We start from the raw sequence: 226,696 nt of genomic DNA, 5'->3' as shown, positions 1-226,696 counted from the left end.
TCACCCTCGATGACGTCCACGACGCCGCCGCCCGGCTGAAGGGCGTCGCCCACCGCACCCCCGTCCTGCGCTCGCGCACCCTCGACGCCCTCGTCGGCGCCGAGGTGTTCCTGAAGTGCGAGAACTTCCAGCGCGTCGGCGCGTTCAAGTTCCGCGGCGCCTACAACGCCGTCTCCCGGCTCACGCCGCAGCAGCGGGCCCGTGGCATCGCCGCGTACTCCTCGGGCAACCACGCCCAGGCCGTGGCGCTGGCCGCGCGCGAGCTGGGCAGCACGGCGGTGATCCTCATGCCCGAGGACACCCCCCGCTCCAAGAGGGAGGCCACCGCCGGCTACGGCGCCGAGGTCGTCACCTACGACCGCTACACCGGCGACCGGGTCGCCATCGGCGAGGCGCTGGCCGCCGAGCGCGGCCTCGCGCTGATTCCCCCGTACGAGCACCCGCACGTCATCGCCGGCCAGGGCACCGCCGCGCTGGAGCTGATCGAGGAGGTCGGCGACCTCGACGCGCTGCTGGTGCCCATCGGCGGCGGCGGGCTGATCGCGGGCAGCGCCACGGCCGCCAAGGGCCTGCTGCCCGGCATCCGCGTGATCGGCGTCGAGCCGGAGGCGGGCGACGACACCAAGCGGTCGCTGGCGGCGGGCGCGCGCGTGTCCATCCCGGTCCCGCGCACGATCGCCGACGGCCAGGCCGCCGACATCCCGGGCGAGCTGACGTTCTCCATCAACAAGCACCTGGTGGACGACGTCGCCCTCGTCTCCGACGACGACATCCGCGCGGCGATGCGGCTGGCCTTCGAACGCCTGAAGATCGTCATCGAGCCCAGCGGCGCGACCCCGCTCGCCGCCCTGCTGGCGGGGCGAGTGGAGCGGGTGCCGCGGCGCGTGGGCGTGATCGTCTCCGGCGGCAACATCGACGCCCGCCGCTTCGCCGACCTGTGCGCGGCCGCCCCCCCGGCGCAGCCCGCCCCCTGACCCCCGGCCTCGGCCCGCCGTCAAGCCCCCGGCCCGGCCCGCCGTCAGACCCTCGGCCCAGCCCGCCGTCAGGCCCCCGGCCCAGCCCGCCGTCAGGCCCCCGGCCCAGCCCGCCGTCAGGCCCAGCCCGCCGTCAGACCCTCGGCCCGGCCCGCCGTCAGGCCCCCGCCCCGGCCCGCCGTCAGGCCCCCGCCCCGGCCCGCCGTCAGGCCCCGGCCCGGCCTGGAGCCGGGCCTGCGCGGGCGCCGCCCGGCGCGCGTGCACGCCGGCGAGGAGCAGCACGGTCGTGCAGGCGTACCCGGCGGCCATGAGGAGGCGCCAGCCCATCCACGGCAGCAGCCTCGCCTCCCAGCCCGTGCAGTCGGCCAGGAGGAAGTACGAGAACGCCATGAGCGCCCAGTGCAGCGCGACCGCCGTCACGAGCAGGGCCGCGACCAGCCCGGCCAGGGTGGCGAGCCGGCGTCCGGGGCGGCTCGCCGCCGCGCCCGAGACCAGGACGGCGGCCATAGGGAGCCCGTTCGGCAGGAACCAGCCGTAGGTGGTCTCCACGTGCTGCCGCAGGTCCAGCCAGATCGTCTCCACCTCGGACCACAGCGCGGCCAGGCCCGAGGGAAGGGGTCCGTAGCCCGCGCAGCCCACCGCGCCGTCGCCCTCGAACCACCCCGGCAACCACAAGGACAGGAAGCTCAGCAGGCCGGCCGCGAACGCCGCCGCCCACCACCGGAGGTACCGCCACCGTGACATGGTCCGCCCGCGACGAACGAGAAGGATGATCGGAAGCCGCCATTGTGCCACGCCCGGCCGGATCGTTCGTTGATCGTGCGCGGCGAGGGGTAGGGGCGGGCGGATGTTCGACGACTTCGAGACCGGCATGATCGACGTGGGCGAGACCGAGCTGTACGTCCGGTACGGCGGCTCCGGCAGCCCGCTGCTGCTCCTGCACGGCCACCCCCGCACCCACGCCACCTGGCACCGCGTGGCCCCGCTCCTCGCCCCGCACCACACGGTGGTCTGCCCCGACCTGCGCGGTTACGGACGCTCCGGCAAGCCGCCGACGACCGCCGACCACACGCCCTACTCCAAGCGGGCCATGGCGGCCGACATGGTGGCGCTCATGCGGGAGCTGGGGCACGACCGGTTCGCGGTGGCGGGCCACGATCGCGGCTCGTACGTCGCCCACCGCCTGGCCGCCGACCACCCCGACGTCGTCACGCGGCTGGTCGTGATGGACGGCATCCCGATCGGCGAGGCGCTGGCCCGGGCGGACGCGCGGTTCGCCGCGGCGTGGTGGCACTGGTTCTTCCTCGGCCAGACCGAGAAGCCGGCCGAACGGGTCATCAACGCCGACCCCGACGCCTGGTACCGGGGGACGGCCGAGCAGATGGGGCGGGAGGCGTACGAGGACTACCGCCGGGCCGTGCACGACCCGGCCACGGTGCACGCCATGTGCGAGGACTACCGCGCCGGCCTGACGGTGGACCGGGCGGCGGACGACGCCGACCGCGCGGCGGGGCGGCGGATCGCGTGCCCGACGCTGTTCCTGTGGTCGGAGAAGGACGACATGGTGGATCTGTACGGCGACCCGCTGGCGATCTGGCGCACCTGGGCCACCGACGTGACGGGGCACTCGATCGGCAGCGGCCACCACATGGCCGAGGAGGCCCCGGACGAGGTGGCGGCGGCCCTCCTCGCCTTCCTCCGCCCCGCGGCCGCGCCTGGGGCCGGGTGAGCCACCGCGCCTCGTAACAGCCCCCGGGCCTCGGGCCGGGTGAGCCGCCACGCCTCGCGACCGCCCCCGGGTCTCAGGCCCGGTGAGCTCCCACGCCTCGTGACCGCCTCCAGCTCAGGTGAGCTCCAGGCCGCCGTCGACCGTGAGGACCTGGCCGGTGATCCAGGTGGCGGCGGGGTCGGCGAGGTGGACGATCCAGGCGGCCACCTCCTCGGGGGTGCCGCGGCGGCCGAGGGGGATGGCGGCGGTCTCGTCCCGCTTGATCTGCTCGACGACGGCGTCCGGCAGGCCGGCGGCGGTCAGGGCCTCGCTCTCGGTGGGGCCGGGGGCCAGGGCGTTGACGCGGATGCCGTCGGCGGCCAGCTCCAGCGCCCAGCTGCGGGTGAGCTGCTCGATGGCGGCCTTGGAGGCGGCGTAGTGGGCGGCGCCGGGCAGCGGGCGGTGGCCGTACGTGCTGGAGATGTTGACGATCGCGCCGCGGGCGGCGCGCAGGTGCGGGAGCGCGGCGCGGGCGAGCAGGCTGGGGGCGGTGACGTTGAGTGCGAGCAGGTCGGCGACGCGCCGGGCGTCGGTGTCGGCGAGCGGCATGACGGTGGTGGCGCCGGCGTTGTTGACCAGCACGTCCAGGCGGCCCCAGCGCCCGGCCGCCGCGTCGATCACCTCCTGCGCGGCACCGTCGGCGGTGATGTCGGCGGGCAGGGTGGCGATGCCGGGATGCCGGTCGGCGGTCTGGCGCAGGGCGTCGGCGCGGCGGCCGACGGCGAGCACGTGTGCTCCGGCGCGGGCGAAGGCTAGCGCGGCGGCCCTGCCGATGCCGGAGCCCGCGCCGGTCACGATCACGGCCTGGCCCCGCAGCCGGCTGGTGGACGCGGTGGTCACGGCACCCCTCCTGTTCGATGTTCGTGAAACATCGAACAAGCTACCATGGGTAGATGAGACGGGCACATCACCCCGAGACCGGGGAGATCACATTGATGGGGGTGATGGCCGCCCTCAGTGACCCGATCCGGGTCGGGCTGGTGCGGGTGCTGGCCGACGGCCAGGAGCGCGGCTGGGGCGAGCTGCGGGCGCCGGTCGCCAAGTCCACCCTCAGCCACCATCTGAAGGTGCTGCGTGACGCCGGGCTGACCCGCACCCGCCAGGAGGGCACCCGCTGCTTCGTGGTGCTGCGCCGCGAAGAGCTGCAGGCCCGCTATCCGGGGCTGCTGCCGGCGGTGCTCGCCGCGGCCGAGGACGAGGACGTCGGCCACCAGGTGGCCGTGTCTCCGTCCCTTCAGGAGTCGTCCCTTTAGGAGTCGTCCCCCTGAAAGGGTCAGCTCGCGGTGCGCGTCCACTCCTGGCCCTGCCAGGCCGGGTCGAGCGGGGTGTGGGCGAGGTGGTTGGTGTAGTTCGACAGGGTCTTCATGCCGACCCCGAGCACGATGTCGAGCACGTGCCGGCGGGTGTAGCCGGCCGTCAGGAAGGCTTCGACCTCGGCGTCGTCCACCCAGCCGCGCTGGGAGACCATCGCGTGGGTGAGGCGGCGGGCGGCCTCAAGCGCCTCGTCCTCCAGCGGCTTGCCCGCCCGCAGCGCCTCCACCACCTCGGCGGGGACGCGGGCGCGCAGCGCGAGGGTGGAGTGGGCGGCCACGCAGTACTCGCAGCCGTTCTCCACGCTGGCGGTGATCCACACGACGTGCTTGGCCGGCCCCGGCAGGGAGGACCTGCCGAACTGCTCGGCCAGCGCGTTGTAGCCGGCGAGCAGCTCGGGCGACTCGGCCATCACCCCGTTGAGCGTGGTCACGAAGCCCATGCGCTTCTTGGCGGCCGCCAGCATCGGGCGGGCCGCCTCGGGGGCGTCGCTCTCGTCGTAGACGCGGAACTCGGTCATCATCTCTCCTCAGTGACAGTGTCAGTAACAGGCTCAGTGGCGGTCTCGGTGACAGTGCGGGCGAAGCCGTCCAGGACGGCGCGGACGCCGGCGAGCAGGTCGCCGGGGTCGGCGCCGGCCCGGGAGCGCAGGTTGACCCCGTAGGCCAGCAGCGCCAGCGTCTCGGCGGCGGCGTCCGCGTCGAGCCCGGGGCGCACCTGGCCGAGGCCGGCGGCCACGGTGAGCGCGGCCCGCATGGCCGCGCGCAGCTCGGCGTGGTGGGCGTCGAGGACCTGGCGGACCTCGGGCAGCTCGCGGCCGGCACCGGTGTGGGTATTGGTGACGAGGCAGCCCCAGCGGGCGTGCTCGCCGGTGCAGCGGGCCGCGACCAGTTGCTCGAAGAAGCTCGCGATGGCGGGCAGGCCGCGCCGGTCGGCGGCGAGGGCGTCGAACACGGGCCGCGACCGCCGCTCCAGGTAGCGGCCGAGCGCGGCGGCCTGGAGGCGTTCCTTGCCGCCGAAGGTCGCGTACAGGCTGGACCGGCTGAGGCCGGTGGCCTGCACGACGTCGGCGATGCCGGTGACGTCGGCGCCGCGCTCCCAGAACAGCCGCATCACCTGCTCCAGCGCCGCGTCGGGGTCGAAGTGCTTGACGTCCGGCATGCGCCCTCCTCCTAACTTGGAACGACTATTCCAAGATAGAGCCAGGAAGCCCGCCCAAGCAACCCCGAATCTGCTAATACGGATTACTTCAGCTATTACCCCTTGACGTCCCGTTCTGTCCGGTCTCACAATTGCCGGACTAATACGCATTACCAGCAGGACAGGTGATCAGCACTGTGGCTCCTTCAGGTCGGCGTCTGACGCAGCAGGACATCGCGCGCATGGCGGGCGTGAGCCAGACGACCGTGTCCCTGGTGCTCAACGGGCGGGCCGAGGGCGAGGTCAGGATCTCCCCCGAGACCCGCGACCGGGTGCTCCAGGTGATCAGGGAGACCGGCTACGTGGCCGACCCGGCGGCGCGCCGGCTCGTCGAGCGGCGCAACCGCATCTACGGCGTGTTCACCTACGAGGCCGTCTTCCCGGCCGAGAGCGCCGACTTCTACCACCCGTTCCTGGTCGGGATCGAGGAGTGCGCGGAGGAGGCGGGCTGCGACCTGCTGCTGTTCACCAGCGCCAAGGTGGAGCAGGGCGAGCGGCGGCGGATCTTCAGCGCGGAGAGCCGGATCCGGCTCGCGGACGGCTGTGTCCTGCTCGGCCGCACCATCGACCGGGACGACCTGTCCAGGCTGCTCTCGGAGGGCATCCCGTTCGTCTCGGTCGGCCGCCGCGACGACGCCGGCGGGCCGGTCCCGTACGTCGGCGCCGACTACCCGCCGGCGGTGCGCGCGCTGGTCGGGCGGGCCGCGGCGCTCGGGCACCGGCGGATGGCCTACGTCGGGTCCGGCCAGGGCCCCGAGTCCTACGCCGACCGGTTGCGCGGCTTCACCGAGGGCGTGGCCGCCGCGCCGGGCGTCGAAGGGGTGCACCTGACGAGCGCGGACGGCCTGTTCGACGCGGGCGCCACGGTGGTGTTCGCCGAGGAGCTGGCCGACGGCGCGGCCATCGCCGAGGTGGCCCGCGCCCGCGGCCTGGACGTGCCGCGCGACCTGTCGATCGTCGCGCTCGGCGCGCCGACCCGGCCGGTCTCCACCGACATCGACTTCGCCGGCTTCCGCATCCCGCGCAGGGAGATGGGCCGCCGGGCCGTCGAGCTGCTCACCCACGTCCTGGAGCACGGCGGAGCCCCGCAGGAGCTGCTGGCGTGCGAGCTGGTCGAGGGCTCGACCCTGGCACCCCCGGCACAACGCTGACCCCGCACTGGTCGAGGGCTCGACCCTGGCCCCTCCGGCACAACGCTGAACCCCCGTACATGAGGAGAGGTAACCCCCAACGTGGTTGAGATCTCGGCAGACGCGCTCGTCGTCGGCGGCGGGCTGGGCGGCGTGGCCGCGGCGCTCGCCCTGCTGCGGGCGGGCCGCTCGGTGGTGCTCACCGAGGAGTACGACTGGCTGGGCGGCCAGCTCACCAGCCAGGCCGTGCCGCCGGACGAGCACACCTGGGTGGAGCGGTTCGGCGTCACGGCCAGCTATCGCGCGCTGCGCGACGGCATCCGCCGCTACTACCGCGACCACTACCCGCTCACCGAGCGGGCGCGGGCGTGGCGGGAGCTGAACCCGGGCGCCGGGCACGTCAGCAAGCTGTGCCACGAGCCCCGCGTGGCCGTCGCGGTCATCGAGGCCATGCTCGCCCCCTACCGGGGGTCGGGCCGGCTGCGGGTGCTCCAGCCGTACCGGGCGGTGGGGGCCGAGGTGGACGGCGACCGCGTCACGGCCGTGCGACTGGCGCACCGCGACGGGGGCGGGGAGATCGTCGCCGTGGCGCCGTACGTGCTGGACGCCACCGAGACCGGCGAGCTGCTGCCCCTGACCGGCACCGAGTACGTGACCGGCTTCGAGTCGCAGGCGGAGACCGGCGAGCCGAGCGCCCCGGCGGCGGCGCAGCCGATGAACATGCAGGCCGTGTCGGTGTGCTTCGCGATCGACCACGTGGACGGCGACCACACGATCGACAAGCCGGCCTCGTACGACTTCTGGCGGGAGTACCAGCCGCCGTTCTGGGGCGACCGGCTGCTGTCGTGGCGCTGCCCGAGCCCGCGGACGCTGGAGATCGTGGAGCGTTCCTTCACCCCGAACCCGGGCGACGACCCCCGCCTGGTGGAGGCCGACCAGCGGGTCAACCCGGGCGACGGCAACCTGTGGACGTTCCGCAGGATCGCCGCCCGGGAGAACTTCGTGCCCGGCGCGTACGAGAGCGACATCACGCTCGTCAACTGGCCGATGATCGACTACCTGGAGGGGCCGGTCATCGACGTACCGGACCCTGACCTGCACCTGGCGAGGGCCCGCGAGCTGTCGAAGTCGGTGCTGTACTGGCTGCAGACCGAGGCGCCGCGCCACGACGGCGGCACCGGCTACCCGGGCCTGCGGCTGCGCGGCGACGTCACCGGCGGCGCCGACGGGCTCGCCCAGGCCCCCTACATCCGCGAGTCCCGGCGGATCCGGGCCCTGACGACCGTTACCGAGCAGGACCTGTCGGTGGCGGTGCGCGGCGACAAGGGCGCCGTCGGCTATCACGACTCGGTGGGCGTGGGCATGTACCGCATCGACCTGCACCCTTCGACCGGCGGCGACAACTACATCGACGTCGCCTGCTCCCCGTTCGAGATCCCCCTCGGGGCGCTGATCCCGCAGCGGATGACCAACCTGCTGCCGGCCTGCAAGAACATCGGCACCACCCACATCACCAATGGCGCCTACCGCCTGCACCCGGTGGAGTGGAACGCCGGCGAGGCGGCCGGCGCGCTCGCCGCCTTCTGCCTGGAGCGCGCCACGACGCCGCACGCCGTGCGGGCGGACGAGCGGCTCCTGGCCGACTTCCAGCACCGGCTGGTCCGGGACGGCGTGGAGCTGCGCTGGCCGGACGTCACCGGCTACTGATGCCAGAAGGAGAACCCCCATGAAAGCACCCCTGGCGGCATTGACGCTGGCCGCCCTGCTCGCGGTCTCCGCGTGCGGCGGCGGCGCGCGGGACACGGGCGCCGCGCAGGGCCCGCAGCCGCTGCGCATGTCGATCTGGACCTCGAACGAGGCCCACCTGAAGCTGTTCAAGGAGATCGCCGCCGAGTACCGCAAGGCCCATCCGCAGGTGGGCGAGATCACCTTCGACCCGATCCCGTTCGAGACCTACACGACCACGCTGACCACGCAGATCGCCGGCGGCAACGCCCCCGATTTGGCGTGGATCATGGAGAACTCGGCCCCCGACTTCGTCGGCTCCGGCGCCCTCGTCCCACTCAAGAGCAGGATCGAGAACGTGGGCGAGCTGGTCCCGTCCGCCACCCGCCTGTGGGAGCAGGGCGGCGAGCTGTACGCCTACCCGTTCTCCACCTCGCCCTTCGGCGTCTTCGTCAACACCGACCTGGTCAAGGCCGCCGGCCAGAAGACGCCGCGCGAGCTGATGAAGGCCGGCCAGTGGGACTGGGAGCACGCCAACGCGATCAACAAGGCCGTCGCGGCGAAGGGCGGGAACGGCCTGACCATCCTCAACTTCGATTACAAGGCGTGGGACAACCTCGCCACCGTCTGGCAGGGCTGGGGCGCCAAGGCGTGGAGCGACGACGGCGGAACCTGCCGGTTCAACGCGCCCGAGATGGTCGAGGCCATGACGTTCCTGCACAAGGCGATCTTCACCGACAAGTCGATGCCGGGCCCCGGCACCGCCGTGGACTTCTTCTCCGGCGACACCGCGATGGCCGTCGCCCAGATCTCCCGCGCCGCCATGCTGGAGGACGCGACATTCAAGTGGGACCTGGTGCCGCTGCCCGCCGGGCCGAAGGGCCCGTACGCGGTCATCGGCCAGGCCGGCATCGGCGTGCTGAAGAAGTCGCCGCGCGCCGAGCAGGCCACCGACTTCCTCGCCTACTTCGCCAACGCCGCGAACTCCGCCAAGCTCGCCGCCTACTTCCCGCCCGCGCGCAGCTCGCTGCTGACCGCCGCCACCATGGCCAAGACCAGCTCCATGCTGAACGGCGACCAGCTCCAGGAAGTGGTGATCGACGGCATCGAGAAGGGCGTCGTCAAACCGAGCCACACCGGCCAGGCCGAGCTGGCCCAGACCGCGAGGGCCGCGCTCGACCCGCTGTGGAAGCCGGACGCGGACGTCAAGGCGGTGCTGGACGGCGTGTGCGCGAAGATCCAGCCGCTGCTGGGCGGATGACGTGACGGCGACCGACCTCGGGGACCGGGTGGCCGTGCGCGCCGCCGCCCGGCCCCGCCCCTTCTGGACCATCCCCCGGCGTGACGCCCTCGTCGGCTACCTGATGATCTCGCCGCAGCTCGCCGGCAGCGTGCTGTTCGTGCTGCTGCCGCTCGGCCTGGTCGTCTACTACAGCCTCCAGGAGTGGAACGTGCTGGCGGGCACGTTCGAGTACGTCGGCGGCGCGAACTACGCCAAGCTGCTCGCCGACCCGAACATGGGCCAGGTGCTGGCCAGCACCGCGCTCTTCTCGGCCGGCCTGGTCGTGCTCAACCTCACGCTCGCCCTCGTCCTCGCGATCCTGCTCGACCAGCGGCTGCGCGGCACCACGTTCTTCCGCACGCTGTTCTTCTCGCCGGTGCTGGTGTCGCTGGTCGCCTGGACCATCGTCTGGCAGTTCCTGCTCCAGCAGGACGGCGGCGTCAACGGCCTGCTCGGCCTGGCCGGCGTCGAGGGCCCCAACTGGCTGCGCGGCGACACGACCGCCCTGCTGTCGGTCGTCGTGGTGCAGGTCGTCAAGAACGTGGGCCTGAACATGGTGCTGTTCCTGGCCGCGTTGCAGGGCGTGCCGCGCCAGCTCCACGAGGCCGCCCAACTGGACGGCGCCGGCGCCTGGACCAGGTTCGCCCGCATCACGGTGCCGCAGATCAGCCCCACGATCCTGCTCACCTCGATCATCACCGTGGTCGGGTCGCTGCAGGTGTTCGCCCAGATCGCGGTGCTCACCCAGGGCGGGCCCGGCCTGTCGACCACGGTCCTCGTCTACTACCTGTACCAGCAGGCCTTCCAGTTCCGGCACCTCGGCTACGGCGCCACCCTGTCGGTCCTGCTGTTCCTGATCGTCGCGGCGCTGACGCTGCTGCAGTGGTGGCTGCGCCGGAAGTGGGTCTTCCATGAGTCGTAGGGTCAAGCTCGCCCTGTACGCGCTGCTGTGCGTGTTGTGCGTGCCGTTCGTGTTCCCCACCTGGTGGATGGTCACCTCGTCGGTCAAGCCGATCAGCGACATCTTCGCCTTCCCGCCCGCGCTGATCCCCTCAAGGTTCGACTTCTCCACCTATAGCCGGGTCTTCGAGCTGCAGCCGTTCGGACAGCAGTACCTCAACAGCCTCTACATCGCGGCGGTCGTGACCGCCGGCACGATGGCGGTGGCCGCGATGGCCGGCTACGCCTTCGCCCGCATCCGCTTCCCCGGCCAGAACCTGCTGTTCCTCGTCGTGCTCGTCGGGCTGCTCATCCCCAGCGAGGTCACGATCGTGCCGCTGTTCCAGCTGTTCCACGCGGCGGGGCTGACCGACACGCACTGGCCGCTGATCCTCGTGCCGATCCTGGGCGCGCCCGGCGTGCTGGCCACGTTCATCATGCGGCAGTTCTTCATCACGCTGCCCGGCGAGCTGGAGGAGGCCGCCAGAGTGGACGGGCTCGGCCGCTTCGGCACCTTCCGCAAGGTGGCGCTGCCGCTGGCCAGGCCCGCGCTCGGCGCCGTCGCCATCTTCACCTTCCTGCACTCCTGGAACCTCTACCTCGAACCCATCGTGTTCCTGTCCACCCCGTCGAAGTTCACCCTGCCGCAGGCGCTCACCCAGTTCGTCGACGCCTACGGCTCGCCCCTGTGGAACGTGCAGCTGTCCGCCGCGACGATGACCGCCCTGCCCATCCTGGTCGTCTTCGTGCTGGCCCAGAGGCAGTTCATCGAGGGGCTCGCGCACACCGGTCTGAAAGGCTGACCATGCACACCCCCCACCTTTCCCGGCGCTCCCTGCTGCGCGCCGCCGCCCTGCTCCCGGCCGCCGCCCCCGTGCTCCTGCCCGCCGCCCTCCCCGATCTGGCCCCGCTGCCGTCCGGCGCGCCCGACCGCCGGCTGTTCGCGCCGCACGAGCAGCGCTTCGCGCCGTACCTGGCCACGCTCGCGCCCATGGTGAACGACATGGACGACAGCGGCTTCTTCGCGGGGGGCTGGTGGCGCAACCCGGCGGCGCCGTACAACGCCCGGGTGCAGGAGCACGTGTTCACGCTGGCCTGGTTCCACGCCAACGCCCGACCGTGGAACCCGTACGCCGGGGACGCGAGCCTGCTGGCCGCGCTGGACGCGGCGCTCGGCCACTACCTGTCGCTCCAGCACGCCGACGGCTCCTTCCCCGAGTACAGCCGCGACCAGCACGGCCTGGCGCCCACCGGGTTCGGCATCGGCTACCTGGCCAAGACGCTGCGCATCCTGCGTGCCACCGGGGCGCTGCCCGCGCGGCAGGCGCAGATCAGCGCCGCGTTGCGGACGGCCATGACGTGGTTCCTGGACGGCGGCAACCGTACCGTCTGGCAGGAGCGGCTCACCTGGGCCAACCAGACCAGCGCGGGCCTGGCCGGAGCGGCGCTCGCGCTCAGGCTGGACCCGGACCCCGCGCTCTCCGCCCGCCTGACGGAGGCGTTCGCCAGGATCGCCACGGCGGGCCTGAGCACGGCCGGCTTCTTCAACGAGGAGGGCGGCCACGACATGAACTACAACTTCGAGGTCATGCTGCCCGAGCTGGCCGACGCCCACCACCAGAACCCCGACCCGCACCTGGTGGACATGGCCCGCGCGTTCACCGGCTTCCTGTCCTACAACCTGCTGCGCGAGCCGGACGGCGCCGGCTACCTGGTCAACGTCGCGCCGTCCACCCGCACCAGCACCCGCTGGTACGACGAGGTCCGGCCCGACCCCGACCGGACCGCGCTCAACTGGACGTTCACCCGCCAGGTGCCGCTGCTGTCGGCGTTCATGACCGCCCGCGAGGACCTGGCCGAGGCCCGCGCCGCCTGGGCCGCCGCCCCCGACCCGGTCACCCCGCTCGCCAAGCAGGACACCTCGCCGCGCATCCTCACCCACGCCCTGGACGGCGAGCGCTTCCCCACCCGCATGCAGCGCGCCGCCGCCATCGCCGACCTGCCCTACCTGCGCTCCGCCGACTTCGCCGAGCTGCGCCGCGACAACGGCCAGGACTTCCTGTACGTCCGCAAGCCCGGCCTCTACCTGGGCGGCTACTTCGGCACCCGCGCCTCCCGCGCCCGCACCGGCCTGACCTTCCTGTGGCACCCCGAGGCCGGCACCGTCGTCTGCGGGCTCAACGACAACAACCACGCCTGCTGGGCCACCGTCTTCCCCGGCCAGGTGCCCGACGCGAACGGCTCGCTGCCCGCCGCCTACTTCCACGGCGCCCCCTCCGACGGCAGGCAGTGGACCGGCGGCCGGGCGCCCGCCGCCCTCGGCATCCGGTACGGCAACGCGAGCGTCACCACCGACGTCCTGATCACCTCCCGGACGGTCCGGCGCACGGTCACGGCGAACGCCGCCGCCACCGAGCAGATCCCGCTCGTCCTGCACCCGTCGGACGTCCTCACCTTCACCGACGGCACGCGGGCCGCGTTCGGCGGCGCCACCACCGCCACCGCCGACGGGTTCGACGTGCGCAGGGGCCGCACCACGATCCGCTTCCGCTGGGGCACGCCCCTGGAGGCGACGCTCGCGGCGGGCACCGTGCGGTACTTCCGCGACGGCAGCCGCCGCTTCCACGCCCTGCGCGTCCCGCACCAGGGCAGGTTCGACCTGACGGTGACCATGGGCTGAGGGCGACCGGGCGGCCCGGTAGGTTGCGGCCATGCACACCGTCGCCGTCCTCGCGCTCGACCAGGTGATCCCGTTCGACCTCTCCGTGCCGATCGAGACGTTCGCCCGCACGCGGCTGCCCGGCGGTCACCCCGCCTACCGGGTGCGGGTGTGCGGCGAGCGGCCCGAGGTGGACGCGGGCGCGTTCACGGTGCGCGTGCCCGGCGGGCTGGACGAGCTCAGGGCGGCGGACACGGTCATCGTGCCGGGCGTGTCCGACCCGTTCGCGCCGCTGCCCGGCGGCGTCCGCGACGCGCTGCGGGCGGCGGCGGCGAACGGCGCCCGGATCGCCTCCATCTGCTCGGGCGCCTTCCCCCTAGCCGCGACCGGGCTGCTCGACGGACTGCGGGTGACCACCCACTGGGTCCTGGCCGAGCGGCTGGCCGCCGCCTATCCCCTGCTGGAGGTCGCCCCCGACGTCCTGTACGTGGACAACGGCCAGTTCCTCACCTCGGCCGGCGCCGCCGCCGGGCTCGACCTGTGCCTGCACCTGATCCGCCGCGACCACGGCTCGGCCGTCGCCGCCGACGCGGCCCGCCTGTCGGTGATGCCGCTCGAACGGGAGGGCGGGCAGGCCCAGTTCATCGTGCACGACCACCCGGTGGTGCCGCGGGGCTCGGAGCTGGAGCCGCTGCTCGGCTGGCTGCAGGACAACCTCGCCGGCCCTCTCACGCTCGACGACATCTCCGCGCACGCCGGCATGAGCACGCGCACGCTGATCCGCCGCTTCCGCGAGCAGACCGGCACCACGCCGCTGCGCTGGCTGCACCGGGCCCGCATCCGGCAGGCGCAGCACCTCCTGGAGACCACCCGGCAGCCGGTCGAGCGCATCGGCGCCCAGGTCGGCTTCGGCTCGCCGACCGCCTTCCGCGACCGGTTCAAGCGGATGACCGGCGTGAGCCCGGCCGGCTACCGGCGCGCGTTCGGCTCGAAGGCCGCCACCTGAGCGGGGGGCCGCCACCTGAACGGGGGGCCGCCACCTGAACGGGGGTCACGCCGCCGAGCCGCCCGTCCCCGGCCCGCTCTCACCCGTGCAGGTCCACCGTGAGGTGAGGGGACAGCGCCCGCAGGAAGTCGGGCGCGTCGAAGATCTCGCCGGCGGAGACGACGCCGACCGCCCTGGTCCGCCCCGAGAGGATGCGCTCCACCGCCTCCACCACGATCGGCGCCGTGATGGCGTAGATGTCCTGGCCGGTGGCCACGGCGCGCCGCTCGCTGCCGCCCGCGCGGACGACGACGTCCACGAGGAACGTCTGCGCGGAGCGCCCCTTCTCGTCGGCCGGGGCCGGCGCCGGCGTGTCGGGGGCCACGACGTCCTTGGCCGCCTCGACCGTCATGTACGTGCGCACCTCGGGGATGGCCAGGTGGCTCGGCACGGTGACGATGTCGGCCATCGAGAACTCCCCGATGACGGCCCTGGGCCCCATCGGCTCGGGGAACGGCCACTCCAGCGTCGGGGACTGGTCGTCGCGGTACTCCAGCCGGCCGCCGGCGTACCGGACGCGCCGCCCGTCCCGCCGCTGCCGGGAGATCACGCCGGAGGCGCGGGTGCCGGCGGTGGGGTGCCAGTCGCTCAGCCCGTACGCGATGTGCGCCTCGTCGGCCGCCGTCCAGTCGCCCATCGCGGCGGTGGCCAGCAGGTCGCCGAGCCCGCCGTAGAAGGCCATCGCGGGGACGACCACCGCGCCCTGCTCGCGGGCACGGCCGGCGAACTGGGTGAACGTGTCGACGTTGGCCTCGATCTCGGCGGCCACGTCCACGTACGGGATCCCGGCGCGCAGCGCCGCCTCGATGACGGGGGCGCCGGTCGTGGCGAAGGGCCCGGCGCAGTTGATCACCGCCGCGGTGCCGGCCAGCGCGCGGTCCAGCGCGGCCGGGTCGTCCACGGACGCGGGGCGGGCCTCCAGCCCGCTCTCGTACGCCTGCTCCTTCAGCTTCCCGGCGTCCCGCCCGGACAGGACGGGGACGAACCCGCGCTCGAGGAGCCGCGCCACCACGAACCGCCCGGTGTGCCCGTACGCCCCGAACACCGCCACCATCTGCCCTGCTGCCATGGGTTTCTCCCCGTGCTCACCTGATCTGCCGCGATCTGACGTGACCATCCTGGCAACGGCGCATCCCCCGCACGAGTGTCCGGAACGCCATCACCCATACAATTCCGGACATGCACACAGTCGCGCTGGCCGTCACCGACGGAATGCTGCATTTCGAGCTCTCCCTGGCGTACGAGGTCTTCGGGGCCGACCTGACGCACCTGGCCGACCCCTGGTACGACCTCGTGGTCTGCGGGCCGGGCGCGGTGCGGGCCGGCCGGTTCCTGCTGGAGCCCGACCACGGCCTCGACCACCTGCGAGAGGCCGACACGGTGATCGTCCCCGGCTGGGCCGACGTGGACGTGAGCCCGCCGGCCGAGCTGGTCGCGGCGGTGCGCGCGGCCCACGAGGCGGGCGCCCGCGTGGCGTCCCTGTGCACGGGCGCGTTCGTGCTGGCCGAGGCGGGCCTGCTGGACGGCAAGCGCGCCACCACGCACTGGGCGCACACGAGGGAGCTGGCCACCCGCTTCCCCGAGGTGGAGGTGGACCCGGACGTCCTGTACGTGGACAACGGCGACGTGCTGACCTCGGCGGGCAAGGCCGCGGCCATGGACCTGTGCCTGCACCTGGTCCGCCTCGACCACGGCTCCTCGGTCACCAACGCGGTCGCCCGCCGCCTGGTGGTGCCGCCGCACCGGGACGGCGGCCAGTCCCAGTTCGTCACGACGCCGGTGCCCGCCCCCGACAACCATCCGCTGGCGGAGCTGTTCCCGTGGGTGATGGAGCGGCTGGACCAGCCGCTGACCGTGGAGGACCTGGCCCGCCAGGCGCGGATGAGCGCCCGCAACCTGGGCCGCCACTTCCGCTCGGTCACCGGCACCACCCCGCTCCAGTGGCTGCTGATCCAGCGGATCCGCCACGCCCAGCAGCTGCTGGAGACCACGGACGACAGCGTCGACGCCATCGCCTCGGCCACCGGCATGGGCACCGCCACGACGTTGCGCCGCAACTTCAACCGCACGGTCGGCGTGCCCCCGGACACCTACCGCCGCACGTTCCGCTCCCGCACCCGCCCCGGCGCCCTCACCCACGCCTGAGGCAGCCGCCCCGCGACCCCCACCCACGCTCAAGGCAGCAGCAGTCCCCAGTACAGCGCCCAGGGCACGAACACCGCGCCGCCCGCGATGAGCAGCCCCAGCCGCACCCGCTCGCCCCGCGTGCCCGCGCGCCGCCACGTCGCCACCGTGACCGCGGTGGCGGCGACGGTCGCGACGGCGACCGCCTGGAGGGCGAGCCAGAGCACGGGCCGGTCGCCCAGCATGGGGCCGGGCGCGGCCAGTTTCCCGCCGGTCATGATCACGTAGAACAGGTACGCGAACCCGCCCAGGATCGCCACCAGCCCGCCCGCGCTGATCACCCGCGCCGCCACGGACGGCACGCCCGCGTCGCGCCGCCGGACCCGCCGGACGAGGGCCACGACGGGGTAGCCGCCGAACGCCACCAGGAGCAGCACCAGCGCCACGACCTGCATGGCGGCCGACTCCCACCAGGCGGTGGGCGGCACCCCGAAGGAGTCGACGGCCTGCACCGGGGCCGGCCCGGAGACCTGGGCCACGGGGGCCCGCCCCGAGGTGGCCTCGCCCACCCATGTCCCGACCAGCTCGGCGTAGCCGGGGGCCAGCTCGGGCAGCCGGGTGACGCCGCCGTCGGGGGTCAGGTGGGCGGCGTGGTCGGCCTGGGGGAAGAAGCGGAAGGTGTAGCGGCGGTTGCCGCCCGCCTCCAGGGCATCGGCGAAGAGGGGCGGCGTCTCCCTGGGCGGCGTCAGCAGGTCGTGCACCCCCCAGATGGCGAGCACGGGCTGCCGCACCCGTGCGAGGACCGGCTCCGGGTCGTGGTACGGCTCGGGGAACAGGCCGCCGTCGGCGATCACCCGGTACAGGTTCGGCTCGGCCCGCCCGACCAGTGACCCGCCCGCGCCCGCCTTGCGCAGCCCGGCCGCCACGGCCCAGGCCTGCTGCCGCAGCGGGCTGAGCGCGTTGGCGCCGACGACGATGACGAAGGCGATGCCCGAGGAGGGGCGGGTGGCGGCGAGCGGCGCGACCCAGCCGCCCTCGCTGAGCCCCCAGATCCCGACCTTGGCGGGATCGACGCCGGGCTGGCGCCGCAGGGTGGCGACGGCGCCGAGCGCGTCCTCGGCGAGCTGCGGGTAGGACCGCTCGGTGGTCGAGTACCCCTGGGAGCGCTTGTCGTAGATGAGCACGGACAAGCCCTGCCGGGCGGCTCCCACGGCCTCGGCCAGCAGCTTCTCCCTGGGGGTGCCGGTGCCCGCGCCGTGCACCAGCACGACTCCGGGCCGCCCGGCGCGGGCGTTCGCGGGGCTGATCACGCTGCCGTGCAGCTCCAGGCCGCCCTCCCCGCGGAAGCTCACTTCGGTGGACGTCAGGTCGGCCGGCAGCCCTGGCGGTGCGGTGGCGCCGGCGGGGAGCGGTAAGGCGAAAAGCACGGCGAGGATCGCCGCCAACAGCTTCATCATGTTGCCGAGACTAGTCTGCAGAGAACTCTCGGCAAAGGAATGTCTGCAGATATCGTTCTGGAGTACTAGCCTGCTCCTCATGAAGGATGACGAGCCGTACCTGCTCGACGACCCCGACCGGCTCAAGGCGCTGGCGCACCCCATGCGCCGCGCGATGCTGACCCACCTCAACGTGCACGGCCCGGCCACCTCCACCACCCTCGGTGAGCTGCTCGGCGCGAAGACCGGCACGACCAGCTACCACCTGCGCCAGCTCGAGAAGTACGGCTTCATCGAGGAGATCCCCGAGCGCTCCACGGGCCGGGAGCGCTGGTGGCGGCGCGCCAAGGTGCCCCGCGACCTGCGGCTGCCCACCCCCGACCAGGTGGCGCCGGAGGACCGGGCGGTGCTGGAGGAGTTCCACCGGGTCGGCTACGAAGAGGACCGCGCCCTGTTCGAGCGCTTCCCCGCCGCCTACCGGGCCGACCCGGGCTGGGCCAGGGGCTCGCGCGGGCTGGCCCGGATGACCCGAGAGGAGCTGGACGCGTTCTACGAGGAGTACATCGCCCTGCTCCTGCGGTACAGCCGCCCGGCGGACGAGGCGCCGCCGGACGCCCGGCCCGTCCACGTCCGCCTCTTCACCCTGCCCGCCGACGAGAGCTGAGGTCCCGGCCGGTCAGCGGGCGACGGCGCAGGTGTCCTTGTTGAGCGTGAACCGGCTCGGCGAGGCCGTGTCACCCGTGTGACTGGCCAGGTACCCCATGGTGACGCTCTGGCCGGGCGCGATGGAGCCGTTGTGCCCGGCGTTGGTGGCGATGACCATGTCGCCGTTCTGCACCAGGTCGGTGTTCCAGTCGGAGATGACGCTCTGGCCCCTGGCCAACGGGAAGCGCAGCGTCCAGCCGTTGATGGGCGTGCTGCCGACGTTCGTGATCGTGAGGTCCATGGTCAGGCCGGTGCCCCACGTCCGCGCCGTGTAGGCGATCCTGCAGGTCGGCAGGACGTGCTCGAACGAGATCCGGTGCAGGCCGCCGGGCAGGTCGTTGACGACGTACAGCTCACCCTCCGGCGTCGCGCCGAACGCGGTGACCTGCGTCGGCATCTCGCCGATCTCCGCCGCGGTGTAGCCGCCCGAGCCGTTCTCGCGCAGCGCCCACGTGGTCATGTAGCAGTAGTCGGCCGCGATGTAGGTGCCGCCGACCAGGTCGGCGAACTGCTTGCCGCGGTAGACCTGCCCGCCGATGACCGCGCAGCCGCCGGTGTGCGGCGAGTAGGTGAAGACGGGCTTGGTGTAGGTGACGTCGGTGCGGCACTGCGCCTGGTCGAACACCTCCAGCCCCTCGTAGCAGGACCAGCCGAGGTTCGCGCCCGCCTGCCGCCCGGCCTTGACGTGGTCGATCTCCTCCCACCTGCCCTGGCCGACGTCACCGATCCACAGGGAGCCGTTCGCCGGGTCCACGGAGAAGCGCCAGGGGTTGCGACCGCCGTACATCCAGATTTCGCCCCGCGCCCCCTGCACCTTCGTGAACGGGTTGTCCGCCGGCACGCAGTAGGCCAGGTCGCCGCAGCTCCTGCTCACGTCCACGCGCAGGATCTTGCCCAGCAGGGTGTCGAGGCGCTGCCCGCTGTCGAAGGGGTCACCCGCGCCGCCGCCGTCGCCGATGCTCATGTAGAGCATGCCGTCGGTGCCGAAGGTGAGCTGGCCGCCGTTGTGGTTGGTGTTCTCGGAGTGCTCCTGGGCGAGCAGGGGTTCGAGCTTGGCCTGGCCGAGACGGTAGCGGGCCAGGGTGACGGCGCCGTCCGGCAGGGCGGTGTAGGCGAGGTAGAGGTTCTGGCTGCGGGCGAAGTCGGGGGCGAGGGCGATGCCGAGCAGGCCGCGCTCGTTGCCGGACTCGTCCACCGACGCGGTGATGTCGATGAGCGGCGTCTGGGAGAGGCCGGTGTCGGGGTGGTAGACGCGCACGGTGCCGCGCTTCTCGGTGATGAACAGCCGCTTCGTCCCGTCGTCGGGCGCGGCGATCGCGGTGGGCCGGCGTAAGCCGAAGGCGACCTGCGTGGCCGTGGCGTTGATCTCCTCCAGCGGCACGGTCGCGGCCGCCTGCGCGGAGGAGGTCGCCGCTGTGGCCGGCGGGGCGGTCATGGGGGCTGTCAGGAGTGGCAGGGACAAGGCGAGCAGCGCGGGGACTGCCCAGCGTTTTCCTGGCATGTCAGGGCTCCAGCGGCGAGGCGTCGTCAAGATCGGACGGTATCCGCTCGCCCGCCGCCCCAACCAGGTCCGCGGCCTGGACCGGCCTCCCTCGAGGCCCTGACCGGCGGTTACGCGGGGGCGGCCCGGCGGGGCCGATGAAACGTACATCGCCGGGCCCACGACAAGGGGCCGCTTCCTCCTTCCCCGACAGGAAGCGGCCCCCGGGTCCCCGCTGGAGCGTCAGTCCAGGTTCGGCCACCACCACTTGTCGTTGTCGTGGTCGTGGTCGTTCTCGTGGTCATCCTTGACCGGGGTGTGGTCGATCTTGTCGTCCTTGACCGGCTCTTCCTTGACGTCGTCGTGCTTGAAGTTCTCGTGGCGCCGGTGCTCGTTGCGCGAGTGGTTGTCGTTGTGGACGATGATGTCGATCCGCGGCATGTGGTAGCGCGGGTTGTGCAGGACCGGCTTCTCCCTCGGGACGTACCTGGTCTTGGTGACGTGCCGGACGGGCTCGGACGGCGGTCCCCCGGCCTGGACGGCGGGGAAGCCGGCGCTCGCGCTGGCCACCCCCGGAAGGAGCATGACACCGGCGGCCGCGCCGGTCAGAGCTAGTGCCGCGAGCCGACGCCCGGGCCGCGATTGCCGAATTTGAGTGTTCACGTGCTCTCGTTTCCATTCATGGATCGATCGGCCAGAGTCCGGCGACCCCCCGCTCGGGTGAGCGCCTAGACGGAAGCAGACGTACCCATGCGAATACTCTCAGTTACCTCCTTAAACCCAAACAACCCGTCAAAGCCCACAGATCTCAGGCGATAACCCGGTTCACACCGTCTGGAGCCGTGGTGGCCTCTGGTGTCTCATGGAGGAGCGAGGAAGGCGCCGCGCCCCCTCGGAAGCCCCCTCAGAAGCCCCTCGGAAGCCCCTCTGAAGAAAGGTGACGACCGATGCGCACCCTCCTTTCGGTCGTTCTCGCCGCCGTGCTGTGCGCGTTACCCGCCACGCCCGCCGCGGGAGCGACCCCCGACGACCAGCCGCTGCCGGGCTACACGATCGACAACCCACCCCTGGCCCCGTCCACCGTCGGCGGCCGGCCCAGCCGGGTCCTGCAAGGCGTGCACGAGCACGCGGCCTTCGACATCGAGGTGCCGCCGCGCTGGAACGGCGAGCTGGTCATGTGGGCGCACGGCTACCGCGGCGACACGACGGTGCTCACCGTCGAGCCGCCCGGCTACGGCCTGCGGCAGCGGCTGCTGGAGCAGGGCTACGCCTGGGCCGCCTCCTCCTACTACGCCAACGGCTACGACGTGCGGGCGGGCGTGCTCAGCACCCGCGCCCTCGTCTCGCGCTTCACGCGCGAGGTGGGCCGGCCGCGCCGCACGTTCCTCGCCGGCGTGTCGATGGGCGGGCACGTCACCGTGCGCTCCATCGAGCAGTTCCCCGGCGTGTACGACGCCGCGCTGCCGATGTGCGGGGTGCTCGGCGACCACGAGCTGTTCGACTTCTTCCTCGACTTCCAGCTCGTCGCCCAGGACCTGGCCGACGTGCCCGCGTACCCGATCCCGGCGGACTACGCGACCTCGGCCGTCCCGAAGATCAAGGAGCGGCTGGGCCTGACCGGCGGGGCCGAGCCCGCGAACGAGCTGGGCCGGCAGTTCCGCGACATCGTCGTCAACCTCGGCGGCGGCCCGCGGCCGGGGGCGTCGGCGGCGTTCGCGTACTGGCAGGACTTCCTGTTCGGGCTGGCGGGGCCGGACGAGGGCGGCCCGCTCGCGCGGGAGCCCGGCCGGGTGGCCACCAACCGCGGCACCGTCTACCGCCCGTCGGCGCCGGTGAACGTCAACGCGAGTGTCCAGCGCGTCGATCCCGCCGACCCGGCCGCGCGCTGGACCGGGCGGCTGACCGAGGTGCCCGCCGTCACCGGCAGGATCACCGTGCCCGTGCTGTCGCTGCACGACCTGGGCGACAACTTCGTGCCGTTCTCGATGGAGCAGTACTACCGGGCCGACGTGGCCAGGAACGGCCGCTCCGGGCTGCTCGTGCAGCGGGCGATCCGGGCGGCGGGGCACTGCGAGTTCAGCCCGGCCGAGGCCGGCGCCGCCTGGGACGACCTCGTACGCTGGCAGCGCACCGGCAAGCGGCCCCAGGGCGACGACGTGAGCCGCCCCGTCACCGTGGCCGACCCCCATTACGGCTGCCGCTTCACCGACCCGGCGGCCTACTCGACCGGCACCCGACCGTTGTTCGCGCCCTGCCCGTCGGCTTGAAGGTGGTTGCGCTCGACCTCCGCCATGTGCTCCTCGGCCCAGGCCCGCAGCGCGGCGAGCGGCACTTCGAGCGACAGGCCGAGCTCGGTGAGGCGGTAGTGCACGCAGGGCGGCACCGTGGGCTCGACGCGGCGGGCCACCAGGCCGTCGCGGACGAGGCTCTGCAGGGTCACGGAGAGCATCTTCTGGGAGATGCCGGGCATGCGCCGGCGCAGCTCCCCGAACCGGACCTCGCCCGGCGCCGCCTCCGCGAGCACCTTGACCGCCATCGAGGTCCACTTGGTGCCGACCCGGTCGAGCAGCCGCCGGGTCGGGCACCCCGGGTCGAACACGTCTCCGCGCCGCGCCGCGCCGCTACTGGTCACCTGGAGCTCACCACCTGAGGGGAAAGTGCCGTCTTGGTGCGCCCACGCTAGTTCACTACCGTGAGCTTGTCACCTTCGGTTACTGCCTTCCACCTGGAGCTTCCCATGCCCGAGCTGCGCCGTGTCCCCGTGAACGGCATCGAGCTCAACGTCGCCCTGGCCGGCTCAGGCCCGGCCGTCCTGCTGCTGCACGGCTTCCCGCACACGTGGGAGCTGTGGACGGACGTCATGGCCGGCCTGTCCGACCGGCACCGGGTCATCGCCCCGGACCTGCGCGGGTTCGGCGCGAGCAGCCGGGCGGCGACCGGCTACGACGCCGGCACCCTGGCCGCGGACGCCGCGGCCCTGCTCGCCGCCCTCGGCGTCGAATCGGCCGCCGTGGTGGGCATCGACGCGGGCACCCCGCCCGCGTTCCTGCTCGCCATGCGGCACCCCGGCCTGGTGCGGCGGCTCGTCGTGATGGAGTCCCTGCTGGGCCGGCTGCCCGGCGGCGAGAGCTTCCTCGCCGGCGGCCCGCCCTGGTGGTTCGGCTTCCACGCCGTCCCCGGCCTGGCCGAGACGGTCCTGGAAGGCCACGAGAGCGCGTACGTGGACTGGTTCCTGCAGTCCGGCACCCTCGGCGACGGCGTCAGGCCGGCCCTGCGGGACGCCTTCACCGCCGCCTACACCGGCAGGGAGGCGCTGCGCTGCGCGTTCTCGTACTACCGGGCGCTGCCGGAGAGCGCGGCCCAGATCGCCGAGGCCGTCGCCACCGCCCGCCTGACGGTGCCCGCGATGGCGGTGGGCGCCCACCCCGTCGGCACGGCACTGGAGCAGCAGCTCCGCCCGATCGCCGACGACCTCACCGGCCACGTCATCGAGGGCTGCGGCCACATCATCCCGCTGCACCGGCCCAAGGAGCTGCTGGCCCTGCTGCGCCCCTTCCTGCGCTAGAGCGGGTCCCGCAGGATCGGGCAGGTCATGCAGTGCCCGCCGCCCCTGCCCTTGCCCAGCTCGAAGCCCTCGATCTCGACGACCTCCACGCCGTGCTCGCGCAGCTTCCTGTTGGTGAACTCGTTCTTGTGGTAGCCGACCACGACCCCCGGCTCCAGGGCGACGAAGTTGCTGCCGCTGTCCCACTGCTCCCTGGCCCGCTGGTGGTCGTCGCCGCCGGTGGGGATGACGTCCAGCGCGCCGATGCCGAGCGCGTCGGCGAACGCGGCGGCCAGGCCGGGCTCGCGGTGCACCTCCACCGTGCGCGGCCGGTCGCCGGGGCGCAGCGAGTACACCTCGGCATTGTCGACGACCGGCGGGTAGCCGGTGGCCTTGTCGGCGTCCAGCAGCGTGAACACGGTGTCGAGGTGCATGTACGAGCGGCTGGGCGGGATGTTCACCGCGAGCACCCGGGTCGCGGCGCCGGCCGCGAACAGCTCCATGGCCAGGTGCTCGATCATGATCGGGCTGGTCCGCTCGCTGATGCCGATGGCCACGGCGCCGTTGCCGATCGGCATCATGTCGCCGCCCTCCAGCGAGGCCCGGCCGAAGTCCTCCTCGTCGAAGCCGCCGTCGTCGCCCATCGGCGGGTACCAGTAGGCGAAGTCGTCACCCGCGAACATCGGGTGGAAGTGGTAGACGATGCTCTGGTTGATCGTCTCCAGCCGGCGGGCGTGGTAGTAGAGGGGGTTCAGCACGACTCCCCCGTACAACCAGGCCGACGGGTCGCGCTGGTAGAGCGAGTTCGGCAGCGGCGGCAGGATGAACGAGCCGGTGCCGGCGGTCGCGGTGACCAGCGAGCGCGCGTCGAAGCCTTCCCCGCGCGCCTGCGCCGCGTCGAGGAACTCCTCCTTGGTCAGCCCGCCGATCAGGTGCGCGGCGAGCGTGGCGCCGTCCCACGAGGCCAGCTCCGCGCGGACCTCGTCCACGAGCGCGGGGCCGACCGTCAGGTGCGTGACCATGCGCTCGACCGCGTGCCGCCGCGCCTCGGGCGCCGCGTCCAGCGCCTCGGCGAGCAGCCGCTGGTGGTAGAGCACCTCGATCCCCCGCTCCCGCATGACCTGGACGAACTCGTCGTGCTCGATCTGGGCGCGGCTGACCCAGAGCACGTCGTCGTAGAGCAGCGCCTCCTTGTTCGACGGGGTGAGGCGCTTCAGGCTGAGCTCCGGCCGGTGCACGATCACCTGCCGCAGCCGGCCGACCTCGGAGTGAACGCCGAATCTCGTGCTCACGATGCTCTCCACTCAGATGGTGATCAGCCGGGTCGCCAGGGCCACGACGCCGGCGACCGCGCCGATCAGGATGACGGCGGCCAGGACCAGCTCCCCGGGCGAGAAGGCGGGCCTGCCGCGCTCCCGCCTGGTGAGGACGAACAGGATCATCCCGGGGGCGTAGATGACGCACGACAGCAGCAGGAACTTCAACCCCGCCGCGAAGATCAGGAACGCGGTGTAGACGACCGCGAGCCCCGCCACCAGCAGGTCCCTGCCGCGGTCCGGCACGCGCGAGATCTTCAGCGCGTACGCGGCCGCCAGCAGGTACGGCACCAGCGACAACGAGCTGCACAGCTTGAGCGTGAAGGCGAAGGCGTCGTCGGAGAACAGGGTGATCGCCAGCACGGCGGTGATGAGGCCGCTGGTCAGCAGCAGCGCGGCCACCGGCGTGTCCCGGCCGTTGTCCCGCTTGAGGAAGGCCGGCATGTCGTCGTCCTTGGCCGCGACGTACAGCACCTCGGCCGCCATGAGCGTCCAGGCCAGGTACGCGCCCAGCACCGAGATGATCAGCCCGGCGCCGATGAAGGCCGACCCCCACGGCCCCACCACCGACTCCAGCACCCCGGCCATGGACGGCTGGCGGATCCCGGCCAGCTCCTCCTGGGGCAGCACCCCGTACGAGAGCACCGAGACCGAGGCGAACAGCGCGAGCACGCTGAGGAAGCCCAGCACCGTCGCCCGGCCGACGTCCTGGCGCCGCCGGGCGTAGCGGGAGTAGACGCTGGCCCCCTCGACCCCGAGAAACACGAAGACCGTCACCAGCATCGTGGCCTTGACCTGCTCGAACAGCGCGCCCGCCGAGCTGTGCCCGCCGCCCCACAGGTTGCCGGCGAACACGCCGCCGCGCAGCGACACCGCGAGGATCACGACGAACAGCAGGATGGGGATGAGCTTGGCCACCGTCACGATCTTGTTGATCGCGGCGGCCTCTCTCACCCCGCGCATGATCATGGCGTGGAACGCCCAGACGCCGATCGCCGAGATGCCCACGGCGAGCAGCGTGTTCCCCTCCCCGAAGCCGGGCACGACCCCGCCGAGCGTGGACTTGATCAGCACCCAGTACGACACGTTGCCCACGCACGCGCTGGCCCAGTACCCGAACGCCGACAGGAACCCGGGGAACTCCCCGAACCCCGCCTTCGCGTAGGCGTAGACGCCCGCGTTCAGCCCCGGCCGGCGCACGGCGAGCAGCTGGAAGACGAAGGCCAGCATCAGCATGCCGAACCCGGCCACCACCCACGCGACCACCGCCCCCCACACGCCGGTGGCCTGGGCGAAGTTGCGCGGCAGCGAGAAGACGCCCGCGCCCACCATCGAGCCGACGACCATGGCGGTCAGGGTCGGCAGCGGAAGCTTGCGCGCGGCGGCGGCCGTCTCTGTCTCGGTGCTCATCACTCCCCCGGGTGCCTCGGGGGGACGGGACGCCACAACCCGGCATCATTCCGCGCCGCCGGGCCGCCAATCCGGGTGCGGCGGTTGTTTGCGGGAACTTGAACCGCTCGAACCGGGCACCCGTCCCGCGACGGAGGCGGGTTCTTTACCGGCACCGTATGGTCGGGGGCCTAGAAAGAACCACGAGACTAGTCAAATGGAGAAATCGGTGATCGAGTTCCATCTGGACAGCGGCTCGGGCGTGTCGCCGTACCAGCAGCTCGTCCGCCAGGTGCGGCACGCCATGCGGCTGGGCCTGCTGCGTGAGGGCGACCGGTTGCCGACGGTCAAGGAGGTCGTGGCGCAGCTCGCGATCAACCCCAACACGGTGCTGAAGGCGTACCGGGAGCTGGAGCACGAGAAGCTGGTCGCCGCCCGGCCCGGCGTCGGCACGTTCGTGACGGCGACGCTGACCGACGCCACGCTCGCCGCGCACGGCCCGCTGCGCGAGGAGCTGCGGCACTGGCTGGCCAAGGCCCGCCGGGCCGGGCTCGACGAGGAGAGCATCGAGGCGCTGTTCATGACCACCTTCCGGAACACGGCTCAGGAGGACGTCGCGTGACCGCTGCCTTACAGGCCCAGGACCTGGCCAAGAAGTACGGCCGGCGCTGGGCGTTGCGTGACTGCACGCTCGACATCCCGGCGGGGCGCGTCGTCGGCCTGGTCGGGCCCAACGGCGCGGGCAAGAGCACGCTGCTGAAGCTCGCCTCCGGCCAGCTCGCCCCGACGTCGGGCACCGTCACCGTGCTCGGCGGCCCGCCCGCCGACCCGGCGCAGCTGTCCAGGATCGGCTTCGTCGCCCAGGACACCCCCACCTACGCGGGCCTGACCGTGGCCGACCACCTGCGGCTCGGCGCCCGGCTCAACCCCCGCTGGGATTCGGCGCTGGCCCGCGAGCGGATCGACCGGCTCGGCCTCGACCCCGGCCGCAAGGCGGGCCGGTTGTCGGGCGGCGAGCGCGCCCAGCTCGCCCTCACCCTGGGCCTGGCCAAGCGGCCGGAGCTGCTGATCCTGGACGAGCCGGTCGCCGCGCTCGACCCGCTGGCCCGCCGCGACTTCCTGCGCGGCCTCATGGAGGCCACCGCCGAGCACGAGCTGAGCGTGCTGCTCTCCTCGCACCTCGTCTCCGACCTCGAACGCACCTGCGACCACCTGATCGTGCTCACCGACTCGCGGGTGCGTCTCGCGGGCGAGGTCGACGAGCTGCTGGCCACCCACCACCGGCTGACGGGCCCGCGCCGCGACCCCGGCCGCCTGCCCGCGGACCAGCACGTCGTCTCCGCCCGCCACACCGACCGGCAGAGCACGCTGATCGTCCGCACCGGCGGGCCGATCCTCGACCCGGCCTGGTCGGTCGGCCGGCTCACCATGGAGGACCTGGTCCTGGCCTACATGGAGCAGGCCGCCCCCGCCCCCGCGCCAGTCCCCGCTGCCCGGCCCGCGCTGGCGGTGCTGCGGTGATCTGGCTGGCGTGGCGGCAGTTCCGCGCCGCCGCCCTCATGACGGCCGCCGCGCTCGGCGTGCTCGCCGCGTTCCTCGCCGCCGGCCGCACCAGCCTGCTCGACCAGTACGAGCGCGGCCTCGCCCTGTGCGGCCAGGGCGGCACGTGCGAGCGGTTCCTCGACCGGTTCTTCGACGACCACCAGACCCCGTTCGTCGGCGTCACCGCCGTCGCCCTCCTCCTGCCCGCCCTCGTCGGGATCTTCTGGGGGGCGCCGCTGGTCACGCGGGAGCTGGAGGCGGGCACGCACCTGCTGGTGTGGAGCCAGAGCATCACCCGTACCCGCTGGCTGGCCGTCAAGCTCGCGTTCGTCGGCGCGGCGGCCGCCGTGACCGGCGGGCTGGGCGGCCTCCTGGCGAGCTGGTGGGCCACCGCGCTCGACCGGGCCGCGGTGGGCTTCCCGCTGATGGGGCCGCTGGTGTTCGCCGGGCGCGGCGTCGCCCCCATCGGGTACGCGGCCTTCGCGTTCGCCCTCGGGGTCACCGTGGGGCTGCTCGTCCGCCGTCCCCTGCCCGCCATGGCCGTCACCCTGGTGCTCTTCACCGCGGTCCAGATCGGCATGCCGCTCCTGGTCAGGCCGCACCTGCTCGCGCCGGTGCACGGCACGTTCGCGCTCTCGCCCGCGAACGTGGACCAGCTCATGCGCGGCCCGGACGGGGCCGTGGTCGTGGTCGCGGACGGCCGGGTGCCGGGGGACCCCGGCGCCTGGACGCTGTCGAGCCGCATCGTCGGCCCGTCGAGCCTGGTCAACGTGGCCGAGCCGGCTCCCGGCGGCGCCGTCGTCCCCGTCGCCACCGACACGGGCCCCTGCAGCCCCCGTGTGCCGGTCGAAGGGCCGCCTGAGCAGGGCCGGGACCTGTGCCTCGACGAGGCCAACCGGCTGGGTTACCGGCAGGACGTCACCTTCCAGCCCTCCAGCCGGTTCTGGGCGCTGCAGTGGTACGAGACCGGCATCTACACCGTGCTCACCCTGGGGCTCGTGGGGCTGTGCCTGTGGCTGGTGCGGCGCCGTCAGTTCTGACCTTCACCGGAGAAAGCCGGACACGGCCTCCAGCCACGGGCCCGGCTGGTCCACGTGCGCCATGTGGCCGGCCTCGTCGAGGATCGCGGCGCGGGCGTACGGGATGAGCCGCGCGGCCCGCTCGGCCAATGCGGCGGGGAACGTCATGTCCTGCCGGCCGTGCAGCATCAGGATCGGGATGCCGAGCGCGGCCAGGCGTTCCGGTGCGTGGTCGACGCGGGCGGTGGGCAGCGTGCCCGCGCGCCACGGGCGCAGCCATTCGGCCGAGAAGCGGATGCGGGAAAGGCGCTCGCGGTAGGCGGGCAGGGACGCGGCGCGCCAGACGGCGGCCTCGGCCCCGCGAACGCCGCCGCCCTCGTCAGCCCGGGCCCCGACAGCGCCGGGCCGGACGCCACATCCGCCTGGGACCGCACGTCCGCCTGGGAGCGCACGTCCGCTTCCGACCACACGGCCGCCTCGGCGGCGGTTCGGCGGGCGCGTTCCGGCCAGCCGTCGAACGCGTCGGCGGGCACCGGCAGCACGGTGCTGGAGGCGATGACGAGCCGGCGCACGCGGCCGGGCGCGGCCAGGGCGAGGCGCTGCGCGATCAGGCCGCCGTAGGAGAAGCCGAGCACGTCCGCCTGGGTCACGCCGAGCGCGTCGAGGAGGGCGGCGAGGTCGGCGGTGGCGGCGTCGGGGGTGTACTGGTCGTCGGGCAGCCCTCGGGTGGACCGCCCGCAACCCCGCAGGTCCGGAAATATCAGGTCATGGTGGTCGGCGAGCCGGACGAGCGGGTCACGCAGGTAGGAGTGGTCCCAATCGGGGCCGCCGTGGACGACCAGCAGCGGATTCCTGGCCGGTTTTTCGGCCGTGAGCACGGTGAACAACGTCACCGCCGGGTCCACGGAAACTCCGACGAATTTCTGATGAATCACCCGCTTGGCACCCCCGCCCTTCGGACTACGATTTCGTTTCATGCAGGAATGGGTGCCACCCGGAGTAGACCCCACCAAGCCCAGCATCGCCCGCGTCTACGACTATTTCCTCGGCGGCAAGGACAACTTCGAGGTCGACCGCAAGGTGGCCGAAGAGGCACTGAAAATCGCCCCCGACGCGCGGGAGGCGGGCCGGGCCAACCGGGCGTTCCTGCGCCGCGCCGTGCACCACATGGCGGCCGAGGCCGGCATCCGGCAGTTTCTCGATCTCGGCTCCGGGCTGCCCACGCAGGGCAACGTACACGAGATCGCCCAGGCGGTGGCGCCGGAGGCGCACGTCGTCTACGTGGACAACGACCCGGTGGTGCTGGCCCACGGCCGGGCGCTGCTGGCCACGAACGACGTCACCACCGTCGTCCCCGGTGACATCCGCGACCCGGCCGGGATCCTGGAGCACCCCGAGGTCCGCGCGCACCTCGACTTCAGCCGGCCGCTCGGGCTGCTGCTCGTCTCCGTGCTGCACCACCTCCACGACGACGAGGACCCTTCCGGCGTGATGGAGCGCTTCCGCTCGGTCCTCGCCCCGGGCAGCCATCTCGCCATCGTGCACTTCCACAACCCCGGCGACGAGCACCCGGAGGCGTCCAGGATCGCCGTGGAGGCGGAGCGCGACTTCAACAAGAACCTCGGCACGGGCCGCTGGCGCACGCGGGCCGAGATCGCGTCGTACTTCGGCGACCTGGAGCTCATCGAGCCCGGCCTGGTGCCGCTGGCCGAATGGCGCAGCCAGCCCGGCGACCACATCCGCCAGGACCTGACGCATTACAACGTGCTGGCCGGCGTCGCGCGCAAGCCCTGAAAAAGTATTTCCCCGCCATTCAGCGGCTCTCCGCGCGGCCATTCGGAAGAAATACGATGGCCGGTGAGGAGGTGGTGCCGCGAATGAGCGAGGAAAAGGCGTTCGGCGTCGGCCCGTCCAAGATCGAGATCGCGTACGAACGGCTCGGCGACCCGCAGGCGCCGCCCGTGCTGCTCGTGATGGGCGCCGGCGGGCAGCTCATCCACTGGCCCGACGGCTTCTGCGCCGAGCTCGCCGCCCGGGGCTGCCACGTGATCAGGTTCGACAACCGCGACGCCGGGCTGTCCACCCACTTCCACGACGCGCCGAAGCCCCACCTGGCGGCGGCGCTGGCCGGCGACGCGTCCTCGGCCGCCTACACGCTGTCCGACCTGGCGGCCGACACCGTCGGGCTGCTCGACGCGCTGGGGCTCGGCAGCGCGCACCTCGTCGGCGCATCCATGGGCGGGATGATCGCCCAGACGGTGGCGATCGAGCATCCCTCCCGGATCAGGTCCCTGACCTCGATCATGAGCACGACGGGGGCGCCCGGCGTGGGCGGCGCCGACCGCGAGGCCCTGGCCCGGATGACCGGGCCGCCGCCGCGCACCAGGGAAGACGTGATCGAGCACTGGGTGCGGGCGTTCCGGCTCGTCGGCTCGCCCGGCTACCCGGCCGCCGACGACGAGCTGCGCGAGCGCGCCACCCTCGCCTACGACCGGGCCTACGACCCCACGGGGGTGGCGCGGCAGAGCGTCGCGGTCATCGCCTCCGGCGACCGCACGGCGCGGCTGCGTTCCGTACAGGTGCCGACGCTGGTGATCCACGGCGCCGACGACCTGATGTGCGACGTCAGCGGGGGCAGGGCCACGGCGGCGGCCATCCCCGGGGCCGAGCTGGTCGTCATCGACGGCATGGGCCACAACCTGCCCAGGGCACTGTGGCCCGAGCTCACCGCCCGCATCGCCGCCCTCGTGCACCGCGCGGAAGCCGGGTGAGGCGCCCTTGACCGCCTTGCAGCGCAGGCTCCAGGACGCCGCCGACGAGCTCGTCCGCTCCGGGGCCGAGCGCGGGCTGCAGATCGCCGTCTACCGGCACGGCGAGCAGGTCGCCGACGTCGTCGCCGGGCTGGCCGACCCCGCGACCGGGCGGCCGGTCACCCCTGACACGCCGTTCCACGCCTTCTCGGCCGGCAAGGGCCTGACCGCCACCCTCGTCCACGTGCTCGCCGAGCGCGGCGCCCTGCGCTACGACACCCCGATCGCCCGGATCTGGCCCGCGTTCGGCGCGCACGGCAAGGACACCGCCACGATCAGGGACGCGCTGACGCACGCGACCGGCGTCCCCGGCCTGCCGCCGGACCTCACGCCCGAGCACCTGTGCGACTGGCACCGCATGTGCGCGCTGATCGCCGACGCCCGGCCGTGGTGGCAGCCGGGCACCGGCACCGGCTACCACTCCTACACCTTCGGCCACATCGTCGGCGAGGTCGTGCGGCGGGTCACCGGCGTGCTCGTCTCCAAGGCGTTCGCGGACGAGGTGGCCGCGCCCCTGAAGGTGCCCGGCGAGCTGTTCCTCGGCGTGCCACGGGCCGAGCTGCGACGGCTCGCCCGCCTCGAAGACGCACCAGGGAACGGCGCCGCGCCGCCTGATGGCTCGCCCGTGCTCGCCGTGGCGCCGCGCGGCGTGCTGCCCACGGCCGCGTTCGGGAACCGGGCCGACGTGCTGACCGCGGCCATCCCGGCGGCGGGCCAGTTCACCGCGCGGGCGGCGGCCCGCATGTACGCCGCGCTGCTCGGCCCCGTCGACGGTGTGCGGCTGATCTCGGCGGAGCGGCTGCGCGAGATCGGCACGCCCGTCGTGGACGACGTGGACCGGGTGTTCGGCAACCGCGCCGTGCTCGCGAACGGCTACGCCGTCGGCCGCCTCGGCACCGATCCCGACGACACGCCGACCGTGTTCGGGTGGGCGGGCAGCGGCGGCAGCTACGCCTGCGCCGACACCGCGACGGGCGTGGCGTTCGCCGTCACGAAGAACCGGCTCGCCCCCGACTTCACCACCGCCCAGACCCTCGCCGCCATCGTGGCCGAGTCGGCCTGAGGGGCCCTCCGCCGCCGAGCCAGGGGCACGTCCGGGGCACGTCCCGGCGAGATGCGCACCGGGCAGGGGTGCGTACGGGAGAGATACCCGCCCAGCCGGGGTGCGTCCGGGAGAGATACCCGCCGAGCAGGGCGCTGCCCCGCAGCAAGACCGCGCTCGGCTCGGCGGGGGTCTCGGCGATCCTGGGCGCGGCCGCTCCGGCGAGGTCCGGCCGCATGCTCACCCCCTGCTCCAGGATCGTGCTTCCCTAGAGGGGCGGCATGGCCGGATAAATACGTAATAGGGTCACCCCCTCAGCGGGCGCAGGGCCGTCCCCCACGTGTGCACCTGGTCGAGGACGCCGTTGAGCCGGTCCTCGTGGTGCGGGGCGGGGTTGAAGCCGTCGACGAAGTCGGTGTGGATGGACAGCCCGACCGATCCGGACGTGGTGGCCACGTTGAGCAGGCCCAGGACGTGCTTGAGGTGCTGGATCGCCCGCGGCGCCCCGTCCACGCCGTACCCGACGAACCCGGCGACCTTGTTGGCCCACTCCGTGTACAGGAAGTCGATGGCATCCTTGAGCGCGCCCGGGAAGGAGTTGTTGTACTCCGGGGTCACGAACACGAACGCGTCCAGGGACGAGATCTTGGCCGACCAGCGCTTGGTGTGCTCGTGCTGGTACTCGCCCATGGCGGGGTGCTGGGGCTCGTCCAGGTGGCCCAGGTCGTAGTCCTTCAGGTCGACGATCTCGTACTCGGCGTCGCCCCGCTTGACCGCCAGATCGTGCACCCACTGCGCCACCACGTCGCCGTTGCGTCCGGGACGGGTGCTGCCCAGGATGATGCCTACCTTCTGCATGTCAGTGCTCCCTCTCAGGGGTTCGGTTACCCGAATCACCGTACGGGGGAAGGCTGAGATACTGAATGCGTTGTCAGCTCAGTTTTATACGCGATCGTCTCAGGGGTTAGACTCGTCACTTGTGGATGTGCTGAGCGACGTGGTCGCGTTCATGCGGACCGGGCGGCCGGTCTCCTCCCGCGTCTCCTGGCGGGCGCCCTGGGGGCGGGCGTTCCCCACGACGCCCGGGTCCGCCGGGTTCCACGTGGTGCTGCGCGGGTCCTGCTGGTTGCTGCCCGAGGAGGGCGAGCCGGTCCGGCTGGGCGTGGGAGACGTGGTGTTCCTGCCGCACGGCGACGGGTTCGGGCTGGCCGACGACCCCTCGACGCCGCTGACCAAGTCGGACTGCGGGCCGCACTCCGAGTTGTTCTCCTCGGCGGGCTTCGAGGGCGAGGGGGCAGAGACGGTGATCCTGTCCTGCGGCTACCGTACCGCCCCCGATCGTATCCACCCCATCCTGGGCTCGCTGCCCGCCGTGATCCACCTGCCCGCCAAGCTCGGCTGCCAGCCCGAGCTGAGGTCCGCCGTCCAGCTGCTCGCCGGCGAGATCGAGAACCCTCGGCCCGGCGCCGACACCGTCGTGTCGTCCCTGCTCGACATGTTGCAGCTGTACATCCTGCGGGCCTGGTTCGAGGGCGACGACGAGCCGTGCACGCTGTCCGGCTGGGCCGCCGCGCTGGCCGACCCCGCCATCGGCCGCGCCCTCAACGCCATCCACTGCGAGCCGGGCCGCCGCTGGACGGTCGAGTCGCTGGGCGCGCACGCCGGCCTGTCGCGGGCCGGCTTCGCGCGGCGCTTCACGGCCCTGGTCGGGCAGGCGCCGCTGGCGTACCTGACCTGGTGGCGGCTGGCGAGCGCGGCCCGCATGCTGCGCGAGTCCGACGCGTCGGTGGCGGAGGTGGCCGAAAAGGTGGGGTACACCTCGGAGTTCGCGTTCGGCAACGCCTTCAAGCGGGAGTTCGGCGTGCCGCCCGGCCGCTACCGCCGCTGCGCCGCCGTCGCCTGAGCGCCGTTCGTGACGCGGCGCAGCACGTACTCGACCGGGCCATATCGGTGCGTACGCAGCCACCACGCGCTCAGCGCCAGCAGGAACGTGTAGATCGCCAGGGCCACGCCCATCACGGCGAGCGGTGACAGCCTGCCCGCCAGCGCCAGGCCGTACCCGGTGAAGACCAGGCAGCACAGCACCGACTGCCCGACGTAGTTGGAGGCCGCGACCCGCCCCGCCGGCGCCAGCGCGCGCCCCGCCGCGGGGAAGCGGCGGGTCACGCGCAGCAGGGTCACCACGTACGCGGCGGCCAGCGGCACCGACGTGACCGTGCTGACCGCCTGCCCCACCAGCTCCCCCATACCCGGCATGGACGACGTCACCGCGAGCAGCACCCCGCCCGGCAACCCGAGACCGAAACCGATCCACTGGACACGCCGCGCCAGGTGCCACCACCGCCCGGTCTCCTCCAGCACCCGCGCCTTACCCGCCGCCAGCCCGAACAGGAACATCGCCAGCGCCATCGGCCCCTGGAAGATCCACACCATCGCGACGAGCGGCGGATAGAGCTCCAGCTGCAGGGTCAGCACGTCGAGCGGGCTGCCGGTGGCCAGGGCCAGCGAGCGGGCCGCCGCCGCCAGGTCGGCGGGCGGGGCCTGGCCGGCGGACGGGTCCAGCGTGGACAGCGCCGCCAGCCCCGCCCACAGCAGGGCCAGCACGGCCACGATGACCGTGCCCGTCACCACGGCCGTCCTCGGCCGGATGCCGCGCAACGCGAGCAGGACCAGGCCGAGCACCGCGTACAAGGTGAGGATGTCGCCGATCCACAACAGGACCCCGTGCGCGACGCCGATCACGAACAGGCCCAGGCAGCGACGCAACGTCCTGGCCCGCACGCTCGCGCCCGCCCGCTCCGCCGAGCGCATCTGCAACGTGAACGAGTAGCCGAACAGGAACGAGAAGATGATGTAGAACTTGCCCAGCACGAGCGTGGTGACGACCAGGGCCACCGGGCCGCCGGGCATGGGCAGGGTGCCGTTCACGGCGTAGCCGGGGTCGGCGAAGAAGCCGATGTTGGCCACCAGGATGCCCGCGAGCGCGAACCCGCGCACCACGTCCACCTCATGGATCCGGCCGCCGCCACCGGCGTGTGGCGTGCGCACTTCTGTCATGCCGCCGAAGCTACGGACGGCCGGCCCCGCCGGGCATCCGACCTTGGTCTGGGGGCCGACGACCAAAGCATCGCGGGGGTGCCGGGCTGTCCCGTGTGGCGATTGGTGGGGTAATTGGGGCAGAAGGTGGGGGGCTGCACCACAATGGGGGCATGGCACACCCTCCGCAGCCTCCGCAACCCCAGCCCCACCAGCCAGGACCGTGGGGCGGCGCACAGGGCCAGGGAGCGCCGCAAGGAAGCCACGCCCCCGCCTACGGCCCTCCCCCGACCTACGGCCCCCCTCAGGGCTACGGCCCACCGCCCGGCCAGGGCCAGGGGTACGGCCCGCCACCCAGCCAGGGCCCGCACCAGCCCGGCCCGGGCCACCCGCCATACGGCCCCGGCACGCAGCAACCAGGCTACGGACAGCCGGGCTACGGACAGCCCGGCCACGGGCAACCGGGCTACGGGCAACCGCCCACCGCCCCGGCCACCCAGGCGCCCGGTGCGGCGCCTGCCACCCCGAGCGCCTACGGACTCGGTGCACCGCCGCACGCAGGCCAGCTCCCGCACGGAGGCCGGCCCCACGGAGGGCAACCGCCATACGGCGGCCAGCCTCACGCAGGCCAGCCCTCGCACGGGGGCCAGTCACACGGAGGCCAGTCACGCGAGGGCCAGTCACGCGGGGGCCAGCCGCCATACGCAGGCCCGCCGCCGCACAGTGGGCAGCCGCCGTATGGGCCGCCCGGGTATGCGCCCGCTCCCCCGGCCAAGGGCGGCAACGTGCTGCTCATCGCCCTGGTGGCCGGCCTGGCCGTGCTGCTCCTGGGGGGTGGCGGCTGGGCCGCGTACGCGTACCTGAAGGCCTCGGACCCGGCGCCCACCGTCGCCCTGCCGAGCAGCACCCCCACCACGTCCGACCCCGCACCGCCGCGCACCCCCGACCCGTCGAACCAGCCCACGACGGCTCCCTCCGCCTCCCCCTCCACGACCCCGGACGACACCCCGGCGACCTCGAAGCAGGCGCAGCCGGGCTCGCCGATCACGCACCAGGAGTTCGACGACTGGAACTTCGCGCTGGGCGGCATCAAGTTCAAGGCCGACAAGGTCGGCGGCTGGACGTACAGCTCGTGCACCCCGGTGGACGGCCAGGGCGTGCTGGCGAAGAACAAGTGCCGCAGGGCGGTCCAGCTCGCCTATTCCGCCTACAGCGGCCACCTGAAGGCGGTGCAGGTCATCCTGTCCTTCCCCACGGACCAGGCCGCCAAGACGACGGCCGACCGGCTGGCGAAGCTGTCGTCGGACGCTGTCAAGTGGCGCCAGGACAAGGCCCTCACCCGGTACGTCTACGGCAAGATCCTCTCGGGTGCGTCCAGGAACTACGTGGTCGTCACGATCGTCACCGCCGACAAGTCGGCCCGCAGCATGGCGCAGAACTTCCACGCCTACTTGCAGACCGATCACACCAGCTACTTCGAGCTGCGCGACCAGACCATCACGAGCTGACCGTTATGCGCCATACCGTCACGATCTATACCGCGCCAGGGGCGCGGGACCGTCCGGTGACCGGACGCGGATAACGTCGGCATCATGTTCGACTCGCAGGACGACAGCATCGACACCCGCCCGGCGGGGCACCCATGATCGGCGCCATCGCGGACGACTTCACCGGCGCGACCGACGTCGCCGTGGCGCTGCGCCGCCGGGGCCTCCGCACCCTCCTCTACTTCGGGCTCCCGCCGCAGGGCGCCCAGCCCCCCGAGCACGACGCCGTCGTGATCGCGCTCAAGACCCGCACGGTCCACAAGGCCGACGCGGTGGCCCGTTCCCTGCGCGCGCTGCGCTGGCTGCGCGCGCACGGCGCCGCCGAGCAGGTCTACTTCAAGTACTGCTCCACCTTCGACTCCACTCCGGAGGGCAACATCGGCCCGGTGCTGGACGCGCTGGCCGACGCGCTGGAGGCGCCCATCGTCCCGATGACGCCCAGCTCGCCGGAGCACGGCCGCACGCAGTACAACGGCTACCTGTTCGTCGGGGACGTGCTGCTCGGCGAGTCCCACATGCGCCACCACCCGCTCACCCCGATGACCGACTCGTACCTGCCGCGCCTGCTGGAGGCCCAGAGCGCCTACCGGTCGGGGGTGGTGACGCTGCCGCACGTGCGCGGGCAGGCGGTCGAGCGGCGGCTGGCGGAGCTGCGCGAGCAGGGGGTGCGGTACGCGTTCGTGGACGCGCTGGCGGAGGAGGACCTGATGACGGCCGGTCGCGCGCTGGTCCGCGCGCCGCTGGTGGCGGGGGCGGCGGGGCTCGCGGGCGGGCTGGCCGCGGCCCGCGCCGGGGCGGCCGGGCAGGAGGAGACGGCCGCGCCCGAGCCGTCGGGGCCAGCCGCGGTGCTGGCGGGCAGTTGCTCGTCCCGCACGTTGGAGCAGGTCCAGGTCATGATCGAGGCGGGACGGCCGGCGCACCGGCTCGACGCGCTGACCGAGCAGGACGCCGACTCGCTCGCCCGGCGCGCCCTGGCCTGGTACGACGCCCTCGACGCGAGAGACGGCGCCCCCTTGATCTACTCGTCGCTGGAGCCGGCGAAGCTGCGCCGGGTCCAGCAGGCCCTGGGGGCCGAGCGGTCGGCGGCGCTCCTGGAGTCGGCCATCGGCCGCATCGCGCGCGGGCTGGTGGAGCGGGGCGTCACCCGCCTGGTCACGGCGGGCGGCGAGACGTCGGGCGCGGTGGTGAGCGCGCTCGGGGTGCCCGGCGGCGTGATCGGGGCGGAGGCGGCGCGCGGCGTCCCCTGGATCTTCGTCCCGTCCGGCCCGGCACTCCTGCTGAAGTCCGGCAACTTCGGCGACCCCGACCTCCTCCTGGAGGCCACCCGCTGAACCCGGGCCGACGGCAGGCACTCGCCGATTCGCACAACTGATCGTTACGCTGGCTCCATATTCACCGTCTCGGAGAATATGGAGAGCTTCATGGCATTTCTCCCCACCGGGGCGATCTGTTGATCCCCCGGCTGCTTTTCCGGCGTCCCTTCGACAGCGCGTTATTCTGCGGTTTCCTCGGCGTTACCGGCCTGCTCCTTCTCGCGGAGGCGGCCGGCCGGCTCGGGCTCGTTTCCACCGTGCAATTCCCGCTCGCCTCCACGGTGCTGGTCGCCGCGGCCGGGCTGGCGGCCGATCCGGAATTCCTGCTGGACGTCGGCGCCACCTTCGCCGCGTGGGCGATGGGGCTGGCGCTGACGGTGGCGGTCGCCGTACCGGCCGGGCTGCTGCTGGGCAGCGTGCCGGCGGTGGAGCGGGCGTTGCGGCCGGTGATCGAGTTCCTGCGGCCGATCCCGTCCGTGGCGCTCATCCCGCTCGCGGCGTTCGTGTTCACCGAGCGGCTGGACATGAAGATCGCAATGATCATGTACGCGTCCACGTGGCCGATCCTGATCAACACCATGTACGGGCTCAGGGAGGTCGATCCCCTGGCCAAGGAGACGTTGCGGACGTTCGGCTTCGGCCGGCTGGCGGTGCTGCTGCGGGTCTCGTTGCCGAGCACGGCCCCGTTCATCGCGACCGGGGTGCGGGTGGCGGCCACGATCGCGCTCATCCTGGCCATCAGCACCGAGCTGCTGGCGGGCGGCTCGGACGGGATCGGCGCGTTCATCATCCTGGCCGGCAGCAGCCCGGACGGCCTCACGCTGACCGTCGCGGCCACCGTCTGGGCCGGGCTGCTCGGCATCGCCACGAACGGCGCGTTCGTCTGGGCGGAGCGCCGCATCTTCCACTGGCACCCGGGAACGGCCCGATGACCACCCGGCCCCCCGCCCCCACGAAGGGCCTCTCGACCAGGCGCTCATTCGGCCCGCGGGTCGGCACGGCGCTCCGGGCGGCGCTGTCGCGGCTGGCCAGGCTGTGGATCGTGCCGGTCGTGCTCCTCGTGTGGGAGCTGGCCACCCGCGCGATGCGGCACCCGTTCTTCCCGCCGCCGTCGCTCATCGTCACCCACATGCGCGAGCTGTGGTTCACCGGCTCCCCCGCCACGCTCTGGCTGAACGACACCGCCCTGGCCAACTTCCCCCAGAGCCTGGGACGCCTGCTGGCGGGCTGGGTGCTGGCCGGGGTGGGCGGGGTGACGCTCGGCGTGGCCATCGGCCGCTCGTCGCTGCTCTACCGTTTCCTCGACCCGATCATCCAGTTCGGCCGGGCGTTGCCGGCGCCGGCGTTGCTGCCGATGTTCCTGGCGTTGTTCTCGACGGGCACGCGGATGCAGGTCGCCACGATCACGTTCGGGATCGTGTGGCCGGTGCTGTTCAACGCGGCCGACGGGGCGCGCAGCGTGGAGCCGGGGCATCTGGAGACGGCGCGGGTGTTCGGGCTGAGCCGCGGGCAGCGGCTCGCGCGCGTCATCCTGCCGTCGGCGGCGCCCAAGATCTTCGCGGGGTTGCGGCTCAGCCTGTCCTTGGCGCTGATCCTCATGGTCATCGCGGAGTTCTTCAGCACCGAGGGCATCGGGTTCCAGCTGCGGGCGGCGCAGCGGGCGTTCGACCTGCCGGGCGTGTGGGGGGCGATCGTACTACTCGGGATCTTGGGTTACCTGCTGAACCAGGGCTTTCTGCTTCTGGAGAAAAGAGCGCTCACCTGGCATGACGCAAAAATGTAGCGATTTTGTCGTACGGCGGAGTTAGGCTCGCAGATCGGCCTTATCGGACGCGTTTACCCACCGAGGAGCGTTCATGTTAGGTTTCCGGCGTTTGTCCGCCCTCTGCGTCGCGGCACTCCTGTTGACCGCCTGCGGTGGAGGAGGAAATTCGGCCCCGCCGGCCAATGGCCCGGAAAAGACCGAAATCAGGATCGGGATGTTGCCGCTCCCGGAGGTGGCGCCCATTCAGATCGCCATCGACAAGGGCTATTTCACCGCCGAAGGGCTCAAAGTCCAGACCGAGTTGATCTCGGGCGGGGCGGCGGCGATGCCCGACCTGGTCTCCGGCAAGCTCGACATCCTGCACAGCAACTACGTCTCCGCCCTGCTCGCCTCGGCCAGCGGCACCGTCAAGATCAAGATCGTCGGCGCCGCCTACACCGCGCAGCCCGGCAACTTCCTGCTCATGACGAAGAAGGGCTCGCCGATCACCGAGATCGCCGACATGAAGGGCCACACCGTCGGCGTGAACACCCTCAACAACATCTCCACCCTCTCCGTCTCCGCCCTGCTCAAGACCGCCGGGCTGCGGCCGGAGGACGTCAAGTTCGTCGAGCGGCCGTTCCCCGAGATGGCCGGGGCGCTGGACAGCGGGCAGGTGGACGTCGCCCTGCTGCCCGAGCCGTTCCACCAGGCGGCGGCCAAGACGCTCGGCGCCGTCACGCTCAGCGACATCTTCTCCGGCACGCTGACCGACTTCCCCATCGCCGGCTACCTCGTCACGGACGCCTTCGCCCAGCAGAACCCGAAGACCGTCGCCGCCTTCCAGCGCGCCCTGCGCAAGGCGACCGAGCTGGCCCGCTCCGACTCCACCCAGGTCACCGCCGCGCTCCAGAAGTACACCAAGATCGACCAGGCGACGGCCTCCACCATGAAGCTCGGCGGCTTCACCACCACCGTGGACCCCGCGCGGGTGCAGCGGGTGGCGGACCTCATGCTGGAGTTCGGCTACCTGAAGCAGAAGTTCGACGTGTCCTCGATCCTGGCCGGCGGCGCTTCCGGCTGAGGTCCCGCCCCGGGGTGCGGTCCTCACCGGACGCGCTCCCGCCCCGGGGTGAGATCCGGGCCGGGCCCGCTCCCGGCTGGGTCTCGCCTCGGGGCGGTCCGCGGCGCACACTGGCGGCATGGCCATCGACGTCGAAGCCCTGCTGCGGCTGTGGACCCACCCCCTGCCTCCCGACGACGAGGCGGCGGCCGCGGCCTTCCGCGCGTACTACACCGATCCGGTCCTGATCAACGGCTCCCCGATGCCCGCCACAGAGCTGGTGTCCAGGGCCAGGGCCGTCCAGGCGATGTTCGAGGACGTCCAGCAGGAGCTGCTGGAGGTCTTCCAGACGCCGGACAAGCTCGTGCTCGTCGCCCGGTCCCGCGGCAAGCACGTCGGCCCGATGGCCACCTCGGCGGGGTTGCTGAAACCCACGGGCCGCTTCCTGGACCTGCGGGTCATCGACGTCATGACGCTCACGGACGGACGCATCAGCGCCGTCTGGATGACGGCCGACGAACTCGGCGCCCTGAAGGCCATCGACGCCGTCACCCTCACCCAACCCTGACCCGCCCCTGCGCGGCGGCCTCGCCGAGCCCGCCGCCGGGCGCTTCGCCACGCACCGCGAGCAAGGCGCCCACCGCGCTCCTTGCGGAGCGCCGCCCCACGCACCTCAGCACACGCATCCGAGAGTGCCGCCGCCCCACCGCACCTCAGCACACGCATCCGAGAGTGCCGCCGCGCCACAGCCGAGCGCGCACGGCCGTAAGGGCTGCGGCCGGGCACTCCGCTACGCGCTCCAAAGGGCGCGGTCCCGTCACAAGGCGGCCCCGCACGACGGAACGGCGGCCGGGGACGGGACCTTGGCCTCCGGGCGAGGCGCCCGGGCGGTGGTCAACTCAGGAGGCCGATGCGGCGGGCGGCCGCGGCGGCCTGGGTGCGGGTGGAGACGTCGAGCTTGCCCAGGATGTTGGACACGTGCACGCTCACCGTCTTCTGCGCGATGAACAGCCGCTCCGCGATCTCCCGGTTGGTCAGCCCTTCGGCCACCAGCCGCAACACCTCGACCTCCCGCGCCGTGAGCCCGCCGTCGCCGTGCGAGCCGGCCCCGCCCCCCGAGGCGAAGCGGGCGCGGCGGCCGAAGTCGAGCAGGGCGTTCTCCAGGGGCGCGGCGCGCAGCTTGCCCGCCGTCTCCCTGGCCAGCTCCCACTCCGCCTGCGCCGCCTCCCGGTCGCCGGCGGCGAGCAGCGCCTCGGCCAGGCGCCAGCGGGCCCGCGCCGTCTCGTACACGAACCCGATGTCGAACGCTTCGACGGCGCGCCGCCACAGCTCGACGTCGAGCCGCCCGTGCACGCGGTGCCATTCGGCCTCGACGCGCAGCGCCCAGGCGAGCCCTTCGGGGCCGAGGTGGCCGCCCTGCCCGGTGGGGCCGGACTCGACGGCGAGGCGGGCGTGGGCGAGCCAGTCGTCGGCGCCCTCGGTGGTGCCCAGCTCGGCGAGGGCCCAGAGCGCGATGGCCGCCATGCGGACGTTGCCGGACTCGCCGTCCATCTGCTTGGTCATGACGGCGCGGACGTGGTCGAGGGCGGTGACCGGGTCGCCGTGCCACAGGGCGTGCTCGGCGGCCAGCCCGCGCGAGATGTAGGAGACGAGCGGGTCGGACCAGAACGGCCGCAGCCAGCTCAGCCGCCCCTCGACGACGGGCAGCCCGCGGGCGACCTCGACGAACAGGGCGAACGACGACAGGATGGCCTCGGGCACCGTGCCGACCCGCGCGCCGAAGCCGGCCGCCATGGTCTCGGCCTGGTCCCATTCGCCGGCCGCGTAGTGGATGAGGAAGCGCAGGAACCGCAGGTCGGTGCCGTAGGTGCTCCATTTGAGCCCGGTCTCGGACGCCATGCGGATGCCGTCGTCGGCGACCTCGGCGGCGTGGTCGAGCAGCCCCTGCTCGTAGTGGATGCGGGCGTGGTGGAAGCGGGCCCGCAGGTCCATCGCGAGGTCGCCGGTGGGCTGCGCCATGGCGGCGTCGACCAGCTCGTGCGCCCTGGTGAGGTCGCCGCGCAGCTCGACGAACGTGGCGAGCGTGAGCATCGCGCCGACCTCGGCGTCTTTGGCGCCGGCCGCGCGGGCGGTCTCGAGCGCCCTGGCGCACAGGCCCTCGACCTCCTGGCTGCGCGGGGACCACAGGAGCGTGCGGGCGAGGGTGGCCAGCGCGCGGGCGAGCGCGGCGGGCTCCTCGGCGCTCTCGACGGCCCGCTCGGCCGCGCCGACGGCGCTCTCGTCGGCGTCCATCTCGACCAGGTAGTAGGCCAGCCGCTCGCTGACCTCGGACGTCTGTGGCAGCACCCGGAGCTGGGTGACGGCCCGGTGCTTGTCGCCGCTGTCGGCGGCCATGACGGCGCTGCGGAAGGCCAGCTGCACGCGGCTCTCGCCGGCCAGGCGCTCGGCGTCGTCGACGCGCTCCCACAGGCTGAGCGCGCGGTCGTAGTGGCTGTGGGCCTCGGCGGGCGCGCCGACGCGCTCGGCGGCCCGGCCCGCCTCGGCGGAGGCGGCGAGCGCGCCGGCCAGGTCGTGGCCGGCGAGGTAGTGGTGGGCCAGCTCGGCCGGGGAGGTGAGCAGGCGGGCGAACGCGGCGTGCAGCCGGGTGCGCTCGCCGGGCAGCAGGTCGGTGTAGACGGCCTCCTGGAGCAGGGCGTGGCGGAAGGTGTAGCCGTGGCCCTGCACCTTGAGCAGCCCGCGCGAGACGATCTCCCTGACCGCCTCCTCGAACTCGGCCAGCGGCAGCCCGGACACCTCGCGCAGCAGCTCGTCCTCGACGCGGCGGCCGGCCACGGCGGCGGCCCGCAGCACCCGCTGCCCGGCCTCCGACAGCACCTCGACCCGCGACATCAGCAGGCTGGCCAGCCCGTCGGGCAGGGTGTCGCCCTCGGCCATGGCCGCGAACAGCTCTTCGGCGTAGAACGGGTTACCGTCGGCGCGGGAGACGATGAGGCCGAGCCCCTGGGCGTCGACGTCCCCCAAAGTCGCGACATAGTCGGACATCTCGCCGGAGCCGAGCGGCCCCAGCTCCAGGCTCATCACGGTCGGCAGGCGCTTCAGCTCCGCCAGCACCGACCGCAGCGGATGGCGGCGGTGCAGGTCGTCGGTGCGGTAGGTGCCGACGACGCAGACGCGCTCGCTCTGCACCATGCGGCTGAGGAAGACGAGCAGGTCGCGGGTGGAGCGGTCGGCCCAGTGCAGGTCCTCGATCACGAACAGCACCGGCTGCACGTCGGCGAGCAGCCCCAGCAGCGAGCCGAACAGCCGCTGCTGCGTGAGCCCGGTCGAGGGCGCGCTCTCGGTGCCCGGCAGGAGCTGGCCCAGCATGGGGTGGGCGGCGGCGGCCTCGCGCACGGCCGGCTCGGCGCCGCGCAGGGCGTCGGCCAGCGGCAGGTACGGCAGCGCGTCGCCCAGCTCGGCACACTGCCCGACCAGCACGTTGAACCCGCGCTCGCGGGCCTCGGCGGCCAGCTCGCTGATCAGCCGGGTCTTGCCGATGCCGGCGTCACCACCGACGAGCGCCACCCCCGCCATGCCGTTGCCGGCGGCGGCGAGCACCCGCACGAGGCCGGCCAGCTCCGCGGAGCGCCCGACAAGAAGACCGTTCACGCCAGAAACTATGCCAGAGCCCGCTGACAACGCATTGGTCCGGGAAACCGGCCCGGGATTGGCCCTCTTCGACATACCAAGACCATCCTACGCTGCTCTTTCGTGATATCTCCCGCGACTTTTACCCTCTTCCTGACAACCTCGGTCGTCCTCGTCCTCATCCCCGGGCCGAACCACCTCTACATCACCGCCCGGGGTCTCGCCCAGGGCCGGTCCGCGGGCCTGGTCAGCGCCCTGGGCATCGAGCTCGGCACGCTCGTGCACATCGCGGCCGCCGCCGCAGGCCTGTCGTTCGTGATCGCGCGCTCCGCGACGCTGTACTCGGTCATCAAGTGGGCCGGCGTCGCCTACCTCGTGTACCTGGCGATCCGGGCGTTCACCAGCAAGCAGGCGCAGGCGGGGCGCCCGGAGCCGCAGCCGCTGCGCAAGGTGTTCCTCGAAGGCGTGCTGGTCAACGTGTTCAACCCCAAGACCCTGCTGTTCTTCCTGGCGCTCCTGCCGCAGTTCGTGCACCCGGAGTCGGGCTCGCCCGCGCTGCAGGTGGTGGTGTTCGGCCTCACGCTGATGCTCCTGGGGCTGATCTCCGACGTCGCGTACGCGCTCACCGCCGGCGCCCTGGGCCGCCGCCTCGACCGGGCCGCCAGGAGCCTGCGGTACGTCAGCGGCGTCGTCTACCTCGGGCTCGGCGTGCTCACGGCGTTCACCGGGAGAGAATGAGGCGCATGGCGCCGAGGAAGCAGCAGGAGATCTTCGATGCGACGTTGCGGCTGGTCGCCGAGAAGGGCTACGACGGGCTGACCGTCGAGGGGGTCGCCGAGCGCGCGGGCGTCAACAAGACGACGATCTACCGGTGGTGGCCGTCGAAGGCGGCGCTGCTGGGGGCGGCCCTGGTCGAGTCCGACGTGCTCGCGTTCGACGCCCCCGACACGGGGAGCCTGCGCGGCGATCTCGTGGCGCTGGTCGAGGGCGTCCGGCGGCTGCTGACCGAGCCGCCCGGCAGCGACATCGCGGTGGCCGCGCTGGGCGCCGCCGTCCGCCATCCCGAGCTGGACGCGCGGCGCTTCTTCGCCGACCGGTTCGCCAGGGAACGCCGGATCTTCGAGCGCGCGGTGGGCAGGGGCGAGCTGAAGGAGTCGGCCGACCCGATGCTGATCGTCGACCTGCTGGCCGGGGCCGTGTGGATGCGGGCGGTCTTCCGCGGCCTGCGACCGGGCGACGACTTCGCCACCGAAGCGGTGTCGGCCCTCCTCGACGGCATCTGACCGGCCGCGAGAAGGAGCACCGCAGCACTAGAGCGACAGGGCCGCCGGGATGCGGTCGAGCACCGGGTGCGGCACCAGCCCGTACGCGTAGAAGTCGACCGCCGACGCCCCCGCCGCCTTCGCCCCCCTGGCCTTGGCCACCAGCCGGTCGGTGGAGTCGCTGTCGGGGTAGCCGGGCCGCAGCACCGCGCGCACCTCGCGGTCCTTGCCCACCGAGCGCAGGTAGGCGCCCACGTCGTCGGCCACCCGGGCGGCGTCGCGCGCGTACGCGAGCACGCCGAACGCGGGCACGAGGTCGCCGAGCGCCACCAGGTCGACCCCGAGCTGCCAGGCGTCGTGCGCGGCCAGGCCGGGGGTGGGCAGGCCGTCGGTGTAGCCCTTGACGGCGCCCGTGGGGTCGATGAAGACGAGCTTGGACCCTTCGCCGGCGACCGCCGAGGCCACCTCCGACACCAGCGTGGTGACGGTCTCGGAGCGGGCGCGGGCGTAGGCGACGACGTCGGGCCCGGCGTACGCGGTGAGCGCCGCGCGGGTGACCTCGCCCTGGGCGGGCGGGTCGCCGTCGAAGACGCCGCCGACGATGCGGGCGCACTCCTCGCGCGCCACCTCGGCGTTGACGCCCAGGTCGGTGGCCCGACGCATGCAGTAGTCGCAGAAGCAGAGGGCGAACAGGTAGGCGTCCATCGGCCCGAGCGGCACGAACGAGCGCTGCGGCTTGAGCGGCCGGAAGTGCAGCGACTCGGCCACCACGCTGTCGACGCCGAGCCTGGCCACCGCCCTGGCCAGCGCGACGGCGTAGTCGCGCACGTCGGGGTGGGCGGGGCACAGGTCGGTGAGCGAGCCGCGGTCGCCGAAGCAGTCGCGTACGGTGACGTCGGGGTGCGCGGTGCCGATCGTGGCGTTGCGCAGGAAGACCGTCCAGCCGTGCAGCTTCATCGACCGTTTGGCGCACGCGTCGCGCAGGCCGTCGAAGGCGTCGGTGTAGCCGGGCACGGGGGTCAGGCGGAGGCCGTCGAACAGGTCGGGCGGCGGGGTGAAGTGCGCCCCGTCGTGGCGCAGCGTCAGCCGGGACAGCCCGTGCGGGGTGACGTCGCGGGAGGCGTGGTGCACGGCGCCGACGGTGACGCCGGCGACGCCGTACCCGCTGATCCTGTCGAGCACCCGCTCGACGCCCTCGCCGCGCAGGTCCTCGACGAAGACGTACACCGAACTGTCCACGGCCGCACCTCAGGCGCTCTTGTGCGCGACGAAGTCGATCTCCACCAGGATGTCCATCAGGTCGGACCCGACCGTGGTCCGCACGGGGTACGGCTGGTTGAAGTACGACTTGTACACCTCGTTGAACGCGGCGAAGTCGCGCTTGAGGTGCTGCAGGTGGACGGTGGCCTTGACGACGTCGTCGTAGCCGAGGCCGTGGGCGGCCAGGATGGCGCCGAGGTTGCGCATGGTCTGGTGCGTCTGGGCGGCCACGTCGTCGCCGACGACCTCGCCGGTCTGGGGGTCGAGGGGGCCGGCGCCGGAGGTGTAGACGAAGTCGCCGACGACGAGCCCTTGTGAGTAGGCGCCGATGGGGGCGGCGCCCTCCGTGGTCCGGAGCTCCTTTTTCACTGAATCTCCCTAGAAATGCGTGCTTATCGTGCCAACGACACGGTAGTCCCGGTCCACCAGCGGCAGGATCCGCCACTTGTCGAACGCCGTGCAGGGATGGGAGATGCCGAAGGCCAGCAGGTCACCGGGCTTGAGCCCGGTGGCGCGGACCACGGTGTGCTGATCCTGCATCTTCGTGATCGTGACGCCGCCGCGGCGCGGGATCGGCAGCCCCTCGTCGTACGGCGCGTCGCGCTTGCCCATGCCCACGACCGCCAGCCCCGGCTCGGGCACCGACAGCACGTGCGCCCACACCTCCAGGGCGGGGCGCAGCTCGCCCTCGATGCGGTTGAACGGCGTGCGCTCGCGGTAGTAGCCGTCGTCGTGGGTGACGTAGGCGCCGCTGCGCAGCAGGATGCGCGCCTGCGTGGCGACCAGCTCGCGGCCGATCACGTCGAACCACTGGCTGCCGCCGACGGTGAGGATGGGGTTCTTGACGCGGAGGTATTCGACGGCTTCCTGCAACGCGGCCAGATATTTCCTGACCTCGTCGCCCGAGCGCAGCGCCCCTTCGTAGCCGGCCACCCCGGCCAGCTCGACGCCGGGCGTGGACTGCGCGTGGGAGGCCAGCTCCAGCAGCTCGTCGATCGTCCTGCAGCCGGCCCGCCCGCCCTCGTGCCCCAGCTCCACCAGCACCCTGAACGGCCGGGAGCCGGCGTGCGCGGCCAGGATGTCGAGCCCGGCCCGGGAGTCGGCGAAGCTCAGGAACTCGAACGACGGGTCGCGCTCCAGCTCGTGGGCGGCCCAGGTGAGCCCGGCGGGATCGACGACCTGGTTGGCCACCATGATCCGGCCGACGCCGAACGCGCGGACCGTGGCCGCCTGGCGGGGCGTGGCGACCGTCAGCCCCCACGCGCCGGCCTCCAGCTGCATCCTGGCGATCTCGGGGGACATGTGCGTCTTGGCGTGCGGCGCCAACTCCATGCCGTGGTCGCGGGCGAAGGCCGCCATCGTCGAGACGTTGTGCTCCAGCGCGTCGCGGTGCACCACCATGGCGGGAAATTCGAGCCCGCCGTCGAAGACCGATTGGCCGAGAATCGCCGGCACAACACCCCCTTTAGTCCGCGTCCGACCCTATCGCTCACGAAGGCCGCAGCGCGCGCCCCGGCGTGGCCCCGGTGAGCTCGCCGCCGGCCAGCACGCGCACGCCGGAGACGACCACGTCACCGACCCCTTCGGCGAGCGTGCGCGGCGCCGCGTACGTGGCCAGGTCGCCCACCGTGGCCGGGTCGAACACCACCACGTCGGCGGCGAACCCGCGCCGCAGCAGCCCCCGGTCCACCAGCCCGAAGCGCCGCGCCGGATGCGCGGCCAGGTGCACCGCCGCCTGCTCCCACGTCCAGTCGCCCAGCTCCCTGACGTGCCGGCCGAGGAAGCGGGCGAACGCCCCGAAACCGCGCGGATGCGGATGGCCGCCCACGTAGATGCCGTCGGAGCCGCCCGTCTGCGAGGGGTGGCGCAGCATCCGGCGCACGGACTCGTCACCCCGCGGCCCCTCGTCCGGGCGGGCGATGACGACCCCGGCCTCCAGCCGCGTCTCGATGAGGAGGCGGCGGCAGAGCGCGGCCGGCGCCACCCGCGCCCGCTCGGCCGCGGCCACCAGGGTCAGGCCCTCGGCCCACTCCAGGCCGGGCGCGTGCGAGACGGTCAGCCGGGGCCACAGGGCCTCCTGAGTGGGCCACCAGTCGTCCAGCGCGTCCGACCCGATCATCTCCAGCGCGGCGTCCGTGTCGGCGCCCGGCACCGACGGCGGCAGCGCGACCATCGCCAGGATCGTGTTCCCCCGCAGGTAGGGGTAGGTGTCGAAGGTGAGGTCCACGCCCTTGCCCAGGGCCTCCTCGACCAGCGGCAGCAGCACGTCGGCGGGCCCGTGCAGGTGCGAGACGTGCACGGCCGCGCCCGAGCGCCCGGCGATCTCCACCACCTCGGCCATCCCGACGCCGGCCCGCTCGCCGTAGGCCCGCATGTGGGTGACGTACGGCAGCCCGCCGAGCGGCCGGCACAGGGCGGCCAGCTCCTCGGCGTCGGCGTACCGGCCCGGCAGGTACTCCAGCCCCGTGGACAGGCCCACCGTGCCCTCGGACAGCCCGCGCTCGACGTGCCGCAACATCCCCGCCAGGTCATCGGGCCCCGCCCGGTCGGGCGAGGGGCCCATGACGTCGTAGCGGATCGTGCCGTGGGGCAGCAGGTACGCCGTGTTCAGCGCCACCGCCCGGTCGTAGCCCGCGAGCAGCTCGGCGACCGTCAGCGGCCCCTCCACCGACGTGCCGTTGACGGCCGCGAAGTACCGCGAGGCGTAGGCGACGGTCGCCGCCGAGCCGGGCGCGAACGACAGCCCGTCCTGCCCCAGCACGAACGTCGTGACCCCCTGCCGCAGCGCCGCCCGCTGCACGTCCGGGTCGAACACGGCCGCGTCACCGTGCGCGTGGCAGTCGACGAAGCCCGGCGCGACGAGCCTGCCCGCCGCGTCGATCACCGTCCCCGCCGGGGCGTCGCCGAGCCGGCCGACCGCCGCGATCCGGTCGCCCGCGATGCCCACGTCCGCCCGGTACGGCGGGGCGCCCGTGCCGTCGAGCACCCGCCCACCGCTGATCACTATGTCGAAGGTCACATCTGGATTTAACCAGGGGAGCTAGTCCTCGACAGAGGCCCGCAGGTCGGGACACCCCGACACCTTCCGCACCGGCCGCTCGGCCAGCAGGTCGCGGGCCTGCGACCGGGCCAGGTTCCAGCCGTTCCACGGGTCGGGCCGGTCCAGCCCGTTCGCCTCGACCACGGCCGCGAGCACGCAGCTGCGCTGCGGCTCGGGCAGCCGGTCGAGCGCCGGCACCGCCTCCGCGCCCAGGTCGCCGAGGTAGTCGGAGTCCATCTTCGCCGGGCCGCGCACCTCGACCTGCGTCTGCGCGACGCGCAGATCGGGGTTGACGATCGCGAACGCGCCCAGGCTGAGCCCGGTGACCAGCACGATCGTCCGAGGCAGCCAGCCGGAGCCGCGGCCGGTGAGCCGCGCCGCGCCCGCCAGCAGCACCAGCGCGAACAACGCGCCCAGCCACCACACCGTGGCCTGCACCGACAGCCGCAGCCGGGACAGGCCGTAGGCGTCGGTGTAGAGGTTCATCCGGTGCAGGGCGGAGGCCAGCACGACCATGGTCAGCGCGCACAGCACGCCCAGCAGCCCGGCCAGCACCCACCGCTCGCCCCGCTCCACCTTGAGCAGCCCGGCCGCCACCGCCACGATGGCCAGCACGAACACGCTGACCACCACGAGCTGGAAGAAGCCCTGCCTGGCGTACTCGGCGTAGGTCAGGCCCGCCGTCCGCAGCACCAGCGTGTTGCCGCCGAACAGGGCCGTGACCTGCACCGCCACGAACGACGCGAACAGCAGGTTCACCGCCGTCAGCGGCACCAGCCAGACGCTCCTGCTCACCCTGAACTTCGTGTCAGGGCCCACCGGGTCCGCGACGGGCCGCAGCGCGACCAGCACGACCGCGGCCAGCAGCACCGCGAACAGCACGAACAGGACGATCCGCCCGGGAATCGACTCGGCCCAGTCGGGGGTGGTGGTCAGCCGCTCCACGTACGAGGCGAACACCGCGTCCGCCGACGAGAACAGCAACCCGAACACCACCAGCAGCACCACCGTGATGCCCAGCGCGGACACCATCGGCAGCACCCGCCGCCTGGCCGTCAGCCGCTTGAGCGGCTGCGCCAGGAACCACGGCACGGGGCCGAGCGCGAGCAGCACGGACGCGCCGCCCCTGACCACGCCCAGCCAGCCGGTGCCCGCGCCGGAGACGGCCAGCGCACCCAGCCCGGCCCCCGCCACGAGCAGGATCCCCACCAGCCAGTCGGCGTCGCGCACCGCCGCCATGGAGATCAGCCAGTACGCCGTCACCGCGAACGCCACCGTCCACGGCGTCATCCGGCGCAGCACCGCCGGCAGCGCCGCCGCGCCCAGCACCATCGCGACCAGCACGATCCCGAGCCCCACCTGCGCCTCGGGCAGCGCCACCGCCGCGAACACGCCCGCCCCCGCGGCGGCCGGCAGCAGCCAGCGGGGCGGGTCGGGCAGCTCCGGCCTGGGGAACAGCGGGGGCGGCACGTACGGCGGGACCGGGCCCGCCTGGCTCCGGTACGGCACCGTCGCCTGGTACGCCGCTGCCGCCGCCCTGCGCCCCGAACCGGCGCCCATGGCCGCGCCCACCGCTCCCAGGAAAGCGGTGCAGCCGACGAGCGTGATCAGCGCCATCCCGTCGCCCACGGTCACGCTGACGAAGACGGCGCCGAACATGCCCACGAGGAAGCCCACCATGAGCCCGATGACGGCACCGCCGAACACCCTGGCCAGGCTGCCGACGGGGCTCGACGGCTCGAGCGGCCCGTACCCACCGGCTCCCGGACCGCCCGCCCCCGGACCGCCCGGCGTGAGGCCGCCCGTCCCCGGACCGCCCGCTGCCGGACCGCCGGGCGTGAGGCCGCCCGCCGCCGGACCGCCTGCCGTGAGGCCGCCCGCCCCCGGCCCGCCCGGCGCGGGGCCGCCGATCGGAACGCCGCCCCACGTGACGACGGCCGGCCCACCGGCACTGCCGCCCGTGCCGGCGCCAGGGGCCGTCGCGACCGCCGCCGCGCTCGCCGGGCGGTCGCCCGCCGCCGCGACTCCCGACGTGGCGCCGGCCCCAGGGCGCCGCCGGCCGCAGGGCCGCTCGCCACCCCGGCAGGCTCCCCTGCCGCCGCACCGCCCGCCTGCGCCCCGCCCCCGCCCGAGGCGGTGCCGGCCGCAGTGGTGCCCGCCACCGATGAAGTGCCGGCCGGAGTGGTGCCCGCCGCCGAGGCGGCGCCGGCGGCTGTGCCGAGGGCCGCCATGACCCCGGCCGCCGGCCCGGACGCGGCTTCCGGCGGGGCGACCGCCTCGTCCGAAGGTTCCGGCCGTTCCTCTTCCCCCGCCGGCAGCGACACGTCTGCCATCGTCGTCCTCCCTGGTAGCTCGACGACCATCCGGCACCCGGCGCAGTCGTCGATCCTGATGGATCCCCCGTGCAATTCGACGATCTCTTTCACGATGGCCAGCCCCAGCCCGGCGCCCCCGGCGTCGGCGGCGCGTCCCGCGTCCAGGCGGGAGAAGCGCTCGAAGACCCGTGCCCGCGCCGAGGCGGGGATGCCCGGCCCCTGGTCGGCGACGGCGAGGCGGACCCCGGCGCCCCACGCCGAGCCGCTCACGGTGACCACCCCGGAGGGCGGGCTGTGGCGTACGGCGTTGTCGAGGAGGTTGGCCAGGACCTGGGCCAGCAGGTCGGGGTCGGCGCGCACCACCAGATCGTCCGGGACCGACGGCCTGATCAGGACGTCCTCGCGCGCCAGCGACGCCTCGCGCACCGCCTGCTCGATGAGCGGCGCCAGCTCGACGGCCTCGGCCTCGATGAGGCGGGCGCCGGAGTCGAGCCGCGACAGGTCGAGGAGCTGGGCGACGAGCCGGCCGAGCCGCTCGGTCTGGGCGAGTGCGGTGCGCATGGTGACCGGGTCGGCGGCCGAGACCCCGTCCACGACGTTCTCCAGCACGGCGCGCAGCCCGGTGATGGGGGTGCGCAGCTCGTGGCTGACGTTCGCGACGAGCTCGCGCCGCTGCCGGTCCACCTCGCGCAGGTCGGCCGCCATCGCGTTGAACGCCCTGGCCAGCTCGCCCACCTCGTCCCTGGAGGTGGCGGAGACGCGCAGCGTGTAGCTGCCCTTGGCGATGGTCTGGGCGGCGCGGGCCATCTGGCGCAGCGGCTTGGTCATGCCCATGGCCAGCACCTGCACCATGATCAGCGCCAGGACGACGGCGACCGCGATGCGGACCTCGCGGGAGAAGCCGGAGTTGATGCCGACCTCGTTCACCACGAAGGCGGTGCCGACGGCCAGCACGATCACGATGCCGAGCTTGACCTTGATGCGGCCGAGGAAGTCGAGCGGGTTCACCGGCGCACCAGGGCGTACCCGACGCCGTGCACGGTGCGGACGACGTCGGAGCCCAGCTTGCGGCGCAGCGCCCGGACGTGGCTGTCCACGGTCCTGGTGGCGGCCGCCTCGGAGAAGCCCCACACGTCCGACAGCAGCCGGTCGCGCTCGAAGACCTGCCCGGGCCGCTCGGCCAGGCGGCGCAGCAGGTCGAACTCGGTCCTGGTGAGCTGCGCCTCGGCCCCGCGCACGAACACGCGGCGGGCGGCGGTGTCGATCTCGACCTCGCCGACCCTGATCACGGTGTCCTCGGCGGCGAGCTGGGCCGCCCGCTCCACCCGGCGCAGCAGCGCGTGGATCCTGGCGACCAGCTCCCGCATGCTGAACGGCTTGGCGAGGTAGTCGTCGGCCCCGACGCCGAGCCCGACGAGGACGTCCGTCTCGTCGCCGAGCGCGGTCAGCATGAGCACCGGCACCGGCCTGGCCGCCTGCATCCTGCGGCAGACCTCCAGGCCGTCGAGGCCCGGCAACAGCCGGTCGAGGATCACCAGGTCCGGTTCCGCGTTGCCGTACTGGACGAGTGCGTCCTGCCCGTCGCCGGCCACCCTGACGTCGAAGCCTTCGGCCGCCAGGCGGTTGCGTACGGCCAGCGCGATCGTCACGTCGTCCTCGACCACGAGGATGCGTCGCTGCTCTGCCACGTACGAAAGCCTAAGAGCGCGCTGTGCAGACGACACTCCCAAATCCGTGCACAAACCGTGCAGACTTGGCGGGTGGACACCGCCGCTTACCTCCGCCGCCTCGGCCTGCCCGGCCTGCTCACCGCCCCTGCCAGTGCCGAGACGCTGCGCGTGCTGCACATGGCGCACGTCGAGAGGGTCTCGTACGAGGCGCTGGAGATCTGGCTGGGCCGCACCACGACCGTCGATCCCGTCGAGTCCGCCGAGCGCATCATCGGGGGCCGCGGCGGCTACTGCTACCACCTCAACGGCGCGTTCTCGCAGCTGGCGCGGGCGCTCGGCTACGACGTGACCCGGCATGTCGGCGGCGTGCAGGGGCGCGGCAACGAGCCGGGCGTGTCCGGCAACCATCTGGTGCTGACCGTGCGCGGCCTGCCCTCCGACGCCAATCCGGGCGGCGAGTGGCTGGTGGACCTGGGGCTCGGTGACGCGCTGCACGAGCCGCTGCCGCTGGTGGCGGGCACGTACCGGCAGGGGCCCTTCACGTACGTGCTGCGGCCGTCGGAGGTGGCGCCCGGCGGGTGGCGGCTCGACCACGATCCGGCCGGTTCGTTCGCGGGCATGGACTTCGGCATGGGCGCGGTCGAGATGTCGGCGTTCGCGGACAAGCACGTGGAGCTGACCACGTCGCCGGAGTCGGGGTTCGTGCGGGTGGCGACGGTGCAGCGGCGCGACGCGTACGGGGTGGACACCCTGCGCGGGCTGGCGCTGACCCGCCTGGGCAGGGGCGCGCACTCGGTGACGCTGGGCACGGCGCGCGACTACTACGCGGCGCTGGCGGACGTCTTCCTGCTGCCGCTCGACGACGTGAGCGCCGGGGAGAAGGACCGGCTCTGGCGCAAGGTGTACGCGGCCCACGAGAGCTGGCTGGCGGGCGGCTCCGCATGATGACGTCGTGGGCGGGGCCCGGGGGCGAGGCCAGGAAGCTGAACGACCGCTACCGGCTGCTGAACCCGCTGGGCGCCGGCTCGGTGCGGCTGGCGTTCGACGAGGCGGAGCACCGTGACGTGGCGGTCAGGGAGCTGCGGGTGCCGCCGGAGCTGCGCGACGCCGCGATGTTCGAGGCGCGCAGGGCGACGGGGCTGCGGCATCCGTCGGTGGTGCGGGTGCTCGACGTGCTGATCGAGAACGGCGCGCCGTGGCTGGTGATGGAGTTCGTCTCCGGGATGTCGCTGGAGCAGGCCGTGCGCTCGCGCCGCCCGCTGCCGGTGCCGCAGGCCGCCAGGGTCGGGGTCTGCGTGTTGTCGGCGCTGAGCGCGGCGCACGCGGCGGGCATCGTGCACGGCCGGGTCGATCCGGGCAACGTGCTGCTCACCGCGACGGGGCGGGCGGTGCTGGCCGGGTTCGGGTTCCCCAGCCTGAGCACGCTGCCCTCGGCCGACCTGTGGTCGCTGGCCGCGACGCTGCACTTCGCGGTGGAGGGCCGGCCGCCCGGCCAGGTGCCGGCGCCGGGCGCCGACCCGTTCAGGTCGCTGGTACGGGCGATGCTGCATCCCTCGGGGCCGCCACCGCTGGAGGTGGTGCGCGAGACGCTCGACCGGCTGGCCGTGGACCGGCCGCTGGACGCGGTGGTGGCGGCGGCGGGCCCGCTGCCGCCGCAGCGGGTGGCCGCGATCGGGCTGGCCGTGCTCGACCGCCTGGCGACCTCCGGCGCCTTCCATGGCGGGGTGCAGCCGGGGAACGTGCTGATCGACGACGCGGGGCGGGCCTGGCTGGCGCCGCTGCCGAGGCCGGGAACGCTCCCGGCGTACACGGCGCCGGAGGGCGCGGCGACGCCGGCGGCCGACCTGTGGTCGCTCGGCGCCACGCTCTTCCTGGCCGTCGAGGGGGTGCCGCCCGCGCCGGGGGCGCCGCTGACCAGGGCGGGGGCGCTGGCTCCGGTGCTGGCGCGGCTGCTGTCGGGCGACCCGGCGGGGCGGCCCACGATGGACGAGCTGCGCCGGGAGCTGCTGACGATCGCCGCCGGTCTGGCGTGACCGAGCACCGGGGCGCGGCCTGACCGATCGCACAACGATTGCGATACATCGCGACATGGAACCTTGTGGCGGGTTCACACGTTGGACAGGCGACGCAGAATGTGGGAGAGGCGGGGCGCGCGCTCCGCGTTCGGAGGATGTTGAGGATGTCGCCCATTCAGAAATACGCGATCGGCGCGGGCATCGCGGTCCTGCTCTCGTGGATGATCCTGCCCGGCTGGGTCACGCTGCTGGTCGTCCTCGGCGTGATCGCGGCCCCGGTGGTCGGCTACATGATGCTCGACCCGTCGCAGCGCGAGCGGCTCAAGAGGGCCCGCAGGCGCGGCATCGGCCGCTGACCGCTCTCGTGCCCGCCTCTGGCGGCGGGGGTCTCAGGCCTCCGCCGCCGCCAGCGCGTTCTGCACGCGCTGGGTCACCCTTCGCTCGACGTAGAAGGACAGGAACGGCACCGTGCCGCCGAGCATGACCCCCGCCATGTACGGCCACGACCAGCGCGCCTTCATGCCCAGGTTCATCACGGTGATCAGGTAGATCATGTAGAGCCCGCCGTGAATGGGGGCGACGATCTTCGACATGGCGTCCTCGCCGAAGCCGTACCGCAGGACCATGCCCACGCACAAGACGAGCAGCATGCATCCGACCACGTACGCGAGCACCCGGAAGGGCTTGAGAGCCGATTCCACCGTTAACCTTCCAGAACCATCTCAGGGGACGACTTGCCGTGGTCCCGGTCGCCGCGCACGGCGTCGCGGACGAAGTGGAACCACATGAAGACGGCGAATCCAGCGAAGATCCACCAGTTGGCGGCGTAAGCCAGGTTACGCCACGTCAGCGTGCCGCCGACCACCGGCGGAGCCACCTTGACCGGCGTCAGCGAGCCCGAGGCGGGCTGCGCGACGACGAAGCCGGTGCGGACCTGCTGCCCGCTCCACAGGTTGACCAGCTCGCCCGTGGAGACCGTCTGCACCTGGCCGGCGGGCAGCCCCTCCGCGCGCCGCTGCACGCTGTCGGTGCCCTGCTGGGGCCGCAGCCGCCCGGACACCGTGACCCGGCCCTGCGGCACGGCCGCCACACCGGGGTCGTCGGCCTTGGCCACCCAGCCGCGGACGACCGGCATGAGCGTGCCGTCGTCGAGCCTGATGGGCGTCAGCACCCAGTAGCCGTCGTCGCGGGAGACGTTGCCGCCGGGGGCGTCGACGTCGGCCCGCCGGTCGGCCACCAGGAGCTGGCGGTCGGCCTCGTAGACGCCTTCGGCCGTGACCCTGCGGCCGACGAGCTCGCCGTCGAGCTGGGCGCCGGCCTTGGCGAGCGTGGCGACCGCGACGGGCTCGGGGTCGGTGGCGACACGCGGCTTTCCCGAATCTTGGAAGACGCCGAGCTGCCAGCGCCCGAGCAGGATGAACGCGACCAGGACCCCGATCGTGAGCAGGTGCAGCCCCACGAGGCGCGGCGAGAGCAGGGTCCTGAGCATGCTTCCAAGCTATCCGGCAGGTGGGGTGGTCCCCTAATCAGCCCATCACTACGTATCCCACCAAAAGAGGCAAACATCGCAGGCGGGCACGCTAGGCTGCTGCCCATGTCTGACCAGCACATCGACCCGGCGGGCAACACGCAGGCTTTCCGCGCGTTCGCGAACGCGCGCGAGCAGGAGTCCGCGGCCAAGCCGAAGAAGTCGCCCCTCGTGCCCATCATCGCGGTCGTCGCCGCCATCGTGATCATCGGCGTCGCCGCCTTCCTGCTGCTCAGGTAAGACACCTCCTGCTGCTCAGGTAAGACAGCCGACAGCTTCACCCGCCGCGGGCGCCGTGGCGGGTTTTCGTCGTTCCCCAGGGCATCTGGACCGTGAGGGGCGCGCTGGCTACATTGGACACAGAGTCCAATAAGCGCGGCCGCGGGAGGAGCCAGTGGGTGAGCCAGGGATCGTGATCATCGGGTCCGGTTTCGCCGGGATCTGCATGGCCATCAAGCTCAAACAGGCCGGTCACCACGACTTCGTCATCCTGGAGAAGGCCGCCGAGCTGGGCGGCACCTGGCGCGACAACACCTATCCCGGCTGCGCGTGCGACGTGCCGTCGCACATGTACTCGTACTCGTTCGAGCTGAACCCCGGCTGGTCGCGGATGTTCTCGCCGCAGGAGGAGATCCACGAGTACCTGCGGCGCTGCGCCGCCAAGTACGGCGTGACCCCGCACATCCGGTACGGCAAGAACGTCGTCTCCATGGAGTACGACGACGCCACCCGCTCCTGGACGGTCACCACCGAGGACGGCGACACCCTGCGCCCGAACGCCGTGATCTCCGCGATCGGCGCCCTCCACATCCCGAAATTTCCTGAAATTGTGGGGCGCGAGACCTTCGCCGGCCCCGCCTTCCACTCCGCCGAGTGGGACCACGCGGCCGACCTGACCGGCAAGCGCGTCGCCGTCATCGGCACCGGCGCCTCCGCCGTCCAGTTCGTCCCCCAGCTCGCCCGCACCGCCCGCCACGTCACCGTCTTCCAGCGCACCGCCCCCTGGCTGCACCCCAAGCCGGACTTCGCCTTCTCCCCCGCCGCCCGCCGCCTCCTGCGCCTGCCCGGCGCGGCCAGGGCCCTGCGCGCCGGCATCTACTGGGCCCTGGAGACCAGAGCGCTCGGCTTCGCCGTGCACCCCCGCCTGATGAAGGCCCACGAGCGGCTCGCGCTCCGCCACCTGCGCGCCCAGGTGCCCGACCCGGAGCTGCGCCGCGCGCTGACCCCCGACTACCTCATCGGCTGCAAGCGCATCATCGTCTCCAGCGACTACTATCCGGCCCTGACCAGGCCGAACGTCACCCTCGTCACCGACCCGATCACCGAGATCCGCGAGCACTCGCTGGTGGCCGGCCAGGAGCACGAGGCCGACGCCATCGTCTACGGCACCGGCTTCAAGGTGACCGACGCGCTCGCCGCCCGCCACATCGTCGGCAGGAACGGGCTGAAGCTCCAGGACGCCTGGCGCGACGGCATCGAGGCGTACTACGGCATCGCCACCTCGGGCTTCCCCAACCTGTTCTTCCTGCTCGGCCCCAACACCGGGCTCGGCCACACCTCGGTCGTGTTCATGATCGAGTCGCAGGTCCGCTACGTCATCGAGTGCCTGCGCCTGCTCTCCCGCACCCAGGCCAGGGCCGTGGACGTGCGGCCGCGGGCCCAGCGCGCGTTCAACGACCGGCTGCGCGCCCGGCTCGACCCCCTGGTCTGGAACGCGGGCGGCTGTCGCTCCTGGTACCTGGACGAGCAGGGGGTGAACCGGACGATCTGGCCGGGCTTCACCTTCGAGTACTGGGCGCGTACGCGGAAGGTGAGACCCGGCGCCTACGAGCTCATCTACTAGTCATCTACCGGGCGAGACCACCATCGCGCTGCCGCCGCCCCGGCGGGTCGGCTCGGCCACGGCCTGGATCCGGCTCCTGCCCAGGAACTCCAGTGCCGTGGCGGCCCCGATCTCCGGGTTCAGGACGAAGCTGTGGCCCTTGGCCTCCAGCTCGGCCCGATACTTGTCGAGGAAGGCCTGCTCGGCCTGCGTCTGCGCGGTGTTGCGCTGGGTGGCGCGCGGCGCGGCCAGCGCCTCCGGCAGGCTCATGCCGAACTCGTAGCGGTTGACCAGGATCTGCAGCACGGTCGTGATGATCGTCGAGCCGCCCGGCGAGCCCGCCGCCAGCACCGGCCGGCCGCCGTCGAACACCAGCGTCGGCGCCATCGACGAGCGCGGCCGCTTGCCGGGGCCCGGCAGGTTCGGGTCGCCGGGGGCCGGGCCGAAGGTGAAGTCGGTCAGCTCGTTGTTGAGCAGCACGCCACGGCCCGGCACCACGATGCCGTTGCCGCCGGTGGACTCGATCGTCAGGTTGTAGGCGATCACGTTGCCCCAGCGGTCGGCCACGACCAGGTGCGTGGTCTCGGGGCCCTCCTGGGCGACCGGGGTGGCGGTGCCGGTCGGCTCGGCGCACGGCTCGTACGAGCCGTCGGGGCTGCCCGGCGCGACCGGGGACGTCAGGGCCGTGTCGCCGACCAGGCAGGCGCGCTCCTTGGCGAAGCCGTCGGACAGCAGCTCCTCGAGCGGCACGCCCGGGATGTCGCCGACGTACTTGCCGCGGTCGGCGAAGGCCAGCCTGGACGCCTCCAGGTACTCGTGCAGGCCGACCCGCGGCAGCGCCTCCAGGATGTTCAGCGCCTCGCCGACGGTGGAGCCGCCCGAGGAGGGCGGGGCCATGCCGTACACGTCCATGCCGTTGTAGGAGATCTTGGTGGGCTCGCGCAGGAGGGCCCGGTAGGCCCGCAGGTCGGACAGCTCCATCAGGCCCGGCCGGACGTTGCGGGTGCTGCCCGGGGTGACCGGCGGGTTCTTGACGGTGGCCACGATCTCCTTGCCGAGCTGACCGCCGTACAGCCAGCCGGGGCCGCGCCTGCCCAGCTCCCGGTAGGTGTCGGCGAGCTCCGGGTTCCTGAAGATCGAACCGACCGGCGGCGGGGCGCCGTTCGGGAGGTACAGCCTGGCCGTCGAAGAGATGTCCTTGAAGCGGGCGGCGTTGGCGGCGGTCTGGTCGTAGAACGTCTGGTCCACGACGAAGCCCTTCGAGGCCACCTCGATCGCCGGCTGGAGCGCCTGCCCCAGCGACATCGTGCCGAACCTGCGCAGGGCCACGTCCCAGGTGGCGACCGTGCCGGGCACGCCCGCCGACAGGCCGCTGGTGACGCCCTCGTCGAACGGGATGCCCTCCAGCGAGGTCGAGGTCATGGCCCGCGGGGCGGTCTCGCGGCCGTCGATCGTGAACACCTTGCGCTGCCTGGCGTCGTAGTAGACCATGAAGCCGCCGCCGGCCAGGCCGGCCGAGTACGGCTCCGTGACGCCCAGCACCGCGCCGGCCGCGACCGCCGCGTCCATGGCGTTGCCGCCCCTCCTGAGCACGGAGATGGCGGCCTTGCTGGCGTCGAGGTCGACGGTGGCCACCGCGCCGCCGTACCCTTCGGCGACGGGAACCTTCACGGGGGGCCGCGCCAGCGCGGCGGGCGCGGGCACGAGCGAGACGAAGAGAGCTGCTGCTGCGGGAATGATCGCACGGCGCATGCGTCCACCATGACCCACGTACGCCCCGCGTGGTAGGGCCCGCTCACACATACGGATGATGCGCTGGTCAGGAGGGGGAACTAGCGTGAGGGGCGTGCGCGGGAAACACGGCTTCGACCCCTACCTCGCCCTGATCGTCGCGGTCGCCCAGCAGGTGATCGGCCGGGGCGCCTCATGGGGGCAGCGCGCGGAGCGGGAGGCACTCGACCCCTACGGCTACGCGCTGCTGCTGGTCGGCCCGCTGGCCGTGCTGCTGCACCGCCGCTTCCCGCTGCTGACCACCGCCGCCGCGCTGCTCGCCTCCGACCTCTTCCTGATCGGCGGGTACGCCTACGGCCCCAGCTTCGTCAGCCCCGGCGTGCTGCTCGTGCTGCTGGTGCTGCGCGGCAGGAGGCTGATGGCCTGGGTGATGGCCGCGATGTCGCTGCTGTCGATCCTGACCTACGCCTGGGCGGTCGGCAAACGCGACCTGTTCCACAGCGTGTGGATCCTGACCTCCGTCATGCTGCTGATGGTCGTGGCCGAGCTGGTCAAGACCGTCAAGGAGCGCCGGGCCGAGCGGGAGCGCGTCGAGGAGGAGGAGGCCAGGCGGCAGGCCAGCGAGGAGCGGCTGACGATGGCGCAGGAGCTGCACGACGTGCTGGCGCACAACATCTCGCTCATCCACGTCCAGGCCTCGACCGCGCTGCACCTCATCGACGACAACCCCGAACAGGCGCGGACCGCCCTGGCCACGATCAAGACCGCCTCCAAGGAAGTGCTCGGCGAGCTGCGCTCGGTCCTGAACGTGCTGCGCGAGGGCGCCCCCCGCTCCCCCACGGCCGGGCTCGACCGGCTCGACGAGCTCATCGAACGCTCGGGGCTCGACGTGGCGCTCAAACGCGTCGGCTCCCGGCCGCTGCCGCCTCAGGTGGAGCGGGCGGCGTACCGGATCGTCCAGGAGTCGCTGACGAACGCCGCCCGGCACGCGCCGGGCGCGCGGGTGAGCGTGCGGCTGGAGTACGGCGAGCGGGAGCTCGTCGTACGCGTCACCGACACCGGCTCCGGCACCCCCGGCGCGCTGGCCGAGTCCGGCAGCGGCAACGGCATCCCCGGCATGCGCGAGCGGGCCTCCGCGCTTGGCGGCACACTGGTCGCCGGGCCGTCCGGCCCCGGCTTCCAGGTCGAGGCCCGGCTGCCCCTACCCGAGGAGAGGTCATGATCAAGGTTCTGCTGGCGGACGACCAGGCGCTGGTCCGCGCGGGCTTCAAGGCGCTGCTCGACGCCCAGCCGGACATGACCGTGGTCGCCGAGGCGTCCGACGGCGCGCAGGCCGTCCGGCTGGCGGCCGAGCACCGGCCGGACGTCGTGCTCATGGACATCCGCATGCCCGGCACCGACGGCCTGACCGCCACCCGCCAGATGCCGCCGGGGCCGCACATCATCATCCTGACCACGTTCGAGCTCGACGAGTACGTCTTCGAGGCGCTGCGCGGCGGCGCCAGCGGCTTCCTCGTCAAGGACACCGAACCGGCCGAGCTCATCCAGGCCGTCCGGGTGGTCGCGGCCGGCGAGGCGCTGCTGTCGCCCAGCGTCACCCGCCGCCTCATCGCCGAGTACGCCTCCCGCGCCAAGGAGCCCGTCATCGCCGACGGCCTCGACCAGCTCACCGACCGCGAACGCGAGGTGCTCGCCCTGGTCGGCACCGGCATGACGAACGACGAGATCGCGGCCAAGCTGTTCATGTCGCCGGCGACGGCGAAGACGCACGTGAGCCGGGCCATGATGAAACTGCACGCCCGCGACCGCGCCCAGCTCGTCGTCATCGCCTACGAGTCGGGCCTGGTCAAGCCGGGCTGGCTGTGAAGGTTAGCCGAAATGCAGTTGACCTAACTGGATTTTGGTTAACCTGAGCGACGTGGAAGTCATCAAGCCCGACGGGGTGTTCGATCGCCACCACGAGTGGGACGATCTGGTCCGATTCGTGGGTGATCGCGCGCCGGGGGTCCGCATCGGCGTGGTGCGCGGGCGTCGCCGCCACGGCAAGTCCTTCCTGCTCGAGCATCTGTGCGATGCGGTCAACGGGGTCTACACCGTGGCGCTCAGGCAGAGCAGGGCCATGGCGCTGGCCCGCTTCTCCGACTTCCTGTCCCAGTCCCTGGGTTACCGGCTCGGCACTTTCCAGGACTGGGTGACGGCACTGGACACAGCCGTGGACGCGCTGTCCCACAGGCCGGGCACCCATCCTCCCCTGCTGGTACTGGACGAGTTCCCGTACCTGATCGACCACTCCCCGGAGTTGCCCTCGGCCATCCAGGCACTCTACGACAGACGTGGGCCCCGCAAGGGGCACCCGCCCTTCAAGCTCATCCTGTGCGGCTCGGCGATCTCCATCATGTCCACCCTCCTGGCCGGCGACCAGGCTCTACGCGGACGTGCGGTGCTCGATCTGCGCATAGGCCCCTTCCGCTTCCGTGACGCGGCCGACTACTGGAACGCGCCACCGCAGACCGCCTTCCTCATCGACGCGGTGCTGGGTGGCGCTCCGGGGTATCGCGACATCGTCGGTGATGCGCCCGCCCCGGGCGAGGAAGGGTTCTTCCGCTGGCTGGAGCACAGCATCCTCAACCCCTCCCACATCCTGTTCACCGAGCCCGACTACCTGTTGGCGGAGGACCCACGCATCCGTGATCGCGCCATCTACAACGCGATCTGGTGGGCGGTCGCCATGGGAGCGACGTCGCCCACGCAGATCGGCGGTCTGGTCGGCATGGACGCCAAGGCGCTCACATATCACCTCAATGTCATGCGTGACGGCGGCTTCATCCGCAGCGAGCAGGACCTGCTAAGGCAGCGCCGGCCCACGATCACCATCGCCGACCCCGCCGTACGGTTCCACAACCTGATCGTCCAGCCGAATATCAGCGCTCTCGAACTGCGTCACGCCCGGGACGTGTGGGACCGCTCACGCAAAACCTTCTCCGACAAGATCCTCGGCCCGCACTTCGAGGAGGCCGCCCGCGCGTGGGTCCGCTGGTACGGCGCGGAGACCGGCCTCGACGACATCGGACAGGTCGGCACGACCGAGGTCGCCTGCCGCGAGCACCGTGGTCACGAGGTGGACGTCGTGGCCATCAGCCGGACCGCTCAGGCCAGGTCGAAGGGCGCGCGGATCACCCTCCTCGGGGAGGCCAAGTGCACCGGCAAGGCCCGCACGATGGCGGACCTCCGCCGGCTTGAGCACATCCGCGACCTTCTCACAGGCTTGGGCTGGGATGCGGAGCAGGCCAGGCCGGCGCTGTTCTCCAAGACCGGATTTCCGTCCGATCTCAAGGCGGCCGCCGCCGATGGACGGGTTCACCTCGTCGATCTGGAGACCATGTACGCGCCGCACCGGGACGACCTCGCCTAGGACTTTCCTGGAGTGAACCAGGTGGACACGGCCTCCGCCAGGCCGTCCGTGCCGCCCGTGCCCGCCCAGGCCACGTAGCCGTCCGGGCGGATCAGGAGGGCGTCGGCGGGGGCGTCGGCGCAGCGGGTGTGCACCACGTCGATCCAGTCGTCCTCCAGGTTGGCGCCGCCGCCGAGGTCGAGGAGGAGCGGGCGGGCCGCGTGCATCAGGTCGGCGACGCGGCGGCCGTCCGACAGCTTCAGGTCGGGGACGAACCGGCCGGTCAGCGGGTGGTCCGGTGAGCCGTAGGCGAGGCCCGAGTCGTGCAGCAGCCGGGCCACGTGCCGGGTGGGCTCCTCGAAGGCGAAGATCTCGCCGAGCAGGTCGCGCAGCGCCTGGCCGTTCTCGCCCTCCACGCGGTCGACGGCCGCCTGGGCGCGGGTCTGCATGAGGGTGCGGGCCCCGATCGGCCGGCGTTCGCTCTCGTACGTGTCGAGCAGGGCGGCCGGCATGCGCCCCCGCAGCACGGCGGCCAGCTTCCAGGCGAGGTTGACGGCGTCCGTCATGCCCACGTTGAGCGCCGAGCCGCCGGCCGGGAACAGGTGCGCGGCGTCCCCGGCCACGAACACCCGCCCGGCCCGGTACCGGTCGGCCAGCCGGGCCTGGGAGAGCGTGCTGGACAGCCAGATCGGCTCCCCGAGCGGGACGTCCCTGCCGAGGACGCGGCGCACGGCGGCGCGGAAGTCGTCGAGGGTGACGGGGCCGTCGGGGAGCGTGGCGGGCTCGCGGACGCCGGCGATGAGCACGCCGTCGCGCAGCGAGGTGAGCAGCACGCGGCCGTGCGGGGTGCGGTTCCAGCCGGGCTGGAGGCCGTCGCCCTCCAGGCTGTCGAAGACCTTGATGTCGGCCTTGAAGTGGCCGATGAGCAGCCCTTCCTCGTCGGTCGTGCCGGGGAAGGCGATCCCGGCCCACTCGCGTACGCCGCTGCGGGCGCCGTCGCAGCCGACGACGTACCGGGCGCGCAGCTCGGTGTCCCCGGTGCCGAGCGTCACTCCTTCCTCGTCCTGCGTCAGCGAGGTCACCTCGCTGCCGCGCCTGATCTCGACGCCGAGCTCGCGCGCCCGCTCGGCCAGCAGCCGCTCCAGGTGCGGCTGCTGGATGAGCATCAGCTTGAACGGGATGTCGTCGATGCCCTCGAAGCGCAGCGGCACCCCGGCGAACGGGAAGCCGGTGGCCCGGCCCGCGAACGGGCTGCCCGCGCTGAAGCGCTCCAGCAGCCCGCGGTGGTCGAGTAAGTCGACGATCTGGCCGCCGATGCCGTTGGCCTTGGGCAGGCCGCTCGGCTCGTCTCTCTTCTCCAGCACGACGGGGCGCACGCCGGCCAGGCACAGCTCGCACGCGAGCATCAGCCCGACGGGGCCCGCCCCCACGATCAGCACATCTTCCATGCCTGTCAGGCTAGATTGACAAAATCGCGCTTGTCAATCTAGCCTGACAAACGTGGACGTTACAGAGCTGACCGAGCGGATCCGCGCCAACGACCCCGCCATGGGCCTGCGCGCGGTCGGAGCGCTGCACCGGCTGGCCGAGCAGGTCGAGGCGGTGTCCGTGGCACTGGCCAGGGAGCAGGGCTGGACCTGGGAGCAGATCGGCGACGCGCTCGGCATGTCACGGCAGTCGGTGCACGCCAAATACGGGAAATGAGGGGGCTGACGATGTTCGGCAGGCAGAAGAGCTCGGTGACGGTGATCGTCAAGGCCGCGTTCGAGGAGGCCAGGCTGCGCGGCGACCGGCGGCTGGGCACCGAGCACCTGCTGCTCGGCCTCCTGCACCACGACGAGGCGGCGCGGGCGCTCGGCGTCGACCTGGCCGCCGCCCGCGCCGCGCTGGAGCAGCTCGACCGCGCCGCGCTGCGCATGCTGGGGCTGGAGGTGGGCGAGCTGCCCGACACGCCGCGCAAGCACCCGGCCGTCCCCGCCACCGCGCTGACCTCCAGCGCCAGGGCCGTGCTCAACCAGGCCATCAAGGCCACGACCGTCAAGACCAGGGACGCCGAGGTGCCCCGGCACCTGGCGCTCGGCCTGCTCGCCCAGAAGAGCCCCGACCCCGTCGCGCAGCTCGTCGACCAGCTCGGCATCGATCGCGCCGCGATCCGGGCCCGCCTCGCGTGAAAGAAATGTGGTTGATCTCCGGCCCCGGCCGCTGACATGGTCGGAGCATGGGGCGCACGTACGACGATCTGGTCCGCGAGGCCGCCACCGTGCCGGTCGACGGCTGGGACTTCTCCTGGCTCGACGGGCGGGCCACCGAGGAGCGGCCCTCCTGGGGATACGCCCGGCTCCTGGGCGAGCGCATGGCGCGGGCGTCGGCCGCCCTCGACATCCAGACCGGCGGCGGCGAGATCCTGGCCGGGCTGCCCGCGCTGCCGCCGGTGACCGTGGCCACCGAGTCCTGGCCGCCCAACCTGCGGCTGGCCGCCTCCCGGCTGCGCCCGCGCGGCGCGTGGGTGGTGGCCGACGACGAGGAGCCGCGCCTGCCGTTCGCCGACGCGGCCTTCGACCTGGTCACCAGCCGCCATCCGGTGGCCACGTGGTGGGCGGAGATCGCCCGCGTGCTGCGCCCCGGCGGCTCCTACTTCTCCCAGCAGGTCGGGCCCGGCAGCGTGTACGAGCTGTCGGAGCACTTCCTCGGCCCCCACGACGCCGGCCACCGCGACCCCGCCCGCGCCCGGGCCGCGGCGCAGGCCGCCGGGCTGGAGGTGGTGGACCTGCGCTCCGAGCGGCTGCGCATGGAGTTCGGCGACATCGGGGCCGTCATCTACTTCCTGCGGAAGGTGATCTGGATCGTGCCCGGGTTCTCGGTGGAGCGCTTCTCCGGGAAGCTGCGCGCACTGCACGAGCGGATCGAGGCGGAGGGGCCGTTCGTGGCCCACTCCGCCCGGTTCCTGATCGAGGCGAGGAAACCTGATGGTCGAGCTGCGTGACGTGGTGATCGACTGCCGGCATCCGGCGTCGCTGGCGCGGTTCTGGGCGGCGGCGCTCGACGCGTACGAGGTGGCGCCCTACGACGAGGCCGAGCTGGCCCGCCTGCGCTCCATCGGCGTCGACGACCCCGAGGACGACCCGACCGTGCTCGTCGAGGGCGGCCCGGTGCGGCTGTGGTTCCAGCGGGTGCCCGAACGCAAGATCGTCAAGAACCGGCTCCACCTCGACCTGCGGGCCGACGACCCCGACGCCGAGATGGAGCGGCTGCTCGGGCTCGGGGCCGAGCTGGTGCGCACCCACGACGACTGGACGGTGCTGGCCGACCCCGAAGGCAACGAGTTCTGCCTGCGCTGATCACCGGCCGGATCACCGGCCCGATCATAGGCCTAGTCACCGGAAGTCGGCCGCGTGGTCGGCCGCCCACTGCGCGAAGGTGCGCGGCGGGCGGCCCGTGACCTCCTCGACCGTGCTCGTCAGGGCCGGCGGCGGGCCGTCGAGCATGCGGGCGTAGCCGTCGAGCAGCTCGTCCACGAACGCGTCGGGGAAGCCGTCGTCGGCCAGCAGCCGCCGCCGCTCCTCCTCCCGGGTGAGCTCCTGCCAGCGCAGCGGGCGGCCGAGCGCCCGGCCGAGGATCCGTACCTGCTCGGCCTGGGTCAGCACCTCCGGGCCGGTCAGCTCGTAGCGGGCGCCCTCGTGCCCGCCGGAGGTGAGGGCCCGCACGGCGACGGCGGCGATGTCGCTCTCGTGCAGCATCGCCATCGGCAGCGCGCCGAACGCGCCGCGCACCACGTCGCCGGCGCGGACCTGGTCGGCCCACCACAGCGCGTTCGCGGCGAACGTGCTGGGCCACAGCGTGGTCCAGGCCAGGCCCGACTGCTCGACCCGCTGCTCCAGCTCGCGGTGCGAGCGGCCCACCAAGGAGTCGGGCTGGTCGCGTACCGCTCCCGAGGAGAGCAGGACGACGCGGCGGGCGTGCCGGGCGAGGGCGGAGACGACCGCGGGGGCGGCCTCCGCCGTGTGGAAGGGCCACATGAGGAAGACGGACTCCACGCCTTCGAGGCACTGGTCGATGGTCTCCAGGCCGCCCTTGACGACCTGCGCGGCCTGCGGGAGGCGGGCGGTGCCCGGGTTCCTGGTCAGGGCGCGTACGGGGTGGCCCGCGGCGACGAGCTGGCGGACGATCTGGCGTCCGACGTTGCCGGTGGCTCCAGTCACGAGGATCATGCCGTCCAGGCTGGCCCGCCCGGCCGCCCGCCTCCCACTTCTGGCGTCGGGATGGCGGTTTTCCTCCATCCGGATACGCTTTGACGATGGAATCCGCCACACTGGACGCCATCGACCGGGGCCTGATCCACGCGTTGCAGCTCGACGGCCGCGCGCCGTTCGCCAGGATCGCCGCCGTGCTCGGCGTCTCCGAGCAGACCGTGGCCCGCCGCTACCGCAGGCTGGTGGCGGGCGGGGTGATCAGGGTCGTGGGCGGGGTGGACGGGGCGCTGCTCGGGTACGAGCCGTGGACCGTCCGCGTCCGCTGCACCCCCGACGCCGGCCCCGCCATCGCCGAGGCCCTGGCCAGGCGGCCGGACGCGTACTGGGTGCACCTGCTGTCCGGCGGCACCGAGATCTCCTGCTTCACCCAGTCCCCCGACCCGGTCCTGCTGGAGCGGCTGCCGAGGACCGCCCGCGTGCTGGGCATGACCGCGCACCTGCTCCTGCGCGGCTTCGCGCTGCCCGACGGCTGGCCGGGCCTGGCGGCGCTGACGCCCGAGCAGGCCGACGCGCTGCGCCCACCGCCCGCCGAGCGCCGCGAGATCGTCCTGAAGGAGGAGGACCACCGGCTCGCCGCCGTGCTGGCCAGGGACGGGCGGGCCGGCCACGCCGAGCTGGCCGCGGCCACCGGCTGGTCGGAGGCCACCGTCAAGCGCCGCCTGGCCCTGCTCAGGGCGTCCGGCGCGGTCAACGTCCAGCTCGACTACTCCCCCAGGCTGCTCGGCTACCGCTCCGAGGCCCGGCTGTGGATGTCCGTACGCCCGTCCGCACTGCTGGACGTGGCCACGACGCTGGCCGGCCACCCCGAGATCGCCTTCGCCGCCGTCACCACCGGCCCCGCGAACCTGCTCGCCACCGCCCTGTGCCGCGACAGCGCCGCCCTGTACCGCTACCTCACCGAGCGGGTCAGCGCCCTCGACGCCGTCCAGACGCTGGAGACCGCCCCCGTCCTGAGGACGATGAAACGCACCGGCGCCCTACCCCCGCTGTCGTACGGCCGGCCCGCCTGAGCACTCCGGCGGGCGCAGCGCGAGCAGCGCCCGCCGTCCGATTCGCCGCGCGGCTCCTCCGGCGACCCTTGAGGTACACGTCAAGGAGGAGACATGGACACTCTGATCGTGGCGGGCCCGCACTGGGGCGCCGCCGGAGGCATAGCACCGATTTTCCCGATCATCTGGGGCCTGCTCTGGGTCGGCTTCATCGCGCTGGCCGTGCTGAGCTGGCGAAGGGGCTGGTGGGGGCCGCGCCGGGCGCCCGCCCAGGCCGCCTCGCCCACGGCGTCCGCCGAGCAGATCCTCGCCGAGCGGTACGCCCGCGGCGAGATGACCGACGACGAGTACTTCGAAAGGATGTCTGTTCTCAGGGGCGGATCATCCTAAACGTCACCATCAGTGCGACAACTGTCACTGGCCGCATCCGGGAGCCCGCGTTACCTTGCGAGTAACACGGCCCGAGAGAGAGTGAGGACGATGATGCGGTCCATCGCCAAGTTCTGCGGCCAGTGCGGTTGCGGCTGCCCCGAGCTGTTCGTCGACGAGGCCGCCCCCGCCGAGCGCCGGGTCGTCATCGTCGACGACTTCGGGCAGCGCGTGGAGATGAGCCTCGATCAGCTCGGCTCCATCGTCGAGGCCGCCAGGAGCGGCGCGCTCGACGACCTGGCGCCCGCCCGCTGACCGTGCAGACCCTCACCCTGCTGGCCGGCGGGGTGGCCGCCGGCCTCGTCGCCGGCACCGCCACGTGCACCGCGGCGCAGGGCGGGCTACTCATGGGGCTCGCCGACGGCCGCCAGGGGCGGGACCCCGCGCTCGTGGCCTGGTTCCTGGCCGGGCGGCTGGCCTCGTACACCACGACAGGGGCGCTGCTCGGGCTGCTCGGCTCGGCCGTCAGCCTGCCGCCGCAGGCCAGGGCGGTGCTGCTGGTCATCGCCGGCATCACCGTGATCGGCTTCGCGATCCGGCTCATGCGGCGCCGGTGCCGCACCGCGCCCGAGCCCGCGCCGCCGTCCCGCTACCGGGCGCCGCTGCTCGGCGCGGCCACCATCCTCGTGCCCTGCGGGGTGACGCTCGGCGTCGAGATGATCGCCGTCTCCAGCGGCTCGCCGCTGGCGGGCGCCGCGGCCATGGCGGGGTTCGTGGCCGGCACCGCACCCGCGTTCGCGCTGCTCGGGTACGTGCTGCGGCGCGTCTCCCGCACCCGGCTGGCCCGCTGGGCCGGAGTCGTCGCCGTGGGGGCCGGCCTGTGGACCGCGGCGGCCGGCGTCAACCTGGGCGGCTGGCTCGCCGTCCCCGCCGCACCCGCCACCACGGAGACCGGCGCGACGACGGTCACCGTGTGGGCCACCCGCGAGGGCTACCGGCCCGCCATCGTGACCGCGCGGGCCGGCGTGCCCGTCGAGGTGATCTTCAAGGTCGCTGGCCGGGGCTGCACCGACACCGTCTCGATCGGCGGGCGCGACCTCGCGCTCCCCGCCACCGTACGGCTGCCGCCGCAGCCCGCGGGCTCGCTGCGCTACGTCTGCGGGATGGGCATGTACACCGGCTTCATCCAGTTCTCTTAGAGACTTCCTCTCATTCGTCCCAGAGGCTTCGGCGATTACCGTTCGCGATCGGGCGATCACGTGCCACTCTGTCGCCATGTCCTGGCAAGGAGAGGTGGGGGTGCCGTCCGTACCGGCGCCGCGCGTGGGTGACGAGCCCGAGCTGATGGCCGCCGCGCAGGCGGGCGACGCCCAGGCCGCGCACCGGCTCGGCAAGCTCTTCGCCCAGCACGGCGACCGCGCGGCCGCCCGGCACTGGTGGGAGCGCGCCGCCGCGGGCGGCAACGTCGACAGCGCCTACAACCTGGGCATCTGGCACGAGAAACACGGCAGCCTGGAGGACGCCGTCACCTGGTACGAGGCCGCCGCCAGCACCGGCGACGCCGAAGCCGCCACGAACCTGGCGCTCCTGCTGCTGGAGCAGCGCGGCGACGTCGGCGCGGCCAGGGTCTGGTTCGAGAGCGCGGCCATGGCTGGGTCCAGGACGGCCGCCCGCAGGCTGGCGCTGATGTGCGAGGACGCCGGCGATCCCGGGCACGCCCGCGAATGGCACCGCAGGGCGGCCGAGGGCGGCGACGCGGCCTCGGCCCACGACCTGGGGTTCCTGGCGTACTGCGCGGGCGAGGACGCGGAGGCCGTCCACTGGTGGGAGTGCGCGGCCAGGGGCGGGCACGCCGACGCCGCCTACTGCCTGGGCCTGTACCTGCACGCCAGCCGCGACCCGGAGGGCGCCGAGGCATACTACCGGCTGGCCGCCAGGAGCGAGCACGCCGGCGCCGCCTCCCGGCTCGGCGGCGTGGCCCTGTCGCGGGGTGACCTGCGGGCCGCGCGCGCCTGGTTCGAGCAGGCCGCGAACGCCGGCCGCGCCTACGACCAGCGCATGTCCGGGTTCGTCTGTGTGGAACTGGACGACACCGCGGCCGCCAGCCACTGGTTCGGGCGGGCGGCCGCCGGCGGGGACGCCGAATCGGCGTTCAACTACGGGCTGCTGCTCATCGCCGAGTTCGGGGACCTGGCGGGCGGGCAGCACTGGTTCCGCCAGGCGGCCCGGGCCGGGCACCACAGGGCCGCCGTCGAGCTGGGCGGGCTGCTGTCGGTCGCCGGAGCGCACGGCGAGGCACAGAAGTGGCTGGCCGACCCGCCGCCGCCCTCCTGGGCCCGGCCCGCCGAGCCCGAGCTGACCGCCCGCGCCGAGCTGGCCGCGGCGGCCACCGCGCGCCGCGGCGAGGCCGAGCTGCGGGTCGCCGACCTCGCCGAGGTGCTCGCCACCTGGGACCTGGTGACCAGGCCGCTGCACGACCACTCCGACGTGCTGGCCTGGCTCGCGGAGCGCAGCGGCGCGCACGCCAGCGCCATCGAGCACCTCGCGTCGGTACGCGGGGCGCTCGTCCGGCCCGGCAGCGCGCCCTGGCCCAGCCCGGCGGAGCTCCAGCACGTCCTGGTGACCGCCCGCGACCTGCGCTGGCGACTCGGGATCCGCTAGGCCCGCACCCTGCGCCGGCGGCCCGGCACCCGCTGAGCCCGCACCCTCGTCACACCAGCTCGGACGCCAGCTCCGACACCGGCCGTCACACCAGCTCGGACACCGGCGTGTACGGCAGGCCGAGCGCCTGCGCGACCGGCTCGTTCGTCAGCCTGCCGCCGTGCGTGTTGAGCCCGCCCGCCAGGCCCGCGTCCGACCTGATCGCATCCCGCCAGCCCAGGTTGGCCAGCTTGACCGCGTACGGGAGGGTCGCGTTGGTCAGGGCGTAGGTGGAGGTGTTGGCCACGGAGCCCGGCATGTTCGCCACGCAGTAGAAGACCGACTCGTGCACCTTGTACGTCGGCTCGGCGTGCGTCGTCGGGCGCGAGTCCTCGAAGCAGCCGCCCTGGTCGATGGCGATGTCCACCAGCACGGAGCCCGGCTTCATGCGGCTGACCAGGTCGTTCGAGACCAGCGTGGGAGCCTTGGCGCCGGGGATCAGCACCGCGCCGATGACCAGGTCCGCCTGCAGCACCTCCTGCTCGATCGCGTACGCCGTCGACACGAGCGTCTTGAGCCGGCCCTGGTAGATGGCGTCGATGTGGCGCAGCCGGTCCACGTTCGTGTCGAGGACGGTGACGTCGGCGCCCATGCCGACCGCGATCTGCGCGGCGTTCAGCCCGGACACGCCGCCGCCGATCACGACCACCTTCGCCGGCGCCACGCCCGGCACGCCGCCCGGCAGGATGCCCCTGCCGCCGTTGAAGCGCATCAGGTTGTACGCGCCCACCTGCGGCGCCAGGCGACCGGCCACCTCCGACATGGGGGCGAGCAACGGCAGCGCGTTGCCGACCTGCACCGTCTCGTACGCGATGCCCGTGGTCCGCGCGCTCAGCAGCGCGTCGGTGCACGGCCGGGAGGCGGCCAGGTGCAGGTACGTGAACAGCACCAGCCCCTCGCGCAGCCGGTGGTACTCCTCGGCGATCGGCTCCTTCACCTTGAGCACCATGTCCGCCTCGGCCCAGACGGCGTCGGCGCTGTCCAGGATCTTGGCACCGGCCGAGAGATACTCCTCGTCCGTGATCTGCGAGCCCAGGCCGGCGCCCCGCTGTACGGTGACGTCGTGCCCGTTGCGCACCAGCTCGTGCACGCCGGCCGGGGTGACGGCGACGCGATACTCGTGGTTCTTGACCTCGGCTGGAACGCCGATCTTCATGGCGGTGGATCCTTTCGGGAACCGGCACTCCGTCGTACCGGATTGAGGGGTGTCAGAGCTGAGCCCAGGCTTCGGCGAGCACGCCACGGAGGATCGCTCCGATCTCGTCGAACTCCTTCTGCCCGGCGATCAGCGGGGGGGCGAGCTGGATGACGGGGTCGCCGCGGTCGTCGGCGCGGCAGTACAGGCCCGCGTCGAACAGCGCCTTCGACAGGAACCCGCGCAGCAGCCGCTCCGACTCGTCGGCCGTGAACGTCTCCTTGGTGGTCTTGTCCTTGACCAGCTCGATGCCCCAGAAATAGCCCGAGCCGCGCACGTCGCCGACGATCGGCAGGTCGCGCAGATCGTCGAGGGTCTGCTTGAAACGCGGCTCGTTCCTCGTGACGTGGCCGAGCAGGTCCTCGCGCTCGAAGATGTCGAGGTTGGCCAGCGCCACCGCGGCGGAGACGGGATGGCCGCCGAACGTGTACCCGTGAGCGAACATCGTGTCGCCGCTCTTGAACGGCTCGAACAGCCGCTCGTGCGCGATCATCGCCCCGATCGGGGAGTAACCGCTGGTCATGCCCTTCGCACAGGTGATGATGTCGGGCACGTAGTCGAACTTCTGGCCGCCGAACATGGTGCCGAGCCGGCCGAACGCGCAGATGACCTCGTCCGAGACGAGCAGGACGTCGTACTCGTCGCAGATCTCGCGCAGCCGCTGGAAGTAGCCGGGAGGCGGCGGGAAGCAGCCGCCCGCGTTCTGGACCGGCTCGGCGAAGACGGCGGCCACCGTGTCGGGGCCCTCCATCTCGATCGCGCGGGCCACCCGCTCGGCCGCCCAGATGCCGTACTCCTCGGGCGACATGCCCTTGACGCCGGTGATCTCGTCGGCGCGGTAGTGGTTGGTGTTCGGCACCCGGATCGAGCCCGGCACCAGCGGCTCGAACATCTGTTTGAACGCCGGGATGCCGGTGATCGACAACGCGCCCTGCGGGGTGCCGTGGTAGGCGATCTGGCGGCTGATGACCTTGTGCTTGAGCGGCTTGCCGATCAGCTTGTAGTACTGCTTGGCCAGCTTCCAGGCCGTCTCCACCGCCTCGCCGCCGCCCGTGGTGAAGAAGACGCGGTTCAGCTCGCCCGGGGTGTGCGCGGCCAGCCGCTGCGCCAGCTCCGCCGCCTTCGGGTGGGCGTAGGACCACAACGGGAAGAACGCCAGCTCCTGCGCCTGCTTGGCGGCGGCCTCGGCCAGCTCCTGCCGCCCGTGGCCCACCTGGACCACGAACAGACCGGCCAGACCGTCGAGGTAGCGCTTGCCGTGGATGTCGTAGACGTAGGACCCCTCACCGCGCACGATGGTCGGGATCTCGGACTGCTGGTACGCGCTGTGCCTGGTGAAGTGCAACCACAGGTTGTCCTGCGCGGCCTTGAGGACGTCGTGTTCCGGCTGCGTCATGGTTATCTTCCCTCGTGTCTGAACTAGCCACAGTGTGACGCTTCACCTGCATCTTTGCCAAGCGAATCGGTCGCAGCACTCTGCAAGAAAATCGGGATCCGCAGATCCGCTATGTAACAGCAACGAAATCCGCAGGTAGATTAGCGCGCGGGTCAAGACCGCCCCGCACCTCGTTCCCGCAGCACAGGGCCGGTGTGATCCAATGAGACGAATCGCAGTGAATAGGTGAAAACAACCGGGGGACCCTCCGTGACTCCAGACCAGATCGAGAGCGCAGTCGCTGCCGCGATGCCACAGGCCGTCGAGGAGCTGAAGCGGCTCGCCGCCATCCCCTCCGTGGCCTTCCCCGGGCACCCGGAAGAGCCCGTGTTCGCCGCCGCCGCCATGACCGAGGACCTGCTGCGCTCCACCGGCCTGCCCCGCGTCCAGCAGGTCGCCGTCGAAGGCAGCTTCCCCGCCGTCTACGGCGAGGCCCCCGCGCCGCCCGGCATGCCCACCGTGCTCCTGTACGCGCACTACGACGTGCAGCCGGCGGGGGACCCGGCCGCATGGCGTACGCCGCCCTTCGAGCCCACCCTCATCGACGGCCGCCTCTACGGGCGCGGCACCGCCGACGACAAGTCCGGCATCATCTCCCACATCACCGCCCTGCGCACCTTCCAGGGCCGGTTCCCCGTCGGCATCAAGGTCATCATCGAAGGCCAGGAAGAATACGCCGGCGACCGCCTCGAAGCGTTCGTCGAACGCAACCCCGACCTGCTGCGCGCCGACGCCATCGTCGTCGCCGACACCGGCAACCCCCGCGTCGGCGACCCCGCCGTCACCACCTCGCTGCGCGGCATGGCCGCCTTCACCATCGAGGTCCGCACCCTGCGCGAAGCCGTCCACAGCGGCTCCTTCGGCGGCGCCGCCCCCGACGCGCTCGCCGCCCTCATGCGCATGCTCACCTCCCTGCACGACGACAACGGCGACATCCGCGTCCCCGGCCTGCCCCGCGGCACCTTCCTCGGACAAGGACCGTCCGAGGAGGAATTCAGGCGCACCGCCGGCGTCCTCGACGGCGTCAACCTCGTCGGCTCCGGCACCCTCGCCGACCGGCTCTGGTCCTCCTACGCCATCACCGTCACCGGCCTCGACGTCCCCACCGTGTCCGGCGCCGTCAACGCCGTCCAACCGGCCGCCCGCGCCCGCGTCACCGTCCGCGTCCCACCCGCCGGCGACCCCAAGACCACCGTCAACGCCGTCGTCGAATTCCTCCGCCAAGTCGCCCCCTGGGGCGTCCAGGTCGCCTTCGGCGACTTCACCGTCGGCTCCGGCTACCAGGCCGACTCCGGCGGCAAGGCCCGCGCCGCCCTCAACCGCGCCATGGAACGCGCCTTCGGCCGCCCACCCCGCGACGTCGGCGCCGGCGGCTCCATCCCCCTCGTCAACACCCTCCTCCGCCAATTCCCCGCCGCCGAGATCCTGCTGTTCGGGGCGGAGGACGAGGAGGCGGCCATCCACGCGCCGAACGAGCGGGTGGACCTGGAGGAACTCCGGCGAGTCGCCACAACGGAGGCCCTGTTCCTCCAGGAACTCAGCCTTCCTTCAGCCCTCGGGGTATGAGGCCCTTCGGCATCAGCCGTCGGAACGTGTGAAGTAGGCCGGCCCCCACCCACCCACCCGTTACCCGTCACCGGGGCGGGCCGTCTCTGGCCCGCCCCGAACAACGGGCTTCGCCCCGTGAGCGCTCCGCGCACTTCAGCTCAGACGCCCCCAACCAGGCTCGCCCGCCCCAATCCCATTTACCGGGCTGGCCGTTGGGAGCCCACCCCGAACAACGGACTTCGCTCCGAGAGCGCTTCGCGCACTCAGCTCAGACGCCCCTAACGAAGCGCCTCCCGGCGCAAGCCCGGCGCCTTCGGCGCACTCGCCGCGCCTCCGGCGCTCTCACCCATCCCCTTGGATCACCGGTTACCGAGCCGACCGTCCGATCCCCCACCCCAGACGCCATGTCACGATCAGTCGCTCTCCAGCACATACCGCAGATAAGAACCCGGCTTGGCGAGAAAGCGCCGCCAATCATCCACCAGCTGAAGATCTTCCCAAGTGGCGTTCTGAATGCCGTTCTCACCCAGTTCGACGATCTGCGCTCCCGGCAGGCTGGCCAGGATCGGCGAGTGTGTCGCGCAGATGATCTGGCCGCCCTCACGCGCGACCCGATGCATGAGATAGAGCAGGCGAAGGCAGGAGCGAAACGACAGCGCCGCCTCCGGCTCGTCCATCAGGTAAAGCCCCGGCCCGGACACCATCCGGTCGAGAACGGTGAAGAACCCTTCGCCGTGAGACTGCGCCGTAAGGTCGTCGTCCCAGAACCCGGGCAGCCCGGACACGTTCCGGCCCAGATTGAAAAGTGTCTCGGCGCGGAAGAAGAACCCCCGTCGTCTGCGCCGGGGGCCGCGCAGAAGCTCGATCCCCAGCGCGGTGAGTTCGACCTCAGCCGCCTCCCCGAGTGGCAACGGCATCCCGGTCGACGCGTACTTGGTACCTGCCTTACCGCCCTCCGAGTTGATGCCGCACACGTCGGCGATCGCCTCTATCAAAGTGGACTTTCCTGATCCGTTCTCACCTACCAGAAAGGTCACCTGCTCGGTGAAGACCAGCCCATGCGTCTCAAGGTGACGGACCACGGGAAGAGCGGCTGACCAGTCGTCCGGAGGATGCGGAACATCAAGCCGCGTCAGCAGCACCACTACCGCCTCTCCACTGTTGCGCCACCTCGATCAACCGATCGGCCGGAGAGCTCGCAGAACCTCGGTGTGGTCGACAATGGGCAGTGCGCCGAAACGTCCGTGCAGGTAGGCCTTCTCCAGGTTCTGCGACCTGCGCACCCGCTCGCCGGCGAACTCCGCCAGGGCTCCGAGCTGCGTCACGCCGTCCTCGGCCTTCTCCGTCAGCCAGACCTCGTCCCTATTGAGGTTGTTGAGCAGGCTCGTGTCGTGCGAGGTGAAGACCAATTGTGCGCCCTTCGGGTTCATGGCGGGGTCCTGGAACAGGCGGAGCAGCTGCACACAGAGCGTGGGGTGCAGGCTCGCGTCCAGTTCGTCGAACAGCAGCAGTGAGCCGGCCTTGAGCGCCGCCAGCACCGGGCCGATGAGGTGGAACCAGGTACGCGTTCCCGCCGACTCCGCAGCGAAGTCGAGGGGCGCCTTCTCATGTGCCGTCTGGTGCACGAGCCGGATCCTGCGTTGCGTTCGCGGGCCGTCGGAGTGGGCTACCTCGCACTGGTCGATCAGCACGTCGTCGATGCCCAGATCTGCGAGCCTGAGCAGCGCCAGGGCTTGGGCGCGATCCGCCTCGAAGGAGCGGTCCTCCTCCAGGTCGGACAGGGACAACTGGTCACCGCCCGGTCCTCTTTCGAACCAGCGCATGGTCGAGCACGCCGTACGGTGGTGCGGGTGGGGCGTGGGCAGGCCCAGGGTCTGTGCGGCGAGGAGGTAGTCCACGAAGCCGGACACGACGGGCTCGTCGAATCGCCGGGCGATCGACAGGGCCAGCGTGCGAGGGGTCAGGAGTTTGCGGGTGCCGGACAGGTTGCCCAGGCCGCGCTGAAGCTTGAACTGGCTTCCTTCGCGTTCGAAGATCCGCCGCCGTTTCTTCTCCGGGTAGTGGAACAGCGCCTCGTAACGCACCGCCTGGCGATCGAGCTCGACCACGTATGCGTAGCGCACGCCGGAGATGACGGCATCGACGATGAACTCGGACGGGCGCCCCTGACCGGCGCTGAACGCGAACGGCTCGACCGGGATCTCGTCGTCCCACATGCGCAGGGACTCGCGAACAGCCATGCGGAGCCAGGTGACGGCGGCGATGAAGTTGGACTTGCCGGAGGCGTTCGGCCCGAAGACGGCCGCGACCGGCAGCAGGCTCTCGCCCAGGTTGGGCACCAGGCGCGCCTCGGGGCGGTCCCGGTCGATCGCCACCATCGACAGCTCGACGGGGTCGAGCATCGAGCGGTAGTTCGCCACCTCGAAGCGGATCAGCACAGCCCACCTTCCAGCATCCAGGCGGCAATCATAGGCGTCACTCCGTCGAGGATGAGCGGACAATCGCCTCTGCTCGCACCCTTTCCGCAGACACAGGCCGTCTCACGCCCGGCCTCGGATGCTCGCGCTCCCGCGCCGGGCGTGGCCTCTGCGCTCAGCTCGACATGCTGTTGAACATGCCGGGCTTGTACGAGCCGCCCCGGTTGCGGACGATCACGTTCATCCGGTTGGCCGCGTTGATCACAGCGACCAGCGACACCAGTGCGGCGATCTGGTCATCGTCGTAGTGCTTGCGGACCTGTGCCCACGTCTCGTCGGAGACGCCCTGGTGGGTGTCGGCGAGGCGGGTGCCCTCCTCCGTGAGGGCCAGCGCCGCCCGCTCCGCGTCCGTGAACACGGTGGTCTCGCGCCAGGCCGCCACCAGGTTCTGCCGGACGGCGCTCTCGCCGGCGGCCGTGGCCTCCTTGGTGTGGAAGTCGACGCAGAAACCGCAGCCGTTGATCTGGCTGGCGCGCAACATCACCAGGTTCTGGGTGGCCTTGGGCAGCGGTGACTGCTCGATGGCCAGGCTGACGTTGTAGAGCCGCTTGCTGATCTTGGCGCCGAGCGCGTTGGCGGACATGTCGAAACGGGGTTCCATGGCAGCGTCCTCACGGGTGGGCTCGAGGGCCGCGCCTTCGTGGGCGCGGCCTCTTGACGCACATGGAGATGCCGGCCGGCCGGATCCTGTGACAGTGACGTACGTCACTTGCCGGGTCGGATGTTGACCTTTCCCCTGGGTGAAGCCGCACCATCGTCCGTACTGGCCGTACGGGGTGGGGCGGCCGGGTGGGGCGGCCGGGGCGAGGAGGAGCGGTGGGGCTGCTGACGATCGGGGCGTTCGCGCGGGCGGCGCGGTTGTCGCCCAAGGCGTTGCGGCTCTACGACGAGCTCGGGCTGCTGCGGCCCGCCGTCGTGGACGGCGAGTCCGGGTACCGGCTCTACGACCCCGACCAGCTGGAACGGGCGCGGCTGATCGCCTGGCTGCGGCGGCTCGGCATGCCGCTGGCGCGGATCCGGCGGGTCTGCGACCTGCCGGCGGGCGCGGCGGCAGGCGAGATCGCCGCGTACTGGGAGCAGGTGCTGGCCGAGACCGCCGCGCGGGAGGAGCTGGCGACGTTCCTGGTCGACTACCTGTCGGGAAGGGGCAGCACGGTGGAGGAGACGGCGAGCCTGCTGGGGATCCGGTACGCCGCCCGGTCGGAATCGGGGCTCGGCCGCACGAGCAACGAGGACACCGCCTACGCCGGGCCGCGCCTGCTCGCCGTGGCCGACGGGGTACGCGGGTCGAGCGGCGACCTGGCCAGCGCGGCGGCCGTCGAGGCGCTCAAAGCGCTGGAGACCATGACCGTCCCCGCCGACGACCTGCTCGGCGCCCTCGCGGACGCGGTCGGTGACGCCGACCGGGCACTCAAGGAGATCGCCGCGTCGGCGCCGTCGGGCGAGGCGGTCACCACGTTGACGGCGCTGCTGTGGTCGGGGTCGCGGCTGGCGCTGGTGCACATCGGCGACACGCGGGCGTACCTCGTACGTGATGGGGAGCTGTTCCAGATCACCCACGACCACACGTACGTACAGGCGCTGGTGGACGAAGGGCGGCTGACGGCGGAGGAGGCGGCCTCGCACCCGCGGCGGGCGCTGCTCGCGCGGGCGCTGACCGGAACGGGCGGCGCCCGGCCGCAACTGGCGCTGCACGACGCGGCGGCCGGGGACCGGTACATGCTGTGCTCCGACGGGCTGTCGGCCGTCGTGCCGGCCGACGCGCTGCGTGAGGTGCTGGCCGGGCCCGGCGCTCCGCAGGAGGTGCTGGACGAGCTGGTCGCGCGGGCGTATGCGGCCGGGGCGCCGGACAACGTGGCGTGCGTGGTCGCCGATGTGGTGAGCCTGGAGACGACGCCGGGTGCGGGGGGCGGGTCGTGAGCATTTCGCCGCCGCACACGTGTCGGCGTGCGAACGTCTCACGGGACGGACGCCGAACCGCGTACCTCTCGTCGAGCGGACGCCGAAGCGCGAACCTCTCACCGGACCGACGCCGAAGTGCGGACGTCTCGCCAGGCGAACGCCGAAGTGCGAACGTCTCGCCGGACCGACGCCCAAACGCGAACCTCTCACCGGACCGACGCCGAAGTGCGGACGTCTCGCCAGGCGAACGCCGAAGCGCAAACCTCTCACCGGACGGACACCCAAGCGCGAACCTCTCACCGAACCGACGTCGTCGTGCGAGCGGCTCACGAGAGGGGAGCCGGCTGTGAGGGGGTCGCTCGGGGTCTACGTCGTCGATCGGCGTCCGCTCGCGATCCCCGCCTTCCGGCGGCTGTGGGTGGCCTCGGTGGTGGGGGCGGTGGGGGTTCGTTCGGCGGGGTGGCCGTGCCGGCGCAGTTGTTCACGGTGAGCGGGTCGTCGGTGGTGGTGGGCGTGGCGGGGCGGTGTCGTTCGTGGCGCTGGTCGTGGCGTCGCTGGGGCCGGCGCCGTGGCCGACGTGCGGGACCGGCGGGTGGTGTTGCTGGTGGCGCACTGCGGCCTCGCGGTGACGTACGTGGCGTTGTGGGCGCTGGCCGTCCTGGGCCCGGGCTCCGTGCCCCTGCTGCTGGTGCTGGTCGCCTGCCAGGGCCTGTCGCTCGGGGCGATCATGACGACGATGGGCGCCGCGGTGCCCCGGCTTGTCCCGGCCGAGCTGCTGCCCGCCGCGAACAGCCTCAGCTCCCTCACCCGGTACGCCGGCTCCATCGCCGGGCCGGTGCTGGCCGGGGTACTGATCCCGGTGACCGGGCTCGGCACGCTGTACCTGTGTGACGCCCTCGCGCTGCTGACCGTCGTGTGGGCGGTCGTCAAGCTGCCGCCGCTGCCGCCCGCGCCCGGCCCCGCGAGGCGGACCGCCGGTCTCCGGTACCTGGCGGGCAGCCGGCTGCTGGTGGCGGTGCTGCTGGTGGACCTGGCGGCGATGGTGTTCGGCATGCCGGCCGCCCTGTTCCCCGAGCTCGCCCAGCACACCTTCGGCGGAACGGCCGGCGGCGGCCCCGAGCTGGGCCTGCTCTACGCCGCCTATCCGGCCGGGGTGTTCGCGGCGGGGCTGCTGTCGGGGACGTTCACGCGTGCCCGCCGCCACGGCGTCCTCATGGCGGGAGCCGCCGCCGCGTGGGGGCTGACCGTCGTGCTCCTCGGGCTGGCCGGGCGGCTCTGGCTCGCCCTGGTGGCGCTGGTGCTCGGGGGTGCGCTCAACTTCGTCCTCAGCACGTTCCGGAACGCCATCACCCAGGCCCACACCCCTGACGCCCTGCGCGGCCGGGTCCAGGGATCGCTCACCGTGGTGCTGTTCGGCGGCCCGCACCTCGCGAACCTGCTGCACGGCGCCGCCACCGCCGTCCTCGACCACCGCGTGGTCATCTGCGCGGGCGGGCTGCTCACCACGGTCACCGTCGTCGCCGTCACCTGGGCGGCGCCGGAGCTGCGGCGGCTCGGCTCGGAACGGGCTCCTTCGGTCGCCGCAGATGCCGGATGATCAGGGCGGGGGTGTCCTCGTAGGCCGCGGCCGCCGCCTCCGGGCAGCGCTCCTGGGCGAGGGGGCCGCCGTGGCCGCCGGGCACCTTGCCGCAGCGGGGCTCGTGACAGCTCACGATCCGCAGGCCCGCCTCGTGGATCGCCGCGATGTAGTCGGAGGCCAGGAAGCGGGCGGCGGGCGTACACCATCCTGGCCGGTCACCGTGGGCACGCCGCCCAGGGCCCGGTCTGTTCAGCAGGCTTCGAGTGTGGGCAGGCGGCCGGCGAAGAAGGCGCCGGGAGTCACGCCCATCAGGTCGCGGAACTCGGCCGTCATGTGGGACTGGTCGTAGTAGCCGGCCGCCGCCGCGAGCTGACCCCACGGCGCCCGGCGTCCCTGGGCGAGCACCGACCGTACCCGCCCGATGCGCTCGAACCGTTTGGGCGGCAGCCCGACCCCGTCGGCGAACACGTCCCGCAGGTGACGCTCGCTCACCGCCAGCCGCCTGGCGAGGGCGGGCAGGGGCTCGCGCCGCCGTCCGGGGCGGCCCTCCAGGGCCTCGGCCGCCGCGCGTACCAGCTCGCCCCGCGCCACCTCCGACGAGGACCGGGCGGCGAGCCTGCGCAGCAGGGCGGTTTCGAGGTGTCGGAGGATGCGGGCGGGGCCGCCGGTGGGGGCGGGCGGGGCGTCGTCCCAAAGCTCCTCCAGGAGGACGACGCGGTCGACCAGTTCGCCGACCGCCACCCCGAACAGCGGCCGCGCCGCTCCGGGGCGCAGCCGGATCCTGATGCAGAGGGGGATGTCCTTGCCCACGTGGTACGTGGCGCGGGTGCGCGGGCCGGCCACAAGGAGGTCGGCGTGCCCGGCGGCGGTCCTGCGGTAGAGGAGCGAGGTGTCCGGGTCCGGGACGCGTACGAGGGGCCGCCGGTCGCCGCTCCTCAGCACGGTCACCTGGCTGACCAGCGCCCGCAGCCGCTCCGGTACGTCGATGGGGGCCTCGGTGCTCATGCCCCTACCGTACAAATGGTGCCGGAAGTTCCTATAGGCGCAGGTGGGCCCGCTGCCACGCTGAACCACATGATTCTGATCACGGGTGCCACGGGCACGATCGGCAGTGAGGTGGTCCGGTTGCTGGCCGCCGGGGGTGAGCGGGTGCGCGCGATGACGCGGAAGCCGCCGGAGGTGCCCGCGCGGGCCGGCGTCGAGTACGTACGAGGAGACTTCGACGACCCGGACTCCCTGGCGGAGGCGGCGCGCGGCGCCGAGACCCTTTTCCTGCTCAGCGCTCCGGGGCCGTGGATGCCCCGCCACGACGAGGCCATGCTGACCGCGGCCCGGGACGTGCGGCGGGTGGTGAAGGTGTCGGCCATCGGCACCGGCGAGCGGGCCGGCGCCGAGGTCGGCGACTGGCACCTGCCCGGGGAACGCGCCCTGCGGGACAGCGACCTGGAGTGGACGATACTGCGCCCCTCCAGCTTCGCCTCCAACGCCCTGCGCTGGCCCTTCCTCGGCAACGGACCCATCCCGAACATGACCGGCGACGGCAAGCAGGGCGTCATCGACCCCCGGGACGTGGCGGAGGTCGCGGTGCGCGCACTGACGTCCGGCGAGCACGCGGGAGAGATCCTGACGCTCACCGGGCCGGAACTGCTCAGCCTGCCCGACATGGTGCGGACAGTGGGCCAGGTGCTCGGACGTCCCCTGGAAACGGTGGACGTCCCCCTCGACGCCTACCGCGAACGCCTGCTCGCCGCCGGCGTCGACCCGGCCTTCGCCGACGTCGCCGTCAGCGGCGCCAGAACGGTGGCGGAAGGCGGCAACGCCCGGCTCACCGACGATGTGGAACGGGCGCTGGGACGGGCACCACGCACGTTCGCCACCTGGGTCCGCGACCACCGCGCCGCCTTCGAGACCGCCTGATCGCCGCACCATCACCGAACCGCCGCTCTCGTCCGTGGCGCTTACTCGAGTCGTGACGGCAAGCATTCGAGAGGCAGGACCTGCGACACGACAGCCGGGCGAACGTCTCGCCCCGGCCCGGCACGGGGATGGCCGAAAACGCCACGAACAGCGGCGCCACCAGCCTCGATCCCGCCGATTGCCACTCCATGGAGGTGAAGGTGGTGGACGGTGACGGCGCGACGGTGGGCTTGCCGGTGCCCGGGTCCAGGAACGTGCACCGGACGTCCGGAACGCGGATCAGGCACCCGGGGTGCGTCCGTGAAGGTGGATCGGGGGACCGGAACGCGGGCGGAGCGACCCGTAACCTGAATCGGGCACCTGGAGCGCGGGTCGGGCGACCGGAACGCGGGCCGAGCAACCGGAACCTGGATCGGGCGTGCGGAACGTGGCTCGGGCACCGGAACGCGGGCCGAGCGACCGAAGCGCGGACCAAGCGACGGAGGACCTGGATCGGGCACCCCGAACGTGGATCGGGCACCGGAGCGCGGGCCGGGCCGCCGGAACGCGGGCCCAAGCGACGGGGACCTCGATCGGACGCCCGGAACGCGGGCCGGGCACCAGGAACGTGGATCGGCGGCCGGAGCGCGGGCCAAGCGACCCGAACGCGGGCCAAGCGGGGGGAACCTGGATCGGGCACCCGGAACGTGGGCCGGACCGCCGGAGCGTGGGCCCAGCGACCCGAGCAGGGGCCGGGCACCCGGAACGTGGATCGGCGACCGGAACGCGGACCGGGTACCCGGAACACGGGCCCGAGCGACCCGAGCGCGGGCCGAGCGACCGGGAACCTGGATCAGGCGTCCGGAACGTGGATCGGCGCCCGGAAAGGGGGGTGAAGCGGCCTGGAAGGCAGGTCGGGCGGGCCGGAAGGCGGATCGGACGTCGGGAACGTGGATTCGGGCGGGTGGCGTGCCCTGGTCACGGTTCCCAGTTCACCAGTGACAGTAGGCGTTCGGCCTGGTCCCGGTTCTCCGCGGCCAGGGTGATGCCCTTGACCAGGGTGAGCAGGTCCCGTACGTCCAGGTCGGCCCGTACGGCTTCGGCGCGGACGGCGTCCGCCAGGAGGGATGAGGCGGCGGTCAGCATGGCGCGATGCCAGTCGGCGACCTGGGCCGGGTCGGCCAGGGCGAGGTCCCGTTTGGTGGCGACGTGGTCCATGAACAGCCGCAGCCACTGGTGCAGCGCCTCCCGCGGCGAGGCCGACTCCTCGCGCAACGTCTCGGCGCTCGTGCAGAGCTGGCTCACCTCGTCGGCGTAGACGGCGAGCAGGAGGTCGGAGCGGGTGGGAAAGTGCCGGTACATGGTGGCGTTCCCCACCCCGGCCCGCCGGGCCACGTCGTCGAGCGGGGCGTCGGTGCCGCGCTCCGCGAACACCTGCACCGCCGCCGCCACGAGCAGATCACGGTTGCGCTGAGCGTCCGCTCGCATCTCTCTCCTTGCTAAGTGGGGTACTCCCCACTTAGAGTAGCCCAACCATGTAAGTGGGGAGCTCCCCACTTAGTCGTACGGAGATGGAGGCGCGGCCATGACCGCTGGAGAGCTGCATCGCCGGATCGTCGAGCTCTACCCCCAGATGCTCGCGACCGGACGCATGGACGAGGCGCTGGCCCTGATCGACCCCGACGTGATCGACCACCGGGGCGGCACGGAGGGCGACCACCACGGCCTGGAGGCGTGGCGGCAGAAGTGGGAGCGGGCGATGTCCGGCGAAACGGGCTTCCACGACGTGTCGGTAGAGGTCGAACGGAACGTGACGGACGGCGAGCTGTCGTCCAACATCTACATCAGCCGCGGCACGCACACGGCCACGGGACGCAGCTACGAGGTGCGAGGCATCGACATGATCCGCGTGAGGGACGGCAGGATCGTCGAGCACTGGGCCATCAGAGACGCGGTCGCCATGCACCACCAACTCGGCCGATGACGCCCCGCATGCGCGATCTTCGCCCCCGCCATGCCCTGCGGGCCGACGGCAGCACCATCTGCGCCCGCCGCCCAGTCGCCACCGGCCCGCCGCCGCGCCGGGTGATGCGCGACAGCGCCTTCCCTCATCGTCACCAAGCTCTCGCGCCCCGTCCCCCGCTCGGCCAGGCCGAACAGTGCGGACCGAGCACTGGGCCAGAAACGGCTTCCGGCCCAGCGGGCCGACGGCCGCACCATCTGCGCCCGCCGCCCAGTCGCCACCGGCCCGCCGCCGCGCCGGGTGATGCGCGACAGCGCCTTCCCTCATCGTCACCAAGCTCTCGCGCCCCGTCCCCCGCTCGGCCAGGCCGAACAGTGCGGACCGAGCACTGGGCCAGAAACGGCTTCCGGCCCAGCGGGCCGACGGCCGCACCATCTGCGCCCGCCGCCCAGTCGCCACCGGCCCGCCGCCGCGCCGGGTGATGCGCGGCAGCGCCTTCCCTCGTCGTCACCAAGCTCTCGCGCCCCGGCCCCCGCTCGGCCAGGCCGAACAGTGCGGACCGAGCGCTGGGCCGGAAACGGCTTCCGGCCCAGCGCCCCGGGCACTGCTTCCGGCTCAGCGCCCCGGCATCTCTTCCGGACCAGCGACCCGGGCACCTCTTCCGGACCAGCGCGCCGGGCACTGCGATCTCGTGTCAGCTCAGATGCCGGGTGAAGAACCTCAGTGAGTTGTCCTCTTCGAACGACGGCACATCCCCGTGCCTGCCGGGGTTGGCGTGCAGCGTCTTCTGAGCCGAGGCCAGGGTGTCGAACAAGGCGAGGCCCTGGTCCCGCCGCACCATCTGGTCGTCCCACTGCAGCAGGAACTGCACCGGGACGGTGATGCGCGCGGCGACTTCGGCCAGCCCCTGGACGCCGAGCAGGCCGAGCACCGCGGCGCGGATCCGGGGCTCCGCGGCGATGAGCGGTATGCCGAGCCCGCAGCCCATCGACATGCCGCAGTAGCCCACCGGGCCAGCGCCGACCTGGTCGAGACGCTGGACCGCGGTCAGGACCGCCTGCCAGTCGGCGACGGCCTGACCGGCCAGATAGCTGTGCATGCCGGCGACCAGCGCGCCCGGATTCTCACCGGCCGCCATGCCCGCCCGCAGGTCGGCCACGATCCGGTCGAACCCCTCGTCCTTGGGGCGGTCGCCATGAGCGGGCGCGTCGATCGCGACGACCGCGAAACCAGCGGCGACGTAGCGACGGGCGCGGGACACGTTGCCAGGGGCCGTCTTGTGCTGCCCGCCGCCATGGCCCAGCAGGATCAGGGGACGAGCCCCGCGAGCGTCTTCCGGCGTCCACAACACGCCGGGAATCTCGCCGAGGGTGAAGAACTGCTCGGTGACGCCGTCCGACGACGTCTGGGAGGTGAAGCGCATCAGCGTTTCAAGCCTTTCGGGAATGCCTTCGCGGGCGCTCCCTAGGCCATGCGAAGGAGGGAGCCCCGACCTGTCACAGCGTTGATCGGACTCACCTCCTCGACTGCGCGGTACTGCACGGCGACGCCGAACGTACCATAAAGATCATCACTCGCGCCTCGTCGGGGCGAACGTTCTTTGATGCGGCCCCAGTCACGTCCGATGCACTCAGCCAGAGACGTGCGATCGGCAGGGTCCGTGACGTGCGACCAGACGTAGGCCCACCTCCACCAGCATCCAGCCGACGCGCCGCCCCCACGCCCGAGCCCCGGAACGCAACCGGCGCATCATGGGCGAACCCAAGCGGTAGCCGACAGGCCGGTCGCGGGTAGGCCGGTCGCGGGTAGGCCAGTCACAAGCCATGTCGCCGGGTGCCTTCCGGGCGCGCGCCATCCGGTCGCGGGCCATCCAGTTGCGGGCCTGGCGGTCGCGGGTGGCCTTGGCCTGCAGTTCATCAGCTCTTACGTGCTCGACGAACAGATATAAGTCGGGATGCAGCATCGAGGAGCCCTCGCTTCCTGCCGGGTCAGGTACGGAACGGGAAACCGTAGGTCTGCACTGCCACGTTCTCGCGCCCCTCCGTGTCGCCCGCGGCCCGCGCCGCCTCGGCGCGCAGCCGGTAGCCGCGCACCACCTCGGCGAGCTCTTCGCGCAGGGAACGCAGCTCTTCGGGCTTGAGCGGCATCAGGGATTCGCTGGAGAAGGCGGAGTCGCGCCAGTCGTCGCTCCAGGTGGCCTTCGTGTCGAGGTAGCTCTCGTACAGCTCGCCGCGTTGCCGGGCGTACAGCCGTGAGACGGCGGTGTGGACGGCGTTGCGCTCGGGGGCGTCGCGGAAGTCTTCGTCGGTGGTGGAGATGCTGGTCATGACCGGACGCCACCACCGCTCCCTGGCGTCACCGCCTCCTTCGACCTCCTCGATGATGCCGTGCTTGGCCAGCTTGCGCAGGTGGTAGCTGACCAGGGACACGGCCTCGCCGACCTTCTCCGCCAGCTGTGAGGCGGTCGCCGTGCCCGCGAAGTAGAGCGCGCGGTAGAGCTTGATGCGCAGCGGGTGGCCCAGGGCTTTGAGCGTGTCGAGGTCCTTGACGCGGTGGGTCTGCTCGGCGGAGGACATGTCTCCACCCTAAATGCGAAAGAAAAGTTGCGCAACTTTTCTTTCGCATCTGGTCCGGTGGTGGAAGCGTCTAACGGAAGCGCCAGCGTGTCTGGGCGTAGTCGCCCTTGCGGAAGCCCAGCACCTTGGCCGGGGCCACGGCGAACACCAGGGCCTCTCCCCCGAAGCCGTTCACGAACACCCCGTCGCCCACGTCGAAGTGCCATTCGGCGGTGTACTTGGCCTCCCAGGCATCGGCCAGCCGCTTGAGCCTCCCAGGGTCCGTGACGCGCTCGGCCACGCCCTCCACAACCAGGTCCAGGCCATGGTGCAGGGAACTGGAGCCTGTGGTGAGGACGCAGTTGCGGTTGGCCTCCAGGTTTCTGGCCTTCTGTTCCTCCGCTCCCGTGCAGAAGTGCAGCGCGTCGTCCTGCCACACGGCCATCAGCGGGGTGACGTGCGGGCGGCCGTCGGTGCGTACGGTGCTCAGCCAGTACGTCTCGGCGCCCTCAAGCTGCTCGCGCGCCTCGCCCCAGGGGGTGGCGGTGGCGTTCTCGGCGCTGAAGCGGGCGTCCAGCTCCGTGGTGGGTTCCATGGTCGCTCCCTCGGATCGGCTGTCGTACGGACAGACCGGGGAGGCGTTCGGAACTCATCGGACCGGCAGGTCGTAGACGCGGCGCACGCTGCTGCCGAGCCTGCTCACGTCGGCCCCGTAGATGTGCAGGGACACGCCCGTCTCCGAGCTGGTGTTGCGGACCTTGTGGATGTCCCCGGGCGGCGCGAAGCCGCTGACCTCGCCCGGACGGTTCTCGGCCCGCCCGATCTCCACCAGGTGGTCGCCCATGTCGCGGTAGAGCGTCTCGTACTCGATGCCGCTGAGGATCCCGAACGTGCACCACGACACGTGGTCGTGGATCACCGTGTCCTGGCCGGGACGCCAGACGACGCCGACGACCGAGAAGTCCTCCTCCGCGTGGAGGAGGTGGGAGACGTACCGGTCGGGGGAGCCGGCGCGCTCCTGCGGCGTGAGGATGTCGAGGCCGGGGAGGCGTTCCCTGAGCAGGGCGGCGACGGCGAGCGCGGTCTCGTGAGCGTCGAGGCGGCGGGCGACGACCTCGGAGACGCCCGAGACGATCGGCTCCAGCCCTGGCCTGGCGATGGTGGTGGTGGCCATATCCATGGTATCCCCCCAGGGAAAATCAGTAATCTGCCTTCCCCTCTTACGGTCCTGCATTTCGAACGATAGGTCCAACAGAAGTTCTCTGGCCCACCCATAGATACGATTGATGGATGCTGGATGTCGTACGTCTGCGCGTGCTCGTCGCCGTGGCCCGCAAGGGCTCGCTGACCGCGGCGGCCAAGGAGCTGCACTACTCCCAGCCCTCGGTCAGCCACCACCTGGCCCGGCTGGAAGCCGAGACCGGGGCCAAGCTCATCCAGCGCGCCGGGCGCGGCATCCGGCTCACCGAGGCGGGCCGGCTGCTCGCCGAGCGGGCCTCCGACATCATCGGCCGGCTCGACGCCACCGCCGAAGAGCTGGCCGCGCACGTGGGGCTGCGCTCCGGGCGGGTGCGGCTGGCGGCGTTCCCGTCCGCGCTGGGCACGTTCATCCCGAAGGCGGTCGGGCTGCTGGCCCGCGCGCACCCCGGCCTGCACCTGCAGCTCATGGAGACCGAGCCGCCCGAGGCGCTGCGGCTGCTGCGGGCCGGGCGGGTCGACGTGGCGGTCATCTTCCGGTACGACGACACCGCCCCCGAGGACACCGGCATCCACATGGTCCACCTCCTCGACGACCCCAGCTACCTCGTGTCCAGCACCACGCCGGGCGCGCTGACCGACCACGCCGACTCCTCATGGATCGCCGGCTGCGACCGGTGCCGCAGCCACCTGCTGGACATCTGCGACAAGGCCGGGTTCGAGCCGCGCATCGCGTTCACCAGCGACGACATCGTGGCCGTCCAGGCGCTGGTGGCGGCCGGGCTGGGGCTGACCATGCTGCCGGGGCTGGCGCTGGCGGCGCACCGGCATCCGGACGTCGAGGTGGCGGAGGTGCCGGGGTCCACGCGGCACGTGTACGCGGCGGTCTACGGCGAGCAGCCCCACCCGCCGGCCACCGCGGCCCTGCTCTCGGCCCTACGCGAAAGCCTCTGACAGCTCACTTGAAGCGCCGGACGACCTTCCGCCCGCGCCCGCCGGAAGCGCCCGGAAAGCCTTTGACGGCGGTCCTACGATTGCCACATGCCGGATATTTCGACACTCGCCGTCTTCTGTGCGGCCACGCTCGGGCTGCTGGTGGTGCCCGGTCCAGCCGTGCTCTACATCGTCACCAGGAGCGTCTCCCAAGGTCGCACGGCCGGCCTGATCTCCGTGCTCGGCATCCACACCGGCTCCATCGTCCACATCGCCGCCGCCGCGCTCGGCATCAGCGCGCTGCTGGCGGCCTCCGCCACCGCGTTCACGATCGTCAAGTACGTGGGCGTCGCGTACCTGCTCTGGCTCGGCCTGCGCAAGCTGCTCAACAAGGGCCGCGGCGAGGAGATCGTCGAGCTGAAGGTGCAGTCGAAGCGGCGGCTGTTCTGGGAGGGCTTCGTGGTGAACGTCCTCAACCCCAAGACCGCGATCTTCTTCCTGGCGTTCCTGCCCCAGTTCACCAACCCCGCCGCCGGGCCCATCGGGTTCCAGATCCTCGTGTTCGGTCTCGTGTGGCTGCTGCTCGGCATGGCGTCGGACGGCACGTACGCGATGCTCGCCTCCGCCCTGGCCGGACGCGTCCGCAGCTCGGCCCGCGCGCGGCGGCGGCTGGATGTCGGGAGCGGGGTCGTGTACCTGGGGCTGGCCGCCTGGCTCACGACCGAGAAGGCCTGACAAGCCGCGAAATTTCCCGTCCCGGGTGCGATAGTGAAGAGGAGATCAGGCGCTGATCGGGGGCTCTTCCACACGTAGCTGACAGGTAGCGGACCCATGGACACGCCACCACACCGCCTCGGGCCCGAGCGGGTCGTCGAGGTCTTCTCCGGTCATGACGGCCTCGTCGGTGTGACCGGCTCCGGGTACGCGATCGGCGCCGACCTCGTGCTGACCGCCGGGTGCGTGGTGGAGACCGGCTCGCCCTGTCACGTACGTCCCTCATGGTCCAGCCGCCGGCTGCCCGCCGAGCCGGTGTGGCGCGGACGCGGCAGCACCGGCGCGGTGCTGCTGCGGGTCGCGGAGGCGGCCTGGGCCGCGCTGCCCGGCATCGAGCACAACCGCTGGGCCAGGGTGGCGGGCGGCGGCTCCTACCGCGTGCGCTGCGCGGCCCGCGGCTTCGCGCGGGGCGGCGAGCAGGGTGGGGTGCGGGCCGCTGAGACGCTGTCCGGCCTGGTGAACCCGCCGACCGGCCTGGTGTCGAGAACGCTGACGGTGAGCGTGCTCTCACCCGAGCTCGACCGGACGCCCATCTCGCTGTGGCAGGGTCTGGCGGGCGCCGCACTGCTCGCCGAGCCCGCCGGCCAGCTCATCGGCGTCGCCACCCCCGCTCCCAGCGGGTACGCGCTGCGCCGCCTCGACGCCGTCCCCGTGACCGCGTTACTCAGCGACCCGCGCTTCCGCGAGCTGGCAGGGGTGCCTCCCGGGCCGCTGGAGACCGTCTCCGAGCGCGAACGTTCGGTGGCCCTGCCCGCCCTGCTCGTCCCCGCCCGCGAACGGCTGCCACAGGACTGCCCCGACTGGGCGCTGCTGATGGCGCGGCACGCGGTGGTGCCGTTCCTGGGGCGGGAGGAGGAACTGGGCGCACTGCGCGCCTGGGCCGCCGAGCCCGGCCCGCTGTCGATCGCGGTGCTGAGCGGGCGCGGCGGGACGGGGAAGACACGGCTCGCGGGCGAGTTGTGCGTGGAACTGGCCGAGGCTGGATGGGACGCCGGATTCCTGCCTATGGACGCGTTGACGAGGCTTTTGTCCGGGGAACTTGCGGCGCGCCAGGCGTCCGGCGAGCTTCTGGGCGGCACTGCGTCCGGCGGGCTTTTTGGCGGTGATGCGGCCGGGCGGCTTTTGGGCGGCGATGCGTCCAGGGGGCTCCTGGGCGGTGATGCGGCCGGCGGGCTTCCCGGCGGTCCTGCGTCCGGCGGTGTGGTGGCGCTCGATGCGTTGCGGCCCACCCTGGTCGTGATTGACGGGCCTGAGGCGTCGCCGCCGGTGGTGGGTGAGCTGGTGCGGCGCCTGGCCAAGCACGGGCACAATCCTCGCGTACGTCTCCTGCTGCTGGCTCGCGGGCCCGGCGAGGCCGAGTGGTGGCGGCGGCTGGACACGGCGGCGGGCGGCTGGCTCAGGCGGCTCAACACGACGACCGTGCAGCTCAACGCCCATCCGCTCACGCTCGCCGAGCGGACCGAGCACGCGCTCGCGGCCATGAAGGCGTTCGCCCCGAGCCGCGCCGCCCTTCCCACCCCGCCGCGCCTCGACGACCCGGAGTACGGCCTGCCGCTGCACGTCCACCTGGCCGCGCTCCTGCGGCTGTGCGACGGGGACTCACCGGCCGGAACGGCTCCTGAAACGTCCGCGGGCCCGGCGATGGGCCGACCGACCAGCGCTGAGGGCACAACGGCAGGGCAGCCGACCACGGGCGACGCGGCGGGCACAGTGGTGGGAGAGCCGACTGCAGGCGAGGTGGCGGGCGGGCCGACTGCGGGCGACGCTCCGGGCACGACGGTGGGATGGCCGGCTGCGGGTGCGATGGTTGCGGGTTGGCAGGGTGGTGGTGGGGGGCTGGTCGGGCGGTTCCTGGCGCGTGAGCAGGGCCAGTGGGAGCGGGTCTGGCCGGAGGGTGCCGAGCCTCTGGGTGGGGTGGCGGCGCGGCAGGCGGTGGCGGTGCTCACGCTCACCGCGCCCACCCCGGCCGAGCTTCCCGGCCTGCTGACCGCCGTTCCGAAGCTTCGCGTCCCGAACGGCACGCCCTCCTCCCCCACCGGCACCCTCACCGCGGCCCGCTGGCTGGCGCGGCTCTTCCCCAGTTCTCCTGATCAGCCGCCGGGCGGGCGGCCGGCCTCGCTCGGGCCCGGCCCGGTGGCCGAGCGGTTCCTGGCCGAGACCGAGGACCTGGACGCGCTCGTGCTCGCCGTGCACGACCACGAGGGCCGCACGGTCCATCACCTGGTACGCATGCTGGACGTCCTACGGCTGTCGGCGGGCACGGAGCCGGTCAGGGCGGCACTGTGGTCGCTGGTCGCCAGCCGCATGGGCAAGCTGGTCGCGGAGGCCGAGTCGCACCCGGCGAGTGGGCTCGGGGACGCGCTCAGCGCCGCGCTCCTGCTGTTCCCGGGCGACCCGCAACTCGACGAGACCGCAGCCTCGCTGCCCGACCGGGCAGGTCGGTTGGACGTGGTTGTGCGGCCCTATGGGGTGGAGGGGCGGGAGGCGGGGCTGGGGTGTCGGGCGCTGCGGGTGACGCTGGCTGAGCTGGCCGTTCAGCATCGGCGGGGCAGCGGTGGGCGGCTTGCGCTGGCCAGGGCGTTGACAGGGCTGTCGGGTGGGCTGGCGGCCGTGGGCCGGGCCGGGGAGGCGGTTGTCGCGGCGGCGGAGGCCGTGGAGACGTATGCGGGTGCTCCCCCATACGAGGAGGCGGCCGGGCGGGCTGAGGCGTTGTTCGGGCTGGGGGCGTGCCTGCTGCTCGGTGGTGAGGCGGGCGGGGCGTTCAAGCCCGCGCAGGAGGCGGCGGCCCGGTACCGGATCCTGGCCGAGGAGGATCCCCGCTACGCCGGGCACGCTGCGAGGGCGCATTACAACGTGGCCTGCGCGTTGCTGGAGCTGGGGCGGCTGGGTGAGGCGGTGGAGGCGTTCGAGGCGGCGGGCGGGAGCGCCGAGTTCGCGTCCTATGCGCGGGCGATCCTGTCCGTGCTGCCCGGTTCGGGCGACCCCCGGGCTTGGCCGGTGCGTCGTCCTCAGCCGGTGCGCCGCCCCTGGCCGGTGCGCCGCCCACGGCAGGCACGTCACCACTGGCCGGTGCATCGCCCCCGGCAGGCGCTCCACCACTGGCAGGCGCGTCGCCCCCGGCAGGCGCTCCACCGCTAGCGGGCGCGTCGTCTTTGGCAGGCGCGTCTCGCATGGCCGGTGCGCCGCCCTCGGCGGGCGCGTCGCCACTGGCCGGTGCATCGCCCCCGGGGGGCGCATCGCCCTGGGCGGGCCCGCTGCCCTCGGCGGGTGGGTCGTCGTTGGCGGGCGTGTCTGGCGGGCGAGTGGGTTCTCCCCCGGCCCACGACGATGCGCGCACCTCTTCGGTGCAGTCGCCGGGGCCGATGACCGCGTTCGAGGGTGTTGAGGTTGCCTCGGTACTGCCCGATCTGGCTGCTTGTCTGGGTGTCGCTGCCGTGTCCGCGGTCAGCAGCATCGCGCCCACCAGCAGGAACGTGGCCCACCATCTGCACCTGGCCGCCACATGGCTGGAGGTGCATGGACGGCCGGCCGAGGCTCGGGTTCCGGCTGGTGAGGCGGTCGTGCGGCTGCGGGGGCTGGCGGCTGAGGAGCCGGGGTTGCGGGCCATGTTGGCGTCGGCTGCGGCCGTGCTGGGCCGGCTGCACGCCCGTATGGAGGATTCGGATGCCGCCGTGCGTTCGGCTGCAGAAGCCGTACGGAATCTGCGGGCCCTCGTCACGCTCGATCCCGACGAGCACCGCCCCGCCCTCGCCGAGCAGCTTCTCGATCTTGGTGAGCTGTTGCTGGTGGACGACCGTCCCGAGGAGGCGCTCGCCCCGCTCCAGGAGGCGATGGCCGTGGCGGCGGAGCGGGGCACGGCGACGCAGGCCAGGGGCCGGTGGCTGCTCGGGCTCTGCCTGGACGAGCTGGGCAGGACCGCCGACGGTCTGGCGCAGCTGGAGATCGCCGCCGAGCTGTACGACGTGCTGGCTCTCGGGGACGCGGCGTATCTGGCCCACCGCGACGAGGCCCGCAGCCGCCTGGAGACCGCCCGGCGGCCCGACCGGCCGGCCGAGGAGCCGTGGTTGCCGTCGGTGAGCCAGCCTCAGGAGGCGGTGGAACGGGCGGAGCGGCGGCTCGACGAGTGCGGGAAAGCGGTCGAGAGCGCCGGCACGCCGGGGATCGAGCGGATTCATGCGTACCTGTCCGCACAGGCCACGCTTGCCCGGGCATGGGCGGACGCGGGGCGGGCCGCGGACGCGTTCGTGCTGGCGATGCAGGCGGCCGAGCTGCTGCAACGGCACGCCGCACCCGAACGGCCGCACGCGATCGCCGTCGGCATGGTCGCCGCGGCGCTCGGACGCTCGCTCGTCGGGCTCGGACGGCACAAGGAGGCCATCCCGCACCTGCTCACGGCCATCGAGTCCTACGAGCCGCACGCCGGGGCGAGCGACGAGTTCCGTACCGAGCTGGCCCGGCTCATGGTCCTGGAGACCGTCGCCCTGTCGCACGCCGCCTGCCCGTCCGAGGCGGAGGCCGCCGCGAGCCGGCTGGTCGAGCTGTACGAGCGGCTGGTGGCCGAACGCGCCGAGCCTCCCCGGGCTTTGGCTTACGTGCTGCGGCTGCAGGGCGGCATCCGGTTCACCAGGCAGGATCCGGACGGCGCGCTCCAGTCGGTCACGCGGGCGCTCGACCTTCTCCCGGCCGCGTCCGATGACCCTCTCCCATCGCCGTCCGGCGGCCCTCTCCCATCGTCGTCCGGCGGCTTCCCGCCCTCGCCGTCCGGCGGCGAGGAGCGGGTGCTTGCCGCCACTTGCCTGGAGCTGGCGGGGTTGTGCCTGGCCGAGCTGCACGAGAGTGACGCCGCCCGGGACCGGCTGGCGGCCGGGACCGCGGCGATGGCCCGGCTCGGGGCCGTGCCGCACGATCTCGTCGGTGTGCACCTGCTGGCGCTGGTGCGGCTGGCTCGGATGCGGGTGGAGGAGGAAGGGCCGGTCGCGGGGATCGCCCTGTATGCCGAGATTCTCGGCCTCCGGCCGCTGCCCGGTCCGCCGGTGCTCGACACCGTCCTGGAGGAGCTGGCCTGGCTCACGGGTGCAGACGGGGTCGCGGGAGTGGCTGCAAGGTTCGAGGGGGTTGCCGCGGGGGCGAGGGGTGCCGCTGCCGGAGTGGTGGAAGGGCTGGTGGGGCCGCTCACGGCGTTCACTGAGGTGCTGGAGCGGGAGGTTGCGGTCGGCGGCGCGCCGGAGACACACGAACGGTACGTGCGGTGCCTGGCGCGGCTCGGCGGTGAGGCCGCCCGGGCGGGTGACACTGCGAGCGCCGTCGCGATCACCGAGCTGGCCGTGCGCGTCTGCCGGGGCCTCGCCTCCGTCTCGCCCGCCTACCGTCAGCCCCTCGCCTCGGCCCTCGCCGTGCTGTCCGCCCTGCCCGGCGTCCAGGACCGGCTCGCCACGCTGGAGCAGGCCATCGACCTGCTCACCCAGCAGCAAGCCCAGGCTGCCGGCACGGTCGGTGGGCGGCAGGGCCGGATGCTCGCCGGAGCCCTGCACCGGTACGCCGCTGAACTGCTCGACCGGGGGCGGGCCGTTGAGGCGCTGGCTCACTGCGAGCGGGCCGCCGATCTCTGCGATGAACTGGAGGATCCGGGCATCGCCGCCGCCATCTACGCCCAGCTCGGCTCCACCCTGGCCGCGCTCGATCGACCGCAGGCCGCGCTGGAGGCCATCGCCTGGTCGCTGGCCGAGCTGGACCGCGCCGAGACGGAGGAAGAGGCCGGGGGCGAGCGCGCCGAGGGGTGGGCAGCAGGAGACAGGGAACACGGCGAAGGGCGGGAAGCGGGCGAAGGGGAGCTCGGGGAAGCGGGCGAAGGAGAGCCGAGGGAAGCGGGCTGGGAGGAGATGGGCGGCTGGGCGGAGGTGGGCCAGTGGAGTGAGGCGCGGCGGGTGCGGGCGCGGGCGGTCCAGGTCAGAGGGCGGGTGTTGCGGACGTTCGGGCGGGAGCGGGAGGCGATGGCGCACCTCGTGGAGGCTCTGCGGCTGTTCGACGAGCTGCGGGAGCCGCTGGCCGCCGCCGAGACGGCCGCTCTGATCGCGGACGATCTCCTGGCCGCCGGTCGTCCGCAGGAGGCCGTCGAGTACGCACGTACCGCCACGACCGGGCACGAGCCGGGCACCGTGAAGCATGCGCTGGCCACGCAGCGGCTGGCCAGGTGTCACATGATGCTGGGTGCGCTGGTCGCGGCGAATGAGCTGGTCGAGGGGCTGATTCCGGTGGCCAGGCGGGCGCCGGGCGATCTGACGTATCGGGCGATCCTGGCCGACTCGCTGGCGCAGAGCTCGGAGCTGATGCCGTTGCTGCGGCTGGACGGCGGCGCGGAGGCCGAGGCGCGGGCGCGGGAGGCGATCGCGATCTACGACGAGCTGCTGACCACCGGCATGAACGCGCAGGCCCTGCACACCAGCCGCGCGGGTGCCTGCCTCACGCTGGCGTCGGCGTTGCGGATGCGGGACCAGGCGGGGGAGGCGATCCAGCCGTTGCGGGAGGCGGTGGCGGCGCTGGAGCGGTTCTCGCCGGGGAACCCGATGCAGGCGGGGCTGCTGTCTCGGGCCATGCTCATGCTGGGCGACGCGCTGATGGAGGCGGGCCGGGCGTTGGAGGCGGGGCTCGTCTTCCACCGCAGCACGCAGGTGACGCGGGACGGGCTGAGCAGGGCGGTGGCGCATGCCCGGCTCGGCTTCTGCCAGCAGGAGCTGGGCAGGGACGACGCCGCCGACGCCGCCCTGCGCGTGGCCGCCGACCTGCTGCGGGAGCTGTCGGGAGCGGAGCAGGGCCTGTTGAAGGAGGTGTCGGGGGCAGGTCAGAGCCTGCTGCGGGAGGCGTCAGGGGCGAAGCGGGGCCTGCCGCAGCAGGCGCCCGGGCCGGAGCGGAGCCTGCTGCGGGAGGTGCTCGCCGCGCGGGCCGGGTTGCTGGGGCGGATCGGCCGGGCGGAGGAGGCCGAGGCGGTCGAGGAGGAACTGCGCCGCCTGCCATGAACCATGGTCAATCGGGGGCCTTGTTGAGGTAGGTGAGGACGGCGAGGACGCGGCGGTTGCTGTCGTCGTCGTCGATGAGCCCGAGCTTGCCGAACATCGAGGTGGTGTACTTGCTGATCGCGGAGTCGCTGAGGAACAGCCGCCGCCCGATGGCCTGGTTGGACAGCCCTTCGGCCATGAGGGCGAGGACGTCGTGCTCGCGTTCGGTGAGCCGGGCCAGGCGCCGGTTGGAGGTGCCGCTGGACAGGAGCCTGGCGATGACGGCGGGGTCCATGGCGGTGCCGCCGGCGGCGACGCGTTCGAGCGCGTCGATGAACTGGTCGGCGTCGAAGACGCTGTCCTTGAGGAAGTAGCCGATGCCGCCGGCGCCGTCGGCGAGCAGCTCGCGGGCGTAGAGCTGCTCGACGTGCTGGGAGAGGATCAGGACGGGCAGGCCGGGCGCTTCGCGGCGAGCGGCCAGCGCGGCGCGCAGCCCTTCGTCGGACTGGCCGGGCGGCATGCGGACGTCGACGACCGCGACGTCGGGCCGCCACTTGAGCAGCGCCTGGAGCGTCTCGGGGCCGGTGGCGGCAGTGGCGACGACTTCGTGCCCGTACGCCTGGAGGAGGCGGACCATCCCGTCGCGCAGGAGGTAGAGGTCTTCGGCTACAACGATGCGCATGGCAGGACCATCCTCACACGCGTCGGCCCGCCGTCCGGACTGGTGATCTCCAGGGAGCCGTCGAAGGCGGCCAGGCGGCGGCGCAGCCCGCTCAGCCCGCCGCCGGATGAGGCGTGGGCGCCGCCGCGGCCGTCGTCCTCGACGTCCACGGTGACGGAGGTGTCCTGCTGGGTGATGGAGACGTGGGCGCGGGTGGCGGCGGCGTGCTTGGCGGCGTTGGTCAGCAGCTCGGCGATGCCGAAGTACAGGGCGGACTCGATGGGCGGGTCGAGGCGCCGGGGCAGGTCGGCGGTGACCACGGTTTCGAGGGGGCTGTCCATGGCGAGGGCGCGGACGGCGTCGGCGAGGCCGCGTTCGTTCAGGACGGGCGGGCTGATGCCGCGGACCAGCTCGCGCAGCTCGGTGAGCGAGGTGGCGGCGCCGGCGCGCGCGTCCCGCAGGAGCGCTCTGGCCTGGTCCGGGTCGGTCTCCATGAGCTTCTCCGCGGTCGCGAGGGCGAGCCCGAGCGCGACGAGGCGGGCCTGGGCGCCGTCGTGCAGGTCCCGCTCGATGCGGCGGATCTCGGCGGCCTGCGCGATCGTGGTGTCGGCGCGCTGGGCGGTCAGCTCCTCCACGCGGCCGGCCAGCGCCATCGCGGGGGTGGGGCGCAGGAAGCGGATGGTGATCGGTACGGCGGGGCGCCAGGCGTACGGTGCGGTGGTGACGGCCACGACCGCGCACGCGACAGCGACGGCGGGTGACGGCGAGAGGAGCGCGAGGACGGCGGCCGCGGCGGCCACCGGCGGGACGGCGGCCACCAGGCCCGCGGTGAATGGGACGATCGCGCAGAACCGCAGGTCGCGCCAGTTGGCGGGGTCCTTCCAGCGGAGGTGCCGGCTCTGGTCCATGAGGGCGTCGCGCCGGGTGCGCTCGTAGCTGAAGCCGTTCCACCAGTAGCCGGTGGAGAGCTGGGTGACGGGGCCGGCCTGACGGTAGCCGGCGGGGACGACGGTGCCGGTCCAGCTCGCGACGAGGAAGCGGAACGTCCGGCAGACGGGGCGGGTCAGGGCGAGCGTGCCGGCGCAGGTCAGCACGAGCGGCCCGAGCCACGACCACGGGTTGGCCGCTCCCCATCGGATGCCCCAGGCGACGGAGACGGCCCACACGGCCGGGATCAGCATGCTGACGGCCGCCACGGCGCAGGATCGGAGGAATCCCGCTGCGGCGCGGGCCGGCCACGGTGCCCGCAATTTCATGACTTGTCCTCGCTTCGTTCGGTGCCTCCACTCTTCACCGGACGGAGCGTGCTTTGCCCTGGTCAGGCCGGAAGTGTGGCTAGCCCCACCCGATCGTGGGCCCAGCCACCGCCGCACGTGGGTCAAGGCCGCGCGTGGGTCAAGGCCGCACGTGGGGCCGGGCCGCGCCAGCCCGGCCCCCGGCGCCGTCAGCTCTCGGGCTGCCCGGCGCGTGCGGCGGTCTCGCGGGCCCACCGGTAGTCGGCCTTGCCGGCCGGCGAGCGCACCATCTGGGACACGAACGCGTACGTGCGCGGCACCTTGTACCCGGACAGGAGCTGCCGGCAGTGCGCGTCCAGTTCGGCGGGCGTGACCTCGACGCCGGGCCGCGGCTCGACGACGGCGGCGACCCTGCTCCCCCAGCGCTCGTCGGGCACCCCGGTCACGACGGCGTCGAACACCGCCGGGTGCCCCTTGAGCACCGCCTCGACCTCCTCCGGGAAGACCTTCTCGCCGCCGGTGTTGATGCACTGGGAGCCGCGGCCGAGGACGTTCACGGTGCCGTCGGGGTCGACGGTGGCCAGGTCGCCGGTGAGCAGCCACCGGGTGCCGTCCTCGTCGGTGACGAACGTGCGGGCGGTCTTGGCGGGGTCGTTGTAGTAGCCGAACGCCACCCGCCCCGACCTGGCCACGGTGCCGGGCACGCCGGAGCCGGGCTCGACGGGGCGGCCCTTCTCGTCGAGGACGGCCAGCTTGACCACGGAGTTCGGCTGGTAGCGCAGGCCCTTCTCGGGTGAGGAGCCGGCGACGCCGGAGGCGGTGTAGCCGGACTCGGTGGAGCCGAAGCTGTCCATGATCATGACGTTCGGCAGCAGCTCCTGGAGGCGGTCGCGGACGGCGCCGCTCAGGATCGCGCCGGTGGAGCTGATCACGAAGAGCGAGGAGACGTCGTACTCGCCGCGCTCCAGGGCTTCGGCCAACGGCCTGGCCATGGCGTCGCCGGTGATGCTGATGGTGTTCGCGCGCTCGCGCCCGACCGCCCGCCACACCGCGTCGGCGTCGAACTTGCGCACGAACACGATGGTCGAGCCCATCCACCAGGTGAGGAACGTGGCCATCTGCGCGGCCCCGTGCATGAGCGGGGAGGCGGCCAGCATCACCATGGGGTTGGCCTTGGCGGCCTCGTCGATGACCTCCTGCGGGGTGGTGCGCGGCTCGCCGTACGGGTTGCCGCCGCCGAAGCCCATGAACAGGTCCTCGACGTGCCACATGGCGCCCTTGGGCATGCCGGTGGTGCCGCCGGTGTAGATGATGTAGACGTCCTGGCCGGAGCGCGGCGCGAAGCCCCGTTCCGGCTTGCCGCGCTCCAGCGCCGCCGCGTACGGCACGGCCCTGCCGATCTCCGACGGCCCGCCGACGTGGACGAGGTGCTCCAGCAGCGGCGCCTCGTCCAGGACGGCGGCCACGCGCGGCTCGAACTCGACGTCGTAGACGAGCGCCCGGATGTCGGAGTCGCGGTAGAGGTAGAGCAGCTCGGACTCGACGTAGCGGTAGTTCACGTTGATCGGCACGGCCCGGATCTTGAGGGCGGCGAGCATGCCGGTGAGGTATTCGACGCTGTTGTAGAGGTGCAGGCCGACGTGCTGGCCGGGCTGGATGCCGAGGTCGAGGAGGTAGTGGGCGAGCCGGTTCGCCTCGGTGTCGAGCTCGGCGTAGGTGCGCCGCTCGTGGTCGCAGACGACGGCCGTCCGGTCCCCGATCGTGTCCGCGAGGCCCTCGAACAGGTCAGCGTGGTTGAACTCCATCAGGGCTTCTCCCGTCCGACGATCCACATCGCGAAGAACTGGGCTCCCCCGCCGTACGCGTGGCCGAGCGCCGTCCGGGCGCCGTCCACCTGGTGCTCGCCCGCCATGCCGCGCACCTGCAGCGCGGCCTCGGCGAACCTGATCAGCCCCGACGCCCCGATCGGGTTGCTCGACAGCACCCCGCCGGAGGCGTTCCACGGGGTGTCGCCGTCGAGCGCGGTGGCGCCCGACTCGGTGAGCTTCCAGCCCTCACCTTCCGCCGCGAACCCGAGGTTCTCCAGCCACATGGGCTCGTACCAGGAGAACGGCACGTACACCTCGGCGACGTCGATCTGCCGGCGCGGGTCGGCGATGCCGGCCTGCCGGTAGACGTCGGCGGCGCAGTCCTTGCCCGCCTGCGGGCTGACGGTGTCGCGGCCGGCGCGGAAGATCGGCTCGGAGCGCATGGCGGTGCCGTGCACCCAGGCGGGGGTGCCGGTGGCGGCCGACTCCGAGGCCAGCACCATCGCGCAGGCGCCGTCGCTGGACGGGCAGGTCTCCAGGTAGCGGATGGGCTCCCAGAGCATGGGCGTGGACTCGACCATCTTCTGGTCGATGCCGGGGATCTTGAGGTGCGCGTACGGGTTCTTGAGCGCGTTCAGCCGGTCCTTGACCGCCACGAGCGTGCCGATGTGTCCGGGAGCGCCGGATCTGCGCATGTACTCGCGGATGTGCGGCGCGAAGTAGCCGCCCGCGCCGACCACCAGCGACGCGCTGAACGGCAGGTGGGTGGACAGGGCCCAGGTGGCGTTGGACTCCGACTGCTTCTCGAACGCGACCACGAGCACACGCTCGTGCACGCCGCCCTGGATGAGCGAGGCGCCGACGAGCGCCGTGGAGCCGCCGACGCTGCCGGCCGTGTGCACCCGCATCATGGGCTTGCCGGCCGCGCCGAGGGCGTCGGCGAGGTACGCCTCCGGCATCATGACGCCCTCGAACAGGTCGGGCGCCTTGCCGATGACGACGGCGTCAATGTCCTTGAACGTCAGCCCGGCGTCCTCCAGCGCGCGCAGCGCCGCCTCGCGGACCAGGCCGGCGATGGAGACGTCCCTGCGCTTGGTCGTGTAGTGCGTCTGGCCGACGCCGATGACCGCACACCGGTTACCCATGGTCATGCCTCCAGGACGGTCACGAGGTTCTGCTGCAGGCAGGGGCCGCTCGCGGCGTGCGCGACCGTGCGGCTCGCCGTCCCGTCGTGGATGCGGCGCGCGGCCTCGCCGAGGCGGATGAGGCCGGTGGCCATGACGGGGTTGGCGGCCAGCGGGCCGCCGGACGGGTTGATCACGGTGTCGCCGCCCAGCTCCAGGGCCCGGCGCAGGATGATCTCCTCGTGGGGGAACTGGGCGTGCAGCTCGGCCACCTCGACGGGGCCTTTGCCGACGCCGGCGGCGCGGGCGGCGTCGGCGGCCGAGGCCGACCTCGCCAGGTCGCGCAGGCCCAGGTAGTGCGGCTCGGTGCGGTGCGCGATGCCCCGGATGTAGGCGGGGCGGTCGCACAGCTCCGTGGCCAGGTCGCCGGCCGCCAGGACGATCGCGGCGGCGCCGTCCGTGATGGGCGGCACGTCCGTTTTCGTGAGCGGCTGAACGGCGAAGTCCTCTTTGTCGGAAAGATCCGGCAGGTCGAACGCGTACGGATTGCTTCGCCCGTCGGCCCGGCTGCGCCGCACGATCTCGTCGAGCTCCTGCCGGTCGGCGCCCACGGCGGCGGCCTGGAGGGCGGCGTAGGAGAGCTGGTCGAGGCCGAGCGGCGCCAGATAGTACGGGTCGAGCTGCAACGTCATGATCGTCCGCAGGTCGCCCAGGGACGACTTGCCGAAGCCGTAGACGAGGGCGGAGTCGATGTCGCCGTGCTGGAGCCGCACCCACGCCTCGTACAGGGCCCAGGCGCCGTCCATCTCGACGTGGCTCTCGGAGATGGGCGGCCAGGCGGCCAGCGCGTCGAGCGCCGACACGAACGAGAACGGCGCCCCCGCCAGGTAGTCGCAGCTCCCCGAGCAGGTGAAGCCGAAGCGCCTGAGCCCGGTGCGCTCCTTGACCTCGCTGATCACGGGGTGGATCAGCTCGTGCTCGCTCAGGCCGGTGTCGTGATCGGTGTGCCGCGTCTGCGCGAACGCGACGATCGCCACGTCTCTCATGTCAGCTCCACGTCGGGCTCGCCGGTGGGGGCGAACCAGCGGATGTTCGCCATGGTCGCCGTGCGCTCGCTCTCGGGCACCCAGACCGCCTTGACCCGCATGCCCTGGCGCACCTCGTGTGCGGGTACGTCCCCGATGAGGGCGATCATGGGGATGTCGGCCCCGTCGAGCAGGATGTACGCCGACACGAACGGCACCTCCGGAGCCCGGGGATCGGGCAGGTTGTTGATGGCGAAGGTGGTGATCGTGCCGGTGTCAGGGAGTTCGAGCGTCTCCGGGAGGGTGTTTCCGCATTCGGGGCAGGCCAGCCGGAGCGGCACGTACACCTTCTCGCACTGCTCGCAGCGGCTGCCGAGGAAGACGCCGCGCTCGACGCCCTCCAGGAAGACGCGCAGCGCGCCGCCGACCTGGAGGCGGTACTCGGCGCGCACCTCGGACACGATCTTCGTGACCTCGGGGGCGAAGTGGGAGATGTCGGTGATGTGGCCGGTGGGCCGGTCGCGCCAGACCGGCCACACGCGGGCGCCGGCCGCCAGGGCCTTCGGGTTCTCGGCCGCCACGGCGTGCAGGAGGTCGGAGTCGGCGCCGTCGAGCCGGATGAGGGCCCAGGCGAAGGGCTGGTCGAGGGGGTGGGCGTCGAGCGGCTCGGCCACCCAGGCCCACGTCGTGATCGTGCCGGCCGGGCCGACCTCGACGTACTCGCCGGTCACCGGCTCGCCGGTCGCGGGGTCGTACTCGAGAGGGGGGACATGCACCCGCCCCTCCGCCGTCCGCACCCCGACGATGCGGCGCGCGCGCAGCTCGCTGAGGAAGCGGCCGATGACCGGCCCCGTCGTACGCGTGTAGCCGCCGGGGAACTCCAGGACGTGCTGAGCGACCAGCGGATCAGATGGCACGGTCGTGTCCCTCCCAGTACGGGTCGCGGAGCTTGCGTTTGAGCAGCTTGCCGTTCGGCTCGCGGGGCATCTCGGCGATGAAGTCGATGCTCTTGGGCCACTTCATCCTGGCCAGCCGGCCCTCCAGCGAGGCCAGCAGCTCGGCGGCCAGCTCCGGGCCCGGCTCCGAGCCGGGGGCGGGCTCGACCACGGCCTTGATCTGCTCGCCCCACTCCTCGTCCGGGATGCCGAACACGGCCACGTCGGCCACCTTCGGGTGGACCATGAGCTCGTTCTCGATCTCGGCGGGGTAGATGTTCGTCCCACCCGAGATGATCATGTCGGCCTTGCGGTCGCAGAGGTAGAGGAAGCCCTCTTCGTCCAGGTATCCGATGTCGCCGACGGTGAAGTGGTCCTTGAGGCGGTTCGCGGCGGTCTTGGCGGGGTCGCCCTTGTACTCGAACTGGACGCCCATCATCTTCATGTAGATCGTCCCGGGGGTGCCGGTGGGCACCGGCTCGCCCTGCTCGTCGACGATCAGCAGCTCGCTGATCGGCCACGCCTTGCCGACGGTGCCGGGGTGGGCCTTCCAGTCGGCGGGCGTGGCGAGGGTGCCGCCGCCTTCGGTGGCCGCGTAGTACTCGTACACGCAGTCGCCCCACCACTCGAGCATCGCCCATTTGACCGGGACGGGACAGGGGGCGGCCGCGTGGATCATCCAGCGCAGCGACGACAGGTCGTACTTGCGCCGGGTCTCCTCCGGGAGCGCGAGCAGGCGCTTGAAGTGGGTCGGGACCAGGTGCGAGTTCGTGACGCGGTGGCGCTCGCAGAGGGCGAGCATCTCCTCGGCGTTCCACTTGTCCATGTAGACGAGCGTGTGCCCCATGTGCAGGGCCGTGCCGCCGAACTGGGTCACCGCCGTGTGGTAGCTGGGCGAGGTGACGAGGTGGGCGTTCGGGCGGCCGGGGGTGATGCCGAACAGTCCGAGCAGGAACGTCATGAGCTCGGCGGCGTCGTCCGGATCGAGGCCGCTAAGCGGCCGTCTGACCCCTTTGGGCTTGCCGGTGGTGCCCGAGGTGTAGTGCATGGTGGCGCCCGCGGTGCGAGCTTCAGGCGCGCTGTCGGGCTGCCCCTCGACCAGCTCGCTCAACGGACGGAAGCCGTCGAGCGGCGAGCCCGCCTGCCGAAGCTTCTCAGCCTGCTCTGCGTTCAGCAGGAAGCGGCGCTCGGGCGCGATGGCCTCGGCCCCCCTGGCGCCCTCCTCGGCGAAGCGGGGATGCACGAAGAACGCCTTGGCCTCGCTGTCCGAGACGATGTAGGCGATCTCGGGCCCGGTCAGGTGCCAGTTGATCGGCGTGTAGTACCAGCCGGCCTGGAGCGCGGCCAGGTAGAGGACGAGCCCGTCGGCGCCGTTCGGCACCAGGCCGCAGATGCCGTCGCCGGGCCGCAGCCCGAGCGCGCGCAGGCCGTGCACGAGCCGGTTGGAACGGGCAAGGAGGTCGCCCGCGCGGTGCTGGGTGCCGTCGGGGTCCACGGCCGCGATCCACTCGGGATCCGCCTGCGCGAGCCTCCAGAAACCGAGCGTGCCCATCTGATCTCCTCAGCTCAGGGCGTGCAAAACAGGAACCTGTTCTCGTTTGCTGGTCGGAGCGTATCCTGGGCCCAACTTCGTAGCAAGCGCTTGATCTCATCACTCCGGAGGCGTCCGTGGAGCTCCTGCCGATCAGCACCCCCCACTGCCGGATCGAACGTGACGGCCACGTCCTGACCGTCACCATGAACCGGCCGGAGGCCCGCAACGCGCTGTCCTCGGACATGCTGATCGGCCTCGCCTCCGCCTGGGCGTACGCGTCGGAGGAGCCCGGGATCCGGGTGGCGATCCTGACCGGGGCCGAAGGCACGTTCTGCGCCGGGGCCGACCTCAAAGCCATGGGCCAGCCCTCCACCGACCCGCAGGTGCAGGCCAGGGCCGCACAGATCCCCAACTTCCACTGGAAGGGCCTGCTGCGCGAGGACCTGCCCACCAAGCCGATCATCTGCGCCGTCGAGGGCTACGCGGTCGCCGGCGGCACCGAGCTGCTGGTGGGCACGGACCTGCGGGTCGTCGCCGAGTCCGCCACGCTGGGCCTGTTCGAGGCCAAGCGCGCCCTGTTCCCGATGGGCGGCAGCGCCGTGCGGCTGCCCCGCCAGATCCCGTACTGCCACGCCATGGACCTCCTGCTCACCGGCCGCCCCGTCACCGCCGCCGAAGCCCTGTCGATGGGGCTGGTCAACCGCGTCGTCCCGGACGGCCAGGCCCTCACGACGGCCCGCGAGCTGGCCGAGGACATCGCCGCCTCGGGGCCGCTGGCGGTGCAGGCCATCCTGCGGACGTACCGGGACACGCTGGGCATGCCGGAGGTGGAGGCCCTGAAGGTGTCGGACGAGCTGGGCTGGCCGGTGATCGGCTCGGAGGACGCCAAGGAGGGCACCCGCGCCTTCCGCGAAAAGCGCCCGGCCCGCTACGAAGGGCGTTGAGCGAGCTCGGCGGCGCGAGGCACGGGCAGGACGCATCACGAGGTCATGAACCGCAACGATCTGAGTGCCGGCGACCTGGTCGCGAAGCATCGTCGCCGTGGATGATCGTCACGCCGTCGGCGTCATCGACACCTGAGCCGCTTCCCTTCGATGCCGACGCGGCGGCCTGGTATGGCAGCCTGGTCGCACTCACGATCTCGGCCAAGCGCGATCCCCGGCCGAGGCGGACTCGTCGCTGTCGCCTCCAGCCGGGGCCTGCCGCTCTACACTCGTAACCCCGACGGCTTCGTTGGGTTGGAGAGCCTGGTCACCGTCGTGCCCGTTCGAGTGGTCAGTCGCCGGTGAGGCGGTCCAGGCGTTCCACTGCCTCGCCGTACTCCTCCACGAGGCCGAACACCACGTCCTTGGCCGAGCGGACCTGGTTCATCACGCCGATGATCTGCCCGGCGGGGAATGTGGCCAGCTCCGTGGCGTCCGAGCGGCCGATGCGGCGCAGCGCGTCCGAGACCAGCATGAACTGCAGCGGCATCGGCAGCGTCCCCGGCGACTCCTCCGACTCCCACGCCTCGGTCCACTCGTTCCTGAGCAGGCGGGCGGGCTTGCCGGTCCAGCTGCGGGAGCGGACGGTGTCGCGGGAGGTGGCCTCCAGGATGCGGCGCTTGGCCAGTTCGGGCGTGTCGGCCTCCTCGACGGCGAGCCAGATCGAGCCCGTCCAGACGCCTTCGGCGCCGAGTGCCAGGCCGGCGGCCATCTGGCGGCCGTTGCCGATGCCGCCGGCCGCGAGCACGGGCACGTCCACGGCGTCCACGACCTGCGGGATGAGGACCATGGTGGAGATCTCGCCGGTGTGGCCGCCGGCTTCGGTGCCCTGGGCGACGACCACGTCCACGCCGACTTCGACCTGTTTGAGCGCGTGGCGCGGGGTGGAGGCGAGCGCGGCGACCTTGACGCCGTGCGCGTGGGCGAGCTCCACCACGTCGGCGGGCGGCGGCCCGAGGGCGTTGGCGAGCAGCGCGATGGGGTGGCGCAGGGCGACCTCGACCTGGGGGCGGGCGGTGGCGTCCGTCCAGCCGAGCAGGACGCGGCCCGCCTCCGCGTCGGCCGACAGGGGCGGGACGCCGTGCTTGGCGAGGAGGTTCTCGACGAAGGCCCGGTGGCCTTCGGGGATCATGGCCTGGAGGCGGCCGACCAGCTCCTCGGGGGCGAAGTCGGCGCCCTCGTACGAGGCCGGCATGACGACGTCCACCCCGTACGGCTTGCCGTCCACGTGGTCGTCGATCCACTTGAGCTCGGTCTCGAGCTCTTCGGGCGTGAAGTAGAGCGCTCCGAGCACTCCCATGCCGCCGGCCCGGCTGACGGCGGCGACCACGTCCCTGCAGTGGCTGAACGCGAAGATCGGGAGCTCGATTCCGAACATGTCCGTGACACGGGTCCGCATGGCCCGACAATACGTCCGCAGGACGGCAAACTGCAACGTGTTCTAGACTAGAACCTTTCGTCTGGTACTGGTGAGTAACGTCCGGCTATAACTCGTTCTAGTAAAGAATGGCTGTCAATGAAAAAGGGCCCGTTCTCACGGGCCCGATAAATAGCGCCTGAATTTACTCGGCCGGCTCCGGCCGGCGGCGGCCGACGAGCACCCCGGCCACGAGCAGCACGACGCCCACGACGAGCAGCACCAGCGGGATGACGTTGCGCAGCAGGTTGATGGTGTTCTTGCCGCTCTGCGCGTTCTTGACCAGGTCGTTCACCGTCGCCTCGGTCATCTTCGCGGTGGCGATGAAGGCCGCCGAGCGCTCCACCCCATCCTGGGTCTTGAGCACCTCGTGCCGCTGCACCTCCTGCCGCACCGGCGAGCCCGTGACCGGCTCCACCCAGAACGTCGTCTTGCCGTCGTACCAGCGGTCCACCTGCACGTCGCCGGTCTCGCCGGTGATGCCGAGCACGTTCGCCGGAGCGGTGCGGGTCTCGGTCTTGGTCGGCGGCACGGTCTGCTCGAAGACGTAGACGGGCAGCCCGTTGACCTTGTCCTCGCGCACGAACACCGCGTCGAACGCCTTCTGCGCCGTGGCGTTGAACACCTTGTACGTCTTCTTCTCCACGTCGAAGGGGAACTTGTAGATCTGCCCCTCCAGCGTCACCGGCGCCTTCTCGACGTTGTTGCTGCAGCAGTTCACCGCCAGGCCGGTGTAGCGGTTGAAGGCGCTGCGGCGCTCGGAGATGTCGATCTGCGGGCGGCTGTTGGTGACGTCGTTGACGACCGTGGCCTCGTCCCAGACCACGTGGTCGTCCTTGGCCTCCTTCACGTCCCCGCGCGTGGTGACGATGATGTCGAGATCGCCGGTCAGCACCTTGAGGTCCTGGAGGGAGAAGTACCGGGCGCCCTTGGCCTCCAGCCGCGAGATGCCGAACTGGTCCGCCGGCGCGGAGATGATCTGGCCGGCCGCCCAGAATTTCAGCAGGGGCGCCAGCGCGATGAAGAAAGCCCCGAACCCGATGAGGACGAGCGTGGAGATACGACCCATCGAGGCCTCCGCATTTTGTAGAACATGTTGTCGTTTGTTCCCGATCGTCGAGCAACAAAGTATGACAGTGAGTGAGGGACGTCACCGGCGGGCCGCGCACCGCAACCAAATCGATAGAAACAAGTTCTATCGTGGTTTCGGCCCCGGCCTGCTACCTGTCGGACGGCCGGGAAAGCGAGAAAGCAGGAGCAGCGATGAAGAGCAGGGACGCCGCACTCGACGGCATCCGGGCGATCGCGGCACTCGGCGTCTGGCTGCTGCACGTCGGGAGCAACACGGGTGTCATGTACCGCGAGGGCATGCTCCCCTGGATGATGAGCCGCCTCGGGATCGCCGTACCCATCTTCTTCCTCCTGTCGGGCCTGCTGCTCTATCGCCCGTGGGCGCGCGCGGTGATCGAAAATACGGCACGGCCACAGCCGCTGCGTTACCTGTGGCGCCGGGTGCTGCGGGTGATGCCGGTCTACTGGCTCGTGACCGCTCTGGTGCTGTGGGCGTGGAGCCCGTTCGACGACTGGACCGGCTGGGTCAAGTGGCTGCTCCTGGCCCAGAACTTCTTCCCCGGCGACCCGGTGCCCGACGGGCTGTACCAGATGTGGACGCTGCCCATCGAGATGTCGTTCTACGTGCTGCTGCCGATCCTGGCCTGGCTGCTGCACCGCTTCGCGCGCCGCGGCAACAAGCCGGTGCGGCTGCTGGTCGGCATCGGCGTGCTGCCGATGATCACCGTGGCCGCGGTGGTCGCCGCCCGCCTGTTCGAGCAGCCGCAGATCGCGCTGCTGCTGCCGTACCACCTGGTCTACTTCGCCTGCGGCATGGCGATGGCGGTGCTGTCGGTGTGGATCGGGCACAGCCGCGTGATCGACTCGCTGGCGCCGCAGCTCCTCGTGCTGGCGGGCCTGCTGTACGCCGTGCTCAGCACCGAGCTGGCCGGCCCCCGCACGCTCACGCTGCCCACCCTGTCGCAGTCGTTGTGGCGGGTCAGCCTGGAGACGGCGGTGGCCGTGCTCCTGGTGGCGCCGTTCGCGCTGGCCTCCCGCCCCGGTTCGCTGCGGAACCGGGTGCTCGGCAACCCCGTCGGCGCCTACCTGGGCCGCATCTCCTACAGCTTCTTCCTCTGGCACGCGCCGGTGATCACGCTGCAGCTCAAGCTCACCGGCGCGCAGCCGTTCCAGGGCGACTTCGCGAGCGTGGCGGCGGTGTCGTTCATGGTGACGATGCTGCTGAGCGTCGGCAGCCACCACCTCATCGAGGTGCCCGCGCTCAGGCTCAGCGGACACCGGTCAGCACCTGCTCCGCCCGCTCCCGCGCGGGCTCCGCTGCCGGCCGCGCCGGCTCCGTGACGAGCTGGCCGAACAGCACGCCCACGGCCGCCGCGGCGGCGAGCTGCGGCACGTGGTCCATCAGCGGCTCCACGTCGATGCCGTAGTCGCGCAGCACCATGGCGGCCGCCAGCGACACCGTGGCCACGCCGAAGCTTCCGGCCGCCGCCCAGTGCGCGGGCCGCCCGCGGGCCCGCAGCAGCAGCGTCACGAGCACGGCGGCGAGCACCGCGAGCATGCCCTGCCAGTTCGCCACCCAGCCGCCGAACGCCAGCGCGAGCACCACCACGACCGGCGCCCGCGGCCGGGCCAGCCGCCCGGAGGCCGCGGCGGCCGTCTCGCGCACGTGCTCGGGACGGGGCCCGCGCAGCGCCAGCGCGGCCAGCGCCAGCAACGCGATCCCGGCCAGCCCGAGCAGCAACGCCAGCCGGTAGGGGCGGTCGGGCAGGTAGTCGAGCCTGACGGTCCCCTGGGTGCCGGCGGGCAGCTCCCAGCCCTGCTTCCAGCCGTCGATCCGGATGGGTTTGAGTGTCTTGCCGCTGATCTGCGCCCGCCACCCGGCGTTGTAGTTCTCGTTGACGACGAGGAACGCGTCCTTCGGCGCGCTCACCGTGACCTCGCGGGCGGAGGTGGTCCAGATGCCGCGCGACACCGAGCCCTCCACGCCGTCCGGCCGGCGCGGCAGCGTGCCGAGCACGAGCGAGTCGATCGTGTACGGGTCCCAGCCGGCCACCCGCACCCGGTTGTCCCCCTCGGCCAGCTCCGCCTTCGAGCACCCGAGGATCTGCACGGGCCGCTGTTCGAGCAGGTCGGCGTGGGTGCCGGCGACCTTGGTCGGGATGGCTTTGCCGTTCACCTCGATCCTGGGCCCGAGCCCGCAGGCCAGCCGGAGCGGGACGTCGGCGGGCCGCCCCACCGGGTCGACGCCGGGCACCACCAGCTCGGTCACCTGCAGCCGCTTGGAGAACGGGGTGAAGCGGAGCTTGAGCCGCGAGGTGGACATGGCCTTGAACGTGAGGTTGCCGCGCTCGTCCACCCGCCCGCCGCGCACCTGCCCGCCGTCGCCGCTCACGATCACGTCCAGCGGCTGCTTGTCGCCGCCCGGGCGGCCGATCTGGATGCGCGAGATCTTCCGCTTGCCCTTCCAGGCGAGGGTGAGCGTCGGCTCGGCGTCGTCGGCGTCCGGGATCCACGTGGTGCTCCCGTCCGCGTCGAACGCCGACCTGGGCGCGACCACGGCGTCGTCGCTGAGCTGGGAGGAGCCGGTCACGGTGGTCAGGTCCGCACGGATGCGGGTGAAGCGGTCGACCAGCGCGGGATCCTTCAGCACGGCGGTTCCCCGCACGTTCACCGTCGAGCCGGACGCGGTGCTGAAAGTCCGGTCGAACCCGGTCTCCTCCCCCTTCCTGGCCAGCGCCACCTCGTTGCACACCCACCGGTACGGGTTGCGCATGCACGCGGGCCGCTCGTCGAGCCCCCGGTCCATGACGTAGACGTCGCCCTCGCCGGGCAGCCGGATCGTGCGGCCGGCCGTGACGCCGGGGATCGACAGCTCGACGATGCCGATCCGCTGGCCGTAGCTCCACGTCGCGCTCGCCGTCCGGACGACCTTGAGCCGCACCCAGGTCGTCGGCCCGTCGGGCACGCGCAGCCGCTGCGGGTCGGTGCTGTTGGTGACGTCCTGCACCAGGCTGCCGGCCTCGGTCTCCACGGCGATCCGCCGCACGGACTGGCCGAGCAGCAGGTCGGGGGCGAACATGACGTTCAGGTACGGCAGCCGCATCCGCCCGGCCAGGTCCACCCGCAGCCATTCGCCCTGCGGGGACTTGGAGCCGTCGTTCTGCCAGCCGGTCTCCACGTTGCCGTCCATGGCCGCCCACGGGCCGCTGCCGCTGCTGCTGATCCCGGCGATCGCGTACGGGTCCGCGACCGAGGAGGACGCGCTGATGCCGGCGATGCCGTGGTACTCGGCCACGGCCGTCTCCTCCAGCCAGCCGTCCTCCAGCAGGTCCAGCTCCCTGACGCCGCCGAAATCCGCCTTGCTGTCGGCCGTGAGGGTGGGTGACCAGTTCGACCGGATCTCGCCGAACGAGCGCTCGCGCAGCCGCAGCGCGTCGCTGACCACGGTCGGCGCCTCGCGGGTGCCGGCGTCGCCGTTGACCAGGACCGGGCCCTCGTCCAGCAGGCCGAGATCGCCCATGGCCAGCAGCGAGTCGGGCCCGCCCCGCACGGCCAGCGCGTCGGCGGCCGGCTGGACGGAGACCAGGTCGGAGCTGCCGGACACCTCGTACAGGTCGAGCGCGGGGAACGGGGCGTCCACCTGGTTCACCGCGTCGTCGGTCTCCCGGTCGCCGACCAGGTCGCCGAACGAGCGCACCTTCCTGATGCCGGGCGACTCGCGCAGCGCCTCGTACATGCGCGACGGCCAGGCGCCCTGGAGGGTGGCCCGGTTGAGGTCGTTGCGGACGAGCAGGTAGCGGACGCCGAGGCGGCGCAGCACGGCCGTCACCCCCGGCGAGCCCTGGCCGGCGGTGAGCCGCTGGTCGATGGCGTCGAGCAGCCTGCTCAGGCCCACGGAGCCGGGCGGGGTGATCTGCCTCGCCGTCCAGCGGGCGGTGGTCAGGGCTTGCAGGGGCTCGTCCAGGGGGCGGCCCCAGACGTACTCGCCGAACTTGGCGCCCGGCACCACCAGCACGCCGTCGTCGCCGGCGTTGCGGTCGAGCCAGTCGGCCGCCTCCCGCCAGTGCGACGGCACCTGCTGGAAGTCGCCGGGCGCGGCCAGGCCCTGGTTGAAGACGGGCAGCACGAGCGCGACGAACGCGGCCACGGCCGTCGTCCGCAGCGGGAGCCTGGCGCGTACCAGCAGGTGGGCCAGCCCGAAGGCGAGCGCGAGCCGGACGAGCGGGTCGAACTTGCGCAGGTTGCGCAGCGGCGCGAGCGGCCCGTCGAGCAGCCAGCGCACCGGCTCGGCCACGATCGGCTCCAGCGCGCCGGCGTGCCCCGCCACCAGCGCCACCACGCCGACCAGGAACATCGCCACCACGAACCCCTTGGCGGGCAGGTCGCGGCGCGACAGCCCGGCCAGGCCGAGCGCGGCCAGCACGCCGGTGACGACGACCATGGTCGCGGAGGTGGCGATCGTGAAGCCGGGCGGCTGCTCGAAGACGCCGTTCAGCGGCAGGTAGCGCACCCAGTCGGAGGCGCCGCGCAGCACGTTCGTGAGCGAGGTGACGGCCGTCGTGGTGCTCGCGGTCTCGGTGTACGGCAGGAAGTTGAACGCGTAGCGGCCCACCAGCAGCAGCGGCAGCGACCAGAACAGGGTGGCCACCGCGACGGCGCCCGACCACCAGGCCAGCAGCCGCCAGCGCGGCACCGGGTACGGCCTGGTCACGATGTAGAGGACGGGCGCGACCAGCACGGCCAGCACGGCGACCGCGTTCACGCCGCCACACAGCGCCACGGCCAGCGCCGACCTGATGGCCCCGCGCGCCCGCTGGCCCGTCTCCGAGGCGGTCAGCAGCGGGATCAGGATCCACGGCAGCATCGCGGCGGGCAGCCACTCGATCGAGATCTCGCCGAGGATCGACAGCGTGCGCGGGGCCAGCGCGTACGCCAGCGCGGCCACGATGCGGGTGCCCGGCGTGCCGATGCCGAGCTGCCGGCCCAGCCGCTCCACGCCGAGGAAGGCCACGCACATCAGCAGCGTCAGCCACAGGCGCTGCGTCACCCACGGCGCGACGCCCGCCAGGTCGCCCAGCGCGAAGAACGGGCCCATCGGGAAGATGTAGCCGGCCACCTGGTTCTGGAGCTGGCCGAAGTGCTGCAGGTCCCACAGGTGGGCGGCGCGCTCCAGCCAGCCGACCGGGTTGAGCGCGAGGTCCATCTTGGTGTCGGAGATGAGGTGGCCCGGCTTGGTGGTGAAGGCCAGCAGGCCGAAGCCGAGGCAGCACAGCAGCAGCCAGAGGCGGCGCCGGGCCGCCTCGCCCACCGGGCGGCCGGCGCCGGTGCGGCGGCCGGCCACGAGCTTGTCGGTGGGAAGCAGGGTGGGGAGCGCGGTGGGAAGCGCGGTCGGCGCTTGGGGTCTGGACGGTGGCCGCTCGCCCGCCGCTCCTTCCGGTGGCCGTTTGCTCACCGCTCCTCCCAGCCCGGTCCCGGGTCGGAGCCCTCCAGCAGGGCGGTGAGGCGCTCGGCGCTGCGGTCCCAGGAGAACCGCCCGGCCCATTCCCGACATTTCACGGTATAAGTGTGGTCCAGCTCGTCGAGTGCCGCGCCGATGCCCTTGGCCAGGTCGGTGCCCTCCGGCAGCAGCCAGCCCGTCTCGCCGTGCCGTACGGCGTCACGCAGCCCGTCCACGTCGAACGCCACGGTCGGGACGCCCAGCGCGGCGGCCTCCAGCACGCTCAGCCCCCACCCCTCGCCCTGCGAGGTGCTCACGTGCAGCCACGCCTGGGCGACGAGGCGGGCCTTGTCCTCCTCCGGCAGGTAGCCGTGCAGGGTGACGCCCTCGGGCAGCCGGGCTCGCAGGGCCGCCTCCTCGGGGCCGCGGCCGATGATGTCCACGACCAGGCCGGGCCGCTGCCGGCGCAGCTCGGCGACGGCGTCGAGGAGCAGGTGGACCCGCTTGTGCGCGACGAGCCGGCCGAGGCACACGAGCCGCGGAACCGGACTCTTCACGATGTTTCCGGGCTGAGCGATGCTCACCCCGTTCGACACGATGTGCACGGGACCGCGCCACCCGAGCCGCTCCCGCATGGCCCGCACCGTGGACGGCGAGACCGCCACGCTCGCGTGCCGCCGGTAGCTCCACCGCGACACGGGCCCCTCCAGGAAGCGCCCGAACGCGGCCAGCCACCCCGGCAGGTGCACCCCGAACTGCCGGTCGTGCACGTGGTGCACCACGCACACCACGCGGGTGCGCCGCCGTACCACCCAGGGGGTGAAGAACGGGATCCCGTTCTGGCAGTCGAGCACCGCGTCGAAGCGGCCTCTCCTGAGCAGCAGCCAGCCCAGAACCAGCGGATAGACGGAGAAGACCCCGCCCATCCGGACGAAACGCACCCCCTCCACGGTGTCGCGCCGGCGCTGCCCGGGTGCCCGGGCCGTGACGAAGCACACCCGGTGGCCCGCGCGCGCGAGGCGGCGGGCCAGCTCCCAGGCGAACGTCTCGGCGCCGCCGGCCTGGGGATGCCAGGGGTCACGCCAGTTGACGACAGCGATCTTCACGGATATCCGACGGGGTCGAGCGGCGGCTCCCAGGCCGGGTGCGCGGCCGTGGCCGGACGGGGCCTGGTGTGCAGCCGCAGCCAGATCCGGCCGAGCTCCAGCACGATGCCGAGCGTGTGCCGGGCCGGGGAGAAGCGCGAGCCGGGCATGTCGTGCCAGCGGACGGGGATCTCCCGTACCGTCGAGCCCCGCTCGACACAGCGCGCGAGCAGCTCGACGTCGAACGCGAAGCCCGGCGTCCGCAGCCGCGCGGCGGTCTCGCGGGCAAGCACGCCGTCGAAGAACTTGAAGCCGCACTGGGTGTCGCCGACGCCCCGTACGAGCGCGCCGGCCAGCGCACGGAACCCGAACGCGCCCAGCTCCCTGACCTTGCTGTGGCGGTTCTCGACGTGCGAGCCGCCGTGCGCCCTGGAGCCGATCACGACGCGCTCGCCGGACAGCAGCAGCCCGAGCGCCACGTCGATGGCGTCGAGGTCGGTGGCCATGTCGGCGTCGCAGAAGCCGACGAACGGGGCGCTGGTGCCGAGCAGCCCGGCCTTGACGGCCGCGCCCTTGCCCGGGGTCGCGCACTGGATGAGGCGGACGGGCACGGAGCCGCGCGGCCAGCCGCTGACGATCTCGGCCGTGCGGTCGGTGCTGTTGTTGTCCACGACGATGACGGACGTGGGGAACGGCATGCGGGCAAGCTTCGCGCACAGCTGCAGGAGCCCCCCGGGAAGCCGTCGTTCCTCGTTGTGGGCCGGAACGACGATCTCAAGCAGTGGTGGCCGGCTCGCCCTCTCGTCCCCTTGCGGAGAGGGTGGCATGGTCGGCTCGGGTTACCGGTCGCCGTAGTTGTAGAGCGGCTGGTTGACCGGCGTTGCGGTGGCGCCGGTGAAGGAGACGGTGGTGACCGTCGCCACGAGTGCCGCAACGGCGACGCCGATCATCGCTGCTAAGAGGATCTTGATCACGGGGTTCCTCCTCGAGCGGACAGTGGTGCGGGCGTCCCTAAACCTAGAACCAATTCTTGCTACTCGGAAGTAGCTAGACGAAATCTTAACAAAGACGCTGATCAGCGCACCTATTCCGGCGGAACCGCCGTCACCGGGCCGTCGAAACGGTACAACCGCAGGTCACCGGTATCGACCAGGACCCTCGCACTCCGTAGCCACATGCCGAAGCGCTGCCGTTCTTCAACTGTCCCCGAGTCGACTATCACGTAGCGAAATCCCGCTCCCGGCAGGTCGGGTGAACTGCCTTCTAGTACCTGTTCTAGCCCCTGGACCCGTGGATCCTCGCTCTCGACGACCATGCCGCCGACCCGTACGGCATCGTTGGAGACCACCCGCCGGCCCGGCGTGGCGAAGAAGCGCTGCGCCGGATCCAGCACCGCCCGGCCGCCGTTCCACGGGAACCGCCGGTACGACTCGAACGGCAGCACCAGCACGTCACCCGCGTCCCGATCGCGCGCGATCACCTCCCGCGCGGCCGTCCAGCTCTCCGGGTACGACACCGCCCCGAGCCGCCCCAGCGAGCCCCACGCCATGGTCGGCAGCACGGCCACCGGCACCAGGGCGAGCGCCCCCACCCACACCCGGTCCCGGGCCACCCGCTCGGCGAGCAGCCCCAGCCCCAGCGCCGCCACCAGCGCCAGCGGCGCCACGTACTGCTGGGCGTCCCTGAACACCGCGAACCCGCCCCACACCTCCCCCACGACCCAACGGAACGCCGCCCGCCCCGGCTCGCTCACCCCCACACACGCCACGCCCAGCCCGATCGCCGCCGCCACGCCCAGCCGCCGCTTGTACGGGACCTCCGAGCGCAGGAAGAAGACGACCCCGACAAGGGTGAGCGCCAGCCTGGCCGACGCCCCGACGACGCTCTCGTAGCCCGGCGGCACCGCGTACCTGTTCCAGATCCCGCCCAGCGACAGCAGGCTCCCCACCGTCCCGAACGGCGTGTCGGCCCTGGCCGCGAAGGCGTCCACCCCCACCGGATCCCCGTCGATCCCCTCCGGCCGCAACGCCGTCGGGACCAGCCACGGCAGGCTGAACACCGCCAGCACCGCCACCACCCGCACCAGCACGGTCCGCCGGGCCATGGGCAGCGCCGTGAGCGCCGTGACCGTCATCGCCGCGAACCCGCCCACCGCCGCCGGCAGCACCGCCACGGCCACCCGCCGGCCCTCCCACACGGCCCGCACCACCCACGGCAGCCCCGCGTACCCGAGCAGCAGCGCCCACTGCCCGATCAGCAGCCGCTCGGCCACGTACGGGTTCCACACGTAGAACGCCCCCGCCACCAGCCTCGGCCCCAGCGCCTGCGACGGCAGCAGCAGCGCCGCCCCCGAGCAGCCCAGCACGAAGATCCCCAGCAGGATCCCCTTCTGCACCAGCTCGGCCGGCACCACCTGCGCCAGCGCGGTCACCACGGCGTCGCTCGGCACCACCCGCGCCGCCCCGCCCGCCAGCCCGAACGTGAACCGCGAGAACACCGGGTCCGGCACGAACACCATGTCCTGGAGCAGCGTGAACCCCCACCCCAGCGCCGGCCCCAGCGCCAGGCACCCCAGGACCAGCCCGAGAAGGGCGGCGGCGAGCCCGGCTCGGGCGGTGTGCAGCATCCCGCAATGACATCACAACCCAGAAACGCCCATTCCACTGATCACCTCCGCCTGGTTACCCTTCGCCGGGACGGGAGGCTGGGGGCCATGACCGCACAGGGGACACGATTACGCGGCGGCGACGTCGTGCTCGCCGCCGGGATCGTGATGGTGGCGGTACAGCTCGTCTGGAAGTACGAGCTGGTCAGACGGACGTTCTTCCGCCAGGACGACTTCCACTACATCATCAGGGGCCAGGAGAGCGGCTTCACCTGGGACTACCTCATGTGGGTCGACGTCGGCCACCTGCTGCCCGGCGGCTTCGGCATCTCCTGGGCGATGGCCCGCCTCGGCGGCTACAACGAGGTGCTGGCCCACACGATGACGATCGCCCTCCAGGCCGGGGCCGGCCTGGCGCTGCTGCGGCTGCTGCGGCTGCTGTTCGGGGCGCGGCCGGCGATCCTCGTGCCGCTCGGGTTCTACCTGCTCACGCCTATGACGATCCCGTCGCTGTCGTGGTGGGCGGCCGTGCTGGAGACGCTGCCGCTGCAACTCGCGCTGCCGATGGCTCTCTCCTCGCACCTCCTGTACGTGCGGGACGGCCGCGTCCGGCACGTGGTCGCGGCGTGCGCGTGGACGCTGTTCGGCCTGCTGTTCTTCGTCAAGGCCGCCTTCATCCCGATCCTGATGCTCGTGCTCACCGCCGGCTGGCTGACACGGGCTTCCGCCCATGAGGCAACGGCGGCCTGGAAACGGCTCTGGCGATACTGGCGGGCCTGGCTCCCCTACACGGCCCTGCTGGCCGCCTACTCCTGGATCTTCTTCACCGGCCTCTACAACTCCGTCCAGATCAACAACGCGACCCAGACCCCCGGCCTGCCCGACCCCGCCGTGGCCGGCGAGTTCTTCTGGATGCTCGGCTCGCGCGGCCTGATCCCGTCCGCACTGGGCGGCCCCTGGCAGTGGCGGCCGATCGGCGACGACTACGCCATGGCCGCCCCACCGGACGCGCTGATCTGGGCAGGCTTGGCGATCACCGCCGCCGTCGTGGCCGTCTCCGTCCGGTGGCGGCGCCGCGCCTGGCTGGCCTGGCTGACCCTGCTCGGCTACTTCCTGCTCGCCGACGTGGTGCCGGTCCTGCTCGGCCGCATCGAGCTGCTCGGTCCCGGCATCCTCGGGTACGAGCTGCGCTACCTCGCCGCCACCGCCACCGTCGTCGCCATCGTGCTCGGGCTGGCCTTCATCCCCCTCGACGGCGAGGCACAGCCGTGGTTGCGCCCGCGCACCCGGCTCCGCTGGGCCTGGGCGCCGCTGGCCGCCGCCGTCACGGCCGGCTCCGTCTGGTCGGTGGCCGCCTACGCCGACCGCCCGCTCGGCCGCACCGTGCGCGACTACGTCGGAACGGCCACGCTCGCGCTCACCCGCGTGCCGCGCGGCACCGCCGTGCTCGACACGTACGTGCCGCCCGGGGTCGCCGCCGCCGCCTTCTTCCACGACTACGCCCTGCACTCCAAGGTGCTCGGCGTCCCGCACCCGTGGCCGGTGACCTGGCTGCGCGAGCTCTCGGGCCCCGTCCCGAACCCGCTGACCTTCGACGCGCAGGGCCGCCTGCGGCCGGTCGCCATCCAGGGCCTCCGCCTCCCGCAGCGCCGCGGCTGCGTCCCGGTCGGCCCGTCCGAGGTCCGCTTCCGCCTCCCCGGCCGCCTCCCCGGCGGCGTCTACACCGCCCAGATCTCCTACCTGAACTCCGCCTCAACCACCCTGTCGGTCCGCCTCGGCCTCGGCGTCACGGAGGTCCGCGCCGGCAAGGATCTCGGCCGGACGTTCGCCCGCATCGCCGGCGAGGGCGGAGAACTGTCCATCCGCACCAAGGGCAACGGCCCACCGGCGTGCCTCGGCGAAATCCGCATCGGCCACCCCACCCCTGACGACACCGCCCCAGCCATCCCCCCACAACCGGTGGACAGCTGACCCACCGCTCGGCTCCCCGCGCTGGCGCTGCGCTCGCCACGGCGATTAGCCACGCGCAGGGGCGCTTGCCACAGCCAGCCCCGCGACGCGCACGGCCCTCGCCCCAGATTCGGCTGCGGCGTGAGACGCCACAGGCTCACGGCCTTGCTCGCGCGCGGTCACCACAGAGCGGCGCCTTGCCCGCGCACGCGGCCGCCACAGGCCAGCCGCCAGCGCCCGCACACGCGGTCGTAGCGGGCCGGTTCGGCCTGCCCGCCACGCGGCCGCCGCACGCCGGCCGCCTTGCCCGCCCACGCGATCACCGCAGGCCGGCCGCCTCGCCCACGCAAGCGATCTGCGCAGGCCAACTGGCTCGCCCGCGCACGCCATCTCCGCACGCCAGCCGCCTTGCCCGCGCACCGCGGTCGCCGCAGACCAGGTGACTCTCCCGCGCGCCGGTCGCCGCGGGGCGGTCGGCTTGCCCGTGCCGAGGTCGCCGCAGGCCGGCCCCTGCGGCGGCCGTACCCCCTCACCCCTTCCCCTAAAGGACAGCACCGAAGTGCGGTGGGAAGGGGCGGGCGGGCAGGATGTGGGGGCGGCCCGGACGAAACCTACTTGCCCGGCTCCGGATCCCGAGGCAGCCCGAGCATGCGCTCGCCGATGATGTTGAGCTGCACCTCGGTCGTGCCACCGTAGATGGTCATGGCCCGGGTGGCGAGCACGGCCCGGTTCCAGTACCCGGCGTCCCCGAGCTTCATGTCCGCCGCGACGACGGCAGCGGCCCCGAGCAGCTCCACCGCCGTCTCGGACACGTGCTGAGCGTGCGAGGTGGACAGCAGCTTCCGTACGGACGCGTCGGCCCCGGGCTCGGTCCCGGCGAGCTGCTTGAGCGTGACCCGCAGCGACAGCGCGTTGATGGAGTGCCCTTCGCACACCACTGCGGCCACCCGCTGCGCCTCGGCGGGCGTCAGTTCGCGCCCGAGCCGTCCGACGAGCCCGAGCAGGTCGGGTACGGACGCGCCGGTGCCGCCGGAGCCGGACGAAAGGGAGACGCGTTCGTTGGACAGCGTGTTGCGGGCGACCTTCCAGCCTTCGCCGACCTCGCCGACGACGAGGTCGTCGGGCACGAAGACGTCGTCGAGGAAGACCTCGTTGAACAGGTTCTCGCCGGTCATCTCGGTGAGGGGCCTGACGGTGACGCCGGGGGCCTTCATGTCGACGAGGAAGTACGTGATGCCTTCGTGCTTGGAGCCTTCGCTGGAGTTGCGGGCGATGCAGATGCCCCATTCCGCGACGTGGGCGACGGATGTCCAGATCTTCTGGCCGTTGAGTTTCCAGCCGCCTTCGACCTTCTCGGCCTTCATCTGGAGGGAGGCCAGGTCGGAGCCGGCGCCGGGCTCGGAGAAGAGCTGGCACCAGATCATCTCGCCGCTGAGCGTCTTGGGCAGGAAGCGCTGCTGCTGCTCGGGCGTGCCGTACGCGGCGATGGACGGCACCACCCAGGCGCCGATGATCATGGCGGGCAGGCGTACCTTGGCGGCCTTGAGCTCCTGCGCGATGAGCACCTGCTCCAGCGGCTTGGCGTCGCGGCCCCACGGCTTGGGCAGGTGCGACATGACGAACCCCTGGTCGGCCAGGGCCCGCTTCTGCTCCTTGCCCTCCAGCTTGGCGATCTCGGCGATCTCGGCGCGGATCGACTCGCGCAGCGCCTCGGCGCCCTCGGGCAGGTCGATCTCCATCTCGCGGGAGACGCCCTGGAGGGACAGCTCGGTCACGGTGGCGGCCCATTCGGCGGACGGGCCGAGCAGGGCGCGCAGGGTGAGCGCGCGGCGGTAGTAGAGGTGGACGTCGTGCTCGAAGGTGTAGCCGATGCCGCCGAACGTCTGGATGGCGTCCTTGGCGCACTGGACGGCCGCGTCGGGGGCCATGACGCCGGCGACGGCGGCGGCGAAGCGCAGCTCCTGCCCTTCGGCGCGGGTGGCGTCCCAGACGGTGGCGCGGGCCTGCTCCAGCGCGACGAGCATCCGGGACAGCTTGTGCTTGATGCCCTGGAACTGGCCGATCGGGCGGCCGAACTGGACGCGTACCTTGGCGTACTCGGCGGCGGCCGTCACGCACCACGAGGCCAGGCCGGCCGCTTCGGCGCCGAGCAGGATCGCGGCCAGGTCGCGCACGTCGGCGGTCTCGACGCCGTCGAGGATGCCCTCGGCGGGGACCTCCACCTCCGTCAGCTCGACCTTCGCGGCCGGCCTGGTCAGGTCGAGCGACTTGATCTCGGTGACGGTGGCGGAGGAGGCGTCGATGAGCACCCACGCCTCGCCGTCGTCCGTGGTGACGGGCAGCACCAGCGAGTCGGCCAGGGAGCCGCCGAGCACGGGCTCGGCCGTGCCGGAGACGATCAGTGAGCCGTCCTCGCGGCGGGTGCCGGTCAGTGAGCCGGTCAGCGCGACGGCGGCGGTCAGCGTGCCGTCCACGAACGACTCCAGGTGCTCGGGGCGCTTGGAGGCGTTGATCACGGCGCTGGCCAGCACGGTCGGCACGAACGGCCCCGGCGCCATGCGCTCGGCCAGCGCCTCGATGGCCACGGCCGCCTCCAGCAGCCCGTAGCCGGAGCCGCCGTACTCCTCGGGCACGTGCAGCCCGAGCAGCCCCTGCTCGGCGAGGCCCGGCCAGAACGCGGGGCGTCCTTCCGTGCCGGCGCGCAGCAGCTCCGAGGGGATGTTCCGCTCCGCCCAGCCGCTCACCGACTCACGGAGCGCCTCGTGCTCCTCGCTCAACCCGATCGCCATTGCTCATCCTCCAGCCAGGTCCGAGTCATGCCCAGAATCATATTCTAGAGGATGCTTCTGGCATACCGCACGACCCGTACGGCGGGAAAAGGGCACGACGGGCGCCCGCTACAGCGGACGGACCTGCTGCACCAGCGTGTTCAGGTCGCGCCAGCGGGTCTTGTTCGTCTCGGGGATCGAGGCCATGAGCATCGCCGGCTTCGTCTTGCCCACTTCGACGACCGTGACCATGGCCTGGGCCTCCTGCTCCTTGCCGTCGAAGGTGTAAGTCACCTTGTAGCCGAGCGTCCACCCCTTCCCCAGCGGCACCTTCTGAGAGGCGGTCCACTCGTCGAGCTTGGCGCCCGCCGGGTACTGGGTGCGGATCGTCCAGCGGGCCGCCTGGGTGGCGATCTCCCGGTAGTCGGCGTTCGTGCTGGGCTTCTTTTCCGGCGAGTCACCCGGGTACATGGCGGAGGCGATCACCGTGTGCGGGACGGCGACCTTGCCGATGCGCTGCGCGACCGAGAACGGCGGGAACGACTTCGCCTTCCACGGCGAGGCCAGCCTCGGGTAGGAGATGCCGCTGTTCTTGTCGGTGATCGTGCCGGTGACGAGGGACGCCGTGCCGGACAGCGTGGCGAACTTCTTCGACTCCGGCACCGGCGGCAGCACGATCGGCGTCTCGGTCGGCGTCGGGCTCGCCGACGCCGTCGGGGTCACCGACACGGACGGCACCGGCGCGACCGGGATGATCTGCTCGTCCGACTGCTGGTTGGCGGGCACGTCGCCGCGGAACACGACGAAGACGAGCAGCACCGCCAGGACCGTGCCGAGGATCGCACCGACCAGGTAGATCGCCCTGATCGGGATGTCCCCGAGCCGGCGCCCCCTGGGCTCCGGCGGGAGCGGCGGCACGGGCGGCAACGGCTGCATGTACGGCTGCTGCTGTGGCGGGTGCCCGACCCGCAACGCACCCCCTTGCACCGGCATCGGCCCGGCCCCATTACCGGGACCCGAGCCCACACCCGGCCCCGGAGGCACGCCTTGCCCAGGCCCCGCCGCACCCGACGCCTGCCCCGGCCCCTGGCCGGCACCCTGCGCTGGGCCCGCGCCCTGCGCTGGGCTCGTACCCTGCACTGGAGCCGCGCCCTGTGAGGCGCCCGGGCTCTGGGGCCGACCGGCGCCCTGCGTCGGCCCGCTGCCCTGTCCCGATCCCGGAGCGCCTGCCGGCGGCACGGCGGAGGGCCCGCTCGGGGGCTGCCGCTTCGGCGGCTGGCTCGGCACCGGGGCGACCTTCTTGCCCGGCGACTGCACGGGAGTCTTGCCCTGCGACTGTGCGGGCGCCTGCCCCTGCGACTGGCCGGGAGTCTGCCCAGGCGACTGGCTGGGCGACTTGGCAGGCGTCTTCGCGGGAGCCTGGCCTGACGTCTGGCTGGGCGACTTGGCTCCTGTCTTCGCGGGAGCCTGCCCGGCGGCCTGCCCCTTGGGCTGGTCGGCGGCCTTCCCTGTGGACGAGCCAGCGCCCTTCCCGCCGGACTTACCGGCCGGCTGCCCAGGTGCAGGTGACTGCTCCTCGGCCGTACCAGAGGCAGGCCCGGAGGCCCCGGGCGCGGGCGGCCGTGAGATCCGGATGGTCTCCTCCGCGGGCAGGACGACCTTGCGGAACGGGGTGGTGGGTGAATCGTAAGTGCGCCTGCGCTCGCCGTCGTCCGCCATGGCCTTGAGATTACGTCACTACAGAGCGGGACAATTCCTCTATTCCCCCAGCAGAATCTAATTCTGTAAGGTCTGCGGACATGAGGGGTTTCTACGAGATCGCCGCCAACGACCCTGAACGCCCCGCCCTCCTCGGCGACGAGGGCATGACCTACGGCCGGTTGCTGGACCGCGTCAACCGCGCCTCCCACGGCCTGACCTCGCGCGGAGTCGCTCCGGGCGACTGTGTGGTGACGGTGCTGAAGAACGGGGCCGACGCCCTGACGATGATGCTGGCCACGTACCAGATCGGCGCCTACCTCGTCCCCGTCAACTGGCACTTCACCACCGAGGAGATCGACTACATCATCGGCGACTGCGGCGCGAAAGTGGTCGTCGGGCCGGGCGCCCTGTCCGTGGACGAGCTCGTCGCGGGCCAGTCCGCCGCCGCGCCCGAGCACCGGCGGGCCGGCTCGATGATGCTCTACACCTCCGGCACCACCGGACGCCCCAAGGGCGTGCGCCGGCGGCTGCTGGACCTGACGCCGGAGGAGCTGTACCCGATCCTGATGCGCAAGAGCTGGCGGCACTTCGGGCTGCCGATGGGCGGGGTGCACCTGGTGTGCTCGCAGCTCTACCACTCGGCGCCGTACGGGCAGGCGATGATGGCGCTGCAGTTCGGGCACGCGATCGTCGCGCCGGAGCGGTTCGAGGCGGCCGCCGCGCTGGAGCTGATCCAGAGGTACCGGGTGACGAACGCGTTCATGGTGCCGACGATGTTCCACCGGCTGCTGGCGGTGCCGGACAAGGAGTCGTACGACCTGTCGTCCCTCACCCATCTCTACCACGGTGCGGCCCCGTGCCCGCCGGCCACCAAGCAGGCGATGATCGACTGGCTCGGGCCGGTGCTGTGGGAGTACTACGGCTCCACCGAGGCGGCCGTGGCCACCATGGTCTCCTCCGAGGAGTGGCTGGCCAAGCCGGGCACGGTCGGCAGGGCGCTGGACGGGATGTCGTTCACGATCGTGGACGAGGACGGCAACGAGGTGCCGCCCGGCTCCCCCGGCCTGGTCTACATCGGCGGGATCAACCGCTTCGAGTACCACGGCGACCCGGACAAGACGGCGGCCGCCATGCGCGGGCACGACTACACCCCGGGCGACATCGGCTACCTCGACGAGGACGGCTACCTGTTCCTGCTCGACCGCAGGACCGACCTGATCATCTCCGGCGGCGTGAACATCTACCCGGCCGAGATCGAGGCGGCGCTGCTGGAGCACCCCTCCGTGTCCGACGTCGCGGTGATCGGCGTGCCCGACCCCGAGTGGGGGCAGAAGGTGGTGGCGCTGGTGCAGCCGGCGGCCGGGGTGTCGGGCGGCGACGAGCTCACGGCCGAGCTGCTGCGGCACTGCGCGCCCCGGCTGGCCAGGCTCAAGCATCCCCGGCTGATCGAGTACCGCGAATCGCTCCCCCGTACGCCGACAGGCAAGCTGAGCAGGAGGAACGTCCGGGAAGCGTATCTTTCGGGCTGAGCTGGGAAGAGTCTCCCCATGAGGGAGATCGCCGCAGGACTGGCCGCCGCAGCCGTACTGGTCGCCGGCTGCGGGCCTCCCCCCACCACCACAGGCACCGTCAGCCCGTCCGCGCCGCCCTCCACCACCACGGCGCCGCCCTCGACTCCGAGCACGACGGCGGCCTCGCCCACCTCGTCCCCGCAGGCGCTGGAGGCGGCGTACGAGAAGGTCATCTCGGACGTCCTGCCGTCCATCGTGCAGATCACCACGAAGGTGGGGCTCGGGTCGGGCATCGTGTTCGACACGCAGGGGCACATCGTCACGAACGCGCACGTGGTCGGACAGGCCACGCAGATGAACGTGACGATCGCCACCGGCGGCCCGCCGCGATCGGCCCGGCTGGTCAAGTCGTTCGCCGGCGGGGACCTGGCCGTGATCAAGGTGGACCGGCCCGACGGGCTCAAGCCGGCCCGGTTCGGCGACTCGTCGAAGCTGCGGGTGGGGCAGATCGTGCTGGCCATGGGCAACCCGCTGGGGCTGTCCGGGAGCGTCACGAACGGCATCGTCTCCGCGCTCGGCCGTACGGTGACCGAGCCGCAGAACCCCGACTCGCCCGGCGCCACCATCGCCGGCGCCATCCAGACCTCGGCCGCCATCAACCCGGGCAACAGCGGCGGCGCGCTCGTGGACCTGTCCGGCCACGTCATCGGCATCCCGACGCTCGCCGCCACCGACCCCGACCTGGGCGGCGGCGCCGCGCCCGGCATCGGCTTCGCCATCCCGAGCAACACGGCCACCGACATCGCCCGCCAGATCGTCAAGGACGGCCGGGTCACCAACAGCCACCGGGCCGCCCTCGGCATCCGCGGCAGCACGGTCATCGGCTCCGACGGCCAGCCGAGCGGGGTCGGGGTGGCGAGCGTCGACCGGGGCAGCGGCGCCGAGAAGGCCGGCATCCGGGCCGGGGACGTGATCGTCTCGATCAACGGCAAGGACACGACGACGATGGCGCTCCTGGCCGAGACCATCACCACCCTCAAGCCCGGCGACCACGCCAGGGTGGGCGTGATCCGCTCGAACGGCCGCACCGAGACGCTCAACGTGACTTTGGGGCAGCTCCCGGGCGAGTGACACGCCTGCTCACGCGTCCCGGGCAGGTGACGGTGGTGCACCACGCGCGCCCGTCCGCACCCGCGGCGGGCGTCCGTCACCGTCCGCGCGCCCGTCCGCACCCGCGGCGGGCGTCCGTCACTGTCCGCCCGCCCGCCCTCTACTGCGCGGCCCTACTGCTTGGCCGTGAAGACGATCTCGACGCGCCGGTTCCTGGCGCGGTTCTTCTCCACGGGCTTGCCGCCGACCATGTTGGGCACCTTGGGCCGGCTCTCGCCGTACCCGCGCGCCTCCAGCGTCACCCCGGCCGCCGACAGCAGGTGCCGCATCTCGCTCTCGACGGCCTGCGCGCGCCGCTGCGACAAGGTCTGGTTGTACGCGTCGGTGCCCTGGTCGTCGGTGTGCCCCTCGATCTTGACGACCCCGCCTGCCCCTTCGTCCCGTACCTTCTGGGCCACCTTGGCCAGCCGCTGCCGGGCCTTGTCCGTGAGCCGCCACTTGTCGAGGGCGAACAGCACGTCGCTGGTCACCGCGACCGTGACCTGCCGGCCCACCTTGCTCTCGCTCTCGGCGCCGTCCATGGACTCGATCTCGCCCACGATGTCCTCGACGGGCAGGACGAGGTCCTCGACGGCGCCGGTGGCGTTCGCGGGCGGGCTGGGGGCGGGGGTCGGGGACAGGACGAGGGCCAGGGCGACGCTAAGAGATCGGAACATCGGTGATCACGCCGAACATCGGCATCTCGATGTTGATCTTCGTGACGTCCGCGGGCGGGGCCGCGAACACCGCGTACAGCGTGGACGCCTCCCCCGGCTTCAGGAACTGGCCCTGCGTGCCGGAGCACACGCACGCGGCCCCCTGGTCCGTGCCGTTGCGCGCCACCCGGTACCGCTTGGCGTTGACCGGGTCGATCAGCGAGACGGACGAGACGGTGAAGTCGAGCGGGCCACTGCCCAGGCCGTTGTGCAGGTTGACGTCGCCGTCGAGGGCCGTGACCGTCCAGGTGAGGCTGAGGGTGCGGCCCTGCCGCTTGAGGCCGGTGACGTCGACGCGCGCCTTGCCGTACGTGTCGCCGCCGCCGACCTTGGCCTCGCGGCTGGCGATCACCTCCGTCTGCTGCGGCGGCGCGCTGCTCGCCTGCTCCTGAGGGGCCGTGGAAGCGGGCGTGGCCTGCCCCTCGGCGGCGGCCCGCGTCTGCCGCTCCTCACCGCCTCCGCCCTGCTGACCCGGCAGCACACCGCAACCTGCCAGCGCGATCGCCGCCACAGCCAGCGCGAACGTCTTACGCATTACGTGGTCACTTTCGTTGTCGGGATTGTGGCCCTCACCCTAGGGAGGCGACCTTCAGGATCCGCATAGTCGGCTATATGCGCCGATCACGCCGCCTGGCGGCCTCCCTGGCAAGCCTGTCGGCCTCGGCCTTGACCTCTTCATCACCGAGGCGGTCAAACTCTTCCATACCTCTCACAAGGGTCTCAACCGCCTCATCCAGCTCGCCGAGCTCCAACCCCGCCCTCGCCAGCGCCAGCCGCGCCCGCGCCGCACCCCGCCGCTCCCCGTACGCGGTGAACGTCTCCAGCGCCGCCCGCGCCGCCTGCGCCGCCGCTGCCGGCGCGCCCGCCGCCTCCTCGATCTCAGCCAGTACGAGCAACGCCACCGCCTCCGGCAACCGGTCACCGAGGCGACGATTGATCTCCAGCCGCCGCCGCGCACAGTCACGGGCCTGACCGTGGCTCCGGGCCGCCAGATGCAGCCTCGCCAGGTCGAGCAGCGCCTCCGCCGCACCCCGCAGATCGCCCAGCTCCCGGTAGCCGTCCAGGCTCTCCTGCAACGCCGCCTCGTCCCCACGCAGGGAGCCGAGCGCCCGGAGCGCGTCGGCCCGCCCCCGCCGGTCACCCGCCTCCTCGAACACCCCCAACGCCCGCACGAACGCCCGCTCCGCCTCCATCACCTCCGACGCCCGCCGCCCGCCCACGGCCCGCCCCGGGCTCCGGCCGGCCGCCTGGCCCCGTCCCCCTGAGTCCTGGCCCCGTTCGTTGGCGCCTTGGACCGGAGCCCCGCCCGCGACGGCCTGGACCAGGCCCAGCCTGAGCGTGATCCGCGCCAGCTCCAGCCCCTCCACCAGCGGCTGGGCCGCCCTCAGCGCCGCTGCCGCCGCGTCCGTGCGGCCCTCCGCCCGGTGCAGGTCGGCCAGGCCGCGCAACAGCAGCGCCTCGCCGTGCCGGTGGCCCGCCGCCCTGGCCGCGTCCAGCCCGGTCGCGGTCGTCGCGTGCCAGTCGTCGTGGTGGGCGCCGAGCTCGAACAGCGGCGTCAGGTAGAACGCCAGCCGCCACGCGGCCTCGTACAGACCGGCCCGGTAGAAGTCCTCGACCGCTGCCACTAGGAACCGCCGCTCAGCACTCAACCACCGTGCCTCCTGCCGCAACCACCCCGTCTCCAGCCCACCATCGGGCCGCGACCACCCACTACGCCCGGAGAAGGGCTGAGCCCCTGCCCCCTCCGCCGAACGCCACCCCGACGGGCCGGCGTCCACCGCCAGGGGACCGCCCCACGACAGGTGGCCGTCCTCTCCCGGCGGGCGGTTCCAAGACGGGTGGCCGTGCGCCGTTGTCGCAGGTGGGAGGAGTTCGGTGCGGCCGGTGCCGGGCTCGGCCGGGAGGAGGGCCTCGCGAGCCTGGCGGGTCCGCTCCAGGATCTCGCCCGCCATGGCCGCCAGCACCCCGGCCGGGCCGCCGTCCTCCTCGGCCAGGCGTTCGGCGGCGTACAGCCGGGTCAGGTCGTGCCATCCGTACCGTTCCTGGCCGGCCTCGTCCAGCCCGCGCGACTGCAGCAGCCCCGCCTCCACCAGCGGCTCCAGGTCCGCACCCAGCACCCAGGGCGCGAAGTCGGGCGCGGACAGCGCGCCCAGCCGGCGCAGGATCCGCCGCTCCCGGTCCGGCAGCCCCCGGTACCCCAGGGCGAGGCTGCCCCGGACGGCGAGATCACCCGCGCTCAGCTCGTCGAGCCGCCGCCGCTCATCACTCAGCCGCCCCGCCAGATGGCCGAGCGTCCAGCCCCGCTTCCTGGCCAACCGGGAGCCCGCGATACGCAACGCCAAGGGCAGATACCCACACAGCCGGACGATCCGGGCAGCGGCCTCGGGCTCCGCACCTACCCGATCGTGCCCGGCCACGCCGCCGAGCAGCGCCATCGCCTCGTCCTCGTCAAGCAGCCCCAGCTCGTACGCCCGCGCCGCCTCCAGCCCCGCCAGCGGCGACCGGCTCGTCACCAGCGTGAGACTGCCGGGCCCCGTGGGAAGCAACGGCCGCACCTGGGCCTCGTCGGCAGCATCGTCCAACACGACGAGCAACCGCCTGCGAGCCGTGACGCTCCGATACAACCGCACCCGCTCGTCCAACGCAGCCGGCACCGCACCGTCCGGGCACCCGAGCGACCGAAGCAGGTCCTCCAGCACAGCACCGGGCGGACGCGCCCCGAGCACGGCATACAGGCGGTCGTACGGAAGGCCGTCCTGCTGACCCAGCGTGGTGGCGGCATGCACGGCCAGGGCTGACTTGCCGCAGCCGGGCGGGCCGTGCAGCACCAGGTGAACGGGGGCCGAGGCACGTTCGCCGGCCATGCGCGCGATCCAGCCGAGCACCGCCCGCCGCCCCGCAAAGTCGGAAATATCCGGCGGCAACTCATTGACCGACCCCACCGCCCCGAGGGCACCAACCCCACCCGCGAGGCCATCGATCACGCCCGCCGCGCCCGGCACCACACCCATCACGCCCGGCACGGCGCTCGCCGCGCCCGGCACCGCGCCCGGCACGCCCAGCGCCGCATTCGCCATTCCCGGCACCGCGCCCGGCACGCCCAGCGCCGCACCCGCCAGGTAAGGCACCCCACTTATCGCGCCTGGCACCGCACCACCCGCGCTCGCCACATCCAGCGCGCCGCGGGCCAGCGAGCCGATGTCGTTCAATACGCGCTGATGTGCGGCCACCAGCTCCGCCCCAGGTTCCAGGCCGAGCTCCTCCACCAGCGTCCGCCGCACGTCCTGGTACGCGTCCAACGCCTCCGACCTGCGCCCCGCCTGGTGCAGGGCCTCGATGAGGCGGACCCAGGCGCGTTCCCGCAGCGGGTGGGCCGCGACGAGGGCCCGCAGCTCGCCCACCACCTCGGCGCCCCGGCCCAGCCGCAGGTCGAGCTCCACCCGCTCCTCCAGCGCGGTGAGCCGCAACTCCTCCAGCGGCACCCCGTACGCCCGCCGCAGCACCGACGACTCGACGTCCGCGAGCGCGCTCTGCCCCCGCCACAGCCCCAGCGCCGCCCTGAGCCCGTCGGCCGCCTCCGCCACCCGCCCGGCCTCCCGCGCCTGCCTGGCCGCCGCGACCAGCCGCTCGAAGCGGTGGCAGTCCACGTCGTCCCGCTCGACGTCGAGGAGGTACCCCCCGGGCACGGTACGGATACCGCCGACACTCTTGCGCAGCGCACTGACGTACACGCGGAGCACGGACTCGGCGGAGGCCGGCGGCCGGTCATCCCAGACGGCGGACAACAACCGCTCCACCGGCACCCGCTCACCCGCCGCCAGCAACAACGCCGCCAGCAACGCCCTGTGCTTGGCCGGCCCCGGAGCCCAACCGCCGCCGCCGTCACGGCCGCCGCCGTCACGGCCGCCGCCGTCGTGGGCATCACCGACGTGGGCACCACCATCCTTGCCGCCGCCATCGCGGGCACCACCACCGACGCTGGCGCCACCACCGTCTCCGCCATCGTGGGCTCCCCCACTGCCACCGCCGCCGCCGACGACGCGCAGCGGGCCGAGAACGCCGAACCGCGGCGGACCTGGCACGCTGGACTGCGGCGGGTCGGGGTCGCCGGACCGAGTGTTCACCGGCTTGCCGGCCTCACGTGCCGGTCGCCGGTCTGACGGCGAAGGACTCGAAGCGGACGCGGGCCTGGCGGGTGGCGCTCGACGCCGCGTGCACCCCCGCCTCACCAGGCCCGTACGGGGCGTCGGCGTCGGACACCTCGGCGACCAGGGTCTCGTTCAGCCACATTCGCAGGGTCACTCTGCTCCCGCTCTGGCCGCATTCCGCGACGATGCGGTTGGCGGCCGTCCTCGGTGCGTCCGCCGGCCCGTACAGGATCTTGCCCTCCGTGCCCGTGCGGCGCTTGACGATCGAGACCTTGCCCGCGCCGCTCACTCCGAACTCGTAGCGGTTCCCGGAGCTCGCCGAGCCGTGGCACCACACACCGTACTCCCCCTCGCCCTCCTCCAGGGTGCCCTTCGCGCTGACGACCACGCCGCTCTCCGGCTCCTTCACGGGCGCGGACTTCCACAGCCGCCACCCCGGCTTCACGTCCAGCTCGTAGGCGCCACCGTCCGCCCGGGCGCTACCGCCCTCGGACGCACCGACGGCCCATCCGTCGGCGAACCCGGCCTCGTACGGCCACGTCTGGGCGGTCAGCCGGCCGGGCAGGATCAGGGCGGCGAGAACCCCAAGAGCCAGCGCCCCACTTCCGGCCGCTCCCCACACCCACCTACGCCACCGCCGCCCGCCGGAACGAGCCGTGCCCGCTACGCCGACCGGCCGATCGTGCCCAGCCTCCGCCCACCCGACCCGCGCGCCGGAACCTGCGGGTGGGGCGGCCGGCGTGCCGACACGCCCGGCACCGGCCGGTGCGGGCGAGGTGGCGGGCGCAACACCGGACGACACGAGTGGCACGTCCCCAGCCGCACCACCGGACGACGCGGATGGCACGACCCCAGGCGCCATGCCGGGCGACGCAGGCGACGAGACAAGCGGCATGCCACCGGACGACACGGGCGACGCGACCTCACCCGCCGCGCTGAGCGACGCAAGCGGCGCAACCTCACCCGCTGGGCTGTCCGGCGCGACCCCGGGCGCCATGCCGGGCGACGCAAGCGGCGCGACCCCCGGCGCGACGCCGGACGACGCTGGCGGCGCGCTACCGGACGACGCAGTCGGCGCCGCCGAAGGCGCCGCGCCAGGCGACGCAGCCGAAACCGGCGCGATCGGCATGATCGGCGTGACCGGCGTGACCGCCGGCCCGGCGCCAGGCGGGGTGGCGGCGGGTGCGGGGGCGATGCGGGCGGTGGAGGTGGGGGCGGGGGCGGCGGGGGTGCGTAGGTTGGCTGTGACGGTGCCCGTCCACGTGCGTTCGACCACTTCCGTGGCCGTGGCCAGGCGCGTGCCGCCCACCAGTTCGGCCAGCAGCTCGGAAGCGGTGGGCCGAGCGAGGGGATCCTTGGCCAGCGCCCGCTCGACGATGCCCCTGATGCCGTCGTCCAACCCGGAGAGGCGCGGCGGTTCGTGGGCGATCCGCCACAGCGCCGCCTCCGAGGATTCGCTGCCGAACGGCGGCTGCCCCGTGCCCGCGAACGCGATCACCCCGCCCCACGAGAACACGTCGGCGGCGGGTGTCAAAGGCTCGCCGCGCGCCTGTTCGGGCGCCATGAACGCGGGTGTCCCCAGGATGGTCTGGCTGGAGAGGGCGTCGTGGCCGACGAGCCGGGCGATGCCGAAGTCGATGACGCGCGGCCCCAGGGGGGAGAGCAGCACATTGCCGGGTTTGAGGTCGCGGTGGATGACGCCGGCGCCGTGGATGGCGCTCAGTGCGGTGGCGACGCCGACGGCCAGCGCTTCGAGGTTGCCGCCCGACAGCGGCCCCTGCTCGCGGACGGCCCGGGCGAGGTCGGGCCCTTTGACGTATTCGGTGACGAGGTAGGCGACGCCGTCGTCGATCCCGGCGTCGAGGACGGGCGCGGTGCAGAACCTGGCGACCCGTCGCGCGGCCGCCACTTCGCGTTCGAAGCGGCGCCGGAAGGCGGGGTCGCCGGCGAGGGCGGGGTGGATGAGCTTGACGGCGGCCAGGCCGCCGGTGGGGGTGGCGGCGAGGTACACCTCGCCCATGCCGCCGCGCCCCAGCAGGCGTCGCAGCGTGTAGCCGCCAATGACCCGGTCGCCGTCCATCGCAGACACATTAGCCAGAGTCCGGACGAACCGGACCATGCCAGGAGGGTCAGCCGGCGGCCTGGGTGAGCCGGTAGTGGGAGGGCGGGACACCGTACCGGTCGATGAACGCCTGCCGCAACGTCTCCGCCGTCCCGAACCCGCACCGCACCGCCACCGCCGCCATGGGCAGGGAGGTGGAGGCGAGCAGGTGGGCGGCGGCCTCGGTGCGGACCTGGCGGACGTAGCGGCCGGGCGTCTGGCCGAGGTGTTTGAGGAACAGCCTGGTCAGGTGCCGCTCGCTGACGCCCGCCTCGACGGCCAGGGCGGCGGTGCTGAGGTCGTCGCGCAGGTGGGCCGAGATGTAGTCGATGGTGCGTTTGACGAGGCTGTTGGCGGGCGACGGCGCTTCGACGAACATGCTCATCTGCGCCTGGTCGCCGGGCCGCTGCAGGTAGGTGACGAGGTTGCGGGCGACGGTCCTGGCGAGCTCGTCGCCGTTGTCCTCGGCGACGAAGGCGAGGATGAGGTCGAGGGCGGCGGTGATGCCGGCGGAGGTGGCGACGTTGCCGTCCCTGATGAAGATCGGGTCGGGGTCGACGACGACGTCGGGGTAGCGGTCGGCCATCGTCTGCGCGAAGCCCCAGTGCGTGGTGGCGCGGCGCCCGTCGAGCAGGCCGGCGGCGGCGAGGACGAACGCGCCGGTGCAGACGGAGGCGACCCGCCGGCTCTCCCTGGCCAGCCGCCGGACGTGGCCGACGATCAGGGGGCTGGCCGCGGCGTTCTCGGCGCCGATCCCGCCGGCGACGACGAGCGTGTCGAGGGGGCCGGTGACGCGTTCGAGGGTGAGCTGGGCGTCGAGGGTCAGCGCGGTGGCGGTGGTGACGGGGTGGCCTCCGGGGGTGGCGACCCGGTACTCGTAGTAGGGTGCCGCGCCGTGCCAGTTGGCGCTCTCCAGCGTGGAGGTGATGCTCGCGATCTCGAGCAGCTCGGCCGCGTCGTAGGCCACGACCACCACCCGTCGTCGATCCATGGCCACGACTTTAGGTGCGAAGGACGCGGATCCCAAGTTTCCGGACCTTCTCGGTCGCCGGTCTTGGCCGCCGGCGGCCGTACCGGAGACAGTCGGGGACATGACAACGACGACAACGCCCAGGACGGGCCGCCGCTGGGGCCGGTTCGCGCTCCACTACCTCGAAATGATCATCGCGATGTTCGCCGGGATGTTCGCGCTCGGCATGCTGCAGTCGGCCGTCGGCCTCGGCGTCTCCCACGCCGAGCAGCCGGAGCTGTGGTACCTGTCGATGGCGCTGAACATGTCGATCGGCATGGCCGCGTGGATGCGCGTGCGCGGCCACGGCTGGGCGCCGACGCTGGAGATGTGCGCGATCATGTTCGCGCCCGCCGTGCCGCTCTTCCCCCTGCTGTGGACGGGGGTCATGGACGCCGACGGGCTGATGCTGGTCTCGCACGTGGTGATGTTCCCGCTCATGCTGGTGGCGATGCTGCGCCGCCTCGACGAGTACGCCGGGTGCGCTCATTGAGCTGCTTGCGGAAGGCGTCCATGACGTCCTGGCGCAGCAGCTGCCCGAACCCCGCCCGCTCCAGGCGCGCCGCCAGCATGGGCACGCCGATCCGGAGCGTGGCGGCGGTGGCGGGCAGGCTCCAGCCGTGCGCGGCCAGCGCGCTCAGCAGGTGGCCGCGCCGGCTCTGCGCCTCCGACAGCCTGAACGTCTTCAGGTACGCCAGCCGCCCCTCGCCGTCGGTGATCGTCTCGCCGAGGTGGTTCTCGCTCTTCCTCTCGAACGACGGCAGGAACCGGCTCAGCGTGAACCGTCCCATCCGGTAGACCTGCTCCACCCGGGCGGGGGCGCGCAGGAGCCCGGCCGCCATCACCGAGTCGTGGAAGCCCGCCCACTCCCGCTCGTGCCGCTCCGCCTCGGCGCGCAGGTCGGCCGGCGAGGTGACGGCACTCTCGTCGATCACCGCGGGGAAGTCCCTGGCGGGGTGGTAGAGGGCGTACTCGTAGATCAGCTCCCCGTACAGGTCGCGGATAAGGGTCGGGTGCAGCGCCCGGTAGTCCTCCGGATGCGGCACCACGAACGCGCTGGCCAGCGTGTCGCCCGCGTACAGCAGCAGCCCGCACTGCCCCGGGTAGATCTCGAACACCTTGAGCGCGTCGTCGAGCCCGCGCACCTCCGCGCCGGTGTAGGCGTCCTCGGCGCGCGGCGACAGCCCGTGCGCGACCGCCTGGCGCGACCACTCCTGCCACGCGATCTCGGGGCCGCCGAAGTGCAGCGCGAGGAAGCCCTCCAGGGCCAGGTGAAGCGGCAGGAACCGCAGCCGGCCCGGCTCCACCCGGCGGGCCATCCTGCGCCGCACCCTGACGGGCACGTGCCGCAGCGGCTGCCCGAGCTGCGTGCCGTACGCCGCCGCCGGGGTGCCGTCGCCGGTCCAGGACGCGACGAAGGCGTGCGGGACGTACGCGGTGTAGAGCGTGCGGTCCGGCAGCAGCACCAGGCTCGCCTCGTCGCCGTACACCTTGGCGTGCAGCCGCAGGTCCTCGATGGGGTCGCGGCGCACGAGCGGGACGAGCCGCAGCGCGCCCCACGTCTGCGCGGGCCGCGTCTCCAGCCCGCCGAAGTCGATCAGCTCGCCGGTCATCGTCGTGCCGCCCGATCCTCCAGGTACGCCCGCAGCTCCGCGAGCCCCGTCCGCCCCTCGGCGAAGCGGGCCAGCTCCACCAGCGCCGGCAGGTCCTCGGCGTCGCGGATGCCGGCCGTCGGCACCACCGTGGCCAGCCGCCGCACCTCGATCTGCTCGGCGTCGTAGACGGGGTTCAGGTGCACGATGCCGACCTCGCCCGCCGGGTCGAGCTTGCGCCGCCAGACGCGCAGCACCTCGCCGGCCAGGCCGGGGGGCGCGTTGTCCCAGCCGTCGGAGACGATGACGAGCAGGCTCGGCCGCCCTTCGAGGGCGTCGATGATCCGCCGTCCCAGCGGCGTGGGCCCGGTGGGGCGCGCCTGGAGCGGGTCGGAGCGGCCCGACAGCCACAGCCCGCGGTAGGAGCCGGCCAGCGCCCGCAACAGGTAGTGGCAGGCCAGCGCGACGGCGAGCGGCCGGCGGCGCTTCACGGGCGAGCCGAAGGAGGAGAAGCTGTCGTCCAGCACCGCGGCCACGTCGCCCCACGTGCCGGCCCGCGCCCCCGCCGCCCGCGCCGCCGCCGCGCGCAGCGCCGCGACCAGCTCCGCGCGCCGCCGCGCGCGCACGTCGGGGGCCAGCGACAGCACGTAGGAGGCCAGCCTGACCAGCGGCATCGCGGCCAGGTCCGCCTCGGTCCGTACGCCGTCGCGCTCGGCCGCCCCGGTCAGCCGCAGCCGCTCCAGCTTCGTCAGCCGGGGCGCGACGCGCTCCAGGAAGACGGCGCGGCTGATGCCGTGGCGGGCGGCGAAGCCCTCGGCGACCGTGTACGGCAGCTCGTACAGGGCGTTCTTGTCGTAGTGCGCCCGCCGCCACGCTTCCAGCAGGGGCGCCTCGTAGCGGGCGCGGCGGAACGGCGCGAACAGGAAGTCGCCCAGCTCGCCCTCGGGCCGCAGGTGCGCGTGCCGCACCGCCGACTTCAGCGCCGAGCGGTACTTCACGGCGTCGAAGGCCAGGTCGGGCCGGGCGGCGAGCCAGTCACGGATGATCGCGCGGGTGCGCCGGTTGTTGACGCCCGCCCGCCGCAGCTCCTGGAACAGCCGGTAGACGCGCGGCGGGCTCATCCGCGCCAGCCGCCACGCGATCAGCCGCGCGTCGCCGGCGCCGGGGAGGCCGGCCCCGCGCTTGAGGAGGTTGGCGATGATCAGGGCGGCGTTGTGGTCGTTGATGTCGAGCGCCAGCGTGGCGGCGTACAGGTCCGGATAGTTGCCGTGGATGTAGTCGTGCAGGAAGGCGAGGGACAGCCGCTGCTCGCCGGCCGCGCTGTGGAACTCGCGCTGCCCGGTCGAGGTGATCGCCGCGTTGGCGAAGAGCAGCACGTCCTCGCACTCGATCAGGTCGGCGTACGTCTCCATCGGCTCCCCCAGGTCGTGGACTGGCCGGGGAATGGGGGCACGAGCTGCGAAGTATCGCTTTCAGAGGCGGTTTCCGGAAGTCGTACCGGAGTCCCGCGGCCAGTCTGGTTCCGGACCTTACCGAGGGTTCGTCACGGACGCGAAGGATTTACCCCCTGTGCTTTGATGCGTCCCAGCGTGTGCTGCCGGTCCCGGATGTCCGAGATCAGCACGTGCGCGACCAGCAGCAGCCCCAGGCAGAGGACGTCGGCCGCCCACCAGGGGATCTCGGCCAACAGCAGGTACCCCTGCCCGTCGCTCAGCGACCTGATCACCACCGTGACCACCGCCACCACGAGCGTGACCAGCCCCCAGCTCCACAGCGGCGGCAGGCTGCCCTTGTTCCACAGCCGCACCCGCCAGTTCATGAACACGGCCAGCACGCCCAGCAGCGCGCAGAAGCCGATCAGCCACCATGGCAGGGCGAACGCGGTCTGCTCGGAGATCTGCTCCCGCGTCGTCCGCAGCTCCGCCTCCGCCTCCCGCCTGGCCCGCTCTGCGGCGGCGAGCTGCCGTTCGAGCTGGGCCACGCTCTTCTGCTGCCGCGCGGGCGGCGTGGCGCTCTCGGTCGGCAACATCCGCGTCACCACCGTCAGCATGATGGCCACGAACGACAGCGCGAGCACGATGGCCATGAACAGGTCGATGAACCGCAGGTCGAGCGGCGGCGCGAACGACCGCGGCGGCCTCCTCCTCACTGCTCCCTCACCAGCGTGTACTTCTGCGGCCGGCTCTCGGCGGCGGCCAGCCGGTCCACGGCGGTACGCAGCGCGTCCAGCCCCTTCACCAGCTCCTCGGTCCTGCCCCGCGAGTGCGCCAGCTCCTGCGTGAGGCCCTGCATGTGCGACAGCTCCCTGGTCAGCCCCTGCACCTGCGCCAGCTCGCGGGTGAGCCCCTGCAGCCCGGGCGCGGCCTCCTTGCCGGGCAGCCGCGCCAGGTAGATCAGGAACACCTCGTCGGCCGCACCCACGTTGGCCCGCTCGGCCCGCTCGACCAGAGCCATCGCCCCGAACGCCAGCACGCTCAGGAACAGCGCGATCATGGTGACGCCGAACGCGGAGGCCAGCTCCGGCAGCACGTACTGCTTGAGCGCCGCGATCAGCACACCCGGATCACCCCGCCCGTCCAGCGCGTTCCCGAACGACCCCACCATCGCCGCCATGGTCAGCGCCGTGCCGATGAACCCGAACACCGGCAACGCCCAGATCAGCGCATGATCGAGATGATGCTTGTTGGCCATCTCACTCTCGTCGAGAGCCGAACGGGCGCTCAGCACGGCCTCGCAGTCGCTCCCCGCCTCGGCCGCCTCCTTGAACAGCTTGAGCCGCCGCCCGACCAGCGTGTCCTCACCGGGTTTCACCGACCCGATGTTCGCCACCGCCCGTGCCGTCGCCGCCCGCTCCCGCCGGATGTCCGGCACGGCCCTGACGATCCGCAGCACGGTGGTGATGAACACCGCGATGACCAGCGTCACCACCAGCTCGGCCGCCGCGGGCGCCGTCGCCGCCCCCACCAGCCTCAAGAGCGCGCCCACCGCCCCGGCCACCAGCAACACCCCGGACACCAGCAGCCCCACCAAAGGCGCGAACGCCGAGTGACGCCAGTCGTACCTTGACACGCTTCAACCCCACTTAGGACACATGGATTGTCAAAGCAACACCTAAGCACACGTAGAGCAATCTTTGGTGACAGAGTGGCAGATCTGTTACTCACTGCTGACAAACAGTCGCTCATCGCCGCCCCGGTCCCCCGCAAGAGCGCCGCCCCTCCGCCCCCTACCGCCGCAACCCAGCGGAACTCGGCGGGAGGGCGCGAGGCTCGGGGGGCTCCACGCGAGGCCGCAGGCCGCAGCGTGAGGCGACGACGCCGGGGCGGCTGTCAGCGGGTGAAGTCGAGGGGCCCGTCGTTGAAGAGCTTGAAGGGGCCGTCGAGGATGGCCTGCTCCAGCCCGTTCTCATGCTCCCGGTACATGTCCCCAGAATCAGCCCCGTAGGAGGTGAAGTCGTTCTCGCCGTAGGTGGCGCGAGCGTCCTGCTCGTAGCCGAGCCGCGCCCCCATCCGGTACGCCGCCCGGTTGGCCGCCTCCTCCTCCCGGCTCCGGGCCTCGGTGTACTCGTCCAGGGAGGTGCCGAGCGGGCTGGGGCTCCAGCGGCTCTTGGCGATCTCGACCTGCCGGACGAACTCCCCCGCCAGGGCCTCCGGGGTGGACCAGTCGGCGCCGCCGATGCGGATGACGTTGAGGCCGCGGTCGTAGTCGGAGGCGTAGATGTTCTGCCCGCTCTGGTACAGGGTGGTGATGCCGTGCTCCTTGGCGTACGCGAGCGCCGCCCGCCCCTCGGGCGTCCGGCGGAGCACGTGCTCGGCCTCCTCGCGCGCGCGTGAGTTGTCGTCGAACGGGTCGAGGGCGAGCGTGTCGGCCACCACGAGGGCCGTCTGGAGGCCGGGCACGATGAGGCCGCGGGCCAGCATCCGCTTCGCGAGCCGCAGGGCGGCGACGGCGTTGCCGGCGATGTCGCGTTCGATCTGGGCCAGGGTGACCTGGAGCGCCTTGCGCGTGCCCATGACGCGCATCCGGGTGAAGAGCGCGCCCAGCGCGGGCCCCAGCGCGAAGGCCCGGATGATGGACAGCAGCAGCGCGATGAGGCTGAGGACGACGACGTACTTCCACACGGTGCGCAGCACCACGACGGCGGTCGTCCCGGTGCCGACGAGGGCGTTGGCCAGCGCCCCGTCGCCCATCCGCGCGTCCGTGCTGCTCCAGGCGCTCTCGAAGACGGACAGGTCGCCGGAGTGGTTGCCGGACGCCCGTACCTGGGCGACGGCCGAGGCCGACTCCGTGCGGCCGCCCTGCGTGGCGGCGGCGAGGTCCATCCACGAGCCGGCCCCGTCGAGGCGCCGCGTCTCGTCGGCGCGCGGCCAGGGGGCGTCCGACGCGACCAGCCCGTGGACGGCCCGCAGCCCCGAGGGCAGTTCCCAGCTCACAGCTCCTCCAGACGGGCTCGTACGCGCTCGGCCGTCTCGACGCCGCCCTGCTCGGCGTGGGCGTAGTTCCGCTCCGCCGCCTCGGCCTTCGCGGCGTGGTCGCGCAACGTCGCCGCCGTGGCCGCGAACGCGCCGCGCGCCAGCTCGGTGAGCCCCGCGAACTCGACGTCGAACTCCGCCCCCGGCCGCTCGGGGGCCGCCCCGGCGCCTCCCGCGTCCGCGGCCCGGCCGAGCGCCCCGTTCAGCGCCCGCTCCAGGCCGTCCGCCTGCTCCTTGAGCCGGCTCGCCGACACGGCCCGGCTGCCACGCACGACCCGGATCCCGCCACCGCCCGCGCTGCCGTCGCTCATCGACGCCCTCCCGCCGCGCCCATCACCGCAGGCCGTCCCGCATCAGCCGGTCCAGGCGCGCGGTCAGCTCGCCGGCCGCGACCAGGATCTCGTTCATGTTGCCGCGCGCATCGGCCTCGATGTCCTTCAGCAACGCGGTCAGCTCCGGCGTCTCCTGCCGCAGGGCATCGGGCACGGCCTGCATCGCCCGCTCCTGCGCCGCGGCCCGCGCCCGCCCGAACGCCTCCTTCACCGCCGCGGCCAGCTCCTCGGACGGCAGCCGCATGGCCCTGGGGTCGATGGTCAGCCCCACGAGGTCGCTGGTCCCGTCGACCTCCACCTTGACCAGGCCGTTCGCCGCCGCCGCGACCTCCCGCAGCTCGGCGAACCGGTCCAGGAAGTCGGCCTCGTCGGGGGGTGCCATGGGCTCCTCGCTTTCGGTCATGCTCGATGGCAGGTTTCGGCCAAAGAGATCCAAGCAGAAGGGCATGGCGCCACCCGTGGCCGATCTTGAAAGTTCGCCCACGGTTCACCCCCGGTTCCCGGGGCGAACCGGCCGGTAAACGCGAAAACCGCCCCCGCCTGCCGGAGTCCGGCAGGTCAGAGGCGGTTTGCTCACGTGGAGGTGGCGGGAATCGAACCCGCGTCCTTCAACCCCAAGTCAGGGCTTCTCCGGGCGCAGCCTGCTGTGCTTTTCTCAGCCCCGGCGATCACGCAGGCGAGTCGCCGACGGGCTCAGCCACTGTTTGGTTTCCCGATCTCCCCCGTGGCCGGGTCGATCGGTTGAGCCTTCTGGCGATGCCAGACACCGGGCCGAAGGCACTCCCGGGCTGACAGTGGCTTCGCTACTTAGGCAGCGAGGGCCAGGGAGTCCCTGGCCGCCACAGTGCTCTTAGAATTGGCACTTGTTGTTTGCGGTCACAGGATTAACGAGGTTATGTCCGCAGTCCTCGGCCCGCTTCACCTGGCTTGCAAGGTCAAAGTCGAAGCCAGTCACCCCCTGTGCAGTTGTCAACACGCCCTCGCCGAGATGGGGGCGAGGCTCGCGCATTGATGAATGTACATGGGACAACACCCTCAACGCCAACTTAATTCCGGGTGTCGGGCGGCATGGCGAAACCCCCGGGAGCGTGGCACAGCGGCACGCGCTCCCGGGGGCCGACCGGCAGGGTCGAGCCGGTCCGGACGGCAGGACTTCCCCCGAGATGAAGTCCTGATCTCATCACGGCGACTGGAACCGCAACCCCCCGAGCGGGCCCAGTCATTAGATAAGACGCAGCCGGGACCGCGAATGGTTGCTCAGCGTCGCGACATTTTCACGGAGAGGTGCGAAGGCCCGCGAAGAAGCTGCCGGCGACGGCCGCCGGGTCGTAGTTCTTCGTCAGGACGGCGATCGCGACATCGCCCTGCCAGCCGACGAACCAGCCCTGCTGGTTGCCCGCCGACGCCCTGACGCCGTAGACCCGGCCCTTGCCCGCCTGGGCGGGCGTGCCGGCCGCGCCGGAGCGCATCATGGCCATCAGCGTCGTGCGCACCTTCGGGTCCATCGGCACGGGGGCCGGCTGGACGATCGGCTTCGCCTCGTCGGACGGGTCGGGCGACCTGGGCTCGGTGACCAGCACCGGCGGCCGCCACGTGCCCGAGCCCACCGCCGCGGCCACCAGGGCCATGCTGAGCGGGCTCATCTCGACGTTCTGGCCCGCGATGGCCCTGGCCTTGTCGGCGTCGCTGGACAGCTCGGGCAGCGCGCCGCTGAACGACTTGAGCGGCAGCCGCCACGGCAGCCCCACGCCGAACGCCTTGGCGCTGCGTGCCAGGTCGTCGGCCGTGACCCGGCGGGCCAGCGAGGCCAGCGCGGTCACGCAGCCCTTGGCGAAGTTCTCCTGGAAGGTGGCGGACGTCGTGACGCCCGTGGACTGGCCCGCGTGCACGAACCTGGCCCCGCCGACCGTGCGCTCCTGCGGGCAGGCCAGTTTCTGCTTGGCGCTGACGCCCTTCTTGAGCAGCGCGTCGGCGGCCACGATCGAGAACGCCGTGCCGGCCGGGAACTTGCCGGCCAGCGCGTCGCGCTCCTGGTGCAGGTTCTTGGTGCTGACCGCGAGGATCTCGCCGGTGTCGCGCTGCACGGCGACCAGCGCGCTGGTCTCGGTGTCGGCCACCGCCTGCTCGGCCGCGGCCTGCATGGCCCGGTCGATGGTGGTCTTGACCGAGACGTTCTGGCGGCCGGGCCACGCCTTGAGCTCGGCGACCTGGCGGCCGGTCTTGAGGTCGAGGGTGATGACCTTGGTGGCGGTGGAGCCGGTCAGGTAGTTCTGGTAGGCCTGCTGCAGGCCGTTGCGGCCCACGGAGTCGCCGGCCCGCTGCGGGCCGCCGAGCTTCTGCTCGGTCTCGGGAGTGAGCGCGCTGACGCTGCCGACGATCTGGCGCGGCGCGTCGGGATCGACGGGCTGCTTCTGCGGCTGCACCTCGATGCCGTCGATGGCCGACAGCTTCGCCTGCATCGACTGGTAACGCGAGCGCCCGAACGTGACGAGCTGCACGAACTTGTCGGGCGGCGAGGACCTGACCCGGCTCAGCAGCCGGTCTTGGGCGTAGCCGGTGACCTCGGACAGCTGGGCGACCACCTCTTCGGCCCGGTCGCCGAGCCGGTTGGGGTAGACGCCCGCGACGTAGAGGACGGTGTCGCTCTGCAACGGGTCGTTGTCGCGGTCGACCACCGGCTGGCGCGGCTTGGGCTCGGTGTCGACGGCGAACCGCTGCCCCTCCTCGAGCTGCGGGTGCAGCACCGAGGGCGACCAGCGCACCTTCCACGAGCCGTCGACCAGGTGCAGCGGCAGCACGCTTTCGTACTGCCACAGAGGGTTGTTCTCCCCCAGGTCGACCTCGGCGTGGAAGTCGGCCTTGGACTCGTCGCCGCTCATGCTGATGCTCGTGATCTTGAAGCGGAACGAGGCCGCGTCGAGCTCCAGCTTGGCGTCGGCCAGCGCCTTGCGCACCGTCGCCACGTCGCCGTCGGTGCGGCCGGCGGCCAGGTCGTAGTCCTCGGTCTGCCAGCCCACGAGGAAGTCACGCACCGCGTCGTGCGGTGACGGCTCCTCGAAGCAGCCGGTCAGCGTGGTGCACGCGACCGCCAGGGTGACGGTCGCGGCGAGGGTGCGGCGGGCGCGTCTCATCGGTTGCGGTGTCACACTCTCATCGGTTGCGGTGCCGCAGTGCCCGGGCCATCTCCCGCTTGGCCTGCTGCTCCGCCAGCGACTGCCGCTTGTCCCAGTCTTTCTTGCCCCGGGCCAGGGCGATCTCGACCTTGGCCCGGCCGTCCTTGAAGTAGAGCGTCAGCGGCACGATCGTGAGCCCGCCCTCCTTCGTCTTGGCGGCGAGCTTCTCGATCTCCTTGCGGTGCAGCAGCAGCTTGCGCTTGCGGCGCGCCGCGTGGTTGGTCCACGTGCCCTGGGAGTATTCGGGAATGTGGACGTTGAGCAGCCACGCTTCGCCGCCGTCGATGCTGGCGTAGCCGTCGACGAGCGAGGCGCGGCCTTCGCGTAGCGACTTCACCTCGGTGCCCTGCAGCACGAGACCCGCCTCGAAAGTGTCCTCGACGTGGTAGTCGTGCCGAGCACGTTTGTTCTGGGCGATGACCTTCCGCCCGGTCTCACGTGGCATGCTTCGACTTTACCGGCGACCGGGGCGGTCACGACCCAAGCGCATCCCTACACCCTGAGGTAGCGGCGCAGCGTCACGAACGAGGCCAGGATACAGATCACGACACCGATGATCATAGTGAGCGTGATCGTCTGGGCCAGGTCGTTCCAGCCGAGCCCCGTACCGAAGAAGTTGACGACCTCGTCGAACAGGAACACCTTCGCCAGGATCAGGATGACCGCGGCGAACACCCCGCCCACCAGGCCGGCGATGACGCCCTCCATGACGAACGGGAGCTGGATGTAGAGGTTGGAGGCGCCGACCAGCCGCATGATGCCCGTCTCCCTGCGCCGGTTGAACGCCGACAGCCGCACCGTGTTGCCGATCAGCAGGGCGGCCGCCAGCACCAGCACGACGGCCACCGAGAGCGCCGCGAACGCCAGCGTGTTCAGCAGGTTGAAGAACGGCGAGATGAGCTGCTTCTGGTCCATCACCTGCGCCACGCCGGGCTGGCCCTTCATCGCGTCGATGACGGGCTGGTAGTTGTCGGGGTCCTTCAGGCTGATCCGGAACGACTGGGGCAGATCCTCGACCTTGGTCGCGTCGACGAGGGCCTTGTTCGACGAGAACGACTGCTTGAAGTTCTCGTACGCGGCGGCCTCGTCCTCGAAGATCACTCCCTTGACACCGGGGGTGTTCTGGATGTGCTCCTGGAGCGCCTTGGTCTGCGCGGGCGTGATCGCCTTGCCGTTGCAGGCCGGCATGGCCGTCCCCTTTTTGCAGAGGAAGACCGAGATTTCGACCTTGTCGTTCCAGTAGCCCTTCATCAGCCCGACCTGGCTGTTGATCATCAGACCGACGCCGAGCAGCGCCATGCTGACCGCCACCGTGATGACCACGGCGATCGTCATGGTCAGGTTGCGACGGAGGCCGATCCAGACCTCGGAGAAGATGAAATTCGCCCGCATGTCTTGTCTGCAGCTCCCTGTCAGTACGCCTGGCCGTACACGCCACGCGACTGGTCACGGACGATCTTGCCGTCCTCCAGCTCCACGACACGCTTACGCATGGAGTCGACGATGGCCGCGTCGTGCGTGGCCATGACGACCGTGGTGCCAGTCCTGTTGATGCGGTCGAGCACCTTCATGATGCCGATGCTCGTCGCGGGGTCGATGTTGCCCGTGGGCTCGTCGGCCAGCAGGATCATCGGCCTGTTGACGAACGCGCGGGCCATGGCGACGCGCTGCTGCTCGCCGCCGGACAGCTCGTCGGGCATGCGGTGGGCCTTGCCCTCCAGGCCGACCAGCTCGACGACCTCGGGCACCACCTTGCGGATGAACCGCCGGGGCTTGCCGATGACCTCGAGGGCGAACGCCACGTTCTCGTAGACGTTCTTGTTGGGGAGCAGCCTGAAGTCCTGGAAGACGCAGCCGATGCGGCGGCGCAGGTGCGGCACCTTGAAGTTGGAGAGGCGGGCCAGGTCTTTGCCGGCGACGTGGATCGCGCCGGAGTTGGGCCGCTCCTCCTTCAGGATCAGACGCAGGAACGTCGACTTGCCTGATCCCGAGGGACCGACGAGGAACACGAACTCGCCCTTGTCCACGTCAACGGATACGTGGTCGAGGGCGGGCCGGTTCTGGTTCGCGTAGACCTTGGTGACATTATCGAAATGGATCACGAGAGCATCACGGCATGCCAGTCTAGGGGTCAGGACGGAAGCGAGGGTGGCACATGCCCACTTCCCGCCACCGGCCGATCGGGGGCGTTGACTTTACTGATGATCGACGTTCCGATTGGCCAGACGACAGTCTAGGGGGAAGACTGGCATGGAACGTCCATAACGGAAACAAAACGATTGTGCGGCTAGACTTGGGGCTGTCATGAGTTGTGAACACCTCGTATGCGCGCAGTGCGCTCACCCCGTGGTCGAGGGGCGCTGCCCCCTCTGCCGTGCCAATCGGGAGCGGATGCACCAGCACGGCTTCGCCGGGCTGTCACCCGCCCTCATCGCCCTTCTCCTCGTCGCCCTGCTCCTGCTGAGCCTCGCGGCCCAGCACCTGCTCGGCTCCTGACCCGCCCGGGTCTTACTCGGCCTGGTCTTACTCGGCGCCCGACTCCTGGCGCCGCATCCAGCGGATCTCCGACTCGATGAACTCGTCGAGGTCGCCGTCGAGCACCGCCGACGGGTTTCCCGCCTCGGTGCCCGTGCGCAGGTCCTTCACGATCTGGTACGGGTGCAGCACGTAGTTGCGGATCTGCGTGCCCCACGACGTGGTGGTGGCGCCGCGCAGCTCCGACATCTTCTCGGCCTCCTCCTGCCGCTTGCGCTCCAGCAGCTTGGCCTGAAGGACGTTCATGGCCGTCGCGCGGTTCTGCAGCTGCGAGCGCTCGTTCTGGCAGGAGACCACGATGCCGGTCGGCAGGTGCGTGATGCGCACGGCCGAGTCGGTGGTGTTGACGCCCTGGCCGCCGGGGCCGCTGGAGCGGTAGACGTCGACGCGGATCTCGTCTTCGTTGATGTCGATGTGGTCGGTCTGCTCGACGACCGGCACGATGTCGACGCCGGCGAACGAGGTCTGCCGCCTGCCCTGGTTGTCGAACGGGCTGATGCGGACCAGCCGGTGGGTGCCGTGCTCGCCGCGCAGCGTGCCGTAGGCGTAGGGGGCCTTGATCGTGAACGTGGCCGACTTGATGCCGGCCTCCTCCGCGTAGGAGGTGTCGTAGACCTCGGTGGGGTAGCCCTTGCGCTCGGCGTAGCGCAGGTACATGCGCAGCAACATCTCGGCCCAGTCGGCCGCGTCGACGCCGCCGGCCTGGGAGTTGATCGTGACGAGCGCCTCGCGCGCGTCGTACTCACCCGAGAGCAGCGTGCGGACCTCGAGGGCGCCGATGTCGGACTTCAGCCCCTCCAGCTCCTTGTCGGCCTCGGCGCGCGTGTCGTCGTCGCTCTCCTCCGCCGCCAGCTCGTAGAGGACCGTGAGGTCGTCGAGGCGCCGCGCGACGCCCTCCACGCGGTTGAGCTCGCCCTGGAGGTGGGAGAGCTTGCTGGTGACCTTCTGGGCCTGCTCGGGGTCGTCCCAGAGGTCGGGCGCGGCAACCTGCTGCTCCAGCTCCGCGATCTGCTTGCGCATCGCGTCGAGGTCGAGCACGTCCTGGATGCTGCGGAGCGTGCCCCGGAGCTCGTTGATCTCTTCTGCCGGATCGATGCCTGCCACGTCTCCCTAGGGTACGCGACCCTCGCGGGCCCGAATAACATGGCGAGGTGCGTGCATACGGTCGGCGTGGTCTGCTGGCGCTCGCCGCCGGCCTGCTCGCCGCGGTGACCGCCTGCTCGGGCGATGCCCGGCCGGCCGCCACCACGCCCGCCGCCGCCGTCACCGCGACCCCGTCGCCGTCGCCCGACGAGCCCGAGGTGACGCTGCAGGAGGCGGCCGACGAGTTCACCGCCTTCACCGTCACCGACAACTCCCTCCGGGGCGAAAACTGGACGAGCACCTTCGAGGGCAGGCTGACGCAGGCCAGCGACATCACCACGGGCGGGCAGTGGCCGCTCACCCAGGCCGCCTACGTCTCCACCGGCTCCAAGCCGCCGCGCCGCCAGTGGGGCGCGCCGACGCTCTACGTGCCGAGGTTCGCCCAGGGCGAGCGGGCGCCCTGGTTCAGCGCGCTGGCCACCCGCGACGGGCGGCCGACGCTGCTGACCTTCGCCAAGTCCGACCGCTGGCGGCTCAGCTCCGCGGCCCAGCTCGTGCCGGGGCAGACCCTGCCGAAGATCAAGCTCGACGCCGACGGCTACGCCTCCAGCGTGCCCACCGACGACAAGACCATCACGATCAGCCCGCAGTTCATGGGCCCCGTGCACGCCAGCGTGGCCGAGACGGGCAAGTCGGGCGTCACCGCGGGCCTGCTCGCGCCCGGCCCCTACACGACGGACGTGGCGGAGCAGATCGCCGGCCTGCGGCTCGACGCCAAGGGCGCCGAGCTGAGCTACGACTCCATCTTCAGCGCCGACAACTACCCGGTCTACGCGCTGCGCACCGAGGGCGGCGGCGCCCTGATCCAGTACTCGCTGACGCGCACCAGCACGACCAAGAACATGGCGAACAAGACCTTCAAGATCCCCGTGCCGCCGCAGGCGAGCTGGGCGATCACCGACCCGACCGTGCGCCTCAGCCTCCGGCTCACGGAGGTCCACCAGTACGCCTCCGCCGTCCCGCCCCTCACGGCGCCGGCCGCGGCGCAGGTGGTCGCCCACGACGGGGCGCTCACGCGGGCCTCCGGTGAGTAGCCGCCGTCGTTGACCCACCCGCATTAGTCAACTACGGTTGCTTACATGCCGGACGTTCCCGAGGACCCAGCCGACGCGCTCGCGGCCGTGGTCGCGCTGCGCCGCCTGGCCGACCAGCTGGAGGACGCCGCCGTCGAGCAGGCCATGCGGGCCGGCTGGAGCTGGCCCCAGGTCGCCGAGGCGCTGGGCATCACGCGGCAGGCGGTCCACAAGAAGCACGCCAAACGGCTCATCGCGGCCGGGGTCACGCTGAGGAGGCGCACATGAGCGCGATCGACCACTACCTCGACGCGGTCATCAGGCAGGGCGAGGCCGAGGCGCGCCACGACGGCTCCGCCGCCATCGAGGCCCACCACCTCCTGCTCGGCCTCGCCGCCCAGCAGGACTCCGCGCCCGGCGCGGTCCTGGCGGCGGCCGGGCTCGACCGGGCGGCCATCAGGGCGGCGCTGGACCGCGAGTTCGAGCACAGCCTGAGCACCGTCGGCGTCTCCCCCGCCGCCTTCGCCCTGCCCAGCCCCACCCCCGACCCCGACCGCCGGATCGGCCTGGGCGCCTCGGCCCGCCTCGCCCTCGAACGCGGCTTCTTCCACGCCCCCCGCAAACGCGACCTCCGCCCCGCCCACCTCCTGCTGGGCATCCTGGAGGCCGAACTGGGCACGGTCCCCCGCGCCCTGACCCTGGCCGGCGTGAACCGGGAGGAACTGGCGGAAAGAGCAAAAGAGGCGGCCTCAACGGCCGACTGGTGACAGCCGCACGGCGCCCTGCCGGCGCCGGAGTGCCCGCACGGCGCCATACGAGCACGGAGCGCCCGCACGGCGCCATGCGAGCGCCGGAGCGCCCGCACGATGCCAGCCGGAGCGCCCGCACGATGCCATGCCTGCGCCGGAGGGTCCGCGTGGCGCCAGGCGACCGCCCAGAAGCTCCACGGCTGTTGCTCGGCCACGGAATCCGGCCGGCAGTGCGCGCCGTAACGGCGGCGCGCCACTGACCGGTCAGAGGCCGTTTCCCTGGACAGCCGCCCGCCAAAGACGGCGGGTGGCTGACCACGGCACCGCGTAAAAACAAAAGATCTTTATGCCTCCGTATGGGGGAGATTGCTGGCAGCGACGAGCGTGCGGATGGCGCGGAGGGCGACGGAGAGGGTGGCGAGGTCGAAGTGGTCGCTCTCCCAGATCTCGGACAGCGTCTGGCGCGCCCGCGCCACCGCCGCCGAGTTCGCCTCCGTCCACCGCGCCAGCCGCTCCTCCGGCGGCAACCCTGGCTTGCTGTGGGCGAGCACGTCGCGCGTGAGCGAGGCGTGCGCCGCGTACAGGTCGTCGCGCAGCGCGGAGCGGGCGATCGAGTTCCACCGGTTGTCGCGGGGCAGCGCGATGACGCGCTCCCGCAGCCGGGCGAGCTGCAGCCGGTCGGCCAGGTCGAAGTAGACCTCGGCGACCTCACTGACCGGCCGTCCCGTCAGCGACGCGATCTCCACCAGGTCCAGCGTCGAGTACGCCGGCACCATCCCGGCCACCCGCTCGGCCAGCTCCTGCGGCACCCCGCGCGCCACGTAGGAGTCGCGCCGCTCCTCGTAGGCGGCCAGGTCGGGCCCGGTGACGAGCTTCGGGATGTGGGCGAGCAGCCCGTTGACGCCCTTGACGAAGAAGCTCACGGAGCCGGCCAGGTCGAGCGGCGGGCGCCGGTTGACCAGCAGCCACCGGGTGCCGCGCTCGGCCAGCTTGCGGGCCTCCAGCAGCATGGCGATCTGGGTGCCGGTGTCGACCTGGTTGTCCAGCTCCTCCACGGCCCGGTAGAAGCTGGGCAGGTCGAAGACCTCCCGCGCGACCAGGTACGCCCGCACGATGTCGGGCGTGGAGGCGCCGGTCTCCTCGCCGAAGCGGAACATGAAGGTGGTGCCCGCCGAGTTGACCAGCTCGTTCACCACGCGGGTGGTGATGATCTCGCGCCGCAGCGGGTGCTCGTCCATGTACGTGCGGAACCGCTCGCGCAGCGCCGACGGGAAGTAGGAGACCAGCCACGAGGCGAGGTAGGGGTCGTCGGGCAGGTCGGAGCCGAGCAGCTCGGCGTCGGCGACCAGCTTGGTGTAGGCGAGCAGCACGGAGAACTCGGGCGCGGTCAGCCCGAGCCTGGCCTGGCGCCGCTCGGCCAGCGTCTTGTCCGAGGGCAGGAACTCCAGCTCCCGGTTGACCAGCCCGTCGCGCTCCAGCTTGCGCAGGTAGCGGGCGTGGATGTGGAGCATCTCGACGGCCTGCGTACGGGCGGCGTCGAGGACGACGTTCTGGGCGTAGTTGTCGCGCAGCACGAGGTCGGCCACCTCGTCGGTCATGGAGGTGAAGACCTGGTTGCGCTGCTTGTCGGTCAGCTCGCCGTCGCGGACGACCTGGTCGAGCAGGATCTTGATGTTCACCTCGTGGTCGGAGGTGTCGACCCCGGCGGAGTTGTCGATGAAGTCGGTGTTGACCAGGCCGCCGTTGAGCGCGAACTCGATGCGGGCGAGCTGGGTGAAGCCGAGGTTGCCGCCCTCGCCGACGACCTTGCAGCGCAGGTCGGAGGCGTTGACCCGGAGCACGTCGTTGGCCTTGTCGCCGACGTCGGCGTGGGACTCGGTGGTGGACTTGACGTAGGTGCCGATGCCGCCGTTCCACAGCAGGTCGACGGGTGCCTTGAGGATGGCGCTGATCAGGTCGTTCGGCGCCATGGAGGCGATGCCGGACGGGATGCCGAGCGCCTCGCGCATCTGGGGCGTGATCTGGATGGACTTGGCCGTGCGCGGGAAGACGCCGCCGCCCGCGGAGATCAGCTTGGCGTCGTAGTCCTCCCACGAGCTGCGCGGCAGCTCGAACAGCCGCTGCCGCTCGGCGAAGGAGCGGGCCGCGTCGGGGCTGGGGTCCACGAAGATGTGCCGGTGGTCGAACGCGGCGACCAGCCGGATGTGCTCCGACAGGAGCATGCCGTTACCGAAGACGTCGCCCGACATGTCGCCGATGCCGGCCACGGTGAAGTCGGTCGTCTGGACGTCCACGCCCATGGTGCGGAAGTGGTAGCGGACGGACTCCCAGGCGCCGCGCGCGGTGATGCCCATGGCCTTGTGGTCGTAGCCGATGGAGCCGCCGGAGGCGAAGGCGTCGCCGAGCCAGAAGCCATACTCCTTGGCCACGCTGTTGGCGATGTCGGAGAAGGTCGCGGTGCCCTTGTCGGCGGCGACGACGAGGTAGGTGTCGTCGCCGTCGTGCCGGACGACGTCGGGCGGCGGCACGACCTTGCCGTCCACGAGGTTGTCGGTGATGTCGAGCAGCCCGGAGATGAACATGCGGTAGCAGGCCACGCCTTCGGCGAGCAGCTCCTCCCGCGAACCGGACTTGGGCGGACGCTTAACGACAAATCCACCCTTAGACCCAGTCGGCACAATAACGGTATTTTTCACCATCTGCGCCTTGACCAGACCGAGAATCTCCGTGCGGAAGTCCTCCATCCGGTCCGACCACCGCAGCCCGCCGCGCGCCACTTTCCCGAAGCGGAGATGAACGCCCTCGACCCGGGGCGAATACACGAATATCTCGAACTTCGGCCGCGGCAGCGGCAGCACGCTGATGGCCTGCGGGTCGAATTTGAGAGAAATGTACGGTTTGCGCTCTCCATCCACCGTCTGGAAGTAGTTGGTGCGCAATGTCGCCTGGATCATCTCCAGGTACGCCCGCAGGATGCGGTCCTCGTCCAGCGAGGCCACCTCGTCCAGCGAGCGCAGGATCTCCTCGTTGAGCGCCTCGACGAGGTCCACCCGCACGTCCTCGCCCCGCCGCGGGTCGAGCTTGGCCTCGAACAGGCGCACCAGCAGCCGCGCCACCCGCACGTTGTCGCGCAGCACCCGCTCCATGTACGGCTGCGAGAACGTGCTCCCGGCCTGCCGCAGGTACTTGGCGTAGACCCGCAGGATCTCCACCTGCTCCCAGGTGAGCCCGCCGCGCAGGATCAGCGCGTTGAAGTCGTCGTCCTGCACCCGCCCCTTCCACAGGGCGGCCAGGCCGTCCTGGAAGAGCCGCTTGAAGTCGTTCCTGTCGACCTCCTCCGACGGCGTGTAGCGCAGGCCGAAGTCGTAGATCCAGGCGTTCTTGGTGCTGGGGTCGTTGTCGCGGTCGATCTCGTACGGCCGCTCGTCCACGACCTCGACCCCGAGCCGCTGGATCAGCGGCAGCGCCTGGGACAGCGAGATGGGCGAGCCGACCTTGTAGATCTTCAGGCGCCGCTCCCCCTCGGTGGCGTCGTACGGCTCGTAGAGGTTGATGTCGACCTGCTCGCCGTCGCCCGCCTCGACGAGCTGCTCCAGCCGCCGCAGGTCCACCACGGCCACCTTGGGCGGGAAGTCGGCTTTGTACCCCTCGGGGAAGGCGGAGGCGTAGCGCCGGATGAGCGTGGGGGCCTCCTCCTCGGAGGTCATCTCGGTCAGCGCGGCGGCCAGGTCGTCCTCCCAGGAGCGGGTCAGGGCGGCCAGGCGCGCCTCCAGCTCCTCCACGTCCACGCTGGGCGGCGGCAGCGGCTTGCCGCGCTCGCCCCTGACGACCACGTGCAGCCGGGCCAGCACCGACTCGCCGATCATCGCGCTGTAGTCGAGCGACCTGCCGCCGAGCGCCTTGAGCAGCACCTCCTGCATCTTCAGCCGCACCTTGGTGGTGTAGCGGTCGCGCGGCAGGTAGATGAGGCAGGAGATGTAGCGGCCGTAGTCGTCGCGCCGCAGGAACAGCTTGACCTGCTTGCGCTCGCGCAGCCGCAGCACGCCCATCGCGATCGGCAGGAGCTGGTCGACCGAGGTCTGGAACAGCTCGTCGCGCGGGAACGTCTCCAGGATCTCGATGAGGTCCTTGCCGTCGTGGCTGTCGGGCGCCAGCCCGGCCTCGCCGAGCACGCCGGCCAGCTTGCGCCGCAGCACGGGGATGCGGGAGATCGACTCGTTGTAGGCGACGTGGGTGAACAGGCCGAGGAAGCGCCGCTCCCCGATCACCTCGCCCTCCGGCGAGAACAGCTTGACCCCGATGTAGTCGAGGTAGGTGGCCCGGTGCACGGTGGCCCTGGAGTTGGCCTTCGTGATGATCATGAGCTGCTTCTCGCGCGCCTTGGCCCGCACCTCTGCGGGCAGCGCCGCGAAGCTGCCCGAGCCCACCTTGTCGTCGCGCAGGATGCCCAGCGCGGCCCCGGGCAGCGCGCGCAGCGTCTCGCCCTCGTCGGTGTCCTCCAGGCGGTACTCGCGGTAGCCGAGGAAGGTGAAGTGCCCGTCGGCGAGCCAGCGCAGCAGGTCGATGCTGTCCTCGACCTCGGCCGGCTCCAGCGGCGGCGGGTTCATGCTCAGGTCCTCGGCCGTCTGCACGGCCAGCGCCCGCATCTTCCTGAAGTCCTCGACCGCGTGGCGCACGTCGGTGAGCACCCGCTGCAGGTCGGCCTCGATCTCCTTGAGCGCGGCGGGATCGGACTGGCGGTCGATCTCGATGTGGATCCACGACTCCACCAGCATCTGGCCGGTGACGTCCTCCTGGCCGCGGCCGAGCATCCGGCCCGTCATGTCGCGGCGCACCCGCATCTGCGGGTGGACCACCAGGTGCACGCCGAGGTCGTGCCGGTCGAGCTCCATCGTCACCGAGTCGACCAGGAACGGCATGTCGTCGGTGACCACCTCGACCACGGAGTGACCGGGGTCCCAGCCGTTCTCGTCGAGGGTGGGGGTGTAGGCCCGGACCACGGCCCTGCCCTGGGGGCGGACCTCGGCGAGCTGTCTCTGCGACATCGCGGGGCCGTACACGTCAACGGGGTTGCGGTCGAGCAGGTCCTCAGGGGCGACATGCCGGTAGTAGAACCGCAGGAAGGACAGTGCCTCCTCGGGGCTCACATGCTCACTGCCCACCGCGCAACTCTCGGCGGCTCGCTGGAGCAGCTCGTCCTTGGCCTCGTCGAGCGGCATCGTGCTCTCACTCCTTTGTGAGGGTTCGCCAACGTGTTCACAGCCAGGCCCTAAGTTCCCACAGCAGTGGGAAGTAGTGCAGGCGGGTCCTACCGCGCAGGTAGGGGGCACCGGTCGAGCCGCCTGTGCCCGACTTGGTGCCGATCTGGCGTTCGACCATCTGAACGTGACGCATCCGCCACAGCGCGGCGGTCTCGTCGTGCGTCAGCAGGTCTTCGGCCAGTTGCCACAGGTCGTCGTAGGACCCGCGGTTTCTCGCCACGGCCAGCAGCGAGGACATGATCTCCTTGTCGGAGACCGGCAGGCCACGCCGGGAGAGGGCTGTCAGATAAGCATCCCACAGCGTCGGCTCGGCGAGTCTGCGGCGCAGCCGGGCCAGCTCCTCCTCCGAGATGTGCCGGAACGAGCCGAGATAGCGCTCGTCCCGCAGCCCGGACAGGAACTCCAGCTCGCGGAACTGCACCGACTGGAACCCGCTCGCGGGCGCCAGATTGGCGCGGAAGGCCATGAAGTCCTGGGGCGTCATGGTCTCCAGGACCTCGACCTGCTCGATCAGCACCCGCTCGACCGCGTGCACCCGCCTGAACAGGTGCCTGGCCTGCCACAGCTCACCTGCGAACATGGCCTCGCGCGCGCCCTCCAGCTCGTGGAGCAGCAGCTTGAACCACAGCTCGTAGACCTGGTGGATGGTGATGAAGAGCAGCTCGTCGGGAGCCTGCGACTGCGGCCGCTGCTGAGCGAGGAGCTCGGGCAGGCGAAGGTAGCCGCCGTAGGACAGCAGACCGCCTTCCTCGCCGAACTGCCGGCGCGGGGGACCGGGCGCATCACCGTCGATGCCCACCGAACACCTCCCCCTGATCGCCCGGCCACGCGGAGCCGGGCGTGACGCCTTGCCCTATCGATACCACCCGAAAAGGGGATGGACGTCAACGTGACATCGACATAGGGGGGTCGTCACCGGAGGTCGAGGAGGGGTCGTTCTTGAGCTCGTCGAGCTGCTCCGGCAGCTCGGCCAGCTCGATGAGCTCCGCCTGGCACTGCTCACACGTGTCGAGGTGGCGTTCGAACGCCTCGTGCTCCTCCTCATCGAGGACGCCGAGGACGTAGGCGGCCACCCCGTCATGCATCAGCCGGCTACCCCCTTGTCCCGCAGCAGCTCGCGGAGAGCCCGGATCCCGTAGTAGAGCCGGGACTTCACCGTGCCCGGCGGGATCCCCAGAATCTCCGCCGCTTCACTTATCGTACGGTCTCGAAGGTAGGTCTGCTCAATGACTTCGCGGTGTTCTTCAGACAGGGACCGCAGCGCGTCCGCGACGACCATCGCCGATAAGGCGCGCTCCGATCCATCGGGCACCGACATCATGTCGACTTCGGGCGGCTCGACCTCCTGCGGCCGGACGCTCTTCCGCCGACGACCATCAATGACTATGCGGCGGGCCACTGTCAGCAGCCACGCCCAGATGAGGCTCGGTTCCCATTGCAGTCTTGCCGAGTTACGCCAAGCTCTGACGATCGTCTCCTGCACGACGTCTTCAGCCCACTGAAGGTCGTTACCTGTTGATTTGCGTACGTGGCGCAGCAGAGGGCCGCCGAACTCCTGGTAAAGCACCGCGATGCGATGCTCCGCCTCGGCATCCGCACTCTCGAACCTGCCGTCGAGGTGACCTAGCACGGGGCACATCTTTACACCTTCGTTATCCAAGCGGTAGCCACTCCGATAACTCCAGTCATTTCTAACTATTCCCGGCCATGCGTGAACCTGGCCCGGTACTGCCGCGTACCTCCGACCATGCACAGGCTTTTGCGCGGCGAGTTGTTCATGCTCGGCGGCTTCGTTCTGGCCGCCGCCGTGACGATCGCGCTGGTCATGCCGCCGGCGATCGATCCCGCGGCCGCCCAGTGGACGCAGACCTCGTCGGGGCCGCTCACGGCCGCCGACCGCGATCTGCTGATCAAGGTGCGTCAGGCGGGCCTCTGGGAGATGCCCGCCGGCGAGTACGCCCAGACCCGCGCCGAGTCCCAGCGTGTCAAGGAAGTCGGCAAGCTGATCATGGAAGAGCACAAGGATCTCGACCTGATCACCCGCCAGACCGCGAAGAAGCTCGGCGTGGCGCTGCCCGACGAGCCCAACGCCGACCAGCAGAGCTGGATGGCCCAGCTCGCGGCCGAGAGCGGGCCCGCCTTCGACAAGGACTTCGCGAACCTGTTGCGTGCCGCGCACGGCAAGGTCTTCACCGTCGTGGCGGGCGTACGGGCCGGGACGCGCAACTCCGAGATCAGGAAGTTCGCCCAGGAAGGCATCAACTACGTGATGCGCCACATGAGTTACCTGGAGTCCACCGGTCTGGTCGACCACAACCAGTTGCCCGAGCCGCCGGCGCCCTCACCCGCTCCACCCGTCGCACTGGCGGTCGAAAAGAGGAGACAGACATCATGAGATCCAGACGCATGGCCGCGGCCGTGACCACCATGGCGGTGGTCGCGGGTGGCCTGGTGTCGGCGGCCGTCATCGGCGTCGGCCCGGTTCTGGCCGACCACTGCGATCCGGCGGAGGCCGGTCAGTCACCTCAGGCGAGCCAGACCCAGCAGCAGAACCGCAACCGGAACCAGGGCCGGCAGCAGGACCAGCAGAACGATCAGCAGGGGCAGCAGGAGGACCAGGGGCAGCAGCAGGACCAAGGCCAGCAACAGGGCCAGCAGAACGACCAGCAGAACGACCAGCAGGGCCAGCAGCAGGATCAGGGGCAGCAGGACGACCAGCAGGCCCCCCAGGGCGGCGGCGTCGCGCTGCTCGACCCCGCGCAGTCCCCCGACTCCCCCGACTCGGCCGACTCAGGCAACGGCGACCAGGCGGACGACCCCCAGGCCACGCCGGAGGAGACCGCGAACACGTTCTCGCGCCGGCGCGGCGGCAACGGCGGGAACGGTGGCAACGGCGGCCAGTCCACCCGCTCGCCCAGCCCGAGCCCCAGCCAGTCCCAGAGCCCCGGCGGCAACGGCGGCGGGCCGTCGCAGAGCGCGTCGCCCACCGCCTCGCCCTCGCCCACCGGTACGGGCGCCGGCGAGGAGGAGTGCGCCGACCTGGGCCCGTTCCCCGAGGACTTCGTGGACATCCGCCAGGTCGCGCCGGTGAACGACAACGCGCGCACCGGCCGGAACGGCTCGCGCGGCACGTTCGTCTCCCAGTGCGGCACCAACCGTAACGGCCACAACAACCCGGACAACTTCATCGTCGCCCCGGGCGTGAGCAACGGCGCGCACCACCTGCACGACTACGTGGGCAACGTGTCGACGGACGCGTTCTCCACCGACGAGAGCCTGGCGGCGGCGGGCACGACCTGCCGGTTGAACGACAGGTCCACGTACTTCTGGCCCGTGCTCAGGGACCGCAAGGTGGACCAGAACGTCGACGACCCGGACGGGAACGTGGGTCAGGTGCTGCGGGCCCGCTCGGTGACGCTGCAGTTCCGCGGGAACGCCGCCTCCCGGGTGGTCGCGATGCCGAGGTTCCTGCGGATCATCACCGGTGACGCCAAGGCGGCCACGAACGGCGCGGCCAACGCCAAGGCCGGCTGGAGCTGCTCGGGATTCCAAAATCGCATAAGTCCCGACAAATACACGCTTTGCCCGCGCGGCAGCCAGGTCCTCCGTATTCTGGACTTCCCCAGCTGCTGGGACGGTCAGAACACCGACAGCGCCAATCACCGCACGCACGTGGTCTTCCCCGGCCAGGGTGGTGCCTGCCCCCAGGGCACCAGGGCGATTCCGCAGCTACGCATGACACTCGCGTACACCGTGCCGCAGGGTCCCTCGTACGCCGTGGACGCCTTCCCGGAACAGAAGCACAACCCCGTCACCGACCACGGTGACTTCGCCAACGTGATGCCCGACCGGCTGATGCAGTTCGTCGTCTCATGCATCAACCGCGGACGCCGTTGCTGACCTGACCGTTCGCCCCTCAAAAGGCAACGCAGCTCTCCGAGTCGCACCCTCACCCGACCTTGGAGGGAAATAGATGCTCCACAGACGACACCCCAGGCACGCCCCCACCTTGCTGGACACCAGGAACGTCCGGCTGGGGGCCAGCGCCTCCGTCGCCGCCGTCGTGCTGTCAGTGTTCGCGCTGACCAGGACGGAACGCGGGATCGCGCTGCTCGGCCGAGGGGTCGGCTTCCTCGAGTTCTACGCGGGCGTGTTCGCCCTGGTGCTGCTGACCGCGACCGTCGCGCTCGGCCTGCTCACCACCGAACGTGTCTTCCTGTCACCGGCCAACCGGGTCAGGGCACAGCTCGCCCACAAGGCCACCGCGCTCATCGGGCTGGCGTACCTGATCACGCACATCACCCTCATGATCAGTCTCGGGCACGTGCCGGCGGGGGCCGCGGTCGTGCCGATCGCCGGCGTCTACGTGGGGCTCGGCACCCTGGCCTTCGACCTGATGGTCGTGGCCGTGGTGACGGGAATGCTCAGGGGGCGGTTCGCGACGCGGACCAGGCCGTGGATGTGGCGGATCCTCCACTCCGCCGCGTACCTGGCCTGGCCGGTCGGCATCATGCACGGACTGACAGCCGGCCGCCCGCCGGCCGGCTGGGTGGCCTGGTCGTACGTGGCCAGCATGGCGGCGGTCGGCGGCGCGCTGGTCGTCCGGGTGCTGGCGACGCTGCGGCGGCCGCCGATCGTACCCGAACAGGTCGTCGGGCCGGCGGTGACCGCTCCCGTCACCGTGGGCGTGCCCGCGGAACGCCCGCAGAAGGTCACGCAGAAGGCTCCGGTCGCGGCCGGGGCGGCAGCCGTCAAGGCGCCCGTGAGCCTCGCCGAGGCCCGCCGCAGATACCGGGAGGCAGGATGACCACCGTCCTGCCCGCACGTCCCAAGGAGCGACTGTGATTCCGGCCAGAGTGCCACGGGTGTTACGCATGGGTCCGGCCCGGCTGACCGCCGGGCTGGACCACTGCCGTCGTCTCGACCTGCCCGCCCACCGCACGCTTCACGGCCTCGTGGAGCCCAGGGAGCTGGGCGAGCTCATCTCGTACGCCAACGAGGTGGACATGCGCGGCCGCGGCGGCGCGGCGTTCCCGTTCGCCCGCAAGCTGCGCGCCGTGGCCGACGCGGCCCGCTCCGGCGGCGAGTGCGTCGTGCTCGTCAACGGCGCCGAGGGCGAGCCCGCCAGCTCCAAGGACGCCATGCTCCTCACCCGCAACCCCCACCTGGTGCTGGACGGCGCCGTGCTGGCGGCCGAGGCGCTCGGCGCCCGCGAGGTGGTCGTCGCCACGGCCGGCGGCGAGGTCGCCGAGGCGTCCGTGACCGCCGCCGTCAACGAGCGCCGCGCCGCCAACGTCTCCGGCGGGGCCGAGAGCCGGGTCCCGATCAGGGTGGTCGGGATCAAGGAGCGGTTCATCTCCGGCGAGGGCGGCGCGCTCGTCAAGGCCGTGAACGGGGAGGAGGGCATCCCGCCGGGCAGGAAGAAGCGGGCCGCGACCAGCGGCGTGGACGGGCTGCCCACCCTGCTGTCGAACACGGAGACGTACGCGCAGTTCGCCCTGCTGGCCGAGTACGGGCCCGAGAAGTACGCCGAGGTGGGCACCGCCAAGGAGCCCGGCACGATCCTGCTCACCGTCAGCGGCGGCGCCGCCCACGGAGCGGTCATCGAGGCGCCGACCGGCACGTACCTGTCGGACGTGCTCGGCCTCTGCGAGGCCGACATCGGCGACGGCGTGCTCATCGGCGGCTACCACGGCGCCTGGCTGTCGGCGGACGTCGTCGAGACGGCCGTGCTCTCCCGCGAGGGCATGAAGCAGGCCGGCGCCACGCTCGGCGCCGGGATCATCGTCCCGCTCGGCGAGTCCACCTGCGCCCTGGGCGAGGCCGCCCGGGTCGCCGCCTACCTCGCGGCCGAGTCCGCGGGCCAGTGCGGGCCGTGCCGGCTCGGCCTGCCCGACATCGCCAAGGCCATGTACGCGCTGGTCGAGGGCACCGGCTCGGTCGACGCGGTACGGCGCTGCGTGCGCGGTGTCGAGCGGCGCGGCGCCTGCTTCCACCCCGACGGCACGGCCAAGTTCGTGCTGTCGGCGCTGGACGCGTTCGAGGTCGAGATCGCCCAGCACCTGGAGCAAGGCTCGTGCGGCCGCCCCGTGCGCGGGGTGCTGCCGATGCCGGAGCGCGAGGCCGAGCCCGAGTACCGGCTGGAGGTCGACTGGTCCCGCTGCGCCGGGCACGGGCTGTGCGCCCACCTGCTCCCGGAGTTCGTGGACCTGGACGACTACGGGTTCCCGTCGTTCCGCAAGATCCCCGGCTTCATGGCGAAGGAGGCGCGGCGGGCCGTCGACATGTGCCCCGCGCTGGCCCTGCGGCTGGCCCAGACGAACGGCGGCGACCACGGCGGCGAGCCGAAACCCGCGGGCCGGCCGCTGCGGCTGGTCAAGGACGGCGTGCTGAAGAAGGCGGGAGAGAGCGTGCCGCGACTCGGCCGCGTCGGCATCGCCCGCGCGTGATCGGCGGGCATGATCGGCATCGCGCGCGTGATCGGCAGGGCACGTGCGTGATCGGCAGGGAAATGTGACGAACCCGGCGGACCTGCCGCGCGTCTCACGAGAGGTCACCACGATCTCGGGGGAGGCGCCATGGACCGCCGGGCCTTTCTGCACGCCGCCGCGCTCGCGCCGCTGGCGCCTCTCGCGCTGCCCGCTCGGGCCGCTGGATCCGGGGCCGGTGTGACGCCGCCGCCTGACTGGTCCAGGTTGCGGGGGCGGCTGGCGGGCACGCTCGTGCTGCCCGGCGACGCCGGGTACGCCGCCGCCCGCCGCCTCAACAACCCGGCCTTCGACGGCGTCCGGCCGCAGGCGGTGGCGTACTGCGCGAGCGCGGCGGACGTCTCGGCGTCCCTGGCGTTCGCGCGGGCCCACGGGGTGCCGGTCACCAGCAGGTCGGGCGGCCACTCCTACGCGGGCTGGTCCACCGGCACCGGCCTGGTGATCGACGTCTCAAGGATGAACCGCGTCGCCTACGCCTCCGGCCGGGCCACGGTCGGCGCGGGGGCCAAGCTCATCGACGTCTACGACCGGCTCGCCCGCCACGGCGTGAGCATCCCCGCGGGCTCCTGCCCGACGGTCGGCATCGCCGGGCTCGCGCTGGGCGGCGGCATCGGCGTGGTGTCCAGGAAGTACGGGCTCACCTGCGACGTCCTGGAGTCGGTGCGGCTCGTCACGGCCGACGGCCGGGTGCTGACGTGCGACGCCCGCCACCACGCCGGGCTCTACTGGGCCAGCAGGGGCGGCGGCGGGGGCAACTTCGGCGTGGCCGTGTCGTTCACGTTCAGGACGCATCAGGCGAGCGACCTCACCGTGTTCTTCCTGCACTGGCCGTGGGCCAGGGCCGGGGCGGTGGTGAAGGCGTGGCAGGCGTGGGCGCCGTCCGCGCCGGACGAGCTGTGGTCCTCCCTGCACCTGGGCCGCGAGGAGCGCGACCTGGACGTGGCGGTGGTCGGCGTGCACACGGGCGGCCGCGCCGCGCTGGAGCGGCTGCTGGCCCCGTTCGTCGAGCGGGCCGGCCGGCCGTCGTCCCGCTCGGTGCGCACGGCCTCCTACCTCGACGCGATGAAGATCATGGGCGGGTGCGCGTCGATGCCGGTGTCGGAGTGCCGGCGGATGCGGAGGGAGACGTTCGCCGCCAAGTCGCACCTGGCCTACCGGCGGCTGCCCGCGAAGGGCGTGCGGGTGCTGGTGGACGGCGTGGCGCGCGGCGGGCGGCACTCGGTGCTGCTGGACGCCATGGGCGGCGCCATCGGCCGGGTCGCCCCGTCGGCCACCGCGTTCCCGCATCGGGCGGCGCTTTTCAGCGTGCAGTATTACGCGAAGGGGACGGATCGGAGGTGGTTGCGGCAATTGCACGGCGACATGGCCGGCTATTTCGGTGACCACGCCTACGTGAATTACATCGACCCGGATCTGAGTAATTGGCGAAGTTCGTACTATGGGCCGAACGCCGAGCGGCTGGCGGAGGTGAAGGCCACCTACGACCCGAACCGCCTCTTCCGGCTCCCGCAGGGCCTGTAGGTCACATGATCGAGCCGCGCACGTAGACCGGCTCGCCCACCTTCACCATCTCGAACAGCCGCTTGGACGTCGTCAGCGGCACCCGGACGCACCCGTGCGAGGCGGGGCGCAGCGGCACCTTCGTCGAGCCGTGCATGGCGATGCCGCCCACGAAGTACAGCGAGTTGTACATCGACCCGAGCCGCCCGACCGTCCAGCCCGGCGCCCGCCGCGACACGCGGAAGTCGCCGACCGGGGTGATGGCGTTGCCGCAACGGCCGTCCTCGCAGTAGCGCACCTCGGCGCCCGAGGAGATGTGCGTGATCAGGGCCGGTTTGCGGTCGCGGTAGACGGTCAGGAGCTGGTCGCGCAGGCTGATCTCCACCCGGTTCGCGCCGCCGTTCGGCACCAGGGGGCGCCGGCGCGCCGTGCGGTCCAGCGCCGACCACACCTTCGGGCCCACCTCGCCCTGCGGCATCATCCTGCGGTGCTTCTGCAGCGACCACACGGCCATCTTGGTCTGGTCGTCGTAGACGCCGTTGATCTTGCCGAAGTAGTAGCGGCCGCGGTGCAGCCGCTCCTGGAGCACCTTGACGGCCTCGCCCCGGTCTCCGGGCTTCAGCACGACCCCTTCCGTGTACGCGACCTGGTCCGTGTGGTCGGCCAAGGCGGGGGCCGGGAATGCGCAGACGGCGGCGGCCACGACACCAAGGGCGGCCATTGTTTGAAGCTTTATCCTCATAAATCAACGCCTACCCGCACCGCCGAGAATTCATGGCTTTTATCAAGCAAAGCCCCGGCTAATAACCGGATCCCGCCAAAATCGGGTATTTCGTATTTAGGTGTCTCGTCCGCGCAGGGGCAGACGGCCGCCGCTCGACGACCCGCCGCCTCAGTCGTCCCGCCCGCGGAGCAGCGGCCTGCCGCTTCAGGCGTCCCGGTTGCGGAGCAGCCACCCGCCGCACAGCAGCGCGGCCCCGCCCACGCGGCGGCCACGCCGAGCCCCGCCCACGCGCCGATCGGCATGGTGGGCAGGCTCGTGGTGGCCTGGACGGCCAGGCCGGCGTTCATGGGCGAGATCCGCCAGAGCAGGCGCTGCACGTCCTCGTTCCTGATCATCAGGACGATCACCGGGAAGAGGTAGAGCAGCCCCAGCACGGCCCCCGCCGCCACCGCCGAGTCCCGTACCGCCGTCGCCACCCCCGCGCTCAGCACGGCGACCAGCCCGAGATAGAGCACCGACCCGGCCGCCGCCCGCAGCGTGGGCCCGTCGGCGAGCGACAGCGGCGGGTAGCCGTGCTCGGGCGTGAAGCCGTTACCCGGCAGCAGCAGCCGCGCCACCAGCAGGGAGCCGAGCACGCCGAGCGTCCCGGCGGCCAGCGCCAGCCCGGCGAGCAGGCCCGTCCTGGCGGCCAGCGCGGCCGTCCGGCGCGGCATCGCGATCAGGGTGGTGCGGATCATGCCCGTGCTGTACTCGCCGCACACCGCCACCACGGCCAGCAGCGCCACCAGCCCCTGCCCGAGCTGGACCCCGAACAGGCCGATCCGGGTCGCGTCCTGCCCGCACCCCGGCGAGGGGCACTCCATCGCACCGGCCGCGGCGGCGCTGCCCGCCACGGTCAGCACGACGATCCCCAGCAGCAACCAACCGGGCCCGGCCACCGTGCGCAGCTTGGTCCACTCGGCATGCAGCTCCCGCCTCACGCGTCTCCCCCGTCCAACTCGGCCTCCGGCTCGCGTCTCACGCGTCTCCCCGTCCAGCTCGGCATCCGGCTCGCGTCTCACGCGTCCCTCCCGTTCAGGCGGCGCACGGCCAGGCCGAGCGCCAGGGCCGCGTACGCGCACAGCACCGCGAACCCGCCCCACGGCGGCAGCGGGAAGTACCCCATGGCGGGCACGTAGTGCGAGATCACGTGCTCGTACGCGGGCACGCTCTGCTGGATCGCGAACCCGGCCGCCGGCGTCACCCGCAGCAGCCACCGCGCCACCTCGTCGGGCAGGATGGACGCGGTGGCCAGCACGTACGGCACCACGACCACCACGATCGCCACGATGACCGCGGGCGCGCTGCGCCGGAAGAGCGCGCCGAGCGCCAGGGCGAGCACGGCGGACACCGCCAGCACCCCCGCCGCGCCGGCGACCACCCGCACCTGCGTGAGCGGGTCCACGGGCAGCGTGAAGATCCCGTTGCCGCGCAGGATCCGCACCGCGAGCGGCACCGTGACGGCCGCCCCCACGAGCCCCGCCACGAACGTCACCCCGCCCGCCACGACGGCCTTGGCCACCAGCACCCGGCCGCGCCGCGGGCTGGCCAGCAACGTGGTGCGCATCAGCCCGCGCCGGTACTCCGCGGTGACGAACAGCACCGCGACCACGATCGCCACGACGAGCGCGATCAGCAGGCCGGTCAGCGTGCGCTCGACGGTGCCCTCGGTCGTGTTGGGCGCGATGTCGCCGACCCCCGTGATGGCGAACGTGCCGCCGCTCCTGACGAGCCTGCCGGGGTGGTGCGGGGTGCCGTCCACGTCGTAGTCGACGCCGATGTCGTTCTGGGCCCAGGTGCCGGACGTCGTGCCGCTCACGCTGACCTCGTCCACGAGCGCGGTGACCTCGCTGAAGCGGCCGGCCGCGGCGGTGCCGCCGAGCGGGTTGGTCTCCACGCGCACGTCCCCGGGCGAGGCGGCGAACAGGCCGATCCGCACCTTGGCGGGCAGCCCCTCCAGGCGGGCCGTGCCGACCTTGGTCCACCGCTTCCCGTCGGGCGACTCCTCGCCGGTGATCGTGTCCTGGGTGCGGCTCAGGCGCAGCCAGCGCGGCCTCCCTGACGCCACTCCCTGCGCGCCGCCCGCCACGTCGTGGGTGAAGTCGTGCTGCATGCGCACGCCGTGGGCGGCGGTCACCATCACCGCCGCGTACGCGGCCCCCTGCTCGGTGCTCTCCTTGACCATGAGGCCGGCCTTCGCCCACGGCACCGTGCCGGAGACGACGTTACGCACGCCCGGCGTGGCGTCGGGCAGCCGGATCTGGCCGGTCATCGAGTTCACCCGGGCGGTGATGGAGCCGTTGCCGTCCAGCGGCATGCTGACGAAGTAGAAGCGGTCCTCGACCGCCGTGCCGTCGGGGCCCAGCGGCGGCGTCGGGCAGGGCACCTCCACCTTGCCCTTGCTGCACGAGGAGGTGCTGCCGGTGGCGAAGAGCAGGCCGAGCCCGATCACCGCCAGGCTGACGGCCACCAGGCCCGCCACCCAGCCGCGTACCGTCCTGAGCTTGGTCCACTCCGCGAGCAGCACGTGGCGGAAGCTCATCGCGCCGCCCCCTTGAACTCCACGGCGTCCCTGGTCAGCTCCAGGTACGCCTCCTCCAGCGTCGCCCGGTGCGCGCTCACCTCCGAGAACGGCACCTGGTGCGCGCCGAGCAGCCGCACCACGCTCCCGGCGGCCATCCCGGAGACGACCAGCGTGTCCCGCTCGCTCGCCGCCACCGTCGCCCCGGCCCCCGCCAGCACCGACATGGCCGCCGAGCGGTCCGCCGTGCGCAGCGTCACCCGGTCCGCCGAGGCCGCGGCGATCAGCTCCGACACCGCCACGTCCGCGACCACCCGGCCGCGCCCCACCACCACGAGATGGCCGGCCGTGTCCTCCAGCTCGCTCATCAGATGGCTGGACACCAGCACGGCCCGCCCCTCCGCCGCCAGCGAGCGCAGCAGCCCGCGGATCCACACGATGCCCTCCGGGTCCAGCCCGTTGAACGGCTCGTCCAGCATGAGCACCGGCGGATCCCCCAGCAGCGCGGCGGCGATCCCCAGCCGCTGCCGCATGCCCAGCGAGAACCCGCCGGCCCGGCGCCGCGCCACCTCCTCCAGCCCCACCAGCGCCAGCACCTCGTCCACGCGCCCCGCCCCCAGCCCCTGCGAGTGCGCCAGCCACAGCAGGTGGTCGCGCGCCGTCCGGGCCGGCTGCAGCGCGCCCGCGTCGAGCAGCGCGCCGACGTGCGCCAGCGGGCGCCGCAGGCTCCGGTACGGCCGGCCGCCCACGAGCGCGTGCCCCTCGTCGGGGGCGTCGAGGCCGAGCACCACGCGCATCGTCGTGGACTTGCCCGCGCCGTTCGGCCCGACGAACCCGGTCACCTGGCCGGGCAGCACCGTGAACGTCATCCCGTCCAGCGCCGTCGTCCGGCCGAAGTGCTTGCGCAGCCCGGCGACTTCGATGGTTGCTTCCATGTCCAGGACACTAGGCAGCGGCGCCCCCGGCGGTCGTCACGCCCAGGAGCGATCCTCGGCCTCACTCGTGCCCGGGAGCGCCCGTCCCTCCTGGGAGGGATGCCAGGTGAGGGGTGGCGGGGAAACAATGAGGTCCGTGGAGCGAGCGTACGACCGGGACGAGACGCGGCCGGTCCGGCGGCTCCGGCAGTGGGCACGGCCGGTCCGGCGGCTCGGGACGTCCGGGCGGTTCCGGGCGTGGGCGCGGCCGGTGCGGCGACTCGCCGCGGCCCGGTACGCGCCGCTCGTGCTCGTCGCGCTGCTGACCCTGGCGGGTCTGGCCCAGGCGATCGCCCAGGCCCCGCCCGGCTCCGGCCTGTCCCTCTCGGACACCGAGACCGTCCCGGCGCCGGCCATACCGTCACCCTCGGCCGACGCCGACCCTACGGGCACTTCCGCGCCTCCGGGCGGCGACACCCCGGGCACTTCCGTGCCTCCGGGCGCCGACACTACGGGTGCTTCCGCGCCTCCGGGCGCCGACACGAGGGGCGAGCCCGGCCGCGCGGCCCTCGACCCGCGGAGTGCCCCGGTCGGGGGCGTGTCCGAGCCGCGTGACCTGCCGCGCGGCACCGGCGGGCCGGGCGTGCCGACCCCGCAGGCCGTCGTCCTCCCGCTGCTCGCCCTGGCCACCACCCTCCCGCTCGCCTTCCTTTGGGGCCAGCCGGTCACCGCCGGGCTCCTGGTCACGGGGGCGAGCCTGCTGTCGGTCACCGCGTTCCACACCTTCACCTTCGCGGGGCTGGCCGCCCAGCTCATAGCCGCCTACCGGTTCGGCGGGCCGCCGTGGCGGGCGGTGGCGCTCACCGCGCCGTTCCCGGTGCTGGCGGTGGTGGCGGAGGCGAGCGGCGCGTCCGAGGGCCCGGTACGCCTGTTGACGCTGCTGCTCGGCTGCCTGGCCGCGGCGGCGGCGCTGGCCGGGATCGCCCGCCGCGCCCGCCACCAGGCCAGGGCCGACACGGCCGCCCGTCAGGTCATCGCCGACAGCCTGCTGGAGCACACGGCCCGGGGCGAGCGCGCCCGCATCGCGCGGGAGCTGCACGACGTGGTGGCCCACCACATCTCGATGGTCGCCGTCCAGGCCGAGACGGCGCGGCTGGCCGTCCCGGGCATGCCGGCGGCGGGGGCGGAGCGGCTGCTGGCGATCGGCGACACCGCCAGGGCGGCGCTGACGGAGATGCGCCGGCTACTCGGCGTCCTGCGCGAGGACGCGGAGGCGGAGCCGGCCTGGCGCCCGCAGCCCGGCCTGCGCCTGGACGAGCTGAACGAGCTGCTGGACGAGTCCCGCGAGGCGTCGGGCAGCAGCACCCGGCTGATCCTGAGGGGCGCGCCGGTGGAGCTGGATCCGGGTGTGGAGCTGGCCGCGTACCGGATCGTCCAGGAGGCGCTCACCAACGCCCGCCGGCACGCGCCGGGGGCGGCGGTGGACGTGGAGCTCGACTACACCGGCGACACCCTCCACCTCCTCATCCGCGACAACGGCCCCGGCCCGCCGCACCTGGAGCCAGGCGGCCCAAGCGCGGACGGCGGGCACGAGCCGGTCGGCACGGGTGGCGGGCACGGGGTGGCCGGCATGCGGGAGCGGGCGGCGGCCGTCGGCGGGGAGCTGCGCACCGGGGCGGCGCCCGGCGGCGGGTTCCTGGTCGAGGCCCGCCTGCCCGGCAGGGACGCCTCGTGATCCGCGTCGTCATCACCGACGATCATCTGGTGGTCCGCACGGGGTTCGCCGAGCTGCTGGACACGCAGCCGGACTTCGAGGTCGTCGGCACCGCCCCCGACGGGGCGGAGGCGGTGCGGGTGTGCCGGGAGCGGTCGCCGGACGTCGTGCTGATGGACGTCCGCATGCCGGCCATGAGCGGCATCGAGGCCACGCGGGTGCTGGCCGGGCCTGGCGGGCCGAGGGTGCTCATCCTGACCACGTTCGACCTCGACGAGTACGTCTACGACGCCCTGCGCGCGGGCGCCAGCGGCTTCCTGCTCAAGGACGTCACGGCCGAGCGCCTCTTCGACGCCGTCCGCGTGGTCGCCGCAGGGGACGCGTTGCTGGCCCCGGCCGTCACCCGCCGCCTGATCAGCGAGTTCGCCCGCCTGCCGGCCCGGCGGGGCCGCCCGGACGCGGGCCTGTCGGCGCTCACCCCGCGCGAGACCCAGGTCCTGCGGCTGGTGGCCGAGGGCCTGTCGAACCTGGAGATCGCCGACCGGCTGGTGGTGACCGAGGAGACGGTGAAGACGCACGTGAGCCGCGTGCTGAACAAGCTCGGCCTGCGCGACAGGACCCAGGCGGTCGTCACCGCGTACGAGTCGGGGCTGGTCGTTCCCGGCGAACGCGGCTGACCGGCTAGTTGTACTGCCCACAGAGGTTGAGTACGGCCGACACGACATCGATGATCTTGTGAATGGGTGAGGGCCTTCGGTTTGGTGTGGATTGCGACATCTGCACACCAACCAGAAAGGCCCTCATGCCCCACCGTAACGCGCCGCTGACCGAACTCGGACGCCTGCGCCTGGCCCGCTGTGTTGTCGAGGACGGCTGGCCACTGCGTCGTGCCGCCGAACGCTTCCAGGTCGCCGTCACCACCGCACGGCGCTGGGCCGGCCGCTATCGGCAGTGCGGAGCGGCAGGCATGTCCGATCGCTCCTCACGCCCGCACCACAGCCCCCGCCGCACCCCCACCCGCACCGAGCGACGCATCATCAAAGTGCGACTGCTGCGCCGATGGGGGCCGGCCCGCATCGCCTACCTCCTCGGCCTGCACCCCTCCACCGTGCACCGCGTGCTGACCCGCTACCGGCTCACCCGCCTGACCCATCTCGACCGCGCCACCGGCCGGACCATCCGCCGCTACGAACACCCCGCGCCCGGCGACCTGATCCACGTCGACATCAAGAAACTGGGCAACATCCCCGACGGCGGCGGCCACAAGGCGCACGGCCGGCAGGCGGGCGGACGCAACAGTTCCGCCCACCGCGACCCGGACCGGCCCCGCACCCACCACGGCCGCCCCAACCTCGGCTACGGCTACCTGCACAACGCCATCGACGATCACTCCCGCCTGGCCTACACCGAGATCCTGCCCGACGAGACCAAGCAAAGCGCCACCGCGTTCTGGCAGCGCGCCCAGGCCTTCTTCACCGGTCACGGCATCACCGTGCGCCGGGTGCTCACCGACAACGGCAGCTGCTACCGCTCTCGCCTCTGGCGCGAGACCCTGACCAAGGCGGGCATCACGCACAAGCGCACCCGCCCCTACCGGCCCCAGACCAACGGCAAGGCCGAACGTTACAACCGCACCCTGCTCGACGAGTGGGCCTACGCCCAGCCCTACACTTCAGAAGCCGAACGCCGCGCCGCCCTGCCGGCCTGGCTACACGCCTACAACCACCACCGCGGACACACCGCGCTGAACGGCCTGCCACCCGCCAGCCGCGTACCCAACCTCACGGGACAGAACAGCTAGGAGCTGTTTGGAGTTCGGATCATGTGGTCGAGGTAAGGAGTCTTAACCACAAGGTCGAGCCCCGGAGGTAGAGCCCCGCCTCGTAGCTTTCCGGGGCTTTGTCGTAGCGGGTGGCCAGGCCACGCCAGGTCTTGATCTTTTGAAAGCAGCGTTCGACGGTGTTGCGTTGCCGGTAACGCTGCGGATCGAAGGTGATGGGCCGCCCACCGGCCGACCCCTTCTTCTTCCGGTTGGCCTGCTGGTCGCTCTTCTCCGGGATGACCGCGCGGATCCGGCGGCGACGCAGATAGGCGCGGTTGGCCTTGGAGGAATAGGCCTTGTCCGCGGCCACCGCAGCCGGGCGGGTCCGGGGCCTGCCCACCGGCCCGGCCACCCGGATCTTGTCCAGCACGGCGGTGAACCGCGGGCAGTCGGCAGCTTGGCCGGGCGTGAGCACGAACACCAGCGGTAGCCCGGCGGCATCGACCGCGGCATGAATCTTGCTGCTCAGCCCGCCCCGGGATCGGCCGAGCGCGGCCGCCTCCGCCCGCGCCTTACGGCGTCGCCGGACAGTGGCGCGCTCGTGCGGCGGTGACGTGCCGGCCTCGGGTGCGGCCTGGGGCGCATCACCCGCAGCACCGGCGGCTGCTCCGCCAACGGAGCCCCCTTTTCCTCGGTCAGCGCCTGCTCCAGCGCATCCAAGGTCTCCCCGGCCACCGCCAGCCCGGCCGACTCCTGATGCGCCCGCACGATCGTGGAATCCACGCTGACCAGCTCCAGTCCCACCTGCCCGCGCGCTGCGGCCTCGGCAATCAACGCCTCCATCAACCCCTGGAACACCCCGGCATTGGCCCAGTTGTTGAACCGGGAGTACACCGTGGACCAAGGCCCATAGCGTTCCGGCACGTCACGCCAGCCCGACCCCGTCCGGAACCGCCACAAGATCCCATTGAACTGCTCACGCATCCGCCGTGGCAGCGGCCCGGTAGCCGCCACCGGCAGATGCGGCTCGATCAACGCCCACTCGGCATCGGTCACATCAAAGCGCGCCACATCGGAGTTCTACCAGCCACAGCCAGCCCAGCGTCGACCTAGCCAAGATCCGAACCCCAAACAACTCCTAGTGCTCCATCGCGGGGGCCGCCACCGGAGGCGGGCAGGCCGTGCGGCGGTACTTGCCGGGTGCCACGCCGTACTCACGCTTGAAGGCGTTGGCGAAGGCGAACTCCGAGCCGTACCCGACCTGGGCGGCGATCTCGCTGAGCGGCGCGTCCGTCTCCCGCAGCAGCCGGCCCGCGCTGGACAGCCGCCACCAGGTCAGGTACGCCAGCGGCGGCTGCCCCACGAGCGTGGTGAACCGGCGCGCGAACGCGGCCCGCGACAGCCCGGCCCGCGCCCCCAGCTCGGCCACTGACCAGGGACGGGCGGGGTCGCGGTGCATGGCGTCGAGGGCCGCGCTGACGGCCGGGTCGGCCAGGGCGGCGGCCCAGCCGGTGACCTCGCAGTGCCCGTGCTCGGCGGCGAACCAGGCCCGCAGGATGTAGAGCAGGAGCATGTCGAGCAGGGACGACACGATCGTGTCGGCGCCCAGCCCCGGCTGGTGGATCTCGGCGCCCAGCAGCTCGACCGCGGCCCGCACCCCGGAGTGCAGCCCGGGCGCGGCCGGCAGGTGGATGAGGTCGGGCAGGTCGCGCAGGAGCGGGTGCGCCCGGCTCGGGTCGAGCCGGTAGCCGCCACACAGCAGCACCGTGGCCGGGCCGCCCTGCCCGTCGATCGAGGCTGAGTCGATCGAGGCCGAGGCGAACAAATCGCTCTCGTCGGTGTACGGGTCGCACTGCGGCTCGGTGACCGGCGTGGACGGGCTGTCAGCCATGGCGTAGCCGTGCCCGCGCGGGAAGAACAGCACGTCTCCGGCGGACAGCGCGACCGGCGGCCCGTCGGGCGGCAGCAGCCAGGCCGCCCCGCGCAGCACCACCTGGAACCCGGCCGACCCGGGCGCCGCCGGGAACCGCTGCCCCCAGGGGGCGCGCCACTCGACGCGGGCCGACCGGGGCCGGCCGGTGCGCATGACGGCGATCACGTCGCTGAGCACGTCCATACGGCGCACTCTAGCGTGGAAGACGCTGACGTATGAATGCGAGATGGGAACGCATTGGCCATCTCGCCGCCCCTCTCTACGGTGGTCCTGCGGACGAGAGGAGAGCAGGCATGGGACGGATTCTGGTGACCGGGGCGACCGGCACGGTGGGGCGGCACGCGGTGGCGCTGCTGCGGGAGGCCGGGGCCGAGGCGGTCGCCCTGAGCGGGAAGGACGGCGACCTGCGTGACCCGGCGACGTTGCCGCCGCTGGACGGGGTGACGTCGGTGCTGCTGGTGTGGCCGTTCGCCACCGCCGACGGCGCGCGCGAGGTGCTGCGGGCGCTGGCGGGGCGGCACGTGGTCTACCTGTCGTCGGCGGCGCGGCGCGCGTCCGAGCGCGAGGTCGAGCGGCTGGTCGAGGAGGCGGCGGGCACGTGGACGTTGCTGCGCCCGCACGCCTTCGCGGCCAACGCGCTGCGGTGGGCCCGGCAGGTGCGGGCGGGCGTGGTGCGGGGCGCGCACGGGGCGGCGGGCCAGCCGGTGGTGCACGAGCGGGACGTCGCGGCCGTGGCCGTCCGGGCGCTGCTGGACGCCGGGCACCACGGCGCGGCCCACACCCTGACCGGCCCCGAGACGCTGTCCCAGGAGGACCAGGTGCGGATCGTCTCCGAGGTGACCGGGATCCCGGTGCGGTGGGAGGAGCAGGCGCCCGAACTGGCCAGGACCGCCCTGCTGGCCGGGGGCTGGCCGGCCGGCGCGGTGGAGGAGGTGCTGCGGGCCCAGGCGGAGCTGGCGCGCCGGCCGGCGCCGGTCACGCCGGCGGTCGAGGACGTCACGAAGGCCGCCCCGCGTTCGTTCCGGGAGTGGGTGGAGGAGCACGCCGAGGCGTTCCGGCGGCCGCGCCCCGGTGCGCGGCCGGCCATGCGGGCGGCGCGGATCCACGCGTTCGGGGACGCGTCCGTGATCCGCGTCGAGGAGGTGCCGGTCCCGCGGCCCGGCCCTGGGGAGGTGCTGGTGGAGGTGGCCGCGACCGCGTTCAACCCGTCGGAGGTGGGCCTGCGCTCGGGGCTGCTGCCCGAGGTGTTCCGCGCGAGCCTGCCGCACACGCTCGGCTGGGACGTGTCCGGCACGGTCGTCGAGACCGGCGCGGGCGTCAGTGACCTGGCGGCGGGTGACCGGGTGTTCGGGATGGTGGACGGCGCGGCGGCCGAGTACGTCGTCGCGCCCGCGGGCGTCCTGGCCCGGGCTCCCCGGAGCATCCCGCTGGCCGACGCGGCGGCCGTCCCCGTGGCCGGGCTCACCGCCTGGCAGGCGGTGCACGAGCACGCCCGCGTCGAGCCCGGCCGGCGGGTGCTGGTCAACGGGGCGGGTGGCGGGGTGGGCACGTTCGCCGTGCAGCTCGCCAGGCTGGCGGGCGCGCACGTGATCGCGACGGCGAGCCCGCGTAGCGCCGCCGCCGTCCGCCGGCTCGGCGCCGACGAGGTGATCGACTACACCACGACGCCGCTGCCCGCCGACGTGGACGTGCTCCTGAACCTGATCCCGGCCACGAATGCCCCGGGGAGCCCCGTCACCGTCTCGATCGCCGGGGGCGAGGGCCACTTCGTGATGCGTTACGACCCCGCCCAGCTGGCCGCCCTCGCCGCGCTGATCGACGAGGGCGGGCTCACGGTCGAGATCTCCGAGTCGCACCCCCTGCCCGCCCTCCCCCGCGTCCACCGCAGGGCGGAGGCGGGCGACCTGCGCGGCAAGGTCACCCTCCTCATGGGGTGAAGTGGCGCAGCACCTCGGGGTTGGCCATGGCGTCGGGGTTGGCGGCGTCCTCGACGGGCGTGCCGAGCAGGATCTTGCGTACCGGCACTTCGAGCTTCTTGCCGGACAGCGTCCGGGGGATGCCGGGGACGACGCGGATCTCGTTCGGCACGTGCCGGGGCGACAGCTCCTGGCGCAGCGCGTCGCAGAGCCCGCGCTCCAGCGTCTCGGTCAGCTCGGCGCCTTCGGCGAGCGTCACGTACAGGAGCAGCCGCCCTTCCTGCCCGAGCTGGCCCGTGTCGATGACGAGGCTGTCGGCGATCTCCTCGAAGCGTTCGACGACCCGGTAGAACTCGCTGGTGCCCATGCGGACGCCGCCGCGGTTGAGCGTCGAGTCGGAGCGGCCGTAGATGACGCAGCTCCCGTCCTCGTTGATCTTGATCCAGTCGCCGTGCCGCCACACGCCGGGGTAGACGTCGAAGTAGCTCTCGGCGTAGCGCTCGCCGCCGGGGTCGTTCCAGAACATGACCGGCATCGACGGCATCGGCCGGGTCAGCACCAGCTCGCCCACCTCGCCGACGACGGCCTTGCCCTGCGGGTCGTACGACTCCACCCGCGCCCCCAGCGACCGGCACGGGATGATCCCCGCCCTGATCGGGTGCAGCATGGTGGCGCCGACGAAGCCGGTGCACACGTCCGTCCCGCCCGAGAACGACCCGATCGGCACGCCCGGCAGCTCGGCGGCCACCCACGCGAACCCCTCGGGCGGCAGCGGCGACCCGGTGGAGCCGACCCCGCGCAGCCGCTCCAGCCCCTCGGGGTGGATGCCGGCCTTGAGCGAGGCCATGATGTACGGCGCCCCGACCCCGAAGTACGTGACGCCCTCGGAGGCGGCGATCCGCCACAGCGCGGCCGGTGAGGGATAGGTGGCCGACCCGTCGTAGAGCACGGGCGCGGCCCCCACCAGCAGGGCGCCGATGAGGTAGTTCCACATCATCCAGCCCGTGGTGGTGTACCAGAAGAACACATCGCCCTCGCCGAGGTCCTGGTGGAAGGCGAGCGACTTGAGGTGTTCGAGCACGACGCCGCCGTGCCCGTGCACGATCGGCTTGGGCAGCCCCGTCGTGCCGCTGGAGTAGAGGATCCACAGCGGGTGGTCGAACGGCACCCGCTCGAACTCCAGCGGCCCCGCCTCGGCCCGCAGCCCCTCCCAGCCGATCACCTCGCCGCGCGGCAGCTCGCGCGCGTGCCCCGGCGCCGGCTCGGCCTGCTGGGGCGCGCGGCCCTCCTCGGCCGCCGCCAGGTACGGGATCCACACGGTCGCCCGCAGCGACGGCAGCTCGGCGGCGATCTCGTTGACCGCGGCCGAGCGGTCGTAGCTCTTGCCGTTGTAGAGGTAGCCGTCGACGGCGATGAGCACCTTGGGCTCGATCTGCTTGAACCGGTCGACGATGCTCGGCACCCCGAAGTCGGGCGAGCCGGCCGACCAGATCGCGCCCAGCGAGGCGGTGGCGAGGAACGCGATGAGGGCCTGCGGGATGTTCGGCAGGTAGCCGGCCACCCGGTCGCCGCGCCCGACGCCGAGCCTGACCAGGCCGGCGCGCACCCTGGCGACCTCTTCGCGCAGCTCGTCCCAGGTCAGCTCCTGCCGGCCGCCGTCCTCGGAGACGAACACGACCGCGGTGCCGTCGCCGGTGCGGCGCAGCGCGTTCTCGGCGTAGTTGAGCGAGCCGCCGGCGAACCACGTGGCCCCGGGCATCGCGCCCGACAGCACGGGCCCGTCGCCGCGGTCGCCGATCACCTCGAAGTAGTCCCAGATCGACGTCCAGAAGTCGGCGGGCTGATCCACCGACCACCGCCACGCGGCCTCGTAGTCGACGGGCCGGCCCAGCCAGCGCAGGTAGTGGGTCAGCCTGGCGGACTCGACGATCTCTTCGCTCGGCTCCCAGAGAAGCTCGCCCTCAGCAACCATATGCCTCATCCTGTCGCCCGTTCGGGGGAATGTCATACCCGGCCTACCCCATAACTTGCTACCTCCGTAGGTGGTCCACCGCCATACGCGCGGCGGTGCCGATCACCGCGTCGGCGCGCGGCTGGTTGAGCGCGGTGCTGAAGGAACGGGTGAAGACCGACACGGCGTACCGGCCGCCGTCGGGGTACTCGACGACGCCCGTCTCGCAGCGCAGCGTCGGCATCGTGCCCGTCTTGCCGCTGACGGCGACGTCGTCGTACGGGAAACCCGAGGCCATGCGGTGCGGCCACACCTGCATGTTGAGCACCCCGCGCATCCACGCGCACGACTCGGGGGAGGCCGCCTCGTCGCGCCAGATCATCCCGAACAGGCGGACCATCTCGCGCGGGGTGCTGCGGTTCGTCCGGGACGGGTCGAGGACGCTCAGGCGGGCGATGTCGTCGGGATCCACGAACGGCCACGCGTGCCCGGTGTCCACGTCCATGCTGCCGAGCATCTCCCCCGAGCCCTGCACGACCCGCGTCCCCTCCAGCCCGAACGTGTCCAGCATCGTGTTGATCGCCTCGAACCCCACCCTGCCGAGCAGCTTGTCGGCCGCGGTGTTGTCGCTGAGGGCGATCATCAGGTACGCCAGGTCGCGCAGCGAGATCGTCACGTCGTCGAGCATCGAGGACAGCCCCGTCGGCCCGCCCACCCGGTCGGCGGCCGTCACGGTGACCCGCTCGGTCAGGTCGAGCAGCCCGGCGTCGGCCCGCCGGCACAGCGCCACCAGCAGCGGCACCTTGAACATGGAGGCCGTGGGCATCGGCTCGTCGGCGCCGTGCCCGACGTCGTGCCCGGTGTCGACGTCGGCCGCGTACAGCCAGCCGGTGACCCCGGCGGCCCGGAACAGCTGGTCGAAGGCCGGCGTGCTCATGCCAGCATCCCCGGCCTGCGGCTGACCCGCCGCACGGGTGCGGCGCCTTCGTCGGTCATCCCGGCGCTCTCCTTCAAGGTACGTGCGGCCGCGGCCGAGAAGTCGCCGACCGCGGGCGTGGCCGCGCGCCAGGCGGTGGAGACGCGGCTCGTGATCGGCGAGCCTAGCAGCGGCCTCCAGGCCAGCCCCGGCAGCTCCATCCGCGGCCCGAACGCCACCGCCGCCCCCGCCAGCACCAGCCCCAGCCCGGCGCCCTCATGCACCTGCGCGGGCACGAACCCCTGCCGGCGGCACTCCGTCAGCACCTCGGCGCGCCAGCCCGGCTCGCCCTCCTTGGGCGGCATCAGCAGCTCGCGGCCCGCCAGGTCGGCCAGGTGCACCTCGCCGACGCCGGCCAGCGGGTCGCTCTCCGCGAGCAGCACGCCCTGCGCCTGCACCAGCACCTGCCCGAACGTCAGGCCCGGCGCGGCCACCGGATGGCGGACGAGGCCGACGTCGATCGTGCCCTCCGCCAGGGCCGTCACCTGATCGGCGGTCCACACCTCGGCGGGCGCGAGCCGTACCTCGGGGCTGCTTTCGCGGAAGGCGGCGACGAGGGCGGCCAGCACCGTCGCGGCCAGGTCGGGCGGCACGCCGACGCGCAGCACCGTGCCGCGGCCGCCCTGCCTGGCCAGCTCGTGCAGCCGGTCCACCCGGCCGACGATCTCGCGGGCCTCGCTCAGCAGCAGCCGGCCCGGCTCCGTGAGCCGCACCTGACGGGCGGAGCGGTCGAACAGCCGCACGCCGAGCTCCTCCTCCAGGCGCTTGATGCGCTGGCTGAGGGGCGGCTGGGCCATGCCGAGCCGGATGGCCGCGTTGCCGAAGTGCAGTTCCTCCGCGACCACGATGAAGTAGCGCAGATGCCGGACGAGGTCCATGACCAGCCACTATATCCAGATTTATATCTGGAATCCGCCCATATCAGTATTGGACAGCACACTGACGGCTCTGGTGTTCTTCCCGTCATGGCACCACAAACGGGGAGAATCTACGGCAGGCGGCGCCGCAGGCGGTGGCCGTGGATCGTGGCGGCACTCCTGGTCCCGGCCCTCGCCGCGGGCGGCGTCATCTGGGCGCTGCGCGTCGAAGGCTCGCCCGAGGAGACCGCCCGCCAGTACCTGGCGGCCTGGTCCGCCCAGAACTACCCGGCGATGCGGGCGCTCGTCGCCGACCCGCCCGCCGACTTCGAACGCCGGCACCGGCGCTTCCTCACCGACCTCAAAGCCACCAAGGCCGCCTTCCGGCCCGGCGAGCCCGCGCACGGCGACACCGTCCCCTTCCAGGCCGACCTCACCGGCGCGCGGCCCTGGCAGTACGACGGCAAGCTCCACCTCGTCCAGCGCGACCGCACCTGGAAGGTGACCTGGACGCCCGCCACCCTCCACCCCCTCCTCAAGAAGGGCCTCTCCCTGCGGCTGGTCGAGCAGCAGGCCGACCCCGTACGCGTCCTCGCCGCCGACGGCACCGACCTCAACACCGCGAGCGCGCCCGGCTCGGTGCAGCAACTCGTCGAAGGCATGAAACAGACCTTCCCCGACCGGTTCGGCACCGCGTCCCAGACCAGGATCGACCTCTACGAAGGCGACCGGCGCGTCAAGACCGTCGCCGCCCCGCCCGGCGGGAGCAAGCCCATCCAGACCACCATCGACCTCGAAGTGCACCGGGCGGGGGCCGCGGCACTACGAGGCGAGAAGAAGCCCGCCTCCCTGGTCGCGCTGCGCGCCTCCACCGGGGAGATCCTGGCCGTCGTCAACGCGCCCGGCGGCTTCAACCGGGCACTGCTCGGCAAGTACCCGCCCGGCTCCACGTTCAAGGTCGTGACCGCCTCCGCGCTCGTCGCCGACGGCGTCCAACCCGACCAGCAGGTCACCTGCCCCGCCCAGAAGAACATCGGCGGCTTCCCCTTCCACAACGCCGGCTACGAGGACTTCGGCACCCTGACCTTCCGCGACGCGTTCGCACACTCGTGCAACACCACGTTCGGCGAGATGAGCGTCGCCGAACTGAACGGCGGCCGGCTCGGCCAGGTCGCCAAGAGCTTCGGCTTCGGCAACCCGATCACGCCCGGCGTCCCCGCCGTACGCGCCGAGTTCCCCGACCCCAAGGACGACACCGACCTCGCCTCCGCCGCCATCGGCCAGGGCCGCGTCCTGGCCAGCCCGCTCAACATGGCCTCCGTCGCCGCCGCCATCGCCTCCGGCTCCTACATCCCGCCCCGCCTCGTCACCGGCTCCCCCATCCCGAACGCCCAGCCCGCCGACCCGCGCCCGCTGGAGCCCGCCGTCGTCAAGGCCCTGCGCCGCCTCATGCCCGCCGTCGTCACCGACGGCACCGCCCACGGCGTCAGCTTCCCCGCCGGCACGGCCGGCAAGACGGGCACGGCGGAATACGGCTCAGGCAAGGAACCCCCCGCGCACTCGTGGTTCATCGGCTACAAGGGGGATCTGGCGTTCTCGGTCATCGTCGAGGGCGGCGGCGCCGGCTCCGCCGTCGCCGCCCCCATCGCCGCCCGCTTCCTCACCGCCCTCCCCTAACCCCCGCCTGTCGATACGGCGAGCCACCCGCACCCCGCCCCACACCGGTCCACGCCCCTCGGCCCACCCGCCCCACCGCAGCCCACGAACCCGCCATAGTTCGGCAAGGTCCTCCTGACCACGGGCACGGGGCGCAGGGAGGCGCGGGCATGAGGCGGTGAGGCGCACAGCACGCGGGGCGCGGCGGGCGCGGTGGGGTTGCTTAGTGGGCTGCGCGGTCCATGCGGGACGTCAGGGCCGTGACGGCGGCCACCACCTCCGAGGCGGAGGACAAGTCGGGCAGGACGATGTCGGCGCCGGCCTCGCGAAGTTCCGAGGCCATGGAGCGGCCCGACGCGACCCCGATCATCCCCGCCCCGCCGATCCGGGCGGCCTGGGCGTCGCGGGTGGAGTCGCCGATCACGACCGTGTTGGCGGCCGTGAACGGCGTCCCGAGCCGCTGTTTGGCGCGGGACTGGGCCACCTGCAGCAGCGTCGCCTTGGGGTAGACCTCCTCGCCGTACCCCCCGAGGGAGAAGTCGACGTACCGGTCGAGCCCGAACGCCTTCAGCTTGTGGACGGCGTTGGCCCTGATGGTGCCGGTGAGGACGGTCTGGACGACGCCGTCGAGCCGTGAGACGGCCTTGAGCGCGTCTTTGGCCCCGGCCATCATGCGGCCTTCCTTGGCGAGCCGCCCGCGCCGGTCGGCGAAGGCGGTGGCGAGGGCGGACAGGAAGCGGGGCAGGTGGTCGTCCTCGGCGACGATGCCGTTGACGGCGAGGGTCTCGAAGACGATCTCGGAGTCGGGGCGCCCGTGCGGGGGGACGAGTTTGACGAGGGGTCGTCCGGTGACGAGGCGGAACGCCTCGGCGTAGGCGTCGCGGGTCACGATGGCGACGTCGACGAGGGTGAGGTCGACGTTCCACAGCACAAGGCGGTTGATGGCTGCCTCCTGAGGGGTCCCTCCAAGGTTAAGGCCGGCGCCGGGCGGATTTCAGGCGTAGTCGAGTGCGTCGGTGAGCCGGTCGACGACGGGGAGCCCGGTTTCTTCCAGTTCGGCCCTGGTGGTCATGCCGCCGGTGTAGAGGACGGCTCTGGCACCGACGTGGCGGGCGGCGAGCCCGTCGTCGACGCTGTCGCCGATGACGAGGATCTCACTGGGGTCGACGCCGATGGCCTGGATGTGGGCGGTCATGTGGGCGGCCTTCTCGCCGCCGGTGGCTCCGGTGAGGCCGTCGATGCGGGTGAAGTGCCGGGTGATGCCGAACGACTCGACCTTGGGCACCAGGTGCTGGTGCGGGGCCATGGAGCAGAGCGACTGCGTGCCCGTCCAGGTGGAGAGGATGACTTCGGCGCCGGCGGCGAGCTCGCACACGTCGCAGAGCCGGAAGTAGTGCTCATGGAACCCGTCGTCGAGCTGCTCCCACTCGCCCTCGTTGAGCGGGCGGCCGAGCAGGCGCTCGTAGGCCACCCAGATGGGGCGGGTGAAGACGGCGCGGAAGCCGTCGAGGGTGAGCTCGGGCAGCGCGTACGGCTTGAAGATCGCGTTGGTGGCTTGGACCACGGCTTCGGAGTCGTGGAAGAGCGTGCCGTTCCAATCCCAGATGATGTGCTTTGTCATGTCACGTCTAGCCTAGTTGGCCGGTGTGACAATCCGATGAACCAGGGGCTGCGACGGCGCCGCCGCAGCCCCTCGCGCTCGTTACCGGCAGGCCTTGCCCGTGGTGCCCTGGCCGTTCTGGCCGCCGTTGCCGCCGTTCCACTGGACGCTGGTGCTGCCCCAGGCGCACATGTCCTTGGCCCAGAGCATGTCGCCCCAGTGGCGGCCGCCGTTGCCGGCCTTGAACCGGAACGAGTCGGACCGGCCGTCGGCGGTGTAGAGGTTGATGGTGCCGCGGGCAGAGGTGGCGGTGCGGACCTCGACCCAGTTGGTCTGGCACTTGCCGGACCACATGAGCTTGATCGTGCCGACCTCCCCGTTGGCTCGGCTGTTGATCTTGGCGGTCTTCACGACCCTGGCCGAGTTGCCGCAGCCCGACCGGTAGGGGTCCTGGTGGTCGTACGGCTTGCGCGCGGCCGCCTGGGCCTGCGCGGGCGCCAGCGCCAGGAGAGTCACCGCACCTACAGCGATCGCTGCGACTCGACGCATCACGTGGAACCGACTCCTTCTGTCAGACAATTCGTGCTGGGTCGTGACCCTAGCGAGATCCGGCCAGGCACTGTGAAGGACCACGCCTGTCCGTAATAGCACCGTTATGAACGCAGCAGGTCAGGGATCTCCTGGGTCGCGTACCACATGAGCTCGTGCGCCTCCGCGCCGTCGACGGTGAAGCGGGCGTCGTCGTCGCCTTCGTCGGAGGCGGGCAGCGCGGCGATGGCGGCCTCGATGTCGGGGACGGCGTACTCGTCGTCGATGTGCACGGCGGCCACCTTGGCCAGCGGGATCGGCTCGGCGAGGCGGACGCGGGCGCGGTCCTCCAGGTTGGTGCCGACGGTGGCGGAGCGCTCGGGCACCTCGGCGGCGACGACGACCCGGCGCGGCGCCCCTTTGCCGCCCTCGCCGCGTTCGGCGGCCAGCATGCGCAGGGAGGCGCGGGCGGCGTCGGTGAGCGCGACGTATTCGAGCTCCTCGGTGTCGCCCGAGGCGTACCACTCGATCAGGGCGGGCGTCACCGCATAGCCGGTCAGCGGGGCGGGGCCCAGCTCTCCCGCCTCGACCGCCGCGGCCAGGGCCGCAAGAGTGCACGGCAGATAGACGCGCATGACGTACCTTTCCAACGCGGTGGGAGTGCCTGCCTCACCAGGCATCGCCACCCTACTCATAGTGCCTGGTCACCACGGCGTCGGCGGGTCACTTCCGCAACGTGAGCCGCAGGAGGTTCTCCAGCTCGGCGATCGTGCCGGCCGCGTCGCGGTGGTGGATCCCGGCGATGCCGAGCTCGCGGGCGGCGAGGATGTTGGCCTCGATGTCGTCGATGAACACGCACTGCTCGCCGGCCAGGCCGATCCGGGCGAGCGCGTGCTCGAAAATCCGGGGTTCGGGCTTGCGCATGCCGACCTCGCCGGAGATCACGACGGCGTCGAAGATCTCGTCCCAGTCGTCCCGGGGGTAGGTGTTGGACCAGGAGTTGGACAGCAGGCAGGTCTTGACGCCGTTGCCGCGTACCTCGCGGAGCATGTCGTACATGGCCTCGACCCGGTCGAAGCCGGCGAACATGCGCTCCAGCAGCCCTTCGGCGACCGGCGGGACGCCGTCGACGGTGAGCAGCCGGGCGGCGAGGTCGCATTCGAAGGCGGCGCCCTCGATCTCGCCTCTTTCGAGCGCGTGGACCGGGTTCTCCCCGTCGCCGCCCCGGTAGGCGTGGTCGATCATCTCGCGCATCACGGCGTAGTAGCGCTCGGCGTCGATCCTGTCGGCCGCGATCCATCGGGCGATGGAGTCGGAGAGGCTGGTGGTGAGGACGCCGCCCCAGTCGATGAGCACACCCGTAACCATCGTTCTAGGGTAGAGCGTCACGCTTATGACTTTTACCCGGGTAGACCCATTTATAAAGGGATAAAACCCTATAAAAAGGGTGTCCTAAATCGCCGGTTAAGGTGTCCTTCCAGCGTAAGTCGCTACCCAGAAGGGACCGCCGTGCGGACGACGATCCTGATCACCTCCCCTGAAGAGTGGACCGCTCCGGGCTCCGAACTCTTCCAGTTCGCCCCCATCATCCCGGGCGGGCCGGAATGGTTCACCAAACCGGTCCTCATCGCCCTCCTGAGCTCGGTCATCGCCATCGCCGTGTGCTGGGCCGCGTTCGCCAAGCCGAAGATCGTGCCCCGGGGCTGGCAGAGCCTCGGCGAGTACGCCTACGACTTCGTACGCGACCAGATCGCCAGACCCAACCTCGGCAAGGACACCGACCGCTGGATGGGCCTGCTCCTGACGATCTTCCTGACCGTCCTCATCTGGAACCTGATGGGCGTCATCCCGTTCATCCAGTTCCCCATCGCCGCGCACATCGCCTTCCCGGCCGTCCTGGCCGTCTCGGTGTACGTCATCAAGGTCTACCTCGGCGTCCGCCACCACGGCGTGCGCGGCTACCTGCGCGGCGTGATCTACCTGGAGGGCCTGCCGGGCTGGGCGTACGGCATCTACGCCCCGCTCATCCTCGCCGAGGTGTTCGTCACCTCGCTGTTCACCCACTTCATCCGGTTGTTCGCGAACATGTTCGCGGGCCACCTGCTGGTGGCGTTCTTCAGCTCGGTGGGGTTCTGGTTCCTGTTCGAGCAGCTCTCTCCGCTGGGCGCGCCGCTGGGCGTGCTCGGCGTGGCGGTGACCGTCCTGATCACCGCCTTCGAGATGTTCATCCAGTTCCTGCAGGCGTTCCTGTTCGCCATGCTCGCCGCGATGTACATCGCGAGCGGCCTGCACGGCTCGCACTAGTCACTCCGTCAGTCACGGACGCGGGCGGCCAGCTTGCGGTGCTCGGACGAGCGCAGCACCTCGGCCGCCCGCTCCGCCGACGCCACGGGCGCCTCGGTCAGCAGCCCCCTGGCCTGCTTGAGCGTGAGCAGCCGGGTGACCGACTGGTCGAGGCGCTCCTTGGAGATGCGGCCCGACTTCACCGCCGCCAGCACCGCGTCGTACGCCTTGGGCAGGTCGTTCGGCATGAGCAGCAGGTCGGCCCCGGCGAGCACGGCCCGCACCGCGATCTCCCCGTCGTTGTACTTCTTGCGCACGCCGGCCATGTTGAGCGCGTCGGTCGAGACGACGCCCTTGAACCCGAGCTTGTCCCGCAGCAGCCCCGTCAGGATGGGCTTGGACAGCGTCGCCGGATCGCCCGACGGGTCCAGCTTGGGGAAGACGAGGTGGGCGCTCATGACGACGTCCACCCCGGCGCCGATCGCGGCCTTGAACGGCGGCGCGTCGATGCGCTCCCACTCCGACCTGGAATGCCTGATCACCGGCAGCCCGGTGTGGCTGTCGACGGTGGTGTCGCCGTGCCCGGGGAAGTGCTTGGCGGCGGCGGCGATCTTCGCGTCGCCGAACCCCTTGACCGCCGCGGCCACCATCGTGGCCACCTTCTTCGGGTCGTCGCCGAACGCGCGGCGGCCGATGACGGGGTTGCGCGGGTTGACGTTCACGTCGGCGACGGGGGCGAAGTCGAGGTTAACGCCGAGCGCGCGCAGCTCCTCGCCGGTCGCCTTCGCCACCTCCCTCGACAGCGCGGTGTCCTTGGTCGCGCCGATCTCGGCCGCGCCGGGGAAGCTGGTCATGAGGGCGGACATCCTGGAGACCAGGCCGTTCTCCTGGTCGGTGCCGATCAGCAGCGGCACCTCCTTCGACGCCCGCTGCAGGCCGTTGGTCAGGCCGACGACCTGGCCGACGCTCTTGACGTTCTGCGGGAACAGGATCACGCCGCCCAGGTGGTACTTCTCGATCACCTTGGCCGGGGTCCGGGCGGCGTATCTCGCCTGGTTCTCGCCGGAGACCGTGTCGGCGGCGGTGCCGTACAGGACGGGCATGAACAGCTGGCCGACCTTCTCCTCGACGCTCAGCCCGGCCAGCACGCGCGCCACCGGGCTCTGCTGGGCGGGCGTCGTCGCCGGGGCCGCCGGCGTGGTCTGCGCGGGCGGGGCGGCCTTGCCTCCGGTCGGCTCCACCTCCGCCGAGCCGCCGCCACCGCCGCACGCGGTGAGCGCGATCACCAGGAGTCCTGTCGTACCGATCCGCCTCAGCATGACTCCAAAGGTATCCAGCCGACGACCCCTCCGTGGCCCGCTACAGCCCCAGCCGGTCGAGCCCGGGCAGGTGGGCGCGGGCCGCCGCCCGCGCGTCGGCCGCCGACGACGGGGCCCGTGCCGCCTCGGCCGCCGCCTCGCACTGCTCCATCGTGTGCGCGGCGAGCCCGGCGCGTACGGCGGCCAGCGCGGAGGGCGCCATCGACAACGTCGAGACCCCCATGCCGACCAGCACGCAGGCCAGCGCGGGATCGGCCGCGGCCTCGCCGCAGACCCCGCACGGTTTGCCGGCCCGCGCGGCGGCGACGGCGGTGGCGGCGATCAGGTCGAGCAGGGCGGGCTGCCACGGGTCGTGCATCGCGCTGACGGCGCCGAGCTGGCGGTCGGCGGCGAAGGAGTACTGGCTCAGGTCGTTGGTGCCGATCGAGACGAAGTCGACCACGGCGAGCAGGTCGGCGGCCCGCAGCGCGGCGGACGGGATCTCGATCATCACGCCGACGTCGGTCAGCCCCTTGTCGCGGCACTCCCTGGCGAACCAGGCGGCCTCCTCGGCCGTGGCCACCATCGGCGCCATCACCGACGCGCCGCCGGCCGCCGCGACGGCGCCGAGCTGCACGTCCATCACCTCGGGGTACCGCGCGAACCGGCGCAGGCCCCGCTCCCCGAGCGCCGGGTTCGGCTCGGTGGCCGCGGGCAGGAACGCCAGCGGCTTGTCCGCGCCGCCGTCCAGCGTGCGCACCACCACCCTGCCTCCGGGGAACGCCTCCAGCGCCGCCCGGTAGGCGTGCACCTGTTCCTCGGCGGAGGGCGGCTCGGGCCGGTCGAGGAAGAGGAACTCGGTGCGGTACAGGCCGATGCCCTCCGCCCCGGCGGCCACGGCGGCGTCGAGCTCGGCCGGGCCGCCCACGTTGGCCAGCAGCGGCACGGGATGCCCGTCGGCGGTGCCGCCCGGCCCCGTCCACGACGCGAGCGCCGCCTGCCGGGCGGTCGCGGCGCCGACCGCGTGCGCCACGTCGGACGCGGCCGGCTCCAGCCGCACCTCTCCCGAGGTGCCGTCCACCATCACCGGCACGCCCGCCGGGATGCGCGTGGCACCCGGGCAGGCCACGACGGCGGGCACGCCCATCGACCTGGCCATGATCGCGGTGTGGCTGGTGGGGCCGCCCTCCTCGGTGACGAACGCGACCACGTCGTCCCTGGACAGCAGCGCCGTGTCGGCGGGCGCGAGATCCCGGGCGACCAGCACGTACGGCTCCTCGGGCGCCACCGGCAGCCCCGGCATCGCCTGCCCGTTGAGCAGCGCGATCACCCGGTCCCTGATGTCGCCGAGGTCGGCGGCCCGCTCGCCCAGGTACCCGCCGGACCCCGTGAGCACGTCGCGGTACTTCGTGAACGCCTCGAAGACCGCCCTGGGGGCGGCCAGGCCGCGGTCGATCAGCGATCGCACCTTCACGACCAGCCCGGGGTCCTCGGCCATCAGCGCCTGGGCCTTGAGAATCTCCTCGGCCTCGCCGCCCGCCTGGTTGCCGCGGGCCTCCAGCTCGCCCGCGACCTGCGTGAGCGCGGCCATCGCGCGCTCCTTCTCCCGCTCCGCCTCACCGGTGTAGGTGGCGCCCTCGGGGGGTTCGGGCACGGAGACGGTCAGCACGTAAGAGGGGCCGTGCCCGATGCCCGGGCTGACCCCCACCCCCCGGAGGTTCATGGCGTACTGGCGATCTTCGCCAGCTCGTCGAGCACCTCGTCGGCGCCCTCACCCTCCGCGCTGATCACCACGGACTCGCCCTGACGGACGTCGAGCGCCATGATCGCGAGGATGCTCTTGCCGTTGACCGGACCACCGCCGTGGGTCTTCGCCACCGTGATGTCCATCGGGGCCAGCTTGGCCCGCTGGACGAACGTCGCCGCGGGACGGGCGTGCAGCCCTACCTCCGCCGCCACGGTGACCTTGCGCTCACCCATCTTGCTGCTCCTCCTTCTCGAGCCGGTCCAGACCGGCCGCACCTTCGTCTGTCATCGCGGTAAACACGGGCAACCCGTTCATTGTGCCGGGTGCGGCCCGTCTCGGGCGAACGGCCGCTATCCCCACCTGAAAAGCTCATCCCCGACGTGCACCGCCCCCTCAGCTACCCCCGTCAGCTCCTCCGAAAGCGCGTCGAGCGCCACGACGGGGCAGACGGGCGAGCGGCCGCCCGCCTCGATGGCCGACGGGTCCCACGCCACCACCGGCTGCCCGGCGCTCACCCTGTCGCCCTCAGCGGCCAGGAGCTGGAAGCCGGCCCCCTTGAGCTGGACCGTGTCGATGCCCAGGTGCACCAGCACGCCCTTGCCGTCGTCTCCCACGATGACGTACGCGTGCGGGTGCAGCTTCATTATCTTTCCCGCTATGGGGGCCACGGCCTTGCCTGGCCCCCTCAGCGGGTCGATCGCCGTTCCCGGCCCGACCATGCCCGCGGAGAACACCGGATCGGGCACGGCCGCCAACCCCACAGCCGTCCCCTCCATCGGGGCGAGAACAGTCGTCATGGTCTCGCCTTCAGCCGATGACATCCTCGATGTCGCTGGCGATCGTGTCCGCCTCCGGCCCGACGACGACCTGCACCACGTTGCCGGCGGCCATCACGCCGTGCGCGCCGGCCGCCTTGAGCGCCGCCTGGTTCACCTTCGAGGCGTCGCGCACCTCCGTACGCAGGCGGGTGATGCAGGGCTCTATCTCGATGATGTTGTCGGCGCCGCCCAGCGCGGCGATGATCGCGTTCACGTCCGCCGCCATCCGGTCCTCCCTAGGATTAGCACTCTGACCAGGCTAGATCAGTCGGTCTGGGTGACCTTGTTCAGGCCGCGCGGCGCGTCGGGGTCGATGCCGAGCCTGCGGGCCAGCGCCTCGGTGAGCAGCTGCCCGGGAACGATCAGGCCCATCGGGGCCAGCCACTCGGGCAGGTCGGGGCCGTTCAGCGCGGCCGTGCCCGCCTGCGCGAGCGCCGTGCCCCCGCCGATCGTGTACGCCGCCGCGCCCGCGGCCACCACCCGCTCGGCCAGCGCGATCGTCCCCTGGAGGGTGGGGCTGTGCTCGGCGGCCACCAGCAGCGCCGGCGTGTCGGCGTCCACCACGGCGATGGGGCCGTGCAGCAGGTCGGCGTACGACAGGCCCATGGCGTGCAGGTAGCAGGCCTCCTTGAGCTTGAGCGCGGTCTCCAGCGCGGTCGAGAACGCCAGGCCGCGCCCGGACACGACCACGCCCGGCTTGTCCGCGAGCCCTTCGACGACGGCCTCGATGTCGCCGGGCTCCGCGATCAGTTTCTCCACCGCGTCGGGCACCCGCCGCAGCTCGTCGGCGTCGACGTCGGCGCCCAGCCCGATCGCGAGCACGGCCAGCGCGGCGAGCTGCGTCGTGTACGTCTTCGTCGCCGGCACGGCCTTCTCCTCGCCCGCCACCGTGCACAGGGCCACGTCAGCCGCCTGCGCCAGCGGGCTGTCCGCGCCGCCGTTCGTGACGCCGACGGTACGTGCCCCGCAGTCCTTCGCCCAGGCCAGCGTCTCAACGATCTCCTCGGTGCGGCCCGACTGCGAGATGGCCACGGCCAGCACGCCGTCGAGGTCGAGCTTGCGCTTGTACGTGGTCGCGATCGACGGGGCGGCCAGCGCGGACAGGCGTCCGGCGTGCGATTCCACCAGGTAACGCCCGTACACTGCTGCGTTGTCGGAGGTGCCGCGCGCGATGAACAGCAACTGGCGGGTCCGCTCGCCCATGGCCTGGATCTCGCCGATCTTGGGGAGCAGGGAGTCGAGCGTGGCCCGCAGCGCGGTCGGTTGCTCGGCGATCTCGCTGCGCATCTTGGTGGTCATCTTCGGCTCATCCCTCGGGTCATTACGGTTCAGACTTGACCGTCTTTCGCGACATGTGGTCTAGTCCGGACTAGACCAGTACGAACCATAGCCCATGGCCCAGATAGAGACGAGGGGAGGATCCGTGGCGCACATCGATCCGGACAGCCCGGTGCCCAAGTACTTCCAGCTTCGCGAGATCCTGCTGGACCTCATCGACAGCGACGAGTTCGGCATCGGCGCGGCCATCCCGTCCGAGCGCGAGCTCTGCCAGCGCTTCGGCCTGTCCAGGATGACCGTGCGGCAGGCCGTCGACCACCTCGTGTCCGAAGGCCGGCTGCACCGGGTGCCCGGCAAGGGCACGTTCGTCGCCCGCCCGAAGATCGAGCTGGCGCTCCAGCTCACGTCGTTCACCGACGACATGCGGGCGCGCGGCATGATCCCCGGCTCCCGCGACCTCGACCGCCGCATCGTGCGGGCCAGCGCCCACCTGGCCAAGGAGCTGGGCATCCCGCCGGGCGAGGAGGTGCACTTCATCGAGCGCCTGCGCACCGCCGACGGCGAGCCGCTGTCCATCGAACGGGCCCACATCCCGGTCAAGCTCGCCCCCGACCTCGCCGACCACGACCTGTCCGACCGGTCCCTGTACGAGCTGCTGGAGCGGCGCTACGGGCTCGTCATGGACGCCGGGGAGCTGACCATCGACGGCGGCATCGCCGACCCGAGCGACGCCGACCTGCTGAAGCTGCCGCGCGGCGGGGCCGTGCTGCTGCTGCAGCGCCGGTCGTTCTCCGGCGGGGTCTGCGCGGAGCTGGGCGTGTCCACCTACCGCGCCGACCGCTACCAGCTGCGCACCAGTCTCGAAATGCCCTCCAGGCGCGGCTGAGGCCGCACCCCTGACGCCCCACCAGACCAGGCCGAGCCGTGTGTGGCGCCCCTCTATGACTCCGGCACTTCCACGCCTCGGAGGACCGCCCGGTGAATGAGCACGCGAACGAGCACGCGAACGAGCACGCGAATGAGCACGCTCCCGAACCCGCGCTTCCACAGGCGAACGAACCCGTGAACGAGACCTCTCCAGCCACCACCGCCCGGCCCTCGCCGTTCGCTCGCGTGATGACCGTGCTCCAGCGGCTCGGCCGCTCCCTCATGCTGCCCATCGCCGCCCTGCCCGCTGCCGCCCTGCTGCAACGCTTCGGCCAGCCCGACATGCTCGGCTCCAACGGCGCCGAGCCGGGCGGCCTGGCCGACGTCGCGGGGATGGCCTGGATGAACGAGGTCGCCCACGTGCTGGCCGCCGCCGGGGCGGCCCTGTTCGACAACCTGCCGCTGCTGTTCGCGGTCGGCGTCGCGATCGGCTTCGCCCGCAAGTCCGACGGCTCCACCGCGCTGGCCGCCGTGGTCGGCTACCTCGTCTTCGACCGCGTCACCAAGGCCATGTTCTTCGGCTCCGACATCAAGGACACCGTCGCCGTCAAGGTCGTCGAGCCCCACGGCATCAGGGAGATCGTCGACAACGGCATCCAGAACCCCACGAAGGTGCTCGGCGGCATCGTCATCGGCCTGGTCGCGGCGCTCCTGTGGCAGCGCTTCCACCGCATCAAGCTGCCGTCCTGGCTGGCCTTCTTCGGCGGCCGGCGCTTCGTGCCCATCATCACCAGCATCGTGGCCCTGCTCATGGGCGTGGTCTTCGGCTGGCTGTGGCCGGTGATCGGCGAGTGGATCCGCCACGCCGGCGAGGCCCTGGCCGCCATCGGCCCCGTCGGCACCGGCATCTACGGCCTGATCAACCGCCTGCTCATCCCGCTCGGCCTGCACCACTTCGTCAACTCCGTCGTCTGGTACGTGGTGCCGCAGTGCGACGTCGGCGGCCAGGTGCTCGGCGGGGACTGGAACTGCTACTTCGCCGGCGCCCCGCACTCCGGCCAGTTCATGGCCGGCTTCTTCCCCGTCATGATGTTCGCCCTGCCGGCCGCCGCCCTGGCCATGTGGCGGGCCGCCCCCGCGCACCGGCGCGCCACCGTGGGCGGCATCATGCTGTCGGCGGCGCTGGCCTCGTTCGTCACGGGCATCACGGAGCCGATCGAGTTCGCGTTCATCTTCGTGGCGCCGCTGCTGCTGGTCGTGCACGCGATCCTGACGGGCCTGGCGATGGCGCTGACCACGCTGATCGGCGGGCAGCTCGGCTTCGGCTTCTCCGCCGGCCTGCTCGACCTGCTCCTGAACGCCAGCAAGTCCAACACCGAGAACCTGCCCGGCATCCTGGCCCTGGGCCTGGTCTACGGCGTGATCTACTACGTCGTGTTCACGTTCCTGATCCGCCGGCTCGACATCATGACGCCAGGACGCGAACCCGAGCCCGATCTCGACTCAGGCGAGACCTAGGCGCGGGTTCCCGGCGAACGGGCCCAGGGTAGTAAGGGTGCGAACCCCCACGTAACCGCGCACGTGGGGGGTGACCGTGACCGTGCAGAACCAGGCCCCGCCGCCGTCCCGCCTGCCGTCGGCCCTGTCCGTGCTGCAACGCATCGGCCGCTCGCTCATGATGCCCATCGCGGTGCTGCCCGCCGCCGGGCTGCTCTACCGCTTCGGCCAGGACGACCTGCTCGGCGCCGACGGCCTCGGCGGGACGCTCCCCTGGCTCCTGCCCGTGGCCAACGTCATGGCGGCGGCGGGCGGCGCCCTGTTCGACAACCTGCCGCTGCTGTTCGCCGTCGGCGTCGCGATCGGCTTCGCCCGCAAGTCGGACGGCTCCACCGCGCTCGCGGCCCTGGTCGGCTACCTCGTCTTCGACCACGTCACCAAGATCCTCTTCTTCGACGCCGGGCACGGCGCCGTCCACGACAAGGTCACCGTGCTCCTCCAGCGCGGCGTCCCCGCCCTCGACCGGGGCGCCCCGAACCCGACCGGCGTCCTCGGCGGCATCCTCGTCGGCCTCACGGCCGCCCTCCTCTGGCAGCGCTTCCACCGCGTCAAACCGCCGTCCTGGCTGGCCTTCTTCGGCGGACGCCGCTCCGTCCCGATCATCACCGCCGTGGCCGCCCTGCTCCTCGGCGTGCTGTTCGGCCTCGCGTGGCGGCCGGTCGGCGACTGGCTCGCGCGGGCGGGCGACTGGCTCTCCGCCCACGGCACGGCCGGGACCGGCATCTACGGGGTGGCCAACCGGTTGCTCATCCCCATCGGCCTGCACCACGTGCTCAACACGATCGTCTGGTTCACCCTGCCCGAGTGCCACGCGGGCGTGAACGGCGCCACCCGGGACGCGGCCGGCGACCTCAACTGCTACTTCGCCGGCGAGCAAGGGGCCGGCATCTTCATGACGGGCTTTTTCCCCGTCATGATGTTCGGCCTGCTGGGGGCCGCGCTGGCGATGTGGCGGGCCGCCCCTCCCGAACGCAGGAAACCCGTCGGGGGCATCCTGCTCTCGGCCGGGCTGACGGCCTTCGTCACGGGCATCACGGAGCCGCTGGAGTTCGCGTTCATCTTCGTCGCGCCCGCCCTCTTCGCCGCCCACGCCCTGCTGACCGGCCTGTCCATGGCCCTGATGGCCGCGCTCGGCGCCCGGCTCGGCTTCACCTTCTCCGGCGGTGCCATCGACCTGCTCCTGAACGCCGGCAAGTCCAACACGCACGGCTTCGGCTGGATCATCGCGTTCGGACTGGCGTACCTGCTGCTCTACTACGCCCTGTTCGCCGTACTGATCCGCCGGCTCGACCTCCCGACCCCCGGCCGCGAGCCCTAAACCCTTCCCACCCCTGACCGAAACCCCTCCGGCCCGCTCGACATTCTCCACAAGAATGGATGATTTTCGCCGCCCGGCGCACAAGTCAGCGCCCTTTGTATTCCTGACCCGGGCCGAAAACTCCTTATATCAACTCTTTTTCCCACGCAGAGCATCGGAGGAGCCCATGTCCCCGGAGATCGGGATCGACGGCGCGCTGGCCCTGGCCCCCTTGACGTGGGGGCCGCCGGGCGCCCAACCGGACGAGCGCAAGCTGCGCCACCTGACCCAGGCCCTGGCAGAGGTGCTGGCCGGCCGCCGCCCGCCCCAGATCCTGGCGGACCGGTTCACCGACCGCGCCTACCAGGCCCTGGTCCGCGCGGGCCAAATGATACACGCCAGCAGGCCGCCGTTCACCGGGAGCGTCCATATGAAGCAGCCCCGGGACGGCGCCATAGAAATGTGCGCCCTCGTCCACTGCGGCGACCGCAACCACGTGCTCGCCCTCCGCCTGGAACGCCACGGCAGCCAATGGCTGTGCACCGAATTCGAAACGGCATAACGAACACCGAAATATCGGCCGCCGCCGCACCCTCTTTCGGCCTGTGACCACACTCGCCCGTGCAGGTGCCGTCCAGCTCGATGCCGCCGTGCGGCAGCACCCTCGAACCGCCGGCGACCTCGGTAACGAGCAGCGCCCGTGTCCACTCGATGCCCTCGAGTGGACACGGGCGCGTAGACCCGGCCTGGCTGCTAAGTCAGGCGGCGTTCTTCGGGTCGCCGTGGCAGCGCTTGTACTTCTTGCCCGACCCGCACGGGCACGGCGCGTTGCGCTCCACGTTGCCGTAGGCCGCCCGCTCGGCCTGCGTCGTGCGGACGCGGACGTGCTCGACCTCGCCCTGCTCGCCGGGCGCGGAGTACTCCAGCTCGGCCGGCCGCTCGGGCCCGCGCAGACCGCGGGCGATGATCGAGCGGGTCTCGGCGAGGACGGCGTCCTCCTCCTCGACGATCGGGTTCTCCTGCACCTCGACCTCGAGGTTGAACAGGAAGCCGACGGAGTCCTCCTTGATGCCTTCGAGCATCGCGGCGAACATCTCGAAGCCCTCGCGGGCGTACTCGATCTTGGGGTCCTTCTGCGCGTAGGCCCGCATGCCGATGCCTTCGCGCAGGTAGTCCATCTCGTAGAGGTGCTCGCGCCACTTGCGGTCGAGGACGGAGAGGATCACGCGGCGCTCCAGGTCGCGCATGGTCTCCGCGCCGAACTCCTCCTCGCGCCGGTCGTAGGCGGCCAGCGCGTCGGCCTTGATCTTCTCGCTGATGAGCTCGGCGGTCAGCTCCTCGCGGCTGCCGGCCTCCTCGATGAGGTCGTCGATCCGGACGGAGACCGGGTAGAGCTCGCCGAACGCCTTCCACAGCTTGTCGAGGTCCCACTCCTCGGCGAAGCCCTCGGCCGTGGCGCCCGCGACGTAGCCGTCGATGACCTCGCCGATGAAGCCGCGCACCTGCTCGTGCAGGTCGGCGCCCTCCAGGACGCGGTGGCGCTCGGCGTAGATGACCTTGCGCTGGCGGTCCATCACCTCGTCGTACTTCAGAACTTCCTTGCGGATCTCGAAGTTCTGCTGCTCGACCTGGTGCTGGGCCGAGGCGATGGCCTTGGAGACGATGCCGGACTCGATCGGCTGGTCGTCGGGGATCTGCAGCCTGGTCATGATCATCTCGACCCTGGCCGAGTTGAACAGGCGCATCAGGTCGTCGCCGAGCGACAGGTAGAAGCGCGACTCGCCGGGGTCGCCCTGACGGCCGGAACGACCGCGAAGCTGGTTGTCGATGCGGCGCGACTCGTGCCGCTCGGTGCCGAGGACGTAGAGGCCGCCCAGCTCGGTGACCTCGTCGTGCTCGGCCTTGACCGCCGCCCTGGCCTTCTCCAGCGCCTCGGGGTAGGCCTTCTCGTACTCCTCCGGCGTCTCGACCGGGTCGAGGCCGCGCTGGCGCAGCTCGAGGTCGGCGCGGAACTCGGAGTTGCCGCCGAGCATGATGTCGGTGCCGCGACCGGCCATGTTGGTGGCGACGGTGACGGCGCCCTTGCGGCCCGCCTCGGCGATGATCGACGCCTCACGCGCGTGGTTCTTCGCGTTCAGCACCTCGTGCGGGACGCCGCGCCGCTTGAGCGCCTTGGACAGCCGCTCCGACTTCTCCACCGACGTGGTGCCGACCAGCACCGGCTGGCCGCGCTCGTAGCGCTCCTTGATGTCCTCGACGACCGCGTCGAACTTGGCGTCCTCGGTCTTGTAGACGACGTCCGGCTGGTCCTTGCGGATCATTGGGCGGTTCGTCGGGATCGGGACGACGCCCAGCTTGTACGTCTGGTGGAACTCGTTCGCCTCGGTGGCCGCCGTGCCGGTCATGCCGGCCAGCTTGCTGTAGAGACGGAAGTAGTTTTGCAGCGTGACCGTGGCGAGAGTCTGGTTCTCGTCCTTGATCTTCACGCCCTCTTTGGCCTCGATGGCCTGGTGCATGCCCTCGTTGTAGCGGCGGCCGTGCAGGATGCGGCCGGTGAACTCGTCGACGATCAGGACCTCGCCGTCGGCGACGATGTAGTCCTTGTCCTTCTTGAACAGCTCCTTGGCCTTGAGCGCGTTGTTCAGGAAGCCGACGAGGTGGGTGTGCTCCGGCTTGTAGAGGTTGTCGATGCCGAGCCAGTCCTCGACCTTCTCGACGCCCGACTCCAGGATGCCGACCGTGCGCTTCTTCTCGTCGACGATGTAGTCGCCGGTGCTCTCCTCGCCCGGGTTCTTCGCCTCGACGCCCCTGCGCAGACGGGGGACGATCTTGGCGAACTCGGTGTACCACTTGCCCGACTGCTCGCCGGGGCCGGAGATGATCAGCGGCGTCCGGGCCTCGTCGATGAGGATCGAGTCGACCTCGTCGACGATCGCGTAGAAGTGCCCGCGCTGCACGCACTCGTCGAGCGACCACGCCATGTTGTCGCGCAGGTAGTCGAAGCCGAACTCGTTGTTCGTGCCGTACGTGATGTCGGCTTCGTACTGCTTGCGGCGCTCGTCGGGCGCCTGGCCGGAGACGATGCAGCCGACCTCGAGGCCGAGGAAGCGGTGCACGCGGCCCATGGTCTCGGCGTCGCGCTTGGCCAGGTAGTCGTTGACCGTGACGACGTGCACGCCCTTGCCGGCGATCGCGTTGAGGTAGGACGGCAGCGTACAGGTCAGCGTCTTGCCCTCACCGGTCTTCATCTCGGAGATGTTGCCCATGTGAAGGTTCGCGCCGCCCATGATCTGCACGTCGTAGGGCCGCTGGCCGAGCACGCGGCGGGCCGCCTCGCGCACGGTCGCGAACGCTTCGGGAAGCAGATCGTCAAGGCTTTCGCCATCGGCATGGCGCTGCTTGAACTCGTCCGTCAGCGCACGCAACTCCGCGTCGGACAGGCTCGTGAAGTCGTCCTCGATGGAGTTGACCTGGTCTGCGATCCGCTTGAGCTTGCGCAGGATCTTGCCTTCGCCGGCACGTAGGATCTTGTCGAGAATGGCTGCCACTTTATGTAAAGCTCCTCGCAGGTCTACCCCGGCGGCGCCGCCAGGAGGAGAGGCCGAGACAAACTTCCCCGTTAGCCATCGTAGGCGGTTCCGCAACCAGACACAGCCACCGTGACGACGAGGGCGCAGAACCCGTCTGGGAGAATGGGGACAAGGCAGAGGGTATGCCGGTGGAGAGCCGGCTCGCACCAATAGCGGGATATCCGGCAAAGGAAGGATTTGTCATGGTTGAGGGGAAGAAGTCGGAGCATACGGAGAATCTCGGCAGCCACGGCGGGCGCGCGTCCTCCTGGCTCGCGGTGACGGTGATGCTCGTGGGCACCGTCGTGGCCGGCTTCGGCCTGACGGCCGCCAACTGGACACTCGTCTGGATCGGCGCCGGTCTGTTCGTCGTCGGCGGCATCCTCGCCCTCGTCTTCGACATCTTCACCGACGTCGTGATCGACGCACCGCGGGTGGGCATGCGCGCCGAGGATCACCGCTAGCACACGCTTCTTACGGCGGGCGCCCCTCTCCCGGGCCGCCCGCCGTTTCCATGCCCACCCCCTCGCGCCTCGCGCCACGCCCGGTTCGCGCACCTCGCGGGACGCGCTCCGCGGCTCCGCACCCTTCGTGCCTCGCCGCATCCTGCACGCGCTCTCGCAGCTCCCACCCGTGCCTCACGCCGCCGCGCCGCCCTCTTCGCGCCTCGCCGCCCTTCGCCTCGCATCCGCACGCGCCCTCGCCCCGTTCGTGCACCTCACGGGATGCGCACCGCGGCTCCGCACCCTTCGCGCCTCGCGCCAGGCCCTTCGCGCCGCGCCACCGCGCACCTCGCCACCGCGCGCCTCGCCACGCCTGCACCTGGTCGCATCCTGCGCGCGCTCTCGCAGCTCCCACCCGTCCCTCACGCCGCGCTCTTCGCGACTCGACTCGCCGCCCTCCGCCTCGCATCCTTCGCGCGCGTCCTCGCCCAGGTCACTGGCACCCGGCGCGCGTGCACCTCGCTCCGGGTCTCCCTTCGCGCCCCTCCGCCTCGGCCCGCGCCTCGCGCTCTCACCGCCCGCATCCCCGCATCGCGCCACGCGCCGCCTCTTCGCGACTCGCCGCCCTTCGCCTCAAATCCTTCGCGCCCTCGCCCCGTTCGTGCACCTCGCGGGATGCGCACCGCGGCTCCGCACCCTTCGCACCTCGCACCAGGCCCTTCGCGCCGCGCCACCGCGCCTCGCCACCGCGCGCCTCGCCACCGCGCGCCTCGCCACCGCGCGCCTCGCCACCGCGTGCTTCGCCATTCACGCCCGGGCCCCCTTCCCCGCGCCCGGACGCTGCTCGTTCGTGCCCCGCCCCTTCGTGCTCTGGTGCCGGTCGCCCCCATTCGCGCGATGGCACCTCTCTCCGGCACCGTTCGCGACCTCATGCCTCGGGCCCGTGCCTCACGCTCTCGCCCTTCCAGCCGCACCTCGCATGGCCCGGCACCGCCCAACCACCCCCGGGTGTGAGGGGGGCGGGGGTGGGTGGGGGCGAATTTGTCGGTGCTCGTCGCTAGATTGCTCGCATGCATCGCCATATGGAGGCGCGGGCATGATCGGTGTGACCGAGTTGTCCGCCGATGAAGCCCGCCGGATCATCCTGCGTGCCCAGGGTCTCATCGGCGCCGACGCGCGTAAGGGCGGAGTGCATGCCATGCTCCGCAGGCTGGGCGCCGTGCAGCTCGACACGATCTCGGTCCTGGCCCGCTCGCACGAGCTGGTCGCCTACGCCCGGCTGGGCGCGGTGGGCCGGTCGAAGGTCGAGCGCGCCTACTGGCACGACCCGGCCCAGAGCTTCGAGTACTGGTGTCACGCCGCCTGCATCCTGCCCATCGAGCACTGGCCGCTCTACTCGTTCCGCCGCCGGGCTTACCGGGAGCGGAAGTTCCGCTGGCACGAGGTGCCCGACAACGTGGAGAAGCTGCTCGACCAGGTCCGGGAGTCGGGCCCGCTGACGACGTCCGACGTGGGCGGCGCCAAGAACGGCGGCCCGTGGTGGGACTGGTCCGACTCCAAGATCGGCCTGGAGTGGCTGCTCGACATCGGTGAGCTGGTGTGCAGCCGCCGCGTCGGCTGGCGCCGCGTCTACGACCTGGCCGAGCGGGTGGTCCCCGCCGACCTCCTGGCCGAGGACCTGTCCGACGAGGAGTGCATCGTCCGTCTGGCCGCCATCGCCGGGCGCTCCCTGGGCGTGGCCAACCGCACCGACCTGCTCGACTTCCTCCGCCTCAGAGGCCGGCACGCCGCGATCCTCGACGAGGTCCTGCTCAGCGGCGCGGCGGGCCTGGTGCCCGTGACCGTCGCCGGCTGGCCGGGCAAGAAGGGCCAGGGCAACGCCTGGGCCGACCCCGCCGGTCTGGAGTCCGAGCCGCGCGGCCGCCACCGCACCACGCTCGTGTCACCGTTCGACTCCCTGATCTGGCACCGGGAGCGCACGAAGCGCGTGTTCGGCTTCACCTACACGCTCGAGCTCTACGTCCCCAAGCACAAGCGGGTGCACGGCTACTTCACGATGCCGGTGCTGGCGGGCGGGCGCCTGATCGGCCGCGTGGACCCGGCCCGCGAGGGCTCCACGCTGGTGGCCAGGCAGGTCCACCTGGAGCCCGGCCTGTCCCCCGCCAAGTGGGCCGACGCCCTGAGCGAGGCTCTGTGGTCGGCGGCCGAGTGGGTGGGCTGCGACACCGTCCGCGTCGAACGCACCGACCCCCCGGAGCTGCTCCCCATCCTGAACGGCACCTGAGCCCCCTCAGAGTGGCCGAGTCACGTCACGCGACCGAGCCACTTCACGTGGCCGAGCCACCTCACGTGGCCGAGTCACCTCACGTGCTCGTGCCCGGCCCGAGCCTCACACGCGCCGGCTCGGGCCGGGCGCACACCTGGCCGGGGTCGCACGCACGCGCTTGGCGAGGGCCGCACGCCGTCGGTTGTGGGCGGCCCGGGCACGGGTACGGGGCGGTCCTTGCGCACGAGGTACGGTGCGTGCTGCGCGACATGCTCGAAGGCAGCGGGCTCGCAAGACGCCTTACTCGCGAGGCAGCGGGTTCGGAAGGCGGCGGCCTAAGCTCGACACTCGCACGGCCGAGCCGGAGACTTGCGCGGCAGTAGGGCGCCGGTAAGCCTTGGAGAAGGCGCAGGAGTCTGGGCGGGGGCTCGCCACACCTGGCGCAGGGCCGTGTCCCGTGTCGTACACGCAAACAGGCAGCCGGGGTGATGCGCAGACACGCCTGGAGTAGACACAGGCGCCTGGGCAGGGGGATGACGTGCGCGCACCACCATGATCGAGCGCGCCTGCGACCACCTCAAAGGCGCGCATCCACGACGCTGGGGTCCGCTTTGAGGGGGCGCGGGAGCGCGTGGCGGATCAGGTGATCTCGAGCATGCGCTCCCGCACCGCGTAAACCACGGCCTCCATCCGCGAGTGCAGCTGTAGCTTGTCGAGGATGTTGCGGACGTGGTTCTTCACGGTGTTCTCGGAGATGAAGAGCTGTTTGGCGATCTCCCGGTTGTTCATGCCCTTGGCGACGAGCCGCAGCACCTCCATCTCCCGGTCGGTCAGCCGGGGGACGGGAAGCTGGGGCGGGCGTTCGGCCTCCTTGCGGCTCATGTTGGCGAACTCGCTGATGAGCTTGGCCGCCATCGCCGGGTTGATTAACGACTGGCCTTCGTGCACGCCGCGCACCGCGGCGGGGACGTCGTTGATCTGGACGTCCTTGAGCAGGTAGCCGGTGGCTCCTGCCTTGATGGCCTCGAAGAGGTCCTCTTCTTCGTCGCTGACCGTCAGCATGATGATGCGGGTGCTCGGGACGGAGGCCTTGATGCCCTTCGTCGCCTCGATCCCGTCCTGCCGGGGCATGCGTACGTCCATGAGGGCGACGTCAGGCATGAGGCGATCGGCCAGTTCGACCGCCTCCTGCCCGTCGCTCGCCTCACCGACCACCTCGATGTCGGGCTCGGCAGCCAGCGCCAACGCCAGGCTCCGCCGGATCAGCTCGTGATCGTCGACGATCAGCACGCGGATCGGCTCGCTCGCCTGAGCGCGGGCCTCGCCAGACTCGGTCACGAAGCCTCCTTGACGGACCTCGTGACGACCAGCCTCATGACGATCGGCTTCGCGCCTGCCATTGCCTCGCTTCGCTCGCTCATCCCTACCTGACTGAGCTCGCTCACGTCTCCTCCTCGTCGGGGGGCCAGAGCCGTTGCACCGCCATGATGGCACGTACCCGCGGTTCTCGGGTGGTCGAGAAGATCTTTTAGCGCGCGATCAGGGCTCTACGAGCCGCAACACGCCGTAGTTGTAGCCGCGTCTGTTGTAGACGACGCACGGCTGGCCGCTCTCCTTGTCACGGAACAGGTAGAAGTCGTGTCCGACCAGCTCCATTTCGAGCAGGGCCTGGTCGATGGTCATCGGCTCGGCTCTGTGGAACTTCTCGCGGACGATGAGCGGGCCGTCGCCGTCCATCTCGATCGGGACGATGTCGTCGTAGAGCTGGTCGCTCTTCTGCTGCAGCTCGTCTTCGTCGGGTTCGGCCTGCTTGGGGACGTCGGGCTGGGTACGGGGCGCCAGATCGGTGGCGGCGGGAAGCGTCGCGGTGATCTCCGCCACCGAGGGCGGGCAGTGGTTGCCGTGGTGGACCTTGCGCCGGTCGGCCAGTCGCCTGAGGCGGCCTTCCAGCTTGTCGAGGGCTAGATCGAGGGCTGCGAATCGGTCGTCGGCCGAGGCCTCGGCGCGGATGGCCGGCCCTCGGGAGTGAATGGTGAGCTCGACGCGCTCGCGCTGATCGGCGAGGCGCGGATTACGCTCCTTAGACACCTCCACATCGACTCGGATGAGTTTGTTGTCCAGACGTTCGATCCTGGCCAGCTTGGTCGTCACGTGGTCTCGGAACCGATCACTGACTCCTGTGTGCCGGCCCTTGACGATGATGTCCATGCAACAGCCCCCCTTCGGTCTAACGACTGAGCAAGAGCGCCCGACGACGTGCACGTCGGACGGGGTCTTCTGTCTGCCTTCCCGTCACCGTTACCCTCTTCCGACGCTGCGTCACCGGGAACTCGGAAGGCACCCGCCCGGCCGACCTGGTCTTCGACCCCACATCCGCCTGCTGAGGGTTTCGCAGCTCTGTTGCCACTACTGCCCTTCTCTCCTGACGGGGGACATCTGGACCCCCGGGAAGGCAGGACTTACCCCTAAGCCGCACCGTGATCGGTCGACAAAGAGTCGCCTTACGTGGACCGTTTTGCCTGCGGCTGGCATCGGCTAGCAGAGCCGGGACCCCCGACTCTGCGCAACCACGGACCCGAACGGGTGCCATGTAGGAACGCTATCCGCATCCAGCACGAATGTCAGCCTGACCCTCGGCCAGTGGATCACCCTGCGTGACCTTGACCAGTCGGGAAAGCGCCTTCCGATGCCCTGTTTAACCGATCGGCAACCCTTATGCCTACGGGTCTCCGGTCCGCTGAGCAGGCCCGGTGCCGGTCTAGGGGAAGTGACATGTGACCTCCGGGTTAGGCTCCCGATTTGGATCTTTCTTTACCGAACGTGACCATGAGAATTCAAGATCTTCGGCGTGTCGCGCCCACGGTCACGGCCAGCGGCACGGCGATCCCCGCAGCTCGGAGGGCTCGGGCGGCCTCGCTGAGGGTGGCGCCGGTCGTCACGATGTCGTCCAGGAGCAGCGCAAGCGGCGCTGGCGGGCCTTTTGCGAGGGGCAGGACCTGGAGTGACCCTCCGAGGTTGACGGCTCTCTCAGAGCGACTCAGGCCCGCCTGGTCGGCCACCCTCCGGACCTGCCCCAGCCCCGCCCACGCCTCGGCGCCCCACCCGAGCGCCCGCAGCCGCCCCGCCACCAGCACCGCCAGCCTCCCGACGGGATCATGGCCTCTGCCCCGCACGCTCGCCCGCGCGCTCGGCACCGGCACGACGGCGAACCGGCCGCCCGCCCACTCTCCCGCCTGGCCCAGCGCCACCAGCAGCGTGCGCGTCACCGCCTCGGCCAGCACCCCGGCCAGGGCCACCGCGCCACGCTCCTTGTACGCCACGATCATCCGGCGCACCGCCCCCTCGTACGGCGCCGCCGCCCAGCACGCGGGCAGCCCGGGCGGCCGCGGCACCGGGCCGCGCTCGGCGGGCGCGGCGGTGAGGGCGCCGAAGCACCTCGGGCAGCACGACGCGCCCGCGGCGCCACAGCCCGCGCAGGCGGAGGGAAGGAGCAGGTCCAGTACGGCGTTCAGCACGCGCCCAGCATGCCGGTCGCCACCGACAGTTTCGCCCCGCTGACTCTAAGCAAGCACGCACGAAAGAACGCACGCACAAAAGAACGAACGAACGAACGAGCGGCGTGACGGGTCACCCCAACGGGAACAAGGGGGTGCCCGCGTCGCTGTCGATCTTGGCGGTCCACGTCTGCTGGTCCTGGTTGAGGACCATCAACTTGTTCCCGTTGTCCGTGGCCACCTCGGCCAGCACCTGGTCCTTGAACGCCGCCACCGACTGCAGCCGGTCCTTCAGCGGCACCCCGGTGGTCTCCCCGTCGCCCACGTTGATCTCGTTGAGCGTCTGCCCGGCGGTGCCCTCCACCAGGACGAGCAGGTGCTCGTCGTCGCGCCATGCGATGTCGCGGATCTCGTTGCCGGTGTCGGTGGTGGTGAGGAACTGGAGGTTGCCGAGCTTGGTGCCGGCGCCCTCGCCGGTGAGGGCGCCGATCTGGACGGTCTCCTCGCCGGTGGTGACGGCCACGCGCACGCCGTCCCTGGCGATCCGGAACTGGTTGACGTCTAGTTTGTCCAGCTCTTCCGGGACTTCGACGGGCTCCACGCGGTTCCTGCTCGGGTCGTACTTCAGCAGGACGCCGTTCTTGCCGTCGTAGGTCCATAGGGACCCGTCGCGGTTCCAGGTGGGCGGCGTGAGGTCGTCGCCCCTGATGACCTCCTGCCAGACCCCTTCGGGAGCGATCCCGGCGACGGAGATGCCGGTGGAGGTGCGGGCGGCGATGAGCGGGTTGGGGCCGGCGGAGACGGCGAAGTGGTCGTAGCCGTCGCGTTGCTCGCCGGCCGCGCCCGCGACGGCGCCGCCCCGGCCCTCCTTGGTCAGGTAGTGGACGGCGCCCTTGCTGACGTAGTAGGCGCTGTCGCCGACGTCGTCGTCGAGCCACCGGTCGTCGGAGTCGGGCAGATCGGTGGTGTACGTCTCGCCGTCCACGACGATCTCGATGGTGCGGCCCTTGGCGATCTCGTTCGTGCTGAGGCTGTTCCTGATCTGGCCGGTGAGGGTCGTGGTGGCGGTCAGGTCGAGGCTGCTGAGCGGCCCCGAGAGGTTGATGATCACGCGGTCCTCGCCGGACCTGATCGACTCGATCTTGGTGCCGGCGGGGAAGCTGGAGGTGACCGCGCCGCGCAGGGCCTCGGTCGGCGGCTGGAGCAGGCGTTCGAGCACGGTCTGCGCGAACGTCTCGGTGGTCTTGAGCCGCAGGCGGACGCGGTCGACGACGAGCCGGTCCTGGGTGCTGCGGTTGACGTAGTAGAGGTTCGTCGGCCGGTACGCGCGCGCGACGTCGGACTCGGTGAGCAGCAGCCCCTGGGGCAGGTTGCTGACGCGGTAGCCCTCGGGCATCTTGACCAGCTCGAAGGGGCGCTCCCACGGCCCGGCCGTCGGCTTGTACGAGTCGTCCTCGTTGATGAGGGCCACGTAGTGCCCCTTGAGCGAGACCTTCACGGTCGTCTCGGACTCCCGCGGCGGCGGCACCGCGACCTCGTACGCGTCCTGGATCACCGTGACCGGCCCGGCGGCCGTCCACTTGGCGCGCGCCTCGGGCGTCAGGTATCCGGCCAGGACGGACGGGTCGTCGGCGTAGGCGGCCATGGCGGCCTGGAGCCCCCTGATGGTGTCCTCGGGGCCCCAGCCGGGCTGCGGCGCGATGGCGATCATGCGCTGGAACGGCTTGTTGAGCGGGTCGCCGCCGCCCTGGTTGTCGTTGACGGTGTACGGCCCGGTCACCTGGATGACGCTGCACCCGGAGCCGGCCAGGACCGTCGCGGCCACGACGGCGAGCACGACGCCGAGCCGCCTCCTACGTCTGGTCCTCGTCGTGGTCGGGCCCATCCCGAGCAGCCGGCTAGTCCTCGTCATGGTCGGCCCCGTCGGCGGAGGCGGGCAGCAGCACGGGCGTCATGGCGGTCCGCCAGGTGCGGCGCATCTCGATCTCGGGCGGCACCAGCGACAGCGGCGAGCCCTTCAGGTCGACGCCGGCGTTGCGCGGCAGCGTGAGCCTGAACTGGGAGCCTTCGCCGGGCTGCCCCCACGCCTGGAGCCAGCCGCCGTGCAGGGCGGCGTCCTCGCGGGAGATGGCCAGGCCGAGGCCGGTGCCGCCGATGGTGCGCGCCCGGGACGGGTCGGCCCGCCAGAAGCGGTCGAAGACCATGGTGTCCTCGCCGGGCTTGAGCCCGATGCCGTGGTCGCGGACGGCGACGGCCACGGCGTCGCGGTCGGCGCCGACGGTGACCACGATGTCGCGGCCCTCCCCGTGCTCGATGGCGTTGAACAGCAGGTTGCGCAGGATCCGCTCGACCCGCCGGTTGTCGATCTCGGCCATGCACGGCTCGTTGGGCAGGCGCAGCTCGAAGCGGGTGGAGTGCCGCTCGGCCAGCGCCTCGGAGTCGCCGATGGCGCGCAGCACGACGTCGCGGATGTCGACGGGCTCCAGGTCGAGCGTGGCGGCGCCGGCGTCGTAGCGGCTGATCTCCAGCAGGTCGGCCAGCATCGACTCGAACCGTTCGAGCTGGGCCTGCATGAGCTCGGCCGATCGGGCGGCCATCGGCTCGAAGTCCTCGCGGGCGTCGTACAGCAGGTCGGCGGCCATGCGGACGGTGGTGAGCGGCGTGCGCAGCTCGTGGGAGACGTCGGAGACGAACTGCCGCTGCACCTGGGAGAGCTCCTCAAGCTGGTGGATCTTGAGTGCGAGGTTGGCGGCCATCTCGTTGAACGAGTTCGCCAGCCGGGCGAGGTCGTCCTCGCCGCGTACCTTGAGCCGCTCGTCGAGCTTGCCGGAGGCGAGGCGCTCGGCGGCCTGGCGGGCCAGCCGGACGGGGGTGACGACCTGCCGGGCGACCAGGTACGCGATCGCGGCCAGCAGCAGCACGAGCCCGAGGCCGACGACGACGATGGCCAGCCGGACGTTGGACAGCAGCTCCTCTTCGTCGTCGAAGGGGAAGAAGTGGTACACCTCGTACGTGCGGCCGTTGGTGGTCAGGTGCACGATGCCGCCGACCACGTACGTCAGCCTGGGCTGGCTCTCGCCACGGAACCTGATCGCCTGGATGGTGCCGCTGACGTCGTCGAACTTGTACGCGTCGATGTTGCGTTTGAGCGTCAGCCGCAGCGACTGCGGCACGTTGTCGGCCACGACGCTGCCCGAGGCCCGCGACTGGCCGGGGGTGGTGCGGTTGAGCACCAGCACCTCGTAGCGCTTCTCGGAGCCGTTCTCGCCGGAGCCGGTGACGGTGTCCATGACCTCGTCGAGCGCGTTGCCCGAGCCCTGCTTGCCGCCGTCGGCCTGCTTGGCGGGGTCGTCGGTCTCGGGGGCCAGCGCGTCGGCGATCTGCAGCCGGTCGGCGAACGCCTCGCTGGCGGCCGAGCGCTGGCTGCTCTCCACGACCGACTTGTTGATCTGCTGGAACAGGAACGTGCCGAGCACCACGACGACGATCACGGAGATCACCAGCGTGCTGGTGACCACCTGGAGCTGGAGCGAGCGCCGCCAGACGCTGCGAGTGCGGCCGGCGGCACGGCGAAGCCGCCGGCGGACGCCGCCGAGAATCTGGCGGAGCGTCCGTCTGCGGGTTCTCTTCTTCTTCGTCGGGGGCACGGCCGGGTGGGGCGAGGGTTAGGCGGGACCGGCTTTGTAGCCCACGCCGCGCACGGTCACGACGATCTCGGGGTGCTCGGGGTCCTTCTCGATCTTGGCGCGGAGCCGCTGCACGTGCACGTTGACCAGCCGGGTGTCGGCCGCGTGCCGGTAGCCCCACACCTGCTCCAGCAGGACTTCGCGGGTGAACACCTGGCGCGGCTTGCGGGCCAGCGCCACCAGCAGGTCGAACTCGAGCGGCGTGAGGTTGATCGTCTCCTCGCCGCGCTTGACCGAGTGGCCGGCCACGTCGATGGTGATGTCACCGATCTGCAGGATCTCGGGGGTGGGCTCGTCGGTACGGCGCAGCCGCGCCCGCACCCTGGCCACCAGCTCCTTCGGCTTGAACGGCTTGACGATGTAGTCGTCGGCGCCCGACTCCAGACCGAGCACGACGTCGATCGTGTCGCTCTTGGCGGTGAGCATGACGATGGGACCCCCCGACTCCGCCCTGATCCTGCGCGCGACGTCGATGCCGTCGGCCCCCGGCAGCATCAGGTCGAGCAGCACCAGGTCCGGGCGTGTATCCCGGAACGCGTCGAGGGCCTTGTCGCCGTCGGAGACAAATGACGGCTCGAAGCCTTCCCCTCGCAGCACGATCCCCAGCATCTCGGCGAGAGCGGCGTCGTCGTCGACGACCAGCACGCGACCTTTCATGGCCCCTCATTCGTTCTACGCATTGTGGGACATACCCGCACGATCGCTGAAGGTTACCCTTGGTTGCCCCATGAGTGTGACCTGAGCCCTGCAAAAGGCGAATTTTAGGTCCGCCCCCGCGACCGCAATCTCAGTCTGCGGTAACGGAGCGACTTTCGGCCATCCCCGGACGCGAACCTTGCCCGGATTCCTCCGTGAATGCGGGCAAGATGATGCGGCGAATCCTCTCTGTGACACCAATGCCCCGCCCACCGTGCCAGGATTGGGATATGTCAGACGGTCACGGTCCCACGCCCGAGACGCCATCAGGCTGGTCGGCCGAGCAGCCCCCGCCCTACAGCGCCCCGCCGGCCTCCCCGTGGACCGCGCCCGGCGCGCAACAGCAGGTGCCTTACGGCCAGCCGTACGGGCAGCAACCACCCCCGCCGCCCCAGCCCCAGCAGGCGCCTTACGGACCCGGGCCACAAACACCATATCCGCCCTATCAACAGCAACAGCCCGGATATGGCCATATGCCGCCGCCCGCGCTGCGCCCCGGCATCATCCCGCTGCGCCCGCTGGGCCTCGGCGACATTCTCGACGGCACGATCAAGCTGATCCGCAGCAACCCGAAGGCCGTGCTCGGCCTGTCGGCCGTGGCCGCCCTGCTCGCCTCCGTGCCGGTGGCCATCGGGCAGGCGTTCCTCCTCGACGCCCTGCCCAGCCCGCTCGACGACCCCGAGACCATCGCCGCCGCCGAGAGCGAGCTCTACAGCGTCTCCGGCATCCTCGGCCAGTACGCCCCCACGATCATCTCCTCCGCGATCTCGTTCGTCGTCGTCACGCTGCTGACCGGCGTGCTGACCCGCATACTCGGCCGGGCCGTCTTCGGCGGCAACATCAGCGCCGGCGAGGCGTGGCAGCTCGTCAAGGGGCGGGTCCCCGCGCTGTTCGGGGTGGTGGGCATGATGGCCGCCATCATGATCGTGCCGCTGGTCGTCTTCGTGCTGCTCCTGGTGGCGATCGCCATGAACGCCTCCGGCCCCGAGTCCGGCCTCTGGCTGCTCGGGCTGACGCTGGTGTTCATCGTCGTCTACCTCGCCTACTACCTGTTCTTCAGGACGCGCTTCGCGTTCGCCTCGCCGGCCGTGGTCCTCGAGGGGCGCGGCCCGGTCGACGCGATGCGCCGCTCGTGGCACCTGGTGAGCGGCGACTTCTGGCGGGTGTTCGGCATCCTGCTGCTCACCTCCGTCCTCGTCGGCCTCGTCGCGGGCCTGCTGACGCTGCCGTTCACGCTGGCGGGCACGATGTTCGGGATGTTCGGGGCGGGCGCGGCCACGCCCATCGTCTCGGCCGTGCTGATCGCGATCGGCGGCACGCTCGGGTCGATGTTCACCTACCCGTTCGAGGCGGGCGTCTCCGGCCTCCTGTACGCCGACCGCCGCATGCGCAGCGAGGCGTTCGACCTCGTGCTGCAGACGGCGGCCATCGAGCAGCAGCGCCAGGGCTGGGTGCACGCCTCCGCCGACGAGCTGTGGCACCCGTCGAACTCCGCCAGGTCGTGAGCCCGATCGACCGTGAGGAGGCCGCGCGCAAGGCAGCGGAAGAGCTCCTCAAACCCGAGTACGCGAAGGAAGCGCTGTTCGACCGGATCTACCGGTACATCGAGCAGTTCCTCGGCGACCTCATCGACGTGGCCACCGGCGGCGGCTCGGCGGGCGGCGTCATCGCGGCCATCGTAATCACGCTGATCCTCGTCGGGATCATCGCGCTGATCGTGTGGCGGCTGCGCAAGACGGCCCGCAGGAACGCGGCGGCGCCCGGCGGGCTGTTCGGCGCGCGGGCGCTCAGCGCGGCCGAGCACCGGCAGGCGGCCGAGCGGCTGGCCCAGGAGGGCCGCTGGACCCAGGCCGTCCAGGAGCGGCTCCGCGCCATCGCCCGCGACCTTGAGGAACGCGCGCTGGTGGACGGCATGCCCGGACGCACCGCCGACGAGCTCGCCGCCGAGGCGGCCGGAGCGCTGCCCGCGTTCGCCCAGGAACTCGCGGCCGCCGCCCGCTCGTTCGACGACGTGACCTACGGCGGTGTGGAAGGGACGCGGGAGGCGTACGAGACGATGACCGGCCTCGACGAGCGCCTGCGCCAGGCCCGCCCGGTGCCGCTCGCGACCGCGGCGGGCGAGGGCCGCGCATGAGCGTCGCCGCCCCCCAGTCGCCGCCCGGGCAGTCCTACCCGACCTCCCCCACCGCCCGCTCCGCCTGGCGCTCCAGCCGGATGATCGTGCTCCTGGGCGGGCTCGTCGTGCTCATCGCCGTCCTGGGCGTGCTGCTCGGCCCCGCGCCGGCACCCGCCCGCTACCTCGACCCCGACGACACCTCGCTGTCCGGCTCCAAAGCGCTGGCCGAGCTGCTGCGCGACCGCGGCGTCACCGTCGACCGGGTCGACTCCGTCGAGGCCGCCGCCGCCAAGGCCGCCACGGGCAACCGGCTGCTGCTGGTCACCGACACCACCTACGTCGACGAGCTCGCCCTGGCCAGGATCCCCGGCGACCGCGTGATCGTCGGCGGCGTCCTGGGCCTGGAGGCGCTCGCCCCCGGCGTCCGCACCGAGCCCGAACAAGCCAGGACGCGCTCGCGCGAGCCCGAGTGCGCGCTGCCCGCCGCCACCGCCGCCGGCAGCGCCTACCTGGGCGGCCTCTCGCTGCGCGGCCCGTCGGGCGCCACCGCCTGCTACCCGGCCGGCGACGGGCACACGCTGGTCAGCTTCCCGTACGCGAGCGGCGTCATCACCGTCGTCGGCGACGGCGGCTTCATGACGAACCAGCGCCTGGCCGAGGACGGCAACGCCGCGCTCGCCCTCAACCTCATCGGCACCGGCAAGCCCGTCACCTGGCTCGTCCGCCCCGCCACGCCGCCCCCGCTCGACCTGCCGGGCGAGCGCGGAAAGTCGATGTACGACCTGATGCCCGGCAACATCCGCTGGGCCGTCTACATGGCGATCATCGCCGTGATCGTCACCGCGTTCTGGCGCGGCCGGCGGCTCGGCCCCGTCGTGACCGAGAAGCTGCCGGTCATCGTCAGGGCCTCCGAGACCGTCGAAGGGCGCGGCCGGCTCTACCGGGCCAGGCGCGCCAGGGAACGCGCGGCCGACGCGCTGCGCGCCGGCACGATCGACCGGCTCACCCCCAGGCTGGGGCTGGCGTCCGGCGCGGGCCGCCACGAGATCGTCGCGGCGCTCGCCGCCCGTACCGGACAGGACGCGCAGCAGGTCGGCGCCGCGCTCTACGGCCCGCCACCGGCGGACGACGCGGGGCTCGTCGGGCTGGCCGGATATCTGGACTTCATGGAGAGGCAGATCAGTGAACTCTGATGAGACATACCGGGTGCCGACCGGCGGCCCCGTGGGCAACGGCGACTCCGCGCGGGAGGCGCTGGGCGCGCTGCGCGCCGAGGTGGCCAAGGCCGTCGTCGGGCAGGACGCCGTCGTGACCGGGCTGGTCATCGCGCTGCTGTGCCGGGGGCACGTGCTGCTCGAAGGCGTGCCGGGCGTGGCCAAGACCCTGATGGTCCGCACGCTGGCCTCGGCGCTGTCGCTCGACTTCAAGCGGGTGCAGTTCACCCCCGACCTGATGCCGGGCGACGTCACCGGGTCGCTGATCTACGACGCGAAGACCGCGGAGTTCGAGTTCCGCGAGGGCCCCGTCTTCACGAACCTGCTGCTCGCCGACGAGATCAACCGCACGCCCCCCAAGACGCAGGCGGCGCTGCTGGAGGCCATGGAGGAGCGGCAGGTCAGCGTCGAGGGCGCGGCCCGCGAGCTGCCCGACCCGTTCGTCGTGTGCGCCACCCAGAACCCCGTCGAGTACGAAGGCACCTACCAGCTCCCCGAAGCCCAGCTCGACCGGTTCCTGCTCAAGCTGACCGTGCCGCTGCCGCCGCGCGAGCAGGAGATCTCCGTGCTCGACCGGCACGCGCGCGGCTTCGACCCGCGCGACCTGTCCGAGATCAAGGCCGTCGCCTCGGCGGAGGACCTCGCGGCGGGCCGGGAGGCGGCCGCGAAGGTGCACGTGGCGCCCGAAGTGCTCGGCTACATCGTGGACGTCGCCCGCGCCACCCGGAGCTCCCCGTCGCTGCAGCTCGGCGTGTCGCCGCGGGGCGCCACGGCGCTGCTGGCGGCCTCGCGGGCGTGGGCATGGCTGTCCGGGCGTCCGTACGTCACGCCCGACGACGTGAAGGCGCTGGCCCGGCCCGCGCTGCGGCACCGCGTGCAGCTCCGGCCCGAGGCCGAGCTGGAGGGGGCGACCGCCGACGGCCTGCTCGACGGCATCCTGGCCTCGGTCCCGGTCCCCCGCTGATGTCCGTCCTGGAAGGTCTGGCGGTGGGCGCGGGAGGCTTCTCGGGAAGCGGGGTGCGGGGATGGCTCTGACCGGACGGGCCGGGCTGGTCGCGGCCGTCGGGATCGTGGTGGTGCTGTTCGCGCCCCAGCCCGGCGCCGCGCTGGCCGGGGTCTGCCTGCTGCTGGCCGCCGCGATCGTGGTGGACCTGGTGTTCGCGGGCGCCGTGCAGCCGCTGCGCTTCCACCGCTCCGGCGACACGCTGGTACGGCTCGGCCAGCAGGCCACGATCGAGCTCGTGGTCGAGAACCCGGGCCGCCGGCGCGTCCGCGGCCTGCTCAGGGACGCCTGGCCGCCCTCGGCCGGCGTGCACCCCCGGGTCGCCGAGCTGGACGTGCCCGCCGGCGAGCGCCGCAAGATCATCGTCACGCTCACGCCGACCAGGCGCGGCGACCGCTCCTCCGTGGCGATCACCGTACGCTCGCGCGGCCCGCTCGGCCTGGCCGCCCGCCAGGGCAACCACCAGGCCCCCTGGACCGTGCGCGTGCTGCCGCCGTTCCTGTCGCGCAAGCACCTGCCCTCCCGGCTGGCCCGGCTGCGCGAGCTCGACGGGCAGCACCCGGCGCTCGTCCGCGGCCAGGGCACCGAGTTCGACTCCCTGCGCGAGTACGTGGTGGGCGACGACGTGCGCTCCATCGACTGGCGGGCCACCGCGCGCCGCCACGACGTCGTCGTCCGCACCTGGCGGCCCGAACGCGACCGCCGCGTCCTGATCGTCCTCGACACCGGCCGCACCTCCGCCGGACGCGTGGGCGCCGCGCCGATCCCCATGGCGGGCGCCGAAGCCGGCGGCGGCCTGTTCCTGCGGCCCGACCCCCGGCCCGCGCCCGGCTGGCCGCGCCTCGACTGGTCCATGGACGCCGCCCTCCTGCTCGCCGCCCTGGCCGCCCGAGCCGGCGACCAGGTCGACTTCCTCGCCCACGACCGCGCCGTACGCGCCTGGGTGAGCGGCGCCTCCCGCACCGAGCTGCTGTCGTCGCTGGTCAACGTGATGGCGCCGATCGAGGCGGAGCTGGTCGAGGCCGACTCCCAAGGCATGGTGGCCGCCATCCTGTCGCGGGCCAAGCGCCGCTGCCTCGTCGTGCTCCTCACAGACCTCAACCCGGCCGCCATGGACGAGGGCCTCATGCCCGTCCTGCCGCAACTCTCCTCCCGCCACCTCGTCCTGGTGGCCGGCGTCTCCGACCCCTCCGTGGCCGCCATGTCGGGGCGGCGCGGGTCGGCCGACGAGGTGTACGACGCGGCGGCGGCCGAACAGGCCCAGCTCGGGCGCCGCCGCATCACGGCCCGGCTGCGACGGCACGGGGTCGAGGTCGTGGACGCGCCCCCGGACGACATCGCGCCCGCGCTCGCGGACGCCTACCTCGCCCTGAAGGCCGCCGGCCGCCTCTGACCCACCCCCGGCCCCGGGGCCTCCGCCCCCGTCCCCGTCCAGGGCCCCGCCCGCCGCCTCCGCCCCGACCCGTCCGCCTCGCTGCCTCCGCCCGAGGCGCCTCTGGCCGGCCACCCTCTCCCGGCCCGCCTCCGCCGCCCCCTTCCCCCTAAAGGACCGCACCGGAGTACGGCGGGAGAGGGGGTGGTGGACCGCGCCGAAGTACGGCCGAGGGGCGTGGGACCTCGCCCGGGAGAGGGGCAGCCGTCCAGAGGCGCCACGAGCGCAGGCGCCACGGGCGCGGCCGGGAGAGGGTGGCCGGCCAGAGGTGCGGAGCGCTGGAGGTGCCTCGGGCGGAGGCGCCGGGAGCGGAGGCGGCGGACCCTAGGACGGGGACCGAGGTAGCGGGCTGGAGGCGGCCCCTCCCCTTCTCCAAAAGACCGCACCGGAGTACGGCCGAGGGGCGTGGGACCTCGCCCGGGAGGGGGCGGGGTCAGGCGGTTGGGGCGACGTCCGGGGCGCGTTCGATGTCGCCGGTCTCGTTCTCGCGCAGCGCCCGCCGTCCGAAGACGATGACGTACGCGATGAAGACCACCTCGGCGAGCACCCCGATGCCGACGCGCGCCCACGTGGGCAGCCCCGACGGGGTGACGAACGCCTCGATCAGGCCCGACACGAACAGCACCACGACCAGCCCCATCGCCACGCTCATCACCGCCCGCCCCTGCTCGGCCAGCGCCTCGATGCGGCGGCGCGGCCCGGGGTCGATGACGGTCCAGCCGAGGCGCAGGCCGACGGCGGCCGCGAGGAAGATGGCGGTCAGCTCCAGCAGCCCGTGGGGCAGGATGAGGCCGAAGAAGATGTCGAGCTTGTCCCTGGAGGCCATGAGGCCGCCGGAGACGGCGACGTTCTCGGCGTTGGCGTAGAGCGCGTACGGGATCGGCAGCCCGAGCAGGACGGCATACATGATCATCTGGGCCGCCACCCACGCGTTGTTCGTCCAGACGCGGCCGGCGAAGGAGGCGGCCGGGTTCTCCGAGTAGTAGTCGGCGAAGTCCTCGTTGACGAGCTGGGTGATCTCGTCGGGGCTGGCGATCGTGGCCTGCACGTCGGGGTTGGCCGCGACCCAGGCGCCCATCACCCACGACACCACCAGGAACGCCGCCGTGACGGCCAGCCACCACCACCGCGCCCGGTAGGCCACGACGGGGAACGACACGGTGAAGAAGCGGGTCACCTCGCGCCAGGCCGGCGTGTGCGCGCCGGTGACGGCGGACCTGGCCCTGGCCACCAGCGCCGACAGCCGGCCCACCAGCAAAGGGTCCTTCGACGACGAGCGCACCATGGACAGGTGCGTGGCCACCCGCTGGTAGAGCTCCACCAGCTCGTCCACCTCGGTGCCGGTCAGCGAGGAGCGGTTCTTGACCAGGTGGTCGAGCCGGTCCCACACGGGGCGGTGTGCTGTGACGAACGCATCGATGTCCACCCGAACATTCTGGCCGCTCGATCACCTGGACATTGCCGTTAGGCTCCACATATGTCGGAGGTTGTGACCGGCGACGCGGTCGTCGTCGAAGTGCGGGTGGCCCAGATGCCCTCCCGGGCCCTGGCGATCATCATCGACATGGCCGTGCAGCTCACCGTGTTGATCGCGGCCTACGCCCTGTTAGGGGCGTTCGCCGCCGTCACCGATGTCGCGATGTTCGGGGCCGTGATGGTGGTCCTGGTCGTGCTGGTGCTGGTCGGCTATCCGGTGATCTTCGAGACGCTCAGCAGGGGCCGCACCCTCGGCAAGCTCGCGCTGGGGCTGCGGGTGGTGGGCGACGACGGCAGCCCCGAGCGTTTCCGCCAGGCGCTGTTCCGGGGGCTGGCCGGGGTCGTGGAGTTCTGGATGTTCTCGGGGGCGCCGGCGTTGATCGCGTCGCTGGTCTCGCAGCGGGGCAAGCGGCTCGGTGACGTGTTCGCGGGCACGATCGTGATCTCCGAGCGGGCGCCGCGCGACGCCGGGCAGGTCATCGTCATGCCGCCGCAGCTGGCGAGCTGGGCGGCCACGCTGGAGCTGTCCCAGCTGCCGGACGAGGTGGCGCAGGCCGCCCGTCAGTACCTGACGCGCTGGCACGACCTGACGCCGCAGGTGCAGCACGAGATGGGGGTGCGGATCGCCACGCAGATGGCGTCCTTCGTCTCGCCCGCCGCCCCCGGCGGGGTGCCGGCGCACGCGTACCTGAGCGCCGTGCTGGCGGAGCGGCGCCGCCGCGAGCAGGCCCGCTTCGCGCAACGCCTGGGCAACGGGCAACCCCAGCAGGGCCCGTACGCCCCACAGGGCCCGTACGCGCCCCAGGGCCCCTACTCCGCCCAGGGGCCGTATGCGCAGCCGGCGCCGGCCGGACAGCCGGTGCCGCTCCCGCCGCCGCCTCCGACGTACGCGCAGCCGGGGCCGTACACCGCGCCGCCGGCCCCGCCCGCGCCCGCGCCGGAGCCGCCGAAGGCGACCCCGGGCGGGTTCGCGCCGCCTCAGTGAAGGCCCGGGTCAGCCGTGCCCGTGGCCCCGGCCGCGGTACGACTCCTGGGTCTGGGTGTTCAGCCGGTCGGTACGCACGAACCTGGCGCTGTCCGTGAGCGGGTCGCTGATCTTCAGGACGTCGAGGCCGTGGTGGAAGTCGGCCCCGTAGATGTAGCCGTTGTAGTAGTAGGCGGACCAGACGCCCCCGCCGCTGCCGTCGGCGCGGGGCCCGCGGTCGAAGTACCCGATCTCCCTGGGCCGGGCGCCGTCGGTGAAGTCCCAGATGGACACGCCGCCCATGTACCAGGCCTGCACCATGATGTCGCGGCCCTTGACGGGGATGAGCGAGCCGTTGTGCGCCACGCAGTTCTCGCTGTCGGCCTGGTAGCGGGAGATCTTGAAGTAGCTCTTGAACACGAGCTGCCCCTTCACGATCTCGTAGATCGCGTCCGCACCGCGGTTGGGGCCGGTGGCCTCGTTGCAGGTGGCCGCGCCGCCGCCGCCGAGCTCGTCGGTGAAGACGACCTTCCTGGCGTCGTTGCTGAAGGTGGCGGAGTGCCAGAACGCGAAGTTCGGGTCGGTGGTCCTGGCGGTGACCTTGGGGTTGAGCCGGTCGGAGATGTCGAACAGCACGCCGTCGCCCATGCACGCGCCAGCCGCGATGTCCTTCTCGGCGTAGACGGTGATGTCATGGCAGCCGGTGGTCGGCAGGAGCAGGCCGGGCTGGGTCTCGTTGCCGCCGTCGGGGAAGACGACGGGGTCGAGGCGACCGCGGCGGCGGCCGGGTCCCTGAGCGGCACCTTGATGATGGAGATCTTGTCGTGCGGCGGCGCGCAGTCGGGGAAGTTGTCGGCCGGCAGGTACGACGACACGTAGATGTAGACGTTCCTGAGCCGGTCGCGGCCCTTGCCGGGCACCAGCGTCAGCGTGTGGGAGCCGCAGTTCGTCTCGACGGACTTGATGTAGCGCGGGTTGGTCTTGTCGGAGACGTCGAAGATGCGGACGCCCTCCCACGACTCCTTGATCGACGCGCTCTGCCCGGTGCTGCTGCACGAGTCGTTGTTGCGTGAGGAGTCGACGGCGGTGAACAGCAGGTCGCCGTAGACGGACACGTCCATCTGGGCGCCGGGGCAGACGACGGAGCTGACCGGCGTCACCTTCTTGGGGTTGCTGATGTCGTAGATGGAGAAGCCACCGTAGTTGCCGACGTAGGCGTAGTCGCCCTGGAAGGCGAGGTCGGTGTTGATGGTGGCGGCGATCGGGGCGGGTTTGGGGACGTTCAGGACGTGGGTCACGTTCGGGCTGGTGACCACGGTGTCGGGCGGCGGGATGTCGGCAGCCTGCGCGGGCATTCCTGACAGGGCCAGGACGGCGGCCACCGCCGCGAGCACGAGGGAGCGGCGGGATCGGGACACTCGGGAGCCTCCTTGATCACGTTCGTCGGGTGGGAACGTGCGGGTCGGATGCCGGGAACGGCGGAGCGGGGGCTCCGGTCGGAGCCCCCGCCGGGCGATCTACCAGTCGTCGCGGCCGTGGCCGCGCTCGGGGTACGACGCCTGCGTCTGCGCGTTCAGCGAGCGCATCTTGACGCCGTTGGCCTGGTTCGTACGCCAGTCGTTGATCTTCAGCACGTCCAGGCCCTGGTGGAAGTCGGAGCCGTAGATGTAGCCGTTGTAGTAGTAGGCGGACCAGAAGCCGCCGAACAGCGGGCCGGCGGTGTTGTCGGGGCCGCGCTCGAAGTAGGCGATCTCCTGCGGGTGCGCGGAGTCGGTGAAGTCGACCACGGAGATGCCGCCCTGGTACCACGCCTGCACCATGATGTCGCGGCCCTTGACGGGGATCAGGGAGCCGTTGTGGGCGACGCAGTTCTCGGTGTCGGCCTGGTAGCGGGAGATCTTGAAGTAGCTCCTGAACGTGAGCTTGCCGCGGACGATGTCGTAGTAGGCGTTGGCGCCCCGGTTCGGCCCGATGGCCTCGTTGCAGGTCGCGCGGGTGCCGCCGCCCAGCTCGTCGGTGAAGATCACCTTGCTGCCGTCGTTGTTGAACGTCGCGGAGTGCCAGAACGCGAAGTTCACCTCGTCGCGCACGCTCGCGGTGATCCTGGGCCGCTCGGGGTCGCGGATGTCGAACAGGACGCCGTCACCCATGCAGGCGCCCGCCGCGATGCCCTTCTCCGGGTAGGCCGTGATGTCGTGGCAGCCCGTGGTGGCCGACTTGCCGTCGGGGTAGGGCAGCGACACGCCGGGGTACCCGCCGTCGGGGAACAGGTTGGGCGTGGCGACGACTGCGGCGGCCTGGGGGTCGCTCAGCGGCACCTTGACGATGGAGATGAGGTCGTGGGGGGTCTTGCAGTCGGGGTAGGTGTCGCTGGGGCCGTAGGAGGAGACGTAGACGTAGACGCTCTGCCGCCGGCGGTCGGGCACCAGCGTGTGCGTGTGGGAGCCGCAGTTGGTCTCGACGGACTTGATGTAGCGCGGGTGGCTCTTGTCGGAGATGTCGAAGATGCGCAGCCCCTCCCACGACTCCTTGATCGTGGCGCTCTGCCCGGTGCTGTTGCACGAGTCGTCGTTGCGGGAGGAGTCGACGGAGCCGATCAGCAGGTCGCCGTAGACCGACACGTCCATCTGCCCGCCGGGGCAGACGACGGAGCTGACCAGCGAGGTCTTCTTCGGGTTCCGGATGTCGTAGATGGAGAAGCCGTAGTAGTTGCCGACGTAGGCGTAGTCACCCTGGAACGCCATGTCGGTGTTGATGTCGGTCAGAGCCTCGGGTTTCGGCACGTTGGTGACGTGCCTGATGTTGGGACTCATGACGATCTCGCCGGGAGCCGGGATGTCCGCCGCCTGTACGGGCGCGGTGACGCCCATCAGCACGGCGAACGCCGCCACCAGGGTGAGGGCTCTGCGGGGGCCTAACACGCAACCTCCTATAAAGGGGGCATAAATCTACGCAATCCTCACCCTTCTCGGCTTCGTCGGCCAGCGTCCAACATGTCAATTTTTGTTGCGATTCGACCCCTTTCGTTTACAACGGATTTCACCTAGAGTGCGCATGCCGTACCCGGTTCAGTCAGGAGGCTGAGTGCGCGCTGCGCCCGTCGTCGTCGTGGCCCTGGCCGTCGCCCTCTCAGGCTGCAGCCCCGACCCGGCCCCGCAGACCCCCCAGGCCGGCTCGTCGGCGCCCGTCATCGCGCCGGGCCGCCCGGGCGAGCAGGCCAGAACCCTCTCCCCCGCGGAGGCCGCCACCGCCGTGCCCTCCGCCACCGCCAACGCCGCGGACGTCACCTACGTTCAGAACATGATCGTCCACCACCGGCAGGCCGTCGACATGGCGCTGCTCGCCCCCAACCGCGCCGAATCCCCCCAGCTCCAGAGCCTGGCCGACCGCATCCAGGACGTTCAGGGCCCCGAGATCCAGTTCATGACCACCTGGCTGCGGGAGCAGGAGCAGACGGTGCCCGCCCATCACGCCCGGCACGACGGCATGCCCGGCATGGCCACGCCCGAGCAGCTGGAGGCGTTGAAGGCCGCCAAGGGCAAGGAGTTCGACCGGATGTTCCTGCAGCTCATGATCAACCACCATCTGGGCGCGATCGAGATGTCGAAGCAGGTGCTGACGGGCGGGGCCCACATCAGGATCGAGGAGCTGGCCACCGACGTCAGCGTGGAGCAGGCCGCCGAGATCCGCCGCATGCAGGCCATGCAATCCACGCAGTCCACGTCATGAGCCGGAGCGCCAGGAGTGCAGGTAGTCCTCCTGCTCGGCCGTGAGCAGGTCGATGCCGATGCCGGCGGCGGCGAGCTTGAGCCTGGCCACCTCGTGGTCGATCTCCTCGGGCACGTCGTAGACGCCCGGCGCCAGCCCGGCCCGCTCGCCGGCCAGCCACGCCACCGCGAGCGCCTGCGCCGAGAACGACATGTCCATGACGGCCGCCGGATGCCCCTCCGCCGCGGTGAGGTTGACCAGCCGCCCCTCCGCGAGCAGCAGGAGCCGCCGCCCGTCGGGCATGACGTACTCGTCGGTGTTGGGCCGCACGCCCCGGTGCACCTCGTGGGCCAGCTCGTCCAGCGCCCGCACGTCGATCTCCACGTCGAAGTGCCCCGCGTTGGCCAGGATCGCCCCGTCGCGCATCACCGACAGGTGCTCCGCCCTGATCACGTCGCGGTTGCCGGTCACCGTGATGAACAGGTCGCCCAGCAGCGCCGCCTGCGCCATCGGCCGCACCTCGTAGCCCTGCAGGGTCGCGTCGAGGGCCTTCACCGCGTCGATCTCGGTCACGATCACCCGCGCCCCGAACCCCTTCGCCCGCTCGGCCACCCCCCGCCCGCAGTAGCCGAACCCCGCCACCACCACGGTCCGCCCGGCCAGCATCGTGTTCGTGGCCCGCATGATGCCGTCCAGCGTCGACTGCCCGGTCCCGTACCGGTTGTCGAACATGCGCTTCGTACGGGTGTCGTTCACCGCCACCACCGGGAACCGCAACGCCTTCTCCGCCGCCATCTGCCGCAGCCGGATGATCCCCGTCGTGGTCTCCTCGCACCCGCCGCTCACCCCGTCGAGCAGGTCCGTCCGCTCGGTGTGCAGGATGTTCACCAGGTCGCACCCGTCGTCGAGCACCAGCTCCGGCCCCAGGTCGAGCGCCTGGTGGATGTGCCGGTAGTAGGTCGCCCGATCGACGCCGGCCCGCGCGTGCACCGCGATCCCGTACTCGCGCAGCGCCTGCGCCACGTCGTCCTGGGTCGACAGCGGATTGGACGCGGCCAGCGCGATCTCCGCCCCGCCCGCCTTCAACGCCCCCAGCAGCACCGCCGTCTCCGCGGTGACGTGCAGGCAGGCCGCGATCCTCAGCCCGTCGAGCGGCCGCTCCACCGCGAACCGCTCACCGATCGCCGTGAGCACCGGCATCGAGCGGGCGGCCCAGGAGATCTGCCGCTCACCGCTTTCACTGAGGTCCATGGCCAACCTTAAACCGAAGAAGACGGCCAGGGGCACGCTCGTCACGGCGCCCGGCCCGTGAGCCTTCACGACCGGCCATGACGGGCGGAGGTGACGTCGGCGCGTGCGGGTAACCCCGGCTCTGCCGTACAACAGGAAGAAGGGAAAGCTCCGAGAGGTGAATCTCCCGGAGCTTCTTCCCATGAGGGTTCAGTACCGGTAGTGGTCCGACTTGTACGGGCCCTCGACGTGGACGCCGATGTAGGCGGCCTGCTCCTTCGTCAGCTCGGTGAGCTTGACGCCCAGCGCGTCGAGGTGCAGGCGGGCGACCTTCTCGTCCAGGTGCTTCGGCAGCGTGTAGACGCCGATCGGGTACTCGCTGGTCTTCGTGAACAGCTCGATCTGCGCGATCACCTGGTTGGTGAACGAGTTGGACATGACGAAGCTGGGGTGGCCGGTGGCGCAGCCCAGGTTCATCAGGCGGCCCTCGGCGAGCACGATGATCGAGTGGCCGTCCTCGAAGACCCACTCGTCGACCTGCGGCTTGATGTTGTTCTTGACGATGCCGGGGGTCTTCGCCAGGCCGGCCATGTCGATCTCGTTGTCGAAGTGGCCGATGTTGGACACGATCGCCTGGTGCTTCATCTTCGCCATGTGCTCGGCGGTGATGATGTTGAAGTTGCCCGTGCAGGTCACGAAGATGTCGGCGATGCCGACGACCTCGTCCAGCGTCGTCACCTGGAAGCCGTCCATGGCCGCCTGGAGCGCGCAGATCGGGTCGATCTCGGTGACGATGACGCGGGCGCCCTGGCCGCGCAGCGCGTCGGCGCAGCCCTTGCCGACGTCGCCGTAGCCGCAGACCACGGCCACCTTGCCGCCGATGAGCACGTCGGTGGCGCGGTTGAGGCCGTCGATGACGGAGTGGCGGCAGCCGTACTTGTTGTCGAACTTCGACTTGGTGACCGAGTCGTTGACGTTGATCGCCGGGAAGAGGAGCTGGCCGTTCTTGTGCATCTCGTACAGGCGGTGCACGCCGGTCGTGGTCTCCTCGGTGACGCCCTTGATGCTCTCGGCGATCCGGGTCCACTTCTTGTCGGCGCCGACCGTGCGGGTGAGCAGGTCGATGATGACGTGCCACTCCTCCGGGTCTTCAGCGGTCGCCGGGGGTACGGCGCCGGCCTTCTCGTATTCGGCGCCCTTGTGGACGAGCAGGGTCGCGTCGCCGCCGTCGTCGAGGATCATGTTGGGGGCGTCACCATTGGGCCAGGTGAGGGCCTGCTCGGTGCACCACCAGTACTCCTCCAGCGTCTCGCCCTTCCAGGCGAACACCGGCACGCCCTTGGGGTCGTCGACGGTGCCGTCGGGGCCGACAACGACCGCGGCGGCGGCGTGGTCCTGGGTGGAGAAGATGTTGCAGCTCACCCAGCGCACCTCGGCGCCCAGGGCGACCAGCGTCTCGATGAGGACGGCCGTCTGGATCGTCATGTGCAGGGAGCCCATGATCTTCGCGCCGCGAAGGGGCTGGGAGGCCGCGTACTCCTTGCGAACCGCCATGAGGCCGGGCATCTCGTGCTCGGCGAGCCGGATTTCCTTACGGCCGAAGTCGGCAAGTGAAAGGTCTGCGACCTTGAAGTCCATCGGGTTTCCCCTCGCGTCACTGATGGTTGTCGCCGATGAGTCTAAGCGGCCCTCACTCGAGGACGCATCTCGCGGAGCTGGAATCTGACGTAAGAATGTAAGAATGCGCATCACGGAAGCGGCCAAGCGGCTCGGCATGTCCCCTCGAATGCTCCGGTACCGGGAGGCTCTCGGCCTGCTGCCACCCGTGCGCGAGCAGGGGTCGCACCGCAGGTTCGGGCCCGACGAGCTGGCCGCCGTGGCTCAGGGGGTGGAGCTGGAGAAACGGTTCGACGTGTCGCCGGCGGAGCTGGCGTTCGCGCTGCGGGTGCTGAGCGAGCCGTCCGTGGCGGCCGCCGTCCGCGACCTCGGCGTGCGCATCGGGCGCATCCAGGTGCCCCGCCGCGCCCTCGACTTCGAGAAGGAGAAGGCCCTGCGCCTGCTCAATCCACGGTGAGCTGCTGGGCCAGCCAGGGCAGCGCCTGCGGCAGCTCGCGGTTCCACGTGTTGAAGTTGTGGCCGCCGCTCGGCAGGATCAGCGAGGACGCCCGCATCGGCGGCCGCACGGCGGCCAGGAACCGCTCGGTCGCCGCGTAGTCGGCCTCGCCCCTCTTGCTGCTGGTCACCAGCACGTTCACGGCCGGCGCGGGCAGGTGCGCCAGCCGCCACATGAGATCATTGCGCTCCTCGACGGACCCGCGCCCGGCGAACAGGTCTCCCGTCGTGCCGTCGATGATCGTCTTGTAGTAGCCGGAGAGCGAGACCGCCGCCGAGAACGCCTCCGGATGGCTCATGACGATCTTCAGCGCGCAGTAGCCGCCGGTCGAGCCGCCCAGGATGCCCCACGAGTCCCGCCCGGGCGCCACCCGGTAGTGAGCGATCATGTCCTGCCTGACGTCCTGGGCGAAGTACTGCTGCACCTGCGGGCCGCCCGGCACGTCCACGCACTCCGTGTCGCGCGGCAGCACCGCGCTCGGCCGCATCATCACCAGGATCGTCGGATCCACCTGGTGCCGTGAGAGCGCCTGCGCCATCCGGTCGGGCAGGTGCAGCCGCGTCATGAGGTTGCGCGGGTCGCCGGGATAGCCGGTGAACGCGATGATCGCCGGGAAGCGCTTCGCCGGCTCGCGCAGGTAGGCCGACGGCAGGAAGACGTACGCCTCCTCGCTCAGCCCCGTCGCCGGCCCCGGCAGGATCACCTGCTCGATCCGCCCGCCACGGACCGCGTGGGCCGCCAGCACCTGCAGCCCCGAGCCGGCGATCGTGATCGGCGCCGTGCCCGTGTCGGTGCCCAGCAGGTCGCTCCACGACTCGTAGAAGCCGAAGTACCCGTTGACGCCCAGCCCGAGCGCCGCCAGCGTGAGCACCTGGCACAGCAGCAGCACGCCCACCCTGCCCGCCACGGCGGCCACGCTGCGCGCGCCCAGCCGCGGCCACCACCACACCGCCGCCACGAGGGCGGCCCCGGCCAGCACCGAGATCGTCACCAGCAGTCCGGACGACGTGAGTCCCATGAGGCTGGCTTACCGGGACGGCCGTAAGCCAGGAGTTAACGCGGAGATTAACCCGGCGGGTCTTCAATCGGCGAACGTGAAGCGTTCCTGGATCCCCGCCGCGACGGGATACGCCACATCCACGATCGGTCTGCTCGACATCGCCAAGGCCGTCTTCCCGCACTTCGACCACTCCCGCATGAGCGAGTGGTCCGGCGTGCTGCCCGGCATCGTCACCACCGTCGCCAGGGCGTCCTCGCTGGT

199 protein-coding genes, 1 other RNA gene and 2 pseudogenes (2 of these 202 only partly in view) are annotated in these 226,696 nt (G+C 72.0%); 92 read left to right on the top strand and 110 right to left on the bottom strand.

Going from position 1 to position 226,696, the window contains the following annotated elements; genetic code table 11:
- From KIS93_RS40445 to KIS93_RS40435, 3 genes are all read left to right on the top strand, one after another.
- Positions 1-974, top strand: the 3' portion of a protein-coding gene (locus KIS93_RS40445; RefSeq protein ID WP_080042705.1) for a threo-3-hydroxy-L-aspartate ammonia-lyase. Its footprint begins 19 nt before the window's first position; only the last 974 of its 993 coding nucleotides appear in the window; its start codon lies beyond the left edge, outside the window; it ends in the stop codon at positions 972-974.
- A gap of 307 nt (positions 975-1,281) precedes the next feature.
- On the top strand, positions 1,282-1,512 hold the full coding sequence (locus KIS93_RS40440) for a hypothetical protein (RefSeq protein ID WP_186404673.1): 231 nt from the start codon (positions 1,282-1,284) through the stop codon (positions 1,510-1,512).
- Between the two features lie 309 nt (positions 1,513-1,821).
- Positions 1,822-2,703 carry an alpha/beta fold hydrolase gene (locus tag KIS93_RS40435; protein ID WP_080042707.1) on the top strand — a complete coding sequence of 294 codons (882 nt, stop codon included), beginning with the start codon at positions 1,822-1,824 and terminating at the stop codon, positions 2,701-2,703.
- 114 nt (positions 2,704-2,817) lie between these two features.
- On the opposite strand, the gene KIS93_RS40430 is transcribed toward KIS93_RS40435, so the two are convergent.
- Entirely contained in the window at positions 2,818-3,582 is a 765-nt protein-coding gene (locus KIS93_RS40430) for an SDR family NAD(P)-dependent oxidoreductase (protein ID WP_080042708.1), read from the bottom strand.
- 53 nt (positions 3,583-3,635) lie between these two features.
- Between KIS93_RS40430 and KIS93_RS40425 the strand changes: the two genes are divergently transcribed.
- The gene (locus tag KIS93_RS40425; protein WP_080042709.1) at positions 3,636-3,995 is read left to right on the top strand and encodes an ArsR/SmtB family transcription factor; all 360 of its coding nucleotides are present in this window, start codon (positions 3,636-3,638) and stop codon (positions 3,993-3,995) included.
- Between the two features lie 20 nt (positions 3,996-4,015).
- Here the strand turns inward: KIS93_RS40425 and KIS93_RS40420 are convergent, their stop codons facing one another.
- Complete coding sequence (locus KIS93_RS40420; protein ID WP_222107733.1) at positions 4,016-4,576, bottom strand: carboxymuconolactone decarboxylase family protein; 561 nt, start codon at positions 4,574-4,576, stop codon at positions 4,016-4,018.
- Complete coding sequence (locus KIS93_RS40415; protein WP_080042711.1) at positions 4,573-5,214, bottom strand: TetR/AcrR family transcriptional regulator; 642 nt, start codon at positions 5,212-5,214, stop codon at positions 4,573-4,575. The genes KIS93_RS40420 and KIS93_RS40415 overlap by 4 nt, the downstream gene beginning before the upstream one ends.
- Before the next feature lie 164 nt (positions 5,215-5,378).
- Between KIS93_RS40415 and KIS93_RS40410 the strand changes: the two genes are divergently transcribed.
- The 7 genes from KIS93_RS40410 (at position 5,379) to KIS93_RS40380 (ending at position 13,994) form a co-directional block, all read left to right on the top strand.
- Positions 5,379-6,404 carry a LacI family DNA-binding transcriptional regulator gene (locus tag KIS93_RS40410; protein WP_335673913.1) on the top strand — a complete coding sequence of 342 codons (1,026 nt, stop codon included), beginning with the start codon at positions 5,379-5,381 and terminating at the stop codon, positions 6,402-6,404.
- Positions 6,405-6,485: 81 nt separating this feature from the next.
- Positions 6,486-8,090 carry an FAD-dependent oxidoreductase gene (locus KIS93_RS40405; RefSeq protein ID WP_222107732.1) on the top strand — a complete coding sequence of 535 codons (1,605 nt, stop codon included), beginning with the start codon at positions 6,486-6,488 and terminating at the stop codon, positions 8,088-8,090.
- A 19-nt stretch (positions 8,091-8,109) separates the two neighbouring features.
- Positions 8,110-9,369 (top strand): extracellular solute-binding protein, encoded by a 1,260-nt coding sequence (locus KIS93_RS40400; RefSeq protein ID WP_080042713.1) that lies wholly within the window; start codon positions 8,110-8,112, stop codon positions 9,367-9,369.
- Position 9,370: 1 nt separating this feature from the next.
- On the top strand, positions 9,371-10,312 hold the full coding sequence (locus KIS93_RS40395; RefSeq protein ID WP_222107731.1) for a carbohydrate ABC transporter permease: 942 nt from the start codon (positions 9,371-9,373) through the stop codon (positions 10,310-10,312).
- Complete coding sequence (locus KIS93_RS40390) at positions 10,302-11,132, top strand: carbohydrate ABC transporter permease (protein ID WP_080042714.1); 831 nt, start codon at positions 10,302-10,304, stop codon at positions 11,130-11,132. Before KIS93_RS40395 ends, KIS93_RS40390 begins: the two co-directional genes overlap by 11 nt.
- A gap of 2 nt (positions 11,133-11,134) precedes the next feature.
- Complete coding sequence (locus KIS93_RS40385) at positions 11,135-13,009, top strand: hypothetical protein (protein ID WP_080042715.1); 1,875 nt, start codon at positions 11,135-11,137, stop codon at positions 13,007-13,009.
- 31 nt (positions 13,010-13,040) lie between these two features.
- Positions 13,041-13,994 carry a GlxA family transcriptional regulator gene (locus KIS93_RS40380; RefSeq protein WP_080042716.1) on the top strand — a complete coding sequence of 318 codons (954 nt, stop codon included), beginning with the start codon at positions 13,041-13,043 and terminating at the stop codon, positions 13,992-13,994.
- A gap of 79 nt (positions 13,995-14,073) precedes the next feature.
- On the opposite strand, the gene KIS93_RS40375 is transcribed toward KIS93_RS40380, so the two are convergent.
- Entirely contained in the window at positions 14,074-15,102 is a 1,029-nt protein-coding gene (locus KIS93_RS40375) for a saccharopine dehydrogenase family protein (RefSeq protein WP_080042717.1), read from the bottom strand.
- A gap of 110 nt (positions 15,103-15,212) precedes the next feature.
- Between KIS93_RS40375 and KIS93_RS40370 the strand changes: the two genes are divergently transcribed.
- Positions 15,213-16,178 carry a helix-turn-helix domain-containing protein gene (locus KIS93_RS40370; RefSeq protein ID WP_080042718.1) on the top strand — a complete coding sequence of 322 codons (966 nt, stop codon included), beginning with the start codon at positions 15,213-15,215 and terminating at the stop codon, positions 16,176-16,178.
- Between the two features lie 29 nt (positions 16,179-16,207).
- Here the strand turns inward: KIS93_RS40370 and KIS93_RS40365 are convergent, their stop codons facing one another.
- Positions 16,208-17,614, bottom strand: a complete 1,407-nt coding sequence (locus tag KIS93_RS40365; RefSeq protein ID WP_222107730.1) for an alpha/beta hydrolase family protein — start codon at positions 17,612-17,614, stop codon at positions 16,208-16,210.
- 79 nt (positions 17,615-17,693) lie between these two features.
- On the opposite strand from KIS93_RS40365, the gene KIS93_RS40360 reads away from it, so the two are divergent.
- Positions 17,694-18,257: an ArsR/SmtB family transcription factor gene (locus KIS93_RS40360; protein WP_080042719.1), complete on the top strand. Its 564-nt coding sequence runs from the start codon at positions 17,694-17,696 to the stop codon at positions 18,255-18,257.
- A gap of 12 nt (positions 18,258-18,269) precedes the next feature.
- On the opposite strand, the gene KIS93_RS66075 is transcribed toward KIS93_RS40360, so the two are convergent.
- Both KIS93_RS66075 and KIS93_RS40350 read right to left on the bottom strand, forming a co-directional pair.
- Positions 18,270-19,733 carry a PQQ-dependent sugar dehydrogenase gene (locus KIS93_RS66075; RefSeq protein ID WP_230465566.1) on the bottom strand — a complete coding sequence of 488 codons (1,464 nt, stop codon included), beginning with the start codon at positions 19,731-19,733 and terminating at the stop codon, positions 18,270-18,272.
- A 288-nt stretch (positions 19,734-20,021) separates the two neighbouring features.
- Entirely contained in the window at positions 20,022-20,348 is a 327-nt protein-coding gene (locus tag KIS93_RS40350; RefSeq protein WP_080042721.1) for a hypothetical protein, read from the bottom strand.
- Between the two features lie 377 nt (positions 20,349-20,725).
- Here KIS93_RS40350 and KIS93_RS40345 point away from each other — a divergent pair, with 377 nt between their 5' ends.
- Positions 20,726-22,045 carry an alpha/beta hydrolase family protein gene (locus KIS93_RS40345; protein WP_080042722.1) on the top strand — a complete coding sequence of 440 codons (1,320 nt, stop codon included), beginning with the start codon at positions 20,726-20,728 and terminating at the stop codon, positions 22,043-22,045.
- Here the strand turns inward: KIS93_RS40345 and KIS93_RS40340 are convergent.
- Positions 21,997-22,410, bottom strand: coding sequence for a winged helix-turn-helix transcriptional regulator (locus tag KIS93_RS40340; protein WP_080042723.1), 414 nt, complete (start codon positions 22,408-22,410; stop codon positions 21,997-21,999). The two genes, KIS93_RS40345 and KIS93_RS40340, sit on opposite strands and share 49 nt — an antisense overlap.
- A 105-nt stretch (positions 22,411-22,515) precedes the next feature.
- On the opposite strand from KIS93_RS40340, the gene KIS93_RS40335 reads away from it, so the two are divergent.
- Positions 22,516-23,343, top strand: coding sequence for an alpha/beta fold hydrolase (locus KIS93_RS40335; RefSeq protein WP_080042724.1), 828 nt, complete (start codon positions 22,516-22,518; stop codon positions 23,341-23,343).
- Here KIS93_RS40335 and KIS93_RS40330 read toward each other — a convergent pair.
- Positions 23,340-24,614 (bottom strand): arginine deiminase, encoded by a 1,275-nt coding sequence (locus KIS93_RS40330; protein ID WP_329607632.1) that lies wholly within the window; start codon positions 24,612-24,614, stop codon positions 23,340-23,342. The genes KIS93_RS40335 and KIS93_RS40330 overlap by 4 nt on opposite strands.
- 12 nt (positions 24,615-24,626) lie before the next feature.
- Positions 24,627-26,048 carry a basic amino acid/polyamine antiporter gene (locus KIS93_RS40325; RefSeq protein WP_080042725.1) on the bottom strand — a complete coding sequence of 474 codons (1,422 nt, stop codon included), beginning with the start codon at positions 26,046-26,048 and terminating at the stop codon, positions 24,627-24,629.
- Positions 26,049-26,256: 208 nt separating this feature from the next.
- Here KIS93_RS40325 and KIS93_RS40320 point away from each other — a divergent pair, with 208 nt between their 5' ends.
- From KIS93_RS40320 to KIS93_RS40310, 3 genes are read left to right on the top strand one after another with little or no spacing between them, the layout of a single operon-like run.
- Positions 26,257-26,649: a GntR family transcriptional regulator gene (locus KIS93_RS40320; RefSeq protein WP_080047233.1), complete on the top strand. Its 393-nt coding sequence runs from the start codon at positions 26,257-26,259 to the stop codon at positions 26,647-26,649.
- Positions 26,646-27,548, top strand: a complete 903-nt coding sequence (locus KIS93_RS40315; protein ID WP_080042726.1) for an ABC transporter ATP-binding protein — start codon at positions 26,646-26,648, stop codon at positions 27,546-27,548. The genes KIS93_RS40320 and KIS93_RS40315 overlap by 4 nt, the downstream gene beginning before the upstream one ends.
- Positions 27,545-28,609 carry an ABC transporter permease gene (locus KIS93_RS40310; protein ID WP_080042727.1) on the top strand — a complete coding sequence of 355 codons (1,065 nt, stop codon included), beginning with the start codon at positions 27,545-27,547 and terminating at the stop codon, positions 28,607-28,609. The genes KIS93_RS40315 and KIS93_RS40310 overlap by 4 nt, the downstream gene beginning before the upstream one ends.
- Before the next feature lie 3 nt (positions 28,610-28,612).
- Here the strand turns inward: KIS93_RS40310 and KIS93_RS66070 are convergent, their stop codons facing one another.
- Complete coding sequence (locus tag KIS93_RS66070; RefSeq protein WP_230465567.1) at positions 28,613-28,777, bottom strand: alpha/beta fold hydrolase; 165 nt, start codon at positions 28,775-28,777, stop codon at positions 28,613-28,615.
- Entirely contained in the window at positions 28,777-29,523 is a 747-nt protein-coding gene (locus KIS93_RS40305; RefSeq protein ID WP_230465568.1) for an alpha/beta fold hydrolase, read from the bottom strand. The genes KIS93_RS66070 and KIS93_RS40305 overlap by 1 nt, the downstream gene beginning before the upstream one ends.
- 40 nt (positions 29,524-29,563) lie before the next feature.
- On the opposite strand from KIS93_RS40305, the gene KIS93_RS40300 reads away from it, so the two are divergent.
- The 3 genes from KIS93_RS40300 to KIS93_RS40290 all read left to right on the top strand — a co-directional run bounded on the left by KIS93_RS40300 (position 29,564) and on the right by KIS93_RS40290 (position 32,461).
- Positions 29,564-30,382 (top strand): SAM-dependent methyltransferase, encoded by an 819-nt coding sequence (locus KIS93_RS40300; RefSeq protein ID WP_080042728.1) that lies wholly within the window; start codon positions 29,564-29,566, stop codon positions 30,380-30,382.
- Positions 30,383-30,465: 83 nt separating this feature from the next.
- On the top strand, positions 30,466-31,359 hold the full coding sequence (locus tag KIS93_RS40295) for an alpha/beta fold hydrolase (RefSeq protein WP_080042729.1): 894 nt from the start codon (positions 30,466-30,468) through the stop codon (positions 31,357-31,359).
- 7 nt (positions 31,360-31,366) lie between these two features.
- Entirely contained in the window at positions 31,367-32,461 is a 1,095-nt protein-coding gene (locus KIS93_RS40290; protein WP_080042730.1) for a serine hydrolase domain-containing protein, read from the top strand.
- Positions 32,462-32,746: 285 nt separating this feature from the next.
- On the opposite strand, the gene KIS93_RS40285 is transcribed toward KIS93_RS40290, so the two are convergent.
- Positions 32,747-33,298 carry an NADPH-dependent FMN reductase gene (locus tag KIS93_RS40285; RefSeq protein ID WP_080042731.1) on the bottom strand — a complete coding sequence of 184 codons (552 nt, stop codon included), beginning with the start codon at positions 33,296-33,298 and terminating at the stop codon, positions 32,747-32,749.
- 121 nt (positions 33,299-33,419) lie between these two features.
- On the opposite strand from KIS93_RS40285, the gene KIS93_RS40280 reads away from it, so the two are divergent.
- Positions 33,420-34,343, top strand: coding sequence for an AraC family transcriptional regulator (locus tag KIS93_RS40280; protein WP_080042732.1), 924 nt, complete (start codon positions 33,420-33,422; stop codon positions 34,341-34,343).
- Here KIS93_RS40280 and KIS93_RS40275 read toward each other — a convergent pair.
- Complete coding sequence (locus KIS93_RS40275; protein ID WP_080047234.1) at positions 34,316-35,497, bottom strand: DUF418 domain-containing protein; 1,182 nt, start codon at positions 35,495-35,497, stop codon at positions 34,316-34,318. The genes KIS93_RS40280 and KIS93_RS40275 overlap by 28 nt on opposite strands.
- 764 nt (positions 35,498-36,261) lie before the next feature.
- Between KIS93_RS40275 and KIS93_RS40270 the strand changes: the two genes are divergently transcribed.
- From KIS93_RS40270 to KIS93_RS40245, 6 genes are all read left to right on the top strand, one after another.
- Entirely contained in the window at positions 36,262-36,984 is a 723-nt protein-coding gene (locus KIS93_RS40270; protein ID WP_080042733.1) for a hypothetical protein, read from the top strand.
- A 134-nt stretch (positions 36,985-37,118) separates the two neighbouring features.
- Positions 37,119-38,354, top strand: coding sequence for a 3-oxo-tetronate kinase (gene otnK, locus KIS93_RS40265; protein ID WP_080042734.1), 1,236 nt, complete (start codon positions 37,119-37,121; stop codon positions 38,352-38,354).
- Between the two features lie 239 nt (positions 38,355-38,593).
- On the top strand, positions 38,594-39,268 hold the full coding sequence (locus KIS93_RS40260; RefSeq protein WP_230465569.1) for an ABC transporter permease: 675 nt from the start codon (positions 38,594-38,596) through the stop codon (positions 39,266-39,268).
- Complete coding sequence (locus tag KIS93_RS40255; protein WP_186404671.1) at positions 39,265-40,119, top strand: ABC transporter permease; 855 nt, start codon at positions 39,265-39,267, stop codon at positions 40,117-40,119. Before KIS93_RS40260 ends, KIS93_RS40255 begins: the two co-directional genes overlap by 4 nt.
- 73 nt (positions 40,120-40,192) lie before the next feature.
- Entirely contained in the window at positions 40,193-41,164 is a 972-nt protein-coding gene (locus KIS93_RS40250; protein WP_080042735.1) for an ABC transporter substrate-binding protein, read from the top strand.
- 118 nt (positions 41,165-41,282) lie between these two features.
- The gene (locus KIS93_RS40245) at positions 41,283-41,711 is read left to right on the top strand and encodes an ester cyclase (protein WP_080042736.1); all 429 of its coding nucleotides are present in this window, start codon (positions 41,283-41,285) and stop codon (positions 41,709-41,711) included.
- A gap of 326 nt (positions 41,712-42,037) precedes the next feature.
- Here the strand turns inward: KIS93_RS40245 and KIS93_RS67775 are convergent, their stop codons facing one another.
- Complete coding sequence (locus KIS93_RS67775; RefSeq protein WP_281261988.1) at positions 42,038-44,791, bottom strand: helix-turn-helix transcriptional regulator; 2,754 nt, start codon at positions 44,789-44,791, stop codon at positions 42,038-42,040.
- Between the two features lie 102 nt (positions 44,792-44,893).
- Here KIS93_RS67775 and KIS93_RS40235 point away from each other — a divergent pair, with 102 nt between their 5' ends.
- Both KIS93_RS40235 and KIS93_RS40230 read left to right on the top strand, forming a co-directional pair.
- Positions 44,894-45,508: a LysE family translocator gene (locus KIS93_RS40235; protein WP_080042738.1), complete on the top strand. Its 615-nt coding sequence runs from the start codon at positions 44,894-44,896 to the stop codon at positions 45,506-45,508.
- Positions 45,509-45,513: 5 nt separating this feature from the next.
- A complete protein-coding gene (locus tag KIS93_RS40230) occupies positions 45,514-46,053 on the top strand; it encodes a TetR/AcrR family transcriptional regulator (protein WP_080042739.1) in 540 nt (179 codons plus the stop codon).
- A gap of 27 nt (positions 46,054-46,080) precedes the next feature.
- Here KIS93_RS40230 and KIS93_RS40225 read toward each other — a convergent pair whose 3' ends face one another.
- The 7 genes from KIS93_RS40225 to KIS93_RS40195 are packed head-to-tail and all read right to left on the bottom strand — an operon-like array spanning position 46,081 to position 54,335.
- Positions 46,081-47,271, bottom strand: coding sequence for a hypothetical protein (locus KIS93_RS40225; protein WP_080042740.1), 1,191 nt, complete (start codon positions 47,269-47,271; stop codon positions 46,081-46,083).
- Positions 47,272-47,280: 9 nt separating this feature from the next.
- A complete protein-coding gene (locus KIS93_RS40220) occupies positions 47,281-47,661 on the bottom strand; it encodes a RidA family protein (protein WP_080042741.1) in 381 nt (126 codons plus the stop codon).
- Between the two features lie 9 nt (positions 47,662-47,670).
- Positions 47,671-48,747 carry an alanine racemase gene (locus KIS93_RS40215; protein ID WP_230465571.1) on the bottom strand — a complete coding sequence of 359 codons (1,077 nt, stop codon included), beginning with the start codon at positions 48,745-48,747 and terminating at the stop codon, positions 47,671-47,673.
- A 34-nt stretch (positions 48,748-48,781) separates the two neighbouring features.
- The gene (locus tag KIS93_RS40210; protein ID WP_080042742.1) at positions 48,782-50,311 is read right to left on the bottom strand and encodes an N-acyl-D-amino-acid deacylase family protein; all 1,530 of its coding nucleotides are present in this window, start codon (positions 50,309-50,311) and stop codon (positions 48,782-48,784) included.
- 21 nt (positions 50,312-50,332) lie between these two features.
- Complete coding sequence (locus KIS93_RS40205) at positions 50,333-52,039, bottom strand: DUF4153 domain-containing protein (protein WP_222107729.1); 1,707 nt, start codon at positions 52,037-52,039, stop codon at positions 50,333-50,335.
- Complete coding sequence (locus KIS93_RS40200; protein WP_186404669.1) at positions 51,964-53,655, bottom strand: sensor histidine kinase; 1,692 nt, start codon at positions 53,653-53,655, stop codon at positions 51,964-51,966. The genes KIS93_RS40205 and KIS93_RS40200 overlap by 76 nt, the downstream gene beginning before the upstream one ends.
- Positions 53,652-54,335, bottom strand: coding sequence for a response regulator transcription factor (locus KIS93_RS40195; RefSeq protein ID WP_168008205.1), 684 nt, complete (start codon positions 54,333-54,335; stop codon positions 53,652-53,654). The genes KIS93_RS40200 and KIS93_RS40195 overlap by 4 nt, the downstream gene beginning before the upstream one ends.
- Before the next feature lie 72 nt (positions 54,336-54,407).
- Here KIS93_RS40195 and KIS93_RS40190 point away from each other — a divergent pair, with 72 nt between their 5' ends.
- The 3 genes from KIS93_RS40190 to KIS93_RS40180 all read left to right on the top strand — a co-directional run bounded on the left by KIS93_RS40190 (position 54,408) and on the right by KIS93_RS40180 (position 56,688).
- Positions 54,408-55,262, top strand: coding sequence for an arylamine N-acetyltransferase family protein (locus KIS93_RS40190; protein ID WP_080042745.1), 855 nt, complete (start codon positions 54,408-54,410; stop codon positions 55,260-55,262).
- Positions 55,259-56,350 (top strand): protein kinase domain-containing protein, encoded by a 1,092-nt coding sequence (locus KIS93_RS67770; protein WP_080042746.1) that lies wholly within the window; start codon positions 55,259-55,261, stop codon positions 56,348-56,350. Before KIS93_RS40190 ends, KIS93_RS67770 begins: the two co-directional genes overlap by 4 nt.
- A gap of 146 nt (positions 56,351-56,496) precedes the next feature.
- A complete protein-coding gene (locus tag KIS93_RS40180; protein ID WP_080042747.1) occupies positions 56,497-56,688 on the top strand; it encodes a hypothetical protein in 192 nt (63 codons plus the stop codon).
- 33 nt (positions 56,689-56,721) lie between these two features.
- Here the strand turns inward: KIS93_RS40180 and KIS93_RS40175 are convergent, their stop codons facing one another.
- Positions 56,722-57,033, bottom strand: a complete 312-nt coding sequence (locus tag KIS93_RS40175) for a DUF3817 domain-containing protein (protein WP_080042748.1) — start codon at positions 57,031-57,033, stop codon at positions 56,722-56,724.
- A 2-nt stretch (positions 57,034-57,035) separates the two neighbouring features.
- Positions 57,036-57,821 (bottom strand): SURF1 family protein, encoded by a 786-nt coding sequence (locus tag KIS93_RS40170; RefSeq protein ID WP_186404668.1) that lies wholly within the window; start codon positions 57,819-57,821, stop codon positions 57,036-57,038.
- Positions 57,822-57,926: 105 nt separating this feature from the next.
- Between KIS93_RS40170 and KIS93_RS40165 the strand changes: the two genes are divergently transcribed.
- Positions 57,927-58,100 carry a hypothetical protein gene (locus KIS93_RS40165; RefSeq protein ID WP_168008194.1) on the top strand — a complete coding sequence of 58 codons (174 nt, stop codon included), beginning with the start codon at positions 57,927-57,929 and terminating at the stop codon, positions 58,098-58,100.
- Positions 58,101-58,254: 154 nt separating this feature from the next.
- A complete protein-coding gene (locus KIS93_RS40160; RefSeq protein ID WP_080042749.1) occupies positions 58,255-59,703 on the top strand; it encodes a flavin-containing monooxygenase in 1,449 nt (482 codons plus the stop codon).
- Here KIS93_RS40160 and KIS93_RS40155 read toward each other — a convergent pair whose 3' ends face one another.
- The gene (locus KIS93_RS40155) at positions 59,704-61,434 is read right to left on the bottom strand and encodes a gamma-glutamyltransferase family protein (protein ID WP_080042750.1); all 1,731 of its coding nucleotides are present in this window, start codon (positions 61,432-61,434) and stop codon (positions 59,704-59,706) included. It abuts the gene before it with no gap.
- Positions 61,435-61,528: 94 nt separating this feature from the next.
- Between KIS93_RS40155 and KIS93_RS40150 the strand changes: the two genes are divergently transcribed.
- Genes KIS93_RS40150 through KIS93_RS40140 form a run of 3 tightly spaced genes read left to right on the top strand, consistent with a single transcriptional unit; the run spans position 61,529 to position 64,825 of the window.
- A complete protein-coding gene (locus KIS93_RS40150; RefSeq protein WP_080042751.1) occupies positions 61,529-62,635 on the top strand; it encodes a sensor histidine kinase in 1,107 nt (368 codons plus the stop codon).
- Complete coding sequence (locus KIS93_RS40145) at positions 62,632-63,279, top strand: response regulator transcription factor (RefSeq protein ID WP_080042752.1); 648 nt, start codon at positions 62,632-62,634, stop codon at positions 63,277-63,279. The genes KIS93_RS40150 and KIS93_RS40145 overlap by 4 nt, the downstream gene beginning before the upstream one ends.
- Before the next feature lie 52 nt (positions 63,280-63,331).
- A complete protein-coding gene (locus KIS93_RS40140; protein WP_080042753.1) occupies positions 63,332-64,825 on the top strand; it encodes an ATP-binding protein in 1,494 nt (497 codons plus the stop codon).
- Here the strand turns inward: KIS93_RS40140 and KIS93_RS40135 are convergent.
- Entirely contained in the window at positions 64,822-66,252 is a 1,431-nt protein-coding gene (locus KIS93_RS40135) for an FAD-dependent oxidoreductase (RefSeq protein ID WP_080042754.1), read from the bottom strand. The two genes, KIS93_RS40140 and KIS93_RS40135, sit on opposite strands and share 4 nt — an antisense overlap.
- A 52-nt stretch (positions 66,253-66,304) precedes the next feature.
- Between KIS93_RS40135 and KIS93_RS40130 the strand changes: the two genes are divergently transcribed.
- Genes KIS93_RS40130 through KIS93_RS40115 form a run of 4 tightly spaced genes read left to right on the top strand, consistent with a single transcriptional unit; the run spans position 66,305 to position 68,142 of the window.
- Entirely contained in the window at positions 66,305-66,508 is a 204-nt protein-coding gene (locus tag KIS93_RS40130; RefSeq protein WP_080042755.1) for a helix-turn-helix domain-containing protein, read from the top strand.
- On the top strand, positions 66,505-66,975 hold the full coding sequence (locus KIS93_RS40125) for a Clp protease N-terminal domain-containing protein (protein ID WP_230465572.1): 471 nt from the start codon (positions 66,505-66,507) through the stop codon (positions 66,973-66,975). The genes KIS93_RS40130 and KIS93_RS40125 overlap by 4 nt, the downstream gene beginning before the upstream one ends.
- Before the next feature lie 47 nt (positions 66,976-67,022).
- A complete protein-coding gene (locus tag KIS93_RS40120) occupies positions 67,023-67,787 on the top strand; it encodes a class I SAM-dependent methyltransferase (protein WP_080042757.1) in 765 nt (254 codons plus the stop codon).
- The gene (locus KIS93_RS40115; protein ID WP_080042758.1) at positions 67,771-68,142 is read left to right on the top strand and encodes a VOC family protein; all 372 of its coding nucleotides are present in this window, start codon (positions 67,771-67,773) and stop codon (positions 68,140-68,142) included. The genes KIS93_RS40120 and KIS93_RS40115 overlap by 17 nt, the downstream gene beginning before the upstream one ends.
- A 36-nt stretch (positions 68,143-68,178) precedes the next feature.
- Here KIS93_RS40115 and KIS93_RS40110 read toward each other — a convergent pair whose 3' ends face one another.
- Positions 68,179-69,012, bottom strand: a complete 834-nt coding sequence (locus KIS93_RS40110) for an SDR family oxidoreductase (RefSeq protein ID WP_080042759.1) — start codon at positions 69,010-69,012, stop codon at positions 68,179-68,181.
- Between the two features lie 86 nt (positions 69,013-69,098).
- Here KIS93_RS40110 and KIS93_RS40105 point away from each other — a divergent pair, with 86 nt between their 5' ends.
- From KIS93_RS40105 to KIS93_RS40085, 5 genes are all read left to right on the top strand, one after another.
- A complete protein-coding gene (locus KIS93_RS40105) occupies positions 69,099-70,064 on the top strand; it encodes an Lrp/AsnC family transcriptional regulator (protein WP_080042760.1) in 966 nt (321 codons plus the stop codon).
- Between the two features lie 93 nt (positions 70,065-70,157).
- Entirely contained in the window at positions 70,158-70,433 is a 276-nt protein-coding gene (locus KIS93_RS40100; RefSeq protein ID WP_080042761.1) for an SHOCT domain-containing protein, read from the top strand.
- 90 nt (positions 70,434-70,523) lie between these two features.
- Complete coding sequence (locus KIS93_RS40095) at positions 70,524-70,727, top strand: hypothetical protein (RefSeq protein WP_080042762.1); 204 nt, start codon at positions 70,524-70,526, stop codon at positions 70,725-70,727.
- 2 nt (positions 70,728-70,729) lie between these two features.
- A complete protein-coding gene (locus KIS93_RS40090) occupies positions 70,730-71,611 on the top strand; it encodes an urease accessory protein UreH domain-containing protein (protein WP_222107728.1) in 882 nt (293 codons plus the stop codon).
- 76 nt (positions 71,612-71,687) lie between these two features.
- Complete coding sequence (locus KIS93_RS40085; protein ID WP_080042763.1) at positions 71,688-73,073, top strand: tetratricopeptide repeat protein; 1,386 nt, start codon at positions 71,688-71,690, stop codon at positions 73,071-73,073.
- A gap of 85 nt (positions 73,074-73,158) precedes the next feature.
- Here the strand turns inward: KIS93_RS40085 and ald are convergent, their stop codons facing one another.
- Together ald and KIS93_RS40075 are read right to left on the bottom strand one after the other, a co-directional pair.
- Positions 73,159-74,268, bottom strand: a complete 1,110-nt coding sequence (gene ald, locus KIS93_RS40080) for an alanine dehydrogenase (protein WP_080042764.1) — start codon at positions 74,266-74,268, stop codon at positions 73,159-73,161.
- 52 nt (positions 74,269-74,320) lie between these two features.
- Positions 74,321-75,703, bottom strand: coding sequence for an aspartate aminotransferase family protein (locus KIS93_RS40075; RefSeq protein WP_080042765.1), 1,383 nt, complete (start codon positions 75,701-75,703; stop codon positions 74,321-74,323).
- A 249-nt stretch (positions 75,704-75,952) separates the two neighbouring features.
- Between KIS93_RS40075 and KIS93_RS40070 the strand changes: the two genes are divergently transcribed.
- Positions 75,953-77,308, top strand: coding sequence for a dipeptidase (locus KIS93_RS40070; protein WP_080042766.1), 1,356 nt, complete (start codon positions 75,953-75,955; stop codon positions 77,306-77,308).
- Positions 77,309-77,703: 395 nt separating this feature from the next.
- Here the strand turns inward: KIS93_RS40070 and KIS93_RS40065 are convergent, their stop codons facing one another.
- From KIS93_RS40065 to KIS93_RS40055, 3 genes are all read right to left on the bottom strand, one after another.
- Positions 77,704-78,435 carry an AAA family ATPase gene (locus KIS93_RS40065; RefSeq protein ID WP_155128515.1) on the bottom strand — a complete coding sequence of 244 codons (732 nt, stop codon included), beginning with the start codon at positions 78,433-78,435 and terminating at the stop codon, positions 77,704-77,706.
- Between the two features lie 30 nt (positions 78,436-78,465).
- On the bottom strand, positions 78,466-79,728 hold the full coding sequence (locus tag KIS93_RS40060) for an AAA family ATPase (protein WP_080042767.1): 1,263 nt from the start codon (positions 79,726-79,728) through the stop codon (positions 78,466-78,468).
- Positions 79,729-79,882: 154 nt separating this feature from the next.
- Complete coding sequence (locus KIS93_RS40055; RefSeq protein WP_080042768.1) at positions 79,883-80,368, bottom strand: carboxymuconolactone decarboxylase family protein; 486 nt, start codon at positions 80,366-80,368, stop codon at positions 79,883-79,885.
- 215 nt (positions 80,369-80,583) lie between these two features.
- On the opposite strand from KIS93_RS40055, the gene KIS93_RS40050 reads away from it, so the two are divergent.
- Positions 80,584-81,687 carry a MerR family transcriptional regulator gene (locus tag KIS93_RS40050; protein ID WP_080042769.1) on the top strand — a complete coding sequence of 368 codons (1,104 nt, stop codon included), beginning with the start codon at positions 80,584-80,586 and terminating at the stop codon, positions 81,685-81,687.
- A 550-nt stretch (positions 81,688-82,237) separates the two neighbouring features.
- A complete protein-coding gene (locus KIS93_RS40045; protein WP_186404667.1) occupies positions 82,238-83,266 on the top strand; it encodes an MFS transporter in 1,029 nt (342 codons plus the stop codon).
- A gap of 231 nt (positions 83,267-83,497) precedes the next feature.
- Here the strand turns inward: KIS93_RS40045 and KIS93_RS40040 are convergent, their stop codons facing one another.
- Positions 83,498-84,253: a helix-turn-helix domain-containing protein gene (locus KIS93_RS40040; protein ID WP_080042771.1), complete on the bottom strand. Its 756-nt coding sequence runs from the start codon at positions 84,251-84,253 to the stop codon at positions 83,498-83,500.
- 69 nt (positions 84,254-84,322) lie between these two features.
- On the opposite strand from KIS93_RS40040, the gene KIS93_RS40035 reads away from it, so the two are divergent.
- A complete protein-coding gene (locus KIS93_RS40035; RefSeq protein ID WP_080042772.1) occupies positions 84,323-85,165 on the top strand; it encodes an SDR family oxidoreductase in 843 nt (280 codons plus the stop codon).
- A gap of 957 nt (positions 85,166-86,122) precedes the next feature.
- On the opposite strand, the gene KIS93_RS40030 is transcribed toward KIS93_RS40035, so the two are convergent.
- Positions 86,123-86,632, bottom strand: a complete 510-nt coding sequence (locus KIS93_RS40030; protein WP_080042773.1) for a TetR/AcrR family transcriptional regulator — start codon at positions 86,630-86,632, stop codon at positions 86,123-86,125.
- Positions 86,633-86,729: 97 nt separating this feature from the next.
- Here KIS93_RS40030 and KIS93_RS40025 point away from each other — a divergent pair, with 97 nt between their 5' ends.
- Positions 86,730-87,128 carry an ester cyclase gene (locus tag KIS93_RS40025; protein WP_080042774.1) on the top strand — a complete coding sequence of 133 codons (399 nt, stop codon included), beginning with the start codon at positions 86,730-86,732 and terminating at the stop codon, positions 87,126-87,128.
- 673 nt (positions 87,129-87,801) lie between these two features.
- Here the strand turns inward: KIS93_RS40025 and KIS93_RS40020 are convergent.
- The 4 genes from KIS93_RS40020 to KIS93_RS40005 form a co-directional block, all read right to left on the bottom strand.
- Complete coding sequence (locus tag KIS93_RS40020) at positions 87,802-88,530, bottom strand: dienelactone hydrolase family protein (RefSeq protein ID WP_080042775.1); 729 nt, start codon at positions 88,528-88,530, stop codon at positions 87,802-87,804.
- A gap of 565 nt (positions 88,531-89,095) precedes the next feature.
- Positions 89,096-89,683 carry an ArsR/SmtB family transcription factor gene (locus KIS93_RS40015; protein WP_080042776.1) on the bottom strand — a complete coding sequence of 196 codons (588 nt, stop codon included), beginning with the start codon at positions 89,681-89,683 and terminating at the stop codon, positions 89,096-89,098.
- A 70-nt stretch (positions 89,684-89,753) separates the two neighbouring features.
- Positions 89,754-90,257 carry a pyridoxamine 5'-phosphate oxidase family protein gene (locus KIS93_RS40010; protein ID WP_080042777.1) on the bottom strand — a complete coding sequence of 168 codons (504 nt, stop codon included), beginning with the start codon at positions 90,255-90,257 and terminating at the stop codon, positions 89,754-89,756.
- A 54-nt stretch (positions 90,258-90,311) separates the two neighbouring features.
- Positions 90,312-90,836 carry a cysteine dioxygenase family protein gene (locus KIS93_RS40005; RefSeq protein ID WP_230465573.1) on the bottom strand — a complete coding sequence of 175 codons (525 nt, stop codon included), beginning with the start codon at positions 90,834-90,836 and terminating at the stop codon, positions 90,312-90,314.
- 116 nt (positions 90,837-90,952) lie between these two features.
- On the opposite strand from KIS93_RS40005, the gene KIS93_RS40000 reads away from it, so the two are divergent.
- The 4 genes from KIS93_RS40000 to KIS93_RS39985 all read left to right on the top strand — a co-directional run bounded on the left by KIS93_RS40000 (position 90,953) and on the right by KIS93_RS39985 (position 99,579).
- Positions 90,953-91,813: a LysR family transcriptional regulator gene (locus KIS93_RS40000; protein WP_080042779.1), complete on the top strand. Its 861-nt coding sequence runs from the start codon at positions 90,953-90,955 to the stop codon at positions 91,811-91,813.
- Between the two features lie 87 nt (positions 91,814-91,900).
- Positions 91,901-92,527 (top strand): LysE family translocator, encoded by a 627-nt coding sequence (locus KIS93_RS39995; RefSeq protein WP_080042780.1) that lies wholly within the window; start codon positions 91,901-91,903, stop codon positions 92,525-92,527.
- Positions 92,528-92,623: 96 nt separating this feature from the next.
- A complete protein-coding gene (locus tag KIS93_RS39990; RefSeq protein ID WP_186404666.1) occupies positions 92,624-95,704 on the top strand; it encodes a tetratricopeptide repeat protein in 3,081 nt (1,026 codons plus the stop codon).
- A 296-nt stretch (positions 95,705-96,000) separates the two neighbouring features.
- Entirely contained in the window at positions 96,001-99,579 is a 3,579-nt protein-coding gene (locus tag KIS93_RS39985) for a hypothetical protein (protein ID WP_186404665.1), read from the top strand.
- A 7-nt stretch (positions 99,580-99,586) separates the two neighbouring features.
- Here KIS93_RS39985 and KIS93_RS39980 read toward each other — a convergent pair whose 3' ends face one another.
- The 7 genes from KIS93_RS39980 to KIS93_RS39950 form a co-directional block, all read right to left on the bottom strand.
- Positions 99,587-100,240 carry a response regulator transcription factor gene (locus tag KIS93_RS39980; protein ID WP_080042782.1) on the bottom strand — a complete coding sequence of 218 codons (654 nt, stop codon included), beginning with the start codon at positions 100,238-100,240 and terminating at the stop codon, positions 99,587-99,589.
- Positions 100,225-101,475, bottom strand: a complete 1,251-nt coding sequence (locus KIS93_RS39975) for a sensor histidine kinase (protein ID WP_080042783.1) — start codon at positions 101,473-101,475, stop codon at positions 100,225-100,227. Before KIS93_RS39975 ends, KIS93_RS39980 begins: the two co-directional genes overlap by 16 nt.
- Positions 101,476-101,663: 188 nt before the next feature.
- Positions 101,664-103,259, bottom strand: a complete 1,596-nt coding sequence (locus KIS93_RS39970) for an acyl-CoA synthetase (RefSeq protein ID WP_080042784.1) — start codon at positions 103,257-103,259, stop codon at positions 101,664-101,666.
- The gene (locus KIS93_RS39965; protein WP_080042785.1) at positions 103,259-104,407 is read right to left on the bottom strand and encodes a thiolase domain-containing protein; all 1,149 of its coding nucleotides are present in this window, start codon (positions 104,405-104,407) and stop codon (positions 103,259-103,261) included. Before KIS93_RS39965 ends, KIS93_RS39970 begins: the two co-directional genes overlap by 1 nt.
- 2 nt (positions 104,408-104,409) lie before the next feature.
- Positions 104,410-105,432 carry a thiolase domain-containing protein gene (locus KIS93_RS39960; protein ID WP_080042786.1) on the bottom strand — a complete coding sequence of 341 codons (1,023 nt, stop codon included), beginning with the start codon at positions 105,430-105,432 and terminating at the stop codon, positions 104,410-104,412.
- Complete coding sequence (locus KIS93_RS39955) at positions 105,429-106,328, bottom strand: Zn-ribbon domain-containing OB-fold protein (RefSeq protein WP_080042787.1); 900 nt, start codon at positions 106,326-106,328, stop codon at positions 105,429-105,431. The genes KIS93_RS39960 and KIS93_RS39955 overlap by 4 nt, the downstream gene beginning before the upstream one ends.
- A complete protein-coding gene (locus KIS93_RS39950; protein WP_080042788.1) occupies positions 106,318-107,898 on the bottom strand; it encodes an acyl-CoA synthetase in 1,581 nt (526 codons plus the stop codon). The genes KIS93_RS39955 and KIS93_RS39950 overlap by 11 nt, the downstream gene beginning before the upstream one ends.
- 116 nt (positions 107,899-108,014) lie before the next feature.
- On the opposite strand from KIS93_RS39950, the gene KIS93_RS39945 reads away from it, so the two are divergent.
- Positions 108,015-108,824: a crotonase/enoyl-CoA hydratase family protein gene (locus tag KIS93_RS39945; RefSeq protein ID WP_080042789.1), complete on the top strand. Its 810-nt coding sequence runs from the start codon at positions 108,015-108,017 to the stop codon at positions 108,822-108,824.
- Between the two features lie 331 nt (positions 108,825-109,155).
- Here KIS93_RS39945 and KIS93_RS39940 read toward each other — a convergent pair whose 3' ends face one another.
- Positions 109,156-110,262, bottom strand: a complete 1,107-nt coding sequence (locus KIS93_RS39940; RefSeq protein ID WP_080042790.1) for an NAD(P)H-dependent flavin oxidoreductase — start codon at positions 110,260-110,262, stop codon at positions 109,156-109,158.
- Between the two features lie 163 nt (positions 110,263-110,425).
- On the bottom strand, positions 110,426-111,349 hold the full coding sequence (gene pgfA, locus KIS93_RS39935) for a cell envelope lipid trafficking protein PgfA (RefSeq protein ID WP_080042791.1): 924 nt from the start codon (positions 111,347-111,349) through the stop codon (positions 110,426-110,428).
- A 194-nt stretch (positions 111,350-111,543) separates the two neighbouring features.
- Here pgfA and KIS93_RS39930 point away from each other — a divergent pair, with 194 nt between their 5' ends.
- A complete protein-coding gene (locus KIS93_RS39930; protein WP_080042792.1) occupies positions 111,544-112,692 on the top strand; it encodes an acyltransferase family protein in 1,149 nt (382 codons plus the stop codon).
- On the opposite strand, the gene KIS93_RS39925 is transcribed toward KIS93_RS39930, so the two are convergent.
- From KIS93_RS39925 to KIS93_RS39910, 5 genes are all read right to left on the bottom strand, one after another.
- Positions 112,619-116,803 carry an alpha-(1->3)-arabinofuranosyltransferase domain-containing protein gene (locus KIS93_RS39925; RefSeq protein WP_186404664.1) on the bottom strand — a complete coding sequence of 1,395 codons (4,185 nt, stop codon included), beginning with the start codon at positions 116,801-116,803 and terminating at the stop codon, positions 112,619-112,621. The genes KIS93_RS39930 and KIS93_RS39925 overlap by 74 nt on opposite strands.
- On the bottom strand, positions 116,800-117,894 hold the full coding sequence (locus tag KIS93_RS39920) for a glycosyltransferase family 4 protein (protein ID WP_080042794.1): 1,095 nt from the start codon (positions 117,892-117,894) through the stop codon (positions 116,800-116,802). The genes KIS93_RS39925 and KIS93_RS39920 overlap by 4 nt, the downstream gene beginning before the upstream one ends.
- The gene (locus tag KIS93_RS39915; protein WP_080042795.1) at positions 117,891-118,700 is read right to left on the bottom strand and encodes a glycosyltransferase; all 810 of its coding nucleotides are present in this window, start codon (positions 118,698-118,700) and stop codon (positions 117,891-117,893) included. Before KIS93_RS39915 ends, KIS93_RS39920 begins: the two co-directional genes overlap by 4 nt.
- Positions 118,701-118,712: 12 nt before the next feature.
- Positions 118,713-118,847, bottom strand: a complete 135-nt coding sequence (locus KIS93_RS67765; protein ID WP_268966894.1) for a hypothetical protein — start codon at positions 118,845-118,847, stop codon at positions 118,713-118,715.
- A gap of 110 nt (positions 118,848-118,957) precedes the next feature.
- The gene (locus KIS93_RS39910) at positions 118,958-120,499 is read right to left on the bottom strand and encodes an MmpA family trehalose lipid delivery protein (protein ID WP_155128518.1); all 1,542 of its coding nucleotides are present in this window, start codon (positions 120,497-120,499) and stop codon (positions 118,958-118,960) included.
- An 87-nt stretch (positions 120,500-120,586) separates the two neighbouring features.
- Here KIS93_RS39910 and KIS93_RS39905 point away from each other — a divergent pair, with 87 nt between their 5' ends.
- Positions 120,587-122,449 carry a hypothetical protein gene (locus KIS93_RS39905; protein WP_155128521.1) on the top strand — a complete coding sequence of 621 codons (1,863 nt, stop codon included), beginning with the start codon at positions 120,587-120,589 and terminating at the stop codon, positions 122,447-122,449.
- A gap of 158 nt (positions 122,450-122,607) precedes the next feature.
- Here the strand turns inward: KIS93_RS39905 and KIS93_RS39900 are convergent, their stop codons facing one another.
- From KIS93_RS39900 to KIS93_RS39890, 3 genes are all read right to left on the bottom strand, one after another.
- Positions 122,608-122,751 carry a hypothetical protein gene (locus KIS93_RS39900; protein WP_155128524.1) on the bottom strand — a complete coding sequence of 48 codons (144 nt, stop codon included), beginning with the start codon at positions 122,749-122,751 and terminating at the stop codon, positions 122,608-122,610.
- Positions 122,752-123,039: 288 nt separating this feature from the next.
- Entirely contained in the window at positions 123,040-125,217 is a 2,178-nt protein-coding gene (locus tag KIS93_RS39895; protein ID WP_080042797.1) for an acyl-CoA dehydrogenase family protein, read from the bottom strand.
- 108 nt (positions 125,218-125,325) lie between these two features.
- The gene (locus KIS93_RS39890) at positions 125,326-126,189 is read right to left on the bottom strand and encodes a hypothetical protein (RefSeq protein ID WP_155128527.1); all 864 of its coding nucleotides are present in this window, start codon (positions 126,187-126,189) and stop codon (positions 125,326-125,328) included.
- 806 nt (positions 126,190-126,995) lie between these two features.
- Between KIS93_RS39890 and KIS93_RS39885 the strand changes: the two genes are divergently transcribed.
- Both KIS93_RS39885 and KIS93_RS39880 read left to right on the top strand, forming a co-directional pair.
- Positions 126,996-128,426, top strand: a complete 1,431-nt coding sequence (locus KIS93_RS39885) for an AMP-binding protein (RefSeq protein ID WP_080042799.1) — start codon at positions 126,996-126,998, stop codon at positions 128,424-128,426.
- An 18-nt stretch (positions 128,427-128,444) separates the two neighbouring features.
- Complete coding sequence (locus KIS93_RS39880) at positions 128,445-129,539, top strand: S1C family serine protease (RefSeq protein ID WP_080042800.1); 1,095 nt, start codon at positions 128,445-128,447, stop codon at positions 129,537-129,539.
- Between the two features lie 152 nt (positions 129,540-129,691).
- Here the strand turns inward: KIS93_RS39880 and KIS93_RS39875 are convergent, their stop codons facing one another.
- The 3 genes from KIS93_RS39875 to KIS93_RS67760 all read right to left on the bottom strand — a co-directional run bounded on the left by KIS93_RS39875 (position 129,692) and on the right by KIS93_RS67760 (position 134,112).
- Positions 129,692-130,234 carry an OmpA family protein gene (locus tag KIS93_RS39875; RefSeq protein WP_080042801.1) on the bottom strand — a complete coding sequence of 181 codons (543 nt, stop codon included), beginning with the start codon at positions 130,232-130,234 and terminating at the stop codon, positions 129,692-129,694.
- A complete protein-coding gene (locus KIS93_RS39870) occupies positions 130,218-130,808 on the bottom strand; it encodes a hypothetical protein (RefSeq protein WP_080042802.1) in 591 nt (196 codons plus the stop codon). Before KIS93_RS39870 ends, KIS93_RS39875 begins: the two co-directional genes overlap by 17 nt.
- A 73-nt stretch (positions 130,809-130,881) precedes the next feature.
- The gene (locus tag KIS93_RS67760; protein WP_268966895.1) at positions 130,882-134,112 is read right to left on the bottom strand and encodes an AfsR/SARP family transcriptional regulator; all 3,231 of its coding nucleotides are present in this window, start codon (positions 134,110-134,112) and stop codon (positions 130,882-130,884) included.
- A gap of 6 nt (positions 134,113-134,118) precedes the next feature.
- Between KIS93_RS67760 and KIS93_RS39850 the strand changes: the two genes are divergently transcribed.
- A complete protein-coding gene (locus KIS93_RS39850) occupies positions 134,119-134,433 on the top strand; it encodes a hypothetical protein (RefSeq protein WP_155128529.1) in 315 nt (104 codons plus the stop codon).
- On the opposite strand, the gene KIS93_RS39845 is transcribed toward KIS93_RS39850, so the two are convergent.
- Together KIS93_RS39845 and KIS93_RS39840 are read right to left on the bottom strand one after the other, a co-directional pair.
- Positions 134,411-136,501 (bottom strand): serine/threonine-protein kinase, encoded by a 2,091-nt coding sequence (locus KIS93_RS39845; protein WP_186404663.1) that lies wholly within the window; start codon positions 136,499-136,501, stop codon positions 134,411-134,413. The genes KIS93_RS39850 and KIS93_RS39845 overlap by 23 nt on opposite strands.
- A gap of 49 nt (positions 136,502-136,550) precedes the next feature.
- On the bottom strand, positions 136,551-137,513 hold the full coding sequence (locus KIS93_RS39840) for a GlxA family transcriptional regulator (RefSeq protein ID WP_080042804.1): 963 nt from the start codon (positions 137,511-137,513) through the stop codon (positions 136,551-136,553).
- A gap of 100 nt (positions 137,514-137,613) precedes the next feature.
- Here KIS93_RS39840 and KIS93_RS39835 point away from each other — a divergent pair, with 100 nt between their 5' ends.
- Positions 137,614-138,024, top strand: coding sequence for a hypothetical protein (locus KIS93_RS39835; protein WP_080042805.1), 411 nt, complete (start codon positions 137,614-137,616; stop codon positions 138,022-138,024).
- Here the strand turns inward: KIS93_RS39835 and KIS93_RS39830 are convergent.
- The 13 genes from KIS93_RS39830 to prfB form a co-directional block, all read right to left on the bottom strand.
- Positions 137,969-139,144: an ARPP-2 domain-containing protein gene (locus tag KIS93_RS39830; RefSeq protein WP_080042806.1), complete on the bottom strand. Its 1,176-nt coding sequence runs from the start codon at positions 139,142-139,144 to the stop codon at positions 137,969-137,971. The genes KIS93_RS39835 and KIS93_RS39830 overlap by 56 nt on opposite strands.
- Positions 139,141-140,535, bottom strand: a complete 1,395-nt coding sequence (locus KIS93_RS39825) for a hypothetical protein (RefSeq protein ID WP_080042807.1) — start codon at positions 140,533-140,535, stop codon at positions 139,141-139,143. The genes KIS93_RS39830 and KIS93_RS39825 overlap by 4 nt, the downstream gene beginning before the upstream one ends.
- Positions 140,536-140,666: 131 nt before the next feature.
- Positions 140,667-141,272, bottom strand: coding sequence for a hypothetical protein (locus tag KIS93_RS39820; RefSeq protein ID WP_080042808.1), 606 nt, complete (start codon positions 141,270-141,272; stop codon positions 140,667-140,669).
- On the bottom strand, positions 141,269-142,192 hold the full coding sequence (locus KIS93_RS39815; RefSeq protein ID WP_155128532.1) for a hypothetical protein: 924 nt from the start codon (positions 142,190-142,192) through the stop codon (positions 141,269-141,271). The genes KIS93_RS39820 and KIS93_RS39815 overlap by 4 nt, the downstream gene beginning before the upstream one ends.
- 260 nt (positions 142,193-142,452) lie before the next feature.
- The gene (locus KIS93_RS39810; protein WP_080042810.1) at positions 142,453-143,556 is read right to left on the bottom strand and encodes a hypothetical protein; all 1,104 of its coding nucleotides are present in this window, start codon (positions 143,554-143,556) and stop codon (positions 142,453-142,455) included.
- Positions 143,553-143,906 carry a hypothetical protein gene (locus KIS93_RS39805; RefSeq protein ID WP_080042811.1) on the bottom strand — a complete coding sequence of 118 codons (354 nt, stop codon included), beginning with the start codon at positions 143,904-143,906 and terminating at the stop codon, positions 143,553-143,555. Before KIS93_RS39805 ends, KIS93_RS39810 begins: the two co-directional genes overlap by 4 nt.
- A gap of 22 nt (positions 143,907-143,928) precedes the next feature.
- Entirely contained in the window at positions 143,929-144,309 is a 381-nt protein-coding gene (locus tag KIS93_RS39800) for a YbaB/EbfC family nucleoid-associated protein (protein WP_186404662.1), read from the bottom strand.
- Positions 144,310-144,502: 193 nt separating this feature from the next.
- Positions 144,503-144,886: a transfer-messenger RNA gene (gene ssrA / locus KIS93_RS39795) on the bottom strand.
- A gap of 315 nt (positions 144,887-145,201) precedes the next feature.
- Positions 145,202-147,058, bottom strand: coding sequence for a penicillin-binding transpeptidase domain-containing protein (locus tag KIS93_RS39790; RefSeq protein ID WP_080042813.1), 1,857 nt, complete (start codon positions 147,056-147,058; stop codon positions 145,202-145,204).
- A 19-nt stretch (positions 147,059-147,077) separates the two neighbouring features.
- Positions 147,078-147,545: an SsrA-binding protein SmpB gene (smpB, locus tag KIS93_RS39785; RefSeq protein WP_080042814.1), complete on the bottom strand. Its 468-nt coding sequence runs from the start codon at positions 147,543-147,545 to the stop codon at positions 147,078-147,080.
- 47 nt (positions 147,546-147,592) lie between these two features.
- Positions 147,593-148,492, bottom strand: a complete 900-nt coding sequence (gene ftsX, locus KIS93_RS39780) for a permease-like cell division protein FtsX (protein WP_080042815.1) — start codon at positions 148,490-148,492, stop codon at positions 147,593-147,595.
- Positions 148,493-148,512: 20 nt separating this feature from the next.
- Complete coding sequence (gene ftsE, locus KIS93_RS39775; RefSeq protein ID WP_043620538.1) at positions 148,513-149,202, bottom strand: cell division ATP-binding protein FtsE; 690 nt, start codon at positions 149,200-149,202, stop codon at positions 148,513-148,515.
- Positions 149,203-149,623: 421 nt separating this feature from the next.
- Positions 149,624-150,739, bottom strand: coding sequence for a peptide chain release factor 2 (prfB, locus tag KIS93_RS39765; protein WP_080042817.1), 1,116 nt, complete (start codon positions 150,737-150,739; stop codon positions 149,624-149,626).
- Between the two features lie 47 nt (positions 150,740-150,786).
- Between prfB and KIS93_RS39760 the strand changes: the two genes are divergently transcribed.
- The 3 genes from KIS93_RS39760 to KIS93_RS39750 are packed head-to-tail and all read left to right on the top strand — an operon-like array spanning position 150,787 to position 152,558.
- Positions 150,787-151,812, top strand: coding sequence for a DUF8094 domain-containing protein (locus KIS93_RS39760; RefSeq protein ID WP_080042818.1), 1,026 nt, complete (start codon positions 150,787-150,789; stop codon positions 151,810-151,812).
- Positions 151,813-151,857: 45 nt separating this feature from the next.
- Positions 151,858-152,079 carry a helix-turn-helix domain-containing protein gene (locus tag KIS93_RS39755; RefSeq protein WP_080042819.1) on the top strand — a complete coding sequence of 74 codons (222 nt, stop codon included), beginning with the start codon at positions 151,858-151,860 and terminating at the stop codon, positions 152,077-152,079.
- Complete coding sequence (locus KIS93_RS39750) at positions 152,076-152,558, top strand: Clp protease N-terminal domain-containing protein (RefSeq protein ID WP_080042820.1); 483 nt, start codon at positions 152,076-152,078, stop codon at positions 152,556-152,558. Before KIS93_RS39755 ends, KIS93_RS39750 begins: the two co-directional genes overlap by 4 nt.
- A gap of 326 nt (positions 152,559-152,884) precedes the next feature.
- Here KIS93_RS39750 and KIS93_RS39745 read toward each other — a convergent pair whose 3' ends face one another.
- The 4 genes from KIS93_RS39745 to KIS93_RS39730 form a co-directional block, all read right to left on the bottom strand.
- Positions 152,885-157,759: an NAD-glutamate dehydrogenase gene (locus tag KIS93_RS39745; RefSeq protein ID WP_080042821.1), complete on the bottom strand. Its 4,875-nt coding sequence runs from the start codon at positions 157,757-157,759 to the stop codon at positions 152,885-152,887.
- A gap of 37 nt (positions 157,760-157,796) precedes the next feature.
- Positions 157,797-158,600 (bottom strand): tryptophan 2,3-dioxygenase, encoded by an 804-nt coding sequence (locus KIS93_RS39740; protein WP_222107727.1) that lies wholly within the window; start codon positions 158,598-158,600, stop codon positions 157,797-157,799.
- Between the two features lie 85 nt (positions 158,601-158,685).
- Positions 158,686-158,886, bottom strand: coding sequence for an anti-sigma factor family protein (locus KIS93_RS39735; protein ID WP_080042822.1), 201 nt, complete (start codon positions 158,884-158,886; stop codon positions 158,686-158,688).
- Complete coding sequence (locus KIS93_RS39730; protein ID WP_206067967.1) at positions 158,886-159,440, bottom strand: sigma-70 family RNA polymerase sigma factor; 555 nt, start codon at positions 159,438-159,440, stop codon at positions 158,886-158,888. Before KIS93_RS39730 ends, KIS93_RS39735 begins: the two co-directional genes overlap by 1 nt.
- A 108-nt stretch (positions 159,441-159,548) precedes the next feature.
- Between KIS93_RS39730 and KIS93_RS39725 the strand changes: the two genes are divergently transcribed.
- The 5 genes from KIS93_RS39725 to KIS93_RS39705 all read left to right on the top strand — a co-directional run bounded on the left by KIS93_RS39725 (position 159,549) and on the right by KIS93_RS39705 (position 165,810).
- A complete protein-coding gene (locus KIS93_RS39725) occupies positions 159,549-160,196 on the top strand; it encodes a DUF4142 domain-containing protein (protein ID WP_080042823.1) in 648 nt (215 codons plus the stop codon).
- A complete protein-coding gene (locus KIS93_RS39720) occupies positions 160,193-161,701 on the top strand; it encodes a DUF1996 domain-containing protein (RefSeq protein ID WP_230465574.1) in 1,509 nt (502 codons plus the stop codon). The genes KIS93_RS39725 and KIS93_RS39720 overlap by 4 nt, the downstream gene beginning before the upstream one ends.
- A gap of 73 nt (positions 161,702-161,774) precedes the next feature.
- Positions 161,775-162,608 (top strand): hypothetical protein, encoded by an 834-nt coding sequence (locus tag KIS93_RS39715; protein WP_155128535.1) that lies wholly within the window; start codon positions 161,775-161,777, stop codon positions 162,606-162,608.
- 67 nt (positions 162,609-162,675) lie between these two features.
- Positions 162,676-164,250 (top strand): NADH-quinone oxidoreductase subunit NuoF family protein, encoded by a 1,575-nt coding sequence (locus KIS93_RS39710; protein WP_080042825.1) that lies wholly within the window; start codon positions 162,676-162,678, stop codon positions 164,248-164,250.
- 129 nt (positions 164,251-164,379) lie between these two features.
- Positions 164,380-165,810 (top strand): FAD-binding oxidoreductase, encoded by a 1,431-nt coding sequence (locus tag KIS93_RS39705; protein WP_080042826.1) that lies wholly within the window; start codon positions 164,380-164,382, stop codon positions 165,808-165,810.
- Between the two features lies 1 nt (position 165,811).
- Here KIS93_RS39705 and KIS93_RS39700 read toward each other — a convergent pair whose 3' ends face one another.
- The 4 genes from KIS93_RS39700 to KIS93_RS39685 all read right to left on the bottom strand — a co-directional run bounded on the left by KIS93_RS39700 (position 165,812) and on the right by KIS93_RS39685 (position 170,008).
- Positions 165,812-166,510 carry a L,D-transpeptidase family protein gene (locus tag KIS93_RS39700; RefSeq protein WP_186404661.1) on the bottom strand — a complete coding sequence of 233 codons (699 nt, stop codon included), beginning with the start codon at positions 166,508-166,510 and terminating at the stop codon, positions 165,812-165,814.
- A gap of 17 nt (positions 166,511-166,527) precedes the next feature.
- Complete coding sequence (locus KIS93_RS39695; RefSeq protein ID WP_246005410.1) at positions 166,528-167,493, bottom strand: ABC transporter permease; 966 nt, start codon at positions 167,491-167,493, stop codon at positions 166,528-166,530.
- A gap of 77 nt (positions 167,494-167,570) precedes the next feature.
- Positions 167,571-169,094, bottom strand: a complete 1,524-nt coding sequence (locus tag KIS93_RS39690) for an ABC transporter permease subunit (RefSeq protein WP_080042829.1) — start codon at positions 169,092-169,094, stop codon at positions 167,571-167,573.
- On the bottom strand, positions 169,091-170,008 hold the full coding sequence (locus tag KIS93_RS39685; RefSeq protein WP_080042830.1) for an ATP-binding cassette domain-containing protein: 918 nt from the start codon (positions 170,006-170,008) through the stop codon (positions 169,091-169,093). The genes KIS93_RS39690 and KIS93_RS39685 overlap by 4 nt, the downstream gene beginning before the upstream one ends.
- A gap of 136 nt (positions 170,009-170,144) precedes the next feature.
- Here KIS93_RS39685 and KIS93_RS39680 point away from each other — a divergent pair, with 136 nt between their 5' ends.
- From KIS93_RS39680 to KIS93_RS39670, 3 genes are all read left to right on the top strand, one after another.
- Positions 170,145-171,722, top strand: a complete 1,578-nt coding sequence (locus KIS93_RS39680; RefSeq protein WP_222107726.1) for a sensor histidine kinase — start codon at positions 170,145-170,147, stop codon at positions 171,720-171,722.
- Positions 171,719-172,378, top strand: a complete 660-nt coding sequence (locus KIS93_RS39675; RefSeq protein ID WP_080042831.1) for a response regulator — start codon at positions 171,719-171,721, stop codon at positions 172,376-172,378. The genes KIS93_RS39680 and KIS93_RS39675 overlap by 4 nt, the downstream gene beginning before the upstream one ends.
- 125 nt (positions 172,379-172,503) lie before the next feature.
- Entirely contained in the window at positions 172,504-173,502 is a 999-nt protein-coding gene (locus KIS93_RS39670; RefSeq protein ID WP_080042832.1) for an IS481 family transposase, read from the top strand.
- Positions 173,503-173,521: 19 nt separating this feature from the next.
- Here the strand turns inward: KIS93_RS39670 and KIS93_RS39665 are convergent.
- Positions 173,522-174,534: pseudogene (locus KIS93_RS39665) on the bottom strand (IS5 family transposase).
- A gap of 67 nt (positions 174,535-174,601) precedes the next feature.
- Positions 174,602-175,579 (bottom strand): AraC family transcriptional regulator, encoded by a 978-nt coding sequence (locus KIS93_RS39660; RefSeq protein ID WP_080042833.1) that lies wholly within the window; start codon positions 175,577-175,579, stop codon positions 174,602-174,604.
- 110 nt (positions 175,580-175,689) lie between these two features.
- On the opposite strand from KIS93_RS39660, the gene KIS93_RS66040 reads away from it, so the two are divergent.
- Positions 175,690-177,333, top strand: a complete 1,644-nt coding sequence (locus tag KIS93_RS66040; RefSeq protein ID WP_230465575.1) for an alcohol dehydrogenase catalytic domain-containing protein — start codon at positions 175,690-175,692, stop codon at positions 177,331-177,333.
- Here KIS93_RS66040 and KIS93_RS39650 read toward each other — a convergent pair.
- From KIS93_RS39650 to KIS93_RS39640, 3 genes are read right to left on the bottom strand one after another with little or no spacing between them, the layout of a single operon-like run.
- Positions 177,323-179,284 carry an acetoacetate--CoA ligase gene (locus KIS93_RS39650; protein ID WP_080042834.1) on the bottom strand — a complete coding sequence of 654 codons (1,962 nt, stop codon included), beginning with the start codon at positions 179,282-179,284 and terminating at the stop codon, positions 177,323-177,325. The genes KIS93_RS66040 and KIS93_RS39650 overlap by 11 nt on opposite strands.
- Before the next feature lie 58 nt (positions 179,285-179,342).
- Entirely contained in the window at positions 179,343-180,200 is an 858-nt protein-coding gene (locus KIS93_RS39645; RefSeq protein ID WP_080042835.1) for a serine hydrolase, read from the bottom strand.
- Complete coding sequence (locus KIS93_RS39640; protein ID WP_080042836.1) at positions 180,197-181,117, bottom strand: LysR family transcriptional regulator; 921 nt, start codon at positions 181,115-181,117, stop codon at positions 180,197-180,199. Before KIS93_RS39640 ends, KIS93_RS39645 begins: the two co-directional genes overlap by 4 nt.
- 87 nt (positions 181,118-181,204) lie before the next feature.
- On the opposite strand from KIS93_RS39640, the gene KIS93_RS39635 reads away from it, so the two are divergent.
- A complete protein-coding gene (locus KIS93_RS39635; RefSeq protein WP_080042837.1) occupies positions 181,205-182,773 on the top strand; it encodes a penicillin-binding transpeptidase domain-containing protein in 1,569 nt (522 codons plus the stop codon).
- 202 nt (positions 182,774-182,975) lie between these two features.
- Here the strand turns inward: KIS93_RS39635 and KIS93_RS39630 are convergent, their stop codons facing one another.
- The 5 genes from KIS93_RS39630 to KIS93_RS39610 form a co-directional block, all read right to left on the bottom strand.
- A complete protein-coding gene (locus KIS93_RS39630) occupies positions 182,976-183,683 on the bottom strand; it encodes an HAD family hydrolase (RefSeq protein WP_080042838.1) in 708 nt (235 codons plus the stop codon).
- Between the two features lie 63 nt (positions 183,684-183,746).
- Complete coding sequence (locus KIS93_RS39625) at positions 183,747-184,373, bottom strand: HAD family hydrolase (RefSeq protein WP_080042839.1); 627 nt, start codon at positions 184,371-184,373, stop codon at positions 183,747-183,749.
- 81 nt (positions 184,374-184,454) lie between these two features.
- On the bottom strand, positions 184,455-184,868 hold the full coding sequence (locus KIS93_RS39620) for a DUF2690 domain-containing protein (RefSeq protein ID WP_186404659.1): 414 nt from the start codon (positions 184,866-184,868) through the stop codon (positions 184,455-184,457).
- A gap of 137 nt (positions 184,869-185,005) precedes the next feature.
- Positions 185,006-185,515 carry a DUF6912 family protein gene (locus tag KIS93_RS39615; RefSeq protein ID WP_080042841.1) on the bottom strand — a complete coding sequence of 170 codons (510 nt, stop codon included), beginning with the start codon at positions 185,513-185,515 and terminating at the stop codon, positions 185,006-185,008.
- Positions 185,516-185,603: 88 nt separating this feature from the next.
- Entirely contained in the window at positions 185,604-186,248 is a 645-nt protein-coding gene (locus KIS93_RS39610) for an HAD family hydrolase (protein ID WP_080042842.1), read from the bottom strand.
- 141 nt (positions 186,249-186,389) lie between these two features.
- Here KIS93_RS39610 and atpB point away from each other — a divergent pair, with 141 nt between their 5' ends.
- Positions 186,390-187,184: a F0F1 ATP synthase subunit A gene (gene atpB, locus KIS93_RS39605; RefSeq protein WP_080042843.1), complete on the top strand. Its 795-nt coding sequence runs from the start codon at positions 186,390-186,392 to the stop codon at positions 187,182-187,184.
- Between the two features lie 8 nt (positions 187,185-187,192).
- Here atpB and KIS93_RS39600 read toward each other — a convergent pair whose 3' ends face one another.
- From KIS93_RS39600 to KIS93_RS39575, 6 genes are all read right to left on the bottom strand, one after another.
- On the bottom strand, positions 187,193-188,482 hold the full coding sequence (locus tag KIS93_RS39600; RefSeq protein ID WP_080042844.1) for a glycoside hydrolase family 3 protein: 1,290 nt from the start codon (positions 188,480-188,482) through the stop codon (positions 187,193-187,195).
- Positions 188,483-188,522: 40 nt separating this feature from the next.
- Positions 188,523-190,184, bottom strand: coding sequence for a phosphoenolpyruvate--protein phosphotransferase (gene ptsP, locus KIS93_RS39595; RefSeq protein ID WP_080042845.1), 1,662 nt, complete (start codon positions 190,182-190,184; stop codon positions 188,523-188,525).
- Positions 190,181-190,441, bottom strand: coding sequence for an HPr family phosphocarrier protein (locus tag KIS93_RS39590; protein ID WP_080042846.1), 261 nt, complete (start codon positions 190,439-190,441; stop codon positions 190,181-190,183). The genes ptsP and KIS93_RS39590 overlap by 4 nt, the downstream gene beginning before the upstream one ends.
- A gap of 117 nt (positions 190,442-190,558) precedes the next feature.
- Positions 190,559-191,005, bottom strand: coding sequence for a PTS sugar transporter subunit IIA (locus tag KIS93_RS39585; RefSeq protein WP_080042847.1), 447 nt, complete (start codon positions 191,003-191,005; stop codon positions 190,559-190,561).
- Positions 191,006-191,015: 10 nt separating this feature from the next.
- Complete coding sequence (locus tag KIS93_RS39580; protein WP_080042848.1) at positions 191,016-191,252, bottom strand: PTS sugar transporter subunit IIB; 237 nt, start codon at positions 191,250-191,252, stop codon at positions 191,016-191,018.
- A 38-nt stretch (positions 191,253-191,290) separates the two neighbouring features.
- Positions 191,291-192,325: an SIS domain-containing protein gene (locus tag KIS93_RS39575; RefSeq protein ID WP_080042849.1), complete on the bottom strand. Its 1,035-nt coding sequence runs from the start codon at positions 192,323-192,325 to the stop codon at positions 191,291-191,293.
- 124 nt (positions 192,326-192,449) lie between these two features.
- Here KIS93_RS39575 and KIS93_RS39570 point away from each other — a divergent pair, with 124 nt between their 5' ends.
- The 4 genes from KIS93_RS39570 to KIS93_RS39555 all read left to right on the top strand — a co-directional run bounded on the left by KIS93_RS39570 (position 192,450) and on the right by KIS93_RS39555 (position 196,587).
- Complete coding sequence (locus KIS93_RS39570) at positions 192,450-193,190, top strand: GntR family transcriptional regulator (RefSeq protein ID WP_230465576.1); 741 nt, start codon at positions 192,450-192,452, stop codon at positions 193,188-193,190.
- Positions 193,191-193,420: 230 nt separating this feature from the next.
- The gene (locus KIS93_RS39565; RefSeq protein WP_168013218.1) at positions 193,421-194,689 is read left to right on the top strand and encodes a PTS transporter subunit EIIC; all 1,269 of its coding nucleotides are present in this window, start codon (positions 193,421-193,423) and stop codon (positions 194,687-194,689) included.
- 76 nt (positions 194,690-194,765) lie between these two features.
- Positions 194,766-196,046, top strand: a complete 1,281-nt coding sequence (locus KIS93_RS39560) for a PTS transporter subunit EIIC (protein ID WP_230465577.1) — start codon at positions 194,766-194,768, stop codon at positions 196,044-196,046.
- A gap of 166 nt (positions 196,047-196,212) precedes the next feature.
- Entirely contained in the window at positions 196,213-196,587 is a 375-nt protein-coding gene (locus KIS93_RS39555; protein ID WP_080042851.1) for an Rv3235 family protein, read from the top strand.
- Between the two features lie 196 nt (positions 196,588-196,783).
- Here the strand turns inward: KIS93_RS39555 and secA are convergent, their stop codons facing one another.
- On the bottom strand, positions 196,784-199,573 hold the full coding sequence (gene secA / locus KIS93_RS39550; RefSeq protein WP_080042852.1) for a preprotein translocase subunit SecA: 2,790 nt from the start codon (positions 199,571-199,573) through the stop codon (positions 196,784-196,786).
- A 224-nt stretch (positions 199,574-199,797) separates the two neighbouring features.
- On the opposite strand from secA, the gene KIS93_RS39545 reads away from it, so the two are divergent.
- Both KIS93_RS39545 and KIS93_RS39540 read left to right on the top strand, forming a co-directional pair.
- A complete protein-coding gene (locus KIS93_RS39545; protein ID WP_080042853.1) occupies positions 199,798-200,058 on the top strand; it encodes an HGxxPAAW family protein in 261 nt (86 codons plus the stop codon).
- 1,075 nt (positions 200,059-201,133) lie between these two features.
- Positions 201,134-202,321 (top strand): winged helix-turn-helix domain-containing protein, encoded by a 1,188-nt coding sequence (locus KIS93_RS39540; protein ID WP_080042854.1) that lies wholly within the window; start codon positions 201,134-201,136, stop codon positions 202,319-202,321.
- Positions 202,322-202,942: 621 nt separating this feature from the next.
- On the opposite strand, the gene KIS93_RS39535 is transcribed toward KIS93_RS39540, so the two are convergent.
- The 6 genes from KIS93_RS39535 to mtrA all read right to left on the bottom strand — a co-directional run bounded on the left by KIS93_RS39535 (position 202,943) and on the right by mtrA (position 210,140).
- A complete protein-coding gene (locus tag KIS93_RS39535) occupies positions 202,943-203,641 on the bottom strand; it encodes a response regulator (RefSeq protein WP_043620599.1) in 699 nt (232 codons plus the stop codon).
- A 201-nt stretch (positions 203,642-203,842) separates the two neighbouring features.
- Positions 203,843-204,511 (bottom strand): ribosome hibernation-promoting factor, HPF/YfiA family, encoded by a 669-nt coding sequence (gene hpf, locus KIS93_RS39530; protein WP_080042855.1) that lies wholly within the window; start codon positions 204,509-204,511, stop codon positions 203,843-203,845.
- Between the two features lie 626 nt (positions 204,512-205,137).
- Positions 205,138-205,818, bottom strand: a complete 681-nt coding sequence (locus KIS93_RS39525; protein ID WP_155128538.1) for a ComF family protein — start codon at positions 205,816-205,818, stop codon at positions 205,138-205,140.
- A gap of 112 nt (positions 205,819-205,930) precedes the next feature.
- Positions 205,931-207,709, bottom strand: coding sequence for an LpqB family beta-propeller domain-containing protein (locus KIS93_RS39520; RefSeq protein WP_080042858.1), 1,779 nt, complete (start codon positions 207,707-207,709; stop codon positions 205,931-205,933).
- Complete coding sequence (gene mtrB / locus KIS93_RS39515; protein WP_080042859.1) at positions 207,696-209,444, bottom strand: MtrAB system histidine kinase MtrB; 1,749 nt, start codon at positions 209,442-209,444, stop codon at positions 207,696-207,698. Before mtrB ends, KIS93_RS39520 begins: the two co-directional genes overlap by 14 nt.
- 18 nt (positions 209,445-209,462) lie before the next feature.
- Positions 209,463-210,140 (bottom strand): MtrAB system response regulator MtrA, encoded by a 678-nt coding sequence (gene mtrA / locus KIS93_RS39510; protein ID WP_186404658.1) that lies wholly within the window; start codon positions 210,138-210,140, stop codon positions 209,463-209,465.
- Between the two features lie 512 nt (positions 210,141-210,652).
- Between mtrA and KIS93_RS39505 the strand changes: the two genes are divergently transcribed.
- The 5 genes from KIS93_RS39505 to KIS93_RS39485 all read left to right on the top strand — a co-directional run bounded on the left by KIS93_RS39505 (position 210,653) and on the right by KIS93_RS39485 (position 215,905).
- The gene (locus KIS93_RS39505; RefSeq protein WP_230465578.1) at positions 210,653-211,684 is read left to right on the top strand and encodes a DUF7847 domain-containing protein; all 1,032 of its coding nucleotides are present in this window, start codon (positions 210,653-210,655) and stop codon (positions 211,682-211,684) included.
- Entirely contained in the window at positions 211,681-212,313 is a 633-nt protein-coding gene (locus KIS93_RS39500) for a DUF4129 domain-containing protein (protein WP_080047248.1), read from the top strand. The genes KIS93_RS39505 and KIS93_RS39500 overlap by 4 nt, the downstream gene beginning before the upstream one ends.
- Entirely contained in the window at positions 212,310-213,488 is a 1,179-nt protein-coding gene (locus tag KIS93_RS39495) for a DUF4350 domain-containing protein (protein WP_080042861.1), read from the top strand. The genes KIS93_RS39500 and KIS93_RS39495 overlap by 4 nt, the downstream gene beginning before the upstream one ends.
- A 13-nt stretch (positions 213,489-213,501) precedes the next feature.
- A complete protein-coding gene (locus tag KIS93_RS39490; protein WP_080042862.1) occupies positions 213,502-214,473 on the top strand; it encodes an AAA family ATPase in 972 nt (323 codons plus the stop codon).
- Positions 214,474-214,534: 61 nt separating this feature from the next.
- Positions 214,535-215,905: a DUF58 domain-containing protein gene (locus tag KIS93_RS39485; protein WP_080042863.1), complete on the top strand. Its 1,371-nt coding sequence runs from the start codon at positions 214,535-214,537 to the stop codon at positions 215,903-215,905.
- A gap of 472 nt (positions 215,906-216,377) precedes the next feature.
- Here KIS93_RS39485 and KIS93_RS39480 read toward each other — a convergent pair whose 3' ends face one another.
- Positions 216,378-217,370, bottom strand: coding sequence for a stage II sporulation protein M (locus tag KIS93_RS39480; protein ID WP_080042864.1), 993 nt, complete (start codon positions 217,368-217,370; stop codon positions 216,378-216,380).
- Positions 217,371-217,421: 51 nt separating this feature from the next.
- Here KIS93_RS39480 and KIS93_RS39475 point away from each other — a divergent pair, with 51 nt between their 5' ends.
- A complete protein-coding gene (locus KIS93_RS39475) occupies positions 217,422-218,405 on the top strand; it encodes an RDD family protein (protein ID WP_080042865.1) in 984 nt (327 codons plus the stop codon).
- A gap of 9 nt (positions 218,406-218,414) precedes the next feature.
- Here KIS93_RS39475 and KIS93_RS39470 read toward each other — a convergent pair.
- A pseudogene (locus KIS93_RS39470) lies at positions 218,415-219,739 on the bottom strand (LVIVD repeat-containing protein).
- Between the two features lie 162 nt (positions 219,740-219,901).
- The gene (locus tag KIS93_RS39465; RefSeq protein ID WP_155129978.1) at positions 219,902-221,254 is read right to left on the bottom strand and encodes an LVIVD repeat-containing protein; all 1,353 of its coding nucleotides are present in this window, start codon (positions 221,252-221,254) and stop codon (positions 219,902-219,904) included.
- Positions 221,255-221,468: 214 nt separating this feature from the next.
- Between KIS93_RS39465 and KIS93_RS39460 the strand changes: the two genes are divergently transcribed.
- Positions 221,469-222,113 carry a DUF305 domain-containing protein gene (locus KIS93_RS39460; protein ID WP_080042868.1) on the top strand — a complete coding sequence of 215 codons (645 nt, stop codon included), beginning with the start codon at positions 221,469-221,471 and terminating at the stop codon, positions 222,111-222,113.
- Here KIS93_RS39460 and KIS93_RS39455 read toward each other — a convergent pair.
- Both KIS93_RS39455 and ahcY read right to left on the bottom strand, forming a co-directional pair.
- Positions 222,108-223,343 carry an adenosylhomocysteinase gene (locus KIS93_RS39455; RefSeq protein ID WP_080047249.1) on the bottom strand — a complete coding sequence of 412 codons (1,236 nt, stop codon included), beginning with the start codon at positions 223,341-223,343 and terminating at the stop codon, positions 222,108-222,110. The genes KIS93_RS39460 and KIS93_RS39455 overlap by 6 nt on opposite strands.
- A gap of 189 nt (positions 223,344-223,532) precedes the next feature.
- Entirely contained in the window at positions 223,533-224,960 is a 1,428-nt protein-coding gene (gene ahcY, locus KIS93_RS39450) for an adenosylhomocysteinase (RefSeq protein WP_080042869.1), read from the bottom strand.
- Positions 224,961-225,063: 103 nt separating this feature from the next.
- On the opposite strand from ahcY, the gene KIS93_RS39445 reads away from it, so the two are divergent.
- On the top strand, positions 225,064-225,396 hold the full coding sequence (locus KIS93_RS39445; protein WP_080042870.1) for a MerR family transcriptional regulator: 333 nt from the start codon (positions 225,064-225,066) through the stop codon (positions 225,394-225,396).
- On the opposite strand, the gene KIS93_RS39440 is transcribed toward KIS93_RS39445, so the two are convergent.
- Positions 225,383-226,453, bottom strand: coding sequence for an alpha/beta hydrolase (locus KIS93_RS39440; protein WP_080042871.1), 1,071 nt, complete (start codon positions 226,451-226,453; stop codon positions 225,383-225,385). The genes KIS93_RS39445 and KIS93_RS39440 overlap by 14 nt on opposite strands.
- Positions 226,454-226,529: 76 nt before the next feature.
- On the opposite strand from KIS93_RS39440, the gene KIS93_RS39435 reads away from it, so the two are divergent.
- Positions 226,530-226,696, top strand: partial view of a phosphatidylglycerol lysyltransferase domain-containing protein gene (locus KIS93_RS39435; protein ID WP_222107725.1) — the 5' end (the start) only. It continues 1,552 nt past the right edge of the window; the window shows 167 of its 1,719 coding nt (coding positions 1-167); its start codon is at positions 226,530-226,532; its stop codon lies beyond the right edge, outside the window.

The sequence above is a fragment of the [Actinomadura] parvosata subsp. kistnae genome, assembly GCF_900323885.1.
GTDB lineage: Bacteria > Actinomycetota > Actinomycetes > Streptosporangiales > Streptosporangiaceae > Nonomuraea > Nonomuraea composti.
This window is presented reverse-complemented; position numbering and strand designations above follow the sequence as displayed.

Excerpts from the sequence above, each read along its gene's own strand:
- KIS93_RS40380 (WP_080042716.1), top strand. The coding sequence starts at position 13,041 with ATGCACACCGTCGCCGTCCTCGCGCTCGACCAGGTGATCCCGTTCGAC.
- KIS93_RS40005 (WP_230465573.1), bottom strand. The coding sequence starts at position 90,836 with ATGGCCACCACCACCATCGCCAGGCCAGGGCTGGAGCCGATCGTCTCG.
- KIS93_RS40440 (WP_186404673.1), top strand. The coding sequence starts at position 1,282 with ATGAGGAGGCGCCAGCCCATCCACGGCAGCAGCCTCGCCTCCCAGCCC.
- ftsX (WP_080042815.1), bottom strand. The coding sequence starts at position 148,492 with ATGCGGGCGAATTTCATCTTCTCCGAGGTCTGGATCGGCCTCCGTCGC.
- KIS93_RS39885 (WP_080042799.1), top strand. The coding sequence starts at position 126,996 with ATGAGGGGTTTCTACGAGATCGCCGCCAACGACCCTGAACGCCCCGCC.
- KIS93_RS40360 (WP_080042719.1), top strand. The coding sequence starts at position 17,694 with ATGAAGGATGACGAGCCGTACCTGCTCGACGACCCCGACCGGCTCAAG.
- KIS93_RS39720 (WP_230465574.1), top strand. The coding sequence starts at position 160,193 with ATGAGATCCAGACGCATGGCCGCGGCCGTGACCACCATGGCGGTGGTC.
- KIS93_RS40400 (WP_080042713.1), top strand. The coding sequence starts at position 8,110 with ATGAAAGCACCCCTGGCGGCATTGACGCTGGCCGCCCTGCTCGCGGTC.
- KIS93_RS40135 (WP_080042754.1), bottom strand. The coding sequence starts at position 66,252 with ATGGAAGATGTGCTGATCGTGGGGGCGGGCCCCGTCGGGCTGATGCTC.
- KIS93_RS39965 (WP_080042785.1), bottom strand. The coding sequence starts at position 104,407 with ATGGGTAACCGGTGTGCGGTCATCGGCGTCGGCCAGACGCACTACACG.
- KIS93_RS40030 (WP_080042773.1), bottom strand. The coding sequence starts at position 86,632 with ATGCGAGCGGACGCTCAGCGCAACCGTGATCTGCTCGTGGCGGCGGCG.
- smpB (WP_080042814.1), bottom strand. The coding sequence starts at position 147,545 with ATGCCACGTGAGACCGGGCGGAAGGTCATCGCCCAGAACAAACGTGCT.
- KIS93_RS40000 (WP_080042779.1), top strand. The coding sequence starts at position 90,953 with ATGCTGGATGTCGTACGTCTGCGCGTGCTCGTCGCCGTGGCCCGCAAG.
- KIS93_RS40390 (WP_080042714.1), top strand. The coding sequence starts at position 10,302 with ATGAGTCGTAGGGTCAAGCTCGCCCTGTACGCGCTGCTGTGCGTGTTG.
- KIS93_RS39495 (WP_080042861.1), top strand. The coding sequence starts at position 212,310 with ATGAGCGTCGCCGCCCCCCAGTCGCCGCCCGGGCAGTCCTACCCGACC.
- KIS93_RS40255 (WP_186404671.1), top strand. The coding sequence starts at position 39,265 with ATGACCACCCGGCCCCCCGCCCCCACGAAGGGCCTCTCGACCAGGCGC.
- KIS93_RS39915 (WP_080042795.1), bottom strand. The coding sequence starts at position 118,700 with ATGCCACCCTCTCCGCAAGGGGACGAGAGGGCGAGCCGGCCACCACTG.
- otnK (WP_080042734.1), top strand. The coding sequence starts at position 37,119 with ATGATCGGCGCCATCGCGGACGACTTCACCGGCGCGACCGACGTCGCC.
- ald (WP_080042764.1), bottom strand. The coding sequence starts at position 74,268 with ATGAAGATCGGCGTTCCAGCCGAGGTCAAGAACCACGAGTATCGCGTC.
- KIS93_RS40120 (WP_080042757.1), top strand. The coding sequence starts at position 67,023 with ATGGGGCGCACGTACGACGATCTGGTCCGCGAGGCCGCCACCGTGCCG.
- KIS93_RS40145 (WP_080042752.1), top strand. The coding sequence starts at position 62,632 with ATGATCAAGGTTCTGCTGGCGGACGACCAGGCGCTGGTCCGCGCGGGC.
- KIS93_RS39980 (WP_080042782.1), bottom strand. The coding sequence starts at position 100,240 with ATGCGCATCGTTGTAGCCGAAGACCTCTACCTCCTGCGCGACGGGATG.
- ptsP (WP_080042845.1), bottom strand. The coding sequence starts at position 190,184 with ATGAACCTCCGGGGGGTGGGGGTCAGCCCGGGCATCGGGCACGGCCCC.
- KIS93_RS39610 (WP_080042842.1), bottom strand. The coding sequence starts at position 186,248 with ATGGTTACGGGTGTGCTCATCGACTGGGGCGGCGTCCTCACCACCAGC.
- KIS93_RS39440 (WP_080042871.1), bottom strand. The coding sequence starts at position 226,453 with ATGGGACTCACGTCGTCCGGACTGCTGGTGACGATCTCGGTGCTGGCC.
- KIS93_RS40285 (WP_080042731.1), bottom strand. The coding sequence starts at position 33,298 with ATGCAGAAGGTAGGCATCATCCTGGGCAGCACCCGTCCCGGACGCAAC.
- KIS93_RS40025 (WP_080042774.1), top strand. The coding sequence starts at position 86,730 with ATGACCGCTGGAGAGCTGCATCGCCGGATCGTCGAGCTCTACCCCCAG.
- KIS93_RS40100 (WP_080042761.1), top strand. The coding sequence starts at position 70,158 with ATGGACACTCTGATCGTGGCGGGCCCGCACTGGGGCGCCGCCGGAGGC.
- KIS93_RS40335 (WP_080042724.1), top strand. The coding sequence starts at position 22,516 with ATGCCCGAGCTGCGCCGTGTCCCCGTGAACGGCATCGAGCTCAACGTC.
- KIS93_RS40250 (WP_080042735.1), top strand. The coding sequence starts at position 40,193 with ATGTTAGGTTTCCGGCGTTTGTCCGCCCTCTGCGTCGCGGCACTCCTG.
- KIS93_RS39960 (WP_080042786.1), bottom strand. The coding sequence starts at position 105,432 with ATGAGAGACGTGGCGATCGTCGCGTTCGCGCAGACGCGGCACACCGAT.
- KIS93_RS66075 (WP_230465566.1), bottom strand. The coding sequence starts at position 19,733 with ATGACCGCCCCGCCGGCCACAGCGGCGACCTCCTCCGCGCAGGCGGCC.
- KIS93_RS39730 (WP_206067967.1), bottom strand. The coding sequence starts at position 159,440 with ATGTGCCCCGTGCTAGGTCACCTCGACGGCAGGTTCGAGAGTGCGGAT.
- KIS93_RS40110 (WP_080042759.1), bottom strand. The coding sequence starts at position 69,012 with ATGATCCTCGTGACTGGAGCCACCGGCAACGTCGGACGCCAGATCGTC.
- KIS93_RS39825 (WP_080042807.1), bottom strand. The coding sequence starts at position 140,535 with ATGGAGACGTACGCCGACCTGATCGAGTGCGAGGACGTGCTGCTCTTC.
- KIS93_RS39685 (WP_080042830.1), bottom strand. The coding sequence starts at position 170,008 with ATGGAAGCAACCATCGAAGTCGCCGGGCTGCGCAAGCACTTCGGCCGG.
- mtrA (WP_186404658.1), bottom strand. The coding sequence starts at position 210,140 with ATGAAAGGTCGCGTGCTGGTCGTCGACGACGACGCCGCTCTCGCCGAG.
- KIS93_RS40325 (WP_080042725.1), bottom strand. The coding sequence starts at position 26,048 with ATGAGCACCGAGACAGAGACGGCCGCCGCCGCGCGCAAGCTTCCGCTG.
- pgfA (WP_080042791.1), bottom strand. The coding sequence starts at position 111,349 with ATGGGTCGTATCTCCACGCTCGTCCTCATCGGGTTCGGGGCTTTCTTC.
- KIS93_RS39650 (WP_080042834.1), bottom strand. The coding sequence starts at position 179,284 with ATGGTTGCTGAGGGCGAGCTTCTCTGGGAGCCGAGCGAAGAGATCGTC.
- KIS93_RS39545 (WP_080042853.1), top strand. The coding sequence starts at position 199,798 with ATGGTTGAGGGGAAGAAGTCGGAGCATACGGAGAATCTCGGCAGCCAC.
- KIS93_RS39755 (WP_080042819.1), top strand. The coding sequence starts at position 151,858 with ATGCCGGACGTTCCCGAGGACCCAGCCGACGCGCTCGCGGCCGTGGTC.
- KIS93_RS39875 (WP_080042801.1), bottom strand. The coding sequence starts at position 130,234 with ATGTTCCGATCTCTTAGCGTCGCCCTGGCCCTCGTCCTGTCCCCGACC.
- KIS93_RS39690 (WP_080042829.1), bottom strand. The coding sequence starts at position 169,094 with ATGAGCTTCCGCCACGTGCTGCTCGCGGAGTGGACCAAGCTCAGGACG.
- KIS93_RS40230 (WP_080042739.1), top strand. The coding sequence starts at position 45,514 with ATGGCGCCGAGGAAGCAGCAGGAGATCTTCGATGCGACGTTGCGGCTG.
- KIS93_RS39715 (WP_155128535.1), top strand. The coding sequence starts at position 161,775 with ATGCTCCACAGACGACACCCCAGGCACGCCCCCACCTTGCTGGACACC.
- KIS93_RS39505 (WP_230465578.1), top strand. The coding sequence starts at position 210,653 with ATGCCGCCGCCCGCGCTGCGCCCCGGCATCATCCCGCTGCGCCCGCTG.
- KIS93_RS40165 (WP_168008194.1), top strand. The coding sequence starts at position 57,927 with ATGTCTGACCAGCACATCGACCCGGCGGGCAACACGCAGGCTTTCCGC.
- KIS93_RS39625 (WP_080042839.1), bottom strand. The coding sequence starts at position 184,373 with ATGACAAAGCACATCATCTGGGATTGGAACGGCACGCTCTTCCACGAC.
- KIS93_RS40245 (WP_080042736.1), top strand. The coding sequence starts at position 41,283 with ATGGCCATCGACGTCGAAGCCCTGCTGCGGCTGTGGACCCACCCCCTG.
- KIS93_RS39635 (WP_080042837.1), top strand. The coding sequence starts at position 181,205 with ATGGCACCACAAACGGGGAGAATCTACGGCAGGCGGCGCCGCAGGCGG.
- KIS93_RS39660 (WP_080042833.1), bottom strand. The coding sequence starts at position 175,579 with ATGGACGTGCTCAGCGACGTGATCGCCGTCATGCGCACCGGCCGGCCC.
- hpf (WP_080042855.1), bottom strand. The coding sequence starts at position 204,511 with ATGGACATCATCGTCAAGGGCCGGCACACAGGAGTCAGTGATCGGTTC.
- KIS93_RS39930 (WP_080042792.1), top strand. The coding sequence starts at position 111,544 with ATGAAGAGCAGGGACGCCGCACTCGACGGCATCCGGGCGATCGCGGCA.
- KIS93_RS39910 (WP_155128518.1), bottom strand. The coding sequence starts at position 120,499 with ATGCTGCACACCGCCCGAGCCGGGCTCGCCGCCGCCCTTCTCGGGCTG.
- KIS93_RS40375 (WP_080042717.1), bottom strand. The coding sequence starts at position 15,102 with ATGGCAGCAGGGCAGATGGTGGCGGTGTTCGGGGCGTACGGGCACACC.
- KIS93_RS39640 (WP_080042836.1), bottom strand. The coding sequence starts at position 181,117 with ATGGACCTCGTCCGGCATCTGCGCTACTTCATCGTGGTCGCGGAGGAA.
- KIS93_RS40300 (WP_080042728.1), top strand. The coding sequence starts at position 29,564 with ATGCAGGAATGGGTGCCACCCGGAGTAGACCCCACCAAGCCCAGCATC.
- KIS93_RS39800 (WP_186404662.1), bottom strand. The coding sequence starts at position 144,309 with ATGGCACCCCCCGACGAGGCCGACTTCCTGGACCGGTTCGCCGAGCTG.
- KIS93_RS40425 (WP_080042709.1), top strand. The coding sequence starts at position 3,636 with ATGAGACGGGCACATCACCCCGAGACCGGGGAGATCACATTGATGGGG.
- KIS93_RS39705 (WP_080042826.1), top strand. The coding sequence starts at position 164,380 with ATGGACCGCCGGGCCTTTCTGCACGCCGCCGCGCTCGCGCCGCTGGCG.
- KIS93_RS39565 (WP_168013218.1), top strand. The coding sequence starts at position 193,421 with ATGACCGTGCTCCAGCGGCTCGGCCGCTCCCTCATGCTGCCCATCGCC.
- KIS93_RS39585 (WP_080042847.1), bottom strand. The coding sequence starts at position 191,005 with ATGACGACTGTTCTCGCCCCGATGGAGGGGACGGCTGTGGGGTTGGCG.
- KIS93_RS39835 (WP_080042805.1), top strand. The coding sequence starts at position 137,614 with ATGACAACGACGACAACGCCCAGGACGGGCCGCCGCTGGGGCCGGTTC.
- KIS93_RS39880 (WP_080042800.1), top strand. The coding sequence starts at position 128,445 with ATGAGGGAGATCGCCGCAGGACTGGCCGCCGCAGCCGTACTGGTCGCC.
- KIS93_RS40010 (WP_080042777.1), bottom strand. The coding sequence starts at position 90,257 with ATGGAACCCACCACGGAGCTGGACGCCCGCTTCAGCGCCGAGAACGCC.
- KIS93_RS66070 (WP_230465567.1), bottom strand. The coding sequence starts at position 28,777 with ATGCTGCACGGCCGGCAGGACATGACGTTCCCCGCCGCATTGGCCGAG.
- KIS93_RS40105 (WP_080042760.1), top strand. The coding sequence starts at position 69,099 with ATGGAATCCGCCACACTGGACGCCATCGACCGGGGCCTGATCCACGCG.
- KIS93_RS39600 (WP_080042844.1), bottom strand. The coding sequence starts at position 188,482 with ATGCTGAGGCGGATCGGTACGACAGGACTCCTGGTGATCGCGCTCACC.
- KIS93_RS40040 (WP_080042771.1), bottom strand. The coding sequence starts at position 84,253 with ATGAGCACCGAGGCCCCCATCGACGTACCGGAGCGGCTGCGGGCGCTG.
- KIS93_RS39645 (WP_080042835.1), bottom strand. The coding sequence starts at position 180,200 with ATGAGCACGCCGGCCTTCGACCAGCTGTTCCGGGCCGCCGGGGTCACC.
- KIS93_RS39845 (WP_186404663.1), bottom strand. The coding sequence starts at position 136,501 with ATGGACGGCGACCGGGTCATTGGCGGCTACACGCTGCGACGCCTGCTG.
- KIS93_RS40095 (WP_080042762.1), top strand. The coding sequence starts at position 70,524 with ATGATGCGGTCCATCGCCAAGTTCTGCGGCCAGTGCGGTTGCGGCTGC.
- KIS93_RS40155 (WP_080042750.1), bottom strand. The coding sequence starts at position 61,434 with ATGCGCCGTGCGATCATTCCCGCAGCAGCAGCTCTCTTCGTCTCGCTC.
- ahcY (WP_080042869.1), bottom strand. The coding sequence starts at position 224,960 with ATGGACTTCAAGGTCGCAGACCTTTCACTTGCCGACTTCGGCCGTAAG.
- KIS93_RS39750 (WP_080042820.1), top strand. The coding sequence starts at position 152,076 with ATGAGCGCGATCGACCACTACCTCGACGCGGTCATCAGGCAGGGCGAG.
- KIS93_RS39950 (WP_080042788.1), bottom strand. The coding sequence starts at position 107,898 with ATGGGCACGCTCGGTTTCTGGAGGCTCGCGCAGGCGGATCCCGAGTGG.
- KIS93_RS39735 (WP_080042822.1), bottom strand. The coding sequence starts at position 158,886 with ATGCATGACGGGGTGGCCGCCTACGTCCTCGGCGTCCTCGATGAGGAG.
- KIS93_RS40345 (WP_080042722.1), top strand. The coding sequence starts at position 20,726 with ATGCGCACCCTCCTTTCGGTCGTTCTCGCCGCCGTGCTGTGCGCGTTA.
- KIS93_RS39555 (WP_080042851.1), top strand. The coding sequence starts at position 196,213 with ATGTCCCCGGAGATCGGGATCGACGGCGCGCTGGCCCTGGCCCCCTTG.
- KIS93_RS39520 (WP_080042858.1), bottom strand. The coding sequence starts at position 207,709 with ATGACGAGGACTAGCCGGCTGCTCGGGATGGGCCCGACCACGACGAGG.
- KIS93_RS40115 (WP_080042758.1), top strand. The coding sequence starts at position 67,771 with ATGGTCGAGCTGCGTGACGTGGTGATCGACTGCCGGCATCCGGCGTCG.
- KIS93_RS39995 (WP_080042780.1), top strand. The coding sequence starts at position 91,901 with ATGCCGGATATTTCGACACTCGCCGTCTTCTGTGCGGCCACGCTCGGG.
- KIS93_RS40385 (WP_080042715.1), top strand. The coding sequence starts at position 11,135 with ATGCACACCCCCCACCTTTCCCGGCGCTCCCTGCTGCGCGCCGCCGCC.
- KIS93_RS40020 (WP_080042775.1), bottom strand. The coding sequence starts at position 88,530 with ATGCGCTTCACCTCCCAGACGTCGTCGGACGGCGTCACCGAGCAGTTC.
- KIS93_RS39455 (WP_080047249.1), bottom strand. The coding sequence starts at position 223,343 with ATGGACCTCAGTGAAAGCGGTGAGCGGCAGATCTCCTGGGCCGCCCGC.
- KIS93_RS39540 (WP_080042854.1), top strand. The coding sequence starts at position 201,134 with ATGATCGGTGTGACCGAGTTGTCCGCCGATGAAGCCCGCCGGATCATC.
- KIS93_RS40435 (WP_080042707.1), top strand. The coding sequence starts at position 1,822 with ATGTTCGACGACTTCGAGACCGGCATGATCGACGTGGGCGAGACCGAG.
- KIS93_RS39575 (WP_080042849.1), bottom strand. The coding sequence starts at position 192,325 with ATGACCACCAAGATGCGCAGCGAGATCGCCGAGCAACCGACCGCGCTG.
- KIS93_RS40125 (WP_230465572.1), top strand. The coding sequence starts at position 66,505 with ATGAGGGGGCTGACGATGTTCGGCAGGCAGAAGAGCTCGGTGACGGTG.
- KIS93_RS40370 (WP_080042718.1), top strand. The coding sequence starts at position 15,213 with ATGCACACAGTCGCGCTGGCCGTCACCGACGGAATGCTGCATTTCGAG.
- KIS93_RS39990 (WP_186404666.1), top strand. The coding sequence starts at position 92,624 with ATGGACACGCCACCACACCGCCTCGGGCCCGAGCGGGTCGTCGAGGTC.
- KIS93_RS40085 (WP_080042763.1), top strand. The coding sequence starts at position 71,688 with ATGTCCTGGCAAGGAGAGGTGGGGGTGCCGTCCGTACCGGCGCCGCGC.
- KIS93_RS40415 (WP_080042711.1), bottom strand. The coding sequence starts at position 5,214 with ATGCCGGACGTCAAGCACTTCGACCCCGACGCGGCGCTGGAGCAGGTG.
- KIS93_RS39840 (WP_080042804.1), bottom strand. The coding sequence starts at position 137,513 with ATGGATCGACGACGGGTGGTGGTCGTGGCCTACGACGCGGCCGAGCTG.
- KIS93_RS40015 (WP_080042776.1), bottom strand. The coding sequence starts at position 89,683 with ATGTCCTCCGCCGAGCAGACCCACCGCGTCAAGGACCTCGACACGCTC.
- KIS93_RS39805 (WP_080042811.1), bottom strand. The coding sequence starts at position 143,906 with ATGAGCGACGGCAGCGCGGGCGGTGGCGGGATCCGGGTCGTGCGTGGC.
- KIS93_RS39890 (WP_155128527.1), bottom strand. The coding sequence starts at position 126,189 with ATGCCGGTGCAAGGGGGTGCGTTGCGGGTCGGGCACCCGCCACAGCAG.
- KIS93_RS40055 (WP_080042768.1), bottom strand. The coding sequence starts at position 80,368 with ATGGAACCCCGTTTCGACATGTCCGCCAACGCGCTCGGCGCCAAGATC.
- KIS93_RS39465 (WP_155129978.1), bottom strand. The coding sequence starts at position 221,254 with ATGGGCGTCACCGCGCCCGTACAGGCGGCGGACATCCCGGCTCCCGGC.
- KIS93_RS39580 (WP_080042848.1), bottom strand. The coding sequence starts at position 191,252 with ATGGCGGCGGACGTGAACGCGATCATCGCCGCGCTGGGCGGCGCCGAC.
- KIS93_RS66040 (WP_230465575.1), top strand. The coding sequence starts at position 175,690 with ATGGGACGGATTCTGGTGACCGGGGCGACCGGCACGGTGGGGCGGCAC.
- KIS93_RS40420 (WP_222107733.1), bottom strand. The coding sequence starts at position 4,576 with ATGATGACCGAGTTCCGCGTCTACGACGAGAGCGACGCCCCCGAGGCG.
- KIS93_RS39670 (WP_080042832.1), top strand. The coding sequence starts at position 172,504 with ATGCCCCACCGTAACGCGCCGCTGACCGAACTCGGACGCCTGCGCCTG.
- KIS93_RS39790 (WP_080042813.1), bottom strand. The coding sequence starts at position 147,058 with ATGAGACGCGCCCGCCGCACCCTCGCCGCGACCGTCACCCTGGCGGTC.
- KIS93_RS39830 (WP_080042806.1), bottom strand. The coding sequence starts at position 139,144 with ATGACCGGCGAGCTGATCGACTTCGGCGGGCTGGAGACGCGGCCCGCG.
- KIS93_RS39970 (WP_080042784.1), bottom strand. The coding sequence starts at position 103,259 with ATGGAGTTCAACCACGCTGACCTGTTCGAGGGCCTCGCGGACACGATC.
- KIS93_RS40035 (WP_080042772.1), top strand. The coding sequence starts at position 84,323 with ATGATTCTGATCACGGGTGCCACGGGCACGATCGGCAGTGAGGTGGTC.
- KIS93_RS39975 (WP_080042783.1), bottom strand. The coding sequence starts at position 101,475 with ATGAAATTGCGGGCACCGTGGCCGGCCCGCGCCGCAGCGGGATTCCTC.
- KIS93_RS39870 (WP_080042802.1), bottom strand. The coding sequence starts at position 130,808 with ATGCGTAAGACGTTCGCGCTGGCTGTGGCGGCGATCGCGCTGGCAGGT.
- KIS93_RS40075 (WP_080042765.1), bottom strand. The coding sequence starts at position 75,703 with ATGACGCAGCCGGAACACGACGTCCTCAAGGCCGCGCAGGACAACCTG.
- KIS93_RS39475 (WP_080042865.1), top strand. The coding sequence starts at position 217,422 with ATGTCGGAGGTTGTGACCGGCGACGCGGTCGTCGTCGAAGTGCGGGTG.
- KIS93_RS39445 (WP_080042870.1), top strand. The coding sequence starts at position 225,064 with ATGCGCATCACGGAAGCGGCCAAGCGGCTCGGCATGTCCCCTCGAATG.
- KIS93_RS39940 (WP_080042790.1), bottom strand. The coding sequence starts at position 110,262 with ATGCGGACCCGTGTCACGGACATGTTCGGAATCGAGCTCCCGATCTTC.
- KIS93_RS39905 (WP_155128521.1), top strand. The coding sequence starts at position 120,587 with ATGACCGCACAGGGGACACGATTACGCGGCGGCGACGTCGTGCTCGCC.
- KIS93_RS39615 (WP_080042841.1), bottom strand. The coding sequence starts at position 185,515 with ATGCGCGTCTATCTGCCGTGCACTCTTGCGGCCCTGGCCGCGGCGGTC.
- KIS93_RS39590 (WP_080042846.1), bottom strand. The coding sequence starts at position 190,441 with ATGGGTGAGCGCAAGGTCACCGTGGCGGCGGAGGTAGGGCTGCACGCC.
- KIS93_RS67770 (WP_080042746.1), top strand. The coding sequence starts at position 55,259 with ATGATGACGTCGTGGGCGGGGCCCGGGGGCGAGGCCAGGAAGCTGAAC.
- KIS93_RS39895 (WP_080042797.1), bottom strand. The coding sequence starts at position 125,217 with ATGGCGATCGGGTTGAGCGAGGAGCACGAGGCGCTCCGTGAGTCGGTG.
- KIS93_RS40365 (WP_222107730.1), bottom strand. The coding sequence starts at position 17,614 with ATGATGAAGCTGTTGGCGGCGATCCTCGCCGTGCTTTTCGCCTTACCG.
- KIS93_RS40180 (WP_080042747.1), top strand. The coding sequence starts at position 56,497 with ATGTCGCCCATTCAGAAATACGCGATCGGCGCGGGCATCGCGGTCCTG.
- KIS93_RS39710 (WP_080042825.1), top strand. The coding sequence starts at position 162,676 with ATGGGTCCGGCCCGGCTGACCGCCGGGCTGGACCACTGCCGTCGTCTC.
- KIS93_RS40170 (WP_186404668.1), bottom strand. The coding sequence starts at position 57,821 with ATGCTCAGGACCCTGCTCTCGCCGCGCCTCGTGGGGCTGCACCTGCTC.
- KIS93_RS40295 (WP_080042729.1), top strand. The coding sequence starts at position 30,466 with ATGAGCGAGGAAAAGGCGTTCGGCGTCGGCCCGTCCAAGATCGAGATC.
- KIS93_RS39700 (WP_186404661.1), bottom strand. The coding sequence starts at position 166,510 with ATGGCCGCCCTTGGTGTCGTGGCCGCCGCCGTCTGCGCATTCCCGGCC.
- KIS93_RS39725 (WP_080042823.1), top strand. The coding sequence starts at position 159,549 with ATGCACAGGCTTTTGCGCGGCGAGTTGTTCATGCTCGGCGGCTTCGTT.
- KIS93_RS40275 (WP_080047234.1), bottom strand. The coding sequence starts at position 35,497 with ATGACAGAAGTGCGCACGCCACACGCCGGTGGCGGCGGCCGGATCCAT.
- KIS93_RS39485 (WP_080042863.1), top strand. The coding sequence starts at position 214,535 with ATGGCTCTGACCGGACGGGCCGGGCTGGTCGCGGCCGTCGGGATCGTG.
- KIS93_RS39745 (WP_080042821.1), bottom strand. The coding sequence starts at position 157,759 with ATGCCGCTCGACGAGGCCAAGGACGAGCTGCTCCAGCGAGCCGCCGAG.